Here is a 193,104-nt window from a genome sequence, read left to right as displayed (position 1 = left end):
GTCGCTCCGTATTTGCGAGTGCAAAAGTAAAACTTTATTTTTTAATGACCAAATGTTTCTGAAGAAAATTTTAAAGTTTTTTAAGTAACCTTAACCCTTCTCAAACCTTCAATCTCTCTACTCCTGCGCTCCCTATAATTGGGACTGCAAAGATACTAACTATTTTTAAACTTCAAAACTTTTTTCTCAAAAAGTTTTGAAGTTTTTTTTTTCGCTTGTCTCTTTTGGAAGTAATATCGTTTATGCCCATCTAAAGGCTCTTCTGCGCTACTGATTATCTCTCGTTTTCAGTGGGGCAAAGATAATAACTTATTACAACGCAAAACAAGTTTAGTTAACATAAATTTTACCGTTTCGTAATATTTAAACCTAAACAGCTGGATAGCAGTGAGAAAAATTTTAAACAAAAATTCTCAAATCAGAATTCATATAAAGAAAAATCAGCAATATGCTTATTATAGCTAGTTTTTATAGTTTACTTTCTGTATAGATAGCGCTCAAAAATTCTGCATAGGATTTTTCCAGACCGATAATATCTCCTGATTTAAGGTTTAAGCCTCCCACCCCAGAGTGATCCGGTTTCACTTTTAAAGATGAAATCTGGAAGTAAACATTGTCATCATCAGCTTTTGGCTGAATTTTTACTGTAGAACCCAATAGTTTTCTGGTTGAAATTGTATAAACTTCTCCTGGAATAACTTTTAATTTTAAAAAAGATCTTGGAGCGACAGTGTAATCTTTACGGTTAATGCTTATTTTCTGTTCTTTTTCAGAGGAGGCAAATATATACATCTCCCCATGTTTAGCATTTAACTTTTCTTTAGGTGTGTAATATAAGGCGATTTTATAATTGGCAGCATTAAATGACTGAGGGGTTCCATCAACATTTTCGAAAGGTTTTAATTCAAATGTATTGGCACCAATCTCTTTTGCTTTTTTATATACCAGGGAAAATACGAGTGCATCATCTTTTGAAAAACCCTGTACTTCCACCTCTCCTAAATAGACAGCATCTGCAACGGCAGCTTCTTTTCTGAAGAAGAACTTATCTGAGTTGTCATTTGTTTTTTCAACTCTGGTCATATAAACATTCTGTGCACTCCACAGCTGGATACATAATACGGAAAAGAGGATTGCAATATTCTTCATATATAATAGTATTAGTGTGAAAGAATATCAACACATTCTTCAAGACTGTTTTCCCAATGTTTGGGTTCTATTTTGTAAACGTTCTCTATTTTATCCAAAGACATGGTACTTCTTACAGGTCTTTTGGCAGGAGTTGGGTACTGTTCAGTGTTTAATGGATTTAATTTTATTGGTGATTTTGAAAATTCTGCAATTTTTTTGGCAAACTCAAACCAGTTTGTCTCCGGATAGTTTGAGAAATGGAAAATGCCATACGTTTTCTGTGGCGCTTCGATAATCTTCATAATAGCTTCTGCTAAATCGTTTGCATTGGTTGGTTGTCCAAACTGGTCAGCAACGATTCCCAACTCTTCTTTCTGAGAGAAAAGATTCAACATTGTTTTCACAAAGTTCTTATTAAACTCAGAATACAGCCATGAAGTTCTCAGGATGATTGTTTTTGGATTGATTTCCAGAGCAAGCTCCTCTCCTTCTCTTTTTGATGCTCCATATACACCTATGGGATTGGTAAAATCGTCTTCAGAATAGGGAAGATTTGTGGTGCCATCAAAAACGTAATCTGTAGAAATATGGACCAGAAAAGATTTAAAATCTGCGCAAGCCTGAGCGAGGTAAGCTACTCCATCTGCATTAACAGCAAAGGCTTTTTCTTTTTCCTTTTCTGCCATATCAACTGCGGTGTATGCAGAGGCATTGATGCAATAATCAGGTTTATTATCATAAAAGAAATCATTCACCTGCTCTTGATTGGTAACATCTAAAATAGATGAATCTGTAAATAAGAATTCATATAGATGTTCAAAATCAGGGGCAATCTTTTTTATGCAGTTTCCTAATTGTCCGTTACTACCTATTACTGCTATTTTTTTCATTTGATTATTATTAATTTTTAAATTGGACTCTTCCATAAGATGGAATTAAGAGTTTTTGGCATTCTGAGATCTTAAGAACTTCACTCTTGACTGGAAGTCTTTTTGGATAAGATCCACATAAAATTTATCAAAAATTTCTTTGATATCTTCGGGATGAACTTCAGATTTTCTTGTTTTGACATTAAAATAAATAATAGTCACCCAAAGTACGGCATGAACCGTTTTCTCATCCAGACTTTTCATTAAAATTTCGACTTTTGCCGTTCTATCCTGTACATCGATAGTCTTGCTGCTGATCACTACCTGTGTATTATATCTTACTTCTTTCAAATAGGCTATTTCATTTTGAATGGCAATCCAGGTACAGCCGGTTTTCTTGGTATATTCTTCATAGGTAAACCCATAAAACGTCTCTACATGATCTTCTCTGGCATTGAACATATACTCAAGATATTTTACATTATTCAAGTGTCCGATCGGATCACAATCACTAAACCTAACTTTGACGGTAGTTGATACTTCTTTTTCCATTCCGCAAAAATAAAAAAACCACCTCTAAAAGAGGTGGTTAGTTTTATAAATCTTTGTTAATTTGCTGAAATTATTGAATTCCCAATTCTTTCTTCACAGCTGCTGTTGCGTCTGGTCCTGCTTTATAAAGGAATGCTGTTGAGTTTGCATCCATAATATAATCATATCCGCTAGCTTTAGCAACTTTTTCTACTGCTTCATTTAGCTTTTTCTCAATAGGACCGAAAGCTACATCTTGCTTAGCCTGTAGATCTTTTTGAGCTTTTTCCTGCATTTGCTGGATTTCTTCAGCTAATTTTTTCATTTCTGCTTCTCTAGCGTTGTTTTCATCAGCTGTTTTCTTAGGAGCTTCAGTTTGGTATTGCTGATATTTAGTTTGAGCTGCGTCCGCTTTTTTCTTAATCTCAGCTTGTTTAGTATCTAAGAATGTTTTAAGATCAGCATCTGCTTTCTTTTTCTCCGGCATTGCGTTAAGAACTCCCATTACATCTAAAGTAGCAATTTTTTGAGCTTTTGCCATACCTACAGATACAACCATCATTACTGCTGCAAATAATACACTTAATTTTTTCATAACTGGTAAATAAATAATTTAATTTGTTTTTAGATTTTAAAATATAGCAAAAGTTAATTCCCTTATTATTTTTTGCCTTTACTATTTGTTTTTTCCTTCTTGTCTGTTCCTTTTAATAAAATAGACAATACTTTTTCGGTGTAATCATATTTTGACTGAAGGAAAATAACACTAATGTTATTGCTTTTATCAAGAACTATGCCCAAGCCATTTTTTTCGGACATTGTTTTGATGGCACCCCAGATCTGATCCTGAAAAGGCTGAACCAGGTTTGTTCTCAGTTTTGTAATTTCACCGTTAGCTCCAAAGCGCAAACTTGTTGTTGTTTTGATATTTTTATCAAGATCGGCAACTTCTTTTTCTCTAAGCTTAAGCTGGTCGCCTATTAATAAAACTTTTTCACTTTCAAAAGCAGCCTTTTTTCTTTCATATTCAGATTGAAGGCTTTGAAGTTCAGATTCCCAGGTATCGATCTGAGAATTTAATCTTGCTTCAGCTTCTTTGTACTGAGGTAATTTATTTAAAATTTCATTAGTATCCACTACTCCGATTTTCTGGGCATTGTTCAAGCCGAAAAGTAAGAGTAATGCGAATGTGAAAATTATTTTAAAGTGCTTCATCTTTGTAATTATAATGTTTGGTTCATCAAGAAGTGGTTTCTCCATCCGGACTTATCACCTGAAATTGTCTTATCAAGACCTAGTGCAAAGTCGAATCCGATCAATCCAAATGCCCCCATATAAACTCTTACACCAATTCCGACTGATCTTTTCAACTGGAATGGGCTGTAAGAACTCCATGAATTCCATACGTTACCACCTTCAGCGAATGTCAAAGCGTAGATTTTTGCCGTCTGGCTCATTGAGATCGGGTATCTTAGTTCTAAAGTAAATCTGTTATAGATAGTACCTCCTCCTCTTTGAGTAATATCATCAGCCTGACCTCCTTCTGTACTGGCATTTTCATATCCTCTTAAAGGAATCAATTCTCTACCGTCATATCGACCTCCGAAAAGACCTGTACCTCCCATATAGAATCTTTCAAATGGCGGAGCACCCAACTGGTTGTTATATCCATCCATGAATCCCATTTCTGCAGAAGATCTCAAGACAAGTTTTCCTATGATCTCATTGTACACATCTGCTTTGAATTTAATCTTATAGAATTCCATCCACTTATATTTGTCAATTGGTGACATTGTGGAGTAATCTTTCTTCTTAAACAATGAGTATGGAGGAGTCAGTTTTGCTGAAAGTTCAATATTGGATCCCATTGTTGGGAAAATAGGGTCAATACCTGCTGAGTTTCTGCTCAGTCCCAGGTTGATACTGAAGTTATTGGCAGTCCCATTATTTTCTGTGGTATCTCCAAACTGAAACGGATAGTTATTGAAGTCATACTTCTGGAACTGTAAACCAGTGTAAAGTGAGAAATAATCATCAGGCCAGTTTAAGAGTCTGTTTAATCCTACTGAAGCGGAGAAGATATTTAACTTCTGAGCGGCTCCGTACTGATCTGTATATCTTACTCTTGAGTTATTCAAACTTACAGAAAGGGCTGTTGGTCTTGTACCAAATAGCCAAGGTTCTGAGAATGACACTCCGTAATTCTGGAAGTATTGTCCGGCCTGTACCTGAATAGAAAACGTTTGTCCGTCTCCCTGAGGTACCGGTTTGAAATCTTTAAACTTAAGGAAATTCTTTAACGAAAAGTTATTAAATGTTAATCCTAAAGTACCGATAAAGCTGTTCCCACCGTAACCTGCCTGTAACTGAACCTGTGAAGATCCTTTTTCTACAAGCTTCCAGTTGATATCTACGGTATTATCCACCTGATTTGGCTGAATATCCTGCCCGATTTGCTGAGGGTCAAAGAATGACATCCCTGCCAAATCGAAATAGGTTCTCTTAATTTCTGTTTTCTTGAATAGCTCTCCCGGCTTTGTTCTTAGAGCTCTAAGAATCACGTGGTCATGGGTTGTCGTATTTCCCTGCCATGTTACTTTATTCCAGGTAGCCTGTTCTCCTTCATTAATTCTTATTTCAAGGTTTACGGCATCACCAGACACTGATTTTTCAACAGGTGTTACATTAGAGAAAAGATATCCATTGTTCATATAAACAGATTTGATATCTGAATCATCTTCTTTACCTCCGTCTTCACCAACTTTTTTGTTGAAACCTACAGCATCGTAAATATCACCTTTCTTATATCCTAATAATCTTTGTAAATATTCTGTAGAGTAAACTGTATTCCCCGTGAACGTAACATCCCCGATATAATATTTTTTACCTTCATTAAGTTTTACATTGATTTCGTAGTTATTTCTTTTGTTTCTCCATACAGAATCTGAAACAATTTTAGCGTCTCTGTATCCAAGGGAGTTGTAATAACTGATAAGACTCTGCTTATCTTCCTGATATTTATCTTCAATGAATTTTGAGGACTTCAATATTCCACCGATACCGAAACGTTTTTGTTTAGTTTCTTTGAAAGCTTTATTTCTAAGTTTTCTGTCGGTTACATTTTCATTCCCTTCAAATTCAATATGGTCTATTTTAATTCTTTTACCTTTATCGACATTGATGGTCCAGTCTACTAACGCAGGATCTCCTGCATTCACTTTATCCTGAATCGTGATCTTTGCATCAGCAAAACCTTTTTTGATGTAGTCTTTAGGGACATTGGTTTTAAGGCTTGAAACTAAGTTCTGAGTAATCTTAGTTCCTGGTTTAAGGTTGTTATCCTTTGCCAGTTTTTCACTTTTAGATTTACCGATTCCTTTTCCTGAAAATTTAACTTCTCCAAGTTCTTTCAGATCCTGCAGGTAAAATTTCAGAACGATCGTCTGTCCTTCAATGCTTTGAACATAAACTTCCACTTCAGAAAAAGATTGGGTATCCCAAAGTTTTTTTACAGCATTGCTGATTTTCTGTCCCGGAATGTCTACACTTTCTCCTTTTGTAAGGCCGGTAAATCTTAAGATCTGAGCTGGTGTATATTTTTTTACCCCATCTACAACAATGTCTTTAAGTGTATAAGTTCCTGCCTCATTTTCTGCGTGTACAGCATTATTTACTTTTGTGCTGTCTTGTGGAGTTACTTGTCCATAAAAATGTGCAGAAGCAGCAAACATAATGATGGGTAATAGTCTAAACTTCATTTTATCGAGTCTTTCTTTTCTTAAAATTTTATTGGCCATTTACCTGTTCACCGGTTAAACCATATCTTCTTTCCTTGTTTTGATAATCAACAATACATTGGAAAAAAATATCTTTGGTGAAATCCGGCCACAGAACATTTAAAAACTGTAATTCTGCATAAGCAATCTGCCAAAGCAGGAAGTTGCTTATCCTTATTTCGCCGCTGGTTCTGATCAGTAAATCTACAGGAGGAAAATCTTTTGTATAAAGATAGTTTTCGAATAAACTTTCGTTTATATTTTCTATCTCTACTTTTCCTTCTTTTACATCAGAACTTATATTTTTTACGGCTTCCAGTATTTCATTTTGCGAGCCATAGCTAATAGCCAATACAAGGTTTCCTTTTGTGTTTTCTTTTGTAAGCTCTACCACACGTTCCAACTGTTCTTTTACTAATACAGGCAGTTTCTCAAGATTCCCTATAACATGCATTCTCAATCCTTTGCTGAAGATTTCTTCTGCTTCCAGCAGCAAGGTCTCTACCAACAGATTCATAAGGGTATTCACTTCTTCACTTGGACGGTTCCAGTTTTCCGAAGAGAATGTATACAGTGTTAAATAGGGGATATTAATCTCATTACATGCATTAATGGCATTTCTTACTGCATTAATGGCATTTTTGTGACCGAAAGTTCTTTCTTCGCCACGAGATTTTGCCCATCTTCCATTGCCATCCATAATGATGGCTACGTGTTTTGGTAAATTCTCAGAATTTATTTTTTCTTTAATCAACGACATATTATTCACAATAACACGGAGGTCTTCCGAACGAATATGTAAGTCCTAAACTGAATGTATTTATCCAGTCGTTGGATCTTCCATCTCCAATATTTCTCTTTTTAATAAACTCTGCTTCTCTTTCTTTAGAAACCGCATAATAATTTCCTGACTGTAATAATGAACCACCTGTAGCAGGGTCCAAAATATCAGCATTGAAAGAAGTTTTTACATCTTTGGAAAGGATCTTACTATGATCCAGCTGGTCCGTTAATGTATATCTGAACGTAGCTTCTGCAAATATAGCCCAGGTATGGTTGAATTTATACTTCAAACCCACCCCAAAAGGGATATGCATTGTTACTTTTTTTCCTAATGAATAATCTGTGGTGGTTGTAAAATCCAATTCATTGACCGGAGCCTGCGCCACACCGTCAGCATCCCTTCTGAAATCATTCACAAGAGTCGCTTTAGGAGCATCAAACATCAAAGCACCAATACCTCCGAAGATGTAAGGGCTCAGCATGCTGATCTGCTCGTTATTTACTGGAAAAAAGTTATATTCAAACATTAAACTCGCCTCATACACATTATTTTTTCCGTATGAGTTTCTATTTCTTCTATAATCTTCTTTTGCCGCCTTATCACTAAACTGAATCTGGTTATATCCTAAATCCAATCTAACGGTCTGATGCGGGTTAAAATTAAATCTGTATAATAAACCACCATAAAATGGGATGCCCCAATCTGACACTCTGCTTAAATCCAACGGCTTCTGTAAAATATAATTTGTCCTTCCTACATCTCCCACTAGGTTACTCATACCTAGACGAACTCCCAATTCGTTTCTTTGTGCTTTAACACTTACCACTCCAAGGAAGGCAAGGAAGCTAAACAATAATTTTTTATTCATAAAAGAATATGGATTTATGGTTATTTTAAAATTTAATTTTTGCAAATATAAAACATTTTTATATTAATGATAATCTTAATGTTTAGTTAAAAATAAACAAAAAAACATAATTTGTTATAAAGTAAACGGCAAAGTGGCAAAAATATTCTTTTTTTCATAGAATGAAAATATTTTACACATGAAAAACCCCCATTAAATGAGGGTTTAATGCTTTATTTTTTATTGAATAATACCTGTACTTTATTTCTGATCCTTATTAGTAATGGCTCTTTATAGTTTTTATCTTCATCAAAATATCCGTAACCATAACCATATCCGTAACCGTAGCCATATCCGTAGCCCTGTTTGGTATTATAATCATTATAAACAAGTCCCAGATTATTAACTTCGTCATTGTGATACTTTTCAGTAATCATTTTCAGCATATACTTTTCTGTATATTCATGTCTTACAACATAAATATTAGCATCAGAATGCTTCATGAGCTCATATGAGTCGGCCACAAGACCTACAGGTGGTGAATCTATAATAATGAAATCATATTTTTCTTTAAGCTCTTCTATAAATCTGATATTTCTCTGGCTCATTAAAAGTTCAGACGGGTTTGGCGGAATAGGACCTGAAGTAGCAACATCAAGATTAGAGATCTTAGTTTTGTTAATAATCTGGTCAATACCTACTTCTCCTGTAAGATAATTTGATATACCATATTTATTATCAATCTTAAAGTCTCCAAATATTTTCGGCTTTCTAAGATCCATTCCTAATAATATTGTTTTTTTGTCACTTAATCCTATTACAGATGCCAAATTGATAGAAATATAAGTTTTTCCTTCTCCTCCAATGGAGGATGTAATCAAAATAACTTTTCCTTTCTCACTTTCATTATCCATTAAGAATCTCATATTGGCTCTTATTCCCCTGAAGGCCTCAGATACAGATGACTTTGGCTGCTCCAGAACAGTAAGCATATTTTCATTGCTGTTATTTCCTATTACTCCAAGAAGTGGAATTTTCGTAGCGCCTAACAGCTCTTTAATATTTCTGATTTTACTATCTAATACTTCACCCACAAAGATGAACAGTAAAGGAAGCAGCAGCAATCCAGAGATAATAGCTATTTTCGCTAACTTCACATTCGGCCCTATAGGTCTTTGTCCCAGATTTTTAGCAGGGTCAATCACGGTAATATCAGATTGATTGGTAGCCATTCTCATCTTTGTATCACTTTGTCTTCCCAAAAGACTATTATAAGTGGCCTCAATCATATTATATCCTCTCTCTGCATCTAAATATCTCCTTTCTTTTTCAGGGTAAGAAGCTAAATCTGAGTTGGCTCCTGAAATATCACTATCAATTTTACTGATCTCATCATAATATCTGTTATAGTATCCTCTTAAACTGTTTGATGATCCCATCCTTGCTTCATCAATAAGCCTGTTGATTTCTCTCATTGGCTCTGATGACGGCTTGTAAATAGTAGCCATTTCTGCTTTTTTAGTATATAAAGCTTTCAGTTCAGAAACCGTTGCTGAGAATACTCCATCTTCAAAACCTGCAGCATTGGTTCCAATCATTTTATCAAAATTCTGAGACTGCAGGGTGTTTTTTATATTGTTAAGTGAGTTGATTTTGCTTATGATATCTGCTTTTTTAGCCTCCAGTTCTTTTATTTTTTCAAGAGATTTTTCATCTCTGTCTTTAATATTATAAAGTTTTTCTGAGGTTTTTAAATAATTCAGCACATTAGCACTTGAATCAAGCTTTTTACGGATATTATCCAGATTTTCTTTTAAAAAAATGTCTGTGTTCTTATTAACTATATTTTTATCAGCCAATCTCTTTTTTTGTAGTTCTGCAACAGATTTATTAAGGAAATTAACTGTACTATTAAGATTATATCCTGTTTTGGTAATAATCATGATTGATCTTATTTCTTTATCAAAGTCTACACCTGTGGTAGAAACAATCTCATTCACACTCTCATTTATGGACTTCAGATTTACAATGATATTATCCAGCTTGATTTTAGAAGGAACAGGATTTCTAACCAGTCTGAATCTCAGGTTAGGTGAATTGTACCACTCATTGATTTTAATGATTTTATCAGCAGGTCTGCTATATGCGCTGATATTCTGGAAACCTTCAACTTCATAATTATATAAGTTTGTAGATTCTCCTTCCTCGGGTAAAACCACCTGATACGCTCCATCTCCTTTGGGTATCAGAGTAATAGGATAATTAATCTGTTGAAGATGGTTTTTATCAATCTGAAGAAAAACGGGTGAATCATCTTTATCCAGGTAAGTAGATTTTATCAGTCCTTTGGTAGAATAATTGACATAAAGATCCAGTTCTTTTACCAAAAATTCGTTATGTGATCTGGATAAAAGCATTTTCTTCAGATAAAGCCCATCCTGATTTCCGGTATCTCCCCAAATGAAGTTGATAGATTGATTAGCCTGTGTGGGTAAAAACTCAGACCCTTTACTGGAAGTACTTAATGACAAGTCTGATGCATAAATATTTTGTGCATAGTAATGAGTGTATACCCATGCAATCGCATAGCCGATAAAAAACATGAATACAAACCAATACCAGTTCTTAAGAACCCTTCTTAAAAAGTGCTCTAAATCAAACAATGCAAATGATCCATACTTTTCTTTCTGAGAATTATTTTTCTCTGCAGCGTTTACTCTTTCTGGAATCATGACTAAAGATTTTTAAGAAGTAAATAAATAGACAATGCTGTAGTAATTACCGAAACTCCAGTTGTTAAAGTCTGAATAGGATCTTTTCCGAATCCATTCAAGCTTTTTGCTCTTGTATTCAGATAGATTTCATCACCATTCTGAACATAATAAAAAGGAGAGTTCATAAGATCTTCCCGGGTAAGGTCTATTTTGGCAATTTTGATTCCTTCCGGAAGTTTTCTGTGGATAACGATCTCTTTCTTATCGATCGTTCTGTTCAGCCCACCATTAATAGCTAAAGCTTCAGTAATGGTAAGAGTGTTTTTATGAACTACTTTCTCTCCTGAAAGCCCTGTAGTTTCTACATCGCCAAGAATATAATAGGTGATACCGTCTGTATTCAAACGTACTTCAGACTTACCTTCCTGAAAATTTTCATTTACTTTTTCCTGAATTTCTTTTCTAATATCTTCTAATGTTCTCCCTTCCGCTTTTACATAGCCAATTCCAAAAACATTGATATCACCATTGGAGTCTACTTTGAGTCCGTTAAAATAAAAATTCATATTTCCTCCTCTGCTTACCCCGGAATTGCCTCCAACTCCACCTCCGCCTGCTATACCTCCGCCTGATAGACCAGAATTTGATACACTTCCGGTTCCAATTCCCCCGGAGGAATTGTAAGAAGAGTAAAACTGTGCAGCATCTCCCTTGGGAGTTGTAACAATGTTAAGATTAAGGATATCATTTTTAGTAATCCTATATACGGGAATATTGTAGGGAACAAGACCTTCCTCATTAATTACGAGACTCTCACTTGGCTGTAAATATCTTACATCCTTTGTCGTAATACATGAGGTAACTAAAAGAGGGAATATTAAAAATAAATATTTAAAGTTTTTCATCATATATAATATTGTTTACAAAAGTAATATTTAATTGTTAATTTTTGTTATTTCTTAAACGATATAGCAAATCTGGCAAATAAGCGCCAAAAAAACCTATTGAAATAATCACCAATAATAAGAGATTGACATTAATATGTCTTAAATAATAAGCTACTCCTACAATCATCAGATAGTAAAGGATAATATAGAAAGTAGATCTCCTATGGGTAAGGTTCAATTTCAGCAATTTATGATGAATATGGTTTTTATCGGCATCAAATGGAGATTTTTTATTATAAAGCCTGATCATAATTACATTTAAAGTATCTACAATCGGAAGAATCAGAATGGCTACCGCTACTACAGGAGCAGACTGAAGGTGATATCTAGGTACATCTATCAGATTTTTATCTATAAAAATATCTATAAAACAAATAGATGTAAAAGCTAATAAAAAACCAAGGAGCATAGAGCCTGTATCTCCCATAAATATTTTGCGGGTACGGTAGTTTGATAAATTATAATACAAAAATGCCAGTACAGTTCCGATAATAACAACGGATAATATCACCAGCGGATAGTTATACTCTCCCAAACGGTAATAGCTTATTCCAAACAGAGCGCTACAGATCACAGAATAACCGCCTGCCAGCCCATCTATCCCGTCAATCAGATTGAATGCATTAATCAGAATAATAAATGTTACGATACTGAATATCACACTTACAAAGTACTCCAGCTCGTATACTCCAAAGATTCCGAATAAGCTTCTGATTCTGATATCAGAGCCAATAACAATCAGGGAAGAAACAACAATTTGTGCAACGAGTTTTTTGTAAGCCCTCATTACTACAATATCATCCATTACGCCTACATAGAGAAGGATAATTAATGAGGCAAATAAAAATTTGTAAAGATCAAATAATTCATAGGCAAAAATAGAGGCACATATTCCTATTGAATAAAAGATGGCAATTCCACCAAGATTGGGAATTTCTCTAAGGTGCGAGCTTCTTATTCCAGGCTCATCCATAAGATTCTTTCTTCGTGAAATCTTGACGATGGTAGGAATAGAGAAAAATGTAATTAAAAACGAGAACACGAAACCTAGCCCTATTTTTATATAGAAAATAGGTATTCCCGATCCGCTTAAGAACAATTCAAAATTTTTCATTCTTTTTTTATTCAGCACTTGTATCTCCTAAATAAAAAATCACAATGCAGACTTAACTTCATTATCATCTTCTATTGACCGAAACAATAGTACTTACATTTGTGTTTACTAAATCAATTTTCTTATCAACCTTTTCTGTCCTGCAAAAAACAACAGATAAAAAATCTTTTTCTTCAAAGGCAAAGATAAAAGATAATTCTTACCAAAACGACTATACTTCAATATATCTTGAATTTTTATTTGTCTTTCCTTCATAAAAAGAACTAATTGATCCGACATACTATAAAATATTTCTTCTTTTTTCACAAAGGCCAGATAGGCCAAAAATGAGTAAACCCCTTCAAAAATCTGAAAATTTTTCAACTCTTCTTTTTTATGGGAATAGGGAGATTTACTAAATATTTGTTCCACATCACACACTGCTTTTAATATATCAAGCCCTTTTTCTGTGTGGGATTTTGTAATAGAATCAGTACGTTCAAGGTACTGATAGTGGAAATTCTGAGTCTGCGCAATGGTTTCACATTCCAGCAAAAGCTGTGGAATAAGCTGAATATCTTCAAAATGAACTCCTTTTTTAAATCTTTTTTGATTAAAAAGCTCTTTTTTGAACAACTTATTACATGCAAAGTAGCTGATATCAGAAAATACTGAGAATTTTTTTTCAAGGAGTATTTTCTCAGGCATATCAGGCAGCTGTGTCAGTTTTTGGATAACCTTTCCGTTCTCATCCACTTTCTGGATATTGCAGATCACCATTTTTGTCTGATGTTTTTCTGCTAAGAGAAGCATTTCCTCAAACATGGTCTCAGTAACATAGTCATCACTGTCTACAAAACCAATATAGTCACCAGTAGATTTATCAATACCAAAGTTTCGGGCATCACTCAAGCCTCCGTTTTCTTTAGTAAAAGCTCTTATTTTTTCCGGATATTTTTGTGCAAATTCTTTAATTATTTGTTTAGAGTTATCCTTGCTTCCATCGTTCACAACAACAATTTCAATATTTTGAAGGCTCTGATTCACCAGAGAGTCAAGACATTTTGTCAAATAATTTTCGACATTATAAACAGGAACAATAATAGATACTTTTGAGGGAACATGTGTCATATGTTAAATTTTCGTCAGTCTTGCATTCAGCCAGCCTTTTTTAGCTTCATCAAAATCCTTTCTGGAGCAGGGAATACAGTTTTCTATATTTTCATCATCACCAAAATACCACAAATTACTGAAAGTATCACGCCTGAATGCATATTGTCTGTCATCTATCAAAACATAAAACATCTCATAATGCCTTTCTTTAGGATGGGAATGCTGGATATTGATCCCTTCAATCAGATACCACAACATCTGGGCTAAAAGCTGATGGTTCAGCTGGTTTTCAGAATAAATATTATAATTAAAAATCCCTACAGATTTAAGATTTTCACTTAACCCGATTTCTTTCATATAGGCGCAAATTTCTCTTCTGTTCAAACCATTTACCTGTGGATTCATGGAAAAAGGTTCGCTAAAGCTTTCAACAGCATCACAATTTACGGTCACCAGATCTGCTTTTCTGAAGAAAGGTTCTGTTTTTTCCGTAGAATTCATCATTTCAGCCAATCTGATAATATCAAACTCTACTTCTTTGATGAGTCTTACAGAATCCATCTCATTCAAATGTTTCTGATACCCCAGATGATGATAATTTTTAATGGAAAAATTCTTCGCCCCAAAAATCTTACTTAAAAAAGTATGTTCATTAATGGTTTCTCCTTGCTGAAGAGAAATAATATTACTGATCTGGGTATAATTGATGCTTTTCTTGTGAAAATTCAATGCTGAAAATAATGAGAAAGCAAAATCATTGGAACCACCAATAATTACTGGAATGGCTCTTTTATAATGACATGCCGACAGCACTTCCTGCAAAATATAATGAGTATCCTGAACGGATTTCCCAGACACCAGATCCCCCAGATCTACAACAGGAATTTCGAAGTCCATCTGCGAAAGCTTATAAAATTCTTTTCTTACTGCTGTAAAGTCCTGTACTTCAGCATCTCCGCCTACGCCTCTATAATCTGACACAAATAAAAGAACAATACTGTCTTCCCTGATATCTTTTGTAATCCGATTTCCTATCTGCCAGCTTTCTGCTTTGAAATTTCTTGGTGAAATGATAAAGTCTTCGAAATCCATATTTTATTTTAAATTGTAATAATTGATTAATTGCTTGATGTAACAAACATACAAAAAACACAGGAACTGAGTAAGACGTGTATGTTTTTGTTCACAAAAAACCATCAACAAATTGTTGATGGTTATATACTATATATTGTTTAATAAGAATTATATCTTGTATACATATAAATTCATCATTTTAAAATATGTATAAATATCACTCATTCAATAATTTTTAACAGAATTCCAATAAATACATTTAAGATTTATATCTCTTTTTCCATTTAGTTAATGTATTTTTGCTAATTCTAAAGTATTTTGAAGTAAGACTATTATTGAGTTTATTTTCTTCTTGATAATTGATTATATAAATAATTGTTTCATCATCATAAGATCTATGTCTTTGATCAAATATTATAGAATCCGAATCTTTGCTATGAAAGATTAAGTTATCTAATCGAACAATGTCCCAAGAGAAAAGATTTTCCTTTTCTAAAAAAAATTAAATTCTGTTTCCCGCTCTGGGCATATTTTTAAAATAATATCATGATAAATCTTCTTATAATTAGGGCTGTTTCGCATCATATTTAGTTTTCCATTTATATAATGTCGTTTTAGGTATACCATAATCATTTATAATAGAATCTACACTTTTTTCTCCTGATTTAATAAGTCCTAAAATATAATCTATGAGATTTCTAGTATAGATATTTTTTCTAAATCTTGGAAGAAATGTTTCTTTTGAAGAAGAAATCTTATTTACTGGAGGAGAATACAATATTATATGCTGAGAATACAACCTGAAAAAATCATATTTCAATAGTTTACTCCATTTTAAAAGAACGTTACATTCTAGACTTTCTCTTTCATACATTTCTTTTATTTCAGTTTCTGAACAATGAAAAAAATTACAAATACGCACTATATCCATTTCCAATTCTATAACTCTCATTTTAATATACGAACCTATATGAATTTCTTTAAAGTTAGATATTATAGTCATTTTTATAAATTTATATAAAGGCAATAAATTATAAGTAAGCTATCATGGGAATGGGATAACTTACTTATAATAGGTATAATTTATGTTTTTGGATTATTCAACAACAGTTAAAGTACCCTTTGTAATGTTGTAAACAACACTTTTTCCCCGTTAAATTGCACTATCTGGTATAAAAAACGATAGAATCTGTACGTATCAGGTATTGTTGTTCCATTTCCGGTCGCAACTCTTACAGATAAAAATAATTCTGTTACCTCCGCATTAAAATTAGTTCCACTAACAGGAGCTGTTGAAGTTCCGGATGAAGGACCTGTCCAAAATACAATATCATTGGCATCTATACCTTGCTCTACGCCATTTGCAATACTTAAACCAATAAGCTGACGACCTTCATTTACTGAATGAGCAGCTGTATTAATATGAACTACAATAGTATTACCCGATATGTTTTTAAGAATAGGTTTATAGTAAGTAGATCCCACCGATATTACATCAAACTGAAGACCATCAATTATAGGCATCGTGGCTCCATATTTAACATTAGCAGAGAAATATGCTCCACTATTATTCATTGTTGTAGAATTAGCATAATAAGTATTTGCAGAAATCCCTCCAATGGTAAGAGTAGTTCCCTGGCCAACAGTAGCATTACAGGATTTACCTCCGATATTGATTGGAAAAGTAGTTGTGATAGGGCTACTAACAGTTGGTGTTCCTGAAACAGTATAATTCAAAGTACCTGCTCCGACGTTAAAACTACCAGCAGACAATGTTGCTGTTAAACCATTCACCGGACCAATGTTTTGGGCTGGATAATTACCTCCGTTTGCCCCTGTATAAGGAATAGATAAGATTCCTGTATAAGCTGTTCCAGAAGTATATGTACTAGGTGTTAAACTAACATCAGAACAACTTATAGAGCCAAGTGTACCAATAGCTGTAGATGAGTTACTTATTTGTCTCCATTCGCTTCCATTCCAATACAAATATCCAACCGCTGTAAGTCCTCCAGCACCTGTATTATACACTATTAAGCCAACAGCAGGAGAAAGTATTGTTGTTTGATCTGTGTTTGAATTTAAAGCAACACGAGGTAACAGAGCTCCTTTATTAGAAGCACTTATATCTATTTTTGCACTGCTGTCCGGAGCAATAGTTCCTATCCCAACACTTCCTGAGGAAGTTACTACAAAATCATTAGCTTGTTGTACAGCAGATGGAACTCCAGCTGATGGATTATCTTTTGCACCATCGACATTGAAAACACCTTGTGGATTAACTGTATTAATCCCAACCTGAGCATGCGCTTTACCAAAAAGAAAGAGTAAAGTGATAGGTAATATTATTTTTTTCATAACATAATTTTCAGCAAATTTCAAAAAAACCGAAAAAATGCAGTGCAAAAAAACATACTTATTAATACTTAATTTACTACTCATATCTACTTTAAAGCTTTAATCATCAATATTGAAAGTATTTATAATAAATAAATTTGTATCTACATCAGAAGGGATATTAAGTTTCTTTCGTATTCTATATTTTTTATTCTCAACAGACCTAACCGTCGACTTTGTTACCTGGGCAATTTCTTTGGTCCTTAATCCCAGCTTTATTAAAGCACAAATTTCTAATTCGGGAGCAATAATCTGAGGGTTAATTTTTAAAATACTATTGAAGAAATTGGGAAATGAAGAGCTGAACGAACTGATAAATAATGGATTATTATTTACTGCCATATCATACAAATCCCTAGATAATATTTGCTTATTTTCTTTAAGGCGTTTATTTAGACCTTCTGTTTCTACAATATATCTTATAATGATTTTTTCTTTTCGATGTATAAAATAAACAGCAACAAGAGTACAGAAAACAACTTCCAATGTTTTATAAAACCTTATATAATGCTGTTCAGTAAATGATAAATTTTGATGCAAATTTGGAAGTAAAGAATAGTTGGTATAGTAATTTATTAAGAAAAATACTATAAAAGAAACTATTAATGTTATTATGGCAATCTTGTCTTTCCTATAATTAAAAAAAAAGCTCATGGCTGTAGTCAAAGAAATATACGACAAGTAGTTCATAGCATCTTTTCCTGCAATTATGTCACAGTAAAATGTCAATAAACCTAAAATATAAAATGTTAGGAATACTAATATTTTATTAAATCTAATACTGTTTGGCAAAAATAATGTTAGGAACATTATAAATATGAGTATTAGAAAGACTATTACATACGTGTAATCTTTAAGAAAGAAATAATTCAGAATACAATTGGAAATGAAAATTATGATAAGAACAAACGTATAGATATTAAAAAGAAAATTCTTTTCATCTTCCACTTCTTTATCCATATTAGCATATGAAAGACTACCATTAAGCATATTTAATTATAATTTAAAGTTTAATAACAATATTAATAAAAACCACCTAAATTCATCCTTTAATTATTGTAAATATAATCAAATCTCCCAAAATGTATTCTAGAAAAACACCTGTTCCGATAAGTTTATTACCTAAATTGAAAACACGTTTAATAATTAAATCAAGAAAGATTTCCGGAACAGTAATTGATATACATTGTGCTGTTACAATAAGATAACCAGCTGTGCTGTTGACAGGGCTAACATCTAACTCCACAATTGATAAACAACAATCTGCCTGACTGTCTTCGCGTGACCCTTTTGTCTCTTCTAATGTTTGTGAGATAACCTCTTCGCTAAAATTAAATTCTGACATGATTTTATAGTTTTGTTTTTCTTACTCGTGTGGTTTTTCAAAATACGCCTCCCATTTAAAGAGTTTATGAACTGTACTTTCTGTAATACCACCATCTAGAAATAAATGGTTGAGGCACTAAAAAAAAGGGTTTACAAGTATATCTTTCATTTACAGGCATATATTCGAAAATAAGTAAAAATAACTATTTATGAATAATAATTCTCTATAATAGGAATTTTCCATCTATTACCGTTATTAATTTTTATATTTTTCTGAAGTGATTCTCAATAAAAAAGTTAAGAACACATAACTTTACATAATATCTGATATTCTAAAAATAGAAAAGCACAGACAAAAATCTGTGCTTTTCTATTTTATTAGAGCTTGTTTATTTCTTCTTAGTCGCCGGTCTTTTTACAGCTGTTGTTTTCTTTGCTGTAGTGGATTTTTTAGCTGCAGGTTTTTTCTTTTCTGCAAAAGCTTTAGGATCCTGATCTGTAATCCATTTTTTAACCTCATCTAAAGAAAGTTCTTTTAATTCTTCTGCATCATATTTTGTATCGTCTGCTTTCTTCGGAATTTTGAACATAGCTTTTCCGAACTTGATGAAAGGCCCCCATCTTCCGTTTTCAATGGAAATCTTTTCTTTTTCCCATTGCTGGATATATCGGTTGGCTTCTTTCTCCAATTTAGCATCAATCAGTTCATTGATATCACTTTGTGAAAGATTTTCAAAATCATATCTTTTAGGCACATTCACGAAAATATCTTTGTACTTGATAAACGGTCCGAATCTTCCAGATCCTTTTGTTACCGGTTCTCCTTTATACGTAGCAATCGGAGCATCAGCAATCTTCTTTTCATTGATGATTTCCTCGGCACGTTTCTGATCTACAGAAAGCGGATCTTCACCTTTCGGAATACTGATATATGTTTCGCCCCATTTTACATAAGGTCCAAATCTACCAACACCTACAGAAACAGGCTGTCCGTCAACTTCATTTAAATCGAAAGGCAACTTGAACAACTCCAGTGCTTCTTCAAAAGTAATCGTTGCAATATTCTGCCCTGTCATTAATGAAGCAAAGATTGGTTTTTCTTCATCATCAGTTTCCCCAATCTGGATCATTGCTCCAAATCTTCCGATTCTTGCATGAACATTTTTACCGGTCTTTGGATCTACACCTAGCAATCTGTCTCCGGTTGCACGGTCTGCATTTTCTTCAACATCTTCAATTCTTGGATGGAATTTTGAATAGAAATTGGTCATCATTTCTTTCCATTTCTGATCACCGCTTGCAATTTCGTCAAAGCTTTCTTCTACTCTTGCTGTGAAGCCGTAGTCAAGGATTTCTCTGAAATTATCTGTTAAGAAATCATTTACCACTTCACCGATGTCTGTAGGAACGAATTTATTTTTATCCCCACCGAATTTCTCTTCAAGAACTACTTTTTTGATCTTATCTTTTGCTAAAGACATTTTGATCACTTCACGGGTCTGCGGCTCGATTTCTCTTTTATCTACGTACTCTCTGTTCTGAATCGTCTGAATTGTGGGAGCGTAAGTAGAGGGTCTACCAATCCCCAATTCTTCAAGTTTTCTCACCAATCCGGCTTCAGTATATCTTGCACTTGGTCTTGTAAACTTTTCAGTAGCCGTAATGGTTTTATAGTTTAAGACTTCTCCCACACTTACTTTCGGCAACAACTTATCATTGTTTTCCTCATCCTCCTCTTCAGTCTTCACAATTCCGTAAGCTTTCAGGAAACCGTCGAATATGATCACTTCTCCCTGTGCTTCAAAGTGATGCGGCAATGATGCATTTCCTATTTCAATCACTGTCTTTTCAATTTTGGCATTAGCCATCTGAGAAGCCAGTGTTCTTCTGTAAATTAATTGATACAATCTGTTTAATTGTGCATCAGCTACGGTTTTTACTCCAAAATCTGTAGGACGGATGGCTTCGTGAGCCTCCTGTGCTGAAGCTGATTTTGTAGTATAGTTTCTTGGAGAAGAATATTCTGCTCCGTATTCTGATATGATTTGTTTTTTAGCTCCTTCAATAGCTTCCTGGGAAAGGTTTACAGAGTCTGTTCTCATATAGGTAATAAACCCTTCTTCGTACAGTCTCTGTGCCAGACGCATGGTATTGGTTACATTATATCCAAGCCTTGATGAAGCTTCCTGCTGTAATGTAGAGGTTGTAAACGGAGCCGAAGCTGAACGTGTACCTGGCTTTGTTTCCACATTCAGAACTTTAAATTCTGTAGTTTTTGCCTGCTCCAGGAATTTTTCTGCTTCTTCTTCTTTTTCGAAATCTTTTTTCAGTTTGGCAGCAATTTCCTGCTCTGTTTTATTTAAAAAGATCCCATCAAGCTTAAAGCTTGCTTTTGGCGTAAACTCACGGATTTCTTTTTCTCTTTCAACAATTAACCTAACTGCTACAGACTGAACTCTACCTGCAGACAGCCCCGGTTTTACTTTTTTCCATAAAACGGGTGACATTTCAAAACCTACGATTCTGTCCAGCACTCTTCTCGCCTGCTGTGCATTCACTAAATTCTGATCAATATCTCTTGGATTGTCGATTGCTTTTAGAATGGCGTTTTTGGTAATCTCGTGGAAAACAATTCTTTTTCTGTTTTCAGGCTTCAGTTTCAATTCATCCGCAAGATGCCATGCAATAGCTTCTCCTTCGCGGTCCTCATCGGAAGCAAGCCATACCATATCGGCTTTCTTTACGGCGGCCTTCAATTCGGTTACTAATTTCTTTTTGTCTGCTGAAACTTCGTAATCAGGACTGAATGTGGCAAGGTCTATCCCCATTCCTTTTTTAGGAAGATCACGGATGTGTCCGAAACTGGATTTCACTTCAAAATCCTTTCCTAGATATTTTTGAATAGTTTTTGCTTTTGCCGGGGACTCTACGATTACTAAATTTTTCGACATTCTAACTAAAAATTTTTGCAAAAGTAAAGCTTTTTTATTATATACTTTTTGTTAAACAGGTTTAATTTATCAATCAGGGTAGTTTATACTCTCTTTCATCACAAGTTCTTTAAAGAAACAAATCCTTTACAGCATAGGTTTTAGACTGTTATACAATGACCAACATTGATTGGTATAGAATTTTTCATCAGGCATAATAGATGTAAGAAATATCCTGCTCTATAAAAAAAGCAGAAAAAGAAACCTTATTCTGCTTTTCATACTTTATTTGTAAGATTTATTGTTTTATAATTTTCACAATTGCTTCTGAATTATTTATTCTTATTAAATAAACTCCGGCAGTTAAATAGGAAAGGTCTGTCTGGTTGTTAATAAAATGTCCCGATTGTACAAATTGTCCCAAGGCATTAAAAATCTCAAAACTGTATTCTTTATCTTCCGCAGCCCTGATGTAAAGAATATTGGAAAAAGGGCTAGGATATAGAGAAATTTTGTTTTGAACTACCTTAGGTTTCTCATTTACTTTCATCAATTTAGCACTCTTAGAACTATTAGATATAACCTTAATTCCTGATGCGGGACCTTCTTCATTACCATTGGCATCATATTCTATTTTCACACATCGGCATCCCGTTCCGAAGTACGGATCATTATTATCATGAAATACTATCATCCTATTGGTTGTAGAGGCTGCATCAAACAGCACATTAATAGATCTTCCAATGTAATTTGAATTTAAAGCGGCAGTCCATACAGCCGGATACTGAAAGTTGAGCACATTAAATGTTCCCTGTGCAGTCTGATTGGCCATCACACTTCTGAATCCTCTTGATCCGGAATCCGGATAGCTTCCTATGGGATATACCGAGTTATTAAAGATATACCCTACTGTAGCATTGGCTGAATTTCTCACCCTTATTCCTGAATAATCAGTGGCAATACTGTATGATGTTGCTACATTTTTATCTTTTTTATACCATGGTGTCTGTCCGAAATCAGCTCCTGAAACCAGAGCAACACTCGTCAGATCCGGGACTCTCCATCCTTCAGGACAAGGATCAAAAGGAGATTTCTTACCTCCTCTTCCCCATCTGTCAGGAGCTAAATTAGGTTCTTGTGCCAGCCAGTCTGTACCGTTGGTGTAATTAGGTGTTGTACTGTTGTAAGGGGCAAAAGTACTTGGGATCATGTATACCAGAGGATTCTTCACAGAGTAGGACAGGATCTTGGAGATTCTTTCTGCCGGCTTATCGGTTACCTGTACATTTGATGCTGACGCATAAGTGTTATAAGGTACTATATAATTTCCTGAAAGATCATTATAGTCAGACTGATCAAGTGTACTATACGAAACAGCTCCTTTGGGAGCAGGAGTTCCAAGAAACACATTATAAAAACTTCTGTTATCCGCATACTGGAATGGAGGAATAGGGTCTTTCCTTCCCCATTGATAATGCAACCCTGTAGAGGCACGTATTTTTAACAGTTCATCAGCAGTGGGTGCCTGAGGATTAGCTACGTTTGGAAAAACATCTGTTGCCCCTAGATTACGATCCATAAAAACAGTCTGTAATGCAACATCAGCTTTGTTAACATAGTTTACATAATTTGTAACTGCCGCAGGAGTTTCTGTAGTATAAGTAGAAGATTCTACCGGAGAATCCGTCACCCAGATATGCCAGCTCCAATAGACCGGTGAAGATATACTGCCATTATGCAATGTTACAACAGCATTTCCGCTTTGATCGGGAGCAATTTCTACAGATATTTTAGAATTACCAATATCCTGTAGTGATGAAGGTGAGGGATTGATCATTGAAATTCTACTGATAAGGGCGGTATTGGTAGTCCATAGCACATTGGTTTTTAAATTATTAAAATTGGAGGGATTTAATATTTCAATATTATCCAGCAACTGGCTTTGTACGGAGAACGCTTTACTGACCGGAATTTCAATAGTAGTACCTGTTTCGCTTTTAACAACCTGGTAAGTATTCGGGTTATTGAAACCTTCTTTGTATTCTGTAGCTGCTGGGAGATATTCTGTTGGAAAATCATAATCATTAATAGTGTATAGCGGATCTTTTATACATCTGCAGCCATTTGCATCTGAAGTATACATTCCGGACATAGGAAAGTAATAATAACGTCCTTTAATATCAGGATAGTTAGGATCCGGAATATCAGGCTGTCCTTTATCCGGAATCATGGAAAGTCCTCTTACGGTAACAGCAGGAGAAGCATCGAACAATCGGGCCAAAGTAGCTGTCCACAATGCAATATGATGCTGATCACTATATTGTCCTAAATGAGCACCTCTGATAAGCTGTCCGTTTCCGGGAAAGACCCCCATATTATATCCACCGACCGCTGAAAGATCAAAGCCAAGATTAGGATAAATTCTAAATCCAGCCATGAAAGACGGAACTCCCGTATCAGTAGGCTTTATGATATGATATTTATTGGTTTCAAAAACATTTTTCGCCATATTGGTTTTCACTCCGAAAGGCGAAAAGTCTATTCTGATATCATCCACATAAGAGGGAGAAGCCAGATTTGCAACCAGCATAGAAGGTATACGCCATCCATTGGGACAGGGATCATAAGGGGATTTATCTCTGTAAGGCTTTGTTTTATTATCGGTATTGTAAACGGTTTCAATTTTCCCCTGTGCATTATCAGACCAAAGATTGAGCTCTGAAAGCCTGTTACTGGGTAAAGTTGTTGATTTACCAAACCAATTAACAGGAAGATTGAGGTTATTATTGTAGTAAGCCTGACCTGAGTTATCATCTTTATTAACATAAATAAGACTCAATGGATTTTTTACAGAAAGTCTTATATTATTGGTTATCTCTGCGGCGGAAAGCAGAACAAATTTCCTCAGATCATCAATACTTACAGCATTGGTCATATTTTTTGCTCCCCTATGCCTTACTCTGCCTATGGATCCTGAAGCTTCATAGAAATCATTCCCTCTTGTTACCAAGGGTGGAATGGGATCTTTTCTTCCCCACTGGTAAAGAAGTCCAATGCTCCTATTCCAGTCTGATGATGTGATAGAACTTGTGACGGCACCCAGATTTCTATCCATCCATTTCCAGTCGAAGTCCGGGATAACTTCTGTTGTGCCATCCGACTTCATTCTTTTAATATTATTGAAACTTCTATAGGTAACTCCATTGGTAGGATCATCCGTTACCCAGATATGCCAGCTCCAGTAAATCTCTCCGTTTACCTTGAGAGCTACCACCGCATTTCCTTTTTTTGCCTTATTGACAGGCACTTTTATCTTGGCATCCTGCCCTGCTCCTGTTATTTCAAGAGTGTAATTTACCCCGGATTTTATAAGTCCATGAACATCTTCCCACAAAACATCTGCAGTTACCGTCCCAGCCGGAATACCGGTCCCGTTAAGATATCCGCCTCCTTCCCACATAGCATAGGCTTTTTTTACAGGAATCAATAATCCTTCATTGTTCTGACTGGGATCAAAGATATAACTGTTAGGTGCTTTTTTCCAATCCGGAAGAAATAATGGGATTAGTTCATACAGTGGCTTATTCAATGAGTCCTTATTCCCAGTAAGCCATATTGTTCTTATATGTCTTACTGAGTGAAGATCTTCTTTGATATTACCTTTGGAACTGATTCCAAATAATATCAGGCAGATGACTGCCGCTAATTTTCCAGCTAACCTTTTCATACCTTAGGGTTTTAGTGTCTTTAATGAATGCAATTTTTAAGCCTGATTCAATAAAAAGTGATTTATTATATAAATAAAAACATCATATTTAAATTATGTTATTAATAATACAAAACAAACCCAGTAAACAAAGTAAATAACAAGAAGTCTTTAAACAAAAAAGACAGCCTTAAGCTGTCTTTATATTTTAATCTACAAAATTCTATGGAAGAATATGATTTTGATAAAGGTCAATAGAAAATCGTCCGCCTATAATATTATTAAATATAGAGAAGATAACAAAATTAAAGACAACAAGTGCAATAATAAATGCATATATCATATTTTTAACCCTTCCGGAAACAACATACATTGCATTCGGAATAATGATATACGAAAACCCAATAAATGCTCCTGCAAGTCTGGATGAGAAGATGGGGTTATTTCTGAAAATAAAATAAAGACAAATACCAACTACGGCATAGTTCCTATGGTATTCATAGTAGGGATACAGCTCTTTCATCTTGGTATCAAAAACAAAAAGGAAGAAAGTAAGGATAGCCATCATGACCTCCGGGATTCCAATTCCTCCGTTAAGTCGTTGTACCGTTTCATCCATATACCCGTTGAATCCTTCTACAAGCGTACTGTTAGAGGCCATACCATCTAATAAACCACCAAAGCTTCTGTATATTTCAAATGGAGATAAAAAGACAGAACCTACAATCATAATCAACATCACTGTTCTATTTAACGGAACGCGAGCCAGCCAGTACATCGGCAGAAATAAATAACAAACACTATGTATACCCGATCCTATAAAAATAAAAAACAGATAATGCCAGAGTTTTCGTTCTTTAATATACCGTATTGCAAAATAAACGATAAAGGTACCCAGGTTTTGTCTGATCTGCCCACTTTCCCCGATAAAGAAGTTGGGAATAAACATGAAAAGGGTAAAAGTAAAGGGATAAAAAGTATTATCTTCTGTATATTCTACTTTAAAGATCATCGCAAAAATAGCAATAACCAGTGTTAACATATAAAAAGGTGCATCAAAAAAGTTGAGAAGTACTTTATTAATCAAAGTATATAACCATTCCACATCCAAAGTTTCTGTTCCTTCCATATGGAGCATCTTCATAAAGATACTGTAATAACTTTTGGTGTCAGAGTAAATATAAATTCCTTTGTAACTTCCGTAATCCGGGCCTACACTGTCTCTAAGACCGACAATAATAATAAAATAAACAGCAAGAAACCAGAACCACTTTTTATCAACCTTCCTGCCATACACTTCCTGAACACTGAAGAACAGCATATAGACGATTGCAATTATATAATATGGATGTAGTAAACTCATGCTAAATCTCTGATGTTTTTTTAAACTGATGATATGCTGTAATTATCCCGGTCAGAATTAGTGGCAGGAAAAGCCTTACTTCCCAGAAAAGCCCTACTAAAGTAATCATAAGAAGATAAGGAATGGAAAAGAAAAAATACTTTCCAAAAACACTTCTGTTTTCTTCTTCAGTACAAAGACCATATATAAAATAAATCACTATTAATGCAAAGGCTAATCCTGCAAGGTTAAAAGGACTGGAAAAATTTCTGTTAATATAAAACCCTTCCACAAAAGTAGTTTCATCCTGAACAAGCAGGGCTCTCAACCCCAGATAAGGAATCAGAAAAGCAACAACCAGTGGTATAATCTTCCAGACAACCTGATAATTTCCTTTTTTCAACTCATCTATATTGAAAAAAACTGCAGCAAAAAAAGCAATATTCAGGCAGGCTGTTTCTCTTACCAAAGTAGAGATTCCGATAAGACCAATGAGAATAAAATAGAAAACTTTTTTTCTTGTGTCTACATATTTAAGAGTCAAAAACACGCCCGCCAGATAACAGAAGAGTGCAATGGTATCACAGTTTGTAGGTGCATACTGTGTTATCACAATAAAAAACACAGATAGAAGATGAATAATTCTCCTTGCATTAAGGTTCAGCAAAAGCCCTGTTGATTTCATCCGGAAGATAGCATTCAAAGTCAAAGAACACAAAATAAAGAACACACTGTTCATCAGGAAAAGCCCATGATAAAAAGGGGTTCCGTTTTTTGATAAGAAATCTTTGAAGAAAGAAAGTGGGCCGTTGATCAGATTGTACATCAAATCTGTCATCTGTACACTCAGATAATTAGGAATCACTCTGTAAGCATATACCGAGGAGAATAAAAAATCAGGGGTTGTCTCTGATGTTTTCAGTCTTGTGTAGGAAGATTCAAATCCGTAATAAGACATGGCAAACAACAGAATCGGAAGTACTATTACAAATAGAAATCCGTTTATTTTTTCATCATTTCTTTTCAACATATCTAAAACAGATTCTTATTTTTTAATAATAATGGTGGTTTAAAATACATTTTTCAAAAGGGAACTTTTGCAAAAGTAGAATATTTTTTCATTCTTCCTAGAATATTTTATTGATTTTCAGTTAAAACTTATCGCTAACTATTTTGAACTAATGCTTAAAAAATTAAATTTGCAGACTTGATTTAAATGCAATGCATCGCTTTTTTATATTTTTATATTATCTGATTTCCAAAAATAAAATTCTATCTGTACTGACAGCTCTTGGAATTGCCGTTTTATGCATTTTCTTTGCGTCAAAGATCAATTTTGAGGAAGACATCAATCAGATTATTCCTAAAAATGAAAAGTCAGGTCTCACTGCAAAGGTTTTGAAACAGCTTAATTTTTCGGATAAGATTATTGTTATTATTGAAAACAAATCCAGGGAAGACAGCTTCCAACTTTCTGAAACGGCAGATACTTTCCTGAAAAAAATAGATCCGTTACAAAAATACATCGGCTCTGTTCAGGGCAAAGTGAATGATAACGAAATCTCCGAAACCTTTGATTTTGTTAATCAAAATTTACCTTTATTCCTTAATGATAGTGATTATAATGAAATTGACAAGAAACTTCAGAAGGACAGCATTGCCAGACAGGTAGAGGATAATTATATATCATTGGTTTCTCCTACAAGTCTTGTTACCAAAGAATTTATTAAAAAAGACCCTCTGGGACTGACTTTTCTGGGAATCAAAAAATTAAATGCTCTAAACATCAACAAAGATTTCAAACTTGAAGACAGCTATATTGTAACGAAAGATGGCAAGAACCTCCTGCTTTTCATTGATCCTAAAAACAAAAGTAATGATACGAAGGCTAATGAAGCCTTTATAGATCAGCTTAATTCCATCAAAGACGGAATCAACAAACAATTCAAAGGAAAAACAGAGATCAGCTATTTCGGTTCTCCGGTGATTGCAGTGGCCAATGCGAAGCAGATCAAAAAAGACATTCAGAACACGGTAGTCATTTCCATGACGGTCCTTTTAATCCTTCTGATCTATTATTTCAGAAATATTTTCACTCCAATCATCGTATTTCTCCCCACCGTATTTTCAGTACTGCTTGCTCTCTTAGTCCTTTATTTTATTAAAGATAAGATTTCGGCAATTTCATTAAGTGTGGGAGCCATTCTGATTGGAATTACCATTGATTATGCCCTGCATATTCTTACCCATTATAAGCACAACAATAATATTGAGGAGCTTTACAAAGAGATCACCCAGCCCATTATATTGAGTAGTGCAACTACAGCTGTTTCATTCCTATGCCTGATCTTTGTTCGCTCGGAAGCATTGAAGGACTTAGGTATGTTTGCTGCCATTACAGTGATTCTTTCTTCAATCACAGCATTAATTATTGTTCCCCAGCTTTACAAGCCAAAAGAAAAAGGAGAACATCTCAATACAAACTTTATTGACAGGATCGGGTCTTATCCCTATGAGAAAAACAAGCCTCTGATTATAGGATGCTCTATTATTATTCTTGCCTGCCTTTTCGGTTTCAGGCATGTAGGTTTTAATGAAGATATTGGTGACCTGAATTATATCCCAAAAGAGTTAAAAATCAGCGAAGCAAAACTTCAGAAACTTTCTGATATTACTTCCAAATCTATTTATACTATTTCTTATGGAAACTCAGCAGAAGAAGCATTAACCAGAAATTCTGAATTGAGCGGCTTCCTTGAAAAAGAGAAGAAAGAAGGTAAAATATTAAGCTACAATTCTATCGGAAGCATTGTTCTTTCAGAAAAAGACCAGCAAAAAAAGATTGAGAAATGGAACCGTTTCTGGAATGATCAGAAGAAAAAGCAGACCATTTCCGAACTGGTGAGCAATGGAAATAAATTGGGTTTCAACAGTTCTGCTTTTGATAATTTCAATGAAACTTTGCATAAAAGCTACACCGCATTAAGTCTGAAAGATTATCAACAAGTGAAAGCGCTTCAGGTCTCAGAATTCATAAGAAACGAAAATGGTTTCTATACGGTTTCCAATGTGGTAAAAGTAGACGAAAAAAAACGAGACACTTTCATTAAAGACATTGAAAAGAAGCATGATGCCATAGCCATTGACCGCCAACAGATGAACGAAAATTTTCTTGGCCTGCTGAAAAGGGATTTCAATACCCTGATCAATTATTCTCTTCTTGCGATCATTTTAACCATCATCGTTTTCTTCAGAAATTTTGAATTAACGGTTCTTACCATGTTCCCGATTGTTCTAACAGGAGTTGTAACGGCCGGAATTCTTTATTTCTTAGGATTAGAATTAAATATTTTCAGCACCGTAGTATGTACACTGGTATTTGGAGTGGGAGACGACTTCAGTATTTTCCTTACCCAAGCTATGCAAAAAGAACATACTACAGGAAAAAATGAATTACCTACGTATAGAACTTCTATTATTCTGGCTGTTTTCACAACCATCCTTTCAATTGGTTCCCTGATTTTTGCCAAACATCCGGCACTGCATTCTTTAGCATTAGTTGCTCTCATAGGAATGTTCTCCGTTATTATCATTACTTCTACCCTATATCCTTTCTGGTTCAGATTATTCATTACCAACCGGGCCAAAAAAGGTCTTTCTCCAATTACTTTGAGATTGTTCCTAAATTCAGTCTTATCATTTTTATATTACGGACTTGGGGGAATCATATTTTCAGCATTTGGCAGCTTCTTTGTTAAGAACTCCAAAGGACCGACATTGAATATTATCAAGCTTATTTTAGCCAGATTTTTAACTTCTGTCCTTTATTCTAATCCATTTGTAAAGAAGAAGGTCATTAAAAATACAGCTGAGGATTTCAGTAAACCCGCTGTCATCATTGCCAATCATACCTCCTTTCTGGATACGTTAGCTATTGCAATGGCGACTCATAAAATCATTTACCTGGTGAATGACTGGGTGTATCAGTCTCCTGTTTTTGGGAAACTGGTAAGAGCGCTGGGCTTTTACCCTGTTTCGCAGGGAATCGAAAATGGAATGGACAAACTGAAAGAAAAAGTAGAACAGGGATATTCTCTGGTTGTTTTCCCGGAAGCAGAACGTTCCTACACCAATGATGTGAAAAGATTCCATAAGGGAGCATTTTATCTTGCCGAGCAGTTCGGGCTGGATATTCTTCCGCTCTACATCCACGGAAATTCTGAGGTGCTACCGAAAGGAGATTTCATTATCTATGACGGAAGTATTACCGTAAAAGTAGGCAACAGAGTCAGCAAAGACGACATGAGTTTTGGACAAAATTATTCTGAGAGAACAAAGAAGATCAACGCCTATTTCAGAAAAGAATTTACCAAACTGCGTGAAGAGATTGAGGATGAAAATTATTTTAAAAAGAAATTATTCCTGAGCTATCTGTATAAAGACAGCGAAGTGGTAAAAGAAGTAAAAGAAGACTTTAATGCCAACAAATCCGTATATTTCGAGCTGAACAAACATATTTCCAATGAAGCCAATATCCTTCATATGGCTGATGATTTTGGACAAAAAGATGCTCTGTTAACTTTATATCAGGCCAGCCGAAAAATTTTTTCTCTGATAAAAAGTGATGAAAAAAGAGCAATAGCTTCGCACAGCTATCTGGTAAAAAGAAGAAAGATACAGTATATAAAAGATGTTTCTGAGGTGACCAAAAAGATTGATGTTCTTTTGATTTCGGATAAACACTTTACCCTGAATGAAAATCAGAATCTGCCAGAGACGATCATTTTTGTAAATACAAAAAACACTTCATTTGTAAATGATAATTATGCACTAAAATTTAGTTCTGAATCATTAAAAGTGTTTAAAACTAAATAATAAATATGAAAAACATATTTTTGTAAACGCTAAAGAAAACTAATGAAGAAAAATATACTTGTCATATATTATTCACAAACCGGGCAACTCGAAGATATCGTGAAAAATATAGCCAAACCTTTTGAAGCTAAAAAAGAGGCTTATGATATTACGTATTACAACATTCAGCTCAAGGAAGATTTTCCTTTTCCCTGGCCAGGCGATGTCTTTTTCAACACTTTTCCTGAATCTTATTTACAGATTCCAAAAGAAATCCTGCCTCCTTCGGAAAAAATTCTGAACAAAAAGTATGACCTTATCCTGTTTGGTTATCAGGTATGGTATCTCACACCATCTATTCCTATTATTTCTTTCTTAAAAAGCGAATATGCAAGCCGCATTCTTAAAGATACTCCGGTAATCACCATCTCAGGAACCAGAAATATGTGGATGCTTTCCCAGGAAAAATTAAAGGTTTACTTAAGAGATTTACAGGCTAAGCTGGTAGGAAATATTGCTTTGGTAGACAGACACGACAATTATACCAGTGTATTAACCATTCTCCGATGGCTCACCACAGGTCAGAAAGAAAAATCAGGAATACTTCCTGCTGCAGGAGTTTCCGATGAAGAAATCACAGGTTCTGTAAAGTATGGCGAGATTATTGAAAGACATTTTAAGAATAACGACCTTAATAATCTTCAGCCTGATCTTGTGAAAAACGGAGCCATTGAAATACGCCCTTTTTTGGTACGTGTAGAGAAGGTAGGAAACAAAATTTTTACAGTGTGGTCTAATCTCATTATCAAGAAAAAAGAGAAACGCCCATTGCTGATAAAATTCTTTAAGGTATATTTGATGGCAGCGATATGGATTATTTCACCTGTCGTTTTGGTTTTACACCTGCTTACAACCCCTATATTTTGGTTTAAAAGACAAAAACAAAAAAGATATTTACAAGGAATTAATTTAAAATAGAATGTACGACGTATTTATAACAAAAGCATCAAAATACTTACCCAATGAGCCGGTAGCGAATGATGAAATGGAGACTTATCTTGGGCTTATCAATGATGCGCCATCTAAAGCAAAATCACTTATCCTGAGAAATAATAAAATTACCACAAGATACTACGCTTTAGATAAAGAAGGAAACCCTACACACTCTAATGCGCAGCTTACTGCAAAAGCAATCGAAGGCCTTTTTGATGAAAATTTCAAAAAGGAAGATATGAAATTATTATCTGTAGGAACTACTTCACCGGACCAGATCCAGCCTTCCCACGCTTCTATGGTACACGGTGAACTGAACATCGGAAAATCTATTGAAATTAATACTTCAACAGGTCTTTGCAACTCAGGGATGAATGCCCTGAACTATGGATTCCTTTCCGTAAAAGCCGGTGTACAGGAAAATGCAGTATGCGCAGGCTCAGAAAGAATGTCTGCGTGGATGACTGCTGACAAGTTCAACCATGAAGCTGAAAATTTAAAATTACTGGAGGAAAGACCTATTATTGCTTTCAAAAGAGAATTCCTGAGATGGATGCTTTCTGATGGAGCAGGAGCTTTCTTATTAGAAAATAAACCGAGAGAAAACAGCACTTCTTTAAAAGTAGAATTCATTGATTTCTATTCTTATGCACACGAAATTGAAGCATGTATGTATGCCGGATGCGACAAACTGGAAGACGGAAGCCTGAAATCATGGGCAGACTACCCTTCTGATGAATGGCTGAAGCAATCTATTTTTGCCATTAAACAGGATACCAAAATCCTTGATAAATACATTCTGGTAAAAGGAGCTGAAAGTTTAAGATCATCTTTCGATAAACATAATCTGGATCCTGAAAAAATAGACCACGTACTCGCTCATATTTCTTCCGGATACTTTAAAGACGGACTGAAAGAAGAGTTTGCGAAAAAAGGAATGGACTTCCCTGCAGAGAAATGGTTCTATAACCTTTCTGAGGTTGGAAACATCGGCGCAGGATCTATATTTATTGCCCTTGAGGAGCTGATGAATTCAGGAAAACTAAAAAAAGGAGAAAAAGTACTTCTTTGTGTTCCTGAAAGTGGAAGATTCGCTTATTCTTGTGCTTTATTAACCGTTTGCTAATGGAGAACAAACTGCCCACATCCGATAAAGATTTTGTAGAAAGCCTTATTCCTCAAAGGTTTCCTTTTGTAATGGTTCATGAATTGTCAGAATATTCTGAAAGCCACCTTTTATCCGGTTTTGAGATAAAGGAAGACAACCTTTTTATCCAGGACGGACAATTCCAGGCTTCGGGACTGATTGAGCATCAGGCACAGAGTGTTGCCCTGCATACCGGATACAAATATTATCTGCTGGGAAAAGATGCTCCCACCGGGTATATCGGAGCCATTAAATCTTTTGAGGCTGAAATACTGCCTAAAGTAGGAGATCATCTGAAATCTGAGGTAACCATCCTTAACGAAGTAATGGGAGTAACCCTGGTAGATATCGTTACGAAACTGAACGGTGAAGTGATTGCAAAATCTCAAATGAAAACCGCTGTAAAATAAACTGAAAATGGAAATAAAGGAAGAAAATATCATCAATATACACAACTTTTTACCACATCGTGAACCGATGCTGATGGCAGATTATATCCTTGAACTGACCAAAGAAAAAGTGGTGACTTCCTTTGAAATAAAAGAAGATAATATATTTGTTCACAACAATGAGCTTGCAGAAGCCGGCTTAATCGAAAATATGGCCCAAACCTGCTCATCTATTCTTGGACAAAGCTTCTTTGAAAATCCTGAAGCCGATACAAAAGTAATCGGGTTCATTACCAATATCAAGAAGATTGAGATATTCGCCCTTCCGAAAGTAAATGATAAAATCATTTCCAAAGCATCACTTATCTCACAATTTGAGAATATCTGCCACATTTTCTGTGAAACTTTTACTCATGATGAATTATTGATCAGAGCAGAAATCAACCTGTTTATTCAGGAAGTAAAATCGTAAAGATCAATTGAACATAGATATAGAAAAGCTGTACAAAACGTACAGTTTTTTTTGTTCTAAATATTAATCTTAAATGGATTTGTGAAAATTCGTGCAACTCATTTGTCCCATTGTGTTTAAAATATATATTTTGGCTAAAGCCAGTTGAATTTTTTCATTTTTTGCAAGTGGGCTAAAGCCCACTCCTATTGAATTGATTACAAAAGCTTTACAATAAAAACATACATTTTTTCTTCATTCCCTCTCTTATAATATTTTCGAAAGACAACTGATAACCAACAAATTACACTTACAAAACCTCATCATAAGATAAATTATTTCACGTGAAACATTGGAGAAATCCGTGAAACTCTGATGGTCAGGGAGAAACACAAAAAAATATGCTACTTAGGATCTAAACAGCATATTTCTTAATTGAAGCTTTAGTATTTTTAGATAATAACTTCATAATCATTGCCTCCGCAAATCTGCTCAGCAGCAGTTGCGATATCGGTGTTAACCCCTACATTTCGTATTTGCCCATTAGTTCCGTTAGCACACGAAATATAAGCAGTTAAACCTCCTTTTACTTTTTTTAACTGATTTTTTGTAAGCTGTCTTAAGTTTTTCATGGTTTTTGTTTTATTAGTTTTTTAATTATTGAGACAAACAAATATAAATAAAACAACCAGAAACCCAACAAAACACTATTAATCATCAGCATTTTTAACAAAATTTATAATTTAACATAATTCAATTTAATCAGGTATTGATTCAATAGACCATAACATTCAGTAATGTTATAATAGTGGATTTTTGTAATTACGATAACGATATAATGTATTTTCACTATTTTAGCCACCTGATTAAAAGAATCAAAAAACAGGTGACTATTTCCCATCTGTAATCTAAAAAAATGAACATTATTTAGATGAAAAAACAAGACCTGCCTCAAGACGAAAGTAACCTGAAATCCGCCAACATGACTGAAGTTCTGTATGTAACGGATGAGAATGACAACTACACGACAGCAAACAGTACAGGCTGGGATGCCAAAAAAGCTGCTCTGGATGAATCGATGGAACTTATTTATGAAAGAATTGAGGAAGCAAAACAAAGCGTTGCCAATAATACAGCAAGCCCCATTGTTTATTTTATGGAACTGAACAAAATGGATATTGGCGTTCTTGCTTCATATGTAGGGATGTGGCAATGGAGGGTAAAAAGACATTTTAAACCAAAAGTATTTAAAACACTAAGCGAAAATGCACTGAGAAAATATGCCGATGCTTTCGGTATTTCGGTGGATGAATTAAAGAACTTCAACGGGAAATAAAATGAGATAAGGCTTCAATAAAGCCTGTTCCATTTGGCCCATGAAAAGATACAATCAGCAAATGAAATTAAACTTTGAACACCATCAGACTGCGCATTGCGAAAACGGTGTTGCTTCTAATCTACTGCTTAATAAAGGCCTGAAACTAAGTGAGCCTATGATCTTCGGGATTGGTTCAGGACTGTTTTTTGTCTATCTTCCTTTTTTAAAGGTGAATTTTGCTCCGGGCTTCAGCTATCGTCCGATGCCGGGTGCTATTTTCAGCAAAGCAGCCAAAAGATTAGGAATTAAAATCAAAAGAGAAAAATTCTCAAATCCTAAAGATGCCCAAAAAGCTCTTGAAAGAAATCTGGAACAAAACATTCCTACAGGACTTCAGGTGGGCGTTTTCAACCTTACTTATTTTCCTGAAGAATATAAATTCCACTTCAATGCCCACAACCTTGTGGTGTACGGAAAAGAAGACGGAAAATTCCTGATCAGTGATCCCGTGATGGATTATACAACATCCCTTTCCGAAGCCGAACTGGAAAAAGTAAGATATGCAAAAGGAGCACTTCCTCCGAAAGGGCATATGTACTACCCTGTTTATGTGCCGGAAAATGTAAATCTTGAAGAAGCCATCAAAAAAGGAATTAAAGATACCTGTAAAAATATGCTCGCACCCGTACCGCTTATTGGGGTAAAAGCCATGAGATGGGTAGCGAAAAGCATCCCCAAATGGGCTGAGAAGAAAGGAACAAAAGTGACCAATCATTATTTGGGACAGTTGATCAGAATGCAGGAGGAAATCGGAACCGGAGGTGGAGGATTCAGGTTTATTTACGGAGCGTTTCTTCAGGAAGCGGCGGTCATTCTTAAAAATGAAGAGCTTAAGGAATTATCAAAAGAAATAACTTCTATTGGTGATCTTTGGAGAGATTTTGCTGTGGATATTGCCCGGGTGTATAAAAACAGAAACTCTAAAAGCAATATCTATCATGAACTTTCAAAAACGATGCTGCACATTGCTGATCTGGAAGAAGCTTTTTATAAAAAACTGAGAAAAGCGATCTGATATGGCAGAAAATATGATTGAGATTAAAAACCTGTACAAAAAATACAAAAATTCTGATGAGTTTTCTGTAAATGATATCTCTTTGAACATCAGCAAAAACGAAATCTACGGAATTCTCGGACCCAACGGAGCCGGAAAAACAACATTGATTTCGATGCTTTCAGGATTGATAAAACCTACTTCAGGACAGTTTACCATTAATGGCTTATCTCCTCAGAAGGATGGTTTCAAAATAAGACAGATTATCGGTATCGTTCCACAGGAATACGCTTTATATCCAACGCTTACAGCAAAAGAAAATCTGATGTTTTTTGGAAGTTTGTATGGCTTAAAGCATAACCCGCTTAAAAAAGCCATTGATGAATCACTGGAAATCATGGGACTTTCAAAATTTGCCAACAAACAGGTGGGACAATTCTCAGGAGGAATGAAACGCCGCTGCAACCTCATCGCAGGAACACTTCATAACCCTAAAGTTCTCTTTCTGGACGAGCCAACCGTTGGTGTGGATGTTCAGTCTAAAAAAGCAATTATCGACTATCTTCTGGATTTAAACAAACAGGGAACCTGTATCATTTATACTTCCCATCACCTTTCAGAAGCAGAAGAGTTTTGTACTAAAATTGCCATCATCGATCATGGAAAGATTCATGCTGTAGGAACTCCTGAAGAACTGGTGAACAGAGTAGCAAGTGCTGAAAACCTTGAGGATGTTTTCATTTCATTAACCGGAAAAGAATTAAGAGATGTTGTTGTATAAACTGTGGAGAAGTTTTATTAAGGAAATCCTTCTGCTGAAAAGGGATATCGGAGGAATTGTCATCATCTTTGTGATGCCGCTGCTTTTGATTGTCACCATTACCCTTATTCAGGATTCTACCTTTAAAAACCTTGAAGGATCAAAGATTCCTATTATTTTTATTGATCAGGACAAATCTGAAGTTTCAAAAAACATAAAAGCAGAACTGGAAAACAGCAAAACATTCCAGCTTCTGACCAATTTTAATGAAAAATCAGCTCAGGATGCTGTCTTTTCCGGAGATTATCAGATGGCGATTGTCATTCCTGAAAATTTAACGAAAGATTTAAATTCCAATATTGATTCTAAAGTTCAGACCATTGTAAGTTCATTCGGACTGGAAGGAGATTCTGCAAAGGTAAAAACTGCTGCACCTAAGGCGAAAGAAATTCATTTGTACTTTGATCCTGCAACTAATGTGGGCTTCAAAAATTCAGTGATGAATTCTGTCAACAAAATGGTTTTTGAGATTGAAAATAAAAAGATTTACAAAGCATTCCAGGATCAGCTGGGAACAACGGAAAATCTTGACGAAAATAAAAACCTGATCAGCTTTAAAGAAATCACGCCCAGGAAAGGAGAAATGGATGTAATGCCGAATTCTGTTCAGCACAACGTTCCTGCATGGACTCTTTTTGCCATATTCTTTATTGTAGTCCCTTTATCCATCAATCTGGTAAAAGAAAAAAGCCAGGGAACAAGTGTAAGAGCAAGAATAAGCCCTACCCCTTATTTTGTACATATTTTAGGAAAAACATTTACCTATCTTATCATCTGCCTTATTCAGTTTTTACTGATGGTTGCGGTAGGTATTTATCTTTTCCCTTATATGGATCTTCCGGCTTTTGATGTATCCGGAAAAATGTTCCAGCTTGTGACAGTAACATTTTTTGCAGGGCTGGCAGCAATTGGATTTGGTGTTTTATTAGGAACGATTGCCGATACCCAGGAACAGTCTGCCCCATTTGGCGCCACTTCCGTAGTGGTTCTGGCAGCCATTGGCGGAATCTGGGTTCCTGTATTTTTAATGCCGGAATTCATGCAGACCATTGCAAAATTCTCTCCTATGAACTGGGGACTGAATGCCTATTATGATATTATTTTGAGAAACAGCGGAATTGGTGGAATTGCTAAAGAACTGATTTTTCTTTTCCTGTTCTATATCGCCACCGTTACTATTTCCCTTTTTTACGAAAAAAAACAAAATGCAGTCTAAAGAAAATATATTAACCTGTACTGAAGAAGTCAGAGTAAGATTCAATGAGACAGATCCGCTGGGAATTGTCTGGCATGGGCATTATATCGTGTATTTTGAAGACGGAAGAGAAGCTTTCGGACGTCTGCACGGTCTTACCTATCTTGACATTCAGGATGCAGGATTTGTAACGCCTATCGTAAAAAGTACCTGTGAACATTTTCTTCCGTTAAAATATGGAGAAACATTCAGAATTGTAACTACGTTTATCAATTCCGCTTCTGCCAAGCTTATTTACAGATATGAGCTTTTCAATCAGGAAGACCAATTGGTTTGCAGTGGTGAAACCATTCAGGTGTTTCTTGATAGCAACGGAAGCTTATGCCTGTACAATCCGGAGTTTTTTCAAAACTGGAAAGATAAAATGGGATTATCATGAGGAAAGAAATTTATATCACAGACTACAATTGTGTGACTCCGTTGGGCTTCAATGTTGATTCCAACTGGAAGGCACTTTCAGCAGGACAATCAGGGGTTGCTTTACATAAAATTATAGACAATCAGGATGCTTTTTATGCTTCTATGATTGATTCTGACAAACTGAATGAAGAATTTAGCAGATTCTTCGACTACGCTCAGAATGACATTCCCAATTTCACAAGACTGGAAAAAATGCTTCTTGTAAGCTTACAGCCACTTGTTGAAAAACATCCCGTTTCGGAAGACACCGCTTTCATCCTTTCCACCACGAAAGGAAATATCAGCCTGTTAAAAAATCAGTCTGAGCTGCCAGAATGCGTTTATTTATCAAAATTAGCACAGAGAATAGCAGATTTTTTTGGATTCAAAACAAAACCTATTGTTATTTCCAATGCCTGTGTTTCAGGAGTAATGGCTATTGCTGTTGCTAAGAATATGATTCAGGCAGGAAGATATAAAGATGCCTTTGTAGTGGCAGGTGATGAACTTTCTGAATTTGTTATTTCAGGATTCAATTCATTTCAGGCGATTGGCTCCGGACCTTGCCAGCCTTATGATAGAAACAGGGACGGAATCAACATCGGGGAAGCAGCTGCTGCAGCTTATGTAACTGGTTGTCATTCTGACGAAGGGAGAATCCCAAAAAACGAAAAATTTAGTTTTAAAGTTTTGGGAGACTCTTCCGTTAATGATGCCAATCATATTTCCGGACCTTCCAGAACGGGAGACGGTTTATATGCCAGTATTAAAAATGCAATGGATGAAGCGAATGTTTCTCCGGAACAGATCGATTTTATTTCTGCCCATGGAACGGCTACTCTATATAACGACGAAATGGAAGCCATTGCCTTCAACAGAATGAATCTCCAGAATATTCCGCTCAACAGTATGAAAGGCTATTACGGACACTGCCTGGGTGCTTCCGGACTTCTGGAAAGTATTATTTCTATGGAAAGTGCTCTTCACAACACGCTGCTTCCTTCAAAGAATTTTGAAGAAACGGGAGTAACCCAGCCTTTGAATATCATCAGAGAAAGCCAGACTGCAGAGATTAAATATATTCTAAAGACCGCTTCCGGTTTTGGCGGTTGCAACGCGGCTGTTGTACTGGAAAAATGTTAAAATGAACGTAATGAAGAAACTCAACAGCAGTACCCTAGAACATTCAAAAATAACCGTTGACGGAAATCTTGTTTTTGAAAGCCAGAGCGAAACCTTTCAGGAATTTGCCAAAGAAGCGTATAAAAGCTTAGATCTAAGCTATCCTAAATTTCATAAAATGGATAATCTGAGCAAGCTGGCCTTTCTTTCCGCTGAAACTATTTTGAAAGATGAGGATCACAGCAGAACGGCCATCGTTTTTGCCAACAGGTCATCCAGTCTGGATACGGATTTCAAATATCAGGAAAGTATCAACGATCAGGATAACTTCTACCCGAGTCCTGCAGTTTTTGTCTACACTTTGCCCAATATCTGTGTAGGCGAAATCAGCATTAAGCACAAAATGCAGACTGAAAATGCTTTTTTCGTTTTGGACGAATTGGATGAAAATTTTTTAAACGACTATTCTGAACAGATTCTGCACTCCGGAAAAGCTGACAAAGTATTGTGCGGCTGGGTGGAATTGTATCAGGAAAATTATAAAGCTTTTGTATATTTGCTCACATTATAATTTAACAATGTACCAATGCTAAAGGCAATAACAACCATTGGTAAACTGGTACATTGATATATTGTTACATTAAAATACTATTTATGGAAAACTTAAAAACAGAATTGAAGCACAAAATTATTGAAGTTCTTAACCTTGAAGATGTATCTGTGGAAGAAATCAAAGATACTGATCCGTTATTTGGAGGAGGTTTAGGATTAGATTCTATTGATGCTTTGGAATTGATCGTTCTTCTTGATAAAGACTACGGAATAAAATTAGCCGATCCTAAAAAAGGAAAAGAGATTTTCCAGTCTATCGATACGATGGCAAAATTCATCGAGGATAACAGAACGAAATAAATTACTATAACAATCTAACAGTATATCAATGCAGAAATTATTGGTCAATTGTTAGATTGCCGAATTGTTACATTATTTAATGTCATGAGTCAAAAAATTGCCATAACAGGAATGGGCATCATTTCCTCCATCGGAAACAATGTGGAGGAAAATTTTATTTCATTACAATCCGGAAAACACGGGATTTCAGATATTGAAATGTTTGAGACCCGCCACGCCGGAAGCATTAAAACGGGTGAAATAAAATTATCCAATGAAGACCTTGTACAGCAGCTTCAGCTTGATGAAGACAACAATATAACAAGAACGTCTTTATTAGGAATGGTTGCTGCAAAAGAAGCTGTAGAAAGTGCCGGAATATCAGATATTAACAGTTGCAGAACAGGGCTGATCTCCTCTACCAGTGTAGCGGGGATGGATATCACCGAAAAATATTTCTACTCTTACGAAGACTTTCCCGAAAAGCAAAAATATATTGACGCACACGATGCCGGAAATTCTTCATTGGCGATTGCCGGTTACCTGGGATTAAAAGGAATGGTTTCTACCATCAGTACAGCCTGTTCATCAGCTGCTAATGCCATTATGATGGGCGCTAAACTGATTAAAAACGGAGTTTTGGACCGCGTTATTGTGGGGGGAACAGATTCTCTTTCAAAATTTACTTTGAACGGATTCAATACCCTGATGATCCTTACCGATTCTTACAACACTCCTTTTGACAACAACAGAAAAGGACTGAATCTTGGGGAAGCTGCGGCTTTCTTAGTGCTTGAGTCTGAAGAAATAGTCAAAAAAGAAAATAAAAAAGTTCTGGCCTATCTTTCCGGCTATGGAAATGCCAATGATGCCCATCATCAGACAGCCTCTTCAGAAAACGGACAGGGTGCATTTTTAGCCATGCAGCAAGCCCTTAAAATCTCAGGATTGGAAAAAGAAAATATAGATTATATCAACGTTCACGGAACGGCAACGCCCAACAACGATTTATCGGAAGGAATTGCCATGATCAGAATCTTCGGGGAAAACCAGGTCCCTGAATTTAGTTCTACAAAAGCATTTACAGGCCATACGCTGGCCGCTGCGGCAGGAATTGAAGCCGTATTTTCAATTTTAGCCATGCAAAACAGCGTGATCTTCCCGAATCTGAATTTCAAAACAAAAATGGAAGAGTTTGACCTTACTCCTGTTACCGAACTGAAAGAAAAAAACATTCATCATGTTCTTTCCAATTCATTTGGATTCGGAGGAAACTGTTCTACCTTAATTTTCTCAAAATCATGAGTGCAGTATACATCAACAGTGCGTCCTGTATCTCGGTTCAGGACACTTTAAATGAAAATATTCTTCAGAACCTTCATCCTGAAAATTCTTCAAACATCCTTAAGGCCATAGAACCTATTTACAAAGAGTTCATTCCGCCTGCGATGATCAGGAGAATGTCTAAAACGGTAAAAATGAGTTCTGTAGCATCGCATTACGCTCTGAAGGAAGCTGGAATTGAACAGCCGGATGCCATTATCGTAGGAACCGGAATGGGCTGCTCGCAGGATTCTGAAAAATTCCTGAAAAACGTAATTGATAACCATGAAGAGTTCCTTACGCCTACCTTTTTTATCCAGTCTACCCATAACACGGTAGCTGGACAGATTGCTCTGGGATTACAGTGTCATGCGTATAACTTCACGTATGTAAATACATCTTCTTCCCTTGAGTTTTCATTACTGGACGCTCAGCTTCAGATCAATGACGGAGAAGCAGAAAATGTTCTGGCAGGTTCTACAGATGAACAGACGGACAGAATAATGGAGCTTTACCTTCTGAATAATACCATCAAAAAAGAAACTGATCTTCCTGCAGATTATTTAAACTCTACGACTAATGGAGTGATCTGGGGTGAAGGTGCCAGTTTTTTTGTTGTAGGAAAAGATAAGACTGAAAACTCTTACGCCAAGCTTAAGAATATCCAAATTAATAATAAGGTTGAATTGAATGAAGTACAGGATTTTATCCGGAATTTCTTAGCTCAGAATAGTCTTTCAACTGGTGATGTTGATGCTGTTATCTTAGGATTCAGTGGAGATGCAGATTCAGATATCTACTATACAAAAGCAATGGATATCTTTCCGGATTCCGCACAGCTGTATTATAAACATCTGAGTGGAGAATTTAATACGGCAAGTGGGTTTTCTACGTTTATAGCCTGTCATATACTTAAGGAACAGCAGATCCCGGAAATTATGATGATCAATTCTCAGAAAAAAGACAATCTGAATAATGTTCTTCTTTATAATCATCTGGGAGGAAATGATCACAGCCTGGTTCTGCTGGAAAGGGTTTAAATCTATATTTAAAAAATTGCAGTTATTTCAACAGCCAGTTTATGAATAATTTAATATTAGCGTTAAAAGCCCATAAATCAAATGTTGATGTACACAGACATTCTGCCTATCAGATTGTATATACTTCGGACAATCCTTTTCATACCATATCTGGAGATCAATACTGTGAGAATATCTTTGGCTTTATCATAAGACCTCAGGTTTCTCATTCCTGTATTTGTACAAATAGTAATTTGATTGTAATGAATGTAGAAGCATACTCCATTGCAGGAAAAAATATATCTGAAAAATTAGGAAGCAAAAACACTGAAATATTTTTCACCGAGGAAAGCTTTATGAATTTTTTCGGGATCACAGGAATCGAAATCAACATCCGGGATCTCATCAGATCAATGAATGCTGATGAAAACGTCCAGATCACAGACAATAGAGTAAACAGTGCCATTGCTATCATCAATAATGAATACCGGTCTACCAGATTAACTCTTGATCAAATATCGAAGACCGTCTCACTCTCTTCATCCCGTCTTGCTTTTTTATTTAAGCAGCAGACCGGAAGCAGTATTATGAAGTTTTTACTATGGACCAGAATCAGGAGTGCTATCTTTCTTATTCTGTCCAAAAAAGATATTTCATTAACCTCAATTGCCCACGAGTGCGGATTTTACGATTCTTCTCAAATGAATAAATACATGTATCAGATGTTTGGTATATCTCCCTTAAAACTTAGAAAGAAAAGTGATCTGATACAATTTTTAGAATAAATCTTCAATTAAATTTGCTTAAGTTTAATTATTAAATAAATTACACAATGAGCATTAATAATCAATTAATTGAAGAAAACAGAGCTTTATATGACAGTGTCGGTACTATTTACCCTCCAGAAGAAAGTATTGCCATTTCAGAAGAAATAATAAAAGGAATCAAATGCTATTGGTTTCAGCCTGAAAACCCTCATCCCAATGAGCTTATCATTTATATACATGGAGGCGGCTATGCCGTTGGCTCCATCCGGTCTCATAAAGCAATGGTTTCGCATTTTGCTAAAGAATTAAACCGGTCAGTTCTTTTCATAGAGTATTCTCTGGCTCCTGAAAAACCATTCCCGAATGGGTTAAACGATGTATTAAATATTTATGAATGGGCATTTCACCAATATCCTGATCATCATTTTTATTTATTCGGAGACAGCGCAGGAGGTGGCTTAATTATAAAATCAGTGTATGAAATCAGCCGCAGAGAAATAAAATCTCCAAAAGCAGTTGCCCTTATTTCACCATGGTATAATCTTGAAACCAATAATCCATCTTCAGAAAACCGTCAGCATTTGGATCAGATTTTAAATAAAGAGATGGTAAAAAACTTCGCCTACGCCTATGCAGGCAACGATTTTGGACCAGCGGACCCCAGTAAAGTTCACTTTGAGAGCTTTCCTCCTGTATTTATAGCGGTGGGAACTCACGAAATTTTGTTTGATGACTCCATTCAATTTTTTGAAATGGTATATAAGATCCAGCCAAAATCCCAGCTTAAAATTTATGGAGCAGAAGGACATGTCCTAACGCAGATGAATATTTTCAGCCACTCATCTCAGGATCTGATGATGAATATTAATAACTTTTTTAATAGCACAGAAAATGAATAACATATTGATTTTAATTACCCTCTCCGATGAGGGAATTCAACAGATAAAAGCAAACCCTGAGCTTCCGAAAAAAGAAATGGAATTTATCCACACCTGGAAGAAAGAAGGAGTTCTGGAAAATTTCTTTATCTCCGTTTCAAAAAAAGATGCAGTTCTTATTTTCAGAAATATTGATGAGCTGGACGCAAAAGAACGTATAGCAATATTGCCTTACTATCCTTTCATGCAAAAAACAGAGTATCACATTCTGGATAAGCAATTTTAAAGATTTGATCATTTAGGATTTTATTGAACTTTTAGTTACATTTGAACCCTCATATTCAAAGAAAATAAGGTGAAGCATTATCCGTTTATTCTGTTTTATATTTTCTGTAACGCTTTTATTTATGCGTTCCACGGAAGTTTCTGGGTATATCTGTTTTGTTTTTTTGCTTTTTCTGCCGTAGTAGTATGGGGTTCATTTGATATTGAACTGGGATATTTCGTCAACAGCATCACTCATAGGCGAACCAAAATTAAAGAAGCAGCGCTTACTTTTGATGACGGCCCTACTGAATTTACTCCAAAGTTTTTAGATCTGCTTAAAGAACATCAGATAAAAGCCACTTTTTTCTGTATCGGAAAACAGATTGAAAAATATCCTGAAACTTTTCAGAGGATGATTGCAGAAGGTCATACGATTGGTAACCATACGTTATCGCATTCCAGTTCCACAGGTTTCTTATCAACCTCAAAAATGATTGAGGAGATTGAAAGATGTGATGAAATCATGAAGAATGTGGGGAATATCAAGACCAGTCTTTACAGGCCGCCTTTCGGCGTGACGAATCCTAATATTGCAAAGGCAATCAAAAAAACAAATAAAATAAGTATCGGATGGAATGTCCGCTCTCTGGATACCATTACTGATAATGAAAAGAAAATATACAGCAGAGTGACCAAAGGCCTGAAAAAAGGAAGTATTATCCTCCTTCACGACACTTCGGAAAAGACTTATCGTGTGCTGACCAATTTATTAGTATTTTTGAAGGATAAAAAATATTCAACCTTTACTGTGGATACAGTGATAAATTCAAATAGAAATGATTAAAAATATTGCTTTCGGAGCATTCTTACTGGTTTCCGGTTTCTTTTTTGCCCAAAACACGGCCATGTCAGGAGCTGAAGCTAAAGCATTTATATCGAAGGTATCTTCTGAGACGAAAGAGATTAAAACTTTGCAGAGTGATTTTACCCAGACCAAAAAAATGGATTTTCTGGATAAAAGTATTGTTACTTATGGGAAAATGTCTTTGCAGACCCCCAATATGCTGAGCTGGAAATATACTAAGCCTTATCAGTACAGCATTGTTTTTAAAAGCAATAAAATCTTCATCAATGATCAGGGGAAAAAATCGTCTGTGGATGCGAAGAGCAAAACATTTGAAAAAATCAATAAACTGATTGTAGGAAGCTCAAACGGAACAATGTTCAATGATCCTGAGTTCACAGTAACGTATTTTAAGAATGGGAATTACAATATAGCGAAGTTTATTCCTAAAACATCCCAGCTGTTGAAATATATCAAACAGATTGAGCTGTATTTCCCAAAGAACCAGTCGGCCGTTTCACAGGTGAATATGACTGAGGCTTCCGGAGACACTACCAATATTGTTTTCAAAAATACCAAGATCAATGCTACCATTCCTGCGTCAGAGTTTTCTTTATAGCCTGATTCTGATCCTGGCTCTTTCCTGTAAAACTTATAAGCTTACTGATGTAAAGCCTGCCTCAACCTCTGAAAAAACGGTTGAAAATTTATACTTTTCTTCCGGTGAAGATTATGTCTACAAATGCCAGATGGATATCTATAAAAACCATGTGAGCGGAATTCTGATCATCAAAAAACTGAATGAAACAACGCACCGTGTTGCGTTAACTTCAGATTTTGGGAACAAACTTATTGATTTTGAAGTTTCTGAGAACGATTTCAAACTGAATTATGTACTTCCTGATCTGGATAAAAAAATAGTCATCAATTTCCTGAAAAACGATTTCCGTCAGCTTCTGAAAAGAAGATATCCGGTCAATGAAAGTTTTGAAAATGAGAATGCTAGAATCTACCTTTCAAAAATTGGCAACATGAGCTATTATCTTTTCTTCAGCAAAGAAAATGGCTTACTGAAAGAGATTGTTTACACGAAAAATAACAAGGAGAAAATCGATTTTACTTTTGATGCAAAAAAACCTATCTTCGCAGACAGCTTGAACCTGCAGCATAAGGATTTTAAGATCAACATAAAACTATTTCAAATAACCGAAACGGAATAATTTCTGCTCTCAAATCTATGGATATACCTGTTTTTTTGAAAAGAAATTGATTATACTTTAATCTTAAAAAATAAGATCATGCAAACCATTCTTACAGACTTTTATACTTTAACATCATACGATAAGGCAGAAGACGGAAAATTTACTGCTCATATTCATCTTAATAAAGACCACGATATTTTCAAAGGACATTTTCCTGGAAATCCCGTAACTCCCGGTGTTTGTATGATGCAGATCATTAAAGAACTCACTGAAGAATTTACAGGTTCGAAATTATTCCTGAAAACAGCTTCCAATGTAAAATTCATGGCGATTATCAATCCTTTTGAAACCCCTGATCTGGTTCTTCAGCTTGATATTACTGAAAATGAAGAAGATGTCAAAGTAAAAAACACAACTTCTTTTGGCGAGACTATTGCATTGAAAATGTCTGTAAGCTATAAAAAATAAGCATCATGAAACTAATCTTTTCATTCATCGCAGCATTTGTTTTTTTCTTTCAATCTGATCTTGAAACGCTGAGAAACAGCTATGCAAAAGCGAACGAATCCAATACCAATACAGCTAGCTTTATTGAAACTGCGGAAAAACAATCCGGTTCTGACGCTGTAACGGTTGGGTATAAAGCAGCGGCGAAGATTATGGAAGCCAAAATTGCCAAAAGCAACAGAAAATCTCTGGTAAAAACGGGAGCTACAAGCCTTGAAAGCGTTATCAAAAGTAATCCTAATAATGCAGAACTTCGTCTGATCAGAATGAGCGTTCAGGAAAATATTCCAAAGATTGTAGGATACCGTGGAAGTCTGAAGGATGATAAAGCTTTCCTGTTGAACAATTACAGCAAACAGAATACAGCATTAAAAGGCTATATCAAAAGGTTTGCAATGCAATCTAAAACCATGACAGAGACGGAAAGAGCCACTTTAAAATAAAAAAATGTTCCTTGCTGAAGTACAGAATGCTATTTCTGAAAAGAAGATATGCGTTTTAATACCTACCTACAATAATGAAAAAACTCTGAAAAGGGTGATTGACGGTGTTCTCGAGTACACCGAAAGTATTATTGTGGTTAATGATGGTTCTACAGATTCCACCCCTCAGATTCTTACTCAATATCCTCAGATTACTGTCATTTCCCTGCCGGAGAACAAAGGGAAAGGAAATGGCCTTAAAACAGGTTTCAGGGCAGCAAAGAATTCAGGATATGACTACGCTATCACGATTGATTCGGATGGACAGCATTATCCGGATGATATTCCGGTATTTGTAGAGGCTCTTCTTCAGGAAAAAGAGGATGTTCTTCTGATTGGGAACAGAAATATGTCTCAGGATGGTATTCCTAAGAAAAGCAGTTTCGGAAACCGTTTTTCCAATTTCTGGTTCTGGTTTGAAACCGGCATCAGACTGGAAGATACCCAATCGGGCTACAGGCTTTATCCTTTGCATAAAATTCCCAAGAAATATTTCACGCCTAAGTTTGAATTTGAAATTGAAATCATTGTAAGAACTGCGTGGAGGTATGTTCCCGTAAAAAATGTTCCTATTAAAGTGTTATACGATCCGAAGGAACGGGTTTCACATTTCAGACCTTTCAAAGATTTTACAAGGATCAGTATTCTGAATACAATTCTCGTGACGATTACCTTACTTTATATTATTCCGAGAAACTTTGTGAATAATTTCAAAAAAAAAAGCTTTAAAAGATTCATTCAGGAAGATGTCTTAGAAAGTGACGGTAGTAACCGTACAAAAGCATTTTCCATAGCTTTGGGAGTATTTATAGGTTTATCTCCTTTCTGGGGATTTCAGACCCTTCTGGTTATCAGTCTGTCTGTACTTTTCAAACTTAATAAAGTACTTGCCTTTGTAGCATCCAATGTAAGTCTTCCGCCTTTTATTCCCTTTATCATTGCTGCTTCTCTTTTTCTGGGAGCACCGTTTGTAAGTGGTGACAGTGATATTTTAAGTCAGGATTTGAATTTTGAACTGATTAAGAACAATCTTCTGCAATATATTATCGGGAGTTTTATCTTAAGCACTACACTTTCTGCGCTTACAGGGATAGCCTCTTTTCTGTTTTTGAATAAAGTAAGTCCGGAAAACAATTAAAAAAGCCCGGGACAATGTTCCAGGCTTATGAGAGCAATAATCTCATTGCAATTATTTCAGAATAAAATCTGCAAGGTCTTTTAAAAAGTGTTCATCCACCTTCCCTTTTGTTTCATAATCTTTTGGAGATGGTTTTCCGCTTCCGGCAATAAACAAGTGGCTTAATGCAGGATAAAACTTAAACACCGCTGTTTTATCATTTTTCAATGTTTCTTTCCAAAGATTAAAGTCTTTCCCTGTCACCTGATAATCTCTTCCCCCTTGTGCAAAAAACATGGGAGCTTTTACTTTTTTAACCTCATTAAGCTGATTGTAATCTTTTATATATTTCCAATAAGCAGCAGATTGTCCCAAAGGAAGTTCTGATGATGGTGAACTTATACTAAATTGAGATGAATTTAAAAAGGCTACCTTAGTTTTTACTTCCTGCACCGCCTCAGCAGGTACTTGAGTTGGATCTATAGCATGAAGATACTCATACTGTTCTACTAATAAATCCTGTAATGGTCTCGCATTCCCAGCCATAAAAACATATTTTGAAACCTGCGATTTTTCTGCAATTTTTGGCATCATATAAGCTCCCTGGCTATGTCCCAGAATAATAATCTGGTAGTCTTTGTAATAAGCATTCTTTTTAAAATAAAGAGCAGTATTTACCGCATCATTGATGGTTTCCTCTTCCACAGTAGATTTTTCATTAAATGTCTCAGGATAGGAATAGGTTCTTTTATCATATCGGTAGGAAGCAATTCCGTTGGCTAAAAGATATTCTGCAATGTCTTTAAACGGTTTGTTTTCTCCAATGGTTTCGTCTCTGTCATGCGCTCCGGAACCGTGAACGAAAATAACCAGCTTATTTTTATTGTTGGAGGGAGGAATCAACAGAGTTCCGTTCAGTTCAATGCCATCGCTTTTAATTTTTAGTGTGGTTTTCTCATCAGGCTTTTCAAATGATTTATGAGGAACCAGGAAGAAGCCCAGTAGTTTATTATTTTCTCCAAAAGTAAGCTGAACATCCAGTTTTGTTTTTTCAAATTCGGAATAGTAATAATAGGTGTTTCCTTCATTATTTACTTCAAGGATATTTTTCAAACCTCCAATCTGTCCCTGTAGCTGTTCCGTAACAGCTTTAAGCTGATCTACCGGAATTTGTCCTGCTACGGAAGGATCGAAATAAGAATGTGCTTTTTCTATATTCTTATCCACTAATAAAGCTTTGATGAAAGTATTTCCTATCTCTTTTCTGTCCTGAGAAAATGATAACAGAGCATATGCTGTAAAGAATAAGGTTAAGAGTTTTTTCATAATCTATTATTTATAAACCACATCGTAAAATGATAGCGGTGTCATCATGATGGTAACAAATATCGCAATAATTACCAGAGCTAACTGGGTGATATGGTATGTTTTTTCTTTTTCGTCCTCGTTGATTTCAAAAGTAAACTTTATTTTATCCGGTCTTCTGATGATCAGCCAGATAAAAATAAGAACAGCCAGATTCATCAGTACAGGAAACACCACAAATATTTTGCTTCCATCATTATCTTTCATATTTCCGTACCCGTGAATCGGGATAATGTCAGGTATAGAGCTGTAAACCGTACACAGGTATACTGAATGGCAGATGATAATGAGGAAAGGAATGCAGAAAAGCAGTTTTATATATTTGGGGATCATTTCAGTTTCTTTAAGGTTTTCTTCAGGGATTTTTCAACATTTTTTCTGTCGGGAATCGTTGTAATTTCTTTCGTCAGAGCTTTCTCAAACTCCATTTTTGCGTTTGAATATTCTTTTTTGCTAAAATAATATTTTCCTGACTGATAATAGACCAGCCAAAAATCTGGGTTCATAGATTCATAATAAGGTATGAAATCATCTGTCAACAATATATCTTTATTTTCCGCTGCCTTATTGATTTCTTTACCCAATATTTTAGACAGTTCATAATTTTGAAATTCTTCAGAATCGGCAAATGGATCTCTTGCGATATTCAAATCTGTTTTCGCCAGCAGACTTTGTGATAGTGGCTTACCGGAAAAAACCTCATTCAGGTCATAACAAACAAATTCTCCCAGCTGATAAGGATTGGAAGAAACCCAAACCAGTTTTTTCTGAGGGGAAAATATAACAGCATGGTGAGCGAGCAGCTGATTAAGCGCTTTTTCATTTCCATAACCGATACTTTCATCTTTTAAGCCGGATTTATTTCTTAAAATAGAAGCCATCTTTTGGGGAGTGATCTTTTTTTCTTCCTGCAAAAGCTCCTGAAGTTTTTCATAACGGTATTCTGAGTGGCTTTCTTCAATCTGTTTCTGATTTCTTTTGTCGTCCTTGTAAGTTTCAGACTGGAAATGATTGGTGCAAAGAATCTGGCTGGTATTCTGCACTCTGTACACTCCGAAATTTTTAGGTGAAACTTCAATAATGACTGCATTTTTATCTGCTGCACTGCCAACAAGAATAGATTCTGAAACGAAAACTTTTCTTTTTTTAGCAATAGCAATGGCTTCATCTATATTTTTGGCATACTGCAAAATTTCTCTTGTAACAAGGGAGATAGGCGTTTTTGCAGTCAGAGGGATTTTTGATTTTCCGGCGTTAATAGTCACCGTAATTCCTTCTTTATTCATTCCGGACACTACACCAATCATTCCCGGCCAGCTTACTGACATGTAGGGAATTCCTTCTTCCGGCTGAACAAATTCCACTAATTTATTTTTAGCAAAATCGTCTCCCACATAAAAGTCGAAATTTCTTCCAATCAACAAGTCTCCGTCTTCAGTATTTTCATTCCATACAGCAAGAGATGTACAGCCTACCATAGCAAGATCCTGCATGGCATGTCCGATATCATGAGCTCCGTGCAGGTAAAGGTTTCTTAAATATTTAGGAGCAATAAAGTCATACTGATCAGATGAATATTGTGACAAGCCATATAATTCTGCCTGATAGTCTTCTCTTACATTGAGATACATTTTTCTGTTGTACCATTTCAAAAAACCTCTTAACAGCCGCTGCTTGAATTTTGAAGGAACAAAACTTTCCACTTTTGAAAAGAAAATGCTTTCCTGTTTCTGCATCAGGCTTTGTGTCAGTGCTCCGTTATTATATCCTAATTGTAAAGGATTTCCCTGAATGTAAAGCTCCCAGAGCTGCTGTTTATTTTTGGTAAGGTAATTCTGATTATAGCTGAAAGTGCTGTCGTTGACTCTGGTAATTTTTGGAACCTCCAGAATATATTGTTTTACCTCAGGAATATGCCGGACAGATTTTGATATTCCACAGGATGCGAGGAAAAAACAGAGCGTGAGATAAAGAAAAGTTCTTTGAAAGGCTGTATAAATGATTTTAGTTTTTTTCACTTTATTTTTTATTAATCATTTGGGTCAGCCGCATATCTATGGTTTCTTTTCCAATCATTTCAGCACAGGTATTAAAGGCTCCGATCGTAACCCCTAAGATCCCATGCATATTCACAGATTGTCCCGTCAGAAAAAGATTGTCAATTTTGGTACGGGGAGAAACCATCGTTTTAAGAGGATTTTCCGAGCTTTTCATGTATCCGTACATATTTCCTTCAAAATTCCCGATATAGTCTCTGTATGATAAGGGAGAAGAAGTATATATTGTTTTGATGGCATGCCTTATGTTAGGGATTTTATGTTCCAGGGCATCAAGCATTTTTTCTGTTTTTTCCAGCTTAAATCTTGCATAGGCTGTTCCTCTCTCATGTTCATCGGCAACAGTATTGAACGTATTCTCCCATTCTTTTACCTCATCAAAATCCATATAAGAAATCGCGGTAAGGCTTTCTGCAAATTCAGGATGATGCTTAGAAGGAGTAGACGAAAGCATGTAAGTCTCCGGCCACACTTCTTTTCGGTACCGGAAGGCATTCCATACCAGGTCTTCTGATGAATAGTGGTATCTGTTATAATTAAAATTCGGAAGGTAATGAGGTTTTAAAACAATATAAATACTAAAGCATGATGAAACCGGTTTCCAGCTTAACACCCTGTTCAGAAAAGATTTTTTAAGTCTTTCTTCACCAATAAGTTTAATAGTGGAACGAATCTCAATATTTGAAATGAACTGTTTTGCGGCGTATTCTTTTCCTGTCTTTGTTTTTACAGAAGTTAGTGTATTATTTTCATTAAAAATGAATTCTGAAACTTCTGAATGCTTGTGTACTTCAGCTCCATATTCCCGAAGTTTTCTGATTAAAAGTTTAGAGATCTGGCTTCCTCCTCTCACGCATTTGTGAGCACTTTGGATATAAGAATTTACCGTCAAAGCATGCACATAAAAGGGAACATTCTCCGAGTCTCCGGCATATAAAAAATTCGAACCCAGTAAAACAGCCTGAAGCTTTTTGTTCTGGGTAACGGATTCGATAAATCTTTTGGTATTGAGGTGCAGTATTTCCTCGTTGTAACTGTCTTTTCCCACCACATGATACCTTGGAAACTGGCTGCATACGTATTGAATTTCTTCACAGTAGTTTTCAAGGTTTTCTTTTTCTTCGGGAAAATATTTGGATAGCTGCTCAACAAAATTCTGATAGCCTTGAGCGTGAGGATATTCTATTTCATCATCCCCAAAACTGATTTTGTCATAGCCGTCTTCATCCATCAGCTGAAGTTCAAGATCATTCATGATTTCCAGATAGGAAAAGAACTGATTTAAATTCTGCCCTTTGGATAAACCTCCCAGATAATGAACTCCTGTATCGAAGATAAGTTTATCTCTTGAAAAGGTCTGCAGATTTCCTCCATATTGGTTATTCTTCTCCAGAACGCATACTTTAAGACCTTCTTTCGCCAAAATAAGAGCTGAAACAAGACCTCCCAATCCACTGCCGATTACAAGTATGTCGTATGCTTTCTTCAAAAGAGAATGTGTTTTAAATAATTAAGAAACAGGGAATTTAAGATATTTAAAGCTTATTTGAGTAAAGTAAGCATAGAAATTTCATGGGTTCTCTTAAATCTCGGTATATCTTAATGGTTTTTAGTTTTTATTCGTTTTTTATGGGATAAAAATAGAAAAATTAATCAACATCGTCCCAAAAATCAAAATAATTAAACCATTGGAGCGGGTATTTTTTAACCATGGTTTCAAGATTCCGGACGTAAGATTGTAAAAGCCCTTGTGAATCGCGGTTTTTGATATTCTGTGCCACTCTTGCATACAGATGGTAATGAAGATTATCCTCTTTCATTACATAAACATATACTACCGGAACACCTAATCTTGAGGCAATCAAAAACGGACCAGCCGGAAATTTTGCACTTTTCCCAAGCAGTTCTGCCTCCAGATATTTGGATCCTTCGAAATAACGGTCTCCGGTAAAGCAGATAAGCTCATTATTGGATAAAGCCTGATTGATGTCAAAGATATGAGACATATCTTCTTTTACATAGATGAACTTGATGTTACTCTTTTTTACCGCAACACTTTCCAGATATTCCTTAATGACGGTAACTTCCTGATCTGTAGTGACCAGATTGATCTGACAGTCAAAATCAATATCTGCAAAAAAATGTTCAGCAATCTCAAAATTACCAATATGCGCACTGATGAGCACTCCTCCTTTTTTAGCAGCTAAAAGATTTCTGAGGTTTTCAATACCATCAAATTCATAGGTATATTTTTCTCTGAGTCCTGCAGAAATAGCGGTTTTATCAATCAGAACTTTTCCGAAAGTAAAATAGCTTTTAAAGATGGAAGCTTTGGATTTCCAGTATCCGTAATTCAGTCTTTTCTGAAAATAATAAAGAATGTATTGGTTACTTTTCTTCTGAAACAGCGAATAATAGGCGGCCACAAAATACAGCACCCCATATGAACTTCTGATCCCGATATTTCTAATACACCAGACGAATATTCTGTATCCGAGTACTGTTCCTTTAGATTTACCTTTCCACTTGTTCATAGATAGAATTTAATATAAGAGAGAACCAATGTAACAATACCTTTAAAGTGTCTGCGGGCAGATCACGGTGATATTATTACATTGGCCCATTGTATAGAATAAAGAATTACTCAATAACTAAGCGTTTTTTTCAGCAATCTTATGTTCAATCGTTGTATAGAAATCATCAAATGTTACCATTTTTTTGAAATCTGCTTCTCCTAATTTCACCCCGAAATTGGATTCGATCACGACTACCATGTCGATATAATCCAGGCTGTCTAAGCCCAGTGTATTTTTAAGGTTGGCATCGTTACTGATTTCGTCTCCGTCTACCTCGAATTCGTTGACAAGAAAATCATTAACAATAGCAACAATTTTTTCCCTTTCCATGTTTTTAATCAAATTTTTTAACTATTAGTGCAGAATTGGTTCCCCCAAACCCAAAAGAATTCGACAAAAATACATCAATTTTTTGATTTATTGTTTTTGCGACTAAATTTATCTTTTTTGCTTCATTATCAGGGTTTTCCAGATTGATATTGGGAGCAACAAAATCGTTCTGCATCATCAGAATGGAGTAGATAACTTCACTTGCACCTGCCATCCAGCATTCGTGTCCGGTCATAGATTTGGTAGAACTTACCGGAACTTCACTCCCGAAGATCTCATAAATGGCTTTTGCTTCGTTGGCATCACCAATCGGAGTAGAAGTTGCGTGAGCATTGATATAATCGATGTCTGAAGCTTTTAATCCTGACTGTTTTAAGGCTCTGTCCATTGCCAGAGCAGGTCCGTCCACATTAGGGGTTGAAATATGGCCTCCGTTTGAAGAGAAACCATACCCAATAATTTCGGCAATAATCGGAGCGCCTCTTCTTTGGGCAGATTCTAAGCTTTCAACAATCAGAGTGGCTGCACCTCCACTCGGAATCAATCCGTCTCTTTCTACATCGAAAGGTCTGGATGCTTTTGCAGGCTCATCTTCTCTGGCTGAGAACACTCCCAATCCGTCAAAGCTCGCCATGGAATATTTGTTGGTTTCCTGAGCTCCGCCGCAGATAATCATGTCCTGGAAACCATTTTTGATCATCATATAAGCCAGCCCCAATGAGTGTGAACCGCTTGCGCATGCTGCACTGATGGTGAGATTGATCCCTTTCAGTTTAAAAATCGTAGAAAGGTTCATCGTTACCGTTGAGTTCATTGATTTGAAGATCGCTCCCGATCCCATCAATGTTGTATCTTTCTTTTCCCTTGCAATATCGATAGATTCTACGACTGCCTGGGAAACGCTGTCATTTCCGTATAAGATTCCCACTTCATGAGAATCTAAGAATTCTTCATCCAGATTCGCCTGTTTCAATGCATCAAGGGTAGCCAGATAAGCGTACTCACTTTCCTCTCCCATGCTGACACGCTGGCGTCTGTTCAGAAGGTTTTTCAGATCGGGCTTCGGAACAACTCCTGTAAGACCAGACCTGAAACCAAATTCTTTTCTGTCCTGATCTAAAACAATACCGGATTTTCCTTGATATAGGGATTCCCTGACCTCTTCTAAAGACGTCCCGATGCAGGAATAAATTCCCATTCCGGTAATTACAACCCTATTTTCCATGTTATGAATAAATTCCTCCGTTAATATTAATCACTTCTCCTGTTATGTATGAAGATTTTTTAGATGCTAAAAATGCGACAAGATCTGCTACTTCTTCTGCTTCTCCGAATCTGTTGGCCGGAATCATTGCTTTCAGTTCTTCTTCATTGAACTCCTGAGTCATATCTGTTTTGATGAAACCAGGCGCTACAGCATTTACGGTAACATTTCTCTTCGCAACTTCCTGAGCAAGAGCCTTTGTAGCTCCCACCAAAGCACCTTTTGCCGCAGAATAATTCGTCTGTCCGGCTGTTCCTTTTACTCCCGATACGGAAACCATATTGATGATTCTTCCGTATTTGTTACGAAGCAGCTTTTGAATAAAGAAATTGGTTACGTTAAAAAATCCGTCCAGACTTGTATTGATCACACTGTTCCAGTCTTCTTTCTGCATCCACATAAAAAGACCATCTCTTGTGATTCCGGCATTATTGACGATCACTTCTACCACCGCATCTGGATTTTTCTCCTGCCATTCCGTTAAAACAGATTGTGTTTCTTCGGTGTTTCCTACATCAAATTTAAGAATTTCTCCCGTTGCTCCAAGTTCTTCCACTTTAGCCAATGTTTCGTTGGCTGCGATTTCGTTTGAAGCGTAGTTGATAAGGATGTGATAGTTTTTCTCTTCAGCCAGTTTTATACAGATTGCTCTCCCGATCCCTCTGGAGCCACCTGTTACAATTGCACATTTCATGCGTTAGTGTTTATATCGTTTTAGTTTTTTAATTTTATGCTATCCCTTTCTTAGAAGACAATCCATAGCAGGCAATAGTTACATTCCTTTCAGGTATTTCTTTACTTCCTCCAGATACGGATACATGACCATATCGTCTGAGAATGCAGGAATAATTTTTCTGATTTCATCATACAGTTCTTTCGTAGATGATGAAACCTTATCCTGAAATCCAAGATATTCAACAGCCTGGATGATCGTAATAGCTTCAATGGACAATACCTCAAAGGCATTTTCAATTACTTTTCTGCAGATCACCGCAGCGTTTGTTCCCATACTAACGATATCCTGGTTATCGTTATTGTTGGGAATACTGTGAACATACATAGGGTTTGACAACATCTGGCTTTCCGCAGTGGTAGAAGTTGCTGTAAACTGTACACCCTGCATCCCGAAATTGAAACCTAATTTACCTAAATTCACAAAAGGAGGCAAAATTTCATTGATTTTCGAATTCAAAAGATAATTAAGCTGTCTTTCTGCAAGCATGGTCAGTTTGGTTACTACAATCTTAAGCTTGTCCATTTCCAGAGAGATATAATCGCCATGAAAGTTTCCTCCGTGATAAACATGTTGGTCTTCAACATTGATAATCGGGTTATCATTCGCTGAATTAATCTCATTCTCAAGAACTTTTTCTGTGTATTCCAACGTATCCAGTACCGGACCTAGAATCTGAGGAACACATCTTAATGAATAATATTCCTGCACTTTTTCCTTGAATACTTTTTCCTGTTCTTCAAAATGGGTATAAAGGTGATCTTCTCTTTTTCTGATCAGTTTACTGTCTGCCAGGTGAGCACGCATTCTTTCAGCTACTTTCTGCTGTCCGTAATGTTTTTTTGTCCCGTTCAATGCTGCAGAAAAATGGTCATCATAAGCCTGTACAATTTCATTGATGGCACAGGAAAGTCTTAGGGAAATATCTGTAAGCTGATTGGCTTTGTAAGCATTCACGATACCGATTCCTGACATCACGGAAGTTCCGTTCATCAAAGCAAGACCTTCACGGATCTCTACTTTTATCGGCTCTAATCCTTCTGTTTCAAAAACGTCTTTGGTAGATTTTCTTTCTCCTTTATAAAATACTTCTCCTTCTCCAATCAATACCAAAGCAAGATGAGCCAGCTGAACAAGGTCACCGCTTGCTCCTACTCCCCCATGCTCAAAGATCAACGGAGTAATATTTCTGTTGATCAGTTCCTGAAGCAGATAAATAACAGATTGATGCACTCCCGAATTCCCTAGTGACAAGGTATTCAGTCTTGCCAGCATACATGCTTTTACTTCTTCTGCAGGTAAAGGGTTTCCGATTCCTGAAGAATGGCTTCTGATAAGGTTGTACTGAAGCTGGTGTGTATCTTCATCACTGATTTTAAACTGAGCCATTGGCCCAAAACCGGTATTCACACCATATATTACTTTATTTTTTGAAAACTCTTTTAAAAACTGAAAACTTTTATCCACTCTTGACAAAAGTGATTCATCCAGTTCTATTTTTTCATTCTCAATGATAATTTTTTGAAAGTCTTTCAGTTCTAAAAAGTTATTTATTTTCATCAATTAAAAGTAATAGTTGATAATTTTGTAAAATATAATTATTTGTCACTAATTTTGCGGCAAAGATAAAAGTTATTATTAAAATAAAAAATCAAAGATGAGCAAAGAATTTGTTGACGTTCTTGTAATCGGAGCCGGACCTTCCGGATGCGTGTCTTCTTCGTACCTGAAGAACAATAACGTCAGCGTAAAAGTAGTCGAAAAGACACAATTCCCAAGACTGGTAGTTGGAGAAAGCTTAATTCCCAGAGTAATGGACCACTTTGATGAGGCAGGACTTTTCCCTGCATTAGACAAAATGGGCTTTGAAAAAAAGCTGGGAGCACGTTTCCTTCGCGGCGATGAAGTCTGCATTTTTGATTTCAGCAACAAATTCGGAGAGGGCTGGGACTGGACCTGGCAGGTTCCGAGAGCTGATTTTGATAATACTCTTGCTCAGGAGGTCATTAATAAAGGGATTGATCTTGAATTTGAAACCGAAGTTATTGACATTCAATTTGACGGAACAAATTCTGTGACTAAGGTAAGAAATAAAGATGGGAAAACGAAAGAGATCCATGCTAAGTTTGTGATTGATTCCAGCGGCTACGGAAGAGTATTACCTCGTCTGCTTGATCTTGAAAAACCTTCAAAACTTTCCCCTCACTCTGCGATTTTCTCTCATGTAAACGATATCAACAGAGCACCGGGAGAAGAAGGGACTTTAATTTCTTTTGACATCATTGAAACAGAAGTATGGCTTTGGGTAATTCCTTTTTCCAATGGAAATACCAGTGTAGGAATTGTAGGTCCTACTGAATATATCGACAGATTATCTGAAAACGGAGATGCTGCAGAAGCTTTAAGAAAGGCGATTTCTCTTTCTGATTATTATGTAAAACGTTTTGGGGATGTAGATTTCCTTTTTGAGCCTAAACATCTGAAAGATTATTCATGTTCGGTGAAAAGTTTATTCGGGGACGGATTTGCTTTAACAGGGAATGCTTCAGAATTCCTTGATCCGGTTTTCTCTTCAGGAATGGCTTTTGCCACAGAATCCGGAATGCTGGCCGCAAAATTGGCGTTAAGACAACTAAACGGAGAAAAAATTGACTGGCAGAAGGAATACTCAGATTATATCTTATATGGAGTGGATGTTTTCACCACCTATGTAAAAGAATGGTATACCGGAAATCTTCAGGAGTTATTTTTCCATCAACCGGAAAATCCTGATGTAAAGAAAAAGATCTGTGCAGTCTTAGCCGGATATGTCTGGAATAAAGACAATCCTTTTGTTAAAAAGCATGATACGGTGATTAAAAATCTTGCGAACCTGATCAAGCTAGAAAAACAGGAACAGCAAAATCAAGCATAGAAAAACGGTCTGAATTTTCAGACCGTTTTTGTTATTTCATAGATTTTTTAATTTCTCTTCCCAGATATCTTCCCGCTGATTCATATACTGTGGCGATTCTTCCATATTCCATAACTTCTTCCTTGCTTTGAATAAATTTATCAAATTTATTCAGCTGTACTTCAGCCAAAACCACCGAAGGATTACTGGCTTCCACCAGTTTTATATTTCCACTTAATTGTGCTTCCATCACGATCATTCCGCCATGCCATCCCGGGAAAAGCCATTTTGTATCTACAATTAAGGTATATTGAGCAGAACCATCCTTTTTGAATATAACATCTTTGTAGTATTTACCTAAACCTTTTGCAAAATAGTTGATATACTCTTCTTTTTTATATCGTTCCCATTCTCCGATCCATTGTTTCCATCCTTCTTTTCCTCTTTTCGGATTAGCTAGAACATCTTCTTTTCTGTTTTCGAGATATTGAGCTTCTGTAAAGTTTTCTTTCATAAACAATACATTATCAAATCTAAACTCAATATTCACTTCTTTCTGATCTTTTAAAGCCTGGAAATCTCCTGAAACAAGCTCCATTTTCCCCTGTCCGAAAGCCATTGTCATCATGATCAGAAATGTCAGTAATAATATTTTTTTCATAGATATTAGCTTTGCTATTTAAGTACTTAAAGATATTTACTTTTATTAATAATTGACTATAAAAAACGGTCTAAAAAAATCAAAATTTCCCTGTTCAAAGTTAATCTGATTTTGAGCAAAAGTTGCAATTGCCATTGCTACAAAGAATAGCAACAATAGTTTTTTCATAAGATATTAGTTTTTTTATTAAGTCTTTAAAGGTATTATAAAAAGCGAATTTTTACTCTCATTTACATTTAACTTTATCTTAAATCAATAAAAGTTATTGGCTTTCTGCTGTTGGGATTAAAAACCGTTTTAGACAAAATATCAAAATCTACGATTTCAATTTTCGGGCTTACTCTTAATTTTGCACGAAAATGATCTCTTACTTCATTCACAAAGCTGTCGTGCTCTTCTTCTGTACTCAGTTTAATGATAATTTCGTCAAGCCCGATTTCGTTAGCCTGGATAATGATCTGATAACATAATATTTTGTTGAAATCATTCAGAATATCGTTCATTGCAGGTGGATACAGCGTTGTTCCTTTGTATTTGATCATCTGTTGTTTTCTTCCTACTACAGGTCCTAACCTCATCGTATTTCTTCCACACTGGCACGGCTCATAGTGAGCTTTTACAAGATCTCCTGTTTTAAACCTCAACAAAGGAATAGCTTCTACTCCCAATGTTGTAATCGTCAGTTCACCACTTTCTCCTTCTTTTACCGGATTTCCTTCATCATCAAGAATTTCTGTAATGATGAGTTCCGGATGGTGATGTCCTCCGATTTGAAATTCACACTCTGTAAAAGCGGTACTCATTTCGGTAGACGCATAGGTAGAAAAGAGTTGGATATCCCACTTCTCCTTGATCTTCTGGGAAAGAATATTATCTGTAAAATCCTGATTTTTGATACTTTCTCCTATACACACAGCCCCGTAAACGCTGGAGTTTTTATAATCCAATCCCTGTTTTTCGGCAAAATCAATCATTTTCAGCAGAAAAGAAGGTACGGTAATCAGATATTTTGGTTTGTATCTGAAAATAGAATCCCACTGCAGTTCAGGAATTCCCGGTCCCATTCTCACCACGCTTGCCCCCATTTTTCTTAAACCAAGAAAATAAGCAAGCCCAGCCATAAACCTTTTATCTATGGTGGTAATCATCTGCACAACATCACCTTTCTGAATTCCTGCACAGGCAAAAGAGATTGCTTCATTGTACGCCAGTCTTTCAAGATCACTGTCAGACAATCCAAAAGTAACCGGATCTCCCAATGTTCCGGAAGTGGTGCTGTAATCAACAATTTTATCCGGCGGGATGCAGAAAAAATCATGATTAAACTGCTGAAGATCATTCTTTGTGGTGGTAGGAATCTTCTGAAGATCTTCCAACGTACGAATGTCAGCAATATTGATATTATTTTCTCTGAACAGTTTCTGATAAAAAGGGGAATGGGCTTTAAGGTAGGTCAATAGTTCATGAAGTTTTTCTTCCTGAAACAATTTGATTTCCTGAGCCCCTGCTTTCTCGATTGACGGATGAAATTCCAATGATTTTAATTTTTAAAAGGCAAATTTATCTAATTAAAATTAAAAGATTAAAAAGATTGAGACATTAAAGATTATTTATCTCTGAAATGTAAAGGTTTGCGTGTTGGTATTTCCTGCTGTATTGACTGTGGTTACTTTTAAAGTATGAGAACCGCTTCCTTTAGGACATTTTTCATCAAAAATGTAGACAAAATTATCTTTTACACGGGCAAAGCGCAGCCATTTCCCATCCAGTTCGGCACGGAATGAAATAATGTCTCCTGCTTTCGTTGTTCCTTTTAAAAGCAATGAACTGCTATTAACCAATGCTCCTTCTTTCCAAGCTGATGAAACAGATGGCAGGTTATTGTCTATTAAGAGTTTTGCGATACCCAATCTGTTGAATTTCCCTTCTGCCCAATCACCATTCCATTTCACCTTGACTACATTCTTATCACTGCCATAGTCAAGAAGAATAACGGCTTTATCTTTTTCCGTGCTCGTTAATTTTCTATTTGACTTTATTTTCAAAGTATATTCATCCTGAACAGGAATGTATGGACTATGCAAAACAATTGTATTTGAAACCGCATTCGGATCTATATCAGGTCTTTCATAGGCATTGAAATTTATGGCATCACACACTGCATTTTTGCTGAAATTAATCTCTGTATTTTCTGTGGTAATGGTTTTGGCTTCGCTAGCCATTATTGTTTTTGGCGTAGAAGATATTTTGTCTGAGGTCTTGCTTAACTGAAGTTTTGTTGTTAACCGGCTTGTGTTTCCTTTGACATCTTTCAGGACAATTTCAATGGTATGCACATTTTCATCCTGAAGATGGATAATTCCTGTTAAATCAGGAAGGCTGTAATTCCTGAGTTTCATTCCCGGTAAAGCTGAAAGATGCTGAATTGCTGTTTTATCCCTGATGAATTTAGTATAGTCTATACAGCCGTTGATGTAACGGGTATCATCATAATGTACTTTATCAATTTTAAAACTGTAAATCAACTTTCCATCCATTAATAACTCTGCATTATAAATCCCCAGATTAAACCTTTGATTGGCCTTATCTACAGCTTTAATGCCCAAACTTATTTCCGGAGAATTGACCTGAACGAGGTTAGAAGTATAAACATTCCCTACTTTTTTGACTGCTATTCCATTCGCTCCTGGTTCATAAGTACTGAAACGTCGGTCATACCAATACAGTCCGCTGATGATGGGCGCTATATTATCGGGAATAACAAAGCCAAAAAGTAAAGGATTAAGGCATTCCTCTGTTTTGGTATCTCTTATTTCGAAATGCAGATGTGGCCCAGCAGACCCTCCGGTATTTCCACTTAACGCAATTTGCTGTCCTTTTTCCACCGGAAACTGTCCGGGTTGAAAAGTAATGTCCTGTTCCCATTTTTCGTCTTTGTATTGTCTTTCCTTTACATATTCATCAAGTGCATTAAAATATTTGTTCAGGTGAGCATATACCGTTGTATAGCCATTGGGATGAGTAATGTACACTGCATTTCCAAATCCGTAGCGCTCTACTTTTATTCTGCTTACATAGCCGTCTGCTGCTGCAAGAACCGGTAAATTCTCCTGGCTATTGGTTCTCAGATCCAATCCCATATGAAAGTGATTCGTCCGGATAGCTCCAAAATTGGCTGCCAGCTGCATGGGAATATTGAGAGGATTCCTGAAATAATTCTGGGGATAATTATTTTGAGCTTCTACAATGCCCGTGTTGATAAAACAAACAAAAAGCATCAGGTGATAAAAGATTTTCATACAGCATTTGGGTTTATACGTCTAATTAAATATACGAATTTTTAAGTTATGCTTATTTTTTGACCGCAGATTTCACAGATTTTCACAGATGATTATGTTGTAGGTTTTGGCTCTAAAGCCATTGGATATATTTTTATTATTTAAATGGGCTTCCTTCAACTATGCTCAGGATAATAGCCCACTCCTATTGAATAAATTGCATAAATTTTTATATAAAAAACACCCAGAAAAATTCACGTATTGACCATTCATCATTCACTTTTTCTCACCTTTCCCATTTATATTTCTGAAATTGAACTTTTTAATAGAAATTACCTACATAAAACATATATTATAAACCGACAAATTTTAGTAAATTTGCAGACTTAATTAATCAACGATATTGAGATATTTACAATGAGCCAATTTAAAGAATACAAAAACCTCAACCTTATTGACGTAGCAGAGAATGTAGCGGAATTTTGGAAACAAAATAAAACTTTCAATAAGAGTGTTGAGATTCGTCAGGGAAATCCTGAGTTTGTTTTTTATGAAGGTCCGCCTTCAGCAAACGGTATGCCTGGAATTCACCACGTAATGGCAAGAGCATTGAAAGATATTTTCTGCCGTTACCAGACGCAAAACGGAAAGCAGGTTTTCCGTAAAGCAGGCTGGGATACGCATGGTCTTCCTGTGGAACTGGGTGTAGAAAAAGAGTTAGGAATCACGAAAGAAGATATTGGCAAAAAAATCTCTATTGAAGACTATAACAAAGCTTGCCGTGAAGCGGTAATGCGTTATACCGATGTATGGAATAACCTTACGGAGAAAATCGGATATTGGGTAGATCTTGATGATCCGTACATCACGTACAAGTCAAAATATATGGAAACCGTTTGGTGGTTATTGAAGCAGCTGCACAGCAAAGACCTGTTGTACAAAGGGTATACGATCCAGCCTTACTCACCAAAAGCAGGAACAGGACTTTCTTCTCACGAGCTGAATCAGCCCGGCACTTATCGTGATGTTTCGGACACAACGGTTGTAGCTCAGTTTAAAGTAAAGAAAGACTCTTCAGCATTGTTCAATGATGTTGATGGGGATGTTCATATCCTTGCATGGACGACAACTCCATGGACGCTTCCATCCAATACGGCTCTTACCGTAGGCAGAGATATTGAATATGTTGTAGTGAAAACCTTCAATCAATATACATTTGAACCTGTAACAGTAGTTTTATCAAGCGTTCTTTTACCTAAGGTTTTCGGTAAAAAATATGCAGAAGGTACAGATAAAGATTTTGCCAACTATACTCCGGAAACAAAAGTAATTCCTTTCAGAATACTCAAAGAATTCACAGGAGAAAAGCTTGTTGATACAAGATATGAGCAATTAGTTCCATGGTTTACGCCAAACGACAATCCTGAGAATGCATTCAGAGTAATCTTAGGGGATTTCGTAACCACTGAGGATGGTACAGGGATCGTTCACACGGCTCCTACTTTTGGTGCTGATGATGCAAGAGTAGCTAAAATGGCTCAGCCTGAGATCCCGCCAATGTTAGTAAAAGATGAAAATGACAATCTTGTACCATTGGTAGATTTACAGGGTAAATTCATCAAAGGAGAAAATGTTCCTGCCGTATTTTCCGGAACTTATATCAAAAATGAATACTATGATGAAGGAACTGCTCCTGAGAAATCATGGGATGTAGAACTTGCCATCTTATTGAAAACGGAGAACAAGGCTTTCAAAGTAGAAAAATATGTCCACTCTTATCCACACTGCTGGAGAACAGATAAGCCGGTATTGTACTATCCGCTTGATTCATGGTTTGTGAAAATGACCGCTGTAAAAGACAGACTGGTTAATTTAAACAAAGAAGTCAACTGGAAGCCAAAAGCTACCGGAGAAGGACGTTTTGCCAACTGGCTGGAAAATGTGAACGACTGGAATCTTTCCCGTTCAAGATATTGGGGTATTCCGTTGCCAATCTGGAGAACAGAGGATCTGAAAGAAGAAAAAATTATCGGTTCTGTAGAAGAATTATACAACGAAATCGAAAAATCAATTGCTGCTGGATTGATGACTGAAAACCCTTTCAAAGGTTTCATCATCGGAAATATGGCTGAGTCTAACTACGAACTTGTGGATCTTCACAAAAATGTAGTAGACAAAGTGGTATTGGTTTCTGATTCAGGAAAAGCAATGAAGCGTGAAAGCGACCTGATCGACGTTTGGTTCGATTCAGGTTCTATGCCTTATGCCCAGTTGCATTATCCTTTCGAAAACAAAGAATTAATCGACAATAATAAAGCATTCCCTGCTGATTTCATCGCAGAGGGTGTAGACCAGACGCGTGGATGGTTCTATACGCTTCACGCTATCGGAACGGCTGTGTTTGATTCTGTTGCTTATAAAAATGTAATGAGTAACGGTCTTGTTCTGGATAAGAACGGACAGAAGATGTCAAAACGTTTAGGAAATGCTGTCGATCCGTTCGAAACCCTTTCTGTATACGGACCGGATGCAACGCGTTGGTATATGATATCAAACGCAAATCCATGGGAAAACCTGAAGTTTGACATTGAAGGAATTGACGAGGTAAGAAGAAAGTTCTTCGGAACACTTTACAATACCTATTCATTCTTTGCTCTATATGCGAATGTGGATGGCTTCAAATATTCAGAAAAAGAAGTGGAGAACCGTCCTGAAATCGACAGATGGATCCTTTCTGAACTTAATCTTCTGATCAAGGAAGTAAAAGCTTTCTATGAGGATTACGAGCCAACAAGAGTAGCAAGGGCAATCAGCACATTTGTAAACGACAACCTGAGTAACTGGTATGTAAGACTATGCAGAAGACGTTTCTGGAAAGGAGATTATTCTGATGACAAGATCTCTGCTTACCAGACGTTATACACTTGTCTTGAAGTAGTAGCCAAATTATCTGCGCCTATTGCTCCGTTCTTTATGGATCAGCTGTATCAGGATTTGAACAGAGTAACAGGAAAAGAAAACTGTGAATCTGTACACCTTACAGACTTCCCGGTAGCTGATGAAAGCTTAATTGATCAGGATCTGGTGGAAAAAACGCATTTGGCACAGAACATTACAAGTATGGTTTTCTCGTTGAGAAAGAAAGAAAATGTAAAAGTTCGCCAGCCGTTACAAAAAGTATTGATTCCTGTATTGGATGCTAAAGCAGAAGAACAGATTCTTGCTGTAGCAGACTTAATCAAGCAGGAAGTCAACGTGAAAGAATTACAGTTAATTAATGCGGAAGAAGCATCTCACTTAATTGTAAAACAGATAAAACCTAACTTCAAAGCTCTTGGTCCTAAACTAGGAAAAGACATGAAAGTGGTGGGTGCCGAGATTGCAAATCTTACTGCAGAACAGATTACCGCTCTTGAAAAAGAAGGAAAACTGGATGTTCAGGGATATGAAATTACCCTTGATGATGTGGAAATTTCTACAAAAGATATCCCGGGATGGACCGTTACTTCCGATGGAAAAACAACTGTGGCATTAGATTTGACGTTAACCGATGAATTAAAATCTGAAGGTATCGCAAGAGAATTCATCAACAGGATTCAAAACCTGCGAAAAGATAAAGACTTTGAACTGACAGACAGAATTTCAATCACATTGGAAGAAAGTTCTCCTTTCCTGAATGAGATTAAGAAAAATGAGGAATATATTTCTTCCGAAGTCTTGTCAAATAAAATAGAAATTGTATCTTCACTTTCAAATTTTAACGAAATCGAAATAGATGAGGTTAATTTTAAGGTAAATGTTGAAAAAAATTAATCTATAGTTATTATATTTCAAATTCCATTTCATAATTTTATTAAAAAAGAGAAAGAATATGTCAGACGAAAGAGTAAGATACAGCGATGCTGATTTACAGGAATTTAAAGCGATCATTAAAGAAAAAATAGAAAAAGCAGAAAAAGATCTTCAGCTTATCAGAGAAAGTTTTATCAACGACCAGAATAACGGAACAGATGATACTTCTCCTACTTTCAAAGCTTTTGAGGAAGGAGCTGAAACGCTGAGTAAAGAGCAGAACTCTATTTTGGCAGGAAGACAGGAAAAATTCGTGCGTGATCTTAAAAATGCTTTGATCAGAATTGAAAATAAAACGTATGGTGTTTGCAGAGTAACAGGAAAACTGATTCCTAAGGAAAGACTTTTGGCCGTTCCTCACGCTACACTGAGCATCGAAGCGAAAAACATGCAAAAATAACCGTAAGGTTTGTAAAATAACATTGGGTTTATATCGTATTTACGGATACTTTATAAACCTAATTTTTAATGTATACCCATGAGCGAATTATTAATTTTGGGCCTCATCATCACCGCAGTTGTATTATTTTTCAACAAAGAATGGATCAAAAACAGATTCTTCCCTGATCAGAAAAAGAATTACACTATTGATGACCGATTCAATTCTGATAAACGGGAACGGGAGAAAGAAATCGACAGACTTTTGAGTAAGATGGGCAAAAACGGAGTGAATGATCTGTCTGAAAAAGACAGGAAAAGACTTGATGAACTGTCCAAAATGTAAAAAAATAAATATAAGAAATGGAATCTATCATAGTACATCCTAAAAATTCTATGGAGCTGAGTGCACTGAAAACTGTTCTGAAGGAAATGGGTATTAAATTTGAAAAAGCTCATGTTAAAAGCTCATTCAATGGACAGAAAGTGGTTAAGAAAGCAAGCGATAACAACAATATAAAGCCGGCATCAAAGCCCTCAAAACCTAAAGGACAGTAATGAAAAAGATCTTAGCAATAACATTTTTAGTGTTGTTCATTGACCAGGCTTCAAAAATTTATATCAAAACTCATTTTGAACTGAATGAGAGTATTCCTGTCATCAACGGTTTCTTTAACAAAACTTTTGTTGAAAACCCGGGAATGGCCTATGGATTTCACTTTGGAGGAATTATCGGAAAATATTTTCTGGTAATCCTGAGACTTTTCCTGATCGGAGGGATGATCTATATGTTCAAAAAATGGCTGAAAGAAGGAGCTTCTAATTATCTTTTAGTTCCAATGGCTGTCATTTTTGCCGGAGCTATCGGAAATCTTATTGACGGCATGTTCTATGGAATGATCTTCGACAGCGGAACTGTTTACGACGCCAGCACTGACCGATGGATTGGCTACGGCGGAATTTCCAAGCTTGTTCCTTTTGGACACGGATATTCCACCTTTATGAAAGGATGTGTAGTAGATATGCTTCATTTTCCTGTGGTAGACTGGTACGTTCCTGAAAGCTGGCCTTTGATAGGAGGAAAACATATTGAGTTCTTCAAATATATTTTCAATGTTGCCGATTCCGCCATCACGGTAGGTGCGGCATTCTTATTAATATTCAGAAAAAAAGCATTCCCGAACGGACTGGAGTTTTAAATATATATTTTTCGGATGAAAAAAATAATCAAAAATATTTTTAAACTTTTCCTGCTTCTTCTGGTTGCAGGAATTATTTTTATTGCCTGGGCAAATTACAGCATCAAAAAAGACAGCGCACCATTTGTTTCCTACACTATTGCTGATGTACCGGAATCAAAGACTGCATTATTACTGGGAACAGGGAAACTTCTGAGCAATGGAACTCCGAATGCTTATTTCTACAACAGAATTAAGGCTGCAAGTGATTTATACAAAAGCGGGAAAATACAATACATCATCGTTAGTGGTGATAACAGTACCAAAGATTATAATGAACCTGAAGATATGCAGCTGGCATTGATGCAGGAGGGAATTCCACAGGATAGAATTATTTTAGACCATGCCGGATTCAGAACGCTGGATTCTGTGGTGAGGGCAAAAGATATTTTCAGCCAGACAAAGCTGATTATTATCTCTCAGAAGTTCCACAATGAAAGGGCTGTTTTCCTGGCCAGAAAAAATGGTATGGAAGCCTTTGGATATAATGCTTCAGATGTGAATAAGTATGCAGGCTTAAAGACGAATTTGAGAGAGTACCTTGCAAAAGCTAAAGCCTACTGGGATCTTCTTTTTGGTGTGGAACCGAAATTTGGAGGAGAGAAGATTGCAATTCCTTAGTTTTTTAATCACGGATTGCGCAGATTTTCACAGATGATTGAGAAAAAACAGATTGATTATTTTGGATTGATAGGTTTTGGCTGAAGCCAATGAATGGATGTTGAATTTTAAGCTGGCCGGGTTTTCTTCGGCTCCGCTCAGAATTATAGCCCACCCCTATTGAATTTTAATAATAACCTTTTTACTTTTTACTTTTTACTTTTTACTTTTTACTTTTTACTTTTTACTTTTTACTTTTTTTATCCATTATTCCCGCCAAACCTCGTAAATTTGCTATTCATTAATTTTTAAATATAAATTTTAAACCAATGTCAAGAATTCTTACCGGCATTCAAGCCACCGGAACACCCCATCTTGGAAACTTATTGGGAGCTATTATTCCTGCTATTGAACTATCCAAGCAGGAAGGAAACGAATCATTTTTATTTATTGCGAATCTTCATTCACTTACCCAGATTAAAGACGCGCAGACTTTAAGACAAAATACCTACGAAATAGCTGCGGCTTGGCTTGCTTGTGGATTAGATACCGAAAAAACATATTTCTACAGACAAAGTGATATCGCTGAAACCTGTGAACTTTCTTGGCATTTATCATGTTTTTTTCCTTATCAAAGATTAACCTTGGCTCATTCATTTAAAGATAAGGCAGACAGACTTCAGGATGTGAATGCAGGTTTGTTTACTTACCCTATTCTGATGGCTGCAGATATTTTACTGTATGATGCAGAGATTGTACCTGTAGGAAAGGATCAGCTTCAGCATCTGGAAATTGCAAGAGATGTAGCTTCCAGGTTTAACAACCAAATGGGAGAAGTTCTTGTATTACCACAAGCGGAACTTCAGCAGGATACGAAATATGTTCCCGGAACAGATGGGCAGAAAATGTCTAAATCAAGAGGAAATATCATCAATATTTTCTTACCTGAAAAGGAACTGAAAAAACAGGTAATGAGTATTGAGTCTGATTCGAAATCCCTAGAGGAACCCAAGGATCCTGAAACGGATAAAACGTTCCAGATTTATCAGCTTATTGCTACCCCTGAACAGACTGAAGAATTAAGAGCAAAATATCTTGCCGGAAACTTCGGATACGGGCATGCTAAAAAAGAACTTTTAGATCTTATCCTGGTACGTTTTGAGAAAGAAAGAGAAATGTTTGCTTATTATATGAACAATCTTGATGAACTTGAGACAAAACTTCAGCAAGGAGCTGAAAAAACAAGAACTATCGCGCTGGAAACGCTGAAAAGAGTAAGAACAAGCTTAGGATTTTAATTCTGAGTTTTAAACATAAGAAGAGGCTGTCTCAAAAGTCAAACAATCTGGCTTTTGTCATTCTGACGAAGGAAGAATCTCATTGATAACCAAACATATGAGATTCTTCACTACATTTCATTTCGTTCAGAATGACACTTTTGAGACAGCCTCTTTTCTATTGATGTAAATTGTTACTTTTAATGGGTATTATTCTTTGTCAGGATAAAGTAATGCATCTGATCTCCATATTCATAACTAACATCCCAGCCAGGATATTGTTTGATAATGGTCTTAATGATAGACAATCCCAATCCGGTAGAGGTATGATCTGATCCTTGTTTATAAAAACGGTTAAAGATTCTTGACTGATCTAAAGACACAGGATTTCCGCTGTTTTGAAATGCGATTCTGTTATTTTCAATGATAATGTTCAGAGTTCCTTCTTCGTTGTTGTATTTTACGGCATTTTTAAGAAGATTAGACAACAAAATATCGGCAAGATCCTGATTGAAATCTGCAACAAATTTTCCTTTCTCAATAAGATTGACCTCTACTTTTTTAAAGGCAATAAAATCTTCATAATTCTGAACCAATTGAGCGACCATCCCGTTAAAATCAACATCAGAGGTTTTATTAAACTGGCTGTTTTCAATTTTGGAAAGCATTAATAAAGATTTGTTTAAGCCTACCATTCTTCTCAGATCATTCTTCACTTCAGTAAGGAAGATAAGATTATTTTTATCAAGATCGTGATTCTGGATCATCAGATCAATTTTATTAATCACGATAGCCAAAGGAGTCTGAAGCTCATGAGAAGCGTTTTCAATAAACTGTTTTTGCTGATAGAAAACCAATTCATTACGTTCAATCATTTCATTGATTTCCACATTTAATTCTTCAAATTCGGTGATCTTATAATTCTGCTTTTCCTGAGAAAAAGGAATTCCAAACTGATATTTCTTAAGCTTATCCAAAATCAGATAGAATGGTCTCATAGCCTTATTAAGCAGATATCCGTTAACAGCTACAATACTTATCACCAAAAGGATATAAAGAACAATCAGGGCTGTTGTGAGATCGTAAATCAATTCATCCTCTTCTACCGTTGATGTTCTGATAACAAGCCGCTGATGACCTTTGAACTGATCAATAAAGTCGGCCTCAAGAACCCGGTAAGGCTGATCTTTGTCATCATACTCCATATAGTACATCTTATTGTAAAGCCTGCTTTTATTTTGATAATCTGCAGCTTTGATAGGATTGATTTTAAATTCATTGAATCCAAACTCATTATTCTTCAACAGCTGGGGATTAAGATAAACCGCTTTAATAATCTGAATTTTTCTATCTCTTAAACCGTCATCCACATTATCATGCACTTCATCCAGGATATAGGCATAAAAAAGACCTGCCCACACTGCTATAATAAACAGCAGGATCATGATCAGATATTTTATCGTGTAATATTTTAATGAGGTTTTCATCAGATGAATTTATATCCTATTCCGTATACGGCCTGGAAATCTGCTTCTGCATTGAGGGTTTTCAGTTTTTTACGAAGATTTTTGATCTGGGAATAAATAAAATCCAGACTGTCTGCCTGATCGATATAATCTCCCCAGATTGCTTCTGCCAAAGTTGTTTTCTGTAAGGTTTTCTCCGGATGAATGACAAAATAATACAGAAGGTCATATTCTTTTCGGTTAAGAACAAGCTCATCATTCCCCACTTTCACTGTTCTGTTTTCCGGATCAATGCTGATATTTTTGTAACGGATGATGTTTTCGCCATCCTGATTTTTTCTTCTGATCACAGATTTGATTCTTGCCATCAGCTCTGCAAGATGGAAAGGTTTTGCAAGATAATCATCTGCTCCTATTTCCAGTCCGGCCACCTTATCGTCCACAGAGTCTTTGGCTGAAAGAATGATTACAGGGTCTTTCTTATGCATTTTTTTGATCTCTCTCAGAAGATCTATTCCGTTTCCGTCAGGCAGCATAATATCCAGCAAAATACAATCGTATTCATAGGAAATAATTTTGTCCAGCCCTCCACTGTAATTCTCCGCATATTCTACAATGAAATGTTCTGCTTCCAGGAACTTCTGTACGGTATCTTTCAGTTCGGGTTCATCTTCTACTATTAAAATCTTCATATTCTGGATCTGTATATTTTGCTACTTCATTAATGTATATCAAATATATGAAATTAAAAGCTGGAAGAATTGAAGAGGGAAGCTGGAAATTCTTCACACTACATCAATCTATGCAGTTTCATTCACTTCCTTCTTCCAGCCTCCGGCTTCCTTGCTTAACAAAACGCCCATCCGCATCAAAAACAAGGCATAAGCCATTCATCAGATTGATTTTATAGGCATTATATTTTTTCTCAATAGAATCAATTACGCTACCAGGGCGATACTTTGTCATAAATGACACCATATTTTTTCAAATCTTATCAGAAGAAATCTTTCTTCCGTTACTGTTTATCAAATTCCTGTTGACGATATTATTAATATTTAGTGTTTGTATTCGGTTACGTGTTAATCATCGATTCTTTTAAAGTTCCCATTTCTGTCGAATTCAAGCTCCAATCCATTGGAAAGTTCCGCTTTATAAGACCATCTTTTCTTTTCGATCTTGATGATATAAGTATTAGGAAAATTCTTTGTGCTGTAATTTCTTATGGATGCAGGAATGAAGCCGTAAGGAATTTTCTGATGTTTTCCATCTACTTCTTTCCAGTTTCCGTTGCTGTCGAACTCTATTTTCATTCCATTAGTAAGGTATGCTTTGTACTCATCTACTCCATAGATTTCCCTGTCTTCGATGGCTGAGTTTACAGGGATACCTTTAAAATGAGCTGCAAGAAAGTTTTTAGCTGTTTTGGGTAACTGATTAGCATGGATTGCTCTGTCCTGTGCAGAAATTAAGCCCCCAATTAATAAAAAAACAATGATTAATACTCCTGTGATTTTCTTTACATTTTTCATACTATTACATTTTTCTGTTATTATTATGGAGCAAAGTTCATGATCAATTTGGGAAAGAATTGGGAAAAATGATTTTGGTGGAAAATATTTAATTTAACCACAGATTGACACAGATGATCGCAGATGCTTTTATTGATTTCTGCAGTGCATTGAAAACAGAAAAGCCACTAAGGTGGTCTTAGTGGCTTTTTATCAAATTTAATGATCTGATATTATAAATACTCTTTAATCTGCTGAAGATGGGTAATGGCTTTTAAACCTTCTTTCTGCTTATCTTCTTTATATACATCAAAGAAAATTGCATCCATTCCGAAATCCGTAGCTCCCATGGCGTCTGCAATCCAGTCGTCACCAATCAGGATACTTTCTTCCTTTTTTGCATCGGAAAGGCTTAGTGAGTATTCAAAGATTCTAGGATTAGGTTTTCTTACTCCTACAGCATCTGCACTGGTAATGGTTTTAAAATAAGGGGCAATTCCGGAAAGTGAACATTTTCTTTCTGTCACTTCCTGAAATCCGTTGGAAATAATATGTAATGTATAATTCTTAGCTTTCAGATATTCCAAAACATCTTCAGCTCCTTCCACCAATTCGTTATAACTCACAATATTATCAAGGAAATTTTCTTCAAAATAAAGGGCAAGCTCTTTATCATCTACTCCAAAATGTTTAAATGAATCATAAAAACGGTGTTCTCTCAGGTACTCTTTGCCGATAATACCGTCTCTGATCTTTTCCCACAACTCTTCGTTGATATCGTAATATACAGAGTGAAACTCTTCAAAATCTATATGATACTTTGAAGTAATTTCCTGTTTTTCAAAAAGATCTTTGATGGTAAGATAGGCATTTCTGCGGTGATCCCAGAGTGTATTATCCAGGTCAAAAAAAACGTGCTGCATTTTCATACAGCACAAAGTTAATAATTTTAATTTTTTGTAATAGGATAATTTTTGCTCTTGCTTTTCACAACCTCAAGGCTTTTAGAAAAATTAAGCAAAAAATCAATGGTTTGTTTCTTAGGTTTCAAAGTTTTCACTTTTAAGGAGTCATTTTTTTTCATAAGCGAAGTATGTTTTCCTTAAAACGTGAAATTTCAGTAAATATTATCTATCTGGTTAATATTATGTTGTTGTCATCCATGATTTTTCTCAGGTTTATGAGTGCATATCTTACTCTGCCCAAAGTTGTATTAATGCTCATCTCTGTATGATCTGCGATTTCTTTGAAACTCAGACCATCAAAAAATCTCAGTTTAATTACCTCCTGCTGGTTTTGTGGTAAAAACTGTAACATCCTCAGCAAATCTTCCTGGATCTGATTGGTTACCAGCTGATCTTCAATATTTTCTGAAGGCTCTCTGATCAAATCAAAAATAGAATACTCATCTGTTTCAAAAGTAGTTTCTGAAACTTTGATATTCTTTGCTTTTGATCTGAAATGATCAATGATTAAATTGTGAGAAATTCTTTTTGCCCAAAGAATAAATTTACCTTCTTCGTTATAGCGCCCTTCTTTTAGCATTACAATAATCTTCATGAATGTATCCTGAAAGATATCATTAGCCAAATCTTCATCATTAATTTTGTAAAAAATGAATGTAAACAGTTCTCTCTGATGTCGATGAATAAGGGTTGACAACGCACCCTCGTCTCCTTTTTGGTAAAGGGAAATTAGTAAACTATCCGATTTTGATTTCATAACTCTTCTCAATATAAATATTTGCAGACAGACATTCTACCAGATATTTCTTCTGGCCTTTGCTGTATAAACAAAACAGTTCTAGAGTAGAGTCTCTTCTATAGGCGTTAGTACAATTATTATGATGTAAATATAATAATTTTTTAATAACTGTTAACCTATTATTAAATTTTATAGAGAAAAATCTAAAAAAAATCACTTAAACATATCATGAATGAAGACTGTAGGAATATTTAATGTAAAATTAACATTAAGCCCTTTCATTTCTTTTCCGTTCAGCCGGGTGTTTCCTATAGGAAAAGCATATCCACCTGTAAGATCCAGCATCCCGAATAAAGTAACTCCTATCTTAGGGGCAACATATTTATTGGTTCCTTCCACTCCGGCTAAAAAGTAATATGAGTGATAGAAATCCACGTTCTTTTCAAAATTAAGAAGTACATCTGCCTGCAGTTTAGGCATAATAGCAAATTTAGAATCTACAGAACCCATCATTGCAGAACCTCCCAATCTGTAAATTACGTCATCATTTTTAAGAAAAAGCAATTTACCTCCTACTTCTCCGAAACTCTGGTTCTGGTAAGTATATCCCACACTAATCATTTTATGCATGGTATATTGAGCTTTTGCTACTGTACTTAGTACAAACAGTGACAGGGCGGCAGCTACAGTCCGAAAATTCATCATCTTTCTATATTATTAAAGTGTAAAATTAAAAAAAACTGCCTTATCCAGAGATAAAGCAGTTCATTTATTATGGTTTAAAGAGAAATTAAATTCCAAAAGCGGTTTTAATCTCCTCTACTTTGTCAAGTTTTTCCCAGGTAAAAAATTCAAGACCTTTCAATGTAAGTTCGTTTTTATGTCCTTTATTGAAAGTTTTATCAGCTATATAATGCTCTTTACCCATGTGTCCGTAAGAAGCTGTTTCCTGATAAATAGGGTTTCTTAATTTTAAGTTCTGTTCGATAGCATAAGGTCTTAAATCAAAAATAGCAGAAACTTTTTTAGCAATATCCCCATCATGAATATCCACTTTTGCCGTTCCGTAAGTATTGATATATAAACCACAAGGTTCAGCTACCCCAATGGCGTAAGAAACCTGCACTAAAACTTCATCCGCTACTCCCGCAGCTACTAAATTTTTAGCAATATGTCTTGTTGCATATGCAGCACTTCTGTCAACTTTAGAAGGATCTTTTCCAGAGAAAGCACCACCACCGTGAGCTCCTTTACCTCCGTATGTATCAACGATGATTTTTCTACCCGTAAGACCTGTATCTCCGTGAGGTCCTCCGATTACAAATTTCCCGGTAGGATTGATGTGATATTTGATCTGATCGTTAAATAAGGCTTTGATTTCTTCAGTTTGCTGTGCAACCACTCTTGGAACCAGAATATTTTTGATATCCTCACGGATTTTATTCAGCATTTCTTCTTCGCTTCCAAAGTCGTCATGTTGAGTAGAAACTACAATAGAATCAATTCTGATAGGCTTGTGATCATCAGAATACTCAATGGTTACCTGGCTTTTTGCATCCGGACGAAGATAAGTAATCTCCTTATTTTCTCTTCTGATAGCAGAAAGTTCTTTCAGAATCGTGTGGGCAAGATCCAATGCAAGAGGCATATAGTTAGCCGTCTCATTGGTAGCATACCCGAACATCATTCCCTGGTCTCCAGCTCCCTGTGCATTTGCTTTAGCCTCGAAAGACTCGTCATTTACCGCTCTGTCAACTCCCTGGTTGATATCAGGCGACTGTTCATGGATCGCAGAAATAACTCCGCAAGAATCTCCATTGAACATATACTCTCCTTTCGTGTATCCGATTCCGTTGATTACTTCTCTGGCAATAGTCTGTACAGCAAGGTAAGCATCTGATTTTACTTCTCCTGCCAATACCACCTGTCCGGTCGTTACAAGAGTTTCACATGCTACTTTTGAATCTTTATCATATGCTAAGAAATGGTCGATTAAAGCATCGGAAATTTGATCGGCAATTTTATCCGGATGTCCTTCTGAAACTGATTCAGATGTAAATAAATAAGACATATAATTCTTTTGTTTTTAAAGATTTAAATAGTGTTTGCGAAAAATATGAATGAAATTGCCCAGAAAAAAGAATACTGTTTTAGCATTTTTTTATAGAGGTTGCAATCAGGTCAAATTTTTCCTCGTAATAAACGTCAGCAAATTTAAGTACTATTTTCCTAATACTCAAAAATTTTGTTTATTAATTATACTTTTATTTAAATTGATGATTTCTATCACTTTAAAGCATTTCCATTACTGAGGCTTAATGCTTACAAATTCTTTCGGACTTTCGTGATAATTCAGCTTAAGTTCTAAAGAAGTTTTGATAGAGTGTGATAATTCATCAATAATTTTTTGTTTAAAAGTGGGTTTATAATAAATAATACTGATTTCTCTATAAGGGAAAGGCTTTTTGAATCTGAAAACATTTTTCTTCTGCTCTTCAGAAAGCTGGCTCAGCGCCAATTCCGGCAGAATACTGATTCCTCCTACTTTATCTACCATGTGTACCAACGTCTGGATATTGGAAGCTAAGAAATCCAGATTTTTAGGCTTCAGGGTATTTTCTTTCAGGTGGCAGATATTTTCAAACTGATTTCTCAGACAGTTTCCTTCTTCAAGCAGCCATACTTTCTCTACATTCAGATCTTCCGGAATGATGTAGGAATTCTTTTTATTAGCTTCAGTATTGGAGCTGTAAATCATCAGCTCTTCATTGAAAAGGAAATCCTGATAGAACTCATCAGCAGTATCGTAAGGAGTGGAAATAATTCCCGCATCCAACTCTCCTGCTTTTAAAGCTTTAATAATATTATCAGTTGTCATTTCTTTTACATTCATCTGAATCTTCGGATTATCCTCCAGAAATTTGAAAATCTCCGTTGGCAGAATGAAAGAAGAAACGGTAGGAATGATTCCCAGATTGATGGTACCTCCTAAAATATTATTCAAAAGGTTCGCTTTGTTCTTCAGCTCATTGACAGATTCGATAATTACCTTTGCCTGATCAATAATCTGAAGCCCTACATCCGTGGTACGAATCGGGTGAGTAGTTCTGTCGAAAACCTTTACATCCAGTTCATCTTCAAATTTCTGTATCATGGCACTTAACGTAGGTTGGGTAATAAAACACGCCTGAGCGGCCTTACCAAAATGTTTATACTTATCAACAGCGATAAGATACTCCAGTTGCTGAATGTTCATTTGATTAATATTATCTATTACAAAGATATAACGTTTTTGCTATTAGCAATTAAAAATTCAAGTAAATTTGATATTCACTACCTTTACATTTGGATTTAGAAAAAAGAAAAACATTTACAAATCATTAATAGATATGGATTCTAAAAAATTAACGTTAAGTAACGGATCACCTTATTATGAACATCAGGATTCACAGACGGTAGGACCAAGAGGACCGGTATTGCTGCAGGACTTTATTCTTCAGGAAAATCTTGCGCATTTCGTTAGGGAAAGAATTCCTGAAAGGATTGTGCATGCCAAAGGAAGCGGAGCGTACGGAACCTTCACCGTAACACATGACATCAGCCAGTACACGAAAGCAAAACTGTTTTCAAAAGTAGGGAACTCATGCAGAATGTTTGCAAGATTTTCTACAGTGGGAGGTGAAAAAGGAAGTGCAGATACTGCGAGAGACCCAAGAGGATTTGCCTTAAAATTTTACACTGAAGACGGGAACTGGGATCTTGTAGGAAACAATACTCCTGTATTCTTTATTAAGGATGCAAAAAAATTTCCGGATTTTATTCATACTCAGAAAAGAGTTCCGAAAACCAATTTAAAAAGCGCCACAATGATGTGGGATTTCTGGAGCCTAAACCCTGAATCACTTCATCAGGTTCTTATATTAATGTCAGACAGAGGAACTCCGTATGGCTACAGACATATGCATGGTTTCGGATCTCACACTTTCTCTATGATCAATGATAAAGATGAAAGAGTATGGGTGAAATTCCATTTTAAAACCAAGCAGGGAGTAAAAAACTTTACAGATGAAGAAGCGGTAAAAATGGCAGGAGAAAACCCGGACTTTGCACAGGAAGATCTTTGCAATGCTATTGAAAGCGGTAACTTCCCGAAATGGACATTATATATACAGATAATGACGGAGGAACAGGCAAAAGACTTCAGATGGAATCCGTTTGATGTAACCAAAGTATGGTTTCATGATAACTTCCCTCTGATTGAGGTAGGAGAAATGGAACTGAATGAAATACCCGTAAATTATTTTGCCCACGTGGAACAGTCTACCTTTTCACCAAGTAACTTAATTAACGGAATCAGTTTCTCACCGGACAAAATGCTTCAGGGAAGATTATTCTCATATCCTGACGCTCACCGTTACAGAGTAGGTGTCAATGCTCATCAGCTGGAAGTAAACAGATGTCCTTTTGCGGTGAACAATTACCAAAGAGATGGTTTTATGGCAGACTCAAGCCACTATCAGGATAAACCGAATTACCACCCGAACAGTTTTGATGACATCAAGCCGGATTCATCTTATAAAAACTACGAATATGAGCTAGACAGTGCTCATGTTGCCAGTTACAACAGAAATGACAACGACAGTGATCACTATACTCAACCGGGACTTTTATATTCAAAAGCAATGAATGCAGAGGAAAGAGATCATTTAATCAAAAATATTGTAGGCAGCATGAATGGTATAACCGGGCCGAAAAAAGACGAGATTATCAACCGGCAGCTATGTCACTTTTTCCGTGCTAACATTGAACTTGGCATGAAAGTGGCTTCTCAACTAAACGTCAATATTGATGCAAATATGATGAATCATTCCAAATAATCATTTTGAATGATAAATTAAAAAAAAGGAAAAAAAAAATAATATTTTTTCCTTTTTTTTGTAAAAAATTCATAATTTGCAAAGGATGATATTTTAAAGTGGAAAAATGAGTTACGAGAACATATTATTAAAAAAAGAAGATAAATTATCTATTATTACCATAAATAGACCTGAGAGTTTAAATGCTTTGAATGCAAAAACAATTCAGGAAATCAGTACCGCGCTTGATGAGCTTAACGCTGACACTTCATGCAGAGTAATTATTCTTACCGGAAGTGGCGAAAAATCTTTTGTCGCGGGAGCTGATATCAAGGAATTCAGTGACTTCGGACAGGAAAAAGCTGAAGAACTTGCAAGAAACGGACAAAATACATTGTTCAACAAAATTGAAAACATGTCTAAACCTGTCATAGCAGCCGTAAATGGTTTTGCATTAGGAGGAGGTTTAGAGCTTGCCATGGCATGCCACATCAGATATGCATCAGAGAATGCCAAATTAGGACTTCCTGAAGTAACTCTTGGATTAATTCCGGGATATGGAGGAACCCAGAGGCTTCCAAAGCTTGTAGGAAAAGGTATTGCCAATGAAATGATCTTCTCTGCCAAAATGATCCCTGCTCAAAAAGCAAAAGAGATCGGACTGGTAAATGAAGTATACCCTATAGAAGAATTATTAACCAAAACAAAAGAATTAGCAAATACGATTGCCAACAACTCACCGATGGCAATATCCAAGGCTATCAACGCCGTGAATTTATCTGACACGGAGAAAGGTTTTGAAACTGAAATCAAATATTTCGGAGAACTTTTTGAAATGGAAGATAAGAAAGAAGGAGTTACCGCGTTTCTAGAGAAGAGAAAGCCTAACTTCTAAATCTTTCTAAAAGATTTTAATCCAAATTATTTCGAAAAAAAACAATGCTGCGGTATGAATAAGTTTGATAAAGCTTATCTAAAAATGGCTCAGGAATGGGCAAAACTCTCCTACTGTAAGAGAAAACAGGTGGGGGCTCTTATCGTAAAAGATAGGATGATTATTTCAGATGGTTACAACGGAACTCCTTCGGGATTCGAAAACTGCTGTGAAGATGAAGAAGGAAAAACACACTGGTACGTATTGCATGCGGAGGCCAACGCTATATTAAAGCTGGCTGGCTCTACCCAATCTGCAAAAGGAGCAACGTTATATTTAACGCTCTCTCCCTGTAAAGAATGCAGCAAACTGATTCTGCAGGCAGGGATTACGAGACTGGTGTATATTAATGAGTATTCGGATGACGATGGAATATCGTTTCTGAGAAACCATAACATTGAAATAGAACAAATATCGGACTGTGAACTAAAAAAATAAGCACAAATGACTTGGGATGAAAAGATCAAAGATTTTGAAATATTTCTTCGTTTCGAAAGAAATTTTTCAGAAAACACACTCGACGCCTACGTTCGGGACATTAAGAAACTAAAAGATTACGCAGAAGAGGATCTGGAAAACGTCGGTCCAGACTCCATCGGTTACGAAAACCTGCAGGAATACATTTTCAATCTTTCCAAACAGAAATTCAGTGAGAGATCACAGGCAAGGTGGATATCTTCCATTAAAGCTTTCTTTAAATTTCTGCTTGAAGATGAATATCGTGAAGACAATCCTGCGGCGTTACTTGAAGGCCCTAAACTGGGATTATATTTACCTGATACATTAAGCCTCACTGATATTAACAAAATTATTGCGGCTATTGAGGTGAATACAGATATCGGGAAAAGAAACCACTCCATTATAGAGGTACTATATGGGTGCGGACTTCGGGTTTCCGAACTGATAGATCTTAAGATCTCCAATATCAACTTTAAAGAGCAATACATCAAGGTACACGGAAAAGGAAACAAAACCCGTTTTGTCCCTTTAGCTGATTATACCGCAGATTTGCTTGAAAGTTATATCAAAGAGGTACGTTCTAAAGGCAAAATCAATAAAAAATATGAAGATACTCTGTTTTTGAACAGCCGTGGGACATCTATGTCCAGAGTAATCGTATTTCTTATTATTAAAGAACTTACAGATAAAGCAGGGGTTAATAAAAAAATATCACCACACACCTTCAGACATTCATTTGCGACCCATTTATTACAGAATGGAGCAGATTTACGTTATATTCAGGAGATGCTGGGACATTCCAGTATCACAACAACGGAAATCTACACACATCTGAAAACAGAAGAATTAAGGGATGTTATTTTGAGTTATCACCCGAGAAATATTAATATTACTCAATGAAACTATTGAAATATTGCCCAAGCTGTGGCAAAGAGTCCTTACACTGGGATGGTGAAAAGAAATGGAGCTGTCCGGAATGCGGGTTTACTCTGTACAATAATGTGGCGGGCGCTGTAGCGGTTGTCATCAGATGTGGAGACGAAATTTATCTTACCAGAAGAAACAGAGATCCTAAAAAAGGGAAGCTGGATCTTGCGGGAGGATTTGTCGACCCTAAAGAAAGTGCGGAAGAAACCTGTAAAAGAGAACTTTTTGAAGAACTTCAGCTTGATATCGATATTTCTAATCTGAAATACCTTACGAGCCTTCCCAACATCTATCAATACAAAGAAATTGATTACAATACAATTGATCTCTTTTATGAATACAATGTTTCGGAAAAGTTTGAGGTAAGTCTTGAAATCTCCGAGATCTCGGAAGCGGTCTGGATTCCTTTACGGGATCTGGATCTTGAAGATATCGCTTTCGATTCTCAGAAGATATTTTTCGAGAGCTATGTAAAGAAATAATTTTTGTAAAATATTCTCCCGTAGATTTTGCATGTTAAGCAGATTGTATAACACAATTATCTGCCTGATTTTCAAAATCTGTGGGAGTTTTTTATGATAGAAACTAATACGTTTTAGTCTTCAGCATTTCTTCAAAATACTGAATCAGCAATGCTCTTTCTGCTTCTGAAAGATGAGCTTCCTTATGATAAACAATATAACCGGGCATCGGCATTGTTTTGGTCTGAATGGTCTGAATGGATTTAGTCAGCATATTCTCCTTCAAATCCTTATTATAATTTCCCCAGGTAGAAAAATTAAGATGTTCTCTGCCTTCATTCACATGGCTTTTTACGGACCATGAAATTGGTGCTATAAATGCATATTTCGGATAAACCGTTTCATTGGAGTGACAGTCATAACAGGCGTTTTTAAGCAGTGTTCTGATCTTTTCCGGTGATTTCCTTGTATCCACAAAGTTCACCTTTGTATCCACAGGCTGATTGGTCCTATCGATAGGAAAGAACTGAATCAGGGCAAATGCCACCAATGTCCAGAATACTATTTTCTTGGCGATCTTCATCAACTTACTTTACGGGCGTTAAAACAGCATTTTGAGATTTTAATTCTTTTTTAGCTTCTTGTTTCACTTCAGTCGGAGCTGGTGGTGTTTCCACTACAGGAGTTGCTACAGCGGGCGTAGTTCCTTTAGGATTATCAAGAGTTCTGGTATCCTTCAGATCCCAATCCTCTCTTGTTTCCCATAAACCTCTGACAATAACTTTCTTATAGAAAATATAGGCATCTTCAGCAAAAATATCATTGGCAAAATCGGCTTCATCCCAGTATTTATTCCCGTTATTATCCACCAGAATTCTCACGATATATTCTCCCGGTTTAAGGATATCAAATTTCACTTTATCTCCTTTTATGTACCTCTGATATGCAACCTTATCTGAAGAATCCAGCAGCTGAATCCAATAATTTGCCTCTGGTGCATTTGAAATGGAGAACTCAACACTTCCAAACTGGTCTATTTTGGCAACATTAAAATCGAAACGCTTAGATTGTGCATTTTTTGCATAGAAAGAAGATATCGTCTCTTTAGGTACAGTAAGCTCGTAACTTTTACCCATCTCAAAATCTGACTGAACCTGAATCTGGTATGGATTTGTTTCTGAAATTTTAGCAGTAAATGGTAAGGTTGTTAAACTATCTCCTTTAATCTTCAGTGTCCATTTTGAAGGATCTATTTTATCAACAATATAGTTGGAAGATATTTTAAAATCTGACTTCGGAGCTAATGATTCGCCCCCATTATCACTGTTGATGTCCATTGCATTCTTTTTATTGTATCTGTAAAATAAAGATACACTGTAAGCACTGTCTTTTTTCGGACCTTTATTATGTGTGAAAATGAGTTTTTCATTGGCTTCCTGTCCTACATTATCTTTTACAGCATCAAACCAGATTCTCACAGAGTCTGATTTCGGATTATGGGTTATTTTTACATCTTTCAGTTTTTCATTCAAAGACTGAACTTTTACATCATCAGGATTTCCTTCGAATGTCATCAAAACTCCTCCTGCAATTTCTTTCATTTCCTGATATTTCACAGGTTTTTTGGAAGGATACACCTTTAAATTCAGTCCTGAAATAGATTTCTCAAAATTGATCGGATCTTTCTGGAATCCAACTTTCTCTTTTCCCGGATCATACATAGAGTTTCCATTCTCGTCTTCAAAAGCAATAATTTTATATTTTCCAGGAGTCAGATAGTTTAATTCGTAATATCCATCTTCATCTACCTTGGTGATGTAGTAAGGCTTTTTCTTGTAATCCATTGTATCTTTTACCTGATACAATCCTACCACAAGTTTATTTTCAGTTGATGTATTTCCTGTTTTCTTTTTAGTATCCAGTGCATCCCTTATTTCACCGCTGATATAAAGGTCATCCAGTTTATCTCCTGTAGAAAAAGCAAAATTGAAATACCTTAATATATTGGATTCATTATTATCAACAATTGAGTTTCCAAAATTGAAGTTATAGGTTGTATTAGCCTGAAGGGTATCTGACCATTGAATCAGAACAAATTTATTAGCAATATTGGAAGGAAGAATCCTAGTTATCCCTTTGATAGGAGGTGAAATAATCAGGTTCTTATTGATATCCTTCAATGTCACATATTCATCAAAATCCAGACGGAGTTCACGAATATCTCTTTTGACATTAATTCTTGTTGTATCAATGTTTGAGCTTAAAAACTTCGGTGCCAGGGTATCCTTAGGCCCACCAACAGGCGATCCTACTCTTGCACACGAATGTACAAGAAAACAGATAACGAATAATAAAAGAAACCTTTTCATGAAAATGTTTAGGCAAAAGTAAACATTATTCTCCAAAAACTTCCTGTCCGGAATTCAAAGTATCTTTATTGTCATGCATAACGGTGTGAAGCTTCTCCTTCTGCAAAGGGAAATCCTCAAATAATCCGGATAATGCAAGCGCTGTATATACTTTGTTTGAGTATTTATTTCCAATAGCTACAATGGTAACCTTAGATTTTAAAAGATGGGCAAATACAGAGTTGGTACCATGCCACCATCCGTTGTGATAAGTAAGCTTTTCACCGTTATCGAATATTTTCATTCTGAATCCCAATCCGTAATTATTCATTCCGGCTTTTTCATTACTATAAGGAGTGAATACCATCTGCATGAGTTCCGGCTTCAGGAAATTTTTAGAAAACATTGCTTTTGAGAAGTTGTACAGATCTCTCGGCGTGGTGTACACATTTTTATCTCCATAAATCAAATCAAGTCTGTCTAAAGGATACAGCTTATTTCCTCCGTAATAAAAAGACTGTGATGCTGTAGGAATATCTTTTTCCTGGAAGATGTAAGTATTATTCATTTTCAACGGTGTGAAAACCATTTCTTTCATAGCCTGAGGAAAAGGAGTTTTGGTCACTTTCTCAATTAATAAGGCCAATAAAGCAAAGTTCGTATTGCAATACATAAATCCAGTATCCGTATCTCTTGCCAGATCTGGTTTATACTTGATGATCATATTCAATACATCCTCATTCGTAATAAATGGCTTGGAAAGTTCTGCCGGAGCAGGTTGTATCCTGGTAATAAAATATTCATATTTTGGAAGACCGCTTCTTTGATCCAATAAAGTCTGAACGGTAACATTCGGATAGGGAAACCCAGGAAAAAACTGAGTAAGGTGATCAGTCAGTTTTATTTTCCCGGCTTCTATCAGCTTCATCATGGCCATTGCCGTTAAGGTCTTCGAAACTGAAGCAACATGTAAAGGTGTATTTTTATCGATAGGCATCTGGTTTCCTTCTCTTCCGAAACCTCTGTAATTTTCATACAGGATTTCATCACCCTTCGCAACAAGAATTCCACCGCTAAGATCTCCTGCTTCCCATATTTTTTTGTAATACTGATCTATATAGCTAACGGTAGTTTGTCTGTTCAGGAGCTGCCCATCTCCTTTTGTGAAAATATCACCCAGATCTACATTTCCATAGTTGGGCAGGTTGGTTGTATTTTCTGTTGAAACTTCTTTAGCTTCAGCCTTTTTTTTACATGAAAATATCGATAAAAGAACAGTTAAGATAAGTACAAAATTACGCGTCGTCATGAGATTCAAAAATGAGCGGCAATTTAATAAAACTCAAAATAAATAATAAATATGAGGTGGATATTATGAATAATTTAACATAAATGAGTGGAAAGAACAAAAATATGAAAAGCAAATTCACACTTGTGTAATTCTTCTTTTCACTCTTTTATAACTTCTTAATCCAGTCTTAGCAATAAGATGCTACAATTTTATCTACAATAAACTGAGCCAATTTTTCTTTACTCTGATGCGTCCAACCAGCAATATGGGGCGTGACAATCGCTTTTTCTGATTCCAGAAGATATTTTAAATCTTCATTTTCTGATTCAATGTTCTCAAAAGAAGACTTTTCATATTCCAAAACATCCAGACAAGCGCCTTTGACCTTTCCTGATTTCAATCCTTCTACTAAACTTTTAGTTTCAACATTCTTACCTCTCGCTGTATTCACAAAATAGAAATCATTTTTCATTTCCGCAATGAATGTTTCATCAATAAGATAATGGGTTTCTGAAGTTAAAGGAATATGCAGGCTTAGAACCTCAGCAGATTGTTTTAATTCCTGCAATGAAACCTGTGTTGCATATTCATCTGAAAGACCAGGAAGTATATCATGGAAAATCACGTTACATCCGAATCCTGAAAGTCTTTTCGCGGTAGCTTTTCCCATATTTCCATATCCGATAAGCCCTACTGTTTTTCCCAACAATTCATCTCCTCTGTTTTCTTCACGCTTCCAGATCCCGTTTTTCACTTCCTGAGAAGCAATAAAAAGTCTGTTCATGATCACCAGCAGCATTCCCACAACGTGTTCTGCCACAGAATCTCTGTTTCCCTCCGGGGAATTGATCAGCTGAATTCCCAGTTTTTCGGCAACAGGAATGTCAATATTTTCCATTCCGGCACCTACTCTTGCGATGAACTTCAGGTTTTTACCTTTTTCGAGAAAATTCTGGTCTAATGGAATACGGCTTCTGATGATAATTCCATCATAATTTTCAATTTTCTCACAAACCTCATCATAAGCTGACGTGAAATCCTCTTCCAATATAAAGTTCTTAGCAAGCAGCTGATCAGTGATAAGAGGATGATTTTTATCTAAAAGAAGTATTTTCATTTTTATTCAAACACAAATGACACTAATTTATTTCACAAATAATACAAATCACAAGATACCGTTAATAACTCTTTTTACTCCGTTTTTAAACTGGATGGTATTGAAGTTGATCAACATCCCAAGTTTACAATTACTTAGGCGAAGGTAGGTAAGTATTTGCGCTAAGTGAATATCCTGTAATGATTCTATGGATTTTATTTCCAGCACAAATTTTTTCTCAATCAAAAAGTCAAGTCTATAGCCAACATCCATTTTAACCTCATCATAGATTAATGGCATCGGTTTTTGTCTTTCTACAAGAATATCATGCTTATTCAATTCATAAAACAAGCATTCTTCATAAGCACTTTCCAAAAGCCCTGGCCCTAATGCTTTATGAACTATATATCCAGCTTCGTAGACTATTTTTGATATATCATTTTCAGAAATATCCATTTTGGTTATTTTTTTCATCTGACTGAGCACAAACCATTTGTGAAAATTTGTGCCAACCATTTGTGTTTTTTGTGTTTTATTTCTTGTCTTTCTTAGACTCCTGTGGCTCCTGGAATAGTTTTTTAAGCTCTACAGATTCCAATGGTTTCATTCTTCCGGAAAGGATTAATGAAAGTTCTTTTCTACGGAATGCTGCTGCAAATCTTTCTTTTTCTTCCTCTGTTTCAGGAATCATTTCCGGAATAGGAATCGGACGGTTGAATTCATCCACCGCAACGAAAGTATAAATCCCAGCATTCGTATGAATCTTCTTCTGATTAATCGGGTCATCCAACCATACATCTACGTACACTTCCATGGAAGTAGAGAATGCTCTGGAAACTTTGGATTCCAATACCACGACTCCTCCTTCCGGAATCGGATGGTTGAAAGATACATGGTTTACAGAAGCTGTTACTACTCTTCTCTCACAGTGTCTTGCTGCAGAAATAGACGCACAACGGTCCATTTTTGCCAGAAGTTCACCACCGAAAAGGTTTCTTAAAGAGTTGGTTTCGTTCGGAAGAACGATATTGGTCATAATAGTCAGAGATTCTGACGCTTTTTTTATTTTTGCCATCTAGTCTTAGTGTTGTTTGGAACGGCCGGAGCGGGTTTCATTTCTTTTCCGACAGGTTTTACTAATGAATCTTTTTTCAAGGAATCTGAAACGGGGGTTTCCGGGGTATGTACCATCACTTTCACAGTATCTTTTACAATTCTGTGGGTAGAAGTCTGTACAGAAACATTATTGAAAGATTTTTTACCAAAGAGAAGTTCCTGCTGGGTAAACGCCAGGTATACAATTCCAAGAACAGGAATAATCAGAAGGAAAATCCAAAGAATTGTTTTTTTGAATTTAAAATCTTTTTCACGATTCACCGGGGTCTTCACTTTTTCTCCGTTATTGATATCTGAAAATCTGATTTCTTCCAATCCATAAAAGTCCGGACGTCCGGATTCTATTCTTTTTCCCTTGAAATGAGTGTGTCCTTCTTCAATAAAGACGGTTCCAAGGTTTTGAATTTCAAGAACCTGTTCGGCCTGAAGTCTTTTCTTCCAAAAATCAGTCTGAATTTTAAGATCGCTTCTTGAAGCTTCCAGAGACATCTGTTTTTGTTCTGCTATAAAAGCAGTAAGGTCTTCAGTCCTTACTTCATAATCTATTGCAAATTCAATCTGACTGGCCGGAGGTAAGATACTTCCGTTTTCAGAATTGATAATTGCCTTAGAATTTTTCAGTGAAAACACCCCAAAGCCTGGAACTGTGGCAGTTCCAAATTGTTTTAAGTATTCTAAAATATATGCTGAAATATTCATTTGGCAGCAAATTTATAACTTTTTCGGGACTTTTTGTAATATTTAACGGATATAAAAAAGACTGCCGGAGCAGTCTTTTAATTATTCTGTATTAAAACAGATATACCGTTGTTCAAACTGCTTTTTTTAAGCTTAAAAAGATCAAATCTGCTAAAAAGCAAAAAAGATATATTGGTCAATTATTGAATTTTCCAGCTCACACCAAACATAAAATTGGTTCCTGCCTGCGAAAAATAGTAAGGCTGTCCTTCATAAACAGAACCATTGTTGACGTATTTTTTGTTGAACAGGTTATTCACCAGTAGCTTTAATGCAATTTCGTTGTTAGCAATTTTAAATTGGTACTGCGCATTGAAATCTGTCAGGAAATAATCTTTAAGCTGCAGATTGGCATCCTCTGTGTTATCCAGATATTGTTTTCCAACATACTGATTCATTAAAGCAAACTGGAAATTTTTGGCAGGATTGAATCTCAGGCTTAGATTGGCAATTACATTCGGAGAAAATGAAATCTGGGTATTTCCAAGACTTTTAGGCACATCACCATTCTGAATATTAAAATCCTGATTTCTGTTCTGGCTTAATGTCACATTACCGGAAACTTCCCATTGTTTGGATAGTTTTGCCAAAGCCCCTATCTCAATCCCTCTTCTGTAGCTCTTCCCTGAGTTGGTTCTGATAAATGCTCCTACGTTATTCAATTCTCCATTCAAAACCAATTGATTCACATAATACATATAATAAACATTCGCTGTCAACGAAACAATTCCGAACTGTTTTTCAAAACCGGCTTCAATGTCATGAAGTTTTTCAGCTTTCACATCATTATTGGCCATCAGATCATCTCTGTTAGGTTCACGGTGAGCATGAGCGTATGAAAGAAATATTTTACCACCGTCAATTCTGTAATTCATACCGGCTTTTGGATTAAAGAACAGCCAGTTTTTACTTAAATCTGCTCCTTCATCATCACCAGCCATCAGAATTTTTGTATTGTAGTTTATTTTTCTAAGCTGCAAATCACCAAAGAATTCAAAATTATCCACTCTTAATAAAGCTTTTGCAAAACCCGACACTTCATTCTTTATTGAACGGTTTCTGTAATATTCGCTTTCGGCAATCTGTGGAAAAAACACACCGGTAACATTTCCATAGTGTCTTCCGTAATATTGATTCACAACAGCACCAAAGTTCAGATCCAGATTTTCAAATTTTCCGTACAATGTAGAAACCATTCCGTAGAAATCGTTATTCAGCCATTTTTTTCTGATAAAATCGGAATATTTTATGGTTTGTCCCCCTTCTGTTATATTGGGAAGGTTATATCTTGAAAAAGGATCTCCCTGCTTGTAGTTTTCATAATATCCTTTTCCTTTTGTATAGTGGAACGTGGTTTCCAGATTCCAGCGGTCACTGAATTTCTGTTCCCAAAGCAACTGATAATGATTCTGTCTGTAGTTATCCGTTTCATTATCATAGAAACTTACAATATTCTCCCAATTGGCATCATAGATCGCTCCGGAAATATTGAATTTCGGATCGGTTTCCCAGGTTTTACGGTCAATACCGTTCCATGCCTGATAGGTTTTCTCTTTTCCGCCAAAAGCCATTAAACGCAGCTTCGTATTTCCTTCTTCAAATAAAGCAGTGAAATTATAAGAATGCAAATTGGATGAAGCCCTGTCTATATAACCATCAGAGTGAATATGGGTATATCTTCCCATTACGGAAAGACGGTTTTTCCAGAACTTCCCCGAGCCTATTTCAGCTGAATATTTATAGGTATTAAATGATCCGTAGCTGTCGTCTGTTTTAAAATAAAACTTCTCTTCCGGATCTTTAGAAAGTACATTAATACTGGCTCCGAAGGCAGAAACCCCGTTATTGGAAGTTCCTACTCCTCTTTGGATAACAATCTGTGATGCAGAGCTTGTTAAATCCGGAACGTTGACAAAAAAGGTTCCCTGGCTTTCAGAATCGTTGTATGGAACACCATTCATCATAACATTGATGGCACTTCCCGAAACACCACGGATTCTGAAACCGGTATATCCTACTCCATTTCCGGCATCAGAAGTAGAAATAATGGAGGTTTGGTTTTTCAAAAGAATAGGAAGATCCTGTCCCAGATTTTTACTGTCCAGATCTTTCTGTACATTAATGATTTCCTTTGCTACCGGCAGCCTTTTGGTAAAGCTGACGGCTTCAATTTCCCTGACCTTTAATGAATCTTTATTCTGAGCCTGTATAAAAGCTGCAGCTCCTACCGTAAGCCCTAAAAAAAATAATCCTTTCATTCTATAAATCTTTAACATTTAATGAATAAAAGGGGTGATTACGAGATAATTGATAAATAGCAAATGATAATGAATGTTTATCGATCATTTATCGCTAATCATCTATCAATTATTTAAATGGTTCCCTAAACAGCATTACCTGTTCCAGGTTCATTGGGTATAATCTCAGCTTGTTAAAGCACCCCTTTATTTCAGCCGCAAAATTACAAAAAATATATGAATTGGAATTCGGGTTTCGAGGTACAGGATATTGGGTTACGAGATGCAAGATTCGGGGTCTTAGGTTACGAAGGGCATGGATGGCTACAGGAGGAAAGACACTATGGAAAATAGGAGTTATCAAATGAATCATTCATCATTCATCATTCATCATTCATCATTCATCATTAATAATTATTTAGTAAGTTTTATTGTTAGCGTCGATATAGTAGTAATTCGAGCCGTCTTTTGTCACTTCAAACATCTTCCCGAGTTTCCAGCTGAAATTTCGTTTAATATTGGAATATTCAAACGGAATGATAATCCTGTTATTAACATCAATGATTCCGAATTTATCATTATTGGAAGCTACAATCATTGGATTAGCGACATCATCACCTTCAAGAATGAACAGATACTGATATTGAGGATAGATCTGAAATTGTCTGTAATCTGCTGCATTTACAAATTTTGATTTTTCAATGATTCCGTAAAAACCATTGAGGATGTAAGCCTGAAATAGCTGTTGCTTATATTCTTCGAATTTACATTTTCCAAAATCGGTTTCTTTGAACTGATATACTCTCTTCCCAGACTGATCTATACGGTAAGAAATCATATTTTTCTCTACCGTGGCATAGTCTTTTGTTCCAAATTTTCTCACTTTTTCATTAGGTGAATTCAGAAGATTGCAGTCTTCATAAAAAAATACGGCAATATGATATTCCGGCTGAATAATAAATTTCCCGTTCTGATTGACATACCCGAACTGATCTCCTTTCTTCTTGGGAATCAAAACAGGAAGTTCTTTATTAATCACTACAAGATCAGCATTAGGTTTGCTGGCTGAAAGTGTTTTTTTAATGGTAGTTTTCGTTCCTTTTTTCGTGGGATCTTTCTTCACAGATTGGGTCTGTGAGAAAACGAAAATCGAAATGAAAACACATAAAACATTCAGGATATTTTTCATATTCTCCATTTGGGTACAAAAATACGACCAAAAATAGATATTATAAAAATCATATTTATAAACAATCTAAATAATTTAATTCTTATAAAATTGTAAAATTTCGTAATTTTGGAAACATTTTGAATTGTTTGATAATTTTAAAAAACTTTTGAAAAAGTGTAGATTATGCTGACTTTATTCGGTTAATGTTGCATCAAAATGCGAGAACTCAAAATGTCATTAATTGTATTTATACACACCGGTAAAGAAAAAGCAGGCCTGCCTTTAATTTTGAAAGACCTTCTATTATGAGTATTTATAAGGATTACATCAAAGAGATTGAAGAAAGAAAAACCCAGGGGCTTCATCCAAAGCCAATTGATAGTGCTGAATTACTAAGCGAAATCATTACGCAAATTAAAGATTCAGGTAATGCTGACCGGACAGATTCTCTTCAATTTTTCATTTATAACACGCTACCCGGAACAACAAGTGCAGCGGGAGTAAAAGCCAAATTTTTAAAAGAAATTATTCTGGGTGAATCCGTAGTAGAAGAAATTCCCCCGGCTTTCGCCTTTGAACTATTGTCTCATATGAAAGGCGGACCTTCCATTGAGGTGCTGCTGGACCTTGCTTTAGGTAGTGATGCAGCTATTGCTCAAGAAGCTGCCAATGTTCTTAAAACTCAGGTTTTCCTTTATGAAGCAGATACTAACCGTCTGAAAGAAGCATTCAACAGCGGTAACGAAATTGCAAAAGAAATCATTGAAAGCTACGCTAAAGCTGAATTCTTCACTAAACTTCCTGAAGTGGCTGAAGAAATCAAAGTAGTTACCTATATCGCTGGTGAAGGAGACATCTCTACAGATTTACTTTCTCCGGGTAACCAGGCTCACTCAAGATCAGACCGCGAACTTCACGGTAAATGTATGATCACTCCTGAGGCTCAGGAAGAGATCAAAGCTTTACAGGCAAAACATCCTGATGCAAGCGTTATGCTTATCGCAGAAAAAGGAACAATGGGAGTAGGCTCATCAAGAATGTCCGGAGTAAACAACGTTGCACTTTGGACAGGAAAGCAGGCTAGTCCATATGTGCCATTCGTAAACATTGCTCCCATTGTAGGAGGAACAAACGGTATTTCTCCAATCTTCCTTACTACAGTAGACGTTACCGGAGGTATTGGTATCGACCTTAAAAACTGGGTAAAGAAAGTTGACGAAAACGGAAATCCAATTCGTAATGAAAATGGTGATATCGTTCTTGAAGAAGCATATTCAGTAGCAACAGGAACTGTTTTAACGATTAATACAAAAGAAAAGAAATTATATAACGGCGATCAAGAATTGATCGACCTTAGCAAATCTTTCACTCCGCAAAAGATGGAATTCATCAAAGCGGGAGGATCTTACGCGATTGTATTTGGTAAGAAACTGCAGACATTTGCCGCTCAGCTTTTAGGAATTGAGACGCCAGCAGTTTTTGCTCCTTCAAAAGAAATTTCTCATGAAGGACAGGGGCTTACCGCTGTAGAAAAGATTTTCAACAGAAATGCTGTAGGAACTACACCAGGAAAAGTTCTGCACGCCGGATCAGACGTTCGTGTAAAAGTTAATATCGTAGGTTCACAGGATACCACAGGTCTTATGACTGCTCAGGAGCTTGAATCTATGGCTGCAACTGTAATCTCCCCTACTGTAGACGGAGCTTACCAGTCAGGATGTCACACGGCTTCAGTTTGGGATAAAAAAGCTCAGGCTAACATTCCTAAGCTAATGAAGTTCATGAACGAGTTCGGTCTGATTACAGCCCGCGACCCGAAAGGTGAATACCACGCAATGACTGACGTTATCCACAAAGTTCTTAACGACATCACTGTAGACGAGTGGGCTATTATTATTGGTGGAGATTCTCACACAAGAATGTCTAAAGGAGTAGCTTTCGGAGCTGACTCAGGAACGGTTGCACTTGCATTAGCTACTGGAGAAGCTTCAATGCCAATTCCGGAATCGGTGAAAGTAACCTTCAAAGGAAACATGAAAGAACATATGGATTTCCGTGATGTGGTTCATGCAACACAGGCTCAGATGTTGAAGCAGTTTGGAGGAGAAAACGTATTCCAGGGTAGAATCATTGAGGTTCACATCGGAACACTTCCTGCTGACCAGGCATTTACCTTTACAGACTGGACTGCCGAAATGAAAGCAAAAGCTTCTATCAACATTTCTGAAGATAATACACTGATCGAATCACTGGAAATTGCAAAAGGCAGAATTCAGATCATGATCGACAAGGGTATGGATAACCACAATAAAGTTCTTCAGGGATTAATCGACAAAGCCAATAAGAGAATTGAAGAAATCAGATCAGGGGAAAAACCTGCTTTAACTCCGGATTCAAACGCTAAATATTACGCTGAAGTAGTTGTAGATCTCGATGTAATTGTAGAACCTATGATTGCTGACCCGGATGTAAACAACGACGACGTGTCTAAGAGATATACTCACGATACCATCAGAGATCTTTCTTACTATGGTGGTGAGAAAAAAGTAGACCTTGGTTTCGTAGGATCCTGTATGGTCCACAAAGGAGACCTTAAGATTGTTTCTCAGATGCTTAGAAACATTGAAAAACAACAAGGCAAGGTAGAATTCAGCGCTCCTCTTGTAGTAGCAGCCCCTACTTACAACATCATTGATGAGTTAAAGGCAGAAGGAGACTGGGAATTATTAGAAAAATATTCAGCTTTTGAATTTGATGATAACGCTCCAAAAGGAGAAGCTCGTGTTGAATACAAAAACGTAATGTACCTTGAGCGTCCCGGATGTAACCTTTGTATGGGTAACCAGGAAAAAGCAGCTAAAGGAGATACTGTTTTAGCAACATCTACCCGTCTTTTCCAGGGAAGAGTAGTGGAAGATTCTGAACGTAAAAAAGGAGAATCTCTGCTTGCTTCAACTCCGGTGGTTGTTCTTTCTGCAATTATCGGAAGAATTCCTAGCATTGATGAGTACAAAGCTGCAGTAGAAGGAATTGACCTTACTACTTTTGTTCCTTCTATTAAAGAATTGACAAGTACAAGTGCTCACTAAAAGATATTGATAAATACGTCGCAAGACTATTAAAAACTATACAACTGGAAGATTTTGGTCCTTAAGGATTTAAAATCTTCCAGTTTTTTGTTTAGAACGTTTCTATTTTAAGATAGTTACGTTTTTTTTTCGATAAAATCCGGAAAATAAATTCAATTTTTTCTTAAATTGAAAGTTATAAAATCTATTGATTTTGAATCCTGAAAAACTCCTTTTTATAGATTACAGGAACGTTTTTTGATGCATGGATAAATGATTTTTCTTTTTCAACACAGAGAAAGAAGCATTAACAGAACAAGAACAAAACTAAAATACGATATGACTTTTGATATTGATATGATCAAAAAGGTGTATGAACGTTACCCTGAAAGAATTGCAGCAGCAAGACAAATCGTGGGCAAACCTCTTACCCTTTCAGAAAAAATTCTTTACACCCACCTTTGGGAAGGAAATGCCACACAGGCATATGAAAGAGGAAACTCTTATGTAGACTTTGCACCAGACAGGGTTGCTATGCAGGATGCCACTGCACAGATGGCTCTGTTACAGTTCATGCAGGCAGGAAAAGCTAAAGTAGCGGTTCCATCAACAGCACACGCGGATCACCTGATCCAGGCGAAAGTAGGTGCTGACAAAGATTTACAGGAAGGAATCAACAAAAACTCCGAAGTATTCAACTTCTTAAGTTCTGTATGTGATAAATACGGAATCGGATTCTGGAAACCAGGTGCAGGTATCATTCACCAGGTTGTACTGGAAAATTATGCCTTCCCTGGAGGAATGATGATTGGTACGGACTCTCACACGGTAAACGCAGGAGGATTAGGAATGGTAGCTATTGGCGTAGGAGGAGCTGATGCCGTAGACGTAATGGCAGGAATGGCCTGGGAGCTTAAAATGCCAAAACTTATCGGGGTTAAATTAACCGGTAAAATGAACGGATGGACTTCTGCAAAAGACGTTATCTTAAAAGTAGCAGGGATCCTTACGGTAAAAGGAGGTACAGGATGCATCGTAGAATATTTCGGTGAAGGGGCAGAATCTCTTTCTGCAACCGGTAAAGGAACTATCTGCAACATGGGTGCTGAAATCGGAGCTACAACGTCTACTTTCGGATATGATGATTCTATGAGAAGATATCTTTCCGCAACAGGAAGACAGGACGTAGTAGATGCCGCTGATAAAATTGCTGAACATTTAACAGGTGATGCTGAAGTATATGCCAATCCTGAACAATATTTCGATCAATTAATAGAAATCAACCTTTCTGAACTGACTCCTCACCTGAACGGACCTTTTACTCCGGACTTAGCAACTCCGGTTGCTGAATTCAGAGCTAAAGCTGAAGCAAACGGATGGCCGTTAGAAGTGGAATGGGCGCTTATAGGCTCTTGTACCAACTCTTCTTATGAAGATTTATCAAGAGCGGCTTCTATTGTGGAAGATGCAGTATCAAAAGGAGTAAAACCTAAGGCCATTTTAGGTATCAACCCTGGTTCTGAACAGGTAAAATTCACAGCAGAAAGAGACGGTTTCTTAGATTCTTTCAGAAAATTTGAAAACGCAAGAATCTTTACCAATGCTTGTGGACCATGTATCGGGCAATGGGACAGAGAAGGTGCGGAAAAAGGAGAGAAAAACTCTATTATCCATTCTTTCAACAGAAACTTTGCAAAAAGAGCTGACGGTAACCCGAATACTCATGCATTCGTAGCTTCTCCGGAAATGGTAGCTGCTGTAGCAATTTCAGGCAGACTGGACTTTAACCCGATTACGGATACTTTAACGAACGAAGCAGGTGAACAGGTAAAACTTAATGAGCCTAGAGGTTTCGAACTCCCTTCAAAAGGATTTGCTGTAGATGATAACGGATATCAGGCACCATCAGAAGATGGTTCAAGCGTTGTTGTTAATGTAAGCCCAACTTCAGACAGACTTCAGTTATTGGAAGAATTCCCTGCATGGGATGGTAAAAACATTACCGGAGCAAGAGTATTGATCAAAGCTTTCGGAAAATGTACTACCGACCACATTTCTATGGCTGGACCCTGGCTGAAGTACAGAGGTCACCTTGACAATATTTCAAACAACATGTTGATCGGAGCGGTGAATGCTTACAACATGGAAACCAATAAAGTTAAAAACGAATTAACCGGTGAATACGGTGAAGTTCCGGCTGTACAAAGAGCTTATAAAGCGGCTGGTATTCCAACAATTGTTGTAGGAGACCAGAACTATGGCGAAGGTTCTTCAAGAGAACACGCTGCCATGGAACCAAGACATCTTGGTGTGAAAGCTGTATTGGTAAAATCATTCGCGAGAATCCATGAAACCAACCTTAAGAAACAAGGAATGCTTGGGATCACTTTCGCTAATGAGGCTGACTATGACAAAATCCAGGAAGATGACACTGTTAACTTCTTAGATCTTGATCAGTTTGCGCCAGGAAAACAACTAACATTAGAGTTCGTTCATGCAGACGGAACAAAAGATATCATCATGGCCAACCACACTTACAACGATCAGCAGATTGACTGGTTTAAGGCTGGTTCTGCTCTGAACCTTATCAAACAACAGGAAAATTAAGATTAATTGTTAGATTAATTAATATAAAGGCGGCTTCAATAGAAGTCGTCTTTTTTATTACCCCTATTGAAATATTCTTTGGTAAACTTTGGTAAACATTCCAAACCTTACAGGTTTTAGAAACCTGTAAGGTTTAGCTCTCAAATGAATATCATGATATTCCATCACTTCAATCTATCCAGAAGACCTGCTCTATAGCTTTCTCCAATGGGAATTTCATACTCGGGAAAGTTCACTTTTTTAGCACCAATGCTTTTTATTTTATCCAAATTGATGATGAAAGATTTATGAACACGTACAAACCTCTCAGAGAGCTGAATTTCCATTGATTTAAGCGTATCCAGCACAATAAATTCCTCATTTTCCGTCCGGATATTGACATAGTCTTTGATACTTTCCACGTACAAAATCTCATGAAAACCAATACGATGTCTTTGTCCTGAGGATTTCACAAAGAAATATGAATTTTCCTCCTGAGGAAAAGAAAACCGTTCCTGCACCTTTAATGCACTCTTTTGAAATCTTTCAAATGAAATAGGTTTCAGCAGGTAATCCACAACATTATGTTCATATCCTTCCAAGGCATATTCTGAATAAGCCGTTGTTAAAATATATTTTTGATCAGGTCCTACAATCTTCATAAAATTGATTCCCGTAAGCTCCGGCATCTGAATATCTAAAAAGATAAGATCTGAATCGTTTTTCTGAAGATATTCCAAAGCCAAAATCGGGTTCTCTGTAGAAAATACCAGCTCAAGAAAAGGGAGTTTTTCTACATAATGCTCAAGAAGAGAGATTGCCAGTGGCTCGTCATCAACAATAATGCATTTTATCTTATTCATAGCGTAAATCAATTTTTAAGTCTACAATAAACTCTGTTTCCGAATCTCTGATCTCCAGCTGATGTTTAGGATACAATATTTCCAGTCTTTTTTTCACATTCTGAATTCCTATTCCGGAGACGGTATCTTTCATTCTCTGTGTTTTAAAATTGAAAAGATAAAAATGCAGCACTTTATCATGATCTGAGATTTTCATTTCAAAACCTTTATCACGAAAATCTCCATGTTTAAAGGCATTTTCAACAAAAGGAACCAACAGCATTGGCGAGATCTTAAGGCGAGGATACTGAATATTTTTTTCTATGAGCAACAGCTCAGGTTTTCTGATTCTAAGTTTCTCCAAGGCAATCAGGCTATCAATATATCCAATTTCCTTATCCAAAGGAATTGAATCTTTTTCAAGATCCTTTGTGCTGTATCTTAACAATTGTACCAGTTCTTCAATTGCTGGCAAGGCTTTGTCTGATTTCTGATAGACAAGAGAGTAGATATTATTTAATGAATTAAAAATAAAATGAGGATTGATCTGGGTTTTTAATGCCTGAAGCTCTGCCTGTTTCTTTTCAATCAGCAGCTGCTTTTTATCATTTTCGGCAACACCATATTTCTCTACGATCCACAGGATTCCTGCAATGAAAACAGTCAATGATGCATTGTAGATATTATCTGTCAAATAATATAAAAGTCCGGTATTTTTATTATAATTTCTGAATCCAAGTGTAATAGGAAGCAGCACTTCTTCTATTCCATACCGAATTACACCAAAGCTTAAAATAGAAATAAAAAAAACTAAAACAGCAGAATAAAGTTTCTCAAGATTTAATACTTTCGGAATAATAACCAGATACAAAAGATAAAAAGTAGAGATTTCTGTAATAAAATAAGTAAAGTTCAGCACATACGATTCAACCCCTCTTCGCTCAGGAAAAAAGAAATAAGGCGTAATGTTGTTTCCTATAAAATTGAAACTCCAATAAAAAATCTGAAGCCAGATAATTTGCTTTTTATTCATATTCAAATATAAATCTATACACCCACAATTCATCAAACCTTTTCGATAAAAACCTGTTTTTCTCCGACGAAGCTATTTTAATATGTATAATCTCAGGTTTCATCTAAACGCTATTTCCAATCGAAGCCTCTTCCTATACTTTTGTCATAGAAATTCAACATAAAGATCATTTAATCTGTCATTGATAACCTATGAAAAAGCATCTTTTATTTATAACCGCTCTTGTTTGCTCTTTTACAGCAGCACAAACAAAAGACACTGCGAACGTCAACAAAATTGAGGAAGTAACAATGAATGGCAAAAAAATTCTGGTACAGCGTAAAGTGGACCGCCTGGTTTATAATGTTCAGAATTCTATGCTTTCACAGGGAAGTTCGGGAACCGAGGTATTGGCTGGCACTCCTTTATTACAGGTGGATGAAAATAAAGGTCTTCTTTCTATTGCCGGAAAAAATGGAGTTTCTGTAATGGTGAATGATCGGATGCTTAATATTTCCGGAGCTGAACTGATCAATTATCTGAGAAACCTTCGTTCTGAAAACATATTGAAAATAGAAGTGATTACCACTCCACCTGCCAAATATGAAGCACAGGGAAACAGCGGAATCATTAATATTATCCTTAAAAAGAATCAGAATCTTGGATGGAACGGTTATCTGACGACCAGTTATGCTCAAAAAACATATGCCGGCTTCAGCAGTGTGGCAGGAGTGAATTATCAGAATGAAAAAATAAAAGCCTCTGTAAAAGTAATGGGCTATGACGGAGATAAAAGATCAGTAGAAAAATATAATATTATTGGCCAAAATTCTTCGGTCAGCAAGGATGACAGAAGGGATATGAATGACGGGCTCGGTCTGAATGCCAATTTTGATTATTCACTTTCTAAAAACTCCAATATCGGATTGGTATACGATATTACAAAGGGGCATACCAATATGGATATCAATTCAACACAAAGTTACTTTACAGATGGTACGCCTACTTTACAAACAGAGACGGATTCAAAGCATCGTTCTCCGTATACAACCCAAATGCTTAATCTGTATTTTGACCAGAAATTTGGAGAACATAAGCTAAGTTTTGGTGCCAATTATTATGGAAACCTTCCTGATACGGAGGTCAATTTTACCACAAGAAATGTTGCAGATAATTCAATGCAGACGGTAAGAAATCTTTCTGGTGTAGACTATAAAATCTATTCAGGGCAGGCTGATCTGACTTTAAATTTTAAAAAAATTCAGTTGGAAACCGGCGCTAAATACAGTCATTTTTCTAATAATTCTGACATCGGATATTTCAATTTCACCCATGGAAATTATATCATAGACCCTGCAAAGAGCAATCTTTTTGATTATAATGAAAAAAATTATGCCGCTTATGTCAGTGCCAGTAAAGATCTTGGTGAAAAATGGTCGGTGAAAGCAGGATTACGTTATGAATATTCACAAACTAATGGATTCTCTCCTACTACCCAGTCTAAATCCGAGAATAATTACGGAAAATTTTTCCCTACAGCCTATGTTTCCTATAAAGCCAGTCAGGATAACCAATTCAGTATTAACTATTCCAGAAGAATCAACCGTCCTTATTTCCGGGCTTTAGATCCGTTCCGATGGTATTCTAATCCTAATACGTATTATGCCGGAAACCCAAGTCTGCGGCCATCTTTCAATCACAACGTCGAATTCAATTATATTTTTAAAAATAAATTCTCAGCCAATCTTTATTATCAGAGAACAAAGAATAATTTTGACCAGATTTCCTTCCTGAACGGCATTGATCTTATCAGTACCTATGAAAACTATTACAACCAGAATATTTACGGGATCAATTTCAATTATACAGATACTTTTTTCAAAATCTGGGAAAGTAATATTTCAACCTCGTTCAGTTATAATGAAACACAGATTACAAGATTTAATCTGGTTCCTAAAAACGGTCAGTCATTTTATTATTCTCTCAACAATACATTCCAGCTGAACAAGGCTAAGACCTTCATGCTATTTGTCAATTACTGGCATAATCTTCCCTCGAGAGACGGCTCCGCTTCCATCAAAGGCAGAGCAAGTTTTGATGCGGGACTAAAAATGAGCTTTGTGGAAAAAGCCCTGCAGGTCAATCTTTCAGTGAGTGATATTTTTAAACAATCCGGCTTTAAAGCAGATATGTATTTTACAAATAATACACAATCATTCAATAACTATTGGGATGCACGAAGAATGACACTCAGTATCACCTACAATTTTGGGAATCAAAAAGTGAAATCGAACAAAAGAGCGATCAATTTTGAAGAAAAAGATCGAGCACAATAATAACTTATAGCAAGAATTCCTGTTATTACAGGGAATGGCCATTCGGCATTATTAAAAAGGCTTTTTACTTCTTCTGCAGAATATGATTTTATTGAATTTTCTTCATTGAAATAAAAAAATTACTGTGCTGATTGTAACAAAATTTGTTTTTCATCGTCTAACCGAATAGTAGTAAAAACATTATGAAAAAAACTATATTCACTTTATCTCTGGTAAGTTCTACGCTGGTTTTCTCTCAGGAAAAGAGCAATACAACTTCTAAAGAGAAACAAATTGAAGGTATTGTCATCACCAAAACTAAAAAAGCAGTTGAACAAAAGGCAGACCGTACTATTTTTGACTTTTCTGAACAACCTCAGCTGAATAACGGAAACGTTCTGGAAGGAATTAAAAAACTTCCTGGGCTTGTATCTACGGACATCGCAGGAATGATGTATCAGGGTAAAATGCTGGAAGTGTATTTGAACGGAAGACCTTTGAACATCACATCCAATGAATTAAACTCCTTTCTGGAAGGAATGCCTGCCAATTCTGTAGAAAGAATTGAAGTAATCACCCAGCCCGGTGCTGAGTTTCCGGCAACTTCCGGAGGTGCAATCATGAATATCATCACGAACAAAAACGCTAATAAATATTTAACTGCTACTTATTCTGGAAATTATTCTTTCACGAATTATGATAAATACAGAAGCAGAACCACAAACTCTGTTAACTTAAACGCCAGAAATAAATATTTCGGATGGCAGCTGAATGTGGGACAAAATTACCGTGAAAGTATGCTTAACGGCCAGCAGGATGAGCTTTTGAACAGCCATACCGACAGATACGGCCGTGGATATTTTGCAAAATCCGGATTGACTTTTGATCTTGGCCAGGACAGATTATTATTAAACTACGATATTTATCATAACAATAACGACAACTACACTTTAAGTAATGGCCATGGAGATTTGCCTTTCAAGAGAAACCCGGAGGATTTAAAAGAAGCTTTTTATACTTCTTCCGATGTTGCGCATACCAATAATTTGAGACAGGAAGCCGTTGTAACGTATCAGAAGCGTTTTGCTGACAAATCTCAAAAACTGGACTTTCAGTTTGGCTATACAAGATCAGACAGCAAGTTTTCTCAGGATAATTATTTTCAAGATGGAACATTTGTAGCTTATCCCAATGAACCTCTCGATAGCCCTACTAATGGATTAAAAGATATTCTTAACAATAAATCTGTAATGAATATTGCGAATCTTAAAGTAGATTATGCCCAGCCTATCAAACTTCTTGACGGTGGAAAGGTAAGCTTTGGGGGATTGTATGAAAGACAGGACTATGACACGGAAAGCTTTGGACTAACTAATCTTGAATACCAGAGACAGACTGCTTCAACCTACTTGGAGTTTCAGGCTAAACTGAAAAAGTTTGATTTCACTTTGGGCACCCGTGCTGAAAACTATGATATTTCCGGCGTAACAAGATATATTAAAGATAAAAAGGTGGTTGAAGCTGATTTGATTCCATTCAATAAGTTTAAATTTTTCCCGAATGCAAGTGTACAATATAACATGATGAATCAGGTTTATATTGCTGCGAATTACAACAGGAAAATCAGCCTGCCAAGTATTTCTGCTCTGAACCCAAACAATGTAATATTCTCCGGACCAAGTACGGAAGTAAACGGTAACCCGAATCTACAGCCTACTATTTTTGATAATTATGAGCTGAAAATTTCAGCTTTTGACTATGCATTCATCGGATATAGCGTAAGCTCAGCAAGCAATCAGGTGGCACAGATCATCCGAAAAGACGGAAGAAAACTATTCAACGAGCAAGTGAATATTTCGAATATGAAAATTCACAATTTCAACGTGGGATTACCTGTTCCTTTTATGATTTTCAGCAAGCCGTTTAGTGAAATCATGAAATTTAATTTCAATCCTGATAAAATTAATTTCATGTACCTGTATGCTGGTTATCAGAAACATGAAATCGACAATCTGAATAATAAAGGATTCTGGATCTTCAATATCATGACCCAGATTATTTTACCTAAGGACATCAAACTGACAGCCAACTACAGCTATCTGACTCCAAAAGCAGGATATTTCTACTTTACGGCAGAAAAACCGTTTAATAACTCTCTTGATATTACGCTGACAAAGAAGTTTATGAATAACCGCCTGACACTTTCTGTTTTTGCGAATGATATTTTCAACGGGCAGATGATGCAGGTACGCTCTAATCCGCCGTCAGGAAACCCGGTGATGATCTACAGTAAATATGACACCCGAAATTTCGGGCTTTCCATCAACTATAAAATTCCGACAAGAAATAAACTGGCAAAAGAGGATCCAAATATCCTGAACCAGACTAAAAAAGAGGATACCGGAGGGGTAATGCAGCAGGCACAATAATCCTTTCCAAGATCAATAGAAAGAGGCAGTAATCATTTTTACTGCCTCTTTCTATTGATATTAAAATGGTGTTATTGGTGAAAATATTAGTGATATTAGTGTTTATATTTACATCAAAAATCAATCGTCTGAAACTTCCAGTTCAAAGTATCCACCAAAGTCAGCTGATTGACATTTACCGGAAGATCTGTGATAATTTTTAACGTCTGCAGCGCCATCATACTGCCTATCATTCCGGGAAGAGCTCCCAGTACGCCAAGACTGTCACAATCCGGTACATCCTCATCAAAAGGCGGTTCAGGGAAAATATCCCGTAAGTTTTTACTTCCGTTATGATTAAAAACAGCAGCTTGCCCTGAAAATCCTAAAATACTTCCGTAAACCACAGTTTTTTTTAATTCTACACAGGTATCATTCACCAGATATCTTGTAGTGAAGTTATCTGAGCCATCAACAATAATATCATACTGAGAAATGATTTCTCCGGCATTATCTTCATTGAGTTTTTCCTCAATTCCTATCAGTTTAACCTGATGATTGAGTTCTTTTACAAATGTTTCTGCGCTTTTCACTTTGGATAATCCTACTCTATTTTCAGTATGAATGATCTGGCGGTTCAGGTTATGAAGTTCTACATGGTCAAAATCGATAACACCTAAAGTTCCTACTCCTGCAGCCGCCAGATATTGAATAACAGGACTTCCCAAGCCTCCTGCTCCTATAACAAGGACTTTAGAAGACATGACTTTCTTTTGTCCTTCCAATCCGATTTCTTCGATAAATATCTGCCGGCTGTATCGTGCAAACTGGTCTTGTTTCATAATTATCATTGAACCATTAAGGTTTTTAAAGTTCTTAATGGTTTAAAATTTTAAAATCCACTGTATAGGGAATCCCAATCTTTCATCACAGGATCATAACCTGCTTTTTTAATCATCATTTTAATCTCCTCCATACTTCGTTCATCACTGGTTTCAAACTGTTCCAGAGATTCTTTATCCACAGCATAGCCTCCGGGATTGGTTTTTGAACCTGCACTCATCGCTGTAGCCCCCAGAGATACAATATTATTTCTGAAGGTTTCATTTTCCCTGGTAGAAATGGAGATTTCAAGGTCTTCATTCCAGATTCTGTAGGCACAAATGAGCTGAAGAAGGTCTTTATCTTCCATAATGAAATTCGGTTCAATAATCCCTTCAGCGGGTCTGAGCCTGGGAAATGAAACAGAAAACTTGCTTTTCCAGTACTGTTTCTGGAGATAATCGATGTGTAAGGCATTAAAAAAACTGTCTACTCTCCAATCTTCAAGCCCTAGAAGAACTCCCAGCCCTATTTTATGAATGCCTGCCCTTCCTATTCTATCCGGAGTCTCCAGACGGAAATGAAAGTTTGATTTCTTACCTTTTGGATGATATTCCCTGTAGACATCCTGATGATAGGTTTCCTGATATACTAAAACGGAATGCACTCCTTCTTCATGTAGCAGTTTGTATTCTTCTTCCAGTAATGGCTGAACTTCAATGGATATATTGGAAAAATGGGGCTTTAGCTTACGGACAGCATTCTGAAAATAAGGTACTCCTACAATTTTATTGGCTTCCCCGCTTACCAGTAACACATGATTCACTCCCATAGATTTCAGTACTGATGCTTCAATCATCAGCTCCATATCGGAAAGTGTTTTCCTTTTCAGGTGATTGTCCAGACTGAATCCGCAATAGGTACAGATATTCTGACATTCATTACTAAGATACAGCGGAGCATAGAGCTGAATGATTTTTCCAAATCTTTTTTGGGTAAGTGCCTTCGTCATTCTCGCCATCAGCTCAAGTTCCTGAGAAGCCGCTGGTGAGAGAAGATTAAGGAAATCATCCAGGGTTTTATTCTTTTTCTGAAGACTGTACCTTACATCAGCCAGGCTTACTTTTTCAAGCTTATTCTTTACCTCATCCCACTGATAGTTTTCAAAAACATCTTTAAAGCTTTTCATAAGTCTGATTTATTCAAATAAAAATGAAGTCAGCGGACTTGAAGCTTCAGCATGGTTAGTAATGGCACCCAATCCTGATTCAAAGGCTCTTCTTCCGGCAATCACCCCTTCTTTAAAAGCTAAAGCCATATTCAGCGGGTTTCCGGCAACGGCAATGGCAGTATTCACCAAAACGGCGTCTGCTCCCATTTCCATTGCTTTTGCAGCATCTGATGGCGCACCGATACCTGCATCTACTACGACAGGAACATTACTCTGACTGATGATGATTTCCAGAAAGTCTTGTGTTCTTAATCCTTTATTCGTCCCGATGGGTGCTCCCAAAGGCATTACCACTGATGTTCCGGCATCTTCCAGACGTTTGCACAAAACAGGATCGGCATGAATGTAAGGCATTACAACAAATCCTAATTTCGCCAGTTCTTCCGTGGCATATAATGTTTCAATAGGGTCCGGCAGTAAATATTTCGGATCCGGATGAATTTCCAGTTTTACCCAGTTCGTTTCCAGTGCTTCTCTGGCTAATTGTGCAGCCAATACAGCTTCTTTGGCAGTTCTCGCTCCGGAAGTATTCGGCAGAAGATGAACGTTGGTTTCTTTTAATGAATCAAGCAGACTGTCTTCACTGGATTTCGCATCAATTCTTTTTAGCGCCATTGTTACCATATTGGTTTCGGATGCGATAACAGATTGTACCATATCTCCCATACTTCCGAATTTTCCTGTTCCTAAAAACAGTCTTGATTCAAAAATTCTTCCTGCTATTTCTAATTTCTGATGGCTCATATCATTACTTTTTTTAGTTCATTAATAATTGATGGCTGTTTTGTGATCAGCCCGGAAACTGCAATGCCGTAAATTCCAATTTCCTGCAAGGGCAAAATATCTTCAAGGGTAACGCTTCCGATGGCAAATATCTTAGGGACATCTATTGATTTTTCCCTTAATCCATCAATGATATGCTGATATCCTTCAAACCCAAGAACAGGGCTTAGTTTTTCTTTGGTTGTGGTAAACCTCAATGGTCCTAAACCGATATAATCACAGGATTCTTTGATTCTCTGAATGACATCTGAAAGGGTATTAGCCGTTCCGCCAATCATTTTATTTTCGCCCAAGATCAACCTTGCGTCTTTAACGGCACTGTCGTTTAATCCTAAATGAACACCGTCAGCATCTATTTCTCTGGCTATTTGTACATGATCATTGATGATACAAACTGCCTGATATTCTGAACAAAGCTGTTTTGAAATTTCACAGAGTTTGATTAATTCGTTTTCAGGAGCATTTTTCCATCGAACCTGTACCCATTTAACCCCATTATCCAGCACTTTACGGACACAAAGTTCCTGTTCCCGGAAAGTATTTCCTTGTGATATGTATTGTAATTTTTCCATGTTTCTATGAATGCGTTCCCAATAAAGAGGGATTGCTTTTTAAAAATTTTTCGATATATAGTTTTCCGGTGCGGCATGCCTTTTCCATATTTTCGCCTTTCGCCAGTTCTGCAGTAATTGCTGAAGATAAAACACAGCCGGAACCATGCTTAGGGAAATAAATCGTATTACTTTCGGCCGGAACTAAAAGGGTTTCTTTTCCATTTTCAACTAAAGTATCTGTTCCTAAACGATCTTCACTATGCCCTCCTTTGATTAATAATGAACATTCATACGTATCCGGTAAAAGATGATACTGCTTTAAAACGTTGTATTCATTATAATTGGGAGTTATTAAACTCAACTTATTAATCATATTTTTCAATTGAGGAAGTGTTTCAGGATCAAAAAATGTGAATTCGGAAGTGCTTTTCAGAACGGGATCCCAAACGATTTTTACTTCAGAATCGCTTTCTTTAACCGTTTCTACAATCTTACTTAGAAATTCTGCATCTTTCACAATTCCAATTTTCACGGCTGAAACGGAATAATTATCCATCAGCACCTGAATCGCTTCAGTGATTTCATCTATAGGCCGCCATTCTAAGTTCAAGCATTTGGAAGCGGTTTGCAACGTCAATGCTGTACATACTCCCAGTCCCATTACCTTTGATTGCTCGAAGGTTTTACTGTCTGATAACAAGCCTGCTCCTCCACTTGGGTCGAAGCCTGCGATACTTATGACATAAGGACGTTCCTGCATTTTTTGAATACTTTTAAGGGTTCTTCACTTTCCCAGACAGCACCTAATAAGGCCACTCCATCTGCTCCTGCTTCGAAAACTTCATGGATATTATCCTGATTAATTCCTCCAAGAGCAATCAATTTTGCGTCCTGATTGTTCCGATGTTTTATCTCTTCTTTAATGGTTGAGTTCAATCCATACCCTTTTTTGGATATACTTGGAAAGAACGGACTTATGAAAGCATATTCCCATTCTTTTTCCAAAGTATTGTACGTTGCGATATCGTGTACCGAAGTTGAAATCATATTTTCTTCCGCAAAAGTTTTATATGTTCCTTCCTTTCGATCAATCTCCCTGAAATGAAATCTTGAAATAGTAAATTCCTTCCCCAGGTCGTAATGCGTATTCAGCACTAACTGTGAACGAAAAACTTCATCAATCTGCGTGATGAATTCAGTCATTTCATTCCGGCTGATCCATGGTTTACGGATGTGAAGCAGATCAAGACCTTCCTGAAACATTTGGTTAATACTATCAGTTTCGCTGGGCATAATCAATTCAGGAGTGATAACGATGATCATATATAGATTTCTTTCCCTTTTTCAATAAATTCCTGTGATTTATCCAGCATACCCTGTTCCGCAGATTCACGAATTTCCTGTGTAATTTTCATGGAACAGAATTTCGGTCCGCACATGGAACAGAAATGGGCAATTTTCGCACCTTCCGCCGGTAATGTTTCATCATGATAAGCTCTTGCTGTCTCTGGATCTAATGAAAGGTTAAACTGATCTTCCCATCTGAATTCAAACCTGGCTTTACTTAATGCGTTGTCTCTGTACTGTGCGCCCGGATGACCTTTTGCTAAATCCGCTGCGTGGGCAGCCAGTTTATAAGTGATTACTCCAACTTTTACATCATCTTTATTCGGAAGACCTAAATGTTCTTTCGGTGTTACATAGCAAAGCATGGCACAACCAAACCAACCAATCATCGCTGCCCCGATTCCTGAAGTAATATGATCATAACCTGGAGCAATATCCGTTGTTAACGGCCCTAAAGTATAGAAAGGAGCTTCATGGCATTCTTCCAATTGCTTTTCCATATTTTCTTTGATCATGTGCATCGGAACATGGCCTGGTCCTTCAATCATTACCTGTACATTGTGCTTCCATGCAATTTTGGTGAGTTCACCTAAAGTTTCCAGTTCTGCAAACTGAGCGGCATCATTAGCATCTGCAATAGATCCGGGACGAAGACCATCTCCTAAAGAGAAAGCTACGTCATACTTCTTCATGATCTCGCAAATCTCCTCAAAATGAGTGTATAAGAAACTTTCTTTATGATGGAATAAACACCATTTTGCCATAATAGATCCTCCTCTGGAAACAATTCCGGTCACTCTTTTTGCTGTTAAATGGATATATCTCAACAGAACTCCGGCATGGATCGTGAAATAGGAAACTCCCTGCTCTGCCTGTTCAATAAGGGTATCTCTGAAGATTTCCCACGTCAGGTCTTCGGGAACACCTTTCACTTTTTCCAGGGCCTGATAAATAGGAACCGTACCAATAGGAACCGGACTGTTTCTGATGATCCACTCTCTTGTTTCGTGAATATTTTTTCCGGTTGAAAGATCCATAATGGTATCAGCGCCCCATCGGCAGGCCCATACCGCTTTTTCTACTTCTTCTTCAATACTGGATGAAACGGCACTGTTGCCAATATTGGCATTGATTTTCACCAGAAAGTTTCTTCCGATGATCATCGGTTCACTTTCCGGATGGTTGATATTATTGGGAATGATGGCTCTTCCGGCAGCTATTTCGTCCCTTACAAATTCAGGAGTGATCTTGCTTTTCGGAGTATTGGCTCCAAAGCTGTGCCCGGGATGTTGAAAAGCCATTTCTTTAGATACAGAATCAAGCTGTTCTATTCTTTGATTTTCCCTGATCGCCACATATTCCATTTCCGGAGTAATGATTCCCTGTTTTGCATAATAAAGCTGTGTAACTTCTTTTCCTTCCTGTGCTACTTTAGGTTTATGATCATAAGAAAATCTTAATTCATCAAGACGCGGATCTGCCAAACGGGCTTTCCCGTATTCAGAAGTAATTCCGTCTAAGATATTCACATCATTTCTATCCAGAATCCATTGTTCTCTGATTCTTGGAAGCCCTTTCTGAATATCAATAACCGCATTTTCGTCGGTATAAGGACCTGAAGTGTCATAAATCGTTACCGGAGCATTATATTCAAAGCCGCCATTGGTCAATTTGGTCGGACTAAGCTGTATTTCACGCATGGCTACATTGATAGGATGTAATGTTCCTTCAACATAGATTTTCTTTGAGTTCGGAAATGGCGAACATGTAATGGAGTGAGCCATAAGTTTTGGGTATTAAATATGAGAATTAACCGCCCTGAGTGGCAGTAATGATTAAAATTGAATCGTTGTTATTGAGGATGGTTTCCGCCCAGACTGAGAGGGGAATAATGCGATTGTTGAGAGCTACAGCAATACCTTTCTTATTTCCGGGTAACTCAATAGCCAATAATGCTTCCAGGTTTTCGGGAAGTACATCAAATGTTTTTCGGGTGTGGTTGATTATAAGTTCCATTCCTAATATTTTACATATACTTTAGGAATGGCCATTATTGTACAATAGAATGTACAGCAAAAGTCATCTACTTTTCCCTACGCTGGTATGATCCAGATCAGGTTCAAAGGGTAAAGTCTCAGTCTGTTGGTAACAGACACCCCTAAAGTTGGCAACGAAGTTAGACATTATTTTGTAATAAGCAAAATTTTTTGAAACTACCTTCGAAATCTGGTATTGTAAAAAGTCTGCCTCAAATTGAGACAGACTTTATTTTATATTGATCGTTTTAAGATTTTTATTATTTATTCTTCACAAGCTCTCCAGATCGCATCATTCTGCGGAACAGGAGCTATGATTTCAATATTTTCTTTGGTTACAGGATGAATAAATTCCAGTTTTCTTGCATGAAGATTGATTCCTCCGTCAGGGTTGGAACGTGGTGCTCCATATTTCAGATCTCCTTTGATCGGAATTCCTGTTTTGGATAATTGCGCTCTTATCTGATGATGTCTTCCGGTTTCAAGATCAATTTCAAGAAGTAGGTAATTATCAAGAGTCTTAATCACATTATAAGTTAAGATCGCTTCTTTTGCTCCTTCGGTAGCTTTAGAAAAAACAATGGCTTTATTATTCTTTTCGTTTTTCTTTAAATAATGAACCAGTCTCTGGCTTTGAGGAATCATTTCTTTTCCCACAACTGCCCAGTATGTCTTTTTCACTTCACGATTTTTCACCATCTGTGTCAAACGGGAAAGCGCTTTGGAAGTTTTTGCATAGATTACCAGCCCGGAGGTTGGGCGGTCTATACGATGAACCAAGCCGAGAAAAACATTTCCCGGCTTAGCATCTCTTATTTTTATAAAATTCTTGATAGATTCTAATAGTGATTCATCGCCTGTTTTATCGCCCTGTACAAGCTGACCCACCTTTTTATTAATCACCAGAAGATGGTTGTCTTCATATATAATCTGCTCCTTCATACTTTTTCAGTCTATCTTCTTCTGTTGGATAATGACAGGATAATTCCCGCCAAAAGCCCCACGGTTTTTACAGCCGAAAGTTTTGAGCCTTCCGGAATAAATGCTCCGAATACACAGATAGCTGCTGCAGCATACATAGCATAAACAAAATTCTTATTCGTAAGCAGCGGAGCCTGAATAAAGAAGCTCGCTCCTATCAGCACATAAAATACTTTTCTTGAAAGTAAATGATTGATTTCCGGAGAGAATAAATTAAACCATCCTACAGCAAGACAAATCAGTGCTGCAATAGATAATATTCCCTGAATAGATTGTTGATTCTGCATAGATTAATAGCTTTCGTTTTCGTTGGGAAACTCTACACTTTTCACATCTTTCACATATTGAGAAACTGCTCCTGTAATTTCTGTATAAAGGTCAAGATATCTTCTTAAGAATTTCGGGCTGAAGCCTTTGTTCATTCCTACCATATCATGATACACCAAAACCTGCCCGTCACACTCTGCTCCGGCACCGATTCCGATAGTAGGAATAGAAATACTTTCAGTTACTTTTTTCGCCAATTCCGCAGGTATTTTTTCCAGTACTACAGAAAAACAGCCTAATTCTTCCAAAAGCTGAGCATCAGCAATCAGTTTTTCAGCTTCTGCCTCTTCCTTTGCTCTTACTTTATACGTTCCGAATTTATAGATAGACTGTGGGGTTAATCCCAAATGTCCCATTACCGGAATTCCAGCATTGATGATCTTTTTGATAGACTTGGAGATTTCTTTTCCACCTTCAATTTTCACCGCATGCGCTCCACCTTCCTTCATCATTCTTACCGCAGATTCCAATGCTTTTTCAGGATTACTCTGATAAGTTCCGAAAGGTAAATCTGCTACCACCAAAGCTCTGTCGGTTCCTCTTACCACACTTTGAGCATGATAGATCATTTGATCCAGTGTAATAGGCAATGTAGTTTCAAAACCAGCCATGACATTCGCTGCAGAGTCTCCAATCAAAATAGCATCTACTCCACCTGCATCTACCATCTTTGCAGTGGTAAAATCATAGGCGGTAAGCATTGTTATTTTTTCCTTGTCGAATTTCATTTTACGCAAGGTTTCAGTCGTAACTTTTTTAATTTCAGAGTGAACAGACATAATTTATCTATTTTTAAAAGTTAAAAAGTCGGCCTTGAGCCGACTTAAGTTTTTTGTATGATTTATAAAACTACGTGACCGAGTTTCATGAGTTTGTCGTGATTTAAAATCTTGATATTTCTTCCGTCAACTTCAATCAGACTGTCCTGTTTGAATTCGGAGATCAGACGGATGGCACTTTCTGTAGCAGTACCGATAATATTGGCAATTTCTTCTCTCGTTAATGAGATCTTAATAAAGCCTTCAGGATCTACACCCAGTTTCTGTTCCAGCAGCAAAAGAATTTCTGCCAGTCTTTCTCTTACCGTTTTCTGAGCAAGGAAAGTAATGGTATTGGAAGATTCTCCTAATTCGTAGGAGATTTTCTGAAGCATTACGAAAGACAGCTGTGGATCTACTTCAAGCAGATACATAAAGATATCCGCAGGTAAGAATACACATTCAATATCTGTCATGGCTTCTGCTTTGGCCTGGAAGTTTTCCCCGCAAAGCAAAGAACGATAGCCGATGATATCTCCTTCTTTGATAAATCTTAAAATCTGATCCTTACCGAACGCACCTGATTTCGAAAGTTTGGCAGCACCTTTCTCCAGAACAAACACTCCTTTCGGAGTTTCGCCATCCTCGAAAATGGTATCATGTTTCTGAAAACTCAGTTTCTTTTTGCCATTAATATATTTTTCAAAATCTGCGCTAGAAAGTCTTTCTTTAAATGATTTATCATTAAAAACTCTGGCGAACCTCTCTTCAATTGCTATCTGTTGTTCCTGCGGCATTTTATATGATATTTATCACAAAAATAGAACTTTTTAACGCGATAAACAAAAAAATTTGTTATAATTTTGTAGTTCAATATTTTATGGGGTGAGCGAGAACTGTTTTCATTGTGGTCAAGGGATAGAAAAAGAGAGAATTTTATTTGATGAAAAGACTTTCTGCTGTAACGGATGTAAGTCTGTTTACGAGATTCTAAATTTAAATCATTTAGGCAACTTCTATGAGCTTAATAAAGGAGCGGGAATTCGTCCGAATGATGAAAATTCTTCTCAATTTGATTACCTGGACACACCGGAAATCTTTGAAAAAGTGACTGATTTTTCTGAAGGAAACACCAGTCTTGTCACCTTCAAAATCCCTGTCATTCACTGTTCTTCGTGTATCTGGCTATTGGAAAGCCTTCATACGTTAAATAAGCATATTAAATATTCGCAGGTTAATTTCACAAGAAAGACCTTACAGATTTCATTCAATCATAACGACATGAAATTAAGCGAACTAGCTAAATTTTTAACGAATCTAGGATATAAGCCCGTTATCAGCCTTGAAACTGCCGATAAAAATGAAGATCATCTTGACAAATCTTTATTGGTAAAGTTTGCCATCGCTGCTTTTGCTTTTGGTAACGGAATGTTCCTTGCCTTTCCTGAGTACATAGGTGGAGAAGATTATTGGATGGACCATTATAAGGGATTATTCAGAACCTTGATATTCCTTTTGGCAACACCTGTTGTATTTTATTCAGCATCAGATTATTATAAATCCGCATGGTACGGTTTAAAAAATAAGATCGTCAACATTGATGTTCCGATTGTCTTGGGAATTTTTGTTCTCTACGGAAGAAGTATCTACGAAGTGGTAACAGATTATGGTCCAGGATATTTCGATACTCTTTGCGGGTTATTATTCTTCATGCTTCTTGGGAAAATTTTCCAAAAAAGAACGTACAGCGCCCTATCCTATGACCGGGATTACAAATCTTTCTACCCGATTGCAGTAACGAAAGTTGATTTCGAAGGAAAACAGGACAATATTCTATTGTCTGAAATAAAAGTAGGTGATAGAATCCTGGTAAGAAATCAGGAAATTATCCCCGTAGATGCGATCCTGATCAACGGAGAGGGAAACATTGACAACAGTTTCATCACCGGAGAAAGTGAAAGCATCAGCAAACAGCCTGGTGATAAGATTTTTGCCGGAGGAAAGCAGATAGGATCGTCTCTGGAACTGGAAGTTATCAAAGATGTAGACCAGAGTTACCTTACTCAGCTTTGGAATAAAGAAGCATTCAAAAAACATGAAACCGGGCTTGACACGTTAACAAACAACATCAGTAAATATTTCACATTCATCATTTTAGGCATTGCTCTTGTTGCAGGAATTTATTGGGCATTTATTGATTTAGAGAAGATGTTCCAGGTTATTTCTGCCATTCTGATCATTGCATGTCCCTGTGCACTTGCCCTGTCTGCTCCGTTCACTTTTGGACACATTATGAGGATTTTAGGCCGAAACAAGTTTTATGTAAAAGATACTTTAACGATTGAAAAAATCGCGAGACTTGATACAATTGTTTTCGATAAAACAGGAACGATCACTCACAGGAAAAAATCCAATATCAAGTACGAAGGATCTGAGATCAACGAATTTGATACTCTGAACATTAAGACGTTATTGAAGAACTCCAACCACCCGCTTTCAAAATCATTGTACGAATTCATTGAAGTGAAAGATGAGTATTTCCCTGTAGAGAAATTTGTTGAAATTTCAGGGAAAGGATATGAAGCCAGCATAAGAGGAAATCTCTATAAAATCGGATCTGCCCGCTACAACAACCAGGAGCCTAAAAATCTCGAAACAGCAGTTTACATCAGCAAAAATGGAGAATACTTAGGTAAATTTATCTTTAAGAATGAGTATCGTCCGAAACTGAGAGAGCTTTTCACAAAGCTTACCCACTACAAAATATTTATCCTGAGCGGAGACAATTCCTCAGAAGAAAACCAGCTTAAAGAGCTTATTCCAAACTACAAAGGAATGTCCTTTAATCAAAGCCCGGAAGATAAGCTAAACTACATCAAATCCCTTCAGGATCAGCACTTAAAAGTAGCAATGCTTGGAGACGGACTTAATGATGCAGGAGCATTAAAACAAAGTAATGTAGGAATTGCTATTGCTGATGATACAAACAGCTTTACCCCATCTTCTGATGTCATTATGAATGGAGATAAAGTAGTTACTCTTGACAATTATCTGAACGTTTGCAAAGGTTCCATCACGATTGTGAAAATGACATTTATAATCAGTTTTTTATACAATATTGTTGGTTTAAGTTACGCTGTTACAGGACATATGCATCCGCTCTTCGCTGCAATCATTATGCCAATCAGTTCAATTACGGTGGTTACCTTTACCACAGTTTCTACCTGGATTTTAGGCCGTAAATATTTCAAAAAACAGGCGTAAAAGCCCTTATTTAGACTGATTTTAAATTAGCTGAAATCGGCATTTCGTGATGAATGTCATTATTTTTCACTAAATTTGAAACCCGAAAATAGGTTAATTTTGTTGTCCAATGGATATTCTATATTTAATGATCCTCTGCAGTGTTTCTTTGGCTGCGATTTTCTTGGTCGTATTTATAGTGTATGCCCGAAAAGGACAGTTTGAAGATGATGAATCTCCTGCTGTCAGAATCCTTTTTGATGACGAAAAAGTCAAAGAAAAAGATGCAACCGGCGACAAAAATAAAGACGAGAAAGAAATAGGAGAAAATAATAAAAATTGAGAAAAATAGTGAATAGTTGATATGGAAACACAGAAGTTTAGTTATGACAATAGTATTGTCCGTGCGTTCCTTTATGCGACCTTAGTTTTCGGTCTCATTGGATTTACGTTCGGGCTTACGGCGGCATTAATGCTTTTCTACCCGGAATTACCTGAATTCTTTTTCGGGACGGATGACACAACCATTAAAAGTTTGGCATCGGGTAACATTGAAGGGTTAATAAACACTCATGGTGCGTTTGGTTTTGGTAGAATCAGAATGCTGCACACCAACACCGTAATCTTTGCATTCGTTTGTAACATCGTTTACACGGGTATTTATTACTCATTACAGAGATTATTAAAAACAAGAATGTACAGTGACACCCTGTCTTGGTTACATTTCTGGACCTGGCAGTTTATGATCGTTGCTACGTTCGTTACGTTCTTTATGGGAATCAATACCTCTAAGGAATATGCTGAACATGAGTGGCCGATCGACATATTGATCGCATTCTCATGGATCATTTTTGGTATCAATATGTTCCTGACTATTTCTAAGAGAAGAGTGAGACACCTTTACGTAGCCATCTGGTTCTACATTGGTACATGGATTGCAGTAGCAATGCTTCACATCTTCAACAACCTTGAAGTACCTCTATCTTTCACAGGCTGGAAATCTTATTCAGCATACGCAGGGGTAAAAGATGCTATTGTACAGTGGTGGTATGGACACAATGCGGTTGCATTCGTATTGACAACTCCGGTTCTGGGTTTAATGTATTACTTCCTTCCGAAGGCTGCAGACAGACCGGTATTCTCGTATAAATTGTCTATTATTCACTTCTGGTCATTAATTTTCGTATATATCTGGGCTGGTCCTCACCACCTTCAGTATACAGCTCTTCCAGCTTGGGCTCAGGCAGTAGGAACAGGTTTCTCTATCATGCTTATTGCACCATCTTGGGGAGGTATGTTAAATGGTCTTCTTACACTAAGAGGAGCTTGGGATAAAGTAAGAGAAAACCCTATCCTTAAGTTCTTCGTAGTAGCTGTTACCTGTTATGGTATGGCAACGTTTGAAGGACCGCTTTTGGCAACTAAAAACATCAACAAAATTGGTCACTTTACAGACTGGGTTATCGGTCACGTACACTTAGGAGCTCTTGGATGGAATGGTTTCATGGCATTCGGGGTTATCTATTATTTGGTACCAATCATGTGGAGAACAAAACTTTGGTCTGTAAAATTAGCTAACTGGCATTTCTGGTTAGGTACTTTAGGAATTATTTTCTATGCAGTTCCAATGTATATTTCAGGATTTACACAAGGATTAATGTGGAAGCAGTTCAACCCGGACGGAACCTTATTATGGAAAAACTGGCTGGATACGGTAACGGCAATTATTCCTTACTTCAAAATGAGATTCGTAGGAGGTTTATTCTATATCTCAGGATCTATCCTAATGATTGTAAACGTAATCGCTACAGTAAGAAAAGGATCATTCCAGAAAGAAGTTCCTGCTGAAGCTCCTGCGTTGGCTAACATCAGCAAAAACAGAAAAGAAGGAGAAGGTACTCACCTTTGGCTGGAAAGAACTCCGGTATTATTAGGTATCCTATCTTTCATCACGATATCTATCGGTAGTTCAATTGAAATTATCCCTACACTATCTCTTAAGAAAAGTGTACCTACAATTTCTGCAGTGAAGCCTTATTCACCGCTGGAACTTGAAGGTAGAGATATCTATATTCGTGAGGGATGTAACGCTTGTCACTCTCAGATGATCAGACCATTCAGAGATGAGATTACAAGATTCAACGGTAAAAACGGACAATACTCCAAAGCTGGAGAATTCGTATACGACAGACCATTCCTATGGGGTTCTAAGAGAACAGGACCGGATTTACATAGAGAAGGTGGTAAAAACCCAAGTTCTTGGCACTATAAGCACATGTATAACCCAAGATCAACTTCTGCAGGTTCTATCATGCCTCGTTATCCTTGGTTAATTGCTACTGACTTAGACAGAACCAAGATGGTAGACAAAATGAAGCTGATGAAGAATGTATTCGATGTACCTTATACTAAGGCTGAAATCGATTCTGCAGACAAGTGGGCTAATAACCAATCGGCAAAAATTGTGAAAGATATCTTCTCCGAAGCGAATGACCTTAAGCAGGCCTACGCGAAGAGACCTCAGGGAGAATTAGAGAAAAAAGAAATTGTAGCTCTTATTTCTTATCTTCAGAGATTAGGTACGGATATCAAAACAACTGAAATCAAAACAGCAAGTAATAACTAAAAAACATTAAAAAGTTCATACTATGATTCCTCAGAACTTTAAAGATATATTATCCAATACTGAAAATGCTGGCTTCTACCAGACACTGGCTCTGATTTTCTTTATGCTGTTCTTCGTCGCATTAGTAATCTATGTTTTTAGCAGACCTAAAAAATATTACAAAGAAGAAGAAGAGGCACCGCTTGGGGATGATGAAGATGACGATTTTAATTTAAAAAATTAAACTATTTTTTATGAAACAAAGAACACCTGTTGTTATAAACATCTTAATAATAATCGGACTTTTAATAGTTTTTTATTATTTATTTGTACAGAGCTACGCGTTCCTTTCTTCACCTTACTTCTGGGGAACTGTTGTTATCGCTGGGATCCTTGCTTATATTCATGCAGCTATCGGAGACCTTATTGAGAACAACAAATTCAAGAAATTATCTCCTGAAGAAAAGGCAGCTTATTTAGCTGAAAAGAAAGTACCTTATTTTAAAAGATTGTACCAAAGTGCGTTCAAAAAGCAATCTGCTTCTGAAGAAAAAGATATCCTTATCGACCATGGTTTTGACGGGATCATGGAGTTGGATAACCAGTTACCGAAATGGTGGGTAGGCTTATTCTATTTTGGGACCGCTTTTTGTATTGTATATATTGCAGCATACTCTTTCACAGACTTCGCTCACCCGTTAAGCGAATATGAAAAAGAATATAAAGAGCAGCTAGCTAGTATTGAAGAATACCAGAAATCTCAGCCTCCTGTAACAATTGAAACAGCAAAATATTCAGCTGATAACATTGCAGAAGGTAAAGAATTATTCAAAACAAACTGTGCATCTTGTCACAAAGAAGACGGTAGTGGAGGTATCGGACCCAACCTTACTGATAACTACTGGATCAACCAGCCTGAGAAAACGTTATTCAAAAACGTATTCCATATGGACTGGAATGGTTCTCCTACCAACCCTTCGATGAGAGCATTCGGTAAAAACGGAGAAGTTTCAGGTGCAGAGATTGAGAAGATTGCAGCGTATGTATATCACATCAACCAGGAACAACCACCAGTGACTCCGGCTCAGGGAGGAGCAGCTCCTCAGGGAACTGAAGCACATTGGGAAAAAGAATAATTTAAAAAATTAGAAAATATATGAAAAAAACATAATTTGTTATTAGATTAAAATAGTAACGAATTATGTTTTTTCTTTTTTAAAACCTATTACATATGTCAGACATAGAAGAAATAGAAGTACGCGGCGGACAGGGACAGGTTCTGGACCCTGAGACTTACAGAGATTCTATAGGGACAATGGAGCAATCCGGAAAAAGAAGATGGGTCTTTCCAAGAAAACCTAAAGGAAAGTACACCAACTATAGAAACATTGTAAGCTATTTACTCTTAATTGTTTATTTTACATTACCATTCATCAAAATCAATGGTAACCCATTATTGATGTTTAATGTTATAGACAGGGAGTTTTTCATCTTTGGACAGCCTTTCTATCCACAGGACTTTTTTATCCTCACTTTAGGTGCTATTGCCTCTTTAATCTTTATTATTGTTTTTACGATTGCGTTCGGAAGAATTTTCTGCGGGTGGATTTGCCCTCAGACAATTTTTATGGAATCTATCTTCCGTAAAATCGAATACCTGATTGAAGGTGACAGAAATAAGCAAATGAAGCTGGACAGACAGGAGTGGAACAGTGAGAAAATCTGGAAAAGAAGCTTAAAATGGTCTGTTTACATTATCATTTCATTAATCATCACTCACTTCATGTTCATGTATATCGTAGGATATGAAGAAGTATTTAAAATTGTTGGTGAAGGGCCATTTGCACACCCTACCAATTTTATTGTAATGATTCTTCTTACCGCAGCATTTTACTTTGTATTTGCATGGTTCAGAGAACAGGTTTGTACATTGGTTTGTCCTTACGGAAGACTTCAGGGTGTATTGATTGATAAAGATACCATCAATGTTTTCTACGATTTCAAAAGAGGAGAAAACAGATCAAAATGGAGAAAAGGAGAAGACAGAAAAGCGGCAGGTAAAGGAGACTGTATAGACTGTCATCAATGCGTCGTAGTTTGTCCTACAGGAATTGATATCAGAGACGGACAGCAGCTGGAATGTATTAACTGTACGGCGTGTATTGATGCTTGTGATGAAGTCATGGAAAAAGTAGGCCTTCCAAAAGGACTGATCCGATATGCTTCTGAAAATGAAATTGAAAAAGAAACTCAGTTCAAGTTTACAGGAAGAATGAAAGGTTTTTCAATATTCCTGTTGCTTCTTGTAGGATTCTTAGGATATCTTCTGTATAGCCGCGGTGAAATGGAGGCCAAGTTCATTAAACCGGCAGGTAGCACTTTTTTTGTAAGAGACGGTAAAATTACCAATACTTATAATTATACTTTCCTTAATAAAACGAACGATAAAAAAATCGTTACCATTAAAGTAATTGATCCGGCACATGGGGAAATTACCTATAGTGCATCCAGTAAGATTCAGGTAGACAGAGATAAAATTTCAAAAGGAACAATCAATATCAGTTTCCCTGAAGGTGATATGAAACTCTCTAAGCAGAATATCACCATTGGTGTTTACGATATGAAAGGTAAACTGATTGATTCATACCAGACTTATTTTGAAGGACCTTTCAAACTGCAATTTTAATTAGAAAAAAATGAAGAACTTTAGTTGGGGACATGGTGTTGTCATTGCATTATTAGCATTTATTATCTTTATATTATCCATGATGTTTCTTTTCCCGAACGGACAGAAGAACTCTGAAATGGTTACAGATAATTATTATGAAGAGGAGTTGAAGTATCAGGATGTCATTGATGCGAAGAAAAAAGCAGATGAACTGCAGCAAAAACCTGTATACAGCCAGGATACCCAAGGAATAAAAATTACTTTTCCAAAAGAATATAACAACTCCAATACTACGGTAAAATTTGTTTTAAACAGAACCGACGACCAGAATTTAGACATCAAAAAATCTGTTCAGCTTGATGCCGCCCAGTCTTTCACCATCCCTGCACAGGTACTGAAAATGGGTAATTATACACTAAGACTGAGCTGGACTAAAGACAAAACAGACTACCGAATGGATTATGACGTGATATGGAAATAGGACTTATTGTATCGGCTATTGCATTAGGCTTTGCTTCCGGTTTTCACTGTATCGGAATGTGTGGTCCTATTGCCCTGTCGATGGGATTAACTAAAAAACAAGCCGCCAATTACTATCTTCAGAACCTTACCTATCAGTTTGGGAGAATTTTCACCTATTCATTATTGGGTGCGCTTCTGGGTATTATCGGACAGGGATTTGAAATGGCAGGCTTTCAGAAATACCTGACGATCACTGCAGGAGTTCTTCTGATTATTATGGCTGTATTTTCATTCGGAGGAAAAGATTTTGCCTCAAAAATCCCTTTCCTCTCCAAATTCCTATACACCGTAAAAATGAACCTGGGAAGACTTCTTCAGAAGGCGGATTACCGTTCAAGATTTACAACAGGCCTTCTGAATGGTTTCTTACCGTGCGGAATGGTTTATATGGCCCTTACAGCCAGTCTTGCAGGCGGAGGAATATGGCAGGGAGCTTTATATATGGCCTTATTCGGTCTTGGAACCCTTCCGTTTATGTTTGCTATTGTTTTAGCCGGAAATCTTATGAATCAGGCTTTCAGGATAAAAGTATTGAAAGCGGTTCCGGTAATCATGATCATTTTAGGAGGATTATTTATTCTGAGAGGCCTTGAACTCGGAATTCCATATGTTTCTCCCAAAGCAGAAGCTATGAAGATTATTAAAGATCCAAACGGAGCTGTAAACTGTCATTAAATTAGTATATTAAATAAACCATGAAGAAAACCATCATCTTATTTCTGATAAGCCTTTTCACATTGCAGTCGTGCAGTGTCAATTCTGAAATTGTCTATCATAAAGATGCAGCCTCCTCTTCTATCACCGATATCGATACAAGAGAGTTTATGTCTGAAATGATGGCTATGACACCGGACTCATTAAAGCAGAAGGAATTCAGCGAAATGGATAAGCTTCCGACTGCCTGGACAAGTATGTATGATCTTGCCAAACAGGAAGGAAAATTGAAAACCGAAAATCCGGATTCCATCAGAATTATGAAAAAGGTTTTCATGAAATCAATGAAGGAAGAGCAAAAGCTGGCTGGATTTTCATTCAAAATGGAGCATTTTACCGCGGAGGACTATCAGGTTCTGAAAAATTTCACAAAAACTGAAAAGATTCCTCTGGATCAGAATATTTACAACCATTGGGATGGAAAGACCTTAACAATCAATACGGATAATTTTAATCTTAAAAGTATTGAAGAGGCTATCAAAACCAAAAGTTCAAAGGAAGAAAGTGAAAAAATTGCCGGCATGATGGTCATGTTTTTCAAAAAAATAGGAACTACAATAAAATTTGAAAGCCCAATAAAGTCAATTTCCGGGAAACACGACTGGGTAAAACAGATTGATGACCATTCTATAAGGATAGATTATGATCTGAAAGCTATTTATGATCAAGACACGAAACTCAAAAACGCTGATAAAAAGATCATCATCGTTACTGAGTAAAGCAAAAAGCCACCGGAATCCGGTGGCTTTTTTATGGTAACTAAAGTCGTTTAGTTGATCATATCAAATCTTGCATATTCTGCGATCTTCTTAGGAAGTTTGATTCCTTCTGCTGTCTGGTTATTCTCCAGCAAAGCAGCCATAATTCTTGGTAATGCCATTGCTGAACCATTTAAGGTATGAACCAACTGAGATTTACCGTCTCCTTTATAACGGCATTTCAATCTGTTGGCCTGGAATGTCTCAAAGTTAGACACTGAGCTTACTTCCAGCCACATCTCCTGAGCCGCACTCCAGACTTCGAAGTCATATGTCATTGCAGAGGCAAAGCCAGTATCACCACCACAAAGTCTTAATACTCTGAACGGAAGTTCAAGATCTGTAAGAATTTCTTTGATATGCTCTACCATTTCCTCCAAAACTGCGTAAGAGTTTTCAGGTTTTTCAATTCTTACGATTTCAACCTTTTCAAACTGGTGAAGACGGTTCAATCCTCTTACATGGGCACCATAGCTTCCCGCTTCTCTTCTGTAGCACTGAGAGAATGCCGTATTTTTGATAGGAAGATCCTTTTCCTCAAGCAAAACGTCACGGTAAAGGTTAGTCACAGGAACTTCTGCCGTAGGAATCAAATATAATTTATCTTCATTGATATAATACATCTGTCCTTCTTTATCCGGCAGCTGTCCGGTTCCAAAACCAGATGCTTCATTCACAACGTGAGGAGGATTTACTTCTGTATATCCTTTTTCTACGTTTTTGTCTAAGAAATACTGAACCAAAGCTCTCTGCAATCTTGCTCCTTTCCCTAAATAAACAGGGAAGCCGGCTCCGGCAATTTTAACTCCCAATTCAAAATCGATGAGATTGTATTTTTTTGCCAGTTCCCAGTGAGGAATAGCCCCGTCACCCAGACCTTCTACCGGATGAGACTGGAAAATAATTTCGTTATCATCCGCAGAAGCACCACTTTTTACCAATTCATTTGGAATGTTGGGAAGCTGGTACAGAATATTCAGCAAGTCGTTTTCTTTAACTTCTAACTGGGATTTCAATTCTGAGCTCGACTCTTTGTATTGTGCTGTTTTAGATTTTGCAGATTCCGCTTCTTCTTTTTTCCCTTCTTTCATCAAAAGACCAATTTCTTTCGAAATTTTGTTGATTTCGGAAAGCTGGGAATCTAGTTCAAACTGGATTCTTTTTCTTTCGTCGTCGGCAGCGATAGCCTCGTCTACCAACTCAAGATTTTTGAATTGTCTTTTTTGAAGACCTTCTAAAACGCGTTCCTTATTGTCGCGCAAAAAATTGACTTGTAACATTTTATTTAGATGTTAAATATTAGATATTTAGCTTAAAATCAGCTAACAATTGTACAAATTTAAAAATTATTTTGTGATCGTAACGGTATTTATCGAAGTTGGTGCATCAGCATTTTTTGAAAACACTTCATTTCCGTCATACAATACCTTTGAAACCTGAAATACAGTAGGAGTATTGCGATATTGAATTTCCAAAATCCCTGTTACATTATCATTTACGTTGGTGCTTTTTGTAAAAGTAATCAACATTTTGGAATGATAGGAAGTTCCTGTCCCCGGATTTTCCGGGCTTATCGAATCCAGCTTTCTTCTTTTAGCTCCTGCCAGATAATCCATATAAAACAATGAATCGGTTGTCATCCTTAATGATATATTTACCGGAGAATTATCTTTATTTCCAAAAATATCATTCACCGAATATCCTGTAAAAGATCCGGTTTTTTTACTGTTCAGAAGATCCTGACCCGCACTGTTTTTCATATAGATATTAAGTGCCTGATCTATTCTCTGCAAAGAATCATCATCATTTTTACAACTGATGAGTGCAAAAAACGCTACAAAAATGCCGCAAAAATATTTCATCATAAATACAAAGGTAAAATATTAATCTATAGACTCCTGCTTTATTTTTCAAAATATTTCTGATACCATAACTCAAATGTAACCAGCTGCCATATTTTTACCCAGTCATACTCATGTTCCTGATGATTCCACCACTGGTCAATTACTTCAGCATTGAAGAAGTTTCTTTTTTTTAAACATTCAAGATTTTCCGTGATAAAGTCTCTTACTCTTTTTTCGTTTTTAATGAAATAATTGACAGGAAATGAGAATCCTTTTTTAGGCATATTCAACACTTCATGAGGGAGATATTTTTCAGCTGTTTTACGCAATAAAGGTTTATTCTGAGTTCCATTAAATCTGATGTTCTGAGGCAGTGATGAAACATAGTCTATTAAACTGTTACTTAAATAGGGATAACGAAATTCAACACTGTATTTCATGGCACTCAGATCATCCCGGAAAACATGATGGGATGAAAGAGAATATTTCATATCATATTCAAAGTATCCTGAATAGTTTTTTGTTTCTGAAAGATGATATTTTGAAAGATTTGAATCAATTTTACTATAAATATCCGGTTTTATAAGACTTTTAGCTTCGAAAGGCATCATACTGATCTGGCTCTGGCGGAAGAAATCAAACATATTATCCTGAGAGAAATAATTTTTAACCCGTTGTGAAAACTTATCTTTTGTAAAGATAAAAGGGCTCATAAAATTAAAATTCCTCATCAGAAGCCATCTGTTCAGCTTCAGCGTATGGGAATAGCCAGCAAAAAGTTCATCGGCACCATTTCCGCTTAATACGACTTTAAAATTCTGATCATGTGCATATTTTGCGGCATTAATCAAGACTTCAAAGCTGCTGTAAGGTTCTTCAAAATGCTGAATATTTTCTTTAAGATCTTTCAGCGCTTCATCATCATTTACTTTTTTTATCTTATGCAGAACTCCAAAATGTCTGGCGGCCAGAGATGCATTATTTACTTCTTCTTCCGAAAACGGATAACTTACTGTGTATGTATTAATATGACCGCTGAAAGACTTTGATTTTGAAGCAATTAACGTTGAATCAATTCCACCACTCATCATTACTGCTACGGGAACATCTGCATACAATTGTTCTGAAATACTTTCGGAAAGCAGCTGATCTATTGTTCTCACAGCCTCTTCTTCAGAAATATTTTTTTCAGACGGCGAAGGCATCTCCCAGAATTTATCTTTGATGATTTTATGATTGTTTAAATCAACAGTCATAAAAGAAGCAGATTCCAGAGAGAAAATATGCTGAAAACAGGTTTGCGGAGCCAACGTTGTCTGAAAAAGAAAATTGGTATAGACTCCATTCCAGTTGATTTCAGGCTTTACCAGTTCATTCTTCAGCAATGCTTTTATTTCTGATGCCCAAACCAGACCGTTCTTGCTGTAATGGTAAAAAAGAGGCTTCATTCCTACCCTGTCTCTTGCCAGTACAAGTCTTTGCGAGAAAAGATCTACAATACAAACGGCAAACATCCCATCTAATTTTGCAAAGGCAGAATTTCCCCATTCCTGATAAGCTTTGAGAATAACTTCAGTATCAGAATTGCTGCGGAAGAAATGTCCTAAAGATTCAAGTTCAGTTCTTAACTTTTTAAAATTATAAATCTCTCCGTTAAAGGTAATAATGATCTGTTCATCTTCCGAGAGCATAGGCTGATGCCCTTTTTCAGAAAGATCAATAATAGATAATCTTCGGAAACCTAAAGCAATAGCAGAATTCTCATCTTTTAAAACCGGAAACTGTTCTTTGATCTTTTGCGTGGAATCATTTCCTGAAAAAGAAACTCTCTCTCCGTTACTATATATCCAGAATCCTTCATCATCCGGCCCACGGTGTCTGATTGCCTTATTCATTTCCAGAATATTTTTTGAGGAAATACTTTTATGAAATGAATAGTAACCGCTGATTCCGCACATAGTGATGAGTTAATATATCTGTAAAAATAGGAAAATGACTTTATTTTATAGAGGTGTCGGAAGTAATTATTTCTTCCAAAATTTCTGTTTTAAGAGCTGTATCTCTTCTTTTGTAACCGTATAGTCTTTCAAATTAAAGGGAGTGGAATTATAAAATTTTCTGAATAACAGAAACGCAGAAACAAAATAGGAAGATGTAGTTGCAATACATGCTCCCAAAATTCCCCATCTGGGTATTGCAATGAAGGAAAAAACAACTGTAACCAAAAGACCCGCAATTGATTTGATATTCAATATTTTAAGTTCCCGTATTCCTGAAAAATAATGTCCCGCCATATCACTTACCGCAATGGCAAAAATTCCCGGGGATAAAAGCAGCATTATTTCTTTGGTCTCTCTGAATTCTTTTCCGAAAATCAACTCGTAAACCTGAGACGGTATGATAATGATCCCCAATACAAAACCTATCATCAGAAAAAAAGTCAGTTTCAAAGATTCTTTGGTTTTCCCTATAGATTCTTCCCTGCTTTTACTATTGACAACATCTGAGTATAAAATGACAGCAATACTGCGGGTAATGGTCCATATCGCTTCCGAGAAAGTAACTCCGACGGAGAATATTCCAACACTGGCTATGCCTTCAAAATATTCTAAGAAATAAAACGAAAGCCTGTAATTCAAAAACTGAACAAAAGCACTTAATTGGGTTTTCCAGCCATATTCAAACATATTCCTGGCCACGTCTTTACAGAATGATATCTCAGAAATCTTACATTTTTTAATAATCTGAAAAAAACTGGTCATAAAAAGAAGTGCCAGGCAGCCAATCTGTGCAAGAAAATACACAGTAACATCTTTCTTTCCAAACCCATATACCAATATTCCTATAAAGATAATATGGACCAACTGTTGTAAAACAGTATACACATTAAACTTTCTAATATTTTGTGTTCCAATAAACAAGCTGATATTGGTAGATAAGAGTGAAGAAAAAACAGATATTCCGATCAGATACAATAGATATTCACCCTGAATAGAAGCTATACTGAATAAAAAAGGAATTAAAAGACCAGTCAGAAGAGACCACAGATAGGCATACAATAAAACCTTTTCTATTTTAAACCTTGATGCGAAATATGAAGCACTGCTTCCGGAAAAGATACTGCTGAAAAAACTTACTGCTGCTGCATTGGCCACCACAATAGAAATGGTTCCCTTACCTTCACTTCCCCACATATTCGTAGAATAGATCACCAGTCCGAAACTCAGGATCAGAATAAGAAAACGGGAGACAAAGGTTTTAAGGATAGTAAGCTGCATAGTGATTATTGATCAATAGACTCTTTTACAAAATCAACGAAGGAATCTTTTATAAGTTCCCAATTATATTTTTCTTTAAATTCTTTTCGTGCATTGACGGCATAGGAATGATAGAATTCCGGATCCCTGATATAATGGATGATAATATCCGAAATTGCTTCAGCATCATGAGGGTTAACCAGGCTTCCAAAAGAAAGCTCTCCCATATGCTTCCTGATCCCATTCAAATCTGAATAAATCACAGGTTTTCCTGCTCCCATAAAATAAAACAGTTTTATCGGCAGCGAATGATTGTTTTCAAAATTAATTTCCCGAAGATCAAAACAAAGATCAGCTTCTGCAAACGATTCTGTAAACTTCTCAAAACCAGTCGGTTTTCTAACATCTATATTTTCAAAAGAATAGTTCTTTACTAATGTTCTAAAATACACATCATCACTTTCGTGTATTGCTGCTCCTATGATCAGAATTTTAATATGAAGATCAGGAACTTTTTGACGGAGAAGATCTACAGCTTTAAAGAAATTTTCAATTCCCTTATCTTTGGAAATCTGACCCGTGTAACATAATGTGATGTTTCCCGGAGTGAGTTCTTTTATACTTTCATTAATATAAACAGAAGCCGGATAATAAGGCAGAATCATTTGTTTTTTAAATCCAAAAAAAAAGGCCAAAGGGAACTTTTTTGTAGTTTCTCCAAAAATAAAATGGGTACTTAAAAAACCTGCATACAGCTGAATAAGAGAAAACTTTATGGCCTGAAAAATGGTAGCCGGAAATCGGTACTTCTGAAGCATTGACATGGAAGGATACCATTCTGTAACATCATAGATGCAGCTTATCCTGTGTTCTTTTACAAACTTCTTTACTGCTACTATGGCCAGAGGTTCAGAGCCAATGATGCAATCCGGATGAAAAGCAAGGCAGACTTTTCTGAAAGTTTCCATTTTTGTTCCTATACTTTCTTCAAGAACGGCGAAAGATTCTATTTCAATCCCATCCATAATACCTTTATAGTCTGTGTATAAACTGCATATTTTTACTTCATACCCGTTATCTCTAAGAGCTTTTGCCTGATGATAAAAAATGCGGTCATCATTATAGCTGTGGGAGGTCGTTAAAAAAAGTACTTTAGGCATTAGTATCTGCTCGAATCTGTACAAATATACATTAAAACAAAAAAGTGGAAATATATTTTCCACTTTATGATTATTTCTTTTGTATCAGCTCTACAGCGATTATTTTATAGAAGCTGCCCAGCTCTTTTCCAAAGGAAGGAGAAAGTGGCTTAAAAAGTCAAGGTAAGTATTTTTGGAGAAGTCAAAAACCTGGATATTGTCTGATAACTCTCCATTTCTAAGTTTTGTTTTAAAATCAATTAATTTTAAAGTCTTTACTTCACCATTCTCTACAAAGCTTGCTTTCATTCTGTCAAAAAGACCCAATTGATATTCTTCATCAATTTCTCTCATCACCTTTCCTAAAGCATCAATGCTGCATCCTGAAGCCATTTCTTTTTCTTCGTCCACGCATACGATGATAAACTGGTTCTTTTCAATTTTAAAAGAAGAAGAAAGCGGTTTTCCATGAGCTGCCCATGTTGCAAGGAAATCAAATAGTTTTTCGGTAATGGCTTTTGCTTCTTTGGTTTCGAAAGGTCTTGAAGCCGGATATATAATGACTCTGTAGTCGTTGGTTTCTACAATATTAGATTCTTCGATTTTCATAATGTAAGTATTTATTTTTCAACACATTGAACAATCAATATTTATTTTAGTTACTATTGAATGTCCGTATCATTGTAAAGACAAAATTACGCAATTTTCCCGAGTTTAAGATCATTGTATTTTTTACTCAGTACGTAAAGCATCATAATAAAAACCGGAAAGATAAAAGGGAAGAAGAACCTTAAAGCTGCAGACTGTGGAAAGAAAAAGAATTTGATATAGACATTCACCACAAAAAGAACTGAAATCATCCTCACCCACACGTCTTTGGAACGCCAGAATATCACTCCGGTCATAATGGCTAATGATAAAGTTACTTTTTTAAAATAAATGATTTTGATGTAAATAATGCTTAGATAGTCTTTTAAAGTAACATCGATGGGATGTGTTGAAATAATAGGTCTTCGGTCAATAAAAGTATCATAAAACAAATCTTTCCATCCAGGATAATGATAAAACTTAATGATTGCGAGATACATTGCCAGAAGCACTGTTCCCTGAATAATAAAAGAAAAATCAATTTTCTTTTCCTGAAAATAATGGAAAAAGAAAACAGCCATAATATAAGTCAGAGTGAATGTAATATAATCCGGTCTTATAAAAGTAATACTGAATAAAAGTACAAACATTCCCCATTTGTTCCATTTTTTAATTAAACCGATAATAAAGATCAGCATAAACTGAAAAATAAACATATCTGGCGTAGAAACTCTCGACATATAAGTCATTGGAGGTAAAAGCATTGCAGCAACCGTTACAATCATTGCAAGCCCATATTTCTTTGGAAACAGCAGTTTCAGGATATAAAAAAGTAATACTCCTGAAAAAAAGTAAGAAATAAGGCTGGTAAACAGAACTGCCATTGGCGCTGTGAAGCCAAGCTTATAAAAAAGAGTTATTACAAGAATATACCCTACTTTGATTTGAAAATAGGGTAATTGTTCTGTAAAAGATTGTGTATTTTTTACGAAATACTGCCTTGGAATATCCCATTGCTTTATTCCGATGATGTCTGTATAGTGTTCTGCTGGAGCTTCTTTTTTTATGTCTTTGTACGTAATAATCCGGACTTTATCCGGAGAATCCGGGAACTCGGAAGTATACATACATCCCATATAGCCGGGCATATCCCAATCATATACTCTGTTCTTATAATTCCAGAATGTAAGAAGAGCAAGTATAGAAATGATAAACAAAAAGGAGAGCCTCCATTTCAGCTTCATAAACCTGTATAAGATTACAATTATAAGTCTTCTGCTTCAGCAAGAAGTTCTACGATATCTTTTACGGCTACCTCAGTATTTTTATTAAAATGTTTTACTCCATCCGTCATCATGGTATTACAGAAAGGACATCCAGTTGCAATTACCTTAGGTTCAAAAGATAACGCTTCTTCTGTTCTTTCAATGTTGATGTCTTTATTTCCTTTTTCAGGTTCTTTAAACATCTGTGCACCTCCTGCTCCACAGCAAAGTCCGTTGGTTTTGCAACGTTTCATTTCTACAAGTTCAGCATCCAGTTTTTCAAGAAGCATCCTTGGAGCTTCATATTCATCATTGGCACGTCCCAGATAACATGGATCATGGAAAGTAATTTTTTTCCCTCTGAATGCTCCACCTTCAATTTTCAGTCTTCCTTCTTCCATTAAGGTTTTAAGGAACTGAGTATGGTGTACTACTTCAAAGTGTCCACCAAGGCTTGGATATTCATTTTTAAGGGTATTGAAACAGTGTGGGCAAGCCGTTACGATTTTCTTTACTTCGTAAGCATTTAACACTTCGATATTGGTAAGAGCCATCATCTGGAATACGAATTCGTTTCCGGCTCTTTTTGCAGGATCTCCGGTACAGCTTTCTTCCTGACCCAGAACGGCAAATTCTACCCCTATTTTATTTAATATCTTGCAGAATGCTTTTGTAATTTTTTTGGCACGGTCATCAAAACTTCCCGCACATCCCACCCAGAATAAAACTTCTGGTGCTTTTCCTTCGGCAGCATACTCTGCCATTGTTTTTATAGTGAAATCCATTTCTTTTTCAATTTGAAAATGTGAGAATTTGGAAATTTGAAAGTGATATAGACAATAATCAATTTCAAATTTTCAAATTGATTAATTATCTAGTTTTCCGATGCCCAGTTCAGACGGTCAGCCTGATTATACTGCCAAGGAGCTGCGTTGTTTTCCACATTGGTCATCATCAGGTTCAGTTCCTGTGGAGCAGCAGACTGTTCCATCACCAGGAATCTTCTCATTTCAAAAATAATGGAAAGCGGGTCAAGCAATACCGGACAGGCATCTGTACATGCATTACATGTGGTACAAGCCCAAAGTTCTTCTTTGGTAATATAATCGTTCAACAGTTTTTTACCGTCATCAACGAATTTTCCGTTTTGATCGATATTTCTTCCTACTTCTTCCAGTCTGTCTCTGGTTTTCATCAGGATCAGTCTCGGAGAAAGCTTTTTCCCGGTAATATTTGCCGGACAAACAGAAGTACAGCGTCCGCATTCTGTACATGAATATGCATTAAGCAATTGCACCTGATTCAGATCGAAGATATCCTCAGCCCCAAATTTAGAAGGCACGTCCGCTTCTGCTCCTTCAGCTGGTGCAGCGTAAGGATCTGCATTGGGATCCATCATCAATTTGATCTCTTTTGTTACAGATTCAAGGTTGTTGAATTTTCCTTTTTTATCAAGATTTGCATACCATGTACTTGGAAACGCAAGGATAATATGTAAATGTTTTGAGTAATAGAGATAATTCATAAAGAAAAGAATCCCCACGAAGTGGAACCACCATGCAGCTTTCTCTGTGAATATCAAAAACCCGTTATCAAAATTGAAGATTTCTAAGAACGGAACAAAAGTCATCTCACTGATCGGGAAGCTTCCATGTTCCGGGAAAATACCTCTGGACTGTAAAATAAAATCTGAAGCATTCATTTTAAAGAAAGCCATCATTAAGGCGAATTCAATAATCAAAATCCAGTTTGCATCATTTTTTGGCCATCCGAAAAGTTCTTTCATCGTCAATCTCTTCACTCCGTAAAAATTTCTACGGATAAAGAAAATGACAACTCCAATCACTACTAAAAGTGCCAGAACTTCTAATGTTGCCGTAAAGAAGTTATAAAATGTGTGACCGAAAATACTTGATAAAAAACGGTGAGTACCAAATATTCCATCAACAACAATTTCTATTAATTCAATATTAATAATCACAAAACCTACATATACAAAAAAGTGTAAAACTCCTGCAACAGGACGTGCTGTCATTTTACTCTGTCCCATGGCTACACGGGCCATCGTTTCCCAACGTTCTCCTTTTCTGTCGTTTCTATTGATTTTGTGACCTAACCTGATATTTCTATAAATTTTCTGCAGGCTTTTGGCAAACAGCCCAAATCCCGCCACTAATAAAATCAGGAAAATAATGTTATCGATGTACTGCATAAGGCGTATTAGTCTTTGTTATTTTTTCCGAAAACCGAGAAGTTGATATATCTCTTCGGATTCGCTTTCATATCTTCAATTAATGAATTCAAATTGGAAGATGCTGAATTCAGGTTGTTGTAAAGCTGTTCATCTTTCATCAGTTTACCTAAACTTCCTTCTCCTTTATCTATCCCTCCAATAACCTGATTTAACTTCCCTACTGTAGCATCCAGATTGGCAATAGTAGCATTTAACTGTTTAGTATCTATGCTCTGCGCCAGATTTCCATATTTATCCAGGGTAACTTTTCCGCTCTGCATGGTAAGGCTTGCATCATCCAGCACCTTTTGCAGTTTTGGATCATTATGTCCTACAAGCGTATTTACACTTCCTGCTGTAGCCTGTAATGCTCCTACTGTTTTATTAAGGTTGGCCAATAAAGCTTTTATTTCAGCTCTGTTCTGAGCATCAAAAACCTGATTGGCATTTGCCATTAAAGAATCGACTCTGTGCAGAACCACCTGTAGCTGATCTTTTACCGGACCCACCTGAGAAGAAAGACTTCCCAGCGTTCCCAGTTTGAAAGCTCCTTTTAAAGTGTCACCGTCTTTTGCAGTAGGCCCTCCATACATAAGGTTCACTCTCATTTCTTTACCAGACATTAATCCGGGTTCAAAGATCTCCAATGATGAGTTTTTTGAAAATTCGAATTTGTTGTCAACTGTAATTTTTACGACAAAATTAATTTTTCCATCTTTTGTGGTAATAGGAATAATCTTGTCTACCTGTCCTACTTTCAAACCATTGATAGAAACTGCAGAAGATTGCGCCAGGCCTTCTACATTGTCATATTTTGCGTAAAATATATTATCGGTAGTAAAAAGGCTTTTCCCTTTCATAAACTGAAACAATACCACAAAGCCTACGATAGCTAGAAGTGCAATCACACCAGCTTTTAATTCTTTACTGAACTTCACTTGCTAATTTTTTTCTAATAAGCAAATATAATACATTTTAAATAAATCTTTTCCTTTATTGTTCTGCGTTAAATACAAAAAAAAGCGACAAAAAAAATTGTCGCTTTTTATATCATTGAAATGATTTTCTTATTGTTGCTGATTTCCCAGCTTGTTCCAGATCTCGATTCTATAATCTTCGATATCTGCGTTATCCTGAAGGCTCTTCATCCAGGCCTGTCCGAACATCCCGGCACTTCTTTGGGTAAGAGATTCTGTAAACTGCTTAAGATCTCCAGGTTGCTTGTTTACAGTTTCTGATTTTTTGATCAAAACATAAACTCCTGTTCCTCCTTCAACAGGGTTAGAAAGTTTACCTTTTGCAACACCGAATGCTGCACCGGCAACTTTAGGTTCCATAGAACCTGCCACTGAAGGATTCAATAAGTTCACCTGAGCAGATTGTTTTGAAGTGGCAAACAATTTAGCAATCTGATCTAAGCTGGAAGCTTTTGCTGCTGTAATCTTATCAGAAATTTGTTTTGCTGCCAATTTATTTTTAACAATAACTTCGATCTGATCTCTCACAGATTCCGGATCAGCAAGACCTGCTTCCTGTTTTCCGTTCAGATACACTACAATTTTATCTCCTGTTCCTTCTACTGTAAATAATTCAGTATCTCCTTTTTCTCTTTTCTTATCAAAAGCCCAGGTAAGGATATCAGCATCTTTTTCAGTTCCTAAGCCCTGAAGCTGACCTTCAAATCTTTTGGCTGCTTTTGGATTAGAGAACTGATAGTTTCCTTTCTTAGCAATATTCACGAAATCATTGAAAGATTTCCCCTGAACCTGCTGAATGAATTTTCTTGAGTTTTTGTCTGTTTCAGCCTCAGTAGCATCTGAAGGTTTGATTGCTTTCACAAGGTTCGCAACTTTATACCCCATTGATCCTGATTTTTTATCTTCAATATTGATGATATGGTAACCGAACTGTGTTTCTACCACCCCTGTAGCTCCTTTAGGATTACTTGCAAGGTAAGCAAGGAATTCCGGAACGAAAGGCGTCTCTGGTGTTGTCCATCCAAGGCTTCCACCCTGAGCGGCAGAATTAGGATCGCTTGAAAGCTTAAGGAATTCTGTGAATTTTGCAGGAGTAGCTTTTACAATAGCACCAATTGAGTCTGCCAGTTTCTTAGCCTGCTCTTTACTTCTTGTTACCCCTTCACCTGCAGGGCTTCCTTTGAATGCAATAAGGATATGTCTTGATAAGGTAGAATCTGAAGGTCTTTTACCAACCAATTTAGATACTACATATACATCTTGCTCTTTATAAGGACCAAAAGTCTGACCTACTGCTGCTGTAGTGATCTGATTTTTGATTGTTGGAGGCAATTGAGCAGGATTCAAATACTGAGGATTGAATGGTGCATCAGAATTTGCTGCTACAAACATAGAATCGTTTTTAGTATTCTGGAAGTTTTCAGTTCCTCCACTCGCATCTGTACCTCCTGAATATAATTTTGTAATTTCTTTCAGGGCTGCCGCATCATCTGCTGCACTAGGTTTAGATGGGAAAAATACAATACCAATATTTCTGCTTGGCTCAGCTTTGAACATTACAGGGTGCTTCTTGATGTAATCAGCAAGATCCTGTGTGGTAACATTGATCTTTGTTTTTTGAAGATAAGCTGCATAATCTACTTTTACAAAGTCGATATCTGCAAGCTGATCTCTCTGCTTCATCAATTCTTCAGCTTCTTTCTTACCTGTAGTAATACCTGCTGAAAGATTGGTAAACACCTGTCTTGCCATTAGTCTGTACTCAATTGTCTTTCTTGTTTTCAACCATTGAGTATACCCCTGGGGATTGGTGTTTTGTAATGTTTCAATTTCTTTTTTAAGCTCTTGAGTTTTAAAATTACCTTTCTCATCAAAGAACTGTTGATTCTGAGCAAACATCTGATCATACTGGATTTGATTCCAGAAATAATCATCAGTCATTTCAAAGCCCAATTTCTCAAACTGTTGTTTGATAAGTTTAGATTGTACAAGTAACTGCCATGCCTGCTCTTCAAGACCGTTTTTCGGACGACCCTGCTGTTCAGCCTGCTGCTGCAACACGAAAAGCTGATCATTGAACTCTTCGCGGGTGATTTTCTCACCGTTTACTTTTCCTAAAACGTCAGGATTCTTACCAAAAACCTTGTCGATACTCTCGGGGTTTACCAGGAACGCCAAAAGCGCTAAGGCTATTACTCCCATTAAAAGCCAAGGCTTACTCCTAATCTGTCCTAAAATTGCCATTTTATAAATTATAGTTTTTTATCAGTTTGCGAAAATACACATTTTTAAGAAATTACAGAAACAGAACTGCTTTATTTTGATTTTTAATGCAAAGATTAACTAAAAAAGGAAATTTTGACCGTATTTTTAAGTAAAAAACAAATGGCATAAGTATTGTGCATTTTTAAAACATTATAATATGCCACACGTTTTCAGAGTATATTATAAAAATTTCCTTTAATGATAAAAAACGAAAATGACAATTTGTCATTCGATTGACTATGACAGAATTTGAAGATATTAGTTTAGAAGAAATGATCAGTGACGGATTTGATATCGTAACTGAAGAAATCAATCTTTCCGACTTCGCAGAGACTGATAAAAATTCCGAACAGAAAATATTCCCTATACTTCCCGTAAGAAATATGGTTATGTTCCCTAATGTTGTAATTCCTATTACTGCAGGAAGAAAAACCTCCATACAGCTCCTTGAAGAGGCACAGAAGAACGGAGATTTTATTGGAATTGTAAGCCAGAAAAACTCGGATATGGAACAACCTTCCGAAAAAGATATATATACCACCGGTACACTGGCAAAGATCATTAAGATCATTAAGCTTCCGGAAGGCAATATTACAGCTATTACCAAAGGATTCCACAGGTTTAAGATTAAAAAAATCATTGATAACCAACCCTATTTTAAAGCGGAAATATCTAAATTAAAAGATAACCGACCTAAAGATCAGGAAGAGTATGAAGCATTATTGGAGAACATCAAGGATCTTGCTTTAAAGATTATTGAGCTTGATCCCAATATCCCAAATGCGGCAAACTTCGCAATCAAAAACATTAACAATAATGATGATCTTCTGAATTTCATCTGCACGAATGCTAATTTCTCTTCAATAGCAAAACAAAAACTGCTTGAAGAAAAAAGTCTGATGACAAGAGCCAACCAGTGCTATGAAATGATGCATGAAGATTTCAGAAAACTGGAACTGAGAAATCAGATTCATCAGAAAACATCGAAGGATCTTGATAAACAGCAGAGAGAATATTTTCTTAATCAACAGATCAGAACGATCCAGGAAGAGCTGGGTGGCGGACCTGAAAGTGATGTGGAAGACCTTATTGCTAAGGCTAAAACAAAAAAATGGAATCAGGAGGTAGAAGACCATTTCCAGAAGGAAATCGGCAGGCTTCAACGTCAGAACCCTAATTCCCCGGACTATAATGTACAGAGAAATTATCTTGATTTCTTTACAGATCTACCTTGGGAAACCTATACGAAAGATATTTTCGATATTGCTAAAGCTGAAAAAGTACTTGACAAAGCACACTTCGGACTGGAAGATATCAAGAAAAGAATTCTGGAGCACATGGCTGTTTTAAAGCTAAAAAACAATATGAAGTCTCCCATCCTATTATTGGTAGGACCTCCGGGTGTTGGTAAAACATCTTTAGGAAAGTCTATCGCTGATGCATTGGGAAGAAAATATGTAAGATTATCATTAGGTGGTCTTCATGACGAGAGTGAGATCCGCGGACATAGGAAAACATATATTGGTGCTATGGCGGGAAGAATTTTACAGTCTATCAAAAAATCAGGTACTTCTAACCCGGTAATTGTTCTTGATGAGATTGATAAAATCGGACAGGGTCTTCATGGGGACCCAAGCTCAGCACTCTTGGAAGTTCTTGATCCAGAGCAGAATAAGTCTTTCTATGATAATTTCCTGGAGATGGGCTATGACCTTTCAAAGGTGATGTTTATTGCTACTGCCAACTCACTTTCAACAATACAGACTCCTCTTTTGGACAGAACGGAGATCATTCAGATTGCCGGTTATACATTGGAAGAAAAGATTGAGATAGCCAAAAGACATTTGATCAGGAAACAGCAGGAAGAAAATGGTCTGGATGCAAAATCATTCAAACTCGGAAATGCAGAACTTAAGCATATTATAGAAGCTCATACTTCAGAAAGTGGAGTAAGAACTTTGGAGAAAAGAATTGCAGCCATTGGGAGATGGGTAGCTCTTCAGACTGCTTTGGTAAAGGAGTATGACCCCAAAATTTCATTGGAAAAAGTGGATGAAATTCTTGGCGTTCCAAGACCGAAGAGTTTATCTGAGATTACGGGAGTTCCTGGTGTGGTAACAGGTCTTGCCTGGACAAGCGTAGGAGGAGATATTCTTTATATTGAAAGTATTTTGAGCAACGGAAAAGGAACTTTAACAATGACCGGAAATCTTGGAACGGTGATGAAAGAGTCTGCAACTATTGCTTTGGAATACATTAAGGCTAAGTATGATGAACTGGGAATTTCCCAGGAAGATATTGAAAAGAAAAACATCCACGTACACGTTCCTGAAGGAGCAACCCCTAAAGATGGACCGTCTGCAGGTATTGCCATGCTGACTTCAATGGTTTCTTCGTTTAAAAACAAGAAGGTAAAACCTCACCTTGCGATGACGGGAGAGATTACTTTAAGAGGAAAAGTGCTTCCGGTGGGAGGAATCAAAGAAAAACTTCTTGCAGCAACAAGAGCAGGAATCAAAGACGTAATTCTTTGCGAAGCTAACAGAAAAGATGTGGAAGAGATCAAAAAAGATTATCTGAAAAATCTGAGAGTACATTATGTCAACAGAATGGAAGAAGTCATTGACATTGCCATTGAAGAATAAAAACAATTTATAACATATTAACTTCTCAATAATGAAACACGTTCTGATATTCAGTGCGTGTTTTTATTTTTACAAAAAAGCAGATTGTTCTGCCAGGTGGAATAAAATTTGCTGAACACTAGATAATTCCGAAGGATTGAATAATTTTTTTTCAATTCAGACGGGTTTTCTTATTTTTATTCCACACCGCATATTTATAGATTATGAATTTTCTTAGACTTCCTTTCCTTGTCAAGCTTACCCTCGTGGTGATTTCCATCATTGGGCTTGGCTATCTTCTGGCATTAGGACAGAGTATTTTAGCTCCGTTTTTCCTGGCATTCCTGATGGCTATGCTTTTTTTGCCTGCGGCAACTTTTATGGAAAGAAAGCTGAGATTTCCAAGATCAATGTCCACAATGACCTCAGTCTTCATTATGCTGATGATTTTAGGCGGAATTATTTACTTCTTTACCAATCAGCTCTCTGACTTTAGCAAAGATCTTCCACATCTCAAAGAACAGTTCACCACTGTTTTCAATGGTCTTCAGCATTGGGTTTCCAAAACATTCAATGTGAAAGTAGATGAACAAGTAGATTATATCAATCAGGGATTGAATAAGCTTCTGTCTTCTTCAGGGGTGATTTTAGGGTTTACATTTGGGATATTCTCAACAGGATTTGGATTTATTATATTTTTCACTCTGTTTTTTATCTTTATTCTAAATTACAGAAGACTATTAAACAATTTTATCGTTACAGTTTTCAACGAAAGACATAAAGCCAGTGTACAGGAAGCTGTAAGTGAAATCAGGGTTATGACCAAGAAATATATTTTTGGTCTTTTCCTTCAGGTGATTATTGTATCTGTTCTTACTTCAATCCTTCTTACTATTCTGGGAGTGAAATATGCTATTCTTCTGGGAGTTCTCACGGGATTATTAAACGTCATTCCTTATCTGGGAATTTTTATTTCTCTTCTGATTTCCTGTTTTATAGCGTTTGCCACTTCTACGCCTTCAACATGTATTTATGTTGCTTTGGGCTATATCGCTATTCATGCTGTAGATGGCAATATTGTTCTTCCATTTGTAGTGGGTTCTAAAGTAAAGATCAATGCTTTATTTTCTTTTATTGGAATCCTTTTAGGAGAACACCTTTGGGGAATTGCGGGCATGTTCCTGTGTATCCCAGCAATTGCTATTATAAAAATCATCTGTGAAAGAGTAGACGATCTCAAACCTTGGGGAAGATTACTCGGCGAAGAGCCAAAACCTCATAAGAAGAAAAAAAGCTATAAGATTTCCAAGAATATTACGTTGAAAGAAATGGATTAGACAATGAGTAATAATTGACATAACCCAACTTTAATGTAGAATAAAAAGACTGCCTTTTTCAAGACAGTCTTTTATATTTTTATGAAAGAGGACACAACGGACTTGTTCCATTGGGACAAGTTTCCGTACAAAGAATATAAGATTGGCTATCCGGACAATATCCATAAGCAGGCCCTTCCGGATCTCCTAAACAAGGATCTCCAGGTGGAATTTTACAAGGACATCCTATAGGCCCTATATCACATTTTCCAATACCTCCTCCTTGGATTTCTCTTAAATCCGTACGGTTTAATTTTTTAAGATTTTTTAGCATGATTTTTATATTAGTTTACCTCTGTAAGGTACAGAATAAAAATCACATAAAAACATCAATTAACGCATATTAACAACTAATTTTACATTTTATATCAAATTAAATACAGAATATACCATTTTTATTTTACATTTGATATAAAATAACCAATCATGAAATTAATAAAACTCATCTTATGTCTGCTTTTCGGGCTTATGTTTATTAATGCCGGATTAAACAAGTTTTTTAATTATATGCCTATGGAAAAACCTACTCCTGAGCAGATGAAACTTTTCGCTGCTTTTGGAGAAATCAGCTGGTTGATGCCTTTAGTAGGTATTGCAGAAATCATTGGCGGATTATTATTTATTTTCCCAAAAACAAGAGCGTTGGGAGCTATTGTTATTTTACCTGTCATGGTAGGAATTGTTACCCATGTATTCACAATGGATAAATCTCCTATGGGAATGGGTATTGCAGGGGTGATGTTTCTGATCAACCTTTGGATGATTATTGACAATAAGGAAAAATATAAGCATTTAGTTTCATAAGACTGCAGATAATAGGCTGCAGGTTGCAGTTTTTATAGCGGTCAATTAAAATTTACTGTTGTGAATCACATTGGCACAGCCCATAAACTATAACCTATCATCTGCTACCTGTATCATACAAAAGCACTGAAACCTGTAATTGATCGTCCTACGATGAGCGAATTAATTTCTTTTGTTCCTTCGTAAGAATATATAGCTTCCGCATCGGCAACAAATCTGGCCACATCATATTCCAGCAGAATTCCGTTTCCTCCCATTACTTCTCTTGCTCGGGAAACAATATCCCTTGTTCTGAGGGTACAGAAAACTTTAGCTAAAGAAGCGTGTTCATCTTTTAAAATACCTTCATCCTGCATTTCAGACAGTCTGAAAACCATTGTCTGCATGGCAGTAAGATTAGATAGCATTTCTACCAGATGTCCCTGAATCATTTGGAATGAAGCGATAGGTCTTCCGAACTGCTCTCTTTTGCGGGTATAATCCAATGCGCTTTCATAAGCTCCGCGGGCACAGCCTGTAGCCATCCATGCTACTCCTGCTCTGGTCATTCTCAGTACTTTCCCGGTATCTTTAAAGGAATTGGCATTCTGCAGACGGTTTTGTTCGGTTACAAGACAGTCTTTTAAGGTAATCAATCCGTTCTGGACAATCCTTAAAGCCATTTTTCCTTTAATTTTCTCTACGGAATATCCCGGATTATCTTTTTCAACAATAAATCCTTTCACCTCTCCGCTGTCCAGATCTCTTGCCCAGATAATAACCAGATCAGCAAAAGTAGCATTCCCAATCCATTTTTTCTGACCATTAAGAATCCAGCCTTCCGGTGTTTTTTTACAGGTTACTGTAAGTCCGCCCGCAGCTCCTGATCCAACTTCCGGCTCTGTAAGCCCAAAAGCTCCTATTTTTTCAAATTTCTGCATCTGCGGAAGCCACTTTTGTTTCTGTTCTTCAGATCCGCAGATATAAATAGAACCCATTGCCAGCCCGGATTGTACTCCGAAAAATGTGGCAATAGAAGCATCTACTCTTGCCATTTCCATCGCAATAACACCTTCCATCAGGAAAGGCATTCCCGGGCAGCCATATCCTTCATAAGTAACGCCGCAGATATGCAGTTTCTGGAATTTTGGAATCAGTTCAAAAGGAAATTCATCTCTGAGCCAATAGTGATTAACCAGAGGCTTGACTTCTTTTTCCATGAACGTTCTTACTTTAAGCTGAATTTCACGCTGTTCTGGAGTAAGGGTATGGTATATATCATAAAAGTCGCCATCAATAGGTGGTAATTCTTTCTTTTTCTTTTCCGGATCAAGCATTTTCATAAGTCCGGAAAGCTGTTTATCATCCAGTTTTGAGAAATTTTGCATCAGTTTTGGCAGATCTACCTTTTGAGAAATGGTACTCAACTGATCGAAATCTATGGATCTAAATAATTCTATTGCGTTTCTGATTTTGGAAAAAGTATTTGACATAGTGATAGATTGTAGTTTTGGTTTGTAAATGATAAGCAAAAACTGCTCCGAAAGCAATCACTAAAGCCCAAGCATATTTTACAAAACACTACATTTCAACCCATTACAACTGAAATTTTATTTACAAGATTTTTACTTTTGATTTTCAAATGTTACAAAAGATCCTGACTGAACTTTGACTCAAGCAAAACAACAAAAATCAACGCTATGAAAACCACTTACATTACATTATCTCTGTCAGCCGTGCTTTTATTAGGAATTTATTCATGTAAAAAAGGAGAAGTAGCTTCCACAGACCTTGAAGCATACGCTACAACAGACTCTGCCTCTGCTATTGCTTCCGACAGTATTTCATCTGTTGCAGAAATGAAAGTAAAAGACAAGCAGTTTATCAAGACTGCGGATGTGAATATGGAAGTAAAAGATGTATATAATGCAACGATTGCTATTGAAAAATCTGTGCAGGAACTCGGAGGTTTTGTTACCAATAGTAATCTGCAAAGCAATGTAGTTTCCGAAAACACCTACAATACTTCTGACGAAGAGGCTATGCTGATTAAGAAATACCAGACAGAGAACAGAATGCAGGTGCGTATTCCGACGGAAAAACTTGGGGAACTTTTAACAGCAATCAATACAAACAAGTTATTTCTTAATTCAAGATCCATTAATGCGGAAGATGTAACAGCCAACATCAAATACTCTGAACTGGAAGGGAAAAGGAATCAAAAGACTTCTGAGAACATAAGCAAGCTCAAAACAAATAAAGATAAGGTAACACTGGATGATGAAAATATGTCTGAAGGAAATCTTCAAAAACTCTCCAGCATGAACATGACAGATGATTTGAAATACAGTACTATTGACATTTACATCAAAGAACCTCAATTACGCATTGCTGAAATTGCTGTTACCAATACAACAAGCATTGACAATAAATATAAATACAATTTCATTTATGATGCTAAAGATGGATTTGTGTACGGCTTTTATCTGATTCAGAGAATTATAGTGGGCCTTATCAATGTGTGGCCTCTGGTATTGATTGCTGCTGCAATCCTCTATTTTTTAAGAAAAAGAAAAATTTCAAAACCTGAACATTCAAAAATCCAGGAATAAAAAAGCTATCCTAACCAATTGGTTATCATCATAATTTTAGATTTTACAACCTCCTGTTTACGGGAGGTTTTTATTTTTTTGAAAAAAAACTGTAACGATTAAAACAACTGTCTTACCTACTGTTTAAAAGAACAGAAAATCAAAAAATTAATACTATGAAAAATTTAATACAACTTGGATTCGCAGTGTTATTATCACTGAATTCTATAACAGCAAATGCTCAAAGCAAAAACATAAGCAAAGACAACAGCCTGCTTTGGGAAGTATCCGGGAACGGTCTTTCTAAGCCTTCTTATATTACCGGGACTTTTCATATCTTATGCAGTAAAGATTTTGAGATTAAACCTAAGGTACTGAAAGCTCTTGAGAAATCTGAAAACTTTGTCATGGAAATCAACTATACAGATGCTGCTGAAATGATGTCACTTCAAAAAATGTTTAAAGCAGATAAAAAAATATCGGATCAGCTTTCACCTGAAGAAGCCAGGGAACTTAATACAGTTCTTGCCAATTACGGAACTGATTTGAAAAGTATAGATTCTTCAAGCCCTCAGGCATTGTATGCTCTTCTTTCTACCAAAGCAATCCCCTGCCCTCAGAACGAAGTTAAACTTTACGAAATGGAACTTCTTCAGAAAGCAATGAAAGATAAAAAAAGCATCAAAGGACTTGAAAAAGTAGAAGATCAGATGAAATCGATCAATGAAGCTTATGATCTGAAGAGCATCATTACTCAATTGAAAATGGATAAAGAATACCAAATATTGTTCACACAGATGATTGAAGCTTTTAAAAATGAAAATGTACAATCCCTTTACAGTCTTTTTAAGGATGAAAGATTCATGAATGATCACCAGGAAAAGGCTATGCTTACCAATAGAAATCAAAACTGGGTAAAAATAATGCCGGATATGATGAAAAAAGAAAGCTCTTTATTTGCTGTCGGAGGGTCTCATCTTATGGGTGAAAACGGAATTATCCCTCTCCTTCAGGCAAAGGGGTTTACCGTAAAACCTGTATCAGGCTTGTAACCATAACCAAACCATGAAACAATTGTGAGCAGTTTAAACGAAACCACTTTTTTAAAGCTCGTCAATCAGCACAAGGGCATTCTATACAAAGCCTCACGGATTTATGCAGATTCCGTAGAGGACAGGGAAGACCTTCAGCAGGAAATTCTTATCCAGCTTTGGAAATCTTATCAGAATTTTAAGGGAAACAGTGAATTCTCTACCTGGATGTATCGGGTTGCAATTAATACCGCCATTACCTTTTTAAAAAAGGAAAAACAGAGATCCAATAACCATACGGATGCTCCTTCTCATTTTGAGGTGCAGCAGGAGGATTACAACCCTGCAAAGGACAGGCAGCTGGAAATTTTCTACAGTGCCGTTCAGGAGCTGAACTCTCTGGAAAAAGCCGTCATATTTTATTTCATGGAAGGAATGTCACACAAAGAAATAGGAAATAACTTGGGACTCAGTGAAGGTAATGCCCGCGTAAAGCTTAACAGAACAAAAGATAAAATACAGCAAATCATAAAAAAATCAGGTTATGAATTTTGATCAATTAAAAGAACAGTGGAATAAAGAAGACAGTGACGTCCATATTCCTGACACCATAAAGCAATTAAAGGAAAGCAAACACCCTATAGAAAAGATTCAGAAAAATATGAAAAGAGAATTTCCCATGCAGATTCTTGCTATTATTCTTATCGCTTTTTTTCCTCTCCAGTTTCAGTTTCCATCTTCACAGTATATTATTTATTATGTTTCCTATACCATGATGGTCGTTATCTCATCATACTATCTGCTAGGGTTTTATAAATTTTATAAACAGACGGAACTTTACACAGGAAACACCAAAAACAGTCTTTGGAAAATATATCATGAGCTTCGTCTGAATATGGAACGATATCAGTCTTTCGGATTTTTATTACTTCCCCATTTCCTGATAACAGTAGGATTGGTTATTTATAACACGATGGAAAAACAGGGAAAATCTCTTACAGAACTTACCACTTCTCACCAACAGGGATTAATTATCACAGTACTCATCGGAACTTTAGCAATCATAACGAGTATCGTTTTATGGACAAAGTATATCTACGGAAAGAGTGCCAAAGAACTTGAAAACATTCTTAAAGAAATGGATGAATAACATTGAAAACTCATGTCACAAAACACATTTTATCAAACCTCAGATCTGTTCTGAGGTTTTGTTTTTTTTAAAAAATCGTTATTTATTATCTTCAAATTTATCTGAGGTTTTATTTTTCCGTAAATTTGCAAATCAGAAATAAATCATTATGGATTATGGGCTATTCTCATCCAATATATGATCTTCTGAGCGATAAAAATTCTGTAATATGCTATCAAAAATAAATCCAACACAAACTAGCAGCTGGAAAGCACTTGATGAACACTTCGGTGGAAATGACTTTGATCTTAGAACTCTTTTCCAGTATAATCCGAACCGTTTTAATGAATTTTCTCTACACAAGGACAACTATCTTTTTGATTATTCTAAAAACCTGATCGACTCCAGAACAAAAGATCTTTTATTGCAGTTGGCCGAGGAAAGCCAGTTAAAAGATGCTATTTCCAAAATGTTCTCTGGTGACAAAATCAATGAAACAGAAGGAAGAGCAGTTCTTCATACGGCATTAAGAGATTTCTCCGGCCGTGAAGTTATCGTAGATGGAGAAAACATCAAACCACAGATCAAGAGAGTTCTTGAGCATATGAAGTCTTTTTCTGAGAAGATTATTTCAGGAGAACATAAAGGTTTCAGCGGAAAAGAAATTACAGATGTAGTCAACATCGGGATCGGAGGATCAGATTTGGGTCCTGTAATGGTTTGTTCGGCTTTAAAGCATTTTAAAACAAGATTAAACGTTCACTTTGTTTCCAACGTGGACGGAAATCATATTGCAGAAGTAGTAAAAGATTTAAATCCTGAAACTACTTTATTCATCATTGCTTCCAAGACATTTACGACTCAGGAAACAATGACCAATGCCAATTCAGCTAAAGACTGGTTCCTGAAAGCAGGAAAACAGGAAGATGTAGCGAAGCATTTCGTTGCTTTATCTACTAATATTGAAGAAGTTAAGAAGTTCGGAATTGCAGAAGAAAATATTTTTGAGTTCTGGGACTGGGTAGGCGGAAGATATTCCCTTTGGAGCGCCATCGGATTAAGTATTGTGCTTTCCGTAGGGTATGAAAATTTCGAACAGCTTCTAAAAGGGGCTTATGATACGGATCAGCACTTCCAGACGGCAGAATTCTCTGAAAATGTTCCTGTTTTAATGGGACTTTTGGGAATCTGGTACCGTAATTTCTATGCTGCTACAACGTATGCAATCCTGCCTTATTCTCAATATCTGGACAGATTCGCTGCCTATCTTCAGCAGGGAGATATGGAAAGTAACGGAAAATGTGTAGACAGAAGCGGTGAATTCGTAGAATATGAAACCGGACCAATCATCTGGGGAGAACCAGGTACAAACGGCCAGCATGCGTTTTATCAATTAATCCACCAGGGAACAGAATTGATTCCTGCAGATTTTATTGCCTATGCAAAAAGCCCTAACCATGTTTCTGATCACCAGGATAAATTATTAGCCAACTTTTTCGCTCAGACTGAAGCACTTGCCTTTGGAAAACTGGAAGAAGAAGTGGAAGAAGAATTGAGAAATTCCGGAAAATCTGACGAAGAAATAGACCGACTGATCAATTTCAAAGTCTTCCACGGAAACACTCCAACTAACTCCATATTATTCAAGGAATTAACTCCTTTTTCACTAGGACAGCTGATTGCTCTGTATGAACATAAAATTTTTGTTCAGGGTGTCATCTGGAATATTTTCAGCTTTGACCAGTTTGGAGTGGAATTAGGAAAAGTATTAGCCAATAAAATCCTTCCTGAGCTTGAAAATAATGAAGCTATAAGCTCTCATGACAGCTCTACCAATGGATTGATCAATTACTATAAAGAAAATAAATAGTAAGTAAAAAGAAAGTAAAAGTAAATCTATAAAGTAAAAAAGTAAAAATGGCAGAAATTCTTGACGGACTTAAAGTATCCAAGGAAATAAAAGCAGAGATCAAGGTTGAAGTAGAAAAGATTCTCGCAAGCAAAAGAAGAGCTCCACACTTGGTGGCTATTCTTGTAGGAAATAATGGAGCAAGCAAGGCCTATGTAAACTCTAAAGTGAAAGACTGTGAGGAAGTAGGATTTCAATCCAGCTTAATCAAGTTTCCAAGCACTGTTTCTGAATCTGAACTGTTGGAAAAAATTGATGAGCTTAATAAATCTAAAGCAGTAGACGGATTTATCGTTCAGCTGCCTTTACCTGATCAGATTGATCAGGAGAAGATCATCAACGCTATTGACCCTAGAAAAGATGTAGATGGTTTCCACCCTGAAAACTTCGGAAAAATGGCTCTTGAAATGGATACTTTCTTACCGGCAACTCCTTTCGGGATTTTAACATTATTGGAAAGATACAATATTGAAACAAAAGGAAAAGACTGTGTAATTATCGGAAGAAGTAAAATTGTAGGAAGACCGATGAGTATCCTTATGGGGAGAAAAGATTTCCCTGGAAATTCTACCGTTACCCTTACGCACTCATACACAAAAGACATTGAAGAATATACAAGAAAAGCAGACATCGTCATTACCGCTTTGGGAGATCCTCACTTCTTAAAAGGAGATATGATCAAAGAAGGAGCAGTAATCGTGGACGTGGGTATTACAAGAGTAGATAATGACTCTCCGAAAGGATATTACCTTGCAGGTGATGTAGATTTTGACAGCTGTGCTGCAAAAGCAAGCTGGATCACTCCGGTACCTGGAGGTGTAGGCCCAATGACAAGAGCAATGTTGATGAAAAACACCATCATTGCTTATAAAACTTCGGTCTATAACGACTAATTTTAAAATGAATAAAGAAGAAGATATTTTATTAAAAGAAGGTAAAATGCTCCCTGTGATGGAGCATTTTTATACTTTACAGGGAGAAGGAGCACACACCGGAAAAGCAGCATACTTTATCAGGCTGGGAGGTTGTGATGTAGGATGTCACTGGTGTGATGTAAAAGAAAGCTGGGATCCGGAACTTCATCCCCTGATGAATGCTGAGGAAATTGCAGAAACTGCGGCTAGACACTGTAAAACAATAGTGTTGACTGGCGGTGAACCTTTAATGTGGAATTTAGATATCCTGACCTCCAGACTGAAAGAATTGGGCTGTACAGTACATATCGAAACTTCAGGAGCTTATCCTATGAGCGGACAGCTTGACTGGATTACTCTTTCACCAAAGAAAACCGGGCTTCCTAAAGAAGAAATTTATCAAAAGGCTAATGAGCTTAAAGTAATCATTTTCAATCAGCATGACTTTACTTTTGCTCAGGAACAGGCTGCAAAAGTTTCTGAAAACTGTAAGCTTTATCTTCAGAGTGAATGGAGCAAAAGAAATGATATGTATCCTAAGATTACAGATTTCATCCTGGAAAACCCTGAATGGCAGGCTTCTGTTCAGACTCACAAATATCTGAATATACCGTAAAAAAATGTAAATTAGCTGGGCTTATCCGCTATAATACCGATAGATGCAGAGAATTCGATACTCCAGATACCTGAAATCAATCATTATGTTGCTTGACCTCATGGTTATTGCATCTATCTTCATATTCTTTTTTATAAGCAGAAACGAAAGTTTAAAATATAATGAAGAAACCTGGTATCAGAATAGTTTCTCTCTCATGCTGTTGTTTTTGTTCTGGGTGCTGCTGAGCGGTAGAACAAAAATATATAATATTCCGAGGAATCTTACTTATACCCTGTTTCTTGAACGCCTCTTAATCCATTTCCTTTTTTTTATACTGGGTGTGCTGCTTATAGGAAAGGTAAGTAATAATGTATTTTTCAATTCGGATATTTACTGGCTTTCTCTTTACCTTTTTATTTCCATCTTCCTTGTGAAATCATTAGTGTATTTCGCAATCAAGTATTTACGATCCCTTGGAGCGAATTACAGGAATGTCATGTTTTTGGGAGACAGCCACTCCACAGAAATTCTTAAGAATATCTTTACAGAACGTAAAGACTATGGTTACAGAATATTCGAATACGAATATTCAGGCGTCAGGATCAATGAACTGGTTTCTTTCTGGAAAAAAAACGGAATTCATACCTTATTTTTATCTATGGAAAACTCCTATGATGAAACTCTAGAAAATGAAATTTTCAGGCTGGCCGAGGATAATAAGATTCATATTTCATTGATCCCAAGCATTACACAAAGTGATTTTTTCCTTTATGACCTTGGATATATACAAACCCAGCCAGTACTTAATCAGGCCAGATATCCATTAGATTATTATTCTAATTTCCTGATGAAAAGAACATTTGATATTTTCTTTTCTATTATTATATTGGTTTTAATCTGCTCATGGGTATTTCCAATCATTGCGATTTTGATCAAAACAACTTCCAAAGGCCCTGTTTTTTTCCTTCAGAAAAGATATGGTTTTCATGAAGAGGTTTTTAATTGTATTAAATTCAGAACAATGGTTGTCAATGATGAATCTACCACCAAAACCACATCCGTAAATGACTCCAGAATTACCAAAGTGGGTAAGTTTTTAAGAAAAACCAGTCTTGATGAACTTCCTCAATTTATTAATGTTTTGAAAGGTGAAATGTCTGTAGTAGGGCCACGCCCCCATATGCTGGCGGTTGACAATTATTACAAACCCAAAATCGGAAGATACAGCTTAAGAAGCAGGGTTAATCCGGGTATTACAGGATTAGCACAGGCCAATGGACTGCGTGGTGACTTCGGAGATGTAGAAGTAGAAATGAAAAAAAGAGTTCTGGCTGATGCTTTCTATGTAAGGAACTGGAGTTTCGTGCTCGATCTGGTCATTATTTTAAAAACCGTTTTATTAGTCATTGGAGGAGATAAAAATGCGAAATAAAAAACGGGACAGGATAAATATCGAAATAATTTTAACACAAAACTAAGCTTTGGTCTTATTCTTGACTCTAGCCCAATTAAATAAAAAAGTCTAATTTAGCAGTATGTTAAAAAAGTTTTTCACAGCGATAGGGGAATACATTATCCTCTTGGGAAAATCCCTGCAGAAACCTCAGAAAATGAGGGTTTTCTGGAAGCTGTTTATGAGAGAAATTAATGATTTGGGAGTAAATTCTTTCGGGCTCGTAGTCTTCACTTCAATTTTCGTGGGGGCTGTAGTTGCTATTCAGATGTTCAACAACTTTGATGCTTCTTCATTCCCTATTCCGCCGTCATTTGTAGGATATGCTACAAAAGCGGTATTGGTATTGGAATTTGCGCCTACCATTATCAGCCTTATTCTGGCCGGTAAAGTAGGATCCTATATTGCTTCCAGTATCGGAACGATGAGAGTTTCAGAACAAATTGACGCACTGGATATTATGGGAGTAAACTCACCCAACTTCCTGATCTTTCCGAAAATCATCGCCTGTATGCTTTTTAATCCTCTCCTTATTGCCATCAGTATTGTATTTGGTATTCTTGGAGGGTATATTGCCGGAATTTTAACAGGAAACTGGACGGAGAACGACTATATTACGGGTATTCAAATGTATATGCCTAATTTGTTTATTTACTATGCATTTACCAAAACAACAGTCTTCGCCTTTATTATTGCAACAGTACCTTCTTATTTCGGATATTTTGTGAAAGGAGGATCTTTGGAAGTAGGTAGAGCCAGTACGCAGGCAGTGGTGTGGACAATGGTATTCATTATCATTTCTGAATTAATTTTAACCCAATTAATATTAAGCTGATGATTGAGGTAAAAGATCTTAAGAAAAGTTTTGATGAAGTTGAAGTACTTAAGGGAATTTCAACCTCATTTGATAAAGGAAAGGTAAACTTAATCATTGGGCAGAGTGGTTCCGGGAAAACTGTTTTTTTAAAAAGTTTGTTGAATGTTTACATGCCGTCTTCCGGAGAAATCCTGTTTGATGGTAAGGATATCAATACCATGACCAGAGATGAAAAACAGCATCTACGTTCAGAAATCGGGACCGTATTCCAGGGAAGTGCTTTATTTGACTCCTTAACTGTGGAAGAAAATATCATGTTTCCTCTTGACATGTTTACCAATCTTACCTACAGAGAAAAAAAGAAAAGGGTTTTTGAGGTAATAGGAAGAGTACATCTTGATAAAGCCGACAAAAAATACCCTTCTGAAATTTCGGGAGGAATGCAGAAAAGGGTCGCTATTGCGAGAGCTATTGTGAACAATCCCAAATATCTGTTTTGTGATGAGCCCAATTCCGGACTTGATCCCTATACTTCAAAAGTAATCGATGATCTTCTTTACGAAATCACAAAAGAATACAACACCACCACCATCATCAATACCCACGATATGAACTCTGTAATGACGATTGGTGAGAAAATTGTATACCTAAGGCTGGGAATTAAAGAATGGGAAGGAAACAAAGACATTCTTATTACTGCAGGCAATAAAAATCTGATTGACTTCGTTTATTCTTCAGAACTTTTTAAAGAGCTGAGAGAATATTTACTTGAGAATAATAAAACGATTGAAACGACAAATACAAAAATAGACGATAATGAAAAAGGTACTTAGTATAGCGTTATTAGGGTTTTCAATGTGGGCTTCTGCACAGATTTCACTGGCAGGTAAAGCCAACTTAATTTTTCCGACAGGCTCACCTTCCTGGTCCAATATTAAAGGAACAGTGAATGATGCGATTGCCGGAACAGGTAAAAATAATGTAGGTTTCAACGTTGGGCTTTCATTAAAAGTAGGTCTTCCTACTTCATTGTTTGTGATGCCGGAGATCTATTATACTCACTTTAAAAATGAGTTTACTACGGAAAATACTACATTTGATGTAAAAAGCAACCGTATTGATGTTCCTGTTCTTTTAGGATATAACCTTCTGGGGAATATGCTTGGGGTTTTTGTAGGACCTGTAGGAAGTTTTAACTTAAACAAAGACAATACTTACAACGATTTCAAAGAAAATGCTAAAAATGATTTTACCGTAGGCTATCAGTTTGGAGCACAGCTTGAAATTAAAAAGCTTATTGTAAATGCAAGATATGAAGGCGCTTTCAGTAAAGACGAAAGAAACTTCATCAACAAAGTTTCCGGTTCGGAAATCAGATATGACAACAGACCTAACCTTTTTATGGTAGGTTTAGGATATAAATTCTAATAAATTATCGAAAATAACAACTGTAAACCCTCAAATTTAAATTTGAGGGTTTCTATTTTGCTCTTCAAGCTCAGCCTGGCGTTTTGCAATTTCTGCAGCCTGTTTTTCAAGCTCTTCTTTGTCTTTCTGCAGCTGTTTGAATTCTTTTTTCTTCTGTTCCGCTTTCATAGCACTTCCTTTGCTTAGATACCCTACCATTCCTCCAATGATAAGACCTATTCCAACTCCTGCCATTATTCCCATAATGTGGGAAATTTTTATTTGTTCTACGGCAAAATCAGTTGTAAGATAAAAAAGCAATGCAGAAACTGCTAAAAGTATAAGTCCGGTAATTGATAAACTCTTCATAATATTGTGTTTAGGTGATTTATAAAAAAGCCTTACCAAATTTACTAAAAATTTAATAAGGCCTTACTCAAGATTAAAATTCTAATTATATTTTACCTCCCGCAGCCTTATAATATTGCAATGCTTTCGGAAGATCCTTATTGATATCTGAAATTCTTGTTTCCGGATTCGGGTGGGTAGATAAGAACTCAGGCTGCCTTGCTCCTGTAGATGCTGCTTCCATTCTGTTCCAGAAAGGAATGGCCGCTCTCGGATCATATCCTGCCATAGACATCAGGTAAAGACCCATTTCATCGGCTTCAGATTCCTGACCTCTTCCATATTTCAATAAAGCAACCTGTGAACCGATAGGATACACCTTCTGGAAAACACTTGCCCATTGTGAATTTGATATTGTTCCTCCCAGGATTGCACCTCCATACTGAGCTACCATTGCCTGAGAGATTCTTTCGTTTCCGTGGCCTGCCAGTGCGTGAGAAACTTCATGTCCCATTACTACGGCAAGTCCGTTATCATCTTTTGTTACCGGTAATATTCCGGTATAAACTGCTACTTTTCCACCAGGCATACACCAGGCGTTCAGCTCATTGCTTTGCAAAAGATTGAATTCCCAGCTATAACTTGCAAGATCCGCTGATCTTCCAATACTCTGATAATATCTTTCTGCTGCATTTTTAATTCTGTTTCCTACATTTACCACTCTCTTTGCATCTGCCGTACCGGTAATTACTTTACCTTTAGACAATGTCGTTCTGTATTCCTGTGAAGACATTGTTAAAATTTCCGAATTGTTGGCCAGCTGTAAAGAAGACCTGCCCGTAATAGGGTTTGTAGTACAGGCAACAGCCGACAGAGCAATAGCTCCCATTCCTAATAGATGTGTAACTTTCATATTTTGAGTGTTAATAATTCAACCTTAACAATTTTTATTCCAAAATATTTCAGAAAGAATATATTTGCATACATTTTGCTTTTTAAATTTAATAATTATATCATTATGAAAAAGTATATTTCTTTACTGATGATTTTTGGATTCCTGTTCTTATTTCAGAGCTGTGCTTCACAAGGTTCATTAGATCCGAAAACAGTAGACACTTTGGTGAATTCCCAGGAGTTTACCTTCTATGCACAAAGAGCCAATCCTACGAATTATGATGTTATTAATGTCATGAACTCAATGCCTAATTCTACTGCAACAAGAATGCTGAATCTAAATGGAGACTATACCATTGATGTAAGTAAAAATACACTGGATGTGGTATTACCCTATTTTGGAAGACTTTTCAATCCAACTTACGGAAACACAAGTGATAACAGCTACCGATTTACTTCAAAAGATTTTACCGTAACTAAAACTCAGAATAAAAAGGGAACCTGGACCTTAAAATTCAAGCCTAAAGATGCAAGAAATGTAGATGAAGTAAATATAGAAATTTTTAAAAACGGTAAGGCTTTCGTTTCTATGAGAAGTAACGACAGACAACCAATTACTTATGACGGATATGTTTCAAAAACGGAGATAAAGCAGGAAAAAGAGAAACCTTAATCCCTGTTTTCGTTAGATAAGAACTTCTCAACAAATAATTTTGCTTCAGTACTTGGATTGGAAATCATAGCTGAAGCATTTTTTTTATGCATGTGATAAGCTTCTTCTAATGCATCACTCTTTTTCATCAGGGATAAAATATATTCCTGAACCCAATATTCAAATCGTTTTTCAGCCTGCTGAACGCGGATTTCTTCAAAACGGCCGCTTTTCTTTTTGAGGTCAATAAATTCGAATATTGTATCATAGACTTCCTGTAATCCTTCGTTATGAAGAGCAGATCCTAATAGCACAGGGATCTTCCAGCCTTTTTCTTTAGGGGGAATGAAATCTAAAGCTCTTTTCAGTTCAAGTCTTGTATTTTTCGCTTTCTGAAGGTTATCCTGATCCACTTTATTGATAAAAATAAGGTCAACCATTTCCATAATTCCTCGTTTAATACCCTGAAGTTCGTCTCCTCCCCCAATGATTTTAAGGAATAAAAAAACATCAGTAATATCAGCTACCAGTACTTCAGACTGCCCTACTCCTACGGTTTCTATTAAAATATAATCGTATCCTGCAGCCTCGCAGATCATCATGGTTTCAAAAGTGGTATTGGCTACTCCTCCAAGAAATCCTGAGCTGGGAGAAGGACGGATGAATGCGTTTTCTTCTTTGGCAAGCTCCTCCATTCTGGTTTTATCTCCCAAAATACTTCCTTTGTTGATGGCCGAACTAGGATCAATAGCGAGAACAGCCACTTTCTTGCCTTGTGCAATTACGAGGCGTCCGAAGTTTTCTATAAAAGTGGATTTTCCTGCTCCGGGAACTCCCGTTACTCCTACTCTCACAGAGTTTCCGGTAAGAGGCATAATTTTCTTCAAAAGTTCTTCCGCCTGTACTCTGTGTTCTGATTTTTTACTTTCAACCAATGTAATAGCTTTTGCAATCAGGCGTTTGTTTCCTGACTGTATTCCCTCTATTAACTCTTCTGTAGAAAATTTCATTGATTCAAAATTAACAATTAAAATGCGAATGGTCAATACCCGGCTTATATTGATCGGCTAAAAGACTAAAATTGTTTGATTTAATATTGCAATTTTTCATTGATTTAATTTTTATTTCTTCTAAATTAAAACTAGAACAGCTTGTATCAAAGGCTGAAGGAATTTATTACATTTGTTATATATCAAAAAAGAAACATGAAAAAACTCATCGCTGCGGCATCGTTTACAGCAATTTTGCTGGTTTCCTGTACGCCGAAAGCTGCTACAGCAAGTGCTGCTCCAGGTACTTCAACATCTACTGCGGAACAGATTGCACAGGGGAAAACAATCTTTGAAAACTCTTGTGGAAGATGTCATAAATTACCTGATCCTGCTTCACACAATCCTGTACAGTGGGTAGGAATCATGAATTCTATGGCTCCAAAAGCAAAATTAACGGATGAACAGCATCAATGGGTTTATGATTATATTGTTTCTGTGAAGAAATAATCATCAAATAAAATCATAGGATATGAAAAAATTCATTTTAACAGGTATTGCAGCATCCGCATTACTGGTATCGTGCGGACCAAAAAGTGTGGCTGTTACAGGGCCCAAATATACCTCATCTGAGCAGCTGGCACAAGGAAAAACGATTTTCGAAAATTCCTGTGCAAAATGTCATAAGCTGCCGGAACCTACCAAGCATGATGACAAAGGATGGATCAACACTTTAAGCAGAATGGCTCCAAAGGCTAAGCTTACTGATGACCAGCATCAAATGGTGTATGATTATCTTATCTCTGTTAATAAGAAATAAGACTGCCTCAAAATTGTCATTCTGAATGAAATAAAATGGAGTAAAGAATCTCATGTTTATTGTTATCAATGGGATTCTTTCTTCGTCAGAATGACAAAAATCAAATGATTTAGCTTTTGAGGCAGTCACACTATTTCTATTATAAGTCAAAAGCCAGATTATTCTGTCTTTTTTACGGTTCGTGTTCTGGTAACCTTTCCTTTGACTAATTTTTCTCTGTCTTCAATCACTTCAAGTGCAGCGCGGGTGTAAGCAAATTTTTTGGCTTCTTTAAGAGTTCCTAAAGCCTGCTTGTATTCAAAGTTTCTTTCATGAAGAAGAGATAGACAGTTCAGAATTTCTGATTTGTCAATTCCTTTTAGTTTTAAGGCAAATGCTATCAATTTTTCTGCTTCTTTATAATCTTCATTATTCAAAAGACATTCAATATAATATTTGGGAATATTGATATTTGAAATGTTACTCTGCATGGCTTCATCAAAGTATTTCTTTGCTGTTTCATAATCCTTCAGTTCTTCGGAATATATTCTTCCCATCAGACACAGGCTGTCTGCATCTTCAGGCTCATAAGAAAGTGCGTAGTTCAGCGCATCCAGGCATTCAGAAAGATTGAATGGAAAATAGTCTAATGCTTCAAAATAATATTTGCTTTTAGTTAAGGTCATTTTTGTAGTTTTTAAGGTTATTTTTCAAGGCATTCCTTTGTTTTTTGAATGTCTTGTCTTCATAATTCTTTTTAAAATCTGTTCCTGAAAATGTACGAACCGGATTTCCGCGTTCTACCTGCATTTGAAGTGCCCAGGTTTCTTTCAGCTTTCTTTCCAGCTGTTGGATAAAAACTGCCGTTACCTTTTCTTTTAATCTGCTAATGGATAGTTTTTTATTCTCAAGCTGTGAACGGGAATCCTGTACAAAAACAGTTTCTTTAGTGGGAATATGAGTGGCACGCACTGCTGTATTGACTTTGTTTACGTTTTGTCCTCCGCTTCCCTGGCTTCTCGCTGTTTGAAACCGGATATCTTTTTCATTGAAATCAATCATTTTCACATTTTCCAGTTCAAAAATTCCGATGAACCAGTTGCTTCTTTTATGCTGCTTCCTGAAGGTACTTTTTCCAATCCAGCAGACGCTTCCCAGCCAGTTTTTTAAGAATGGGGTTAGGTCTTTTCCTGTTAAAAGCACAGTCACTGATTTCAAAGTAAGATTTTCATCACCGTTTTCACGATGAATGATTTCGTATTCTATTGTATTTTGTTTTGCCTCTTCAAGAAAAGTCTTCAGAACCCTGGCTACTACCCACTGGCATTCTAAAGGACCTCTTCCTGAAGTGATCTGTATTAATTTTTCCATTTTTTATGTTGGCATTTTGCTTAATAAAGGGTTTCCTACCGGATTTATTCCCTTTTGTAATAGTTCTTTTGCGGCCATCACTGCCCAGCATTTGTCACTGGAGTGAATATTTCTGTAAAAAGAAAGTAAAATATCAGGCCTCACAACGGTAAAACCATTGGTTTCTAATGTCTCTAGATCATCTCTTTCAAAGAAATCTATGGTAATTCTGTAAAGTTTTTCATATTCCAGCTCAACCGTTTTTTCATACCTGCGAAAGTTTTCTTCACTTGGCAGATGGTCATATCGGGTCCAGACTTTCTGGAATCCTTCCTGCTGAAGAATGATGACTACTTCTGCTACATTTTCTTTTTTTACAAAAACATCAATATCCTTGTGGTCATGGGCATGTTTGTATTCCGTATGTCCTTTTTCCGACATAAAATGCCACGCCCAGCCCCCTGATATAATGACTTTATCTTTTAATTGATTTAAAATTTCGAGTCCGAACCGAATTCTGAATTCCGGCCAGACTTCACCGTATCTTTTTATGTTATGTGGTGCTCCCATTTTTTTTGTTTTTAAATGTTTCCTGATTAAACCTTACAGGTTTTTGAAACCTATAAGGTTGTAAGGTATCAGGCTAATTATTTGTCCATTCTCACAATTCTCGGCTGGAATGTTCCCAGAATATCTACCAGCTCACTTTGTGCATTCATCACTTCATTAATATCTTTGTAAGCCATAGGGGCTTCTTCAGCATTTCCGCCCATCAGTGTGACATTCTTAAGCTTCAATTCTTTTTTGATATCATGCTGAGTGAAAAGGCTTCTGCATTCTCCTCTGGAATGTGCTCTTCCTGCACCATGAGATGCGGAGTTCAGAGATCCCGGATTTCCTTTTCCGCGAACGATGAATCCTTTTGCTGTCATTGATCCAGGAATCATTCCTAATTCATTTTCATTGGCAGGCGTAGCACCCTTTCGGTGAACAATCACTTCTTTACCGTTATGGATTTCTTTCCAGGCAAAGTTGTGATGGTTCTCAATTCTGGCTTTTACTCTTCCACCAACGGCTTTTACCAGCCTTCTGTGAATATCATCATGACAGGCTGAAGCATAATCTCCGGCCAGATTCATTGCTGTCCAGTATTCCAATCCAAGATGGGTACTCAAATCCAGCCATGCGAAGTTTTGGGCTTCTTTTGGTAACGGACACTGCTCTGTTGCCATTCTTGAATAATACTGTGCTATTTCCGCCCCCAGACCTCTTGAGCCGCTGTGAGAAAGTATTCCCAGATATTTTCCTTTAGGCAGGCCAATCTGTTCGTCTTCTTCAGTGATTTCCACTTCCCCGAATTCTACAAAATGATTTCCTCCGCCTGAGGATCCCATCTGTTTGATGGCTTTTCCCTTTAATCTCCTTAAGATCGGGATCATATCGAATGTATCTCTTTCAAATATCTCATGGTCTATGTGAGATTTATGAGTCTCATACATTCCGAATTTTGTGTGTTCGGCAAGCGCTTTTTCATATTTATCTCTTGCTCCTTCAAGATATGAAACGGGTGTATCCAAAATACTGAGGCTCATTCTGCAGCCTATATCCATTCCTACTCCGTAAGGGATTACTGCATTTTCCACCGCCAAGACACCTCCGATGGGAAGTCCATAGCCGCTGTGGGCATCGGGCATTAATGCTCCCTGAGTAGAAATTGGCAGTTTCAAAGCAGTGTATAACTGATTTTTTGCCTCTTCTGAAATGTTGGTACCAAAAATCTGAAAGGAAGCACGCTGTGAATTCAGCATTCTTTTTTCTGTTTTTTTGGATGAAAGCAAGGTTTCTGCAATTTGTCCGAAGGTGAGATCTTTTTCAAATTCTTCCGGATTCAGCAGGATTTCCTTTAAAAGAGATTTTACGTGGTGAATATTCTTCGTTGCAAAATTTCTTTTCATAACTTCCAGGGCTACGTTTACGCTTTGGTTATTTGGATAGCCCAGTTTTAATATATCTTTTCCTTTTAGTTTTAAATTTCCCATTGTTTTTGTTTTAAATAACAGTTGGACTTATACGTCCAGTAAGCTTTCTGCAATCTCTGTTGCAGACATTGTGCAGGTAACATATTTCCTGCTTTTGATAAGTTTTCTTTGATACGTTTCTTTCCATGGATTCGACTTACATAAAATAGTCTTGTGAATAATCCCTATTACCTTATGCTGTCCCAAATAGGAATCCAGCGCCGCATATTCTTTTTCCAGCTCCAGATCCAAGGGTTTGTAATGGGTAATCATATTGGGTTTTACCCTCAGAGTAAATCTCCATGGTTCAGTAAATTGGTAGTAGGTTCCGAATATCTTACGGACAGGGCAATAATCTTCTTTCTTTTCAAAGTATTGTCTTTCTCTATCGGTAAGTTCTAATTTTGGATAATTCCAGGAAAATGAAGTAATATACCTGAGCTTCTGCTCTCTTTCTACATATATTTTCCTTCCGAATTTTCTTTTCTTTTTTAGAAATTTCCGGTTATCAGAATACATATAGGTATTGATCTTCTTTAAAATTCCTTCGAAAAAATCTCTGTCTTTGGATTGTTTTACATCATTTCTTACTACAAAGAATCTTACAAATCCTTTTTGATAGGGTTTATCCAATGGCATCAACGGAAGATTTTTTCTTATTTTCCAGAGTTCTCTACTACGTTTGTATTTTGCTCTTATCTGCCTTTCTACATCTTTTCTAATTGTTCTTTTTCTGCTTCTCACGCTTCTCAGGCGGGAGAACAGAAGGTTATCATTTTCCATTGTTCACAGAAGTATGATGTGAGATCATAAATGTTTTTATTTTATCTCACACAACTTTCAATCAACTAAAACACTAGTTGAATGGATTAATAATAGACAATAATAGTTCTGAGTGATATACTTCATCCTATTTCGTCTTTAATGACACTTAAAAAATTTCGGGTAAACCTGGGAGTTTGAAATATTGCGCAATAAAAAACCCGAAATCTCTACGACTTCGGGTTTTGATATTTCATTGTACTGTTATTCTAAGAATGTACCAAACCGCGAAGCCTTACCACCATAAGTGGCAATCCAACTGTAGAATTCTGATTAGTTCTGAACATTGCTTCGTTGTTTTTAATTGGTTAAACTTGATTTTCAGGTGCAAATATATACATTTTTCTGAAAATCAAAATTTTTTTTTCACTTAAGGTGAATAATACTGAGAAAAATAGCATCAATAACCTTTGTCATTCTCTTTGCATCGAGGGTTTCCAGAGTGTCTGTGGGTTCATGATAATTTTTATTTCTGAAAAAAGATGAATCAGTGATCATGAGTGCCGGAAAATCAAAATTCCAATAGTTAAGATGATCGGAAAAGTCTATTCCTGCAACAAATTTGGGGGCTGAAAATGTTTCGGTTTTAATCTGCCCTGAACCTTTAAAATTGTTGATAAAGTTTTTTACAAACGGGCCTGCCCCACTGAACTTTTTAACCATAGTAATAAAATCTCCTTTATCTCCATAGAACCATGAAAGGATTCCTAAAGGAAAGCTCTGCGATCCTTTCTCATCTCTGAAATAGCCGATCATTTCCACGCTGGCCATTCCATACACATCGATATTGTTGTCTTTTAAGTATTTTGCATGGACATAACTTCCCATGTTTTCGGTTCTGAAATAAGGAGGTTCTTCCAATGTGTAGGCTACGAGATCTACTCTGTACTTCAATTTTTGCTCTTTAAGCATTCTTGCCAGCTCCAAAAGCGCTGTAACTCCGGTAGCGTTATCATCTGCACCCTGCTGATCTCCACAGACATCGTAATGAGCCCCTATGATAATTCTTTTTTTGTTTTCTGTTCCAAAGGAAGTGATTACGTTTTTATATATTTTTCCATCCACCTTATATTCCTGGTAAGCGGTGCTGTCACCATACGTATTAAAAGTCTGATGGATATAGTCTGCAACTGCATTCAGCTGGTTTAAATTTTTATGGTTTCTAAACTGCGGGGTTTGGGTAAGAGCTGTTAAATGTTTTTTTACCAAAGAAGTATCTGCCACAATTTTTGAGCCTTGTATGGATATACTTTCGTTTCCAGACGCTAAAAGGACAACACCAGCGATAATAAATAAGCCTACAAGAAGAAACAGTTTTTTCCTTGCAGGCTTTATTATATTTTTCAGATTCATAGGTTGCATTTTAATTTCAACCTGAAATTAAAGCTTTTCTGATTATTTTTCTAAAAATCTTTCTAAAATTTCCACAGCACATTTCGGAAGGTTGGTTCCTGGCCCGAAAATAAAATCTGCCCCATTGGCATACAGGAATTCATAATCCTGCTGCGGAATTACTCCTCCCACAACGATGGTAATATCATCTGCTCCAAGTTTGGATAATTCTTCAACAACCTGCGGAACTAATGTTTTGTGTCCGGCGGCTAATGAAGAAACACCTAAAATGTGGATATCATTTTCTACAGCCTGTTTCGCCACTTCTTCAGGGGTCTGGAATAATGGAGCAACATCCACGTCAAATCCCATATCTGCAAATGCTGTGGCTACAACTTTAGCACCTCTGTCGTGACCATCCTGTCCCATTTTAGCGACCATAAGTCTTGGGCGGCGTCCTTCTTCTTCTTCAAATTTCTGAGTCAGATGAAGGGCTTTTTCAAAGTATTCATTTTTACCGGCATTCATTGCGTATACACCAGAGATTGTTTTAATATTTGCTTTATATCTTCCGAATGTTTCTTCCATGGCATCGCTCATCTCACCAAGGGTAACTCTTCTTCTGGCTGCTTCGATGCATAATGCCAGCAGGTTTCCTTTTCCTGTCTTAGCGCTTTCGCGGATTTCGTTCAGGATTTGCTCTACAGCTTCAGTATTTCTTTCTGCTTTGATTGTATTCAGTCTTTCAATCTGTTTTCTGCGAACTTCGGTATTGTCAATGTCTAAGATTTCAATCTGATCCTGCTTCAGTGAGGATTTGAATGAATTGACTCCGATAATGAATTCCTCACCACTGTCGATTTTAGCCTGTTTTTTCGCGGCAGCTTCTTCAATTCTCATTTTTGGAATTCCGGCTTCGATGGCTTTGGTCATTCCTCCTTCCTGCTCTACCTCATCAATATACCTCATCGCCTCTTCAATCATTTGCTGAGTAAGGCTTTCCACGAGGTTGCTTCCACCCATCGGATCTACCACATCACATATTCCGCTTTCCTGCTGAAGAATGATCTGTGTATTTCTTGCAATTTTTGCCGAATAATCTGTAGGAAGGGCGATGGCTTCATCCAGTGCGTTGGTATGAAGAGACTGCGTTCCTCCTAATGCTGAAGATAAGGCTTCAATAGCTGTTCTTGTAATATTATTGAAAGGCTCCTGCTCTGTTAAAGACCATCCTGAAGTCTGTGAATGGGTTCTTAACGCCAGAGATTTTGGATTCTGAGGATTAAACTGTTTTAAAAGGGTTGCCCAGATATATCTTGCAGCACGCATTTTCGCAATTTCCATGAAATGATTCATCCCGATTGCCCAGAAGAAAGAAAGCCTTGGAGCGAAATCGTCAACATTCATTCCTGCTTTTATTCCCGTTCTTACATACTCAAGGCCGTCTGCCAGCGTGTATGCCATTTCAAGTACCGGTGTTGCACCTGCTTCCTGCATATGGTATCCGGAAATGGAAATAGAGTTGAATTTCGGAATGTTTTGAGAAGTATATTCAAAAATATCTGCGATGATCTTCATAGAAGGTGCCGGCGGATAGATGTAAGTATTTCTCACCATGAATTCTTTCAAAATATCATTCTGAATAGTTCCTGAAAGCAGTTCCTGTTTTACCCCCTGCTCTTCCGCCGCTACGATGTAGAAAGACAGAATAGGAAGTACAGCACCGTTCATGGTCATGGATACTGAAATCTGATCCAGTGGAATTTCATTGAAAAGGATCTTCATGTCTTCCACAGAGTCGATGGCTACTCCTGCTTTTCCTACATCTCCTACCACCCTTGAATGGTCGGAATCATATCCTCTGTGTGTTGCCAGGTCAAATGCTACTGAAAGACCTTTCTGACCTGCGGCAAGGTTTCTCCTATAGAAGGCATTGGATTCTTCGGCAGTGGAAAATCCCGCATACTGACGGATGGTCCATGGCTTCTGAACATACATGGTAGAATACGGCCCTCTCAGATAGGGAGCAATTCCTGGAGAAGTCTGCGTTAATGATTCATCTTTTACATCTTTTTTTTCATAGGATGATTTGAGTTCAAGACCATCTTTTTCAAAATTGTAAATCTCTCTTTCATGAGATGATACACTAAAATCCGGTTTTTTCACAGAAATTGTCTTTCGCATTCCAATTATTTTTGTCCCCGTAAAGTTAATTTTTTTGAACGAAACATGAAACTTATGTTAATATTCTGTTTTACTTTAATTTAGCAAAAGAAAATGGCCGGGCAAATGCCCGGCCATTCTTATTGGTATATCGTCTGCTTATTTTTTGATAAGCTTCGTATTGTAAGTATTTTTATCATCTTTGATAGTGATCACATACATCCCTTTGATTAATGAAGCAACATTAATTCTTTGTCCATCAATCTGTCCTTCCTGAGCTAATCTTCCATCAGCAGTGTAGATTTTATAATCTGCTTTTCCTTTCAGATTTTTAACTTCTACGAAAGTATCTGCAGGGTTCGGGTAAATCGAAATTTCAGATGATTTTACATCTTTTGTTTCGTTTACAGCAAGAGTACCTGTAATTTTCACAGGCAGATCCATTACTGAACCACCTCCTGTTGTAATGTCTCCACATGCACTAGCTAAAGCACCAGTGTTATACTTGGTAACAATTCTCATTCTTAAAAGTTTGTCTCCAGCATATGTTGTTGAAGGTACTGTAAAGTTTTGCGCTCCAAAGCTCACACTTCCTGGAGGGACAAGTCCTGAAACAGTAACTACTCTTTCAGATAGTTCAAATACTCCATTTCTATTGTAATCAATCCAAACAGAAACATTTAAAGGTACATTTGAGCTACTAAACGCTTGTCTTACCACAGGTGTAATGGTGTAGGCTGTTCCCTGAACCAGGTTAACAATCTTACTAGGATCCTCAGATAGATCTTTATATGATCTTAATGAAGGGTCGTCGTAAACAAGGTTAGATACTGTTATTTTTCTGATTGCTCCTACATAAGATGTTCCTGAGTTCATTAAACAGTAATCAATTCCAGTCTTTAAGCCGTTTGTCTTAAATATATAATTATTAGAGAATGTTCCAGGAACACTGTTTACAACAGCAGCAACCTGTACTTCATAATTTGTTTCATCTTCAAGACCTGTTAATATAACCGAATTTGTTGTACTTGTTGTATTTGACCAGTTTGAAGTTCCTTGTTTTCTATAGTTAACAGAATAAGATGCTCCAGGTACACTGTTCCATGAAACTCTTGCTGTTGTTTTAAATACTTCTGTATTTATTGTAGTAAGCCCTGTTGGTGCTGCAGTGGTAGAAGTAGGTGCATCTGCAACAGTAACCTGAGGAGAAACAGCATAGAAAACGTTACCAATAGATGATATTCTCAACTTAATTGGTGTTGTAATGGTGTTTGGCATCTGCACTGTAAAGCTACCTGTATTAGGAGTAGAAGCAACCAAATCTGTCCAGGTTGTACCGTTATCAGAAGTGTAATCTATCTTTACAGTAGGTGAATTGTAAGGAGCTGCATTTGTATTAGCTACTTCCCACTGAATAATGTTATTAGCATTTTTATAAAGTACTGATGATGAGGTAAGTCCGTTAAATTTAAAAGGCCCATCATTACCAATAACCGTATTAACTTCTGAAGAAGACAACATTGGTCTTTGTGCATTTTGATCTCTAACGGTTACAGCATAGCTCAAAGTCCTAGGAACATAAGATACAGTTTCCCAGTTTGGATTTGGATTATTTGCTGCGTCTGTTTTATTGGTAAGAATTCCATTCATCACTAGAGGAAGGCTTGGGAAATACCTTCTTCCACTAGCTGTTCCAAAACGGGATCTAGTCAAAGCACCCTGTGTATTGTATCCCCATCCTGTGTCTCCGGAAATTGAAGCTAGTCCGGTAACACTATTTGTTTGTTCCCAAGTATAATTAACTGCATCTCCTTCTGCATCTGTTGCTGATGCATCAAGATAATAAGCGGTTCCTTTAGGAACTGTATATGATGTAAGCGCTGCTATTACAGGAGGTGTATTATTAGTAATATTTTCTGATGTACCACATGTAGCAGGCTTACCTTCCAAATTTGTTAAAATCTGATCTACGGATTTGTAATGGAAATAGGCATCCGAAGACATTTGAACATTATCGCTTGTAATCCCTGCATATCCCATTATTGTAGTTCCTCCTCCTGGTTCTACATTAACATTACTTCCTTCCGATTTATTTGAAAATGTATGATTTCCTCCTAACTGATGCCCCATTTCGTGAGCAACATAATCGATATCAAAAGAATCGCCACTTGGAACGTTATTAGATGGCGAAGTAAATCCTGATCCCTTACCCGCAGGTACACTAGTGGTTGGATCGACACATATACAACCGATACATCCAGCATTTCCACCTCCTCCTGAAGCACCAAATAAGTGTCCGATATCATAGTTGGCATTGGTTACCTGAGCCGTCATAGCATTCTGAAGTTCCAGATTCCAAGCTCCATCTACACCATCATCAGCAATTGAATAAGGGTCTGTATTTGGATCTGTATAGATAATATTTGGGAAATTCTGAACCAATAATTTTATTCCAAAGTCTTTTTGAAATACTCCGTTCACACGGCTCATCGTATTGTTAATTGCAACCAATGCCGGAGCTCTCTTTTGATCATCTGTAGCTGTGGCTGGTACACCTGCCAAATTCATAAAGTATTGGGTATATTCTCCTGTAACAGAAATTGCTAATCTGTACGTTCTGAATTTTGTACTTGACGGTCGGCTTGTGATTCCTACATTAGAAAGAGTCTTTTTTCCATTGGCTTCTAATGACTTTATGTCTTTTAAGTTCTTTTCGTCCGTAGAGCATTCAAATCCGTGCTCGCTTTCTGTTCTTTTCGTTTTATAGAAAACACCATAAACCTGCTTATCTGTAGTAATAGGTTCTATAAACTGAAATTTCCCATCTTTGATAATCATCGACTGCATTTCAGTAGGTGCAGTACTGAATCTTACATATTTACCAGGATCATCTACTCCTACACCAACGTAAGAACCCAACTGGTATCTTTCTGCCATAGATTTTTCCATAACAGGATCACTATAAACAGCAAATTTTTCAATTTTTCCCTCCGCAGTTGGTAGAGATACAATAACCGCCTGAGCTCCTTTTCCAGTTTCTACAGCGTCTTTCAGAATATTCCTAAGAGACTGCAAATCAAACCTGTAAGAATACTGAACTTCTACTTCTTTTCTGATCTCTGATGTTCTTTGCGAGGCCGGTTCCCACCTCTGCGCATTAAAGCTGGACAGCCCAGCAGCCAATGCACAAACCAGTAAAATTCTTTTTTTCATAATTACCTAATTAATTTAGAATTAATAAACTTTAAATATCCGGCATAAAAATAAGAATTATAAACAATAACTCCATAAAAAAACCGGTTAATTTTAAAAAAATTAGCCGGTTTGATAAATATTATTCTTTTTTAGAATTATTTCTTTATTCCCATCTCAAATAAAGCAAATGATATAAGATCTGCATTTTCACTAATTACCTGATCTGTTGATCTTCCGGCTCCATGACCTGCATTTTTCTCAATTCTCAGTAGAATAGGATTTTTACATGCCTGTTTCTCCTGAAGTTCTGCTCCGAATTTGAACGAGTGTGCCGGAACTACTCTGTCATCATGATCACTGGTGATGATCATTGTAGATGGATAGCATGTTCCTGCTTTTACATTGTGTACAGGAGAGTAGGACTTAAGGTATTCAAACATTTCTTTGCTGTCCTCTGCAGTACCATAGTCGTAAGACCATCCTGCTCCGGCAGTAAATTTATTATACCTCAGCATATCCAAAACTCCTACTCCAGGGAAGGCTACTCTCGCAAGGTCCGGCCTCATGGTCATTGTTGCCCCTACCAGTAATCCTCCGTTTGATCTTCCTGACAACGCCATGTATTCTTTTGAAGTATAACCCTTGCTTTGAAGGTATTCTCCCGCAGCGATAAAGTCTTCAAAAACGTTTTTCTTCTGCTGTTTCGTTCCTGCATCATGCCATTTTTTACCATATTCACCGCCACCACGGATGTTTGGAACAGCATAGATACCGCCATTTTCCATCCAGATAGCGTTTACTACGGAGAATGATGGCTGCAGACTGATATTGAAACCTCCGTAAGAGTATAGAATAGTAGGATTTTTACCATCCAGCTTTGTTCCTTTCTTATAGTTGATCATCATAGGAACTTTTGTCCCGTCTTTTGACGTGTAAAATACCTGTTCTGAAACATAATCATCCGGATTAAACTTCACTTTAGGCTTTTGATAGACTTCAGATTTTCCTGAGTCTACGTTAAATTTATAAGTAGTTCCTGGTGTAATATAATTGCTGAAAGAGAAATAAACATCTTTCTCTTTTTCTTTTCCTCCGAATCCTGAAATATTTCCTTTACCGGGTAGTGTAATTTCTCTAACCAGTTTTCCTGTTTTATCAAACTGCTTTACCTGATCGATGGCATCAATCATATAAGTTGCAAAGAAATAGCCTCCCCCGGAAGAAATTCCCAATACATTTTCTGTCTGTGGAATAACATCTTTCCATGTTGCAGGAGCCGGATTAGCGATTGTAGTTTTTACAAGACGCATATTCGGGGCATCTTTATCGGTAAAAATGAAAAGGTCATCACCTTGTGTATCTACAATGTCGGCATTGATATCAAATCCGCTTACAATTTGTACAAAGTCTCCTCCTTTTTTCAGGTCTTTGATATATAATTCATTACCATTGGTTGCATTAGCTGCAGAAATGATAAGGTATCTCTGGTCTTCAGAAACACCAGCGCTCAGGTATCTTCTTGGTGTCTTTTCACCTCCGAAAATCAGTTTATCTTCAGACTGTTTTGTTCCCAATTTGTGAAAGTATACTTTATGCTTATCCGTCATTCCGGAAAGTACAGTTCCTTCTTTCGGTTTATCATAGCTTGAATAATAGAAACCTTCGTCTCCCTGCCATGAAATTCCACTGAATTTCACATCCAGTAAAGTCTCGTCAATTTGTTTCTTGGTAACAGCATCAATGATGATGATCTTATTCCAGTCACTTCCGCCTTCAGAAATAGAATACGCCGCAAGATTTCCTTTTTTGTTGAAAGAAAGATTGGAAAGAGAAGTAGTTCCTTTTTCTGAAAATTTATTAGGATCTAAAAATACTTCTGTAGCATTGGTCTTATTGTTTGTTCTGTACAAAACAGATTGCGCCTGCAGACCGTCATTTTTATAATAATAGGTATAATCTCCTTCTTTGAAAGGTGCTGAAATCTTTTCATAGTTCCAGATTTCCTTCAACTGATTTTTAATTTTATCCCTGAACGGAATTTTAGAAAGGTAATTCTGGCTGTAAGCTACTTCTTCGTCCACCCATTTTTTGGTAGGTTCGGAATCATTTTCCAGATCTCTGAAGGGATCAGAAACGGCGGTACCAAAATAGGTATCTGTCTGGCTTCCTTTTAACGCTTTAGGATAATTCATTTTCTGAGAATAAAAAGATGCTGAAAATAGTACTCCAGCCGTTAACAATATAGGTTTAAAATTCATACTGATCGGTTTTTCTCAAAAATACGTAAAGTATATGAAATAAAAAAAGTCCCGTTATATCGGGACTTTCTATTCTTTATGATCTTATAGAGTTATTCATTGGCTCCGAAGCTTTCAAAATAAAAATCGGTAAGGTTGGAAACAATCTCATCCGGGCTTCCGTTCCAGTAATATATTTTATCACCTTCTTTCAGTTCGTATAAGCTGAATTTCTGATCTGTCGTAACGGTTTTATCAGCCTTTTTAAAGTCCTGAACTGCCTGAATTAAATATTTTTTAAGGTCTTCCGTTTTTATTTTTTTCAGATCTCCTTTGGGCCCCGAAGTCAGTTTTGATGGCACCAGGAAGCTTACGGAATAGTTTATTTCTGCAATTTTTTGCCCTTCAACATATTCATTCGGAACTACTTTTAAGTCTTTAACGGTAAGTTTTCCGGTTTTAAAGTTTCCAAACATAGCTTTGAAATAATCTTCAGCTTCTTTTTTACAATCTGCGGCCGTAGATTTAGGGAAAGCGGCGAGAAAATTATCTACACTGCCATTGATCATTTCCTGTGAAGTTTCTTTAAAATCCACCTGATAAGCAGTCTGTCCGTCTACTGTAGGTTTTAAATAATCATTAAGTTTATTCAATGCTGTGTCATCATTATTCACAAAAGTTCCAAAGAAGAGTTCAAAGGCTTCTTTAGGTTTTTTTACTTCTGTCTGCGCCATCAGCTGCTGTCCCATCACGGTAAGCAGCAGCAGGAAAATAATTTTGTAGTTTTTCATAGTTAATATTTTGTTTTGTTATTGGAAAAAACAAAGCCCCTGAAAAGTCAGAGGCTTTGTTTTTATTGATTGTAATTTTAATAATTCTCTTCTTCCCCTTTCATCTTCTCTGCATTTTCTGCCATGATTACTGCATCAATCATTTCAGAAATATCACCATTCATATAGGCGTCAAGGTTGTACATAGACTTATTGATTCTGTGGTCTGTAACTCTACCTTGCGGGTAATTGTAGGTTTTAATTTTTGCAGAACGGTCTCCTGTAGATACCATAGACTTACGCTGTGCTGCAATATCTCCCTGCACTTTTTGCAATTCGATATCGTATAATTTTGTTCTCAGCATTTCCATTGCCAACTCACGGTTAGCGAGCTGAGAACGAGCCTGCTGACAAACCACAACAAGTCCTGAAGGCTTGTGGGTAAGCTGAACTTTCGTTTCAACTTTGTTTACGTTCTGACCTCCGGCACCTCCTGAACGGGAAGTCTGCATTTCAATATCTGCAGGATTCAGTTCGAAATCTACTTCTTCAGCTTCAGGAAGAACAGCAACGGTAATGGCAGAAGTGTGTACTCTTCCCTGAGATTCTGTTTCAGGTACACGCTGCACACGGTGAACTCCGGATTCAAACTTCATGATTCCGTAAACACCTTCTCCTTCCACTTTCATGATCAGTTCTTTGTACCCTTTTGCAGCTTCATTAGAATCTGTCACTTCATGTCTCCATCCTTTTGTTTTGAAATACATGGTATACATTCTGTAGATATCTTCCACGAAGATAGCTGCCTCATCACCTCCTGTTCCGGCACGTAATTCTACGATAACGTTTTTGTCATCGGCAGGATCTTTAGGGATCAGCAATACTTTCAGCTCTTCTTCCAATCCCGGAAGTTTAGCCTGAGATTCCATTTTTTCTTCTTTAGCCAGATCTACCAGATCTCTGTCTGAACCATCTGCAATGATTTCTTCAGATTCTGCGATACTGTCCAAAGCGCCTTTGTACTGGTCATAAACTCTTACAATTTTTCCCAAATCACTATATTCTTTGTTCAAAGAAGAATATCTTTTTTGGTCTGAAATGACATCAGGCTGTATAATAAGGTCTGCCACCTCATTATATCTTTGTTTTATAGCTTCTAATTTTGGAATTAATGATTTAGACATTGTAGAAATTTTGTGGGTGCAAAGATAAGGATTATTAATTCAAAATTAAAATTCCGAATCATCATAAATTTTTGAGCATTAGGGGTAAAAGGGCAAACAGTAAAAAAAACTTTCTGACTTATCCTTTTAATCAATACTAGAGATTAATGATTAACAAAGGCTTTCTTATTGAAAACCCTTCCAGAGGCTCAGGGTGACAAGCCGAATACCAACCCAAATTTTTGAGCATTGTCAGACTGAGCCTGTCGAAGCTATTATCAATAAAAGGGATAGGCGAAAAACTTAATTATAAAATGGTGTATGATATTGAATTCAGACTCTAAGATCTTTTGGAGAGTCTTCTGTCTATTACATATAAAATAATTCCTACTGCAATAATTCCTAATCCTATCAGGCTTTCTTTAGGATTATGAATGAATGTAAAATAAAGGATATACATACTGAATAACAGAAAAACAGCCGGAAAAATATGAAAAGCATTAGATTTAAAGATTTTCCTGTCTTTTTTCTTCAGGAAGAAAACCGTTGAGATTGCAAGACTTGCGAAAAGCTGTAAAATAAAAGCAGTATACACAAAAATTTCTTTAAAGCTTCCCGTTAAAATAATGATGGCTGCAATCACGGCATGGGTAAAAACAGCTTTTACCGGAATTCCTTTTTCGTTTCCTGCAGATAAGGGTTTCCAGATGTAGGTATATTTTGCAAAAGCCTGTGTTAATCTTGAGCCTACCCACAAGTATCCGCTTATGGTTGCCACCAGCTGCAGGGCAATAAAAATATTGACAATCTTTCCGAAAGCCGGCCCCAGCATATTGACCGCTGCTTCTCCCATCACATCTTCTTTTCCTGCCAGCTGATTGACAGGTGCGTGTTTCAGCATAATATAATTCACCAGAATATAGCTTACCGTCACAAAAACAGTTCCTATGATGAGTGATTTGGGGAGGTTTTTCTGAACATCTTTTATTTCTCCGGCGATATAGGATGCGGAATTCCAGCCAGTGTAGGAATAGGTCACAAATACCAGGGAAGTCGCAAAGGCAGGAAGCATAATCTCATTCTGCCAGCTGTCACTGAAATTAAGACTATTGCCCATCTGTGGTGAATTTGAAATCCCTACTCCAAGAATAACCAGTACAATAATAAAAGCTATCTTAATGAAGGTAAAAAAGTTATGAAACCTGCTGGATGTTTTCAAGCTAAATGAAAGTGCGGCCGCAACCAGAAAGATCACAGCTATCGCAAAACCGTTTCCGAAGCTATAATCAAATACCGAAAGATATTTTGACATAGCCAAAGCTGCCAGCGCTACGGGAGAGGAAAATCCTATGATGAGTGAAATCCAGCTTATGAGATATCCGAATATGGGATGATAGGTTTCTTTGAGATAAATAAAATCGCCTCCGTTTCCTTTAAAATGGGAACCCAGTTCTGCGTAACAAAAAGCCCCGAACAAAGCGAGTACTCCTCCGATACTCCACAGCAGGAAAATGCTGTAGGTATTGGTAATATCAGAAAGCTGAAATCCCAGGGTGGTAAAAATTCCGGTTCCGATCATATTGGAAACGACAATGGCTGCGGCTGTTTTCCAGCCAATCTGATGTGAGGCAGTACTCATTTAATGATTAAAAGTTAAAATTAAGCCTTCCGAAGAAATAATTCCCCAAAGTTCCCATCTGCACCGGCGCATATTTGAATACTCCATAATATGAATTTTTATAAATCTGACGGTCCGGGAAGACATCAAATACATTGTTGGCACCTACGGTAAAATTGATATTTTTGTTGATATCATACCCAACGCTGATGTCTGTTACAACTTTTGGAGAAAACTCCTGCACGTCTCCAAAAGGATAACCATCTCTTATTACTTTACCAAAATAGGTATTTCTTACGAGAAAACTGAATTTCCCGATTCCATAATTTAATCCTAATGAAGCTTTTGTTTTTGGAGACAGAGTTTCAATGATATTGACCTGATCCGGGCCAAAAAACTGATCCTGAGGTGTTCCTAAGTTTTCAGGAAAATGAAAGTCTGTAATTTTTGTTTCCGTATAGTTTCCGGCAAGATTCATATTTAATTTTCCATTCCCAAGAATCCAGTCATAGGATACCACCATATCTACTCCTTTTGTTTCTGTGTCTATAGCATTGGCAAAAAAACGTCCGCTTTCTACCTTAAACTGATCTAATCTTGGATCTGTAATATTGCTGGTGATCACAATTCTGTCCTTTACTTTAATGAAATAACCATCTATTGTAATAAACAGTCCTTTTAATGGTTTTAATGTCAATCCTGCACTTGCATTGACAGAAGTTTCCTGTTTGAGTTTATCAAATCCCAGAATTTTAGCGGCTTCGCTATCGTTGCTGAATATTCCTTTGGTCACAATCTTTGAACCGGAATTAGAAATATCCGCATAGGAATTATTGAAATACTGCTGCTGAAGGGAAGGCGCTCTGAAGCCTGTTCCTACCGCTGCCCTTATTGCATAATTTTTTACAAACTCATATCGTAGCGCAAGTTTTCCATTCAAGGTATTTCCGAAATCCGAATAATTTTCAAACCTGGCAGCGGCGTCAATATTGAGTTTTTTATCTAAATCATAAGAAATATCTGCATATACTGCGGTGGAATGTCTGTCTTTCTTCAAGGCATTATTGGGAGAAAATCCGATAAAGGATTGAGATCCGCCTGCTCCCAACACTGTAGATCCTTCAGTGGCAACGTTTCCATTGACGTCATATTGGGTATAAGAACCTTCATCACCCGCTTTGATCTGGTATTGCTCAAACCTGAATTCACCCCCGAAAGCAATATTAAAACGGTTTATATTCTTGGAAACATCAAGATTCACCGTATTCTGAAGGAAGCTGTGTGCTCCGCCATAAAAACCTGTTGGTGATTTTGCTCCCAGGGAAGCATTATTGGTATGGCTTACATTATAATTGAAGGTATTGCTCCCGAATGTATTACTTACATCGAATAGCCAGTCATTCATATTATATTTTGCTCCTACAGCATAAGAAATATCATATACCTGAGATCCAAGAATTGCCTGAAACCCATTCGGGTAAATGGATGAAACCACATTAGACTTTTCACTGGGAAGTCTTCTGAAACCAAACCCTTCTCCTTCTTTAATACTGAAACCTCCGAAAGAATAGAGTTTAAAATTATCATTAAAAGGATATTCTGAATTGAAAAAAAGCTGTCCCTGCCTGATCTGGGCATCTCCGATCTGAAAATTAAAATCGTCACGCGTTAATCCTCTTTTTTCAATTTCTGCATCATCCGCAGCCCTGGCAGCTTTTACGGCTTCAGAGTCACCTGCAAATTCATAAGCGAAATTATCTCCGAAAATATCCAGATCGTGATTTTGCGTTCTTGTGGTTTTTCCTCTGTGGCTTAATTGCAGGGAAAGATTAATATAACCTTCTTTCTTTCCTAATGAGGTTCCATAGTTAACTCCTGCCTGGTAAGTATCTCCATCATTTCTTCCGGTTAATCCGTAGGTAAGACTTGCCGAAGCTCCTGCATTTTTCTTAAGAATAATATTGATGACTCCCGCAATAGCATCAGAGCCATATTGTGCGGCGGCTCCGTCTCTCAGGACTTCAATCCGGTCAATAGCAATAACCGGAATAGCGCTCAAATCTGTTCCTACAGAGCCATTTCCGACGGTATTCTGATAATTCACCAAAGAAGTAGTATGTCTTCTTTTTCCGTTAAGCAATACTAAAACCTGATCAGGACCCATCCCTCTTAAAGTAACAGGGTCAATATGTTCGGTACCATCAGAAGCAGACTGTCTCACTGCATTAAATGAAGGGATCACATAATTCAGGAGATCCTGGGCGGTCATTTGCGGAGAACTTCTCTGGATCTTGTCGATATTGATAACATCTACAGGAACCGGCGTTTCCAGCTTTGTTCTTTTAACATTTCGGTTTCCGACGATGATGATATCTTCGATCTGTTTTCCTTTTTCCTCACTTTCCTGAGCAGCTACGAGAATTGCTCCAAGCAATAGTACAGCTGTGATTAATTTTTTCATGTTATTCCTGCCAATTAATAATACGGACCTGACGGATCTTTCCGCAGATACACAAGACTTCAAGAAATGGAATTCATATAGAGTATTGACTTCACTTATCTCCCCCAAAGGGTTGGAATTAGCACCTTTACACTCTGGAACCGTGCAGGTTGCTAAGGTTTCACCGGGCCAAATCCCTCCACCTTTCTTGATAAATCTACTGCAAAAGTAGACTATTTTTCTGAACTTACAAAAAAAGGCAAATCTGCTGATCTGCAAATTTGCCTTTATTATTATTCTATGTTTTAGCTTATTGAATCATCATCTTTTGAATGGCTATTCCTGTATCTGATTTCAGCTGTACAAGATACGTTCCTGCCGGATAATTAACCTTCATATTATAAGCTCCATTCTCTTTATCCAGTTTGTAAGTATCCAGTTTTTTACCCGTCATATCAAAAATTGAAATCTCTCCGTTTTTTGCTTTACTGAAAATGAGTTTAGCGATTCCGTTCCGAACCGGATTATCTGCAATCTGAAGGGATAGCTTGTTGACTGCATTGGTATCTACAGTTGACAAAGCGCCCGCATAATTTCCAAAGATTCTGAATTCTCCAGGTTGTAAAGTGATTGGAGCTGTTGTGGAGGCTACATTTGAAATACTGTTGTCCATCAGATTCTGCCATTGACCTGTGTAAGGAAAATAAGGCACGACATTCTGTGCGGAAGTAGTATAATTAGCCAATACAACAACATTCTTTATTCCTGTTGTAATAGCTGCATCATATACATAAATTCTTGTAATGAGACCATTAGGATCATTCGTAAGGTTATTGGATTCTATACTGTAGGTTTTAGATTTAAAAACCGGATAGGTATTTCTGATATTGATGATTTTAGCCCATGTATCATAAACAGCCTTTCTGTTCGCATTGGTATCATATCCTAAAGTGAATGCCACAGGTTTTTCATCGGTTCTGCATCCGTTGTCTATGGTACCGTTTGCACATCTGTTGATGCTGAATTCATATCCTAATTCTCCAAACTGCCAGATCATTTTCGGACCTGGAATAGTAAAGAAAGTTGCCCCGAAGGTTTTCATTCTTTCAAGAGCGGTATTCAGGTCTTTCACATTGTAACTTCCGTTTATAGCACCATAGGCAAGATTTTTAAACATCAGTCTCTCTTCATCATGGCTTTCTCCATAACCTACAGCACTCATATTGGTGAAGCCGTGAAGACTGTGATTCATACGGTCGTAGTTGCTGTTTTCCTTATATCCCATCGTATTCTGATTGTAAGGATCTGTCTGCTTATTCCAAAGCATAACACCTTTTCCTTCTGCTATTCTGTAGTTGGCCCATTGCTGTTCTTCCGCATCTGTTCCCAAATGTTCAAAGATCATATAAGAGTTGGGATCAATAGCCCATTGCCTGTCTGCGTAATGCTTCATAATATCCACTCTGTCCTGCTGATAGGCATTGGTACAGGCTTCATCATTTTCGGAACAGCTTTGTGTAAATCCTTTTGTCAAATCCCAGCGGAATCCGTCTATGTGATATTCAGTCAGCCATTGCTCAAGACATCTCTCAACGTAATATTGCGTTGAAAGGCTTGTATGGTTAAAATCATTAAATACGTTGTATGAATGTTTCGGAACCTGATTGAAGTAAGGATTGTTGGCCGCAACATCTCCATAGCCATCGCCATCCGGATCTACATTCCAGAGTCTTACCAGAGGAGAACGTCCTGTAGCGTGATTAAATGCTACATCCAGAATGACTGCAATTCCGTTCTGATGGCATAGATCTACAAATTCTTTGAATTTTTCGGGAGTTCCATACGCTTTGTCCAATGCATAATGGAAGGAAGTATTGTATCCCCATGAAAGATTTCCATCAAATTCCATGATGGGCATTAATTCTATGGCATTAATTTTTAAGTTTTTTAAATAAGCAATTTTATCGATCAATGACTGCCAGTTCTTTTCCTGTGTAAAGTCTCTCAATAGTAATTCATAGACTACAAGATCCTGTTTCGCAGGTCTTTGAAAATTGGTAACCTGCCAGTTATAAGCGGTCTGACCTGTTTTAAATGTTGACACTTCAAAGCCCTGTCCGGCAGGAAATGCAGGCAAGTTTGGATAGGTAGAAGCCGAAATCCATGGATCATCATAGGAAGATAAGATTTGCGGCGAATAGGGGTCTGCTACTTTTCTTAAATCATTGGTTCTGTATTGGAAAGTATTGAGCTGCTGAGGGGTAATTCCATTGAGCTCAATCCAGTACAGATCAGGATTTGTGGTATCTTTATTCATCAGATATGTATCATTCACCGTCCAGTTATTGAAACTTCCTATAACATGTACAAAACTTTTCCCCGGAGCATATAAAGCCAATCCCACCCTGGTAGGATCTGCCGGATCATAATTAATTCCCTGCCTTATCCAGTTTGGTATTGACTGGGACACTACATTTCTTGGAACCTGCACAATGAATGCCGCAGCCTTGGAATTGGTTCCCTGTGTTGCCACAAGTTCCATACTGGCATCCTGAGTAACTGTATAACTGTAAGAATAAGATTGTGAAGGAGTTGTTGTAGAATTGATAACAGTTCCGTTTGCTTTTAACTGAAATGTTGCATTGGTACTGGTTGTAGCAGTAATAGTAATGGAATTTCCTACAGGAACTGAAGTGAGGCTGTTCACTAATGGATTTGTAAGCGTTAAGCTTAAAGTACCTACGTTTACAAAAATATCAGGTAAAGTCTGGTGTGATCCCGTCTTATCTTTTAATAAAAAACCAAACCTTCCGATCCCTGTTCTTCCAAAGAAAGCTGTGGGAGTAAAAGTAAGTGAATAACTGTCTGTTACCGCATTATAATTCAGCTTATTCAGGTCATTGGAATTGTTCCAGCTTCCATTGGTAGGACAATCCTGACTATTCTGATAATTGGTATCAAACGACCATGTCCAGATGTAAATGGCATTATTGGAAACTCCCCATGCAGATTCGTCAATCTGATCTCCCGGAACCGTAAGCGTAACAGCATCAGATTCATTGAATGGATTGGGAGAAATCGTATAATTGATCTGCCCGAAAACACTCAATGTAATCAGCAGAAAAACAACAGAATAAAACTTTTTCATTTATTATTTTTTATCGAATATAGTATAAATTTTTCTTCATAACGAGTATTTTCATCGCTGTACATCAAATATTTCATTTACAGAAGAAAAAAAACTTTACGCGGCCCTTCAAAAACAAATTCGAATATCTCCGGAAAGTCTGAGAAATAATAAATAGAAAAACCGCTTAATTGCTTAAGCGGTTTATATATGTTGTTTTGCTTTGATATTACTTTTTCAGAATTCAGGTGAAAAAGCAATGACAATCAATTAATGATGATGTCCGTGATCGTGAAGGAAAGGTCCGTTTCCTTTAGGCTCGCTATAGATAACTTCTACACCTTCCTGCTCAGAAATAAGCTTTCTTCTGATATCTTCAGGGTCGAAAGGCTTTACTTTTCCGAAATACTCTTTCAAACCTTCAGTTAGCCACATTGGGATTACTAATCCGAAGAACATGAAAATACACCAGAATCCTACTAAGAACATAGTAATGAAGAATATAGTCCAAAGGAACTGGTAGAACGGCCAAAATGCTGATAATATCGTTATCATTCTCTTAAAGATTTTAGGCAAAAATAGAACTTTTTTCCTTTTTACACAAAAGATCAGCGTTCTATTTTGTTATTTATTTTAATTTTAAACTAATTAGTGGGCAAGATCTGCGAAGAAATCGTTGCCTTTATCATCGGTAATGATGAATGCAGGGAAGTCTTTTACTTCAATTTTTCTTACGGCTTCCATTCCTAATTCAGGGAAGTCTACAACATCTACAGATACAATATTGTCTTTGGCAAGGATGGCGGCCGGCCCTCCGATAGATCCAAGATAGAAACCTCCGTATTTTCCGCAGGCATTGGTAACATCTTTACTTCTGTTTCCTTTTGCCAGCATGATCATACTTCCGCCATGGCTTTGGAATTCGTCTACGTAAACATCCATTCTTCCGGCAGTAGTAGGTCCGAAACTTCCTGAAGCCATTCCTTCCGGAGTTTTTGCAGGCCCTGCGTAATAAATTGGGTGGTTTTTGAAATATTCCGGCATTGGTTTCCCGCTGTCGATAATTTCTTTAATTTTTGCGTGAGCGATATCTCTTGCTACGATTAATGTTCCGTTCAGTTTTAATCTGGTTTTGATCGGATATTTGGAAAGTTCAGCAAGAATTTCCGGCATTGGCTTGTTAAGGTTAATTTCAACAGCTTCTTCCAGGTGTGGAGGAGTATCAGGTAAGAATCTTTTCGGATTCTGTTCCAATTGCTCAAGGAAAATCCCTTCTTTTGTGATTTTCCCTTTGATATTTCTGTCTGCAGAACAAGAAACTCCCATTCCTACAGGACAGGATGCTGCGTGTCTTGGAAGTCTGATTACTCTTACGTCATGCGTAAGATATTTTCCTCCAAACTGTGCTCCGATGGCACTTTCCTGGCAGATTTTCTGAACTTTTGCTTCCCATTCAAGGTCTCTGAAAGCCTGTCCGGCTTCATTTCCTTCTGTAGGAAGATTGTCATAATATTTTGCTGACGCTTTTTTAACAGCTGCAAGATTGGCTTCTGCTGAAGTTCCTCCGATTACCAATGCTAAGTGATAAGGCGGGCATGCAGCCGTACCAAGGTCTGAAATCTTTTCTTTGATGAATTCTTCAAGAGATTTTTCGTTCAGTAAAGATTTTGTCTTTTGATACAAGAATGTTTTGTTGGCAGAACCTCCACCTTTTGTTAAGAATAAAAATTCGTAGTAATCTCCTTTTTTAGCATAGATATCAATCTGTGCAGGAAGGTTAGATCCTGAATTTTTTTCATCAAACATCGTCAAAGGAACCACCTGGGAATATCTTAGGTTTCTTTTCTGATAGGTATTGAAGATTCCTTTGCTCAGGTATTCACCATCATCTACTCCTGTGTAAACATTTTCTCCTTTTTTCCCCATTACAATTGCTGTACCTGTATCCTGACATGAAGGAAGAGCTCCCTCTACAGCTACTGCAGCATTCTGCAAAAGGTTATAGGCAACAAATCTATCATTATCGGTAGCCTCAGGATCATCAATGATTCTTCTAAGGCTTTCCAGGTGTGAAGAACGAAGCATGAAAGAAACATCTGCCATTGCTTCTTCAGCCAATAACTCCAGTCCTTTCGGATCAATTGTCAAAATTTCTCTGTCACCCAGTTTATCCACCTTTACATAGTCTGATGTAAGTTTTTTGTACACCGTATCATCTTTCTGAATAGGATACGGATCCTGATATCTAAAATCCATTCAATTTTTTTGTTTGTGCAAAATTAAGAATTATACTACTAAGAATCATTTTAGATTAGAACTTCTTTATTGCTGTTTTAATATCTTTAATATAGTCAGGCTTTAAATTGTACGACATTCCAAAGATACTTTCAGAGTAGATAATTTTTCCTGTTTTTGCTTCTACTATATTTAAAAATTTCCCGTTATTCATTCTCACATAACGGAAATAATAAATATCTTCATTATTCAAAATCTTTTCACTCAATGCATTGTCATCTATGTATTCATATTTAAATTCATATTTTGAAAATAAATCTGCCTTATCCTCTTCGCTCCGCTCCTTATCCTCAAGTTTATATAGATTGGGATTAAATTTGATTCCAATATAATTGGGCACATATAAAGTTGCTGTTTGAAGTTTTTTTAATTCAGGAGTTTTAAAAACATCGTACACACTACTCGCCGCTTTATCACTGATCCCTTTTTGAACAGATTGAAAATAATTTTTCAAAAACCCTGGTTTAAAATTAAAAAATATGTCTTCAGACTGTGCCAATTTAGAGGTTTCTTTAATTGAATTAGCGTATGATGACTGTACTAATTCCCCTTTTTGAAACAAATAAAATCCCCCTACATACTGTCTATACTTTTCAAATAAATCATAGTCCTCCTTCTTTTTGCTTTTGCTTAAAAATTTCTCAATTTCTTTCGTTTTTTCTTTCATATCGAATGTAAAAAAAGAAAAATAAGTATAGATAGATGTTGAGATATTTTTCTCCACTATCTTCCCATCCACCGTTGCAAATGAGTATTTATCACTCATGAAATCGGTAAGATCAGCTTCTCCGTAGAGAAATACTTTGTAAGGTGTGATCGTCCAGGTATCTTTTAAAATCTTTTCATAAACAGATTTATCATAAACAGGGGGGAAAACAAAAATCGTTTCAGAATTCAGGAATTGTGTAAAGTTTTTAGTTTCTACTTTACCCTTGTGATCTGTTACAGAGCTTCCTATTGCGACTTGCGCATTAAAAAAGATTGAGTAAACTAAAAATAGTAAACAAAGAAAATTTTTCATGTTATATAGTTTTTATTATGAAGTACCTCCATACTATTCCCTGCAAAAAATTTAGGATTTAAAATTTCTTACCTTTTGGGAAAATCCAAAAATACAATAAAAAACCATTATGAATACAGATATATTACCCATTTTAAGAACATGAGTAATATCAGTCTTCATTATTAATATTTATAATGGTTATAAATTGCATGATCCTGAGTTTATAAGTATCTTTATAGAAGCCAAATAAAATCAAACCGTTTTTTATTTCATTAAAGATTAATAATGTCAACAATTTTTAAGGCTTTAAAAATACAAGATCATACAAATTTCAACCACTATGAATTACAGAATAGAAAAAGACACCATGGGAGAAGTGCAGGTACCTGCAGATAAACTTTGGGGAGCACAGACGGAACGTTCAAGAAACAATTTTAAAATAGGCCCTGAAGGTTCAATGCCGCACGAAATCATTGAAGCATTTGCTTATCTGAAGAAGGCCGCAGCTTATGCCAACACGGATCTGGGAGTGCTTCCTGTGGAAAAAAGAGATATGATCGCGAAAGTATGTGATGAAATTCTGGAAGGAAAGCTTAATGACCAGTTTCCTTTGGTGATCTGGCAGACGGGCTCCGGAACACAGTCGAACATGAATGTAAATGAAGTGATTTCCAACAGAGCCCATGTCAATAATGGCGGAACATTAGGTGAAAAATCTGAAATTCATCCGAATGATGATGTGAATAAATCCCAGTCTTCGAACGATACTTATCCTACTGCCATGCATATTGCAGCGTATACAAAAGTAGTGGAAGTAACCATTCCGGCAGTGGAAAAATTAAAAAATACTTTGGCTGAGAAGTCAAAAGCATTCAAAGATGTTGTAAAGATCGGGAGAACCCATCTGATGGATGCTACTCCGCTTACTCTTGGACAGGAATTTTCGGGTTATGCAGCTCAACTGGAATTCGGGCTAAGAGCTTTAAAAAATACATTGCCTCATCTTTCTGAACTGGCTTTAGGAGGAACTGCTGTAGGAACAGGTTTGAATACTCCTAAAGGCTATGATGTAAAAGTAGCGGAATATATCGCTCAATTTACAAAACATCCTTTTGTTACTGCAGAAAATAAATTTGAAGCCCTTGCTGCACATGATGCCATTGTTGAATCTCACGGAGCGTTAAAGCAGCTGGCTGTTTCTTTATACAAAATTGCTCAGGATATAAGATTACTGGCATCAGGTCCACGTTCCGGAATCGGGGAAATTCATATTCCTGAAAATGAGCCGGGATCTTCCATTATGCCCGGAAAAGTAAATCCTACTCAGAATGAAGCAATGACGATGGTTTGTGCCCAGGTTTTAGGAAACGATACTACCATTTCATTTGCGGGGACTCAGGGAAACTATGAGCTGAATGTTTTCAAACCGGTGATGGCTTACAATTTCTTACAATCTGCCCAATTGATTGCTGATGCATGTATTTCTTTCAACGATCATTGTGCAGTAGGTATTGAACCGAATCATGAGAGAATTAAAGAACTGGTAGACAAATCTTTAATGCTTGTAACGGCTTTAAATACTCATATCGGATATGAAAATGCAGCTAAAATTGCAAAAACGGCCCATAAAAACGGGACAACATTAAAAGAAGAGGCTATTAATCTTGGTTTGTTAACTGCAGAACAGTTTGACGAATGGGTAAAACCTGAAGATATGGTAGGAAGCTTAAAATAATGATTCTATAACTGATACAATGCAAAAACTCCGGGAGCCTTTCCCGGAGTTTTTCATTTTGCTGTAAAAATCTATTTAATCTAATCCAATAGCCAGCCCGAATATCAGCGCTTTATCATTTTTGAAATAACTGTCTTTAAAGAAGTTGCTGAAATCTTTTTTCACAAACAGACTGAAGCTGTTGTATGAAAACGTAATCTGCGCTCCATAGACAAAAGGATTTACCTGATAATTTCCGCGGTCTCTTGTTTCGCCATCATTTCCTTTTACAATATTATTGGTGGACATTTTTACACCACCGTAAACATTCGCTCCCACCTTAAATCCGGTATAATAACTGCGGTATTGGATATCCATTCCGGCATTTTTAAGTTGAGAAAAATTATACTGCACTCCAAGAGGAACCATGATATATCCTGTTCTCAGCTTGCTTTTCTCAAGGTTTCCATTGTATTGTCCCAAAGCAACTCCCTGATCTGCACTTCTTGTAAACAACATATTATTATCTGCTCTTACCGTTCTCCATGAAAACCCTAATCCGGAAACAATGGCCCATGGGCTTGTTCTGCTGAGCTGGTAGTTCAGTTTCAGTCCAAATTCCAGATTATTGGCGTATCCTATATTTTTATCGAGTTCATTATCCGGAGAACTGTTTGTTAAAGTCATAATTCCGTAAGAGAAATATCCTGTAAAGCTTCTGCTGGGACGGAATTTTTTAAGCAATTTTTCTTTAAGCTCTTCTTTGGAAGTCACATCAGTGTTCAGGAGAGAATATCTTACCTGCTTCTGAATAACATCATCCAGATCGAATCCCAGCTCTTCAATTCTCTTATCCATTTTTTCGGAATAACGATCTGCGATCTTAGCTTTTTCTCTGTCAAAATCTGCTTTATCCAGGTTTTTCGCCCGTAGAACCAACAGTTCATCTTCCATCAGTTTTTTCTCTTCCTGAATAATGGTATTGATTTTTGCTGCATATTCTTCTACTTTTTCTTTTACAATGGGGCTTACCTCTGTATCTTTTTTAGAAGACAGATTAATATTGAAGGTCTTTTGTGCATAAAATGATGCTGAAAAAGAACATAGTAATCCCATTACGATTAATTTCTTGATCATAATATTAATTTTTAAATTTTTACGGATACATTATCTGGCATTCAGATCAATAGTAGTTGCCACATTACTTCCATCTTTTGTTTTTTCAATGACCTCTTTATGCTCTACTGAGAAAAGAAGCGTGGATGGGTCTACATATTTTTTCTTTTTAACCGGAGTTTTTAAAGAATCGGCCTTTGCCATAAGTTTAGGATTGGAAATCTGGGTGATATCCAATTTCTTCAAAGGAAGAGTTTCTTTAGGAATAGGTTGAGTCTGACCGATTGCCACCGGAGAAATCACTTCTTGTTTATCCTGGGAAAGTGTTTGTTTTCCTTCCTTTTTATTATTCTGAACTGCCAAAGGAACAATATTCTGAGCGGGAACTTTTATCATTTCTTCTGTTGTATTTTCTCCTGTTTCTTTTACAATTACCGGGCTGGTTTCTGAAGGTTGATTAAGAAAAAAAAGAGCGCTTCCCAAACTGAATGTCAAAATCAGACAAGCCGCTATTAAAAGCCAGTTCATTTTTGATCCGGAATGTGGATTATTGTTATTCTGAAGCTCAATTTCGGACCACAGATCCCTTGATGGAGTAATTTCTCTTTCCTCAATCTGCTTTTTGATCTGAAATTCAATAGTATCTTTAGACGTTTTCATTTTTCACTTTTTTTTGTTGTTGAAAATAGATCTTTCTTAATTTTTCTTTTGCTCTGAAGAGCTGTGTCTTGCTCACTGCAATTGAAATCTGCAAAGTATCCGCAATTTCCTGATGAGAATATCCTTCCAGCACATAGAGGTTAAAAACCATTCTGTAGGCATCAGGCAGCTGATCCAAAAGATCCTGCGCATTAAAATCACAATCAATCTCTGTATCATATACGTCTTCATGAAAAGACGGGTTGATCTCGTCCAGATAGAAAACTGTTTTATGACTTTTGATAAAGTTCAGGCATTCATTCACAACAATTTTTCTTGCCCAGCTATCGAGATTCGATTCTCCTCTGAAGCTTTCTATATGTTTAAAAATTTTACAGAATGCTTTTATGAGACAATCTTCCGCCTGATACAAATCGCTCACATAGCTTTTGCTTACACTCAGAAATTTCCTGACATTCTGTTCATAGAAAATCTTCTGTGCAGCCGGATCCTGTTTCTTCAGGAGGCTCAATAAATCATTCTTTTTATTACCGAACAAAAGTTTCATGCTTATATTGTTTCTATACTAAAGACAATCAAAACAAAAAAAGGTTACAAGTTTTGAAAAAAATTTTCGTTGAAGTATTTAATTAAAGAAAAAGCTGTCTTAGAATGAGACAGCCTTACATTTTATCCTGAAAATTCATCAAGCATATTTCTGGTAGGAACAAAGAAAAGCGTTCCTGTCACTGCTGTACTGAAATCTAAAATTCTGTCATAATTTCCCGGAGGATCACCAATAAACATATGGGTCAACATTTTTTTTGTTGTTGCAAATGTACTTGAATAGGCAATAAAATAGGTCCCGAACTCATTTGTAGAGGGATTTCCGAAAGGCATGTTATCTCTGACTATTTTCAGTTCTTCACCATTTTCACCCTCGATATTCGCCAATGCAATATGCGAATTTGATGGTTTTACAGCATCAGACATTTCAATATCATTTTCCTTTGATCTTCCGATTACCTTTTCCTGATCTTCTGTGGAAAGACTTTTCCAGGCATCCATCTTGTGAAGGTATTTCTGAACGAAAAGATAACTTCCTCCTTTATACTGGGGATCTTCATCTCCTATTTTTCCAAAATAATCACGGTCGTCTCCATGCGGATTTTCCGTTCCGTCTACAAAACCAAGAATGGAACGTGCATCCCAATATTTGAATCCGTGAACCTCCAGAATACTTTCTGCCACTGAGCTTAATAATTGGGAGATCTCAACAGCCATATCAAAAATCAGGCTTCTATTATCCGCTCTCAGGTGAAAATGAAGGTCTCCGGGAGTGGAAACAGCCGTATGTTTTATCCCTTTTATTTCTTCAAAATTCACTAATTCCTTTGGTGGAGGGGTTGGAAGTTCCAGTTTTTTCCATGCTTCTGCACCAATTCCCATGACACAGCTTGCCCTGCTGTCCGGAAAACGGTTAAACACTGAATTATTAAGATTTAAAACCAAAGCGCATAGTTCCTGAAAAACGCCTTTCAGCTGCGGGCTGTCATTAAGTTTCCAGACCATGAAAATGGTATTGCTGTTAGGATAATCTGTTACATTCTGTGATTCTATCGTATTCATACCTGTTTTTTTGTGGTATTAAATATCCGAAACTGCCACCTGATCTGCAAAATACTGTTCCAGATCTTTCAATGTTTCCGGATTGGTCTGAATATCTTTTACCAGAAGCCCTTTGTTCACCACCACGATTCTGTTGCAGACTTCTGTGGTATGGGAAAGATCATGGCTGGAAATAAGAAAAGTAACACCATCCTGTTTTGATAATTCCTTGATCAGGTTTTTAAGTTTGATCTGGGTAGACGGATCGAGGTTGGCAAAGGGTTCATCAAGAATAATAATCTCAGGATTTCCAATAATAGCTCCCACAATCCCTACTTTTTTCTGATTCCCTTTTGAAAGATCGCGGACATATTTCCCGGATTTCAGGATTTCACCATTGAAAAAATCATGGAAAGGCTTCAGGAATTCATCTACAGAAGACTTGTTCTGGCCTCTCAGCTCTCCGATGAAGTAAAAATATTCTTCCGGTGTAAGGTAACCAATGAGAAAGGTGTCGTCTACAAAGGCTGAGACTTTATTTTTCCAGGCTTCGGATTCATTGACTTTAATTCCATCAATGCTTACAAATCCTGTGGTAGCCTGAATCAGATCCAGCATGAGGCTGAAAAGCGTTGTTTTTCCTGCTCCGTTATTTCCTACGAGACCAAATGTTTCCCCATTGGGAATTTCAAGGTGTTCAATATTAAGAACGGTTGCTGTTCCGTATGTTTTGGATAAATTTTGTATGTTGATCATGGCTTAACTTATATTTTTAAATGCATCCAGTGTGCTGTATTTTTCTTTTTTGTAAAGTTTTACGATAATATCGAAGATTTTCTCTCTCAGGAAAAATCCTATAATCCCGATAATGGCAATACTGATTACTCCTCCGGTAATTCCCCACATATATTTTGTTAAGGCAAACACGCCCATCGGAAGAAGCATTTTAGGAATCAGCAGAAGCATGGCGATCATATTGAAGCTTCCTTTCTGTCCCAATCTTTTTTCTTTTGTATTAAGATCAATCTGAGTTTTATTGAAGGCTCCGGACCACAAGGTAAATTGAGAATTCACCCCTATATTGTATAATCCTGCGGCAAAAAATGTAACGTAGACTTCCCACCCAAAATAGGCATAACAAACAGCTATAATCACAGAAGCTCCTGTTACAATATTCATCAGCCACCATTTTGCTTTCAAATATTCTTTGTAGGGAACATTCAGAGTCATCATCAACGGATAATAGGAACTGTCAAAAGCAGGAACTCTCTGGCCAAACAGAAACTGAAAGCCTCCTGTTACAAAAAGCCCCATAAACATCATCATTGCCGGTGTTTTGTACATTGAAGAAGTAAACATCAGCAATCCGTAGAACAGAAACATAAAGCTGCCCAGCAAAATTCCTTTGGGTACTTTATTTCGTCTCAACATTTTAATATCATTATTGATGAATGTCCCGATAACGCCGTATTTATTCAGGAAGGCAATGTTTTCTGTTTTCCCGACTGTTTTCTTCGCTTCAAGCCCCTGATCCAGATAAAACTCATTACGAAGGTAACGGAAACAGATCCACCATAGTATCACGAACAAAACAACAGGGATCAGTACAAAGTATGGCTTTTCATAGAAACTAAAGAAAACCGACTCAGAATATGATAAAACCGGAACGATATTGTAATATGCCAAAGCTCCTATGCCAAGAAAACATACTCCTATCATCACTGCCAGGGTTTCTTTACCGTTGAAAATAATGTTGATAAAATTATTCAGGTATAACAATGAAATCACCCCTGTAAGCCATAATAACACTCCCAAAATACTATATCCATTGAACACAGCAATCAGTGAAAATGTAATAAAGAATAACGAACTCAGCCAGCTGAATGCGGAAAGAAAGGTCTTGGCCAGCATATAATTGACCAAGGTATTCTTCCGGATATTCATCGTTAGGAATGGTTTAATGTTCTGTGTGGGAATTTCCTGCCAGAGATATTTAAGGACAAGGTCAACAATCCAGGCGGCGATCATGAATTTTGAAACTACTTGTAAAGGATTTTGACGCATTTCCTCCTGAATGTAGAAAAAGGCAATAAACGCTCCGCCCACAAGACATCCTATAAAGTAGAGAATTCCTATGAAACGGAGAATCTTCATGGTCAGATTGATCCCTAAAGATGTACCACGAAAAAAGCTTTTGATTTCAAGCCTAAGGAACTTTAGAAACATATGTTAGTTTTTTTACATTAGTCAATATAATGTAGAATATGTTACAGATTTAATCGGAAGCAAAATAAATTTTCATAAAAGACGACACTATCCCACAAAGTGTGTAAGTTAAAAAGTCAGGGCTTGGATTTTATAATCTGAGCCTTTCTTCAAAAATAAGCATAAACTGGTTAAGAACAATACCCCAATTTTGAATTGGCATTGTCCATTTTTTAGTAGCTTCTTTTAAAGCGAGATACACTGATTTCATGACGGCATCATCTGTAGGAAAAGACATTTTGTTTTTGGTGTATTTTCTGATTTTTCCGTTGAG

At 36.6% G+C, this 193,104-nt stretch carries 173 protein-coding genes, 1 pseudogene and 3 riboswitches; of the genes and pseudogenes, 68 read left to right on the top strand and 106 right to left on the bottom strand.

Translation table 11 applies throughout. From position 1 onward, the window contains the following. Positions 1–468: 468 nt before the first annotated feature. From C8D70_RS14065 to C8D70_RS13965, 21 genes are all read right to left on the bottom strand, one after another. Positions 469–1,149: a hypothetical protein gene (locus C8D70_RS14065; protein ID WP_110367708.1), complete on the bottom strand. Its 681-nt coding sequence runs from the start codon at positions 1,147–1,149 to the stop codon at positions 469–471. Between the two features lie 11 nt (positions 1,150–1,160). After that, positions 1,161–2,057 carry a dTDP-4-dehydrorhamnose reductase gene (rfbD, locus tag C8D70_RS14060; protein WP_410493713.1) on the bottom strand — a complete coding sequence of 299 codons (897 nt, stop codon included), beginning with the start codon at positions 2,055–2,057 and terminating at the stop codon, positions 1,161–1,163. 9 nt (positions 2,058–2,066) lie between these two features. After that, on the bottom strand, positions 2,067–2,552 hold the full coding sequence (locus C8D70_RS14055) for an acyl-CoA thioesterase (protein WP_076595515.1): 486 nt from the start codon (positions 2,550–2,552) through the stop codon (positions 2,067–2,069). A 70-nt stretch (positions 2,553–2,622) separates the two neighbouring features. Then, a complete protein-coding gene (locus C8D70_RS14050) occupies positions 2,623–3,126 on the bottom strand; it encodes an OmpH family outer membrane protein (protein WP_076595514.1) in 504 nt (167 codons plus the stop codon). A 65-nt stretch (positions 3,127–3,191) separates the two neighbouring features. Next, positions 3,192–3,746 carry an OmpH family outer membrane protein gene (locus C8D70_RS14045; protein ID WP_076595529.1) on the bottom strand — a complete coding sequence of 185 codons (555 nt, stop codon included), beginning with the start codon at positions 3,744–3,746 and terminating at the stop codon, positions 3,192–3,194. 8 nt (positions 3,747–3,754) lie between these two features. Beyond that, complete coding sequence (gene bamA / locus C8D70_RS14040; protein WP_076595528.1) at positions 3,755–6,289, bottom strand: outer membrane protein assembly factor BamA; 2,535 nt, start codon at positions 6,287–6,289, stop codon at positions 3,755–3,757. A gap of 28 nt (positions 6,290–6,317) precedes the next feature. Continuing rightward, complete coding sequence (locus C8D70_RS14035; RefSeq protein ID WP_076595513.1) at positions 6,318–7,067, bottom strand: isoprenyl transferase; 750 nt, start codon at positions 7,065–7,067, stop codon at positions 6,318–6,320. Position 7,068: 1 nt separating this feature from the next. Continuing rightward, positions 7,069–7,959 carry a DUF6089 family protein gene (locus C8D70_RS14030; protein ID WP_076595512.1) on the bottom strand — a complete coding sequence of 297 codons (891 nt, stop codon included), beginning with the start codon at positions 7,957–7,959 and terminating at the stop codon, positions 7,069–7,071. 212 nt (positions 7,960–8,171) lie between these two features. Further along, the gene (locus tag C8D70_RS14025; protein WP_110367706.1) at positions 8,172–10,670 is read right to left on the bottom strand and encodes an exopolysaccharide transport family protein; all 2,499 of its coding nucleotides are present in this window, start codon (positions 10,668–10,670) and stop codon (positions 8,172–8,174) included. A 2-nt stretch (positions 10,671–10,672) separates the two neighbouring features. Beyond that, on the bottom strand, positions 10,673–11,560 hold the full coding sequence (locus tag C8D70_RS14020; protein WP_110367705.1) for a polysaccharide biosynthesis/export family protein: 888 nt from the start codon (positions 11,558–11,560) through the stop codon (positions 10,673–10,675). A 34-nt stretch (positions 11,561–11,594) separates the two neighbouring features. After that, complete coding sequence (locus C8D70_RS14015) at positions 11,595–12,713, bottom strand: glycosyltransferase family 4 protein (protein WP_076595509.1); 1,119 nt, start codon at positions 12,711–12,713, stop codon at positions 11,595–11,597. 108 nt (positions 12,714–12,821) lie between these two features. Continuing rightward, positions 12,822–13,823 carry a glycosyltransferase family 2 protein gene (locus C8D70_RS14010; RefSeq protein ID WP_076595508.1) on the bottom strand — a complete coding sequence of 334 codons (1,002 nt, stop codon included), beginning with the start codon at positions 13,821–13,823 and terminating at the stop codon, positions 12,822–12,824. 3 nt (positions 13,824–13,826) lie between these two features. Beyond that, on the bottom strand, positions 13,827–14,897 hold the full coding sequence (locus C8D70_RS14005) for a formimidoylglutamase (RefSeq protein ID WP_076595507.1): 1,071 nt from the start codon (positions 14,895–14,897) through the stop codon (positions 13,827–13,829). 547 nt (positions 14,898–15,444) lie between these two features. After that, positions 15,445–15,882: a transposase gene (locus C8D70_RS14000; RefSeq protein ID WP_110367704.1), complete on the bottom strand. Its 438-nt coding sequence runs from the start codon at positions 15,880–15,882 to the stop codon at positions 15,445–15,447. 107 nt (positions 15,883–15,989) lie between these two features. Continuing rightward, positions 15,990–17,321: a hypothetical protein gene (locus tag C8D70_RS13995; protein WP_136521250.1), complete on the bottom strand. Its 1,332-nt coding sequence runs from the start codon at positions 17,319–17,321 to the stop codon at positions 15,990–15,992. Between the two features lie 15 nt (positions 17,322–17,336). After that, complete coding sequence (locus tag C8D70_RS13990; protein ID WP_228408031.1) at positions 17,337–18,086, bottom strand: helix-turn-helix transcriptional regulator; 750 nt, start codon at positions 18,084–18,086, stop codon at positions 17,337–17,339. A 232-nt stretch (positions 18,087–18,318) separates the two neighbouring features. After that, positions 18,319–18,621 carry a hypothetical protein gene (locus tag C8D70_RS13985; RefSeq protein WP_110367701.1) on the bottom strand — a complete coding sequence of 101 codons (303 nt, stop codon included), beginning with the start codon at positions 18,619–18,621 and terminating at the stop codon, positions 18,319–18,321. A gap of 370 nt (positions 18,622–18,991) precedes the next feature. Then, positions 18,992–21,553, bottom strand: coding sequence for a type I DNA topoisomerase (topA, locus tag C8D70_RS13980; RefSeq protein WP_076595502.1), 2,562 nt, complete (start codon positions 21,551–21,553; stop codon positions 18,992–18,994). Positions 21,554–21,830: 277 nt separating this feature from the next. Beyond that, positions 21,831–25,259 (bottom strand): T9SS type A sorting domain-containing protein, encoded by a 3,429-nt coding sequence (locus C8D70_RS13975; protein ID WP_110367700.1) that lies wholly within the window; start codon positions 25,257–25,259, stop codon positions 21,831–21,833. Between the two features lie 202 nt (positions 25,260–25,461). After that, entirely contained in the window at positions 25,462–26,601 is a 1,140-nt protein-coding gene (locus C8D70_RS13970) for an EpsG family protein (RefSeq protein WP_228402470.1), read from the bottom strand. A 1-nt stretch (position 26,602) separates the two neighbouring features. After that, a complete protein-coding gene (locus C8D70_RS13965; protein WP_110367699.1) occupies positions 26,603–27,610 on the bottom strand; it encodes a hypothetical protein in 1,008 nt (335 codons plus the stop codon). A gap of 191 nt (positions 27,611–27,801) precedes the next feature. On the opposite strand from C8D70_RS13965, the gene C8D70_RS13960 reads away from it, so the two are divergent. Genes C8D70_RS13960 through C8D70_RS13940 form a run of 5 tightly spaced genes read left to right on the top strand, consistent with a single transcriptional unit; the run spans position 27,802 to position 34,435 of the window. Continuing rightward, on the top strand, positions 27,802–31,455 hold the full coding sequence (locus tag C8D70_RS13960) for an MMPL family transporter (RefSeq protein WP_110367698.1): 3,654 nt from the start codon (positions 27,802–27,804) through the stop codon (positions 31,453–31,455). A 42-nt stretch (positions 31,456–31,497) separates the two neighbouring features. Further along, positions 31,498–32,412, top strand: coding sequence for a hypothetical protein (locus C8D70_RS13955; RefSeq protein WP_110367697.1), 915 nt, complete (start codon positions 31,498–31,500; stop codon positions 32,410–32,412). Position 32,413: 1 nt separating this feature from the next. Further along, positions 32,414–33,553 (top strand): beta-ketoacyl-ACP synthase III, encoded by a 1,140-nt coding sequence (locus C8D70_RS13950; RefSeq protein WP_089695170.1) that lies wholly within the window; start codon positions 32,414–32,416, stop codon positions 33,551–33,553. Then, complete coding sequence (locus C8D70_RS13945; RefSeq protein WP_110367696.1) at positions 33,553–33,984, top strand: hypothetical protein; 432 nt, start codon at positions 33,553–33,555, stop codon at positions 33,982–33,984. Before C8D70_RS13950 ends, C8D70_RS13945 begins: the two co-directional genes overlap by 1 nt. A 7-nt stretch (positions 33,985–33,991) precedes the next feature. Then, positions 33,992–34,435 (top strand): ABC transporter permease, encoded by a 444-nt coding sequence (locus tag C8D70_RS13940; protein WP_110367695.1) that lies wholly within the window; start codon positions 33,992–33,994, stop codon positions 34,433–34,435. 431 nt (positions 34,436–34,866) lie between these two features. Here the strand turns inward: C8D70_RS13940 and C8D70_RS13935 are convergent, their stop codons facing one another. Further along, positions 34,867–35,046 (bottom strand): bacteriocin-like protein, encoded by a 180-nt coding sequence (locus C8D70_RS13935; protein ID WP_089695162.1) that lies wholly within the window; start codon positions 35,044–35,046, stop codon positions 34,867–34,869. A gap of 299 nt (positions 35,047–35,345) precedes the next feature. Here C8D70_RS13935 and C8D70_RS13930 point away from each other — a divergent pair, with 299 nt between their 5' ends. The 19 genes from C8D70_RS13930 (at position 35,346) to C8D70_RS13840 (ending at position 49,700) form a co-directional block, all read left to right on the top strand. Next, positions 35,346–35,750: a hypothetical protein gene (locus tag C8D70_RS13930; protein ID WP_110367694.1), complete on the top strand. Its 405-nt coding sequence runs from the start codon at positions 35,346–35,348 to the stop codon at positions 35,748–35,750. Positions 35,751–35,811: 61 nt separating this feature from the next. Beyond that, positions 35,812–36,807: a BtrH N-terminal domain-containing protein gene (locus C8D70_RS13925; RefSeq protein ID WP_110367713.1), complete on the top strand. Its 996-nt coding sequence runs from the start codon at positions 35,812–35,814 to the stop codon at positions 36,805–36,807. Position 36,808: 1 nt separating this feature from the next. Then, positions 36,809–37,567 (top strand): ABC transporter ATP-binding protein, encoded by a 759-nt coding sequence (locus C8D70_RS13920; RefSeq protein ID WP_110367693.1) that lies wholly within the window; start codon positions 36,809–36,811, stop codon positions 37,565–37,567. Then, a complete protein-coding gene (locus tag C8D70_RS13915) occupies positions 37,554–38,822 on the top strand; it encodes an ABC transporter permease (protein ID WP_110367692.1) in 1,269 nt (422 codons plus the stop codon). The genes C8D70_RS13920 and C8D70_RS13915 overlap by 14 nt, the downstream gene beginning before the upstream one ends. Beyond that, positions 38,812–39,240 carry an acyl-CoA thioesterase gene (locus tag C8D70_RS13910; protein ID WP_110367691.1) on the top strand — a complete coding sequence of 143 codons (429 nt, stop codon included), beginning with the start codon at positions 38,812–38,814 and terminating at the stop codon, positions 39,238–39,240. The genes C8D70_RS13915 and C8D70_RS13910 overlap by 11 nt, the downstream gene beginning before the upstream one ends. Then, positions 39,237–40,403: a beta-ketoacyl synthase N-terminal-like domain-containing protein gene (locus C8D70_RS13905; RefSeq protein WP_110367690.1), complete on the top strand. Its 1,167-nt coding sequence runs from the start codon at positions 39,237–39,239 to the stop codon at positions 40,401–40,403. Before C8D70_RS13910 ends, C8D70_RS13905 begins: the two co-directional genes overlap by 4 nt. A gap of 10 nt (positions 40,404–40,413) precedes the next feature. Then, positions 40,414–40,953: a 3-oxoacyl-ACP synthase gene (locus C8D70_RS13900; protein WP_110367712.1), complete on the top strand. Its 540-nt coding sequence runs from the start codon at positions 40,414–40,416 to the stop codon at positions 40,951–40,953. 83 nt (positions 40,954–41,036) lie between these two features. Beyond that, positions 41,037–41,294 (top strand): phosphopantetheine-binding protein, encoded by a 258-nt coding sequence (locus C8D70_RS13895; RefSeq protein WP_034692439.1) that lies wholly within the window; start codon positions 41,037–41,039, stop codon positions 41,292–41,294. An 84-nt stretch (positions 41,295–41,378) separates the two neighbouring features. Then, entirely contained in the window at positions 41,379–42,578 is a 1,200-nt protein-coding gene (locus C8D70_RS13890) for a beta-ketoacyl-[acyl-carrier-protein] synthase family protein (protein WP_076595487.1), read from the top strand. Next, positions 42,575–43,636: a beta-ketoacyl synthase N-terminal-like domain-containing protein gene (locus tag C8D70_RS13885; protein ID WP_076595486.1), complete on the top strand. Its 1,062-nt coding sequence runs from the start codon at positions 42,575–42,577 to the stop codon at positions 43,634–43,636. The genes C8D70_RS13890 and C8D70_RS13885 overlap by 4 nt, the downstream gene beginning before the upstream one ends. A gap of 41 nt (positions 43,637–43,677) precedes the next feature. Further along, the gene (locus C8D70_RS13880; RefSeq protein WP_076595485.1) at positions 43,678–44,400 is read left to right on the top strand and encodes a helix-turn-helix domain-containing protein; all 723 of its coding nucleotides are present in this window, start codon (positions 43,678–43,680) and stop codon (positions 44,398–44,400) included. A gap of 47 nt (positions 44,401–44,447) precedes the next feature. Next, on the top strand, positions 44,448–45,281 hold the full coding sequence (locus C8D70_RS13875) for an alpha/beta hydrolase fold domain-containing protein (RefSeq protein WP_110367689.1): 834 nt from the start codon (positions 44,448–44,450) through the stop codon (positions 45,279–45,281). After that, complete coding sequence (locus tag C8D70_RS13870; RefSeq protein WP_110367688.1) at positions 45,274–45,546, top strand: hypothetical protein; 273 nt, start codon at positions 45,274–45,276, stop codon at positions 45,544–45,546. The genes C8D70_RS13875 and C8D70_RS13870 overlap by 8 nt, the downstream gene beginning before the upstream one ends. Before the next feature lie 69 nt (positions 45,547–45,615). Further along, a complete protein-coding gene (locus C8D70_RS13865; RefSeq protein ID WP_076595482.1) occupies positions 45,616–46,371 on the top strand; it encodes a polysaccharide deacetylase family protein in 756 nt (251 codons plus the stop codon). Continuing rightward, positions 46,364–46,990 carry a LolA family protein gene (locus C8D70_RS13860; protein WP_076595481.1) on the top strand — a complete coding sequence of 209 codons (627 nt, stop codon included), beginning with the start codon at positions 46,364–46,366 and terminating at the stop codon, positions 46,988–46,990. The genes C8D70_RS13865 and C8D70_RS13860 overlap by 8 nt, the downstream gene beginning before the upstream one ends. Next, a complete protein-coding gene (locus tag C8D70_RS13855) occupies positions 46,956–47,591 on the top strand; it encodes a hypothetical protein (protein WP_110367687.1) in 636 nt (211 codons plus the stop codon). The genes C8D70_RS13860 and C8D70_RS13855 overlap by 35 nt, the downstream gene beginning before the upstream one ends. A gap of 78 nt (positions 47,592–47,669) precedes the next feature. After that, positions 47,670–48,041, top strand: a complete 372-nt coding sequence (locus C8D70_RS13850) for a 3-hydroxyacyl-ACP dehydratase (protein ID WP_083688797.1) — start codon at positions 47,670–47,672, stop codon at positions 48,039–48,041. A 5-nt stretch (positions 48,042–48,046) separates the two neighbouring features. Then, positions 48,047–48,523 carry a hypothetical protein gene (locus tag C8D70_RS13845; protein ID WP_110367686.1) on the top strand — a complete coding sequence of 159 codons (477 nt, stop codon included), beginning with the start codon at positions 48,047–48,049 and terminating at the stop codon, positions 48,521–48,523. Between the two features lie 4 nt (positions 48,524–48,527). Then, positions 48,528–49,700, top strand: a complete 1,173-nt coding sequence (locus tag C8D70_RS13840; protein WP_076595479.1) for a DUF2062 domain-containing protein — start codon at positions 48,528–48,530, stop codon at positions 49,698–49,700. A gap of 51 nt (positions 49,701–49,751) precedes the next feature. Here the strand turns inward: C8D70_RS13840 and C8D70_RS13835 are convergent, their stop codons facing one another. The 9 genes from C8D70_RS13835 to hutH form a co-directional block, all read right to left on the bottom strand. Beyond that, a complete protein-coding gene (locus tag C8D70_RS13835) occupies positions 49,752–51,005 on the bottom strand; it encodes a DUF3887 domain-containing protein (protein WP_110367685.1) in 1,254 nt (417 codons plus the stop codon). Positions 51,006–51,011: 6 nt separating this feature from the next. Then, the gene (locus C8D70_RS13830; protein WP_110367684.1) at positions 51,012–51,377 is read right to left on the bottom strand and encodes a hypothetical protein; all 366 of its coding nucleotides are present in this window, start codon (positions 51,375–51,377) and stop codon (positions 51,012–51,014) included. Then, the gene (locus C8D70_RS13825) at positions 51,374–53,062 is read right to left on the bottom strand and encodes a C45 family autoproteolytic acyltransferase/hydolase (RefSeq protein WP_110367683.1); all 1,689 of its coding nucleotides are present in this window, start codon (positions 53,060–53,062) and stop codon (positions 51,374–51,376) included. The genes C8D70_RS13830 and C8D70_RS13825 overlap by 4 nt, the downstream gene beginning before the upstream one ends. Position 53,063: 1 nt before the next feature. Then, on the bottom strand, positions 53,064–54,590 hold the full coding sequence (locus tag C8D70_RS13820; protein ID WP_110367682.1) for a phytoene desaturase family protein: 1,527 nt from the start codon (positions 54,588–54,590) through the stop codon (positions 53,064–53,066). 160 nt (positions 54,591–54,750) lie between these two features. Next, positions 54,751–55,635: a lipid A biosynthesis acyltransferase gene (locus tag C8D70_RS13815; RefSeq protein WP_110367681.1), complete on the bottom strand. Its 885-nt coding sequence runs from the start codon at positions 55,633–55,635 to the stop codon at positions 54,751–54,753. 117 nt (positions 55,636–55,752) lie between these two features. Continuing rightward, a complete protein-coding gene (locus C8D70_RS13810) occupies positions 55,753–56,007 on the bottom strand; it encodes an acyl carrier protein (protein WP_034692469.1) in 255 nt (84 codons plus the stop codon). A 4-nt stretch (positions 56,008–56,011) separates the two neighbouring features. Further along, complete coding sequence (locus C8D70_RS13805) at positions 56,012–57,232, bottom strand: beta-ketoacyl-[acyl-carrier-protein] synthase family protein (protein WP_076595474.1); 1,221 nt, start codon at positions 57,230–57,232, stop codon at positions 56,012–56,014. A 1-nt stretch (position 57,233) separates the two neighbouring features. Beyond that, positions 57,234–57,965 carry a 3-oxoacyl-ACP reductase FabG gene (gene fabG / locus C8D70_RS13800; protein ID WP_076595473.1) on the bottom strand — a complete coding sequence of 244 codons (732 nt, stop codon included), beginning with the start codon at positions 57,963–57,965 and terminating at the stop codon, positions 57,234–57,236. 78 nt (positions 57,966–58,043) lie between these two features. Further along, positions 58,044–59,564 carry a histidine ammonia-lyase gene (gene hutH / locus C8D70_RS13795; protein ID WP_181416133.1) on the bottom strand — a complete coding sequence of 507 codons (1,521 nt, stop codon included), beginning with the start codon at positions 59,562–59,564 and terminating at the stop codon, positions 58,044–58,046. Between the two features lie 97 nt (positions 59,565–59,661). Between hutH and C8D70_RS13790 the strand changes: the two genes are divergently transcribed. Then, positions 59,662–60,918: an NAD(P)/FAD-dependent oxidoreductase gene (locus C8D70_RS13790; protein WP_110367679.1), complete on the top strand. Its 1,257-nt coding sequence runs from the start codon at positions 59,662–59,664 to the stop codon at positions 60,916–60,918. A gap of 31 nt (positions 60,919–60,949) precedes the next feature. Here C8D70_RS13790 and C8D70_RS13785 read toward each other — a convergent pair whose 3' ends face one another. The 3 genes from C8D70_RS13785 to C8D70_RS13775 form a co-directional block, all read right to left on the bottom strand. Continuing rightward, positions 60,950–61,558, bottom strand: a complete 609-nt coding sequence (locus tag C8D70_RS13785; RefSeq protein WP_110367678.1) for a hypothetical protein — start codon at positions 61,556–61,558, stop codon at positions 60,950–60,952. Positions 61,559–61,800: 242 nt separating this feature from the next. After that, positions 61,801–63,093: a phenylacetate--CoA ligase family protein gene (locus tag C8D70_RS13780; RefSeq protein WP_110367677.1), complete on the bottom strand. Its 1,293-nt coding sequence runs from the start codon at positions 63,091–63,093 to the stop codon at positions 61,801–61,803. A 75-nt stretch (positions 63,094–63,168) separates the two neighbouring features. Next, positions 63,169–64,857: a M23 family metallopeptidase gene (locus C8D70_RS13775; protein ID WP_110367676.1), complete on the bottom strand. Its 1,689-nt coding sequence runs from the start codon at positions 64,855–64,857 to the stop codon at positions 63,169–63,171. 396 nt (positions 64,858–65,253) lie between these two features. On the opposite strand from C8D70_RS13775, the gene ileS reads away from it, so the two are divergent. From ileS to trpS, 7 genes are all read left to right on the top strand, one after another. Further along, positions 65,254–68,649 carry an isoleucine--tRNA ligase gene (gene ileS, locus C8D70_RS13770; RefSeq protein ID WP_110367675.1) on the top strand — a complete coding sequence of 1,132 codons (3,396 nt, stop codon included), beginning with the start codon at positions 65,254–65,256 and terminating at the stop codon, positions 68,647–68,649. Positions 68,650–68,707: 58 nt separating this feature from the next. Then, positions 68,708–69,088: a TraR/DksA family transcriptional regulator gene (locus tag C8D70_RS13765; RefSeq protein WP_002983772.1), complete on the top strand. Its 381-nt coding sequence runs from the start codon at positions 68,708–68,710 to the stop codon at positions 69,086–69,088. A gap of 78 nt (positions 69,089–69,166) precedes the next feature. Next, on the top strand, positions 69,167–69,412 hold the full coding sequence (locus C8D70_RS13760) for a DUF6576 domain-containing protein (RefSeq protein WP_076595466.1): 246 nt from the start codon (positions 69,167–69,169) through the stop codon (positions 69,410–69,412). Positions 69,413–69,429: 17 nt separating this feature from the next. After that, positions 69,430–69,624: a DUF2683 family protein gene (locus C8D70_RS13755; RefSeq protein WP_076595465.1), complete on the top strand. Its 195-nt coding sequence runs from the start codon at positions 69,430–69,432 to the stop codon at positions 69,622–69,624. Then, complete coding sequence (locus C8D70_RS13750) at positions 69,624–70,265, top strand: lipoprotein signal peptidase (RefSeq protein ID WP_076595464.1); 642 nt, start codon at positions 69,624–69,626, stop codon at positions 70,263–70,265. Before C8D70_RS13755 ends, C8D70_RS13750 begins: the two co-directional genes overlap by 1 nt. A gap of 15 nt (positions 70,266–70,280) precedes the next feature. Continuing rightward, the gene (locus C8D70_RS13745; RefSeq protein WP_110367674.1) at positions 70,281–70,925 is read left to right on the top strand and encodes a vancomycin high temperature exclusion protein; all 645 of its coding nucleotides are present in this window, start codon (positions 70,281–70,283) and stop codon (positions 70,923–70,925) included. A 308-nt stretch (positions 70,926–71,233) separates the two neighbouring features. After that, entirely contained in the window at positions 71,234–72,202 is a 969-nt protein-coding gene (trpS, locus tag C8D70_RS13740; protein ID WP_076595462.1) for a tryptophan--tRNA ligase, read from the top strand. 179 nt (positions 72,203–72,381) lie between these two features. On the opposite strand, the gene C8D70_RS13735 is transcribed toward trpS, so the two are convergent. From C8D70_RS13735 to C8D70_RS13700, 9 genes are all read right to left on the bottom strand, one after another. Beyond that, a complete protein-coding gene (locus C8D70_RS13735) occupies positions 72,382–73,668 on the bottom strand; it encodes a sensor histidine kinase (protein WP_110367673.1) in 1,287 nt (428 codons plus the stop codon). After that, positions 73,668–74,339, bottom strand: a complete 672-nt coding sequence (locus C8D70_RS13730; RefSeq protein WP_076595460.1) for a response regulator transcription factor — start codon at positions 74,337–74,339, stop codon at positions 73,668–73,670. The genes C8D70_RS13735 and C8D70_RS13730 overlap by 1 nt, the downstream gene beginning before the upstream one ends. Positions 74,340–74,457: 118 nt before the next feature. Then, positions 74,458–74,613, bottom strand: a complete 156-nt coding sequence (locus C8D70_RS20850) for a hypothetical protein (RefSeq protein WP_181416132.1) — start codon at positions 74,611–74,613, stop codon at positions 74,458–74,460. 113 nt (positions 74,614–74,726) lie between these two features. Then, positions 74,727–75,176, bottom strand: a complete 450-nt coding sequence (locus C8D70_RS13725; RefSeq protein ID WP_110367672.1) for a PepSY-like domain-containing protein — start codon at positions 75,174–75,176, stop codon at positions 74,727–74,729. Positions 75,177–75,388: 212 nt separating this feature from the next. Beyond that, on the bottom strand, positions 75,389–76,084 hold the full coding sequence (locus C8D70_RS13720) for a YjjG family noncanonical pyrimidine nucleotidase (protein WP_110367671.1): 696 nt from the start codon (positions 76,082–76,084) through the stop codon (positions 75,389–75,391). A gap of 202 nt (positions 76,085–76,286) precedes the next feature. Further along, positions 76,287–76,877, bottom strand: a complete 591-nt coding sequence (locus tag C8D70_RS13715; RefSeq protein ID WP_076595456.1) for an RNA polymerase sigma factor — start codon at positions 76,875–76,877, stop codon at positions 76,287–76,289. A 195-nt stretch (positions 76,878–77,072) separates the two neighbouring features. Next, positions 77,073–77,564 carry a hypothetical protein gene (locus C8D70_RS13710; RefSeq protein ID WP_076595455.1) on the bottom strand — a complete coding sequence of 164 codons (492 nt, stop codon included), beginning with the start codon at positions 77,562–77,564 and terminating at the stop codon, positions 77,073–77,075. 85 nt (positions 77,565–77,649) lie between these two features. Then, entirely contained in the window at positions 77,650–78,930 is a 1,281-nt protein-coding gene (gene metK, locus C8D70_RS13705; protein ID WP_110367670.1) for a methionine adenosyltransferase, read from the bottom strand. A 234-nt stretch (positions 78,931–79,164) separates the two neighbouring features. Next, complete coding sequence (locus C8D70_RS13700) at positions 79,165–80,115, bottom strand: LysR substrate-binding domain-containing protein (RefSeq protein WP_047428937.1); 951 nt, start codon at positions 80,113–80,115, stop codon at positions 79,165–79,167. Between the two features lie 133 nt (positions 80,116–80,248). On the opposite strand from C8D70_RS13700, the gene C8D70_RS13695 reads away from it, so the two are divergent. The 5 genes from C8D70_RS13695 to C8D70_RS13675 all read left to right on the top strand — a co-directional run bounded on the left by C8D70_RS13695 (position 80,249) and on the right by C8D70_RS13675 (position 84,517). Beyond that, positions 80,249–81,736 (top strand): catalase, encoded by a 1,488-nt coding sequence (locus C8D70_RS13695; RefSeq protein WP_110367669.1) that lies wholly within the window; start codon positions 80,249–80,251, stop codon positions 81,734–81,736. A 106-nt stretch (positions 81,737–81,842) separates the two neighbouring features. Continuing rightward, a complete protein-coding gene (locus tag C8D70_RS13690; RefSeq protein WP_076595452.1) occupies positions 81,843–82,610 on the top strand; it encodes an enoyl-CoA hydratase/isomerase family protein in 768 nt (255 codons plus the stop codon). 54 nt (positions 82,611–82,664) lie between these two features. After that, the gene (locus C8D70_RS13685) at positions 82,665–83,087 is read left to right on the top strand and encodes a deoxycytidylate deaminase (RefSeq protein WP_076595451.1); all 423 of its coding nucleotides are present in this window, start codon (positions 82,665–82,667) and stop codon (positions 83,085–83,087) included. Between the two features lie 6 nt (positions 83,088–83,093). Beyond that, complete coding sequence (gene xerD / locus C8D70_RS13680; RefSeq protein WP_076595450.1) at positions 83,094–84,008, top strand: site-specific tyrosine recombinase XerD; 915 nt, start codon at positions 83,094–83,096, stop codon at positions 84,006–84,008. Next, positions 84,005–84,517: an NUDIX hydrolase gene (locus C8D70_RS13675; protein ID WP_110367668.1), complete on the top strand. Its 513-nt coding sequence runs from the start codon at positions 84,005–84,007 to the stop codon at positions 84,515–84,517. The genes xerD and C8D70_RS13675 overlap by 4 nt, the downstream gene beginning before the upstream one ends. Positions 84,518–84,620: 103 nt before the next feature. Here C8D70_RS13675 and C8D70_RS13670 read toward each other — a convergent pair whose 3' ends face one another. The 9 genes from C8D70_RS13670 to C8D70_RS13630 form a co-directional block, all read right to left on the bottom strand. After that, a complete protein-coding gene (locus C8D70_RS13670) occupies positions 84,621–85,079 on the bottom strand; it encodes a heme-binding domain-containing protein (protein WP_076595448.1) in 459 nt (152 codons plus the stop codon). Between the two features lie 4 nt (positions 85,080–85,083). Further along, entirely contained in the window at positions 85,084–86,865 is a 1,782-nt protein-coding gene (locus C8D70_RS13665; RefSeq protein ID WP_076595447.1) for an Ig-like domain-containing protein, read from the bottom strand. A gap of 25 nt (positions 86,866–86,890) precedes the next feature. Further along, positions 86,891–88,153: a serine hydrolase domain-containing protein gene (locus C8D70_RS13660; RefSeq protein WP_076595446.1), complete on the bottom strand. Its 1,263-nt coding sequence runs from the start codon at positions 88,151–88,153 to the stop codon at positions 86,891–86,893. 169 nt (positions 88,154–88,322) lie between these two features. Beyond that, on the bottom strand, positions 88,323–89,252 hold the full coding sequence (locus C8D70_RS13655) for a 2-hydroxyacid dehydrogenase (RefSeq protein WP_076595445.1): 930 nt from the start codon (positions 89,250–89,252) through the stop codon (positions 88,323–88,325). Positions 89,253–89,300: 48 nt separating this feature from the next. Continuing rightward, a complete protein-coding gene (locus C8D70_RS13650) occupies positions 89,301–89,687 on the bottom strand; it encodes a GxxExxY protein (protein ID WP_110367711.1) in 387 nt (128 codons plus the stop codon). 76 nt (positions 89,688–89,763) lie between these two features. Then, the gene (locus C8D70_RS13645) at positions 89,764–90,306 is read right to left on the bottom strand and encodes an acyl-CoA thioesterase (RefSeq protein ID WP_034692538.1); all 543 of its coding nucleotides are present in this window, start codon (positions 90,304–90,306) and stop codon (positions 89,764–89,766) included. Next, on the bottom strand, positions 90,294–91,046 hold the full coding sequence (locus tag C8D70_RS13640) for a hypothetical protein (protein WP_076595444.1): 753 nt from the start codon (positions 91,044–91,046) through the stop codon (positions 90,294–90,296). The genes C8D70_RS13645 and C8D70_RS13640 overlap by 13 nt, the downstream gene beginning before the upstream one ends. Positions 91,047–91,225: 179 nt before the next feature. Then, positions 91,226–93,343 carry a TonB-dependent receptor gene (locus C8D70_RS13635; protein ID WP_076595443.1) on the bottom strand — a complete coding sequence of 706 codons (2,118 nt, stop codon included), beginning with the start codon at positions 93,341–93,343 and terminating at the stop codon, positions 91,226–91,228. Positions 93,344–93,447: 104 nt separating this feature from the next. Continuing rightward, positions 93,448–93,539: riboswitch (TPP riboswitch) on the bottom strand. Between the two features lie 201 nt (positions 93,540–93,740). Further along, positions 93,741–94,511 (bottom strand): WG repeat-containing protein, encoded by a 771-nt coding sequence (locus tag C8D70_RS13630; protein ID WP_228408030.1) that lies wholly within the window; start codon positions 94,509–94,511, stop codon positions 93,741–93,743. A 287-nt stretch (positions 94,512–94,798) separates the two neighbouring features. On the opposite strand from C8D70_RS13630, the gene C8D70_RS13625 reads away from it, so the two are divergent. Together C8D70_RS13625 and C8D70_RS13620 are read left to right on the top strand one after the other, a co-directional pair. After that, positions 94,799–97,582, top strand: coding sequence for a bifunctional aconitate hydratase 2/2-methylisocitrate dehydratase (locus C8D70_RS13625; RefSeq protein ID WP_110367666.1), 2,784 nt, complete (start codon positions 94,799–94,801; stop codon positions 97,580–97,582). Positions 97,583–97,900: 318 nt separating this feature from the next. Further along, positions 97,901–100,168, top strand: coding sequence for an aconitate hydratase (locus C8D70_RS13620; protein ID WP_110367710.1), 2,268 nt, complete (start codon positions 97,901–97,903; stop codon positions 100,166–100,168). A gap of 164 nt (positions 100,169–100,332) precedes the next feature. Here C8D70_RS13620 and C8D70_RS13615 read toward each other — a convergent pair whose 3' ends face one another. Together C8D70_RS13615 and C8D70_RS13610 are read right to left on the bottom strand one after the other, a co-directional pair. Beyond that, entirely contained in the window at positions 100,333–101,010 is a 678-nt protein-coding gene (locus tag C8D70_RS13615) for a LytR/AlgR family response regulator transcription factor (RefSeq protein WP_076595440.1), read from the bottom strand. Further along, on the bottom strand, positions 101,003–102,022 hold the full coding sequence (locus C8D70_RS13610) for a sensor histidine kinase (protein WP_110367665.1): 1,020 nt from the start codon (positions 102,020–102,022) through the stop codon (positions 101,003–101,005). The genes C8D70_RS13615 and C8D70_RS13610 overlap by 8 nt, the downstream gene beginning before the upstream one ends. A gap of 191 nt (positions 102,023–102,213) precedes the next feature. Between C8D70_RS13610 and C8D70_RS13605 the strand changes: the two genes are divergently transcribed. Together C8D70_RS13605 and C8D70_RS13600 are read left to right on the top strand one after the other, a co-directional pair. Further along, positions 102,214–104,337: an outer membrane beta-barrel family protein gene (locus tag C8D70_RS13605; protein WP_110367664.1), complete on the top strand. Its 2,124-nt coding sequence runs from the start codon at positions 102,214–102,216 to the stop codon at positions 104,335–104,337. Positions 104,338–104,519: 182 nt separating this feature from the next. After that, entirely contained in the window at positions 104,520–106,745 is a 2,226-nt protein-coding gene (locus tag C8D70_RS13600; protein ID WP_110367663.1) for an outer membrane beta-barrel protein, read from the top strand. 113 nt (positions 106,746–106,858) lie between these two features. On the opposite strand, the gene C8D70_RS13595 is transcribed toward C8D70_RS13600, so the two are convergent. From C8D70_RS13595 to C8D70_RS13540, 12 genes are all read right to left on the bottom strand, one after another. Further along, positions 106,859–107,566 carry a HesA/MoeB/ThiF family protein gene (locus C8D70_RS13595; protein WP_410493712.1) on the bottom strand — a complete coding sequence of 236 codons (708 nt, stop codon included), beginning with the start codon at positions 107,564–107,566 and terminating at the stop codon, positions 106,859–106,861. 50 nt (positions 107,567–107,616) lie between these two features. Further along, positions 107,617–108,735 (bottom strand): 2-iminoacetate synthase ThiH, encoded by a 1,119-nt coding sequence (thiH, locus tag C8D70_RS13590; protein WP_110367662.1) that lies wholly within the window; start codon positions 108,733–108,735, stop codon positions 107,617–107,619. 9 nt (positions 108,736–108,744) lie between these two features. Further along, positions 108,745–109,521 (bottom strand): thiazole synthase, encoded by a 777-nt coding sequence (locus C8D70_RS13585; protein ID WP_110367661.1) that lies wholly within the window; start codon positions 109,519–109,521, stop codon positions 108,745–108,747. Continuing rightward, positions 109,518–110,132, bottom strand: a complete 615-nt coding sequence (thiE, locus tag C8D70_RS13580; protein WP_110367660.1) for a thiamine phosphate synthase — start codon at positions 110,130–110,132, stop codon at positions 109,518–109,520. The genes C8D70_RS13585 and thiE overlap by 4 nt, the downstream gene beginning before the upstream one ends. Positions 110,133–110,136: 4 nt before the next feature. Next, a complete protein-coding gene (locus C8D70_RS13575) occupies positions 110,137–110,874 on the bottom strand; it encodes a hydroxymethylpyrimidine/phosphomethylpyrimidine kinase (protein ID WP_110367659.1) in 738 nt (245 codons plus the stop codon). Beyond that, a complete protein-coding gene (locus tag C8D70_RS13570; RefSeq protein ID WP_110367658.1) occupies positions 110,850–111,437 on the bottom strand; it encodes a thiamine phosphate synthase in 588 nt (195 codons plus the stop codon). The genes C8D70_RS13575 and C8D70_RS13570 overlap by 25 nt, the downstream gene beginning before the upstream one ends. Further along, entirely contained in the window at positions 111,434–113,245 is a 1,812-nt protein-coding gene (thiC, locus tag C8D70_RS13565; RefSeq protein WP_110367657.1) for a phosphomethylpyrimidine synthase ThiC, read from the bottom strand. Before thiC ends, C8D70_RS13570 begins: the two co-directional genes overlap by 4 nt. Positions 113,246–113,270: 25 nt before the next feature. Then, on the bottom strand, positions 113,271–113,477 hold the full coding sequence (gene thiS / locus C8D70_RS13560; RefSeq protein ID WP_076595429.1) for a sulfur carrier protein ThiS: 207 nt from the start codon (positions 113,475–113,477) through the stop codon (positions 113,271–113,273). 57 nt (positions 113,478–113,534) lie between these two features. After that, a riboswitch (TPP riboswitch) is annotated at positions 113,535–113,631 on the bottom strand. Positions 113,632–113,761: 130 nt separating this feature from the next. Continuing rightward, complete coding sequence (locus tag C8D70_RS13555; protein ID WP_076595428.1) at positions 113,762–114,439, bottom strand: RluA family pseudouridine synthase; 678 nt, start codon at positions 114,437–114,439, stop codon at positions 113,762–113,764. Positions 114,440–114,450: 11 nt separating this feature from the next. Then, complete coding sequence (locus C8D70_RS13550) at positions 114,451–114,765, bottom strand: hypothetical protein (RefSeq protein WP_047377337.1); 315 nt, start codon at positions 114,763–114,765, stop codon at positions 114,451–114,453. Positions 114,766–114,768: 3 nt separating this feature from the next. Continuing rightward, entirely contained in the window at positions 114,769–115,584 is an 816-nt protein-coding gene (panB, locus tag C8D70_RS13545) for a 3-methyl-2-oxobutanoate hydroxymethyltransferase (protein WP_076595427.1), read from the bottom strand. Between the two features lie 62 nt (positions 115,585–115,646). Beyond that, positions 115,647–116,360, bottom strand: coding sequence for a Crp/Fnr family transcriptional regulator (locus C8D70_RS13540; RefSeq protein WP_034692595.1), 714 nt, complete (start codon positions 116,358–116,360; stop codon positions 115,647–115,649). An 88-nt stretch (positions 116,361–116,448) separates the two neighbouring features. On the opposite strand from C8D70_RS13540, the gene C8D70_RS13535 reads away from it, so the two are divergent. The 9 genes from C8D70_RS13535 to C8D70_RS13495 all read left to right on the top strand — a co-directional run bounded on the left by C8D70_RS13535 (position 116,449) and on the right by C8D70_RS13495 (position 126,034). Then, positions 116,449–118,827, top strand: coding sequence for a heavy metal translocating P-type ATPase (locus C8D70_RS13535; RefSeq protein ID WP_110367656.1), 2,379 nt, complete (start codon positions 116,449–116,451; stop codon positions 118,825–118,827). A 109-nt stretch (positions 118,828–118,936) separates the two neighbouring features. Further along, on the top strand, positions 118,937–119,149 hold the full coding sequence (ccoS, locus tag C8D70_RS13530) for a cbb3-type cytochrome oxidase assembly protein CcoS (RefSeq protein ID WP_076595425.1): 213 nt from the start codon (positions 118,937–118,939) through the stop codon (positions 119,147–119,149). Positions 119,150–119,170: 21 nt separating this feature from the next. Continuing rightward, a complete protein-coding gene (ccoN, locus tag C8D70_RS13525; RefSeq protein ID WP_076595424.1) occupies positions 119,171–121,432 on the top strand; it encodes a cytochrome-c oxidase, cbb3-type subunit I in 2,262 nt (753 codons plus the stop codon). 22 nt (positions 121,433–121,454) lie between these two features. Then, on the top strand, positions 121,455–121,655 hold the full coding sequence (locus C8D70_RS13520) for a cbb3-type cytochrome oxidase subunit 3 (RefSeq protein WP_076595423.1): 201 nt from the start codon (positions 121,455–121,457) through the stop codon (positions 121,653–121,655). A 10-nt stretch (positions 121,656–121,665) separates the two neighbouring features. Then, a complete protein-coding gene (locus C8D70_RS13515; protein WP_076595422.1) occupies positions 121,666–122,547 on the top strand; it encodes a cbb3-type cytochrome c oxidase N-terminal domain-containing protein in 882 nt (293 codons plus the stop codon). A gap of 95 nt (positions 122,548–122,642) precedes the next feature. Then, entirely contained in the window at positions 122,643–124,097 is a 1,455-nt protein-coding gene (gene ccoG, locus C8D70_RS13510) for a cytochrome c oxidase accessory protein CcoG (RefSeq protein ID WP_076595421.1), read from the top strand. 10 nt (positions 124,098–124,107) lie between these two features. Further along, complete coding sequence (locus tag C8D70_RS13505; RefSeq protein WP_110367655.1) at positions 124,108–124,560, top strand: FixH family protein; 453 nt, start codon at positions 124,108–124,110, stop codon at positions 124,558–124,560. Beyond that, complete coding sequence (locus C8D70_RS13500; RefSeq protein WP_110367654.1) at positions 124,551–125,276, top strand: sulfite exporter TauE/SafE family protein; 726 nt, start codon at positions 124,551–124,553, stop codon at positions 125,274–125,276. The genes C8D70_RS13505 and C8D70_RS13500 overlap by 10 nt, the downstream gene beginning before the upstream one ends. Before the next feature lie 20 nt (positions 125,277–125,296). Then, on the top strand, positions 125,297–126,034 hold the full coding sequence (locus C8D70_RS13495; RefSeq protein ID WP_076595418.1) for a hypothetical protein: 738 nt from the start codon (positions 125,297–125,299) through the stop codon (positions 126,032–126,034). A gap of 50 nt (positions 126,035–126,084) precedes the next feature. Here the strand turns inward: C8D70_RS13495 and serS are convergent, their stop codons facing one another. The 11 genes from serS to C8D70_RS13440 all read right to left on the bottom strand — a co-directional run bounded on the left by serS (position 126,085) and on the right by C8D70_RS13440 (position 139,620). Further along, positions 126,085–127,353, bottom strand: a complete 1,269-nt coding sequence (gene serS / locus C8D70_RS13490) for a serine--tRNA ligase (protein WP_110367653.1) — start codon at positions 127,351–127,353, stop codon at positions 126,085–126,087. 66 nt (positions 127,354–127,419) lie between these two features. After that, positions 127,420–127,938, bottom strand: a complete 519-nt coding sequence (locus tag C8D70_RS13485) for a hypothetical protein (RefSeq protein ID WP_110367652.1) — start codon at positions 127,936–127,938, stop codon at positions 127,420–127,422. 38 nt (positions 127,939–127,976) lie between these two features. Continuing rightward, positions 127,977–129,875, bottom strand: coding sequence for an asparagine synthase (glutamine-hydrolyzing) (gene asnB, locus C8D70_RS13480; RefSeq protein WP_110367651.1), 1,899 nt, complete (start codon positions 129,873–129,875; stop codon positions 127,977–127,979). A 66-nt stretch (positions 129,876–129,941) separates the two neighbouring features. Then, complete coding sequence (locus tag C8D70_RS13475; protein WP_110367650.1) at positions 129,942–131,195, bottom strand: lipopolysaccharide biosynthesis protein; 1,254 nt, start codon at positions 131,193–131,195, stop codon at positions 129,942–129,944. A gap of 5 nt (positions 131,196–131,200) precedes the next feature. Next, complete coding sequence (locus C8D70_RS13470; protein ID WP_110367649.1) at positions 131,201–132,334, bottom strand: glycosyltransferase; 1,134 nt, start codon at positions 132,332–132,334, stop codon at positions 131,201–131,203. 99 nt (positions 132,335–132,433) lie between these two features. Next, entirely contained in the window at positions 132,434–132,922 is a 489-nt protein-coding gene (locus C8D70_RS13465) for a hypothetical protein (protein ID WP_110367648.1), read from the bottom strand. A gap of 86 nt (positions 132,923–133,008) precedes the next feature. Then, the gene (locus C8D70_RS13460; RefSeq protein ID WP_110367647.1) at positions 133,009–134,145 is read right to left on the bottom strand and encodes a hypothetical protein; all 1,137 of its coding nucleotides are present in this window, start codon (positions 134,143–134,145) and stop codon (positions 133,009–133,011) included. Positions 134,146–134,165: 20 nt separating this feature from the next. Continuing rightward, on the bottom strand, positions 134,166–134,951 hold the full coding sequence (locus C8D70_RS13455; protein ID WP_076595410.1) for a (Fe-S)-binding protein: 786 nt from the start codon (positions 134,949–134,951) through the stop codon (positions 134,166–134,168). An 89-nt stretch (positions 134,952–135,040) separates the two neighbouring features. Continuing rightward, a complete protein-coding gene (locus C8D70_RS13450) occupies positions 135,041–136,378 on the bottom strand; it encodes a (Fe-S)-binding protein (RefSeq protein ID WP_110367646.1) in 1,338 nt (445 codons plus the stop codon). An 8-nt stretch (positions 136,379–136,386) separates the two neighbouring features. Next, positions 136,387–137,337 (bottom strand): MlaD family protein, encoded by a 951-nt coding sequence (locus tag C8D70_RS13445; RefSeq protein WP_110367645.1) that lies wholly within the window; start codon positions 137,335–137,337, stop codon positions 136,387–136,389. Between the two features lie 129 nt (positions 137,338–137,466). Beyond that, positions 137,467–139,620: a SurA N-terminal domain-containing protein gene (locus C8D70_RS13440; RefSeq protein WP_110367644.1), complete on the bottom strand. Its 2,154-nt coding sequence runs from the start codon at positions 139,618–139,620 to the stop codon at positions 137,467–137,469. 260 nt (positions 139,621–139,880) lie between these two features. Between C8D70_RS13440 and lon the strand changes: the two genes are divergently transcribed. Together lon and C8D70_RS13430 are read left to right on the top strand one after the other, a co-directional pair. Then, positions 139,881–142,286: an endopeptidase La gene (gene lon, locus C8D70_RS13435; protein ID WP_110367643.1), complete on the top strand. Its 2,406-nt coding sequence runs from the start codon at positions 139,881–139,883 to the stop codon at positions 142,284–142,286. 203 nt (positions 142,287–142,489) lie between these two features. Then, the gene (locus C8D70_RS13430) at positions 142,490–143,602 is read left to right on the top strand and encodes an AI-2E family transporter (RefSeq protein ID WP_076595405.1); all 1,113 of its coding nucleotides are present in this window, start codon (positions 142,490–142,492) and stop codon (positions 143,600–143,602) included. Between the two features lie 79 nt (positions 143,603–143,681). Here the strand turns inward: C8D70_RS13430 and C8D70_RS13425 are convergent, their stop codons facing one another. Further along, on the bottom strand, positions 143,682–143,915 hold the full coding sequence (locus tag C8D70_RS13425; RefSeq protein WP_110367642.1) for a bacteriocin-like protein: 234 nt from the start codon (positions 143,913–143,915) through the stop codon (positions 143,682–143,684). 152 nt (positions 143,916–144,067) lie between these two features. On the opposite strand from C8D70_RS13425, the gene C8D70_RS13420 reads away from it, so the two are divergent. Then, a complete protein-coding gene (locus C8D70_RS13420; protein WP_076595403.1) occupies positions 144,068–144,445 on the top strand; it encodes a DoxX family protein in 378 nt (125 codons plus the stop codon). Positions 144,446–144,558: 113 nt separating this feature from the next. Here the strand turns inward: C8D70_RS13420 and C8D70_RS13415 are convergent, their stop codons facing one another. Beyond that, entirely contained in the window at positions 144,559–145,917 is a 1,359-nt protein-coding gene (locus C8D70_RS13415) for an acyl-CoA dehydrogenase family protein (protein ID WP_110367641.1), read from the bottom strand. Positions 145,918–146,124: 207 nt separating this feature from the next. Here C8D70_RS13415 and C8D70_RS13410 point away from each other — a divergent pair, with 207 nt between their 5' ends. The 11 genes from C8D70_RS13410 to C8D70_RS13360 all read left to right on the top strand — a co-directional run bounded on the left by C8D70_RS13410 (position 146,125) and on the right by C8D70_RS13360 (position 156,294). Next, complete coding sequence (locus C8D70_RS13410) at positions 146,125–147,036, top strand: DUF4349 domain-containing protein (protein WP_110367640.1); 912 nt, start codon at positions 146,125–146,127, stop codon at positions 147,034–147,036. 155 nt (positions 147,037–147,191) lie between these two features. Continuing rightward, positions 147,192–148,067, top strand: coding sequence for a TraB/GumN family protein (locus tag C8D70_RS13405; protein WP_110367639.1), 876 nt, complete (start codon positions 147,192–147,194; stop codon positions 148,065–148,067). A gap of 24 nt (positions 148,068–148,091) precedes the next feature. Then, entirely contained in the window at positions 148,092–148,601 is a 510-nt protein-coding gene (locus C8D70_RS13400) for an RNA polymerase sigma factor (RefSeq protein ID WP_076595399.1), read from the top strand. After that, positions 148,591–149,196, top strand: a complete 606-nt coding sequence (locus tag C8D70_RS13395; protein ID WP_076595398.1) for a hypothetical protein — start codon at positions 148,591–148,593, stop codon at positions 149,194–149,196. Before C8D70_RS13400 ends, C8D70_RS13395 begins: the two co-directional genes overlap by 11 nt. A 208-nt stretch (positions 149,197–149,404) precedes the next feature. Then, on the top strand, positions 149,405–151,045 hold the full coding sequence (gene pgi, locus C8D70_RS13390) for a glucose-6-phosphate isomerase (protein WP_076595397.1): 1,641 nt from the start codon (positions 149,405–149,407) through the stop codon (positions 151,043–151,045). A 47-nt stretch (positions 151,046–151,092) separates the two neighbouring features. Next, positions 151,093–151,977, top strand: a complete 885-nt coding sequence (locus C8D70_RS13385; protein WP_034692667.1) for a bifunctional 5,10-methylenetetrahydrofolate dehydrogenase/5,10-methenyltetrahydrofolate cyclohydrolase — start codon at positions 151,093–151,095, stop codon at positions 151,975–151,977. Between the two features lie 7 nt (positions 151,978–151,984). Then, positions 151,985–152,614 carry a 7-carboxy-7-deazaguanine synthase QueE gene (locus C8D70_RS13380; RefSeq protein ID WP_110367638.1) on the top strand — a complete coding sequence of 210 codons (630 nt, stop codon included), beginning with the start codon at positions 151,985–151,987 and terminating at the stop codon, positions 152,612–152,614. A 43-nt stretch (positions 152,615–152,657) separates the two neighbouring features. After that, a complete protein-coding gene (locus C8D70_RS13375; protein ID WP_076595395.1) occupies positions 152,658–154,028 on the top strand; it encodes an exopolysaccharide biosynthesis polyprenyl glycosylphosphotransferase in 1,371 nt (456 codons plus the stop codon). Between the two features lie 103 nt (positions 154,029–154,131). Continuing rightward, positions 154,132–154,884, top strand: coding sequence for an MlaE family ABC transporter permease (locus C8D70_RS13370; protein WP_076595394.1), 753 nt, complete (start codon positions 154,132–154,134; stop codon positions 154,882–154,884). After that, positions 154,884–155,699, top strand: coding sequence for an ABC transporter ATP-binding protein (locus C8D70_RS13365; RefSeq protein ID WP_076595393.1), 816 nt, complete (start codon positions 154,884–154,886; stop codon positions 155,697–155,699). Before C8D70_RS13370 ends, C8D70_RS13365 begins: the two co-directional genes overlap by 1 nt. After that, positions 155,683–156,294: an outer membrane beta-barrel protein gene (locus C8D70_RS13360; RefSeq protein WP_034692679.1), complete on the top strand. Its 612-nt coding sequence runs from the start codon at positions 155,683–155,685 to the stop codon at positions 156,292–156,294. Before C8D70_RS13365 ends, C8D70_RS13360 begins: the two co-directional genes overlap by 17 nt. Before the next feature lie 36 nt (positions 156,295–156,330). On the opposite strand, the gene C8D70_RS13355 is transcribed toward C8D70_RS13360, so the two are convergent. Both C8D70_RS13355 and C8D70_RS13350 read right to left on the bottom strand, forming a co-directional pair. Further along, positions 156,331–156,642, bottom strand: coding sequence for a hypothetical protein (locus tag C8D70_RS13355; RefSeq protein ID WP_076595391.1), 312 nt, complete (start codon positions 156,640–156,642; stop codon positions 156,331–156,333). A gap of 85 nt (positions 156,643–156,727) precedes the next feature. After that, entirely contained in the window at positions 156,728–157,534 is an 807-nt protein-coding gene (locus C8D70_RS13350) for a M48 family metallopeptidase (RefSeq protein WP_076595390.1), read from the bottom strand. Between the two features lie 105 nt (positions 157,535–157,639). On the opposite strand from C8D70_RS13350, the gene C8D70_RS13345 reads away from it, so the two are divergent. Further along, positions 157,640–158,188 (top strand): DUF4251 domain-containing protein, encoded by a 549-nt coding sequence (locus C8D70_RS13345; RefSeq protein WP_076595389.1) that lies wholly within the window; start codon positions 157,640–157,642, stop codon positions 158,186–158,188. Here the strand turns inward: C8D70_RS13345 and meaB are convergent. Then, on the bottom strand, positions 158,185–159,177 hold the full coding sequence (gene meaB, locus C8D70_RS13340; RefSeq protein ID WP_110367637.1) for a methylmalonyl Co-A mutase-associated GTPase MeaB: 993 nt from the start codon (positions 159,175–159,177) through the stop codon (positions 158,185–158,187). The two genes, C8D70_RS13345 and meaB, sit on opposite strands and share 4 nt — an antisense overlap. 195 nt (positions 159,178–159,372) lie before the next feature. Here meaB and C8D70_RS13335 point away from each other — a divergent pair, with 195 nt between their 5' ends. Both C8D70_RS13335 and C8D70_RS13330 read left to right on the top strand, forming a co-directional pair. After that, positions 159,373–159,666: a c-type cytochrome gene (locus C8D70_RS13335; RefSeq protein WP_110367636.1), complete on the top strand. Its 294-nt coding sequence runs from the start codon at positions 159,373–159,375 to the stop codon at positions 159,664–159,666. A 22-nt stretch (positions 159,667–159,688) separates the two neighbouring features. Then, on the top strand, positions 159,689–159,976 hold the full coding sequence (locus C8D70_RS13330) for a c-type cytochrome (protein WP_076595386.1): 288 nt from the start codon (positions 159,689–159,691) through the stop codon (positions 159,974–159,976). Between the two features lie 158 nt (positions 159,977–160,134). Here C8D70_RS13330 and C8D70_RS13325 read toward each other — a convergent pair whose 3' ends face one another. The 17 genes from C8D70_RS13325 to C8D70_RS13245 form a co-directional block, all read right to left on the bottom strand. Next, positions 160,135–160,641, bottom strand: coding sequence for a tetratricopeptide repeat protein (locus C8D70_RS13325; protein WP_110367635.1), 507 nt, complete (start codon positions 160,639–160,641; stop codon positions 160,135–160,137). Then, positions 160,628–161,326: a peptide chain release factor H gene (prfH, locus tag C8D70_RS13320; protein ID WP_110367634.1), complete on the bottom strand. Its 699-nt coding sequence runs from the start codon at positions 161,324–161,326 to the stop codon at positions 160,628–160,630. The genes C8D70_RS13325 and prfH overlap by 14 nt, the downstream gene beginning before the upstream one ends. 3 nt (positions 161,327–161,329) lie before the next feature. Beyond that, positions 161,330–161,875, bottom strand: a complete 546-nt coding sequence (locus tag C8D70_RS13315) for a hypothetical protein (protein WP_110367633.1) — start codon at positions 161,873–161,875, stop codon at positions 161,330–161,332. A 77-nt stretch (positions 161,876–161,952) separates the two neighbouring features. Beyond that, positions 161,953–163,344 (bottom strand): RtcB family protein, encoded by a 1,392-nt coding sequence (locus C8D70_RS13310; RefSeq protein ID WP_110367632.1) that lies wholly within the window; start codon positions 163,342–163,344, stop codon positions 161,953–161,955. Between the two features lie 27 nt (positions 163,345–163,371). After that, positions 163,372–164,106, bottom strand: coding sequence for a hypothetical protein (locus C8D70_RS13305; protein ID WP_110367631.1), 735 nt, complete (start codon positions 164,104–164,106; stop codon positions 163,372–163,374). 405 nt (positions 164,107–164,511) lie between these two features. Next, complete coding sequence (locus C8D70_RS13300) at positions 164,512–165,498, bottom strand: M28 family peptidase (RefSeq protein WP_110367630.1); 987 nt, start codon at positions 165,496–165,498, stop codon at positions 164,512–164,514. 42 nt (positions 165,499–165,540) lie between these two features. Next, positions 165,541–167,661, bottom strand: a complete 2,121-nt coding sequence (scpA, locus tag C8D70_RS13295) for a methylmalonyl-CoA mutase (RefSeq protein WP_076595381.1) — start codon at positions 167,659–167,661, stop codon at positions 165,541–165,543. A gap of 138 nt (positions 167,662–167,799) precedes the next feature. Then, a complete protein-coding gene (locus C8D70_RS13290) occupies positions 167,800–170,853 on the bottom strand; it encodes a reprolysin-like metallopeptidase (RefSeq protein ID WP_076595380.1) in 3,054 nt (1,017 codons plus the stop codon). Between the two features lie 137 nt (positions 170,854–170,990). After that, positions 170,991–173,093 (bottom strand): prolyl oligopeptidase family serine peptidase, encoded by a 2,103-nt coding sequence (locus C8D70_RS13285; protein ID WP_076595379.1) that lies wholly within the window; start codon positions 173,091–173,093, stop codon positions 170,991–170,993. A 92-nt stretch (positions 173,094–173,185) separates the two neighbouring features. Beyond that, positions 173,186–173,863, bottom strand: a complete 678-nt coding sequence (locus C8D70_RS13280; protein ID WP_110367629.1) for a hypothetical protein — start codon at positions 173,861–173,863, stop codon at positions 173,186–173,188. Positions 173,864–173,940: 77 nt separating this feature from the next. After that, positions 173,941–175,026, bottom strand: coding sequence for a peptide chain release factor 1 (gene prfA, locus C8D70_RS13275; RefSeq protein WP_110367628.1), 1,086 nt, complete (start codon positions 175,024–175,026; stop codon positions 173,941–173,943). 319 nt (positions 175,027–175,345) lie between these two features. Continuing rightward, positions 175,346–176,644, bottom strand: coding sequence for an APC family permease (locus C8D70_RS13270; protein WP_110367627.1), 1,299 nt, complete (start codon positions 176,642–176,644; stop codon positions 175,346–175,348). A 7-nt stretch (positions 176,645–176,651) separates the two neighbouring features. Next, positions 176,652–179,084, bottom strand: a complete 2,433-nt coding sequence (locus C8D70_RS13265; RefSeq protein WP_110367626.1) for a TonB-dependent receptor plug domain-containing protein — start codon at positions 179,082–179,084, stop codon at positions 176,652–176,654. Positions 179,085–179,176: 92 nt separating this feature from the next. Then, positions 179,177–179,281: riboswitch (SAM riboswitch) on the bottom strand. A gap of 92 nt (positions 179,282–179,373) precedes the next feature. Further along, complete coding sequence (locus C8D70_RS13260) at positions 179,374–182,211, bottom strand: alpha-amylase family glycosyl hydrolase (RefSeq protein ID WP_110367625.1); 2,838 nt, start codon at positions 182,209–182,211, stop codon at positions 179,374–179,376. A 249-nt stretch (positions 182,212–182,460) separates the two neighbouring features. Then, on the bottom strand, positions 182,461–182,745 hold the full coding sequence (locus C8D70_RS13255) for a hypothetical protein (protein ID WP_170872059.1): 285 nt from the start codon (positions 182,743–182,745) through the stop codon (positions 182,461–182,463). A 93-nt stretch (positions 182,746–182,838) separates the two neighbouring features. Next, positions 182,839–184,446 (bottom strand): fumarate hydratase, encoded by a 1,608-nt coding sequence (locus C8D70_RS13250; RefSeq protein ID WP_076595373.1) that lies wholly within the window; start codon positions 184,444–184,446, stop codon positions 182,839–182,841. 55 nt (positions 184,447–184,501) lie between these two features. Continuing rightward, a complete protein-coding gene (locus C8D70_RS13245) occupies positions 184,502–185,251 on the bottom strand; it encodes a hypothetical protein (protein WP_146212886.1) in 750 nt (249 codons plus the stop codon). A 577-nt stretch (positions 185,252–185,828) separates the two neighbouring features. On the opposite strand from C8D70_RS13245, the gene fumC reads away from it, so the two are divergent. After that, positions 185,829–187,223: a class II fumarate hydratase gene (gene fumC / locus C8D70_RS13240; protein ID WP_110367624.1), complete on the top strand. Its 1,395-nt coding sequence runs from the start codon at positions 185,829–185,831 to the stop codon at positions 187,221–187,223. A gap of 75 nt (positions 187,224–187,298) precedes the next feature. Here fumC and C8D70_RS13235 read toward each other — a convergent pair whose 3' ends face one another. The 7 genes and pseudogenes from C8D70_RS13235 to C8D70_RS13205 form a co-directional block, all read right to left on the bottom strand. Further along, positions 187,299–188,339 carry a porin family protein gene (locus C8D70_RS13235; protein ID WP_076595370.1) on the bottom strand — a complete coding sequence of 347 codons (1,041 nt, stop codon included), beginning with the start codon at positions 188,337–188,339 and terminating at the stop codon, positions 187,299–187,301. A gap of 30 nt (positions 188,340–188,369) precedes the next feature. Continuing rightward, positions 188,370–188,978 carry a hypothetical protein gene (locus C8D70_RS13230; RefSeq protein ID WP_110367623.1) on the bottom strand — a complete coding sequence of 203 codons (609 nt, stop codon included), beginning with the start codon at positions 188,976–188,978 and terminating at the stop codon, positions 188,370–188,372. After that, complete coding sequence (locus C8D70_RS13225; RefSeq protein ID WP_076595368.1) at positions 188,965–189,525, bottom strand: RNA polymerase sigma factor; 561 nt, start codon at positions 189,523–189,525, stop codon at positions 188,965–188,967. The genes C8D70_RS13230 and C8D70_RS13225 overlap by 14 nt, the downstream gene beginning before the upstream one ends. 122 nt (positions 189,526–189,647) lie before the next feature. Further along, positions 189,648–190,586, bottom strand: coding sequence for a Dyp-type peroxidase (locus tag C8D70_RS13220; protein ID WP_110367622.1), 939 nt, complete (start codon positions 190,584–190,586; stop codon positions 189,648–189,650). A gap of 18 nt (positions 190,587–190,604) precedes the next feature. Then, positions 190,605–191,321 carry an ABC transporter ATP-binding protein gene (locus tag C8D70_RS13215; RefSeq protein WP_110367621.1) on the bottom strand — a complete coding sequence of 239 codons (717 nt, stop codon included), beginning with the start codon at positions 191,319–191,321 and terminating at the stop codon, positions 190,605–190,607. A gap of 3 nt (positions 191,322–191,324) precedes the next feature. Then, complete coding sequence (locus tag C8D70_RS13210; RefSeq protein ID WP_110367620.1) at positions 191,325–192,791, bottom strand: DUF5687 family protein; 1,467 nt, start codon at positions 192,789–192,791, stop codon at positions 191,325–191,327. 130 nt (positions 192,792–192,921) lie between these two features. Then, positions 192,922–193,104 (bottom strand): annotated as a pseudogene (locus tag C8D70_RS13205) (IS256 family transposase); the annotation flags it as partial.

This window comes from Chryseobacterium sp. CBTAP 102 (assembly GCF_003201365.1).
GTDB lineage: Bacteria > Bacteroidota > Bacteroidia > Flavobacteriales > Weeksellaceae > Chryseobacterium > Chryseobacterium candidae.
The sequence above is the reverse complement of the archived record's forward strand: the minus strand, read 5'-3'. Positions and strand labels throughout refer to the sequence as shown.

Bases quoted from the DNA above. Each gene is read 5' to 3' on its own strand.
- C8D70_RS13270 (WP_110367627.1), bottom strand. From the start codon at position 176,644: ATGAGTACTGCCTCACATCAGATTGGCTGGAAAACAGCCGCAGCCATT.
- C8D70_RS13375 (WP_076595395.1), top strand. From the start codon at position 152,658: ATGCAGAGAATTCGATACTCCAGATACCTGAAATCAATCATTATGTTG.
- C8D70_RS13520 (WP_076595423.1), top strand. From the start codon at position 121,455: ATGATTCCTCAGAACTTTAAAGATATATTATCCAATACTGAAAATGCT.
- C8D70_RS13670 (WP_076595448.1), bottom strand. From the start codon at position 85,079: ATGAAGATCGCCAAGAAAATAGTATTCTGGACATTGGTGGCATTTGCC.
- C8D70_RS13900 (WP_110367712.1), top strand. From the start codon at position 40,414: ATGAAGAAACTCAACAGCAGTACCCTAGAACATTCAAAAATAACCGTT.
- hutH (WP_181416133.1), bottom strand. From the start codon at position 59,564: ATGAAAATAAATAACTTTTTAGAACTGAAAGACTTTCAAAAAATTATC.
- C8D70_RS13515 (WP_076595422.1), top strand. From the start codon at position 121,666: ATGAAACAAAGAACACCTGTTGTTATAAACATCTTAATAATAATCGGA.
- C8D70_RS13785 (WP_110367678.1), bottom strand. From the start codon at position 61,558: ATGAAAAAAATATTATTACTGACATTTCTGATCATGATGACAATGGCT.
- C8D70_RS14020 (WP_110367705.1), bottom strand. From the start codon at position 11,560: ATGATGAAAAACTTTAAATATTTATTTTTAATATTCCCTCTTTTAGTT.
- C8D70_RS13280 (WP_110367629.1), bottom strand. From the start codon at position 173,863: ATGAAAAACTACAAAATTATTTTCCTGCTGCTGCTTACCGTGATGGGA.
- C8D70_RS13385 (WP_034692667.1), top strand. From the start codon at position 151,093: ATGGCAGAAATTCTTGACGGACTTAAAGTATCCAAGGAAATAAAAGCA.
- C8D70_RS13655 (WP_076595445.1), bottom strand. From the start codon at position 89,252: ATGAAAATACTTCTTTTAGATAAAAATCATCCTCTTATCACTGATCAG.
- C8D70_RS13835 (WP_110367685.1), bottom strand. From the start codon at position 51,005: ATGAAAAAACTCTTAACCTTATTCTTTACAGCATATGCTCTGTTATCA.
- thiE (WP_110367660.1), bottom strand. From the start codon at position 110,132: ATGGAAAAATTACAATACATATCACAAGGAAATACTTTCCGGGAACAG.
- C8D70_RS13245 (WP_146212886.1), bottom strand. From the start codon at position 185,251: ATGAGTGATAAATACTCATTTGCAACGGTGGATGGGAAGATAGTGGAG.
- C8D70_RS14050 (WP_076595514.1), bottom strand. From the start codon at position 3,126: ATGAAAAAATTAAGTGTATTATTTGCAGCAGTAATGATGGTTGTATCT.
- C8D70_RS13505 (WP_110367655.1), top strand. From the start codon at position 124,108: ATGAAGAACTTTAGTTGGGGACATGGTGTTGTCATTGCATTATTAGCA.
- ccoN (WP_076595424.1), top strand. From the start codon at position 119,171: ATGGAAACACAGAAGTTTAGTTATGACAATAGTATTGTCCGTGCGTTC.
- scpA (WP_076595381.1), bottom strand. From the start codon at position 167,661: ATGCGAAAGACAATTTCTGTGAAAAAACCGGATTTTAGTGTATCATCT.
- C8D70_RS13585 (WP_110367661.1), bottom strand. From the start codon at position 109,521: ATGAGCCATCAGAAATTAGAAATAGCAGGAAGAATTTTTGAATCAAGA.
- C8D70_RS13285 (WP_076595379.1), bottom strand. From the start codon at position 173,093: ATGAATTTTAAACCTATATTGTTAACGGCTGGAGTACTATTTTCAGCA.
- thiS (WP_076595429.1), bottom strand. From the start codon at position 113,477: ATGGAACTTATAATCAACCACACCCGAAAAACATTTGATGTACTTCCC.
- C8D70_RS13290 (WP_076595380.1), bottom strand. From the start codon at position 170,853: ATGAAAAAAAGAATTTTACTGGTTTGTGCATTGGCTGCTGGGCTGTCC.
- ccoG (WP_076595421.1), top strand. From the start codon at position 122,643: ATGTCAGACATAGAAGAAATAGAAGTACGCGGCGGACAGGGACAGGTT.
- C8D70_RS13405 (WP_110367639.1), top strand. From the start codon at position 147,192: ATGAAAAATTTAATACAACTTGGATTCGCAGTGTTATTATCACTGAAT.
- pgi (WP_076595397.1), top strand. From the start codon at position 149,405: ATGCTATCAAAAATAAATCCAACACAAACTAGCAGCTGGAAAGCACTT.
- C8D70_RS13755 (WP_076595465.1), top strand. From the start codon at position 69,430: ATGGAATCTATCATAGTACATCCTAAAAATTCTATGGAGCTGAGTGCA.
- C8D70_RS14005 (WP_076595507.1), bottom strand. From the start codon at position 14,897: ATGGATTTCGAAGACTTTATCATTTCACCAAGAAATTTCAAAGCAGAA.
- C8D70_RS13210 (WP_110367620.1), bottom strand. From the start codon at position 192,791: ATGTTTCTAAAGTTCCTTAGGCTTGAAATCAAAAGCTTTTTTCGTGGT.
- C8D70_RS13925 (WP_110367713.1), top strand. From the start codon at position 35,812: ATGAAATTAAACTTTGAACACCATCAGACTGCGCATTGCGAAAACGGT.
- C8D70_RS14015 (WP_076595509.1), bottom strand. From the start codon at position 12,713: ATGAAAAATTTTGAATTGTTCTTAAGCGGATCGGGAATACCTATTTTC.
- C8D70_RS14055 (WP_076595515.1), bottom strand. From the start codon at position 2,552: ATGGAAAAAGAAGTATCAACTACCGTCAAAGTTAGGTTTAGTGATTGT.
- C8D70_RS13465 (WP_110367648.1), bottom strand. From the start codon at position 132,922: ATGAAAATCGAAGAATCTAATATTGTAGAAACCAACGACTACAGAGTC.
- ileS (WP_110367675.1), top strand. From the start codon at position 65,254: ATGAGCCAATTTAAAGAATACAAAAACCTCAACCTTATTGACGTAGCA.
- C8D70_RS13625 (WP_110367666.1), top strand. From the start codon at position 94,799: ATGAGTATTTATAAGGATTACATCAAAGAGATTGAAGAAAGAAAAACC.
- C8D70_RS13470 (WP_110367649.1), bottom strand. From the start codon at position 132,334: ATGCCTAAAGTACTTTTTTTAACGACCTCCCACAGCTATAATGATGAC.
- C8D70_RS13450 (WP_110367646.1), bottom strand. From the start codon at position 136,378: ATGCAGTACATCGATAACATTATTTTCCTGATTTTATTAGTGGCGGGA.
- C8D70_RS13230 (WP_110367623.1), bottom strand. From the start codon at position 188,978: ATGAAAACGTCTAAAGATACTATTGAATTTCAGATCAAAAAGCAGATT.
- C8D70_RS13915 (WP_110367692.1), top strand. From the start codon at position 37,554: ATGTTGTTGTATAAACTGTGGAGAAGTTTTATTAAGGAAATCCTTCTG.
- lon (WP_110367643.1), top strand. From the start codon at position 139,881: ATGACAGAATTTGAAGATATTAGTTTAGAAGAAATGATCAGTGACGGA.
- C8D70_RS13220 (WP_110367622.1), bottom strand. From the start codon at position 190,586: ATGAATACGATAGAATCACAGAATGTAACAGATTATCCTAACAGCAAT.
- C8D70_RS13870 (WP_110367688.1), top strand. From the start codon at position 45,274: ATGAATAACATATTGATTTTAATTACCCTCTCCGATGAGGGAATTCAA.
- C8D70_RS13315 (WP_110367633.1), bottom strand. From the start codon at position 161,875: ATGGGAGCACCACATAACATAAAAAGATACGGTGAAGTCTGGCCGGAA.
- C8D70_RS13410 (WP_110367640.1), top strand. From the start codon at position 146,125: ATGAAAACCACTTACATTACATTATCTCTGTCAGCCGTGCTTTTATTA.
- C8D70_RS13640 (WP_076595444.1), bottom strand. From the start codon at position 91,046: ATGAATATTTCAGCATATATTTTAGAATACTTAAAACAATTTGGAACT.
- C8D70_RS13575 (WP_110367659.1), bottom strand. From the start codon at position 110,874: ATGCAGGAACGTCCTTATGTCATAAGTATCGCAGGCTTCGACCCAAGT.
- C8D70_RS13660 (WP_076595446.1), bottom strand. From the start codon at position 88,153: ATGACGACGCGTAATTTTGTACTTATCTTAACTGTTCTTTTATCGATA.
- C8D70_RS13725 (WP_110367672.1), bottom strand. From the start codon at position 75,176: ATGAAAAATGTAAAGAAAATCACAGGAGTATTAATCATTGTTTTTTTA.
- C8D70_RS13695 (WP_110367669.1), top strand. From the start codon at position 80,249: ATGGATTCTAAAAAATTAACGTTAAGTAACGGATCACCTTATTATGAA.
- asnB (WP_110367651.1), bottom strand. From the start codon at position 129,875: ATGTGCGGAATCAGCGGTTACTATTCATTTCATAAAAGTATTTCCTCA.
- C8D70_RS13225 (WP_076595368.1), bottom strand. From the start codon at position 189,525: ATGAAACTTTTGTTCGGTAATAAAAAGAATGATTTATTGAGCCTCCTG.
- C8D70_RS13930 (WP_110367694.1), top strand. From the start codon at position 35,346: ATGAAAAAACAAGACCTGCCTCAAGACGAAAGTAACCTGAAATCCGCC.
- C8D70_RS13355 (WP_076595391.1), bottom strand. From the start codon at position 156,642: ATGAAGAGTTTATCAATTACCGGACTTATACTTTTAGCAGTTTCTGCA.
- C8D70_RS13425 (WP_110367642.1), bottom strand. From the start codon at position 143,915: ATGCTAAAAAATCTTAAAAAATTAAACCGTACGGATTTAAGAGAAATC.
- C8D70_RS13775 (WP_110367676.1), bottom strand. From the start codon at position 64,857: ATGAAAATCTTTTATCACCTGATGCTTTTTGTTTGTTTTATCAACACG.
- C8D70_RS13350 (WP_076595390.1), bottom strand. From the start codon at position 157,534: ATGAAAGTTACACATCTATTAGGAATGGGAGCTATTGCTCTGTCGGCT.
- C8D70_RS13765 (WP_002983772.1), top strand. From the start codon at position 68,708: ATGTCAGACGAAAGAGTAAGATACAGCGATGCTGATTTACAGGAATTT.
- C8D70_RS13265 (WP_110367626.1), bottom strand. From the start codon at position 179,084: ATGAAAAAATTAATCACAGCTGTACTATTGCTTGGAGCAATTCTCGTA.
- C8D70_RS13370 (WP_076595394.1), top strand. From the start codon at position 154,132: ATGTTAAAAAAGTTTTTCACAGCGATAGGGGAATACATTATCCTCTTG.
- trpS (WP_076595462.1), top strand. From the start codon at position 71,234: ATGTCAAGAATTCTTACCGGCATTCAAGCCACCGGAACACCCCATCTT.
- C8D70_RS13610 (WP_110367665.1), bottom strand. From the start codon at position 102,022: ATGAATAAAAAGCAAATTATCTGGCTTCAGATTTTTTATTGGAGTTTC.
- C8D70_RS13965 (WP_110367699.1), bottom strand. From the start codon at position 27,610: ATGTTGAAAAGAAATGATGAAAAAATAAACGGATTTCTATTTGTAATA.
- C8D70_RS13665 (WP_076595447.1), bottom strand. From the start codon at position 86,865: ATGAAAAGGTTTCTTTTATTATTCGTTATCTGTTTTCTTGTACATTCG.
- C8D70_RS13685 (WP_076595451.1), top strand. From the start codon at position 82,665: ATGAATAAGTTTGATAAAGCTTATCTAAAAATGGCTCAGGAATGGGCA.
- C8D70_RS13675 (WP_110367668.1), top strand. From the start codon at position 84,005: ATGAAACTATTGAAATATTGCCCAAGCTGTGGCAAAGAGTCCTTACAC.
- C8D70_RS14000 (WP_110367704.1), bottom strand. From the start codon at position 15,882: ATGACTATAATATCTAACTTTAAAGAAATTCATATAGGTTCGTATATT.
- C8D70_RS13635 (WP_076595443.1), bottom strand. From the start codon at position 93,343: ATGAAAGGATTATTTTTTTTAGGGCTTACGGTAGGAGCTGCAGCTTTT.
- C8D70_RS13975 (WP_110367700.1), bottom strand. From the start codon at position 25,259: ATGAAAAGGTTAGCTGGAAAATTAGCGGCAGTCATCTGCCTGATATTA.
- C8D70_RS13345 (WP_076595389.1), top strand. From the start codon at position 157,640: ATGAAAAAGTATATTTCTTTACTGATGATTTTTGGATTCCTGTTCTTA.
- C8D70_RS13830 (WP_110367684.1), bottom strand. From the start codon at position 51,377: ATGATCCCCAAATATATAAAACTGCTTTTCTGCATTCCTTTCCTCATT.
- C8D70_RS13815 (WP_110367681.1), bottom strand. From the start codon at position 55,635: ATGAACAAGTGGAAAGGTAAATCTAAAGGAACAGTACTCGGATACAGA.
- C8D70_RS13690 (WP_076595452.1), top strand. From the start codon at position 81,843: ATGAGTTACGAGAACATATTATTAAAAAAAGAAGATAAATTATCTATT.
- C8D70_RS13735 (WP_110367673.1), bottom strand. From the start codon at position 73,668: ATGAAAACCTCATTAAAATATTACACGATAAAATATCTGATCATGATC.
- fumC (WP_110367624.1), top strand. From the start codon at position 185,829: ATGAATTACAGAATAGAAAAAGACACCATGGGAGAAGTGCAGGTACCT.
- C8D70_RS13235 (WP_076595370.1), bottom strand. From the start codon at position 188,339: ATGATCAAGAAATTAATCGTAATGGGATTACTATGTTCTTTTTCAGCA.
- C8D70_RS13555 (WP_076595428.1), bottom strand. From the start codon at position 114,439: ATGAAGGAGCAGATTATATATGAAGACAACCATCTTCTGGTGATTAAT.
- C8D70_RS13540 (WP_034692595.1), bottom strand. From the start codon at position 116,360: ATGCCGCAGGAACAACAGATAGCAATTGAAGAGAGGTTCGCCAGAGTT.
- topA (WP_076595502.1), bottom strand. From the start codon at position 21,553: ATGTCGAAAAATTTAGTAATCGTAGAGTCCCCGGCAAAAGCAAAAACT.
- C8D70_RS14065 (WP_110367708.1), bottom strand. From the start codon at position 1,149: ATGAAGAATATTGCAATCCTCTTTTCCGTATTATGTATCCAGCTGTGG.
- C8D70_RS13805 (WP_076595474.1), bottom strand. From the start codon at position 57,232: ATGGAAAATAGGGTTGTAATTACCGGAATGGGAATTTATTCCTGCATC.
- C8D70_RS13995 (WP_136521250.1), bottom strand. From the start codon at position 17,321: ATGAGTAGTAAATTAAGTATTAATAAGTATGTTTTTTTGCACTGCATT.
- C8D70_RS13360 (WP_034692679.1), top strand. From the start codon at position 155,683: ATGAAAAAGGTACTTAGTATAGCGTTATTAGGGTTTTCAATGTGGGCT.
- prfH (WP_110367634.1), bottom strand. From the start codon at position 161,326: ATGGAAAAATTAATACAGATCACTTCAGGAAGAGGTCCTTTAGAATGC.
- C8D70_RS13960 (WP_110367698.1), top strand. From the start codon at position 27,802: ATGCATCGCTTTTTTATATTTTTATATTATCTGATTTCCAAAAATAAA.
- panB (WP_076595427.1), bottom strand. From the start codon at position 115,584: ATGTCTGTTCACTCTGAAATTAAAAAAGTTACGACTGAAACCTTGCGT.
- C8D70_RS13300 (WP_110367630.1), bottom strand. From the start codon at position 165,498: ATGAATCTGAAAAATATAATAAAGCCTGCAAGGAAAAAACTGTTTCTT.
- C8D70_RS14010 (WP_076595508.1), bottom strand. From the start codon at position 13,823: ATGACACATGTTCCCTCAAAAGTATCTATTATTGTTCCTGTTTATAAT.
- C8D70_RS13460 (WP_110367647.1), bottom strand. From the start codon at position 134,145: ATGAAGCTGAAATGGAGGCTCTCCTTTTTGTTTATCATTTCTATACTT.
- C8D70_RS13790 (WP_110367679.1), top strand. From the start codon at position 59,662: ATGAGCAAAGAATTTGTTGACGTTCTTGTAATCGGAGCCGGACCTTCC.
- C8D70_RS13485 (WP_110367652.1), bottom strand. From the start codon at position 127,938: ATGATGAAATATTTTTGCGGCATTTTTGTAGCGTTTTTTGCACTCATC.
- C8D70_RS13905 (WP_110367690.1), top strand. From the start codon at position 39,237: ATGAGGAAAGAAATTTATATCACAGACTACAATTGTGTGACTCCGTTG.
- C8D70_RS13500 (WP_110367654.1), top strand. From the start codon at position 124,551: ATGGAAATAGGACTTATTGTATCGGCTATTGCATTAGGCTTTGCTTCC.
- C8D70_RS14030 (WP_076595512.1), bottom strand. From the start codon at position 7,959: ATGAATAAAAAATTATTGTTTAGCTTCCTTGCCTTCCTTGGAGTGGTA.
- C8D70_RS13325 (WP_110367635.1), bottom strand. From the start codon at position 160,641: ATGACCTTAACTAAAAGCAAATATTATTTTGAAGCATTAGACTATTTT.
- meaB (WP_110367637.1), bottom strand. From the start codon at position 159,177: ATGAAATTTTCTACAGAAGAGTTAATAGAGGGAATACAGTCAGGAAAC.
- C8D70_RS13985 (WP_110367701.1), bottom strand. From the start codon at position 18,621: ATGTCAGAATTTAATTTTAGCGAAGAGGTTATCTCACAAACATTAGAA.
- thiC (WP_110367657.1), bottom strand. From the start codon at position 113,245: ATGGCTCACTCCATTACATGTTCGCCATTTCCGAACTCAAAGAAAATC.
- C8D70_RS13745 (WP_110367674.1), top strand. From the start codon at position 70,281: ATGAAAAAAATAATCAAAAATATTTTTAAACTTTTCCTGCTTCTTCTG.
- C8D70_RS13630 (WP_228408030.1), bottom strand. From the start codon at position 94,511: ATGAAAAATATCCTGAATGTTTTATGTGTTTTCATTTCGATTTTCGTT.
- C8D70_RS13720 (WP_110367671.1), bottom strand. From the start codon at position 76,084: ATGAAAATGCAGCACGTTTTTTTTGACCTGGATAATACACTCTGGGAT.
- C8D70_RS13365 (WP_076595393.1), top strand. From the start codon at position 154,884: ATGATTGAGGTAAAAGATCTTAAGAAAAGTTTTGATGAAGTTGAAGTA.
- C8D70_RS13715 (WP_076595456.1), bottom strand. From the start codon at position 76,877: ATGAAATCAAAATCGGATAGTTTACTAATTTCCCTTTACCAAAAAGGA.
- C8D70_RS13430 (WP_076595405.1), top strand. From the start codon at position 142,490: ATGAATTTTCTTAGACTTCCTTTCCTTGTCAAGCTTACCCTCGTGGTG.
- C8D70_RS13255 (WP_170872059.1), bottom strand. From the start codon at position 182,745: ATGATAACGATATTATCAGCATTTTGGCCGTTCTACCAGTTCCTTTGG.
- C8D70_RS13850 (WP_083688797.1), top strand. From the start codon at position 47,670: ATGCAAACCATTCTTACAGACTTTTATACTTTAACATCATACGATAAG.
- C8D70_RS13455 (WP_076595410.1), bottom strand. From the start codon at position 134,951: ATGGATTTCACTATAAAAACAATGGCAGAGTATGCTGCCGAAGGAAAA.
- C8D70_RS13910 (WP_110367691.1), top strand. From the start codon at position 38,812: ATGCAGTCTAAAGAAAATATATTAACCTGTACTGAAGAAGTCAGAGTA.
- C8D70_RS13730 (WP_076595460.1), bottom strand. From the start codon at position 74,339: ATGAAGATTTTAATAGTAGAAGATGAACCCGAACTGAAAGATACCGTA.
- C8D70_RS13700 (WP_047428937.1), bottom strand. From the start codon at position 80,115: ATGAACATTCAGCAACTGGAGTATCTTATCGCTGTTGATAAGTATAAA.
- C8D70_RS13920 (WP_110367693.1), top strand. From the start codon at position 36,809: ATGGCAGAAAATATGATTGAGATTAAAAACCTGTACAAAAAATACAAA.
- C8D70_RS14045 (WP_076595529.1), bottom strand. From the start codon at position 3,746: ATGAAGCACTTTAAAATAATTTTCACATTCGCATTACTCTTACTTTTC.
- C8D70_RS13950 (WP_089695170.1), top strand. From the start codon at position 32,414: ATGTACGACGTATTTATAACAAAAGCATCAAAATACTTACCCAATGAG.
- C8D70_RS13420 (WP_076595403.1), top strand. From the start codon at position 144,068: ATGAAATTAATAAAACTCATCTTATGTCTGCTTTTCGGGCTTATGTTT.
- C8D70_RS13380 (WP_110367638.1), top strand. From the start codon at position 151,985: ATGAATAAAGAAGAAGATATTTTATTAAAAGAAGGTAAAATGCTCCCT.
- C8D70_RS13475 (WP_110367650.1), bottom strand. From the start codon at position 131,195: ATGCAGCTTACTATCCTTAAAACCTTTGTCTCCCGTTTTCTTATTCTG.
- C8D70_RS13330 (WP_076595386.1), top strand. From the start codon at position 159,689: ATGAAAAAATTCATTTTAACAGGTATTGCAGCATCCGCATTACTGGTA.
- C8D70_RS13895 (WP_034692439.1), top strand. From the start codon at position 41,037: ATGGAAAACTTAAAAACAGAATTGAAGCACAAAATTATTGAAGTTCTT.
- C8D70_RS13415 (WP_110367641.1), bottom strand. From the start codon at position 145,917: ATGTCAAATACTTTTTCCAAAATCAGAAACGCAATAGAATTATTTAGA.
- C8D70_RS13260 (WP_110367625.1), bottom strand. From the start codon at position 182,211: ATGAAAAAGTTTTATTCTGTTGTTTTTCTGCTGATTACATTGAGTGTT.
- C8D70_RS13955 (WP_110367697.1), top strand. From the start codon at position 31,498: ATGAAGAAAAATATACTTGTCATATATTATTCACAAACCGGGCAACTC.
- C8D70_RS13760 (WP_076595466.1), top strand. From the start codon at position 69,167: ATGAGCGAATTATTAATTTTGGGCCTCATCATCACCGCAGTTGTATTA.
- xerD (WP_076595450.1), top strand. From the start codon at position 83,094: ATGACTTGGGATGAAAAGATCAAAGATTTTGAAATATTTCTTCGTTTC.
- fabG (WP_076595473.1), bottom strand. From the start codon at position 57,965: ATGAAATGTGCAATTGTAACAGGTGGCTCCAGAGGGATCGGGAGAGCA.
- rfbD (WP_410493713.1), bottom strand. From the start codon at position 2,057: ATGGAAGAGTCCAATTTAAAAATTAATAATAATCAAATGAAAAAAATA.
- C8D70_RS13940 (WP_110367695.1), top strand. From the start codon at position 33,992: ATGGAAATAAAGGAAGAAAATATCATCAATATACACAACTTTTTACCA.
- C8D70_RS13595 (WP_410493712.1), bottom strand. From the start codon at position 107,566: ATGAAACAAGACCAGTTTGCACGATACAGCCGGCAGATATTTATCGAA.
- C8D70_RS13840 (WP_076595479.1), top strand. From the start codon at position 48,528: ATGTTCCTTGCTGAAGTACAGAATGCTATTTCTGAAAAGAAGATATGC.
- C8D70_RS13620 (WP_110367710.1), top strand. From the start codon at position 97,901: ATGACTTTTGATATTGATATGATCAAAAAGGTGTATGAACGTTACCCT.
- C8D70_RS13810 (WP_034692469.1), bottom strand. From the start codon at position 56,007: ATGGAAAGGGAAAAAATTGTTGCTATTGTTAATGATTTTCTTGTCAAC.
- C8D70_RS13880 (WP_076595485.1), top strand. From the start codon at position 43,678: ATGAATAATTTAATATTAGCGTTAAAAGCCCATAAATCAAATGTTGAT.
- C8D70_RS13970 (WP_228402470.1), bottom strand. From the start codon at position 26,601: ATGAGTTTACTACATCCATATTATATAATTGCAATCGTCTATATGCTG.
- metK (WP_110367670.1), bottom strand. From the start codon at position 78,930: ATGTCTTATTTATTTACATCTGAATCAGTTTCAGAAGGACATCCGGAT.
- C8D70_RS13890 (WP_076595487.1), top strand. From the start codon at position 41,379: ATGAGTCAAAAAATTGCCATAACAGGAATGGGCATCATTTCCTCCATC.
- C8D70_RS13650 (WP_110367711.1), bottom strand. From the start codon at position 89,687: ATGGATATTTCTGAAAATGATATATCAAAAATAGTCTACGAAGCTGGA.
- C8D70_RS13600 (WP_110367663.1), top strand. From the start codon at position 104,520: ATGAAAAAAACTATATTCACTTTATCTCTGGTAAGTTCTACGCTGGTT.
- C8D70_RS14035 (WP_076595513.1), bottom strand. From the start codon at position 7,067: ATGTCGTTGATTAAAGAAAAAATAAATTCTGAGAATTTACCAAAACAC.
- C8D70_RS13645 (WP_034692538.1), bottom strand. From the start codon at position 90,306: ATGGCAAAAATAAAAAAAGCGTCAGAATCTCTGACTATTATGACCAAT.
- C8D70_RS13855 (WP_110367687.1), top strand. From the start codon at position 46,956: ATGCTACCATTCCTGCGTCAGAGTTTTCTTTATAGCCTGATTCTGATC.
- serS (WP_110367653.1), bottom strand. From the start codon at position 127,353: ATGTTACAAGTCAATTTTTTGCGCGACAATAAGGAACGCGTTTTAGAA.
- C8D70_RS13875 (WP_110367689.1), top strand. From the start codon at position 44,448: ATGAGCATTAATAATCAATTAATTGAAGAAAACAGAGCTTTATATGAC.
- C8D70_RS13335 (WP_110367636.1), top strand. From the start codon at position 159,373: ATGAAAAAACTCATCGCTGCGGCATCGTTTACAGCAATTTTGCTGGTT.
- C8D70_RS13495 (WP_076595418.1), top strand. From the start codon at position 125,297: ATGAAGAAAACCATCATCTTATTTCTGATAAGCCTTTTCACATTGCAG.
- thiH (WP_110367662.1), bottom strand. From the start codon at position 108,735: ATGAAAAGCTTTAAAGATGTTTTTGAAAACTATCAGTGGGATGAGGTA.
- prfA (WP_110367628.1), bottom strand. From the start codon at position 175,026: ATGTCTAAATCATTAATTCCAAAATTAGAAGCTATAAAACAAAGATAT.
- C8D70_RS13885 (WP_076595486.1), top strand. From the start codon at position 42,575: ATGAGTGCAGTATACATCAACAGTGCGTCCTGTATCTCGGTTCAGGAC.
- ccoS (WP_076595425.1), top strand. From the start codon at position 118,937: ATGGATATTCTATATTTAATGATCCTCTGCAGTGTTTCTTTGGCTGCG.
- C8D70_RS13250 (WP_076595373.1), bottom strand. From the start codon at position 184,446: ATGGATTTTAGATATCAGGATCCGTATCCTATTCAGAAAGATGATACG.
- C8D70_RS13570 (WP_110367658.1), bottom strand. From the start codon at position 111,437: ATGATCATCGTTATCACTCCTGAATTGATTATGCCCAGCGAAACTGAT.
- C8D70_RS13615 (WP_076595440.1), bottom strand. From the start codon at position 101,010: ATGAATAAGATAAAATGCATTATTGTTGATGACGAGCCACTGGCAATC.
- C8D70_RS14025 (WP_110367706.1), bottom strand. From the start codon at position 10,670: ATGATTCCAGAAAGAGTAAACGCTGCAGAGAAAAATAATTCTCAGAAA.
- C8D70_RS13845 (WP_110367686.1), top strand. From the start codon at position 48,047: ATGAAACTAATCTTTTCATTCATCGCAGCATTTGTTTTTTTCTTTCAA.
- C8D70_RS13305 (WP_110367631.1), bottom strand. From the start codon at position 164,106: ATGGAAAATGATAACCTTCTGTTCTCCCGCCTGAGAAGCGTGAGAAGC.
- C8D70_RS13710 (WP_076595455.1), bottom strand. From the start codon at position 77,564: ATGATGAATTTTCGGACTGTAGCTGCCGCCCTGTCACTGTTTGTACTA.
- C8D70_RS13860 (WP_076595481.1), top strand. From the start codon at position 46,364: ATGATTAAAAATATTGCTTTCGGAGCATTCTTACTGGTTTCCGGTTTC.
- C8D70_RS20850 (WP_181416132.1), bottom strand. From the start codon at position 74,613: ATGACAAAGTATCGCCCTGGTAGCGTAATTGATTCTATTGAGAAAAAA.
- C8D70_RS13215 (WP_110367621.1), bottom strand. From the start codon at position 191,321: ATGATCAACATACAAAATTTATCCAAAACATACGGAACAGCAACCGTT.
- C8D70_RS13550 (WP_047377337.1), bottom strand. From the start codon at position 114,765: ATGCAGAATCAACAATCTATTCAGGGAATATTATCTATTGCAGCACTG.
- C8D70_RS13945 (WP_110367696.1), top strand. From the start codon at position 33,553: ATGGAGAACAAACTGCCCACATCCGATAAAGATTTTGTAGAAAGCCTT.
- C8D70_RS13750 (WP_076595464.1), top strand. From the start codon at position 69,624: ATGAAAAAGATCTTAGCAATAACATTTTTAGTGTTGTTCATTGACCAG.
- C8D70_RS13310 (WP_110367632.1), bottom strand. From the start codon at position 163,344: ATGGGAAATTTAAAACTAAAAGGAAAAGATATATTAAAACTGGGCTAT.
- bamA (WP_076595528.1), bottom strand. From the start codon at position 6,289: ATGAAGTTTAGACTATTACCCATCATTATGTTTGCTGCTTCTGCACAT.
- C8D70_RS13440 (WP_110367644.1), bottom strand. From the start codon at position 139,620: ATGGCAATTTTAGGACAGATTAGGAGTAAGCCTTGGCTTTTAATGGGA.
- C8D70_RS13605 (WP_110367664.1), top strand. From the start codon at position 102,214: ATGAAAAAGCATCTTTTATTTATAACCGCTCTTGTTTGCTCTTTTACA.
- C8D70_RS13935 (WP_089695162.1), bottom strand. From the start codon at position 35,046: ATGAAAAACTTAAGACAGCTTACAAAAAATCAGTTAAAAAAAGTAAAA.
- C8D70_RS13395 (WP_076595398.1), top strand. From the start codon at position 148,591: ATGAATTTTGATCAATTAAAAGAACAGTGGAATAAAGAAGACAGTGAC.
- C8D70_RS13990 (WP_228408031.1), bottom strand. From the start codon at position 18,086: ATGTTCCTAACATTATTTTTGCCAAACAGTATTAGATTTAATAAAATA.